At 65.7% G+C, this 228998-nt stretch carries 198 protein-coding genes, 2 tRNA genes, 1 other RNA gene, 1 pseudogene and 1 riboswitch (2 of these 203 running past the window's edge); of the genes and pseudogenes, 114 read left to right on the plus strand and 88 right to left on the minus strand.

The features are described from left to right. On the minus strand, positions 1 to 754 hold the 5' portion of the coding sequence (locus U0034_RS14225; RefSeq protein WP_085230828.1) for a cytochrome ubiquinol oxidase subunit I. Its footprint begins 638 nt before the window's first position; 754 of the gene's 1392 nt are visible here — the first part of the coding sequence; its start codon is at positions 752 to 754; its stop codon lies off the left edge, out of view. Beyond that, entirely contained in the window at positions 741 to 3068 is a 2328-nt protein-coding gene (locus tag U0034_RS14230; protein WP_085230829.1) for an FdhF/YdeP family oxidoreductase, read from the minus strand. Before U0034_RS14230 ends, U0034_RS14225 begins: the two co-directional genes overlap by 14 nt. 322 nt (positions 3069 to 3390) lie before the next feature. Here U0034_RS14230 and U0034_RS14235 point away from each other — a divergent pair, with 322 nt between their 5' ends. Further along, entirely contained in the window at positions 3391 to 5385 is a 1995-nt protein-coding gene (locus U0034_RS14235) for a hypothetical protein (protein ID WP_139831239.1), read from the plus strand. Between the two features lie 58 nt (positions 5386 to 5443). Here the strand turns inward: U0034_RS14235 and U0034_RS14240 are convergent, their stop codons facing one another. Then, positions 5444 to 6700, minus strand: a complete 1257-nt coding sequence (locus U0034_RS14240) for an MFS transporter (protein WP_085230831.1) — start codon at positions 6698 to 6700, stop codon at positions 5444 to 5446. A 113-nt stretch (positions 6701 to 6813) separates the two neighbouring features. Here U0034_RS14240 and U0034_RS14245 point away from each other — a divergent pair, with 113 nt between their 5' ends. The 6 genes from U0034_RS14245 (at position 6814) to U0034_RS14270 (ending at position 10708) form a co-directional block, all read left to right on the plus strand. After that, positions 6814 to 7707 carry a LysR family transcriptional regulator gene (locus U0034_RS14245; RefSeq protein WP_085230832.1) on the plus strand — a complete coding sequence of 298 codons (894 nt, stop codon included), beginning with the start codon at positions 6814 to 6816 and terminating at the stop codon, positions 7705 to 7707. Between the two features lie 493 nt (positions 7708 to 8200). Then, positions 8201 to 8458: a hypothetical protein gene (locus U0034_RS14250; protein WP_085230833.1), complete on the plus strand. Its 258-nt coding sequence runs from the start codon at positions 8201 to 8203 to the stop codon at positions 8456 to 8458. Positions 8459 to 8797: 339 nt separating this feature from the next. After that, entirely contained in the window at positions 8798 to 9076 is a 279-nt protein-coding gene (locus U0034_RS14255) for a tyrosine-type recombinase/integrase (protein ID WP_233212129.1), read from the plus strand. Between the two features lie 110 nt (positions 9077 to 9186). Then, the gene (locus tag U0034_RS14260) at positions 9187 to 9435 is read left to right on the plus strand and encodes an AbrB/MazE/SpoVT family DNA-binding domain-containing protein (protein ID WP_085230834.1); all 249 of its coding nucleotides are present in this window, start codon (positions 9187 to 9189) and stop codon (positions 9433 to 9435) included. Continuing rightward, entirely contained in the window at positions 9429 to 9749 is a 321-nt protein-coding gene (locus U0034_RS14265; RefSeq protein ID WP_085230835.1) for a type II toxin-antitoxin system PemK/MazF family toxin, read from the plus strand. Before U0034_RS14260 ends, U0034_RS14265 begins: the two co-directional genes overlap by 7 nt. A gap of 623 nt (positions 9750 to 10372) precedes the next feature. Beyond that, positions 10373 to 10708 carry a hypothetical protein gene (locus U0034_RS14270; RefSeq protein ID WP_085230836.1) on the plus strand — a complete coding sequence of 112 codons (336 nt, stop codon included), beginning with the start codon at positions 10373 to 10375 and terminating at the stop codon, positions 10706 to 10708. Positions 10709 to 10818: 110 nt separating this feature from the next. Here U0034_RS14270 and U0034_RS14275 read toward each other — a convergent pair. The 4 genes and pseudogenes from U0034_RS14275 to U0034_RS14290 all read right to left on the minus strand — a co-directional run. Next, a pseudogene (locus tag U0034_RS14275) lies at positions 10819 to 11078 on the minus strand (transposase); the annotation flags it as partial. A gap of 391 nt (positions 11079 to 11469) precedes the next feature. Beyond that, a tRNA-Leu gene (locus tag U0034_RS14280) sits at positions 11470 to 11554 on the minus strand. Between the two features lie 158 nt (positions 11555 to 11712). After that, positions 11713 to 12870 carry an ABC transporter substrate-binding protein gene (locus tag U0034_RS14285; RefSeq protein WP_102623152.1) on the minus strand — a complete coding sequence of 386 codons (1158 nt, stop codon included), beginning with the start codon at positions 12868 to 12870 and terminating at the stop codon, positions 11713 to 11715. 82 nt (positions 12871 to 12952) lie between these two features. Next, positions 12953 to 13894 (minus strand): CysB family HTH-type transcriptional regulator, encoded by a 942-nt coding sequence (locus U0034_RS14290; protein ID WP_085230838.1) that lies wholly within the window; start codon positions 13892 to 13894, stop codon positions 12953 to 12955. A 210-nt stretch (positions 13895 to 14104) separates the two neighbouring features. Between U0034_RS14290 and U0034_RS14295 the strand changes: the two genes are divergently transcribed. The 6 genes from U0034_RS14295 to cobA all read left to right on the plus strand — a co-directional run bounded on the left by U0034_RS14295 (position 14105) and on the right by cobA (position 20423). Beyond that, positions 14105 to 15784 (plus strand): nitrite/sulfite reductase, encoded by a 1680-nt coding sequence (locus U0034_RS14295; RefSeq protein ID WP_085230839.1) that lies wholly within the window; start codon positions 14105 to 14107, stop codon positions 15782 to 15784. Positions 15785 to 15818: 34 nt separating this feature from the next. Continuing rightward, on the plus strand, positions 15819 to 16358 hold the full coding sequence (locus tag U0034_RS14300; protein WP_085230840.1) for a DUF934 domain-containing protein: 540 nt from the start codon (positions 15819 to 15821) through the stop codon (positions 16356 to 16358). Then, positions 16355 to 17122: a phosphoadenylyl-sulfate reductase gene (locus tag U0034_RS14305; protein WP_085230841.1), complete on the plus strand. Its 768-nt coding sequence runs from the start codon at positions 16355 to 16357 to the stop codon at positions 17120 to 17122. Before U0034_RS14300 ends, U0034_RS14305 begins: the two co-directional genes overlap by 4 nt. Before the next feature lie 87 nt (positions 17123 to 17209). After that, positions 17210 to 18172, plus strand: coding sequence for a sulfate adenylyltransferase subunit CysD (gene cysD, locus U0034_RS14310; RefSeq protein WP_143795507.1), 963 nt, complete (start codon positions 17210 to 17212; stop codon positions 18170 to 18172). A 110-nt stretch (positions 18173 to 18282) separates the two neighbouring features. Next, positions 18283 to 19599, plus strand: coding sequence for a sulfate adenylyltransferase subunit 1 (locus U0034_RS14315; protein WP_143795505.1), 1317 nt, complete (start codon positions 18283 to 18285; stop codon positions 19597 to 19599). A gap of 47 nt (positions 19600 to 19646) precedes the next feature. Next, positions 19647 to 20423 carry a uroporphyrinogen-III C-methyltransferase gene (gene cobA / locus U0034_RS14320; protein WP_085230171.1) on the plus strand — a complete coding sequence of 259 codons (777 nt, stop codon included), beginning with the start codon at positions 19647 to 19649 and terminating at the stop codon, positions 20421 to 20423. A 195-nt stretch (positions 20424 to 20618) separates the two neighbouring features. Here cobA and U0034_RS14325 read toward each other — a convergent pair whose 3' ends face one another. The 3 genes from U0034_RS14325 to lptF are packed head-to-tail and all read right to left on the minus strand — an operon-like array spanning position 20619 to position 23281. Beyond that, complete coding sequence (locus U0034_RS14325; RefSeq protein WP_085230172.1) at positions 20619 to 21002, minus strand: sirohydrochlorin chelatase; 384 nt, start codon at positions 21000 to 21002, stop codon at positions 20619 to 20621. A 28-nt stretch (positions 21003 to 21030) separates the two neighbouring features. After that, positions 21031 to 22179, minus strand: coding sequence for an LPS export ABC transporter permease LptG (lptG, locus tag U0034_RS14330; protein ID WP_085230173.1), 1149 nt, complete (start codon positions 22177 to 22179; stop codon positions 21031 to 21033). 4 nt (positions 22180 to 22183) lie between these two features. Continuing rightward, positions 22184 to 23281 carry an LPS export ABC transporter permease LptF gene (gene lptF / locus U0034_RS14335; RefSeq protein ID WP_085230268.1) on the minus strand — a complete coding sequence of 366 codons (1098 nt, stop codon included), beginning with the start codon at positions 23279 to 23281 and terminating at the stop codon, positions 22184 to 22186. 129 nt (positions 23282 to 23410) lie between these two features. On the opposite strand from lptF, the gene U0034_RS14340 reads away from it, so the two are divergent. From U0034_RS14340 to U0034_RS29235, 3 genes are all read left to right on the plus strand, one after another. Then, positions 23411 to 24922 carry a leucyl aminopeptidase gene (locus U0034_RS14340; protein WP_085230174.1) on the plus strand — a complete coding sequence of 504 codons (1512 nt, stop codon included), beginning with the start codon at positions 23411 to 23413 and terminating at the stop codon, positions 24920 to 24922. An 82-nt stretch (positions 24923 to 25004) separates the two neighbouring features. Next, positions 25005 to 25421: a DNA polymerase III subunit chi gene (locus U0034_RS14345; protein WP_085230175.1), complete on the plus strand. Its 417-nt coding sequence runs from the start codon at positions 25005 to 25007 to the stop codon at positions 25419 to 25421. 121 nt (positions 25422 to 25542) lie between these two features. Further along, complete coding sequence (locus tag U0034_RS29235; protein WP_114717978.1) at positions 25543 to 26631, plus strand: DUF2486 family protein; 1089 nt, start codon at positions 25543 to 25545, stop codon at positions 26629 to 26631. Positions 26632 to 26718: 87 nt separating this feature from the next. Here the strand turns inward: U0034_RS29235 and ilvD are convergent, their stop codons facing one another. After that, positions 26719 to 28392 carry a dihydroxy-acid dehydratase gene (gene ilvD / locus U0034_RS14355; protein ID WP_085230176.1) on the minus strand — a complete coding sequence of 558 codons (1674 nt, stop codon included), beginning with the start codon at positions 28390 to 28392 and terminating at the stop codon, positions 26719 to 26721. Between the two features lie 168 nt (positions 28393 to 28560). On the opposite strand from ilvD, the gene U0034_RS14360 reads away from it, so the two are divergent. Both U0034_RS14360 and lgt read left to right on the plus strand, forming a co-directional pair. Next, positions 28561 to 29496 (plus strand): LysR substrate-binding domain-containing protein, encoded by a 936-nt coding sequence (locus tag U0034_RS14360; protein WP_085230177.1) that lies wholly within the window; start codon positions 28561 to 28563, stop codon positions 29494 to 29496. Between the two features lie 73 nt (positions 29497 to 29569). Continuing rightward, positions 29570 to 30469 (plus strand): prolipoprotein diacylglyceryl transferase, encoded by a 900-nt coding sequence (gene lgt / locus U0034_RS14365; protein ID WP_085230178.1) that lies wholly within the window; start codon positions 29570 to 29572, stop codon positions 30467 to 30469. Here lgt and U0034_RS14370 read toward each other — a convergent pair. From U0034_RS14370 to U0034_RS14390, 5 genes are all read right to left on the minus strand, one after another. Next, positions 30466 to 31179, minus strand: a complete 714-nt coding sequence (locus U0034_RS14370) for an SIMPL domain-containing protein (protein ID WP_085230270.1) — start codon at positions 31177 to 31179, stop codon at positions 30466 to 30468. The genes lgt and U0034_RS14370 overlap by 4 nt on opposite strands. A 44-nt stretch (positions 31180 to 31223) precedes the next feature. Continuing rightward, positions 31224 to 31682, minus strand: a complete 459-nt coding sequence (locus U0034_RS14375) for an EVE domain-containing protein (RefSeq protein WP_085230271.1) — start codon at positions 31680 to 31682, stop codon at positions 31224 to 31226. Positions 31683 to 31802: 120 nt separating this feature from the next. Continuing rightward, positions 31803 to 31984: non-coding RNA, 6S RNA (gene ssrS, locus U0034_RS14380), on the minus strand. A gap of 122 nt (positions 31985 to 32106) precedes the next feature. Beyond that, positions 32107 to 32421, minus strand: coding sequence for a cell division protein ZapA (locus U0034_RS14385; protein WP_085230179.1), 315 nt, complete (start codon positions 32419 to 32421; stop codon positions 32107 to 32109). Further along, positions 32418 to 32777, minus strand: coding sequence for an ATPase (locus tag U0034_RS14390; RefSeq protein ID WP_085230180.1), 360 nt, complete (start codon positions 32775 to 32777; stop codon positions 32418 to 32420). Before U0034_RS14390 ends, U0034_RS14385 begins: the two co-directional genes overlap by 4 nt. A 229-nt stretch (positions 32778 to 33006) precedes the next feature. Then, positions 33007 to 33239, plus strand: a riboswitch (cobalamin riboswitch). A 93-nt stretch (positions 33240 to 33332) separates the two neighbouring features. Here U0034_RS14390 and U0034_RS14395 point away from each other — a divergent pair. The 6 genes from U0034_RS14395 (at position 33333) to U0034_RS14420 (ending at position 39732) form a co-directional block, all read left to right on the plus strand. Beyond that, positions 33333 to 35297, plus strand: coding sequence for a TonB-dependent receptor plug domain-containing protein (locus U0034_RS14395; RefSeq protein WP_386092263.1), 1965 nt, complete (start codon positions 33333 to 33335; stop codon positions 35295 to 35297). Positions 35298 to 35351: 54 nt separating this feature from the next. After that, positions 35352 to 36380 carry a FecCD family ABC transporter permease gene (locus U0034_RS14400; RefSeq protein ID WP_386092113.1) on the plus strand — a complete coding sequence of 343 codons (1029 nt, stop codon included), beginning with the start codon at positions 35352 to 35354 and terminating at the stop codon, positions 36378 to 36380. Next, a complete protein-coding gene (locus tag U0034_RS14405) occupies positions 36377 to 37207 on the plus strand; it encodes an ABC transporter ATP-binding protein (protein WP_085230181.1) in 831 nt (276 codons plus the stop codon). Before U0034_RS14400 ends, U0034_RS14405 begins: the two co-directional genes overlap by 4 nt. An 88-nt stretch (positions 37208 to 37295) precedes the next feature. After that, a complete protein-coding gene (gene cobT, locus U0034_RS14410; protein ID WP_085230182.1) occupies positions 37296 to 38360 on the plus strand; it encodes a nicotinate-nucleotide--dimethylbenzimidazole phosphoribosyltransferase in 1065 nt (354 codons plus the stop codon). Further along, positions 38357 to 39160: an adenosylcobinamide-GDP ribazoletransferase gene (locus U0034_RS14415; protein ID WP_085230183.1), complete on the plus strand. Its 804-nt coding sequence runs from the start codon at positions 38357 to 38359 to the stop codon at positions 39158 to 39160. The genes cobT and U0034_RS14415 overlap by 4 nt, the downstream gene beginning before the upstream one ends. Beyond that, on the plus strand, positions 39145 to 39732 hold the full coding sequence (locus tag U0034_RS14420) for a histidine phosphatase family protein (protein ID WP_085230184.1): 588 nt from the start codon (positions 39145 to 39147) through the stop codon (positions 39730 to 39732). Before U0034_RS14415 ends, U0034_RS14420 begins: the two co-directional genes overlap by 16 nt. Positions 39733 to 39769: 37 nt before the next feature. On the opposite strand, the gene U0034_RS14425 is transcribed toward U0034_RS14420, so the two are convergent. Then, positions 39770 to 40711 (minus strand): cobalamin-binding protein, encoded by a 942-nt coding sequence (locus tag U0034_RS14425; protein WP_085230185.1) that lies wholly within the window; start codon positions 40709 to 40711, stop codon positions 39770 to 39772. Next, complete coding sequence (gene cobU, locus U0034_RS14430) at positions 40708 to 41307, minus strand: bifunctional adenosylcobinamide kinase/adenosylcobinamide-phosphate guanylyltransferase (RefSeq protein ID WP_102623086.1); 600 nt, start codon at positions 41305 to 41307, stop codon at positions 40708 to 40710. Before cobU ends, U0034_RS14425 begins: the two co-directional genes overlap by 4 nt. Before the next feature lie 137 nt (positions 41308 to 41444). Here cobU and U0034_RS14435 point away from each other — a divergent pair, with 137 nt between their 5' ends. Further along, the gene (locus U0034_RS14435) at positions 41445 to 42068 is read left to right on the plus strand and encodes a ParA family protein (RefSeq protein ID WP_085230187.1); all 624 of its coding nucleotides are present in this window, start codon (positions 41445 to 41447) and stop codon (positions 42066 to 42068) included. 161 nt (positions 42069 to 42229) lie between these two features. Here U0034_RS14435 and panD read toward each other — a convergent pair whose 3' ends face one another. From panD to U0034_RS14455, 4 genes are all read right to left on the minus strand, one after another. Beyond that, on the minus strand, positions 42230 to 42616 hold the full coding sequence (panD, locus tag U0034_RS14440) for an aspartate 1-decarboxylase (RefSeq protein ID WP_085230188.1): 387 nt from the start codon (positions 42614 to 42616) through the stop codon (positions 42230 to 42232). A gap of 35 nt (positions 42617 to 42651) precedes the next feature. Then, positions 42652 to 43485, minus strand: a complete 834-nt coding sequence (gene panC, locus U0034_RS14445; protein ID WP_085230189.1) for a pantoate--beta-alanine ligase — start codon at positions 43483 to 43485, stop codon at positions 42652 to 42654. A gap of 114 nt (positions 43486 to 43599) precedes the next feature. Next, entirely contained in the window at positions 43600 to 44475 is an 876-nt protein-coding gene (locus U0034_RS14450) for a segregation and condensation protein A (RefSeq protein WP_085230190.1), read from the minus strand. A gap of 10 nt (positions 44476 to 44485) precedes the next feature. Next, a complete protein-coding gene (locus tag U0034_RS14455) occupies positions 44486 to 44671 on the minus strand; it encodes a DUF3460 family protein (RefSeq protein ID WP_085230191.1) in 186 nt (61 codons plus the stop codon). A gap of 376 nt (positions 44672 to 45047) precedes the next feature. Here U0034_RS14455 and U0034_RS14460 point away from each other — a divergent pair, with 376 nt between their 5' ends. The 3 genes from U0034_RS14460 to U0034_RS14470 all read left to right on the plus strand — a co-directional run bounded on the left by U0034_RS14460 (position 45048) and on the right by U0034_RS14470 (position 51812). Continuing rightward, complete coding sequence (locus U0034_RS14460; RefSeq protein WP_085230192.1) at positions 45048 to 46826, plus strand: autotransporter assembly complex protein TamA; 1779 nt, start codon at positions 45048 to 45050, stop codon at positions 46824 to 46826. Between the two features lie 31 nt (positions 46827 to 46857). Then, positions 46858 to 50970, plus strand: coding sequence for a translocation/assembly module TamB domain-containing protein (locus tag U0034_RS14465; protein WP_085230193.1), 4113 nt, complete (start codon positions 46858 to 46860; stop codon positions 50968 to 50970). Positions 50971 to 51095: 125 nt separating this feature from the next. Continuing rightward, a complete protein-coding gene (locus U0034_RS14470) occupies positions 51096 to 51812 on the plus strand; it encodes a hypothetical protein (protein WP_139831217.1) in 717 nt (238 codons plus the stop codon). 43 nt (positions 51813 to 51855) lie between these two features. Here the strand turns inward: U0034_RS14470 and metG are convergent, their stop codons facing one another. Further along, the gene (gene metG, locus U0034_RS14475) at positions 51856 to 54045 is read right to left on the minus strand and encodes a methionine--tRNA ligase (RefSeq protein ID WP_085230195.1); all 2190 of its coding nucleotides are present in this window, start codon (positions 54043 to 54045) and stop codon (positions 51856 to 51858) included. Between the two features lie 349 nt (positions 54046 to 54394). Continuing rightward, positions 54395 to 55060: an OmpA family protein gene (locus U0034_RS14480; protein WP_085230196.1), complete on the minus strand. Its 666-nt coding sequence runs from the start codon at positions 55058 to 55060 to the stop codon at positions 54395 to 54397. Positions 55061 to 55426: 366 nt separating this feature from the next. Between U0034_RS14480 and apbC the strand changes: the two genes are divergently transcribed. The 5 genes from apbC (at position 55427) to U0034_RS14505 (ending at position 61053) form a co-directional block, all read left to right on the plus strand. Then, positions 55427 to 56515 carry an iron-sulfur cluster carrier protein ApbC gene (gene apbC / locus U0034_RS14485; protein WP_085230197.1) on the plus strand — a complete coding sequence of 363 codons (1089 nt, stop codon included), beginning with the start codon at positions 55427 to 55429 and terminating at the stop codon, positions 56513 to 56515. A gap of 133 nt (positions 56516 to 56648) precedes the next feature. Next, entirely contained in the window at positions 56649 to 57200 is a 552-nt protein-coding gene (locus U0034_RS14490; RefSeq protein WP_085230198.1) for a superoxide dismutase family protein, read from the plus strand. 74 nt (positions 57201 to 57274) lie between these two features. After that, positions 57275 to 57844 carry a dCTP deaminase gene (dcd, locus tag U0034_RS14495; RefSeq protein ID WP_085230199.1) on the plus strand — a complete coding sequence of 190 codons (570 nt, stop codon included), beginning with the start codon at positions 57275 to 57277 and terminating at the stop codon, positions 57842 to 57844. A gap of 111 nt (positions 57845 to 57955) precedes the next feature. After that, positions 57956 to 60235, plus strand: a complete 2280-nt coding sequence (locus U0034_RS14500) for an arginine/lysine/ornithine decarboxylase (RefSeq protein WP_085230200.1) — start codon at positions 57956 to 57958, stop codon at positions 60233 to 60235. A gap of 2 nt (positions 60236 to 60237) precedes the next feature. Continuing rightward, positions 60238 to 61053 (plus strand): lysozyme inhibitor LprI family protein, encoded by an 816-nt coding sequence (locus U0034_RS14505; protein WP_085230201.1) that lies wholly within the window; start codon positions 60238 to 60240, stop codon positions 61051 to 61053. 170 nt (positions 61054 to 61223) lie between these two features. Here the strand turns inward: U0034_RS14505 and U0034_RS14510 are convergent, their stop codons facing one another. From U0034_RS14510 to U0034_RS14530, 5 genes are all read right to left on the minus strand, one after another. After that, positions 61224 to 61694 carry a nuclear transport factor 2 family protein gene (locus U0034_RS14510; protein ID WP_085230202.1) on the minus strand — a complete coding sequence of 157 codons (471 nt, stop codon included), beginning with the start codon at positions 61692 to 61694 and terminating at the stop codon, positions 61224 to 61226. Beyond that, positions 61691 to 63112 (minus strand): argininosuccinate lyase, encoded by a 1422-nt coding sequence (argH, locus tag U0034_RS14515; RefSeq protein ID WP_085230203.1) that lies wholly within the window; start codon positions 63110 to 63112, stop codon positions 61691 to 61693. Before argH ends, U0034_RS14510 begins: the two co-directional genes overlap by 4 nt. Positions 63113 to 63327: 215 nt before the next feature. Beyond that, positions 63328 to 64158, minus strand: coding sequence for an anti-sigma factor (locus U0034_RS14520; protein WP_085230204.1), 831 nt, complete (start codon positions 64156 to 64158; stop codon positions 63328 to 63330). A gap of 1 nt (position 64159) precedes the next feature. Next, positions 64160 to 64753, minus strand: a complete 594-nt coding sequence (locus U0034_RS14525; protein WP_085230205.1) for an RNA polymerase sigma factor — start codon at positions 64751 to 64753, stop codon at positions 64160 to 64162. A gap of 59 nt (positions 64754 to 64812) precedes the next feature. Next, positions 64813 to 65646, minus strand: coding sequence for a helix-turn-helix transcriptional regulator (locus tag U0034_RS14530; protein WP_085230206.1), 834 nt, complete (start codon positions 65644 to 65646; stop codon positions 64813 to 64815). Between the two features lie 346 nt (positions 65647 to 65992). On the opposite strand from U0034_RS14530, the gene U0034_RS14535 reads away from it, so the two are divergent. Then, a complete protein-coding gene (locus tag U0034_RS14535; protein ID WP_085230207.1) occupies positions 65993 to 66751 on the plus strand; it encodes a class I SAM-dependent methyltransferase in 759 nt (252 codons plus the stop codon). Positions 66752 to 66865: 114 nt separating this feature from the next. On the opposite strand, the gene U0034_RS14540 is transcribed toward U0034_RS14535, so the two are convergent. The 4 genes from U0034_RS14540 to ppc form a co-directional block, all read right to left on the minus strand. Next, a complete protein-coding gene (locus tag U0034_RS14540; protein WP_085230208.1) occupies positions 66866 to 68086 on the minus strand; it encodes an EAL domain-containing response regulator in 1221 nt (406 codons plus the stop codon). A 68-nt stretch (positions 68087 to 68154) separates the two neighbouring features. Then, a complete protein-coding gene (locus U0034_RS14545) occupies positions 68155 to 69192 on the minus strand; it encodes a response regulator (protein ID WP_085230209.1) in 1038 nt (345 codons plus the stop codon). Positions 69193 to 69209: 17 nt separating this feature from the next. Next, a complete protein-coding gene (locus U0034_RS14550) occupies positions 69210 to 72950 on the minus strand; it encodes a PAS domain S-box protein (protein ID WP_085230210.1) in 3741 nt (1246 codons plus the stop codon). Positions 72951 to 73295: 345 nt separating this feature from the next. Beyond that, positions 73296 to 76214: a phosphoenolpyruvate carboxylase gene (gene ppc / locus U0034_RS14555; protein ID WP_085230211.1), complete on the minus strand. Its 2919-nt coding sequence runs from the start codon at positions 76212 to 76214 to the stop codon at positions 73296 to 73298. 231 nt (positions 76215 to 76445) lie between these two features. Here ppc and hemC point away from each other — a divergent pair, with 231 nt between their 5' ends. Genes hemC through U0034_RS14570 form a run of 3 tightly spaced genes read left to right on the plus strand, consistent with a single transcriptional unit; the run spans position 76446 to position 80697 of the window. After that, complete coding sequence (hemC, locus tag U0034_RS14560; protein WP_085230213.1) at positions 76446 to 77429, plus strand: hydroxymethylbilane synthase; 984 nt, start codon at positions 76446 to 76448, stop codon at positions 77427 to 77429. 17 nt (positions 77430 to 77446) lie between these two features. Further along, entirely contained in the window at positions 77447 to 79501 is a 2055-nt protein-coding gene (gene hemDX, locus U0034_RS14565) for a fused uroporphyrinogen-III synthase HemD/membrane protein HemX (protein WP_085230274.1), read from the plus strand. Between the two features lie 2 nt (positions 79502 to 79503). Beyond that, positions 79504 to 80697, plus strand: coding sequence for a heme biosynthesis protein HemY (locus U0034_RS14570; protein WP_085230214.1), 1194 nt, complete (start codon positions 79504 to 79506; stop codon positions 80695 to 80697). Between the two features lie 71 nt (positions 80698 to 80768). Here U0034_RS14570 and U0034_RS14575 read toward each other — a convergent pair whose 3' ends face one another. From U0034_RS14575 to U0034_RS14585, 3 genes are all read right to left on the minus strand, one after another. Beyond that, positions 80769 to 82094 (minus strand): MFS transporter, encoded by a 1326-nt coding sequence (locus U0034_RS14575; protein WP_085230215.1) that lies wholly within the window; start codon positions 82092 to 82094, stop codon positions 80769 to 80771. Between the two features lie 171 nt (positions 82095 to 82265). Then, entirely contained in the window at positions 82266 to 83024 is a 759-nt protein-coding gene (locus tag U0034_RS14580) for an SDR family oxidoreductase (protein ID WP_085230216.1), read from the minus strand. Positions 83025 to 83216: 192 nt separating this feature from the next. Next, a complete protein-coding gene (locus U0034_RS14585) occupies positions 83217 to 84656 on the minus strand; it encodes an aldehyde dehydrogenase family protein (RefSeq protein WP_085230217.1) in 1440 nt (479 codons plus the stop codon). 193 nt (positions 84657 to 84849) lie between these two features. On the opposite strand from U0034_RS14585, the gene ppa reads away from it, so the two are divergent. The 12 genes from ppa to U0034_RS14645 all read left to right on the plus strand — a co-directional run bounded on the left by ppa (position 84850) and on the right by U0034_RS14645 (position 100123). Then, complete coding sequence (gene ppa / locus U0034_RS14590; RefSeq protein ID WP_085230218.1) at positions 84850 to 85377, plus strand: inorganic diphosphatase; 528 nt, start codon at positions 84850 to 84852, stop codon at positions 85375 to 85377. 933 nt (positions 85378 to 86310) lie between these two features. After that, positions 86311 to 89025: a TonB-dependent receptor plug domain-containing protein gene (locus U0034_RS14595; RefSeq protein ID WP_085230219.1), complete on the plus strand. Its 2715-nt coding sequence runs from the start codon at positions 86311 to 86313 to the stop codon at positions 89023 to 89025. 64 nt (positions 89026 to 89089) lie between these two features. Then, the gene (locus tag U0034_RS14600) at positions 89090 to 89803 is read left to right on the plus strand and encodes an energy transducer TonB (protein WP_085230220.1); all 714 of its coding nucleotides are present in this window, start codon (positions 89090 to 89092) and stop codon (positions 89801 to 89803) included. Between the two features lie 85 nt (positions 89804 to 89888). After that, a complete protein-coding gene (locus tag U0034_RS14605; protein ID WP_085230221.1) occupies positions 89889 to 90788 on the plus strand; it encodes a MotA/TolQ/ExbB proton channel family protein in 900 nt (299 codons plus the stop codon). A 13-nt stretch (positions 90789 to 90801) separates the two neighbouring features. Further along, positions 90802 to 91227 (plus strand): ExbD/TolR family protein, encoded by a 426-nt coding sequence (locus U0034_RS14610; RefSeq protein ID WP_085230222.1) that lies wholly within the window; start codon positions 90802 to 90804, stop codon positions 91225 to 91227. 9 nt (positions 91228 to 91236) lie between these two features. After that, positions 91237 to 91665 (plus strand): ExbD/TolR family protein, encoded by a 429-nt coding sequence (locus tag U0034_RS14615; protein ID WP_085230223.1) that lies wholly within the window; start codon positions 91237 to 91239, stop codon positions 91663 to 91665. 66 nt (positions 91666 to 91731) lie between these two features. Next, positions 91732 to 92892, plus strand: a complete 1161-nt coding sequence (locus U0034_RS14620; RefSeq protein ID WP_233212044.1) for a tetratricopeptide repeat protein — start codon at positions 91732 to 91734, stop codon at positions 92890 to 92892. Continuing rightward, positions 92889 to 94802 carry an extracellular solute-binding protein gene (locus U0034_RS14625; protein WP_233212042.1) on the plus strand — a complete coding sequence of 638 codons (1914 nt, stop codon included), beginning with the start codon at positions 92889 to 92891 and terminating at the stop codon, positions 94800 to 94802. Before U0034_RS14620 ends, U0034_RS14625 begins: the two co-directional genes overlap by 4 nt. Positions 94803 to 94809: 7 nt before the next feature. Continuing rightward, positions 94810 to 95856, plus strand: coding sequence for a microcin C ABC transporter permease YejB (locus U0034_RS14630; protein WP_085230276.1), 1047 nt, complete (start codon positions 94810 to 94812; stop codon positions 95854 to 95856). Then, complete coding sequence (locus U0034_RS14635; RefSeq protein ID WP_085230225.1) at positions 95810 to 96916, plus strand: ABC transporter permease; 1107 nt, start codon at positions 95810 to 95812, stop codon at positions 96914 to 96916. Before U0034_RS14630 ends, U0034_RS14635 begins: the two co-directional genes overlap by 47 nt. Then, entirely contained in the window at positions 96913 to 98577 is a 1665-nt protein-coding gene (locus tag U0034_RS14640; protein ID WP_085230226.1) for an ABC transporter ATP-binding protein, read from the plus strand. Before U0034_RS14635 ends, U0034_RS14640 begins: the two co-directional genes overlap by 4 nt. Before the next feature lie 49 nt (positions 98578 to 98626). Beyond that, complete coding sequence (locus U0034_RS14645; protein WP_102623084.1) at positions 98627 to 100123, plus strand: peptide MFS transporter; 1497 nt, start codon at positions 98627 to 98629, stop codon at positions 100121 to 100123. 97 nt (positions 100124 to 100220) lie between these two features. Here U0034_RS14645 and U0034_RS14650 read toward each other — a convergent pair whose 3' ends face one another. The 3 genes from U0034_RS14650 to U0034_RS14660 form a co-directional block, all read right to left on the minus strand. Next, a complete protein-coding gene (locus tag U0034_RS14650) occupies positions 100221 to 100796 on the minus strand; it encodes a helix-turn-helix domain-containing protein (RefSeq protein ID WP_085230228.1) in 576 nt (191 codons plus the stop codon). Positions 100797 to 101027: 231 nt separating this feature from the next. Beyond that, positions 101028 to 101327: a GIY-YIG nuclease family protein gene (locus U0034_RS14655; protein WP_085230229.1), complete on the minus strand. Its 300-nt coding sequence runs from the start codon at positions 101325 to 101327 to the stop codon at positions 101028 to 101030. Between the two features lie 10 nt (positions 101328 to 101337). Further along, positions 101338 to 102510 carry a GNAT family N-acetyltransferase gene (locus U0034_RS14660; RefSeq protein WP_085230277.1) on the minus strand — a complete coding sequence of 391 codons (1173 nt, stop codon included), beginning with the start codon at positions 102508 to 102510 and terminating at the stop codon, positions 101338 to 101340. Between the two features lie 343 nt (positions 102511 to 102853). Between U0034_RS14660 and U0034_RS14665 the strand changes: the two genes are divergently transcribed. After that, on the plus strand, positions 102854 to 103192 hold the full coding sequence (locus U0034_RS14665) for a P-II family nitrogen regulator (RefSeq protein ID WP_085230231.1): 339 nt from the start codon (positions 102854 to 102856) through the stop codon (positions 103190 to 103192). Positions 103193 to 103474: 282 nt separating this feature from the next. Here the strand turns inward: U0034_RS14665 and U0034_RS14670 are convergent, their stop codons facing one another. The 5 genes from U0034_RS14670 to U0034_RS14690 all read right to left on the minus strand — a co-directional run bounded on the left by U0034_RS14670 (position 103475) and on the right by U0034_RS14690 (position 108150). Then, positions 103475 to 104590: a porin gene (locus U0034_RS14670; protein WP_085230278.1), complete on the minus strand. Its 1116-nt coding sequence runs from the start codon at positions 104588 to 104590 to the stop codon at positions 103475 to 103477. A gap of 544 nt (positions 104591 to 105134) precedes the next feature. Beyond that, entirely contained in the window at positions 105135 to 105902 is a 768-nt protein-coding gene (locus tag U0034_RS14675) for an ABC transporter ATP-binding protein (RefSeq protein ID WP_085230232.1), read from the minus strand. A gap of 15 nt (positions 105903 to 105917) precedes the next feature. Next, positions 105918 to 106631: an ABC transporter permease gene (locus U0034_RS14680; RefSeq protein WP_085230233.1), complete on the minus strand. Its 714-nt coding sequence runs from the start codon at positions 106629 to 106631 to the stop codon at positions 105918 to 105920. 3 nt (positions 106632 to 106634) lie between these two features. Further along, complete coding sequence (locus U0034_RS14685) at positions 106635 to 107324, minus strand: ABC transporter permease (RefSeq protein ID WP_085230234.1); 690 nt, start codon at positions 107322 to 107324, stop codon at positions 106635 to 106637. A 298-nt stretch (positions 107325 to 107622) separates the two neighbouring features. Then, positions 107623 to 108150, minus strand: a complete 528-nt coding sequence (locus tag U0034_RS14690; RefSeq protein ID WP_085230235.1) for a periplasmic heavy metal sensor — start codon at positions 108148 to 108150, stop codon at positions 107623 to 107625. Between the two features lie 220 nt (positions 108151 to 108370). Here U0034_RS14690 and U0034_RS14695 point away from each other — a divergent pair, with 220 nt between their 5' ends. Both U0034_RS14695 and U0034_RS14700 read left to right on the plus strand, forming a co-directional pair. Beyond that, positions 108371 to 109093, plus strand: a complete 723-nt coding sequence (locus U0034_RS14695) for a response regulator (protein ID WP_085230279.1) — start codon at positions 108371 to 108373, stop codon at positions 109091 to 109093. Then, on the plus strand, positions 109077 to 110366 hold the full coding sequence (locus U0034_RS14700) for an ATP-binding protein (RefSeq protein WP_085230236.1): 1290 nt from the start codon (positions 109077 to 109079) through the stop codon (positions 110364 to 110366). The genes U0034_RS14695 and U0034_RS14700 overlap by 17 nt, the downstream gene beginning before the upstream one ends. Before the next feature lie 115 nt (positions 110367 to 110481). Here the strand turns inward: U0034_RS14700 and U0034_RS14705 are convergent, their stop codons facing one another. Next, on the minus strand, positions 110482 to 110748 hold the full coding sequence (locus tag U0034_RS14705) for a double-stranded DNA-specific endonuclease (protein WP_085230237.1): 267 nt from the start codon (positions 110746 to 110748) through the stop codon (positions 110482 to 110484). Positions 110749 to 110932: 184 nt separating this feature from the next. Then, entirely contained in the window at positions 110933 to 112615 is a 1683-nt protein-coding gene (locus U0034_RS14710; RefSeq protein WP_085230238.1) for a sensor domain-containing diguanylate cyclase, read from the minus strand. 384 nt (positions 112616 to 112999) lie between these two features. Here U0034_RS14710 and U0034_RS14715 point away from each other — a divergent pair, with 384 nt between their 5' ends. Next, positions 113000 to 114754 carry an ABC transporter permease gene (locus U0034_RS14715; RefSeq protein WP_085230239.1) on the plus strand — a complete coding sequence of 585 codons (1755 nt, stop codon included), beginning with the start codon at positions 113000 to 113002 and terminating at the stop codon, positions 114752 to 114754. Positions 114755 to 114809: 55 nt separating this feature from the next. Continuing rightward, a complete protein-coding gene (locus U0034_RS14720; RefSeq protein WP_085230240.1) occupies positions 114810 to 116153 on the plus strand; it encodes an ABC transporter ATP-binding protein in 1344 nt (447 codons plus the stop codon). Between the two features lies 1 nt (position 116154). Here the strand turns inward: U0034_RS14720 and U0034_RS14725 are convergent, their stop codons facing one another. Then, positions 116155 to 117216: a sigma-54 interaction domain-containing protein gene (locus U0034_RS14725; RefSeq protein WP_085230241.1), complete on the minus strand. Its 1062-nt coding sequence runs from the start codon at positions 117214 to 117216 to the stop codon at positions 116155 to 116157. Between the two features lie 271 nt (positions 117217 to 117487). Between U0034_RS14725 and U0034_RS14730 the strand changes: the two genes are divergently transcribed. The 4 genes from U0034_RS14730 (at position 117488) to otsA (ending at position 121677) form a co-directional block, all read left to right on the plus strand. After that, positions 117488 to 117751 (plus strand): hypothetical protein, encoded by a 264-nt coding sequence (locus U0034_RS14730; RefSeq protein WP_085230280.1) that lies wholly within the window; start codon positions 117488 to 117490, stop codon positions 117749 to 117751. A gap of 154 nt (positions 117752 to 117905) precedes the next feature. Further along, entirely contained in the window at positions 117906 to 119315 is a 1410-nt protein-coding gene (locus U0034_RS14735; RefSeq protein ID WP_085230242.1) for a sigma-54-dependent transcriptional regulator, read from the plus strand. A 470-nt stretch (positions 119316 to 119785) separates the two neighbouring features. Continuing rightward, the gene (locus U0034_RS14740) at positions 119786 to 119995 is read left to right on the plus strand and encodes a hypothetical protein (protein ID WP_085230243.1); all 210 of its coding nucleotides are present in this window, start codon (positions 119786 to 119788) and stop codon (positions 119993 to 119995) included. 194 nt (positions 119996 to 120189) lie between these two features. After that, complete coding sequence (gene otsA / locus U0034_RS14745) at positions 120190 to 121677, plus strand: alpha,alpha-trehalose-phosphate synthase (UDP-forming) (RefSeq protein ID WP_085230244.1); 1488 nt, start codon at positions 120190 to 120192, stop codon at positions 121675 to 121677. A 93-nt stretch (positions 121678 to 121770) separates the two neighbouring features. Here otsA and U0034_RS14750 read toward each other — a convergent pair whose 3' ends face one another. Further along, positions 121771 to 123267: an RNA polymerase factor sigma-54 gene (locus U0034_RS14750; protein WP_085230245.1), complete on the minus strand. Its 1497-nt coding sequence runs from the start codon at positions 123265 to 123267 to the stop codon at positions 121771 to 121773. 425 nt (positions 123268 to 123692) lie between these two features. On the opposite strand from U0034_RS14750, the gene U0034_RS14755 reads away from it, so the two are divergent. Continuing rightward, positions 123693 to 124067, plus strand: a complete 375-nt coding sequence (locus tag U0034_RS14755; protein WP_085230246.1) for a BON domain-containing protein — start codon at positions 123693 to 123695, stop codon at positions 124065 to 124067. A gap of 57 nt (positions 124068 to 124124) precedes the next feature. On the opposite strand, the gene U0034_RS14760 is transcribed toward U0034_RS14755, so the two are convergent. The 4 genes from U0034_RS14760 to irlR form a co-directional block, all read right to left on the minus strand. Continuing rightward, positions 124125 to 125489, minus strand: coding sequence for an MFS transporter (locus tag U0034_RS14760; RefSeq protein ID WP_085230247.1), 1365 nt, complete (start codon positions 125487 to 125489; stop codon positions 124125 to 124127). Between the two features lie 147 nt (positions 125490 to 125636). Next, the gene (locus U0034_RS14765; protein ID WP_085230248.1) at positions 125637 to 126146 is read right to left on the minus strand and encodes a YbhB/YbcL family Raf kinase inhibitor-like protein; all 510 of its coding nucleotides are present in this window, start codon (positions 126144 to 126146) and stop codon (positions 125637 to 125639) included. Positions 126147 to 126408: 262 nt separating this feature from the next. After that, positions 126409 to 127806, minus strand: coding sequence for a heavy metal sensor histidine kinase (locus tag U0034_RS14770; protein ID WP_085230249.1), 1398 nt, complete (start codon positions 127804 to 127806; stop codon positions 126409 to 126411). After that, positions 127803 to 128486: a heavy metal response regulator transcription factor IrlR gene (gene irlR, locus U0034_RS14775; protein WP_085230282.1), complete on the minus strand. Its 684-nt coding sequence runs from the start codon at positions 128484 to 128486 to the stop codon at positions 127803 to 127805. Before irlR ends, U0034_RS14770 begins: the two co-directional genes overlap by 4 nt. 340 nt (positions 128487 to 128826) lie before the next feature. On the opposite strand from irlR, the gene U0034_RS14780 reads away from it, so the two are divergent. From U0034_RS14780 to U0034_RS14795, 4 genes are all read left to right on the plus strand, one after another. Next, positions 128827 to 129522 carry a carbonic anhydrase gene (locus U0034_RS14780; RefSeq protein WP_085230283.1) on the plus strand — a complete coding sequence of 232 codons (696 nt, stop codon included), beginning with the start codon at positions 128827 to 128829 and terminating at the stop codon, positions 129520 to 129522. 215 nt (positions 129523 to 129737) lie between these two features. Then, positions 129738 to 131219, plus strand: a complete 1482-nt coding sequence (locus U0034_RS14785) for a SulP family inorganic anion transporter (RefSeq protein WP_085230250.1) — start codon at positions 129738 to 129740, stop codon at positions 131217 to 131219. A gap of 169 nt (positions 131220 to 131388) precedes the next feature. Continuing rightward, positions 131389 to 131535, plus strand: coding sequence for a hypothetical protein (locus tag U0034_RS14790; RefSeq protein ID WP_158243564.1), 147 nt, complete (start codon positions 131389 to 131391; stop codon positions 131533 to 131535). 214 nt (positions 131536 to 131749) lie between these two features. After that, a complete protein-coding gene (locus U0034_RS14795; RefSeq protein ID WP_085230252.1) occupies positions 131750 to 132280 on the plus strand; it encodes a TIGR00645 family protein in 531 nt (176 codons plus the stop codon). 43 nt (positions 132281 to 132323) lie between these two features. Here U0034_RS14795 and U0034_RS14800 read toward each other — a convergent pair whose 3' ends face one another. The 4 genes from U0034_RS14800 to U0034_RS14815 all read right to left on the minus strand — a co-directional run bounded on the left by U0034_RS14800 (position 132324) and on the right by U0034_RS14815 (position 134685). Next, a complete protein-coding gene (locus U0034_RS14800; RefSeq protein ID WP_085230284.1) occupies positions 132324 to 132704 on the minus strand; it encodes a DUF5594 family protein in 381 nt (126 codons plus the stop codon). A gap of 129 nt (positions 132705 to 132833) precedes the next feature. Then, on the minus strand, positions 132834 to 133757 hold the full coding sequence (locus tag U0034_RS14805; protein WP_085230253.1) for a hypothetical protein: 924 nt from the start codon (positions 133755 to 133757) through the stop codon (positions 132834 to 132836). Between the two features lie 545 nt (positions 133758 to 134302). Beyond that, a tRNA-Arg gene (locus U0034_RS14810) sits at positions 134303 to 134377 on the minus strand. Between the two features lie 125 nt (positions 134378 to 134502). Beyond that, the gene (locus tag U0034_RS14815) at positions 134503 to 134685 is read right to left on the minus strand and encodes a rubredoxin (RefSeq protein WP_085230285.1); all 183 of its coding nucleotides are present in this window, start codon (positions 134683 to 134685) and stop codon (positions 134503 to 134505) included. A gap of 290 nt (positions 134686 to 134975) precedes the next feature. On the opposite strand from U0034_RS14815, the gene U0034_RS14820 reads away from it, so the two are divergent. From U0034_RS14820 to U0034_RS14835, 4 genes are all read left to right on the plus strand, one after another. Then, positions 134976 to 136913, plus strand: coding sequence for an ATP-binding cassette domain-containing protein (locus U0034_RS14820; protein ID WP_085230254.1), 1938 nt, complete (start codon positions 134976 to 134978; stop codon positions 136911 to 136913). A 290-nt stretch (positions 136914 to 137203) separates the two neighbouring features. Then, positions 137204 to 139189 (plus strand): DNA topoisomerase IV subunit B, encoded by a 1986-nt coding sequence (locus U0034_RS14825; protein ID WP_085230286.1) that lies wholly within the window; start codon positions 137204 to 137206, stop codon positions 139187 to 139189. A 37-nt stretch (positions 139190 to 139226) separates the two neighbouring features. Further along, entirely contained in the window at positions 139227 to 141545 is a 2319-nt protein-coding gene (gene parC / locus U0034_RS14830) for a DNA topoisomerase IV subunit A (RefSeq protein ID WP_085230255.1), read from the plus strand. Between the two features lie 64 nt (positions 141546 to 141609). After that, entirely contained in the window at positions 141610 to 142068 is a 459-nt protein-coding gene (locus U0034_RS14835; protein WP_085230287.1) for a CopD family protein, read from the plus strand. Between the two features lie 37 nt (positions 142069 to 142105). Here U0034_RS14835 and U0034_RS14840 read toward each other — a convergent pair whose 3' ends face one another. From U0034_RS14840 to U0034_RS14865, 6 genes are all read right to left on the minus strand, one after another. Next, on the minus strand, positions 142106 to 143371 hold the full coding sequence (locus U0034_RS14840) for a chromate transporter (protein WP_085230256.1): 1266 nt from the start codon (positions 143369 to 143371) through the stop codon (positions 142106 to 142108). A gap of 86 nt (positions 143372 to 143457) precedes the next feature. Continuing rightward, positions 143458 to 145812: a bifunctional diguanylate cyclase/phosphodiesterase gene (locus U0034_RS14845; protein ID WP_085230257.1), complete on the minus strand. Its 2355-nt coding sequence runs from the start codon at positions 145810 to 145812 to the stop codon at positions 143458 to 143460. A 592-nt stretch (positions 145813 to 146404) separates the two neighbouring features. Further along, complete coding sequence (locus U0034_RS14850; protein ID WP_085230258.1) at positions 146405 to 146869, minus strand: RidA family protein; 465 nt, start codon at positions 146867 to 146869, stop codon at positions 146405 to 146407. 74 nt (positions 146870 to 146943) lie between these two features. Beyond that, positions 146944 to 148140: an aminotransferase-like domain-containing protein gene (locus U0034_RS14855; protein ID WP_085230259.1), complete on the minus strand. Its 1197-nt coding sequence runs from the start codon at positions 148138 to 148140 to the stop codon at positions 146944 to 146946. Between the two features lie 86 nt (positions 148141 to 148226). After that, positions 148227 to 149147: a DMT family transporter gene (locus U0034_RS14860; RefSeq protein WP_085230260.1), complete on the minus strand. Its 921-nt coding sequence runs from the start codon at positions 149145 to 149147 to the stop codon at positions 148227 to 148229. 65 nt (positions 149148 to 149212) lie between these two features. Then, positions 149213 to 149941 carry a VOC family protein gene (locus U0034_RS14865; protein ID WP_085230261.1) on the minus strand — a complete coding sequence of 243 codons (729 nt, stop codon included), beginning with the start codon at positions 149939 to 149941 and terminating at the stop codon, positions 149213 to 149215. Positions 149942 to 150062: 121 nt separating this feature from the next. On the opposite strand from U0034_RS14865, the gene U0034_RS14870 reads away from it, so the two are divergent. The 5 genes from U0034_RS14870 (at position 150063) to U0034_RS14890 (ending at position 154978) form a co-directional block, all read left to right on the plus strand. Beyond that, positions 150063 to 151547 (plus strand): aminotransferase-like domain-containing protein, encoded by a 1485-nt coding sequence (locus tag U0034_RS14870; RefSeq protein WP_085230288.1) that lies wholly within the window; start codon positions 150063 to 150065, stop codon positions 151545 to 151547. Between the two features lie 105 nt (positions 151548 to 151652). Continuing rightward, positions 151653 to 153545: a molecular chaperone HtpG gene (htpG, locus tag U0034_RS14875; protein ID WP_085230262.1), complete on the plus strand. Its 1893-nt coding sequence runs from the start codon at positions 151653 to 151655 to the stop codon at positions 153543 to 153545. After that, complete coding sequence (locus U0034_RS14880) at positions 153545 to 154180, plus strand: chorismate--pyruvate lyase family protein (RefSeq protein WP_085230263.1); 636 nt, start codon at positions 153545 to 153547, stop codon at positions 154178 to 154180. Before htpG ends, U0034_RS14880 begins: the two co-directional genes overlap by 1 nt. Continuing rightward, positions 154174 to 154695: a DNA-deoxyinosine glycosylase gene (locus U0034_RS14885; RefSeq protein ID WP_085230264.1), complete on the plus strand. Its 522-nt coding sequence runs from the start codon at positions 154174 to 154176 to the stop codon at positions 154693 to 154695. Before U0034_RS14880 ends, U0034_RS14885 begins: the two co-directional genes overlap by 7 nt. A gap of 1 nt (position 154696) precedes the next feature. Beyond that, a complete protein-coding gene (locus U0034_RS14890; protein WP_085230265.1) occupies positions 154697 to 154978 on the plus strand; it encodes an RNA polymerase sigma factor in 282 nt (93 codons plus the stop codon). Between the two features lie 113 nt (positions 154979 to 155091). On the opposite strand, the gene U0034_RS14895 is transcribed toward U0034_RS14890, so the two are convergent. Beyond that, positions 155092 to 155460, minus strand: a complete 369-nt coding sequence (locus tag U0034_RS14895) for an HVO_A0114 family putative DNA-binding protein (RefSeq protein WP_085230266.1) — start codon at positions 155458 to 155460, stop codon at positions 155092 to 155094. After that, a complete protein-coding gene (locus tag U0034_RS14900; protein WP_327197012.1) occupies positions 155378 to 155842 on the minus strand; it encodes a toxin-antitoxin system TumE family protein in 465 nt (154 codons plus the stop codon). Before U0034_RS14900 ends, U0034_RS14895 begins: the two co-directional genes overlap by 83 nt. 957 nt (positions 155843 to 156799) lie before the next feature. Between U0034_RS14900 and U0034_RS14905 the strand changes: the two genes are divergently transcribed. Further along, a complete protein-coding gene (locus U0034_RS14905) occupies positions 156800 to 157612 on the plus strand; it encodes a class I SAM-dependent methyltransferase (RefSeq protein WP_085230267.1) in 813 nt (270 codons plus the stop codon). A 452-nt stretch (positions 157613 to 158064) separates the two neighbouring features. On the opposite strand, the gene U0034_RS14910 is transcribed toward U0034_RS14905, so the two are convergent. Next, positions 158065 to 158685: a LysE/ArgO family amino acid transporter gene (locus tag U0034_RS14910; protein ID WP_102623167.1), complete on the minus strand. Its 621-nt coding sequence runs from the start codon at positions 158683 to 158685 to the stop codon at positions 158065 to 158067. Positions 158686 to 159060: 375 nt separating this feature from the next. Next, the gene (locus tag U0034_RS14915) at positions 159061 to 159468 is read right to left on the minus strand and encodes an SRPBCC family protein (protein ID WP_176072645.1); all 408 of its coding nucleotides are present in this window, start codon (positions 159466 to 159468) and stop codon (positions 159061 to 159063) included. A 152-nt stretch (positions 159469 to 159620) separates the two neighbouring features. On the opposite strand from U0034_RS14915, the gene U0034_RS14920 reads away from it, so the two are divergent. The 5 genes from U0034_RS14920 to ppnP all read left to right on the plus strand — a co-directional run bounded on the left by U0034_RS14920 (position 159621) and on the right by ppnP (position 161656). Further along, a complete protein-coding gene (locus U0034_RS14920) occupies positions 159621 to 159962 on the plus strand; it encodes a zinc ribbon domain-containing protein YjdM (protein ID WP_085230039.1) in 342 nt (113 codons plus the stop codon). 175 nt (positions 159963 to 160137) lie between these two features. Next, positions 160138 to 160308: a hypothetical protein gene (locus U0034_RS14925; RefSeq protein WP_170151722.1), complete on the plus strand. Its 171-nt coding sequence runs from the start codon at positions 160138 to 160140 to the stop codon at positions 160306 to 160308. A gap of 50 nt (positions 160309 to 160358) precedes the next feature. Next, on the plus strand, positions 160359 to 160886 hold the full coding sequence (locus U0034_RS14930; protein WP_085230040.1) for a hypothetical protein: 528 nt from the start codon (positions 160359 to 160361) through the stop codon (positions 160884 to 160886). Positions 160887 to 160998: 112 nt separating this feature from the next. Further along, on the plus strand, positions 160999 to 161283 hold the full coding sequence (locus U0034_RS14935) for a hypothetical protein (protein WP_085230041.1): 285 nt from the start codon (positions 160999 to 161001) through the stop codon (positions 161281 to 161283). A gap of 52 nt (positions 161284 to 161335) precedes the next feature. Continuing rightward, complete coding sequence (gene ppnP, locus U0034_RS14940) at positions 161336 to 161656, plus strand: pyrimidine/purine nucleoside phosphorylase (RefSeq protein ID WP_085230042.1); 321 nt, start codon at positions 161336 to 161338, stop codon at positions 161654 to 161656. Between the two features lie 113 nt (positions 161657 to 161769). Here the strand turns inward: ppnP and U0034_RS14945 are convergent, their stop codons facing one another. Further along, the gene (locus U0034_RS14945; protein WP_085230043.1) at positions 161770 to 163191 is read right to left on the minus strand and encodes an aldehyde dehydrogenase family protein; all 1422 of its coding nucleotides are present in this window, start codon (positions 163189 to 163191) and stop codon (positions 161770 to 161772) included. Positions 163192 to 163289: 98 nt separating this feature from the next. Here U0034_RS14945 and U0034_RS14950 point away from each other — a divergent pair, with 98 nt between their 5' ends. The 6 genes from U0034_RS14950 (at position 163290) to U0034_RS14975 (ending at position 170258) form a co-directional block, all read left to right on the plus strand. Then, positions 163290 to 164189 carry a LysR family transcriptional regulator gene (locus U0034_RS14950; RefSeq protein ID WP_085230044.1) on the plus strand — a complete coding sequence of 300 codons (900 nt, stop codon included), beginning with the start codon at positions 163290 to 163292 and terminating at the stop codon, positions 164187 to 164189. A gap of 167 nt (positions 164190 to 164356) precedes the next feature. Then, positions 164357 to 165901 carry a methyl-accepting chemotaxis protein gene (locus U0034_RS14955; RefSeq protein WP_085230045.1) on the plus strand — a complete coding sequence of 515 codons (1545 nt, stop codon included), beginning with the start codon at positions 164357 to 164359 and terminating at the stop codon, positions 165899 to 165901. A gap of 127 nt (positions 165902 to 166028) precedes the next feature. After that, positions 166029 to 166964 (plus strand): class I SAM-dependent methyltransferase, encoded by a 936-nt coding sequence (locus tag U0034_RS14960; protein ID WP_085230159.1) that lies wholly within the window; start codon positions 166029 to 166031, stop codon positions 166962 to 166964. Positions 166965 to 167152: 188 nt separating this feature from the next. Continuing rightward, entirely contained in the window at positions 167153 to 167395 is a 243-nt protein-coding gene (locus U0034_RS14965; protein ID WP_085230046.1) for a DUF3311 domain-containing protein, read from the plus strand. Further along, complete coding sequence (gene mctP / locus U0034_RS14970) at positions 167392 to 168942, plus strand: monocarboxylate uptake permease MctP (protein ID WP_085230047.1); 1551 nt, start codon at positions 167392 to 167394, stop codon at positions 168940 to 168942. Before U0034_RS14965 ends, mctP begins: the two co-directional genes overlap by 4 nt. A 206-nt stretch (positions 168943 to 169148) precedes the next feature. Beyond that, a complete protein-coding gene (locus tag U0034_RS14975; RefSeq protein ID WP_085230048.1) occupies positions 169149 to 170258 on the plus strand; it encodes an FUSC family protein in 1110 nt (369 codons plus the stop codon). Positions 170259 to 170399: 141 nt separating this feature from the next. Here the strand turns inward: U0034_RS14975 and tal are convergent, their stop codons facing one another. From tal to U0034_RS14995, 4 genes are all read right to left on the minus strand, one after another. Next, positions 170400 to 171353 carry a transaldolase gene (tal, locus tag U0034_RS14980; RefSeq protein WP_085230049.1) on the minus strand — a complete coding sequence of 318 codons (954 nt, stop codon included), beginning with the start codon at positions 171351 to 171353 and terminating at the stop codon, positions 170400 to 170402. A gap of 157 nt (positions 171354 to 171510) precedes the next feature. Further along, a complete protein-coding gene (locus U0034_RS14985; RefSeq protein ID WP_085230050.1) occupies positions 171511 to 172734 on the minus strand; it encodes a benzoate/H(+) symporter BenE family transporter in 1224 nt (407 codons plus the stop codon). Between the two features lie 76 nt (positions 172735 to 172810). Then, complete coding sequence (locus U0034_RS14990; protein ID WP_085230051.1) at positions 172811 to 173986, minus strand: vWA domain-containing protein; 1176 nt, start codon at positions 173984 to 173986, stop codon at positions 172811 to 172813. Between the two features lie 48 nt (positions 173987 to 174034). Beyond that, on the minus strand, positions 174035 to 174877 hold the full coding sequence (locus U0034_RS14995) for an AAA family ATPase (protein WP_085230052.1): 843 nt from the start codon (positions 174875 to 174877) through the stop codon (positions 174035 to 174037). Between the two features lie 267 nt (positions 174878 to 175144). Between U0034_RS14995 and U0034_RS15000 the strand changes: the two genes are divergently transcribed. After that, positions 175145 to 175513 carry a c-type cytochrome gene (locus tag U0034_RS15000; protein WP_085230053.1) on the plus strand — a complete coding sequence of 123 codons (369 nt, stop codon included), beginning with the start codon at positions 175145 to 175147 and terminating at the stop codon, positions 175511 to 175513. Positions 175514 to 175575: 62 nt separating this feature from the next. Continuing rightward, a complete protein-coding gene (locus U0034_RS15005) occupies positions 175576 to 175959 on the plus strand; it encodes a c-type cytochrome (protein ID WP_085230054.1) in 384 nt (127 codons plus the stop codon). Between the two features lie 136 nt (positions 175960 to 176095). On the opposite strand, the gene U0034_RS15010 is transcribed toward U0034_RS15005, so the two are convergent. Beyond that, positions 176096 to 176527: a DUF1841 family protein gene (locus U0034_RS15010; RefSeq protein WP_085230055.1), complete on the minus strand. Its 432-nt coding sequence runs from the start codon at positions 176525 to 176527 to the stop codon at positions 176096 to 176098. A 283-nt stretch (positions 176528 to 176810) separates the two neighbouring features. Between U0034_RS15010 and U0034_RS15015 the strand changes: the two genes are divergently transcribed. Next, a complete protein-coding gene (locus tag U0034_RS15015; protein WP_085230056.1) occupies positions 176811 to 177743 on the plus strand; it encodes a DMT family transporter in 933 nt (310 codons plus the stop codon). A gap of 100 nt (positions 177744 to 177843) precedes the next feature. On the opposite strand, the gene nth is transcribed toward U0034_RS15015, so the two are convergent. Further along, positions 177844 to 178488 (minus strand): endonuclease III, encoded by a 645-nt coding sequence (gene nth / locus U0034_RS15020; protein WP_085230057.1) that lies wholly within the window; start codon positions 178486 to 178488, stop codon positions 177844 to 177846. Between the two features lie 9 nt (positions 178489 to 178497). Further along, positions 178498 to 179349 carry an electron transport complex subunit RsxB gene (gene rsxB, locus U0034_RS15025; protein WP_085230160.1) on the minus strand — a complete coding sequence of 284 codons (852 nt, stop codon included), beginning with the start codon at positions 179347 to 179349 and terminating at the stop codon, positions 178498 to 178500. A 351-nt stretch (positions 179350 to 179700) separates the two neighbouring features. On the opposite strand from rsxB, the gene U0034_RS15030 reads away from it, so the two are divergent. Continuing rightward, a complete protein-coding gene (locus tag U0034_RS15030) occupies positions 179701 to 180333 on the plus strand; it encodes a TetR family transcriptional regulator (protein ID WP_085230058.1) in 633 nt (210 codons plus the stop codon). A 32-nt stretch (positions 180334 to 180365) separates the two neighbouring features. Here U0034_RS15030 and U0034_RS15035 read toward each other — a convergent pair whose 3' ends face one another. The 3 genes from U0034_RS15035 to U0034_RS15045 all read right to left on the minus strand — a co-directional run bounded on the left by U0034_RS15035 (position 180366) and on the right by U0034_RS15045 (position 184455). Further along, complete coding sequence (locus tag U0034_RS15035) at positions 180366 to 180833, minus strand: DUF2778 domain-containing protein (RefSeq protein ID WP_085230059.1); 468 nt, start codon at positions 180831 to 180833, stop codon at positions 180366 to 180368. 217 nt (positions 180834 to 181050) lie between these two features. After that, entirely contained in the window at positions 181051 to 182328 is a 1278-nt protein-coding gene (locus U0034_RS15040; RefSeq protein WP_085230161.1) for a polyhydroxyalkanoate depolymerase, read from the minus strand. Positions 182329 to 182604: 276 nt separating this feature from the next. Beyond that, the gene (locus U0034_RS15045; protein ID WP_085230060.1) at positions 182605 to 184455 is read right to left on the minus strand and encodes a glycoside hydrolase family 15 protein; all 1851 of its coding nucleotides are present in this window, start codon (positions 184453 to 184455) and stop codon (positions 182605 to 182607) included. Between the two features lie 194 nt (positions 184456 to 184649). Here U0034_RS15045 and U0034_RS15050 point away from each other — a divergent pair, with 194 nt between their 5' ends. Continuing rightward, positions 184650 to 184895 (plus strand): hypothetical protein, encoded by a 246-nt coding sequence (locus tag U0034_RS15050; protein ID WP_085230061.1) that lies wholly within the window; start codon positions 184650 to 184652, stop codon positions 184893 to 184895. Between the two features lie 25 nt (positions 184896 to 184920). On the opposite strand, the gene U0034_RS15055 is transcribed toward U0034_RS15050, so the two are convergent. Next, positions 184921 to 185079 (minus strand): DUF3096 domain-containing protein, encoded by a 159-nt coding sequence (locus U0034_RS15055; RefSeq protein ID WP_085230062.1) that lies wholly within the window; start codon positions 185077 to 185079, stop codon positions 184921 to 184923. Between the two features lie 108 nt (positions 185080 to 185187). On the opposite strand from U0034_RS15055, the gene U0034_RS15060 reads away from it, so the two are divergent. Continuing rightward, the gene (locus U0034_RS15060; protein WP_085230063.1) at positions 185188 to 186420 is read left to right on the plus strand and encodes a lactonase family protein; all 1233 of its coding nucleotides are present in this window, start codon (positions 185188 to 185190) and stop codon (positions 186418 to 186420) included. A gap of 290 nt (positions 186421 to 186710) precedes the next feature. Here U0034_RS15060 and U0034_RS15065 read toward each other — a convergent pair whose 3' ends face one another. Continuing rightward, positions 186711 to 189947: an FtsK/SpoIIIE family DNA translocase gene (locus U0034_RS15065; protein WP_085230064.1), complete on the minus strand. Its 3237-nt coding sequence runs from the start codon at positions 189945 to 189947 to the stop codon at positions 186711 to 186713. A 90-nt stretch (positions 189948 to 190037) separates the two neighbouring features. Continuing rightward, positions 190038 to 190577 (minus strand): META domain-containing protein, encoded by a 540-nt coding sequence (locus U0034_RS15070; protein ID WP_085230065.1) that lies wholly within the window; start codon positions 190575 to 190577, stop codon positions 190038 to 190040. Positions 190578 to 190706: 129 nt separating this feature from the next. Between U0034_RS15070 and purT the strand changes: the two genes are divergently transcribed. Both purT and U0034_RS15080 read left to right on the plus strand, forming a co-directional pair. Further along, positions 190707 to 191921 carry a formate-dependent phosphoribosylglycinamide formyltransferase gene (gene purT / locus U0034_RS15075; RefSeq protein WP_085230162.1) on the plus strand — a complete coding sequence of 405 codons (1215 nt, stop codon included), beginning with the start codon at positions 190707 to 190709 and terminating at the stop codon, positions 191919 to 191921. Positions 191922 to 192241: 320 nt separating this feature from the next. Further along, positions 192242 to 193687, plus strand: a complete 1446-nt coding sequence (locus U0034_RS15080; RefSeq protein ID WP_085230066.1) for a DEAD/DEAH box helicase — start codon at positions 192242 to 192244, stop codon at positions 193685 to 193687. A gap of 58 nt (positions 193688 to 193745) precedes the next feature. Here U0034_RS15080 and gluQRS read toward each other — a convergent pair whose 3' ends face one another. Next, positions 193746 to 194690 carry a tRNA glutamyl-Q(34) synthetase GluQRS gene (gluQRS, locus tag U0034_RS15085; protein ID WP_085230067.1) on the minus strand — a complete coding sequence of 315 codons (945 nt, stop codon included), beginning with the start codon at positions 194688 to 194690 and terminating at the stop codon, positions 193746 to 193748. An 11-nt stretch (positions 194691 to 194701) separates the two neighbouring features. Then, positions 194702 to 195565 (minus strand): sulfurtransferase, encoded by an 864-nt coding sequence (locus U0034_RS15090; protein WP_085230163.1) that lies wholly within the window; start codon positions 195563 to 195565, stop codon positions 194702 to 194704. A 172-nt stretch (positions 195566 to 195737) separates the two neighbouring features. Between U0034_RS15090 and dnaE the strand changes: the two genes are divergently transcribed. From dnaE to U0034_RS15125, 7 genes are all read left to right on the plus strand, one after another. Next, entirely contained in the window at positions 195738 to 199328 is a 3591-nt protein-coding gene (gene dnaE, locus U0034_RS15095) for a DNA polymerase III subunit alpha (protein WP_085230068.1), read from the plus strand. A gap of 40 nt (positions 199329 to 199368) precedes the next feature. Then, positions 199369 to 200490, plus strand: coding sequence for a glycosyltransferase family 4 protein (locus U0034_RS15100; protein ID WP_085230069.1), 1122 nt, complete (start codon positions 199369 to 199371; stop codon positions 200488 to 200490). A 136-nt stretch (positions 200491 to 200626) separates the two neighbouring features. Continuing rightward, a complete protein-coding gene (gene waaC, locus U0034_RS15105) occupies positions 200627 to 201628 on the plus strand; it encodes a lipopolysaccharide heptosyltransferase I (protein ID WP_085230070.1) in 1002 nt (333 codons plus the stop codon). Positions 201629 to 201873: 245 nt separating this feature from the next. Further along, positions 201874 to 203001, plus strand: a complete 1128-nt coding sequence (locus U0034_RS15110) for a glycosyltransferase family 9 protein (protein WP_085230071.1) — start codon at positions 201874 to 201876, stop codon at positions 202999 to 203001. Next, positions 202998 to 204284 carry an O-antigen ligase family protein gene (locus tag U0034_RS15115; protein WP_085230072.1) on the plus strand — a complete coding sequence of 429 codons (1287 nt, stop codon included), beginning with the start codon at positions 202998 to 203000 and terminating at the stop codon, positions 204282 to 204284. Before U0034_RS15110 ends, U0034_RS15115 begins: the two co-directional genes overlap by 4 nt. Positions 204285 to 204343: 59 nt before the next feature. After that, entirely contained in the window at positions 204344 to 205573 is a 1230-nt protein-coding gene (locus U0034_RS15120) for a glycosyltransferase (RefSeq protein ID WP_085230164.1), read from the plus strand. Positions 205574 to 205619: 46 nt separating this feature from the next. Continuing rightward, complete coding sequence (locus U0034_RS15125) at positions 205620 to 206837, plus strand: glycosyltransferase family 9 protein (RefSeq protein ID WP_085230073.1); 1218 nt, start codon at positions 205620 to 205622, stop codon at positions 206835 to 206837. Here the strand turns inward: U0034_RS15125 and U0034_RS15130 are convergent. Continuing rightward, complete coding sequence (locus tag U0034_RS15130; protein ID WP_085230074.1) at positions 206797 to 207585, minus strand: glycosyltransferase family 2 protein; 789 nt, start codon at positions 207583 to 207585, stop codon at positions 206797 to 206799. The genes U0034_RS15125 and U0034_RS15130 overlap by 41 nt on opposite strands. Positions 207586 to 207809: 224 nt before the next feature. On the opposite strand from U0034_RS15130, the gene msbA reads away from it, so the two are divergent. Next, a complete protein-coding gene (gene msbA / locus U0034_RS15135) occupies positions 207810 to 209591 on the plus strand; it encodes a lipid A export permease/ATP-binding protein MsbA (RefSeq protein WP_085230075.1) in 1782 nt (593 codons plus the stop codon). Positions 209592 to 209639: 48 nt separating this feature from the next. On the opposite strand, the gene U0034_RS15140 is transcribed toward msbA, so the two are convergent. Together U0034_RS15140 and U0034_RS15145 are read right to left on the minus strand one after the other, a co-directional pair. Next, complete coding sequence (locus U0034_RS15140) at positions 209640 to 209984, minus strand: hypothetical protein (protein WP_085230076.1); 345 nt, start codon at positions 209982 to 209984, stop codon at positions 209640 to 209642. 99 nt (positions 209985 to 210083) lie between these two features. After that, positions 210084 to 210242 (minus strand): hypothetical protein, encoded by a 159-nt coding sequence (locus U0034_RS15145; RefSeq protein ID WP_170151718.1) that lies wholly within the window; start codon positions 210240 to 210242, stop codon positions 210084 to 210086. A gap of 170 nt (positions 210243 to 210412) precedes the next feature. On the opposite strand from U0034_RS15145, the gene U0034_RS15150 reads away from it, so the two are divergent. The 13 genes from U0034_RS15150 to U0034_RS15210 all read left to right on the plus strand — a co-directional run bounded on the left by U0034_RS15150 (position 210413) and on the right by U0034_RS15210 (position 224927). Continuing rightward, a complete protein-coding gene (locus tag U0034_RS15150; RefSeq protein WP_085230077.1) occupies positions 210413 to 210661 on the plus strand; it encodes a hypothetical protein in 249 nt (82 codons plus the stop codon). Between the two features lie 362 nt (positions 210662 to 211023). Continuing rightward, entirely contained in the window at positions 211024 to 212472 is a 1449-nt protein-coding gene (locus tag U0034_RS15155) for an APC family permease (RefSeq protein WP_085230078.1), read from the plus strand. Positions 212473 to 212693: 221 nt separating this feature from the next. Beyond that, positions 212694 to 214193, plus strand: coding sequence for an aldehyde dehydrogenase family protein (locus tag U0034_RS15160; RefSeq protein ID WP_085230079.1), 1500 nt, complete (start codon positions 212694 to 212696; stop codon positions 214191 to 214193). Between the two features lie 96 nt (positions 214194 to 214289). Beyond that, complete coding sequence (locus U0034_RS15165; RefSeq protein WP_085230080.1) at positions 214290 to 215234, plus strand: helix-turn-helix domain-containing protein; 945 nt, start codon at positions 214290 to 214292, stop codon at positions 215232 to 215234. A 106-nt stretch (positions 215235 to 215340) separates the two neighbouring features. Continuing rightward, a complete protein-coding gene (locus U0034_RS15170; protein WP_176072646.1) occupies positions 215341 to 216552 on the plus strand; it encodes a porin in 1212 nt (403 codons plus the stop codon). Between the two features lie 148 nt (positions 216553 to 216700). After that, the gene (locus tag U0034_RS15175) at positions 216701 to 218002 is read left to right on the plus strand and encodes an NAD(P)/FAD-dependent oxidoreductase (RefSeq protein ID WP_085230081.1); all 1302 of its coding nucleotides are present in this window, start codon (positions 216701 to 216703) and stop codon (positions 218000 to 218002) included. Positions 218003 to 218033: 31 nt separating this feature from the next. Beyond that, complete coding sequence (locus U0034_RS15180) at positions 218034 to 218402, plus strand: cupin domain-containing protein (protein ID WP_085230082.1); 369 nt, start codon at positions 218034 to 218036, stop codon at positions 218400 to 218402. An 84-nt stretch (positions 218403 to 218486) separates the two neighbouring features. Further along, positions 218487 to 219245 carry a methyl-accepting chemotaxis protein gene (locus U0034_RS15185; RefSeq protein WP_085230083.1) on the plus strand — a complete coding sequence of 253 codons (759 nt, stop codon included), beginning with the start codon at positions 218487 to 218489 and terminating at the stop codon, positions 219243 to 219245. Positions 219246 to 219343: 98 nt separating this feature from the next. Then, positions 219344 to 220123 (plus strand): IclR family transcriptional regulator, encoded by a 780-nt coding sequence (locus U0034_RS15190; protein ID WP_085230084.1) that lies wholly within the window; start codon positions 219344 to 219346, stop codon positions 220121 to 220123. Positions 220124 to 220365: 242 nt separating this feature from the next. After that, entirely contained in the window at positions 220366 to 222075 is a 1710-nt protein-coding gene (locus U0034_RS15195; RefSeq protein WP_233212094.1) for an FAD-dependent oxidoreductase, read from the plus strand. A gap of 5 nt (positions 222076 to 222080) precedes the next feature. Further along, entirely contained in the window at positions 222081 to 222452 is a 372-nt protein-coding gene (locus U0034_RS15200; RefSeq protein WP_170151719.1) for a DUF2783 domain-containing protein, read from the plus strand. A 66-nt stretch (positions 222453 to 222518) separates the two neighbouring features. After that, positions 222519 to 223478, plus strand: a complete 960-nt coding sequence (locus U0034_RS15205; RefSeq protein WP_085230086.1) for an MBL fold metallo-hydrolase — start codon at positions 222519 to 222521, stop codon at positions 223476 to 223478. 126 nt (positions 223479 to 223604) lie between these two features. Beyond that, positions 223605 to 224927: an MFS transporter gene (locus U0034_RS15210; protein WP_085230087.1), complete on the plus strand. Its 1323-nt coding sequence runs from the start codon at positions 223605 to 223607 to the stop codon at positions 224925 to 224927. Here U0034_RS15210 and U0034_RS15215 read toward each other — a convergent pair. Further along, positions 224917 to 225588 carry a hypothetical protein gene (locus tag U0034_RS15215; RefSeq protein WP_085230088.1) on the minus strand — a complete coding sequence of 224 codons (672 nt, stop codon included), beginning with the start codon at positions 225586 to 225588 and terminating at the stop codon, positions 224917 to 224919. The two genes, U0034_RS15210 and U0034_RS15215, sit on opposite strands and share 11 nt — an antisense overlap. Before the next feature lie 280 nt (positions 225589 to 225868). Between U0034_RS15215 and U0034_RS15220 the strand changes: the two genes are divergently transcribed. Further along, a complete protein-coding gene (locus U0034_RS15220) occupies positions 225869 to 226894 on the plus strand; it encodes a MerR family transcriptional regulator (RefSeq protein WP_158243586.1) in 1026 nt (341 codons plus the stop codon). Positions 226895 to 226917: 23 nt separating this feature from the next. On the opposite strand, the gene rng is transcribed toward U0034_RS15220, so the two are convergent. Together rng and U0034_RS15230 are read right to left on the minus strand one after the other, a co-directional pair. Then, positions 226918 to 228381, minus strand: a complete 1464-nt coding sequence (gene rng, locus U0034_RS15225; protein ID WP_085230090.1) for a ribonuclease G — start codon at positions 228379 to 228381, stop codon at positions 226918 to 226920. A 23-nt stretch (positions 228382 to 228404) separates the two neighbouring features. Then, a protein-coding gene (locus tag U0034_RS15230) for a Maf family protein (RefSeq protein WP_085230091.1) crosses the window boundary here: on the minus strand, positions 228405 to 228998 show its 3' portion. It continues 45 nt past the right edge of the window; only the last 594 of its 639 coding nucleotides appear in the window; its start codon lies beyond the right edge, outside the window; its stop codon occupies positions 228405 to 228407.

Raw genomic sequence — 228998 nt, forward strand, 5'->3', positions numbered from 1 at the left:
TCGCCGGTTGAGTCACGAACACGCTGCGGCCGCTTTCGTCGCCAAGCCAGAGCTGCAGCGGCGCGGCCACGAGCAGCACGGCCAGCGCGATCCGGAACGAGCGCACGAAGAACTCGGGGTGCCGGCCGCGCAGCATGTTCCACGCGGAAAGGCCGGCGATGACGAACATCCCCGCTTCGATCGCGGCGACCCACATGTGGGACACGGCCCAGACCATGTCCGGGTTGAAGATCGCGGCCATGTAGTCGGTCACGACGATTCGCCCGTTCCGAACGGCTACGCCGGCCGGCGTTTGCATCCATGAATTGGCGACCATGATCCAGAACGCGGAAATGGTCGAACCGAGCGCGACCATGGCCGTGGCGAAAACATGCACGCCGCGCGGGACGCGCTCCCAGCCGAGCAGCATGATGCCGATGAAGCCGGCCTCGAGCATGAAAGCCATCGCACCCTCGAAGCCGAGAATGTTGCCGAAGAAGCCTCCGCCCTCGCGCGAGAAGGCTGCCCAGTTCATGCCGAACTGGAATTCCATCGGGATTCCGCTCACCACGCCCACGGCGAAATTGAGCACGAGCAGCTTGCTCCAGTGGCGGGCGTGCCGGTAATAGGCCACGTCGCCCGTGCGCAGCCAGCGCACTTCGACGATAAGGAGAAACGCCGACAGGCTGATCGTCAGAATCGGCCAAAGGATGTGGAACATCGCTGTCAGCGCGAATTGCGCGCGCGACAGCGCGAGGACGTCACCGGGTTCCATGAGCCGGTTCCTCGCCAGAACGTACTTGGGCCGCCGCGGCGCGTGCGATCTTGACCGGCACCGATTTGTACGACGGGGTGCGGCTTTGCGGATCGAACGCAGCGAGCGGCACGAGCGGGTTCGCCTCGGGGTAGTAGGCCGCGCAGCATCCGTCGGGCAGCGCATACTCGACGGCCATGAACCCGCGTATCGCCCGCTCGATGCCGTCGTTCGTCACCGCGACGATATCGACGCGATCACCCGCCCGAAGGTTGCGTTTGCCGAGTTCGCGAGCGTTCATCAACACGATGTCGCGCTGGCCGAACACGCCGCGATAGCGGTCGGAATGGGAGTAGAGCGTCGTGTTGTATTGGTCGTGGCTGCGCAGCGTGGTGAGCCTCAGGGCGTTGGCATCGGTTTCGAGCGGGTCTTCGTCGAGCCCTTGGAAGACGATGAAATTGGCGCGGCCATTCGGCGTTGCCCAGACGCGCTTACGCGCGGTCGACGCGAGATGGAAGCCGCCCGGCACGCGGATGCGCTCGTTGTAGCGCTCGAACATCGGGAAAACCGCTTCGATGGCGTCGCGAATGCGGTCGTAGTTCGCGACGAGGTCCTCCCACGGCACGCGGGAACGCGCACCGAGCGTGGCACGCGCGATGCCGGCCACGATGGCGGGCTCGCTCTTGAGGTGCGGCGATGCGGGTTCGTTACGGCCGCTCGAGGCGTGCACCATCGACATCGAATCTTCCACCGTGACCGCCTGTGGGCCGTCTGCCTGCACATCGATCTCGGTGCGCCCGAGGCACGGCAGGATCAATGCCTGCCTGCCATGCACGAGGTGGCTGCGGTTGAGCTTGGTGGCAACGTGAACGGTCAGTTCGAGCCCGCGCATTGCCGCCTGCACGCGGAGCCGGTCCGGCACAGCCGTGGCGAAGTTGCCGCCGAGCGCGATGAATACCTTGGCGTCCTGGCGCATCATGGAATCGATCGCTGCGATGACGTCGTGGCCGTGGTTGGCGGGCGGGCGAAAGCCGAATGCGCGCTCGATGCCTTCGATCATCTGCAGCGAAGGCTTTTCGGTGATACCCACCGTGCGGTTGCCCTGCACGTTCGAATGGCCGCGTACCGGACACACCCCGGCACCACGGCGGCCGACGTTGCCGCGCAGCAGGGCGAGGTTGGCGACCTGCTGCACGTTCTCCGTGCCGTGACGGTGCTGCGTGAGGCCCATGCCATAAACGAGGATGACGTTGTTCGCCTGGCGGTAGATCCCGGCCGCATTGCGAATGTCCGCACGCGCGAGGCCGCTGTGGCGCTCGATGGCTTCCCAGCTCGTTTCGCGCAGGTCGGCGACGAGTGCGCCGATGCCCTCGGTGTGCTGCTCGATGAAGTCGACGTCGAGCACGCGGGGCGCGCCGTTCAGGATCGCATCGTCGTCGGCTTCCACGAGCGCTTTCATGATGCCCTTGAGCACAGCCAGATCGCCGCCCACGCGAGGTTGATAGAGAACCGAGCTGATCGGCGTGAAGCCGAGCGTGGCCATTTCGACGGGGTCCTGCGGCGCGGCAAAGCGCTCGAGCGCCCGCTCGCGCAATGGATTGAACGACACGATCTTCGCGCCGCGGCGCGACGCGTTGCGCAAGTCCGTCATCATCCGCGGGCTGTTCGTGCCAGGGTTTTGGCCGATGATGAAAATCGCATCCGCGTGTTCAAAGTCTTCGAGCAGGACCGTGCCTTTGCCCACGCCGATCGAAGGCGGCAAGCCGACGCTCGTCGCCTCGTGGCACATGTTCGAGCAGTCGGGAAAATTGTTGGTGCCGAATTCCCGGACGAACAACTGATAAAGAAAGGCCGCTTCGTTCGACGTACGGCCGGAGGTGTAGAAATCCGCCTGATCGGGGTGATCCAGCGCGTTCAGATGTTTGCCGATCAACGCGAAGGCGTCGCCCCACTCGATCGGGACATAGCGATCCGAAGCGGCGTCGTAGACCATCGGATGCGTGAGACGCCCGGCCATCTCGAGGTCGTAGTCGTCCCACGTGGAAAGTTCGGAGACGCTATGCGCCGCGAAGAACTCCGGTGTGCAGCGGTTCGTCGTCGCTTCCCAGGCCACCGCTTTCGCCCCGTTCTCGCAGAACTCGAACGAGGAGGTGTGTTTCGGATCGGGCCAGGCGCAGCCGGGGCAGTCGAAGCCTTCAGGCTGATTCATGTGCAGCAGCGTCTTCGAACCGGAGACCGGAATGCCCTGAAGCGTGAGCGCGTGCGCGGTCGCCTTGAGCGCGCCCCATCCGCCGGCGGGCTCGCTGTAGATGCGTATCGACTTTTCTTCGCTCATCGCCTGTGCCTTGTCGTTGTGTCGAGGAACGGGGAAATGATGGGCGTCGCTACGGGACGGCGCTTTCCGGAAAGAGTCGACGTTTCCAATTCGCACGTTTTCGGAAGCCGTATTTGAAATGTGGAAGTGCTTTCGGCCGAGCCTTCGCATCATTTCCCCTGGCGTTGCGTGAGCGTCAAGAAAGCATATTTCCGGTATCGGCGCGAGGCTCTTCCCGACCGATGCGCAGGCGGCGGCTCCGCGTTTTGAGCGGTCACGATCGCGGAATACGCTCGTTGCTTGACAGCTTCGTTCCATTCGGATGCTGAGGCGCGGTTTAACAATGGCGATTACTTTGAATTCACAAGGCTGGGGGTACATAGAGATCCCCGCGGTGCCGGACGGTCTCAAGGCGCCTTCGGGCGAAAGTGGGGCAACGGAAGGGCTCGAGCCGGCGCCGGACGACGGCTGCGATTTTTCCGTGAGCACGCCCGCTTTCGAGGAGCCGCTGGTAGACATTGAAAGCGACTACGCATGCCCAAGCCCTGATTCCGAGGATGCGAGGCATCGCGACATGCTTTATCAGCATGAAAAGACCGCCAAGGAGAGCATCGCTGAACACACCACGAGCGCGCGTGGTGAAACTGCTTCCTCAGCGGCGCAATCAGGCGAGGCCATCCGATGCGGCTCGATGGCTCATGGCACGGTTAGGCCGCGGTGCGATGCGCCTGCTCGGACGGAGGGTGTTACGGCATCGCTTCAGCATACGTTTCGACAGCAGGAGGCTGAGAAGGCCGACCAGGACCGATTGGCGCGGCAGCAGGATGAAGCCTCGTTTGCCCGTAACGAAGCGCAACGGGCCGCCCGTTTCGCGCAACGGGATGCCGAACTGGCCCATAAGATCCAACAGGGAGAGCGGGACCTCGAAGCAAGAGGCAAGCAGAGAACGGCGCTTTTGAGCCTCGCCGAGAGGATCGGTATCGATCCAAAGCATAACCCGGAAGCACATAGCCTCATTGTCAAGAGCACGCGATATACAACGATGTCCGAGCGGGAGGCCAAGGAAGTCGCGCGCAAGCTGCAGCGGATGGCCGACGAGGCGCGAAGTGCCGATCAAGTCAGTCAGGAGTCGGAGCGCCGCAGGAAAGCGGCTGACAAGAACGGGGCGAACACGAAATACTGGCACCTCGCCGAAGCACTTGTTCCGAGCATGGTCGAATTCGGCAGGAAGCATGGCGTGCCGCGGGATGAGGTGATTTCCATCGTCCACGCAAAATATAAGGTGTGGGAGCGGGATGTCAAAAACACCATCAACATAGAAAACGAAATTTCCAGCGTGGCGCAGCAGTGCAAGAAGATCCAGCGCGACCAGCAGGGCCGGCGAGCGAATGAGGGGGCAACGAATTCGGACGGCAACAAGGGGACGTCCGACATGCCGCCCGTCCCGAGCGGAGCCGCGGGCGATCGACCGAACAGCGGCCGGGCGACGACGGTGTCGCCGCCCGGTCCACAGGGCTCGGGTGCGGGCAATGGCGGCGATGATCCGGAGAAGCCCGGCGGGGATCCGTACGCCAAAAAGAAGCCGTCGGACGGGGTGCCGTCCCCCAAAGCGCCGCCAGCACCGCCACCGCCGCCGCCGCCCGGCCGGTTAGGCGGGGGCGCGAGGCCAGGGGGATGGAGCAAGCCCGAAGACGCACTCGCCATCAAAGCGCATCAGGGGCCCGCCTATCCCTATTATTCTTCGTTCACCATCGCGCTGGAAAAGCTTGGAATAGCGGACTACCACGATATAAAGGACGAGGAGACGTTCCTGAGCGTATGGCGGGAGGTAGGCCAAAACATGCGGGCCAAAAATATCGACGAAGATCGAATCAAGGAGATCGTGACTTCGTTCGATGCCATGGCAAACGAGTGGTCGTCTTACAAGAAATCGGATGCGACGGAGGTTTTCCGAGGCGATACGCTGAACGTTCGGGGGAGCTACGGTTGGCTGAATGACTTTATCGAAGCAACCGAAAAGGACGCGGGGGCGATGTCGATCGATCTCGATCTCGAGGTCAAGTGCTCGACGATGATGTCGACCTCCTCAGACCCTGAAATGGGGTACGTCAAGCCTAAGACGGTGATGTGGCATTTCAAGCTGCCGGAGGGCCACCAGGGCGTTTGCGAGGGCATTTACGGGGAAGCGGAGACGACTTTTCCGCTATACAACCGGATGCATATCGATGCGCTTCATCGCTTGCCGGCAGGGCAGGCTTATCTGGGAGATGCGAAACGCTTCGGCACGCAGCATCGGTACGTTATCGAGGCCACGATGCTTCCGCCGTTGCCGCGCTGAAGCTTCGGCAGTCGCCTCCGATCTGTGCGAGGCGATCGATGAACGGCATGAAGCAATGCTATCGCTCGGACAGACGATGCAACAGGATGGCGATGATGATGCACAGCGTCAGCAGTACGGCGCAAAAGCTCGCCACGCCCGTCCAGCCGGCGGTTTGCCAGCACCATCCGCTTGCCGAGCCGAGGATGCTCGAGCCGAGATAATACGCAAGCAGGTAGAGCGCGGAGGCGTGGCTGCGGCCGACGCGGGCGCAGTGGCCGACCCAACCGCTTGCCACGGCGTGAGTGACGAAAAAGCCGATGGTCAGCGTGACGATGCCGACGATGACGAGCGCCAATTCGCCGGCCAGCGAACAGGCAAGCCCGGCCGCAGTCAACAACGTGCCGCAAAGCAGCACCGGTCCGCGCCCGACGCGATCGGCGAGCGCGCCGGCCGACGACGACGAGACGATGCCGAACACGTAGGCGCCGAAGATCAAGCCGGTTTGAGCCGCGCTCAGGGCGAACGGCGGAGCCATCAGCCGGAAGGCGGCGTAGTTGTACACGGAGACGAACACGCCCATGATCAAGCAGCCGACGGCGAACAACATGCGCATACGGTTGTCCGCCAGGTGGCGCCGCCAGAGCGCGGCCTGCTCGACGAAGTTCAATGTGGAACGCGCGACGAAGCGGCGGGACGCGGGCAGCAATGCCGCGAAGAGGACAGCAACGGCAAGATCGATTGCGCCGATCGTCAGCATGGCGCTTCGCCACGAAAAGAGTTCGCTCATCACGCTCATGCCGACGCGGCCCACCATGCCGCCGAAAGCGGTGCCGCCCACATAAACGCCCATCGCCAAACCAAGCGCGTTGGGGTGAATTTCTTCCGCTAGATACGCCATGGCCACGGCGGGAACGCCGCCCAGTGCCAGCCCCTCGAGCGCTCTGGCGGCGAGTATGCCGTTCCATGTGGGAAGCGCGGCGGCCAACAGGTTGAATGCGGCCGCGAGTGCGATCGAGACGAACATCAGATGGCGCCTTCGGAACCGGTCGGAAAACGCGCCCACGACAAAGATCGAGAGGGCGAGGGAACCCGTCGATACGGAAAGCGCCAGCGAGCTTTGTGCCGCGCCGATACCAAACTCGTCCGCGAACATCGGCAATAACGGCTGTACGCAATAAAGCAGCGAAAACGTGGCGAAGCCCGCGGCGAAAAGCGCCACGCTGATGCGCCAGTAAGCCGGGGAGCCGCGGACGACCGGGGCCGCGACTTCGATGGGCGCCGAACGCGCGGCGGGGCGAACGCAGAGCGATTCCGGCAGCGGGCGTCTCGTCATGGTGAAAGCGCCCTGCGGCGCGGCAAGAAAAACGGTGCACCCATTCTCGGCCTTGCCCGGTTATGCTGTCCAATATATGTTTCAGGCACAAGCCATACTTTAAAAAAATAACGATGGAGCTACGTCACCTTCGTTACTTTCTAGGGGTTGCGCGCGAGGCGAACTTCACGCGCGCCGCTGAAAAACTTGGAATAGGGCAGCCGCCGCTCAGCCTCCAGATCAAGCAACTCGAGCAGGAGCTTGGCGTGACGCTGTTCGAGCGCACGCCGCATGGCGTGGTGCTGACCCGTGCCGGAGAAGCGTTCCGCATCGAGGCTATGCGGGTACTCGAGGACGCACAGGGCGCGATACGGGCGGCGCAACGGGCGGGGCGCGGCGAAACGGGCCAATTGCGGCTCGGCTTTTCAGGCTCGTCGGTATTCAATCCGGTCGTGCCGGCGCTGATTCGCCGGTTCAAGCAGACGTGGCCCGACGCGGAGCTCACGCTGGCGGAAGGCAACACGCCGCAATTGCTGCAAGCGTTGACCGACGAGCGTCTCGATGCTGCGTTCGTGCGGCCCGGCGCGGGCGATTTCGCGGGTTTGCGCCTACATCGTTTTCCCGATGAGCCGATGAAGATCGTTCTGCCGACCGCGCATCCGCTCGCAAAGCGGCAGGCGCTGTCGATCGAAGCACTCAGGCATGAGGCGTTCGTCATGGTGCCTGGGCCGGCGGGTGCGACGCTTTATGGCGCCATCGTCGAAGTGTGCCGCCTGGCCGGATTCGAGCCGCTGCTGGCGCAACCCGCTCCTCAGATTCCTTCGGTGATCAACCTCGTTGCGGCCGGCCTCGGCATTTCGATCGTGCCCGATGCGCTTTCACAGGTGCGCGTGAAAGGGGTGCGCTACCTTGCGATCAAGCCTCCCGCACCGGTGGCTCGGCTTGCTTTTGCCGTCCGAGCGCAAGATGGCTCTCCGACGGTCGGCAACATGCTGGCGCTGCTCGGCGCGCGGGCGCAGCAGCCGTAGTCATTCAGGTTGGGGCGATGCGAGTTGCTAGGCGCGCGTGGTTCTCACTTGCGCGCCGTCGAGGCAGAGTCGCGGGGGCGGTGCTTCCATCTGCCGGATCTTTCATTTAAGCGTCGCTTAAGTGGAAGCCGCTGGAATAGCATCCCGCAACTATTCATATGGACAATGAACACCCGCTATACCTTGGGTATCGGCGCAGCCGTGGTAGCGGCGTCATCCGTATCGGCCTCGTGTCCCGCAGGCGCCTCGAAGTCCGACGCTGCAAGACTTTCATCCGTGAGCGCTGCATCAAGCAGCGCTAAAAGCAGCAGTACCCATGCCCCGAACCCGAAGGCCGAGAATCACGCCATGACGAATATTGCCTCGATCAGTGGGATCGGGCGCGAGGTACCTGTAACGCTATGCCGGAAGACCAAAGGAAGTGGAATTGTTTGACTCGGGCGCAGCAAACATACTATTCGTGCCTGAACGGCAAGCAGCAGAAGGAGAGGTGATGAATATCGAACAGTTTCGAACCTTGTTCGATGAGACCCGAGGCATCCTTGAAGCGGAAGGTTTCAGCTTCACTGATCAAGAATTCGATGTGAACGACTACATGCAGAAAAATCAAGGACTCCGCGACGCCTGCGCTCGGCACGGAAGAGTTTTTCCCGAGGATGTCGATCCGTTGTCTTTCGATGCCGAAACCTTCGACATGCGGGCTTTTGTCATGGGTGCTGTCAATGCATCGAGAGGAATCGATATCGAATAGCCTCGCATCGGTATCAGTTATCGGTACGAAGCTGCTTCGCTAAGCATGCCGCCCGGATGCTTCGGTCGGCTCGGCTGTGAAAGGGGCACTTTTCGGCGAAGTCGACGGTGCGAAGAGCCGTGCTCTCGAAGGTGCTTCGCGACGGCACATGTCGAGGCATCCGGTGAAGCGCCGTGAAATGAAAAAGCCCCGCAGAGGCATATCTTGGTATCGGCGCTGGAGTGCTATCTGAACCATCGCATTGCGCGGGACGTGGGAACCGAGCTAACCGCACAGCGCTATCGCGGACTCGCGCCGTCAAGTTGACTGGTCCTTGTAGGCGAGGGTCGCAAGTTCGCGATGAACACCAAGCGCCGCGTCAACGAGGCCGGGGTGCAGGTCGATTACTCTGCGTGTGACAGCTTGCGGTCCCACGTCACAAAGCTCTACAGGGACGCGGGGATACGCGGCGGGTCGTCCCATTCGGGCCGACGCTCGTTCGCCAGTAACCTTGTGGCGCAAGGGCACGATATTGAGACGGTGCAGCAGCTACTGGGTCATGCGGAACTGGACCACGTTTTGCCCTATCTGGCCGTGTCCGATAGAAGGCTCAGGCAGATGTTCTGCGACGTGCTGTGAGAGCCATCCGACCCCGGGGCGGCGGCCGGGACATGAGACGCCTGTCGTAATAACATTGTCTTTACTGTTGCAACCATATGGTTTAACATTGTTGTTACTTTGGAGATGTCATGAGAACGACGATTCGCAGAATAGGTAATTCGCAGGGCGTGCTGATTCCGAAGCCCGTCCTTGCGCAACTCGGGCTGGAGAGCGAAGTGGAAATGGAGGTCGAGGACGACGCGATTGTTCTGCGCCGCCCGAAGCACAAAGCCCGTGAGGGTTGGGCGGAAGCAAGCAAGGCTCTGGCAGAGGGTGGCGACGATGCTCTCGTCATGGGCGAGTTTTCGAATGCCGATGACGCGGAGCTTGCATGGTAATGCGCGGGGAAGTCTGGTTGGTCGCGCTCGATCCAACGCTTGGTAGCGAGATTCAAAAGACGCGCCCCTGTGTCGTCGTTTCGCCTCCCGAAATGCACGACCATTTGCGCACAGTCGTCGTCGCGCCGATGACTTCCAAGGGGCGTCCTGCGCCGTTTCGGACCCCCGTGACGTTCAAGCGCAAACAGGGCTTGATCCTTCTGGATCAGATTCGCGCAGTAGACAAGGTGCGCCTGATCAAGAAAGAGGGCGCAGTGGCCGATAAGACGTTGTTGGACACCCTGCGAACCCTGCAGGAAGTCTTTGCAGAATAGGGAAAACGCCGGGGCAGCCGGAACGGAGCCCCCCGGCAAAACTGCCATCAAGGAGAACGGAAGATGAGCTACGGCGCAAATCAAGCGGTTAGAGATGGCGAGGACGCTTATCGTGAACGACTTGCGAATTTGATTGCAAACTGAGCAGCGGCGCTTGTTGCGGGCGGTGACATGACCCGGCCGGAGGCTATCAGAGCGGTAGCCGCATGGCATCGAGAAGAGACAGAAGCCGCGGGCGAAGTAAAGGACCGTTTACTAGGCAGTGTCCGCAAGTACATCACAGTATCCGCAAAGATAGACGTGCGCCACGAAGTTGACTGATCCTTTGGGTCACAGACTACTCCTTAAGTCTCGCTTAAGTGAAACCGTATGAAATGAAGCTTTCACCAAGTTGTATGAATAATGAGCACGCACTTTACGAAGATCATCGGCGCAGTTGTAGTGGCGTCATCCTTTTCAGCGTTGTGTTTTGCAGCATCATCCCTTCCGGCTTCGAGTGAGTCCCAAAGTGCTTCTAACGCTCGAAGCCTCGCCGGCGGAAACTCGCGCCACGAACAGTTTTGCCAAGAGCAATGGGATCGCCAGAACGCTTTGTGCGATATAAAGCCAGATGGTCCCGATAAATGGAAATGTCATCGGGAGGCGCGGCAGACTTACTATTCCTGTATAAACGGGAAGAAATTGGAGCAGAAGCGATGAACGTCCAGCAGCTTCGAGCTTTGTTCGCCGAGACCAAGCAGATACTTGACGCGGAAGGTTACGTCTTTGTTGACCGCGACTTCGACTTGGATCACTACATGTCGCAGACGCTGGAACTGCGTGAGGCGTCCGCCCGTTACGGAAAGGTTTTTCCGGAACATGTTGATCCGCTCTCATATGACGCTGAAACGTTCGATATGCGCTCATTCATTATCGGAACGCTTGGCGGGGCCAAAGCGAACGATGCCGAATCATCGTGATGTGAGTCTCGCTAACGCAGACCGCACGTCTCTTTAGCTCACGACGCTCATCCAAACGGGGAGTGCCGAAAAGGAGGCGCTCGTCCTGCTTGCAAAAACAGGCCATATGAAAAATCATTTTCGAGGCTGAGCTGACCGATCTTGCATGCAGGGTCTTCACGTCTACCGGCGACTCACTCGATACCGGACCAGCCGATCCAAACACGTCGGCCGCGCGCTCCTGCAACTGCCGTTTCCATTCCGTGACCTGGTTCGGGGGCACATCGAACTGCTGCGCCAGTTCGGCCAGCGTGCGTTCGCCCTTGACTGCCGCCAGGGCCACTTTTGCTTTGAACGCCGCTGAGTGCGTGCGTCGGGTTCCCTTCCTCATGTCCTCGGTTCCTTTGCCTGCATTATCGCTGGCTCAGGCCTCGGGCATTCCACTTATCCAACTGCCCGAATTTGCGTAGCCACCTCTGGCCGCCCGCGTCAGCGAGCCGAAAAGTCTTCTCGCGTGGCGTTGCATTGCGCACGCTTACATCCGTCAACGGCATTGATTTGTCCCGCAGTCAGGCGTCGCCCCCGGATGCTTGGGCCTACACGAACAAGCGGGGGCACTTTTACGCGGAATCGGGCGATCTCGGCGAGACGCCCCCAGAAATGCCCCTGAAGTGTGGGGCATGTCGTGGCATCCGGTGAAACGCCGTGAAATGAAAAAAACCCCGTAGAGGCTTATTCTACGGGGCTTTTGAATGATTCTGAAACGTTGTGAAACTAGAATTTGGTGCCCAGGGCCGGACTCGAACCGGCACGCCTTGCGGCGGGGGATTTTGAGTCCCCTGCGTCTACCTGTTTCACCACCTGGGCATGTCTGATTGGCTGTGGTGCGCGGGCGCACGTGCCGAAGAGCGCGATTATCGCCGAAAACCGCCCGCCCGGCAAGCAGGGCGCTGTGGCCGGGCGGCGGGTGCGGGGGGCCCGGCGGGCCGCTTCGTCCCCGCGCGTTCACAAGTGGCCCCGCGGCCTCACTGGCTGACGAAAACGAACTTCCCGCCCTTGATCTGGCCCATGACGCTTGCGCGCTGATCGAGCCCGACGTGATCGCTGGCGCTCGTATTGACCACCCCGTTCGGCACCACGAGCTCATGCGCGTGCTCGAGCGCCTCGCGCAGTGCCACACGGAATTGGACGCTACCGGGCTGGCCGTGCTTCAACGCCCGTCCGACCGCATCCTCGAGCCGCGGATAAACGCCCGCGGCGTCGCCGGCAAACTGCGTCACCGTGCCGGGTCCATATTTGGCCTCGTACGCCGCGACAAATGCGAGCGCGGCGCGCTTCGCCGGATGATCGGCCGGCAGCGTGCGCGCGACGACGACGGGTTGCGTCGGAAAGAGCGTTCCCTCCACGTCCTTGCCGCCCAGCTTGATGAACTCGGGCGTCGCGATGCCGTGCGTCTGATAGATCGGCCCCTTGAACCCGCGCTCGACGAGCGTACGCTGCGGCAACGCCGCCGGCGTGCCGGCGCCCGCGACCAGAATCGCATCGGGCTTCGCGGCCATCAGCTTCAGTACCTGCCCGGTCACGCTCGCATCGTTGCGGTTGAAACGCTCGGTGGCAACGATCTGGATGTGCCGCAGTTGCGCAAATTTACGGAATTCGTTCAGCCAGCTATCGCCGTAGCTGTCGGCGAAGCCGATGAAGCCGACCGTCTTCACTCCATGGTTCGACATGTAGCGTGTCATGACGTCGGCCATCGCCGCGTCGGTCTGCGCCATCTTGAACGCCCAGATCCGCTTGCCTTCCTGCGGCTCGACCGCCACCGCCGAGCCGATCAGCGTAATCATCGGCGTTTGCGCGGCCGCCACGGGATCGAGCGCGGCCAGCGCGGCGGGCGTGATGTTCGGTCCGACGATCACATCGACATGATCCTCGTCGATCAGCTTGCGGATGTTGGCCACGGCGCGGCCCGGGTCGGTGCCGTCGTCGAGCACGATGTACTGCGCCTTTTGCCCGGCAATCGTCTGCGGCCACATCTGGATCGCGTTCTTGCTCGTGATGCCGATCACAGCGGCCGGGCCGGTGGACGACAAATCGATGCCGACCTTGATATCGGCGTGGGCGGCCGTGGCGAGCGCGAAAGCGGCGAGCGCCAGCGCGCGGCGCAAGGGGGCGGACAACCTCATGCAACGTCTCCCTGACATAGACACACAAATAGACACAAAGAATGGGTGCGCGGCCGGCCGCCCGTCGCGGCCGCCGGCGGGTTCACAGCTCGTAGTTCTCGTGCTCGCCCTTGAGCGCCTGTTCGATCAGCTTGCGCGTGAGCGTGGGCGAAAGCAGTTCGACGAGCGTATAGACGTAGCTGCGCAGGTAGGCGCCGTGCTTCAGCGCCACGCGCGTGAGATTCGTGCCGAACAGATGGCCGACCGGCAAGGCCCGCAAATTCTTGTCGCGCTCGGCATTAAAGGCGATATCGGCCAGGATCCCCACCCCGAGACCCAGCTCGACATAGGTCTTGATGACGTCGGCGTCGATCGCCTCCAGCACGACGTCGGGCGTCAGATTGCGCCGCGCGAACGCTTCGTTGATCTTGGTCCGCCCCGCAAACGCCGCCTCGTAGGTGATGAGGGGATATTGCGCCAGATCGTCGAGCGTGAGCAGCTTGCGTTGCAGCAGAGGGTGATCGGCCGGCACGACGGCAACGTGGTGCCACTGGAAGCACGGTAGCGAGACGAGTTCCTTATAGGTGGCCACCGCTTCGGTCGCGATCGCGATGTCCGCCTGGTCGTGCATGACCATTTCGGCAACCTGCGTCGGGCTGCCTTGCAGGATCGAAAGATGCACCTTCGGAAAGCGCCGCTTGAACTCGGCGATGGCGGCGGGCAGCGAGTAGCGCGCCTGCGTGTGCGTGGCGGCGATGACGAGGTTGCCCTGGTCCTGGGCCGCGAAGTCCTTGCCGACGCGCTTGAGGCTCTCCACCTCCTGCAGGATCCGCTCGACGGACGCGAGTATGATGCGCCCGGGCTCGGTCAGCGAACGCACGCGCTTCCCGTGGCGCGTGAAGATCTCGACCCCCAATTCGTCCTCGAGTTCGATGATCGCCTTGGAGACGCCGGGCTGCGACGTATACAGCGCCTTGGCGGCCTCGGTCAGGTTGAAGTTCTGCCGGACGGCCTCACGCACGAACCGAAACTGGTGCAGGTTCATTTATAACCTTTTGGCATAAGAACAAAATTTTTTAGTCGTTTGAAATATAAGGCGAGTTTATTACGATCGGCAGACGTTTTTCAATATGCATAGCTGTTTTTGTCATTAGCACATGAGTTCACGGTCTGAACGATGGCCGTGGTCGAGCGTCGATAGCAGTTCGGGCGTCGCGTACCAGGACGCGACGCAGCACAAACCTGGGGTCCCCGAATGTATCAATACGATCAGTACGACCAGACGATCGTCGACGAACGCGTCGCGCAGTACCGCGACCAGGTCCGCCGCCGTCTGTCGGGCGAATTGAGCGAAGAAGAATTCCGTCCGTTGCGGCTGCAAAACGGTCTCTACATGCAGCGGCACGCCTACATGCACCGGATCGCGGTCCCGTACGGCAACCTGCGCAGCGACCAACTGCGGATGCTGGCGCGCATCGCGCGCGAGCACGACCGCGGCTATGGGCACTTTTCGACGCGCACGAACATGCAGTTCAACTGGATCAAGCTCGAGGAGACGCCGGAAATCCTGGCGAAGCTCGCCTCGGTGCAGATGCATGCGATCCAGACGTCGGGCAACTGCATCCGCAATATCACGGCCGACCAGTTCGCGGGCGTGGCGCCCGACGAGATCGTCGATCCGCGCCCGTGGGCTGAGATTCTGCGCCAATGGTCGACGTTCCATCCCGAGTTCGCGTGGCTGCCGCGCAAGTTCAAGATCGCGGTGTCGAGCTCGAAGGAAGACCGCATCGCCGTGCAGATCCACGACCTCGGCGTCTATCTGTCGAAGAATGCGGCCGGCGAAGTCGTCTGCGCGATTCTGGCGGGCGGCGGCCTCGGCCGTACGCCGATCATCGGCCAGGTGATCCGCGAAAACCTGCCGTGGCAGCATCTGCTCACCTATTGCGAAGCGGTGCTGCGCGTCTACAACCGCTATGGTCGCCGCGACAATCTGTTCAAGGCGCGCATCAAGATCCTCGTGAAGGCGCTGGGCGCGGAGAAGTTCGCGCAGCAGGTGGAGGAGGAGTGGCAGCATCTGAAGGACGGCCCCTCCACGCTCACGCAGGCCGAATACGACCGCGTGGCGCAGTATTTCCAGCCGCCGGCCTATGAAAAGGTTTCGGATACGGACGCTTCGTACGAGAAGCATCTGCTCGAGAACCGCGCCTTCGCGCGCTGGGTCGAGCGCAGCGTGCGCCCGCACAAGGTCCCCGGCTACGCGTCGGTGACGCTCTCGCTCAAGCCGACGGTCACCGCTCCCGGCGACGTGACCGACAAGCAGATGGAAGCGGCTGCCGATATGGCGGACACCTACTCTTTCGGCCAACTGCGCGTCTCGCACGAGCAGAACCTGATCCTCGCGGACGTCAAGAAGCATGATCTCTTCGCGGTCTGGGAGCGCGCGAAGCAACTCGGCTTCGCGACGCCGAACATCGGCCTGCTGACCGACATCATCGCGTGCCCGGGCGGCGATTTCTGCTCGCTCGCGAATGCGAAGTCGATTCCGATCGCGCAGGCGATCCAGCACCGCTTCGACGATCTCGACTACGTCTACGATCTCGGCGAGCTCTCGCTCAACATTTCGGGCTGCATGAATTCGTGCGGGCACCATCACGTCGGCAACATCGGCATTCTCGGCGTCGACAAGGACGGCTCCGAGTGGTACCAGGTATCGCTCGGCGGCGAGCAGGGCACGAGCCCGACCGGCGCGCGCCTCGGCCGCGTGATCGGCCCGTCGTTCTCCGCCGGCGAAATGCCCGACGTCGTCACGAAGGTGATCGATACCTACGTCGAAAACCGCGTCGACGGCGAGCGTTTCATCGACACCTACAACCGCATCGGCCTTGCGCCGTTCAAGGAACGTGTCTATGCCTCGCGCCAGCCGGCGCATGCATGACGCACGAACGAGAGAGCCAAGGAAGATTCGAGAGATGACTTCGATTATCAAGAACCGCTCGGTCGTCGAGGACGATTGGTACGTCGTGCGTGCAGGCGAGGGCGGCGAATTGCCGGCCGTGGAGACGCTTACGGCCGTGCGCGTGATCGTGCCGTTCGCGCTCTGGAAAGCGTCGCGCGAGGCGCTCGTGGTCACGCGTGACGCGCAATCGCTCGGCGTGTGGCTTGCGCCCGACGACGAGCCGGCCGAACTCGTGGCCGATTTCGACAAGATCGCGCTGATCGGCGTGGACTTCCCCGTGTTCCGTGACGGCCGCGGCTACAGCATCGCGCGGCTCTTGCGCGAGCGCCACGGCTGGCGTGGCGAGCTGCGCGCGATCGGCGACGTATTGCGCGATCAGTTGAACTACATGGCGCGCTGCGGCTTCGATGCGTTCGCCGTGCGCGCGGACAAGGACGTCCACGATGCGCTGAGAGCGTTCACCGAGTTGTCGGTGCAGTATCAATCGGCAGTCGATACGCCGTTGCCGCTCTTTCGGCGTCGCGCGGCGGCAGCCGGGGAGTCGCGCGCATGAGCACCGCCGTCATCAATCCCGCTTCGCTCGCGGCAGAGGCCGACCTGGCCTCGCTCGCGATGAAGGTCGCGCGCCTGAACGCATTCATCGATACGATCGGCGCGCGTCACGAAAGCGTGAAGCTCGCGAGCAGCCTGGCGGCCGAAGACATGGTCCTCACGCACGCGATTCTTTCGCGCGGTGCCTCGATCGGGATCTTCTCGCTCAACACGGGGCGCCTGCATGCGGAGACGATCGGCATGTTCGATCGTGTGCGCGAGCGCTATGGCTATGAGATCGAGCAGTTTCATCCGCGTGCCGACGCCGTGGACGCCTACGTGGCGCAGCATGGGCTCAACGCATTTTACGAGAGCGTGGATCTGCGCAAGCAGTGCTGCGAGATCCGCAAAGTGGAGCCGCTGAACCGCGCGCTCGCGGGCGTGCAAGCCTGGGTGACGGGCCAGCGCCGGGAGCAGTCGGTGACGCGTGCCGAGCTGCACGAAGAGGAGCGCGATGAAGCGCGCGGCATCGCCAAGTACAATCCGCTCGCGGATTGGACCGAAGCCGACGTCTGGGCATACCTCGCACAAAACGACGTGCCGGTGAACCCGCTTCACGCGCGTGGCTATCCGAGCATCGGCTGCGAACCCTGCACGCGCGCCATTCGCCCCGGCGAGGACAGCCGGGCCGGCCGCTGGTGGTGGGAATCGCGCGATACCAAGGAGTGTGGCCTGCACGTTGCCCCCATTTCGGTCATACCGGGCGCCGCGAAGGCCGCACACTGAGCCGCTTGAGACGAAAAGCCAATCCCGCAGCATACGAATGCCGCCGGCCCGCAGGGCCACCAGGCAAACGATAGGAACAGCAGATACATGAGCACCCTTCTCGAATCCGCCGCGACAGCCCCGCATCCTGCCGCCTCCGCCCGCATGGACCACCTCGACTGGCTGGAAGCGGAATCGATCTACATTCTGCGCGAGCTCGTTGCCGAGTGCAGCAAGCCGGCGCTGCTGTTTTCGGGCGGCAAGGACTCGGTGGTGGTGCTGCACCTGGCGCTGAAGGCGTTCGGTCTGGGCGCGGCGCGCAAGACGTCGCTGCCGTTTCCGCTGGTGCACATCGACACGGGGCACAACTACCCGGAGGTGATCGATTTTCGCGACCGACGCGCGGCGCAGATCGGCGCGCAGCTGGTGGTGGGGCACGTGGAAGATTCGATCAGGCGCGGCACGGTGCGGCTGAGGCGCGAGACGGATTCGCGCAACGCGGCGCAGGCCGTGACGCTGCTGGAGACGATCGCGGAGCACGGCTACACGGCGATGATCGGCGGGGCGCGGCGCGACGAGGAAAAGGCGCGCGCGAAGGAGCGCATATTCTCGTTTCGCGACGAGTTCGGGCAGTGGGATCCGAAGGCGCAGCGCCCGGAGCTGTGGAGCCTCTATAACGCGCGGCTGCACGCGGGCGAGCACCTGCGGGTGTTTCCGATCTCGAACTGGACGGAGCTGGACGTGTGGCAATACATCGCGCGCGAAGGGCTGGAGCTGCCGCCGATCTACTACGCGCACGAGCGCGAGATCGTGCGTCGCAACGGGCTGCTGGTGCCGGTGACGCCGCTCACGCCGCTGCGCGAGGGCGAGACGAGCGAGCGCGCGCTGGTGCGCTTTCGCACGGTGGGCGACATCAGCTGCACGTGCCCGGTGTCGAGCGACGCGGACGACGTGGAGAAGATCATCGCGGAGACGGCGGTGACGGACATCACGGAGCGCGGGGCGACGCGCATGGACGATCAGACCTCGGAAGCGGCGATGGAGCAGCGCAAGAAGCAGGGCTACTTCTGAGCGGGCGCCGGGCGCAAACGGCATCCGGCCATTCATCCAACATCGAGATATCGAACGCCCGGCATGAGCGCGGGCGCGGCGAAGCGAAGCGAATACGAAGGGCGTAACACATGAGCACACATGAACCGGCGGACCTCGGGGTGCTGCGATTCATCACGGCGGGCAGCGTGGACGATGGCAAGAGCACGCTGATCGGGCGGCTGCTATACGACAGCAAGGCGGTGCTGTCGGACCAGCTTTCGGCGCTCTCGCGCGCGAAGAACAAGCGCACGGTGGGCGAGCAGATCGATTTGTCGCTGCTGACCGATGGGTTGGAGGCCGAGCGCGAGCAGGGCATCACGATCGATGTGGCGTACCGGTACTTTGCCACGGCCAGGCGCAAGTTCATCATCGCGGACACGCCAGGGCACGAGCAGTACACGCGCAACATGGTGACGGGGGCGTCGACGGCGCACGCGGCGATCATCCTGATCGACGCGACGCGGGTGACGTACGACGCGGCGGGCGAGGCGGTGCTGCTGCCGCAGACGAAGCGGCACAGCGCGATCGTGAAGCTGCTGGCGCTGCAGCACGTGATCGTGGCGATCAACAAGATGGACCTGGTGGAGTACAGCGAGGCGCGCTTCAACGAGATCCGCGACGCGTACGTGCGGCTGGCGCAGCAGCTGGGGCTCTCGGAGGTGCGTTTCGTGCCGGTGTCGGCGCTCAAGGGCGACAACATCGTGACGGCGAGCGAGCGCATGCCGTGGTACGCGGGCGAGCCGCTGCTGGACGTGCTGGAGCAGTTGCCGGTGGGCACGCGCGCGGGCGAGGCGCTGCGCTTTCCGGTGCAGTGGGTGGCGCGCCAGGACGGGGCGAGCGCGGACGACTTCCGCGGCTACATGGGGCGCGTGGAGGCGGGCGAGGTGCGCGTGGGCGACACGGTGGCGGTGCTGCCGGCGGGGCGCACGGCGACGGTGGCGGAGATCGTGGCGCCGGTGGTGGGCGGCACGGCGGCGGTGGCGAGCGCGTTCGCGGGCCAGACGGTGACGATCCGGCTGGAGGAGGACGTGGACGTATCGCGCGGGGACATGTTCGTGCGGGCCGAGCAGGCGCCGCAGCCGGCGAAGAAGCTGGAGGCGGACCTGTGCTGGTTCGACGAGGAGCCGCTGTCGACGCAGCGCAAGTACCTGCTCAAGCAGACGACGACGACGGTGTTCGCGCGGGTGGGCGCGGTGAAGGAAGTGCTGGACGTGCACACGCTGGCGCATACGAGCGAGCGGCACGAGCTGGGGATGAACGACATCGGGCGGGTGGCGCTGACGCTGCAAAAGCCGCTCGTGTGCGATGCATACGACGACGAACCGGGCACGGGCGCGTTCGTGCTCATCGACGAAGCCACGCATCATACGGTCGCAGCCGGCATGATTCGTGCATACTCGGCCTGACCGGGCGAGCATGACGCCGCTCGGACGTTGACGAGGATGAATGGCGAATGGGTAAGGTGTATCTGATCGGTGCGGGTCCTGGTGCGGCGGATCTCATTACGGTGCGCGGTGCCCGATTGTTGGGCATGGCCGACGTGGTGCTGCACGATGCGCTAGTCGAACCGGAAATGCTCGAGTACGCGCCGCATGCCCGCAAGATCGCCGTCGGCAAGCGTTGCGGCCGTCGCTCGACGGCCCAGCAGTTCATCAACAAGCAGATCGTGGATGCCGCGCGTGCGCACTCATGTGTGGTGCGCCTGAAGGGTGGCGATCCGATGCTGTTTGGCCGGGCCGATGAGGAAATGCGTGCGCTCGAGGAGGCCGGCATCGAATACGAGGTCGTACCCGGCATTACGGCCGCGCTGGCGGCGGCCTCGGCAGTCAAGCGCTCGCTGACCCTGCGCGGCGTCGCGCGCAGCGTCGCGCTGGCCACACGCAGCCGCGCGGCCGACACGCAGGAGATTCGCGAGCAGGTCAACGCCGATTCGCTCGTGTTCTACATGGGCCGCGACAGCGCGCCCGAAATCGCGCAGCAACTGATCGATGCGGGGCGTCCAGCCGCAACACCCGTCGCGATCGTCGAGGCCTGCAGTACCCCGCGCGAGCGCACGCTCACGCTGACGCTCGAAGCGCTGGCCATGGGCGAGGCGCAGCAATGGCTCGATCCCCAGCAGCCGAGCCTGCTCATGATCGGCGAAGCGTTTGCCGAGCGCGTGCCGGCGGGCAAGCCCGAGCAAGCGCAGGTGGGCGACGCGCCGCGCGCCGGCATGCGGCACGCGGCCTGAGCGCAGCCAGCGCCGAGGCCCGCCTCCATTCGACCGGGCGGGCTATTGGGGACTATCGGCGGCTATCGGCCACCATCGGCCACCATCGGCCACCGATCCGCTCGCTGCCCGGCTACCCGTTTTTCTCTTCCACGATCCGCAATCGACGCAATCGACGCAAGCGACTCGCCGGGTCGCTCGGCGGCCCGACGTCGCTCACTCGCCTTCGATCTGCCGCAGGCTGTAACGCGCGAGCGCGTCGAGCACGGCCTCGTCTTCCCCCACGGGTGCCGCGCACCGGATCTCGACACCGGGGTGCGCCGCACGGCACCGGTCGAGCACGGTCGGCAGATCGCGCCGAATATGCCCTCCCACGCCGACGAACACCGGCACCACGGCCACGACCGTGCAGCCGGCCGCCACTTGCTGCGCGATAGCCGTCGGCAAATCGGGGCTCATGAGTTCGAGAAACGCGAGGCTGACGGGCGTGACGGGGCCGCATGCGTCACGCAGCTTTTGCGCGAGCCGCTCGAAGGGCTCGGCCCAGCGCGCATCGCGCGCGCCATGGCCGAACAGCACGATGCCGCTTTGGGCCGCCATGGATTCGTCCTTTCCGTCGAGGTGGTGACTAATGCCGGTCGACCCACTTGAGGCCGACGATCCCGAGCGCCAGGTAAATGAGGCCGGGCGTGGCCGCCGTCACCGGGGCGGGCCAGGTATTCAGCGTACCGATATGCGAAAAGAGCGTGTTGATGAGCTGGAAGCTCATGCCGAGCATGATGCCACCGAACACCTTCACCCCCACCACGCCTGCCCGCGTATGCAGATACGCGAACGGCAGCGAAAGCACGAGCATGACGAGCACGGCGAACGGATAAAGCAGCTTCTTCCAGAGGGCGATCTCGTAGCGCTGCGTGTTCTGAAGGTTCTCGGTCAGGTGTTGGATGTAGCGGAACAGGTTGAACATCGACATGCGATCGGGCGAGATCAGCAGCACGGAGAGAATTTGCGGCGTGAGCTCGGAGCGCAGCGAATACTCGGGCAGTGCCGTTTGCGTCGCGCGATAGACCGGATCGAGCGCATCGGCCGGCTGCCCGGCAACGGGCGGCACGTTGCCGAGCTGCGTGTCGGTCACGCCCTTGAGCAGCCAGTGGCCGTTACCCTGGTAGCGGCCGTCCTGCGCGAAGCGCACGTTGGTCAGGTGGAAGCCGGAATCGAATTCGTAGATGCGCACGTTGCGAATCGAGGCGTCCGGCAGAAGCTCGCCCACGTTGACGAAGCGCGTGACCTGCTCGCCGTCCTCGCGCGCCGTCAGCGTGTCCTTGACCCAGACGCCCGAGGCGAAGTTCGTCGAGACCGTTGCGCCGAGCGCTTCGAGCCTGACGCGTTCGGACAACTGGTCGGCATAGGGGCCGACGACCTCGCCGATGAAATATGTGATGGCCACGAGCGGAATGCCGATTTTCAGCAGCGAGCGCAGCGCCCGCCCGGTCGAAAGGCCGGAGACGCGAAAGATCGTGTACTCGGAGTTGGCGGCCATCTGCGCGAACACATAGATGGCGCTGATCAAGGCCGCCACCGGGATGATCTCGTAAAAGCGCGACGGCGTTTGCAGTGCCACGCGCAGCACCGCGTAGCCGAACTTGTAGTTGCCGTGGCCGACCGTGTTGAGCTCGTTGATCAGGTCGAAAAAGAAAAAGAGCCCGGAGAACGCGAACAGAATGAACACGAACGCGAGGTAGACCTGGCGGGCGAAGTACTTTTCGTAGATGCGCATCGCGTCACGCCTCCTTCGAGCGCGAGAACATCGCGCGCGAGATCAACGGCCGGTTGCGCACGCGCATCCAGAATACGACGACCACCAGGGCGGTCACGACAAGGTGCAGCCCCACGAGGCCCGCGACGAACGACAGGCGGCCCTGCTCGATCCACGACTGCATGACGTTGAGCAGGTTCGAGTACGTCAGGAAAATGAGTACGGCCATCACGAGATTGATCGTGCGCCCGCGCCGCGGGTTCTGATAGGCGAGCGGGATGCCGAGCAGCACGAGGTTGATGGCCATGAGCGGCAGCCCCGTGCGCCACGCGAATTCGGCCAGGTTGTTGTCGTTCGGGTGGCGCAGCAGGGCGGGGGTGGGCGTACCCGTGGTCGTCGGCCGGTTGACGACCGGCTGCTGGGTGATCTTCACGCCGTAGCGCTCGAACTCCATAATCCGGAAATCGGGCTTGCCGGGCTCGCCGTCGTAGCGGCGGCCGCTTTGCAGGACGACGAAACGCGCGCCGTCCTTTGCGGTTTCGATGTGCCCGTCCTGCGACACGACGACGCTCACTTTCCCGTTTTCCGTGCTCGTGACGAAGACGTTCCTGACCTTCGACTGGTCGGGCGTCATTTTTTCGACGAAGAAGACGCGGTGGCTCGAGGGCGATTCGCGGAACTGGCCCGGCGCGAGCAGCGCCACCTCGTCGCGCTGCTGAAACCGCGCACGGATGAGCTTGCTCTGCGCATTGGACCAGGGCCAGCCGACGTACGCGAAAAAGGCGACGAGCAGGATGATCGGCGCCGCGAATGTCGCGATCGGTTTGATGAAGCGCGTGAGGCTCACGCCGGATGCGAGCCAGACGACCATCTCGGAGTCGCGGTACCAGCGCGTGAGCACGAACAGGATCGAGACGAACAGCGTGACCACGAGCATCACGGCCAGATAGCCGATCACGGTCAGGCCGATGAGGACGACGACGTCCTTCGGATCGACCTGGCCCGATGCGGCATAGCCGACGATGCGGATCATCATCGTCGTGAGAAAGATGGTCAGCAGCACCATGAATACGGCACCGGCCGTATAGGCGAGCTCGCGCTGCAAGGAGCGTTCGAAAATCATCGTCTGTGAGGAAGGCGAGGCCGATGGGCGATCGCGGTGCGCGTCGCGAACCGACGCCACGAAAAAATAGCGGATAATTGCGGCTACTTCTTTCACTGCAGCAGCCGATCTTATCCGAGGACAAGCGCGATGGACTTTAGCATAAAAGCCTGTGACTGGACCAAAGGCACGACTAACGGGTTCTTGACGGGGAAATCGGACTGTATCGTGCTCGGTGTATTCGAAGCGCAGACGCTCAGCGGCGCGGCGCTCGAAATCGACACCGCCACGAAGGGGCTCATCACGCGCATCGTGAAGGCCGGCGACATGGAAGGCAAGAGCGGCACGACGCTCTTCTTGCCGGAAGTCTCGGGCATCGGCGCCTCGCGCGTGCTGCTCGTCGGCCTCGGCAAGCAGGATGCCTTCGGGCAGAAGGCTTATGGCGAAGCGGCGCGCGCCGCCTGGCGGGCGATCCTGAGCACGCGCATCGCGCAGGTGACCTTCACGCTCGCGCAGTTGCCGGTCAAGGAGCGCTCGGCCGACTGGGCCGTGCGGGCGGCTATTCTCGCGCTGCGCGGCGAGGCCTATCAGTTCACGCAAATGAAAGGCAAGCCGGAGCCGGTGAAGCGCGCGCTCAAGCGGATCGTACTGAGCGTGGACACCGTCGACGAAAAGGCCGCGAAGGCGGCCGCCAGGGAAGGCGCGGCCATCGCCAGCGGCATGGATCTCGCGCGCGATCTCGGTAATCTGCCCGGCAACGTCTGTACGCCGACCTACCTCGGCGAGACCGCGAAGAAGCTCGGCAAGGACTGGAAGCTGAAGGTGGAAGTGCTCGGCCAGAAGCAGATCGAAGCGCTGAAGATGGGCTCGTTCCTGTCGGTGACGCGCGGCACGACCGAGCCGCCGCAATTCATCGTCATGCAATACCAGGGCGCCGCCGCGAAGGCCGCGCCGATCGTGCTCGTCGGTAAAGGCATCACGTTCGACAGCGGCGGCATCTCGCTGAAGCCCGGCGAAGGCATGGACGAGATGAAGTACGACATGTGCGGCGCCGCCTCGGTGTTCGGCGCATTGCGCGCCGTGGCCGAACTCGGCCTCAAGCTCAATGTCGTCGGCATCGTGCCCACTTGCGAAAACATGCCGAGCGGCACGGCCACGAAGCCGGGCGACATCGTCAAGAGCATGTCCGGCCAGACCATCGAGGTGCTCAACACCGACGCCGAGGGCCGCCTGATTCTTTGCGACGCGCTGACTTATGCGGAGCGCTTCAAGCCGGCGGCCGTCGTCGACGTCGCGACCCTCACCGGCGCCTGTGTCATCGCCCTCGGCCATCATATGAGCGGCCTCTTCTCGAAGGACGACGCGCTGGCGGGCGAACTGCTCGATGCATCGCGGGAAGCATCCGACCCCGCGTGGCGGCTCCCGCTCGAGGACGAGTACCAGGAGCAGCTGAAGTCGAACTTCGCCGACATCGCGAATATCGGCGGGCGTCCGGCCGGCAGCGTCACGGCAGCATGCTTCCTTTCCCGCTTCACGCAGGCCTACCCGTGGGCGCACCTCGACATCGCCGGCACCGCCTGGAAGAGCGGCGCCGCCAAGGGGGCGACGGGCCGGCCCGTTCCGCTGCTCACGCAGTTCCTGATCGATCGCGCGGCGCAGTAATGGTGGGACGCACAGGTGGGAGCGGCTTCGGCCGGGCGGCATGCGATATGCTGCTTGCTCGGCGGGGCCGGGAGCCGGCGCGATGACGCGAATCGACTTTCATACGAATGTCGGCGACTCGCTGATCTACGCGTGCCGGCTGGCTCGCAAGGCGTATCTGGCGGGGCAGCCGGTGGTCGTCCTGGCTGAACCCGCGCGCCTGAGGGCGTTCGACGAGCGGCTCTGGACGTTTTCGCCGCTCGACTTCGTGCCGCACTGCATGGCCGACAGCGGGCTCGCGGCCCGTACGCCCATCGTATTGACGGCCGAGCTCGACGCCGCGCCGCATCATCAGGTGCTGATGAACCTCGGCGCCGGGGTACCGTCGCAATTCGCCCGCTTCGAGCGCCTGCTCGAGGTTGTCGGCAACGATGAAGCCGAGCTTGTCGCGGGGCGCGAGCGCTATCGTTTCTATCGCGATCGTGGCTATGCGCTGAACAACTACAAGCAGGGCGCCTGAGAGCGGGCGCCGCCGTTTGTCCGATCGCCTGAAGGCGGGTTTGCCATCGCATCGCCGGCGCGCCCGGCAGCGGGCGCCGGGGCAGGCCTGCCGACGATTTATCGATAAGGGAGACTCAGTCGTGACCGATCCCAAAGCACCGAACGATTCGCACGATGTCGACGATCCCGACGCGATCCCGGTCCTCACCGACGTGATCGTGCCGGGCCGCCCGCCTACGGTGCGGCCGGTCACCTCGCACGAACCGCCGCAGACGAGCGCGGCGCCCACGCCCGCTGCGGCATCGCATGACTCTCTGCCGGCCGCTGCGCCGGGTGCAGCGGCGCAGCCGGCTGACGAAGGAGTTCCGGGCGAGGCGCCCGCGCCCGGCGAGGCACCTGGCCCGACCGGGAGGCTTGGCTCCGACGCCGGCATCCCGACACCCGAGGCCCCGATCCACGAGGCGGCTCCTGCGAGCGAGCCGCCCGCCGACGAGGCGCTCGCGAACGACGCATCGCCGCGCGAGGTGCCGATGAGCGAAGTCCCCGCGGGAGAGGCGCCCGTGCTCGCGCCTTCGTCGGCCGAGCCCGGCACCCCGCTTGCCGGCGAGGCGCGTCCGCCGCACGAGACGGCGCCCGAGCCCGCGGCGCCGCCCCTCTCGGAACAGTCCATCCCCGAGGAGCCCATCCCGGAGGCGTCCATTGCTGCGGGCGAGACCGAAACGTCGATCGAGGCGATGCGCGCGGCCGAGCTGGCCGAATTCGTCGAGCCGCCGGCAACGGGCTCCGCCGCAGGCACGGCGGAACCGGCGGAGAGGCCGCACCCAGGCGGCGAAGCCGTCTCCGAGCCGGCGCCGACGCTTGCGTCCGAGCATGCCCGGGCACCGCTGGCCGATATGCAGAGCGTGCCGCCGCCGCCCGGTGCGCCCGTTCCCGAAAGCACCGGGGTATCGCCGGAGGAAGAAGCGGCGTTCCCGGCCTCCGCCGAGCTGAGCGCGCGCGACGCCGAGCATTTGGCCGAGCGTCTGCGCGTGCGGTTTGCCGGCTATCTGCGCGAGGAGGGGCGCGGCGTGATCGAGGCGCGCTGCCGCGATGCGCTCGCCGAGCATACGAGCTGGCTCGTGCGTCAGGTCACGCGCGAGGTCACGCTGGCGCTCGAGGGCGAAGTGGCCGGATGGGTGCGCGACGCGGTGCGCGAGGAACTGGCGGCGCACCGTATCGTCAAGCGCTGAGCGGTTGTCGCACCGGGGCGTCGCCAGCATCGCCCTGCGTCTTGCGGATTTCTTTTGCCCCCCTTGCGGCGCTCCGCTCGGCCGGGCTCAACCGGTGACGGCGCCCCGGTTCGCGGGGCGCGCGAGCGCGGCATATTTCGCCAGCACGCCGCGCGTGTACCGTGGCGCCGGCGCTTGCCAGGCGGCGCGGCGGCGTGCGATTTCCGCGTCGTCGACATTGAGCTGCAGCAGCAGCTTGTGCGCATCGATCGTGATCGAATCGCCTTCCTGCACGAGCGCGATCGTGCCGCCGACGAACGCCTCCGGCGCGACGTGACCGACCACCATGCCCCATGTGCCCCCGGAAAAGCGGCCGTCGGTAATGAGACCGACCGATTCGCCCAGCCCCTTGCCGATCAGCGCCGAGGTGGGGGCCAGCATCTCCGGCATGCCGGGGCCGCCTTGCGGACCCAGATAGCGCAGCACGAGCACATCGCCGGCGCGGATTTTGTCGTCGAGGATTGCCGCGAGCGCGCTTTGCTCGTCGTCGAACACGCGCGCAGGGCCGGTGATCGCCGGGTTCTTGAGCCCCGTGATCTTGGCCACCGCGCCGTCCACGGCAAGATTGCCCTTGAGGATCGCGAGGTGGCCGGAGGGATACAGTGCCTGGTCGATCGGAAAGATGACCTGCTGGCCGGCCGGTGGCGCGCTCGGCACGTCCTTCAACTCTTCGGCGAGGGTCCTGCCCGTGATCGTCACGCACTCGCCATGCAGCAGCCCCGCATCGAGCAGGATCTTCATGACTTGGGGGATGCCGCCCGCGCGATGCAGGTCGGTCGCCACGTACTCGCCCGATGGCTTGAGATTGCAGATGACGGGCACACGCTGGCGGATGCGCTCGAAGTCGTCGATGGTCCACTCCACTTCGGCCGCATGCGCGATGGCGAGGTAATGGAGCACGGCATTCGTCGAGCCGCCCGTTGCCATGATGACCGAGACGGCGTTTTCGATCGCCTGCTTCGTGATGATGTCGTGCGGCTTCAGATCGCGCTTGACGGCCTCGACGAGCACGCGCGCCGATTCGGCCGCCGAGGCGACCTTCTCGTCGTCGGGGTTCGCCATCGTCGACGAATAGAGCAGCGACATGCCGAGCGCCTCGAACGACGAACTCATCGTGTTGGCCGTATACATCCCGCCGCACGAGCCCGTCGTTGGGCAGGCGTTGCGCTCGATGCCGTCGAAGTCTTCCTTCGACATCCGGCCGGCCGTGAACTCGCCGACGGCCTCGAACGAAGAGACGATCGTCAGATCCTTGCCCTTCCAGTGGCCGGGGCGGATCGTGCCGCCATAGACGTAGATGCCGGGCACGTTGATGCGCGCGAGCGCGATCATGCCGCCCGGCATGTTCTTGTCGCAACCGCCGATCACGACCACGCCGTCCATCCACTGGCCCTGCACGCAGGTTTCGATGCAATCGGCGATCACCTCGCGCGAGACGAGCGAATACTTCATGCCTTCGGTGCCCATCGACATGCCGTCCGAAATCGTCGGCGTGCCGAATGTCTGCGGGTTCGCGTCGGCATCCTTGACCGCGCCGACGGCCGCGTCGGCCAGCCGCTGCAGCCCGGCGTTGCAGGGCGTGATTGTCGAGTGGCCGTTGGCGATGCCGATCATCGGCTTGTCGAAGTCGTCCTGCCGATACCCCAGCGCGTAATACATCGAGCGGTTCGGCGCACGGGCGACACCCTGCGTGATGTTCTGCGAGCGACGGTTATAAGGCATGGCGGGGAGCTCCGGTTCGTTCGTGTGCTTGCACGCCGCCGGGGTGCGTTTTGCTTTGGATTCGCCTGCGGCCGTGCGGATAAAGGTGTCCGGCCAGAATGCGCTGGCTCGAAGCCGCTGTCCAATATATTATTCAGCGCTGATTAGGTCGAAAAACATATCAGAGCGATGACTCCCGATCTGCGTCAGCTGCGTTACTTCGTCGCCGTGGCCGAGGAGCGGCATTTCGGGCGTGCGGCCGAGCGGCTCTCGATGACGCAGCCGCCGCTTTCGCAGGCGATCCGGGCGCTGGAGGACACGCTCGGCGTTGCCCTTTTTGCGCGCACGAAGCGCACGGTCGAGCTCACGCCGGTGGGTGCCGATCTCCTGCCGGAGGTGCGCAAGCTGCTCGCGGCGGCCGACGGGCTACGCCCGCTCGCACAACGCCTTGCGCGCGGCGAGGCGGGCTCGCTCGCGCTCGCGTTCGTCTCCACGGCCGACTATGGCCTCCTGCCCGAACTGTTGCGCCGGTTCGCTTCGTATCGTCCCGGCGTGCAACTCGAGCTTGCCGAAGCCACGAGCGACGTGCAGATCGAGGAACTTGTCGCGGGCCGCATCGACGCCGGGCTCGTCATTGCGCCGTTGCCGCCGCGCCATGCGGCGACTCTGAGCTACCTGCCCGTCATGCGCGAGCCGCTCGTCGCGGCCCTGCCGGCCGGCGCCGTGCCGCACAAGGGCCGGGGCGCGGTGCGCGACTGGGAGGACACGCCCGTCTCGCTCGCCGATCTCGCGTCGTTGCCGCTCGTCATCTTCCCGCGGCGGTTGGCGCCGGGCTTTTATGACATCATTACGGGCTGCTACGGCGCTGCCGGCCTCGCGCCGCGCATCGGGCAGGAAGCGATCCAGATGCAGACGATCGTGAGCCTTGTGTCGGCGGGCATGGGCGTCGCACTCGTGCCGCGCTCGCTGCGGAACTTGAGGCGCACGGGCGTCGTCTATCGGCCGCTCGCGCAACGCGCACCGATCGTCGAAACCGGGCTCGTCTGGCGCACGGACGACGTCAGCCCCGTGCTGGCGAGCTTCATCGAGATCGTGCGTGCGCAAAAGGCGGCTGAGAAGCCGTAGCCGACGCCGCGTGCGCGCCGCCCGCGTGCCCGTCAACCCCGTTCAACGCTTTGAAGCGGAAGAAGCCCACACGATGCTGATTCATCCCAATTTCGACCCCATTGCGATTCACCTGGGCCCGCTGGCCGTTCGCTGGTACGGCCTCATGTACCTCGTTGCGTTCGTGATGGCGATCGTCGTCGGCCGGCTGCGCCTGCGCCTGCCGCACGTCGCCGCGCAAGGCTGGACGACGAAAGATATCGACGACATGCTGTTTTACGGTGTGCTCGGCACGATTCTCGGCGGACGTCTCGGCTATGTCCTCTTTTACAAGGCCGACTATTACTTCATGCACCCGCTCGACGTATTCAAGGTCTGGCAGGGCGGCATGTCGTTTCACGGTGGCTTTCTGGGCGTGACGCTGGCCATGATGCTCTTCGCCTATCAGCGCAAGCGCAGTTGGATGCAGGTGACCGATTTCGTCGCGCCTATGGTGCCGACCGGTCTGGCCGCGGGCCGCCTCGGCAACTTCATCAACGGCGAACTCTGGGGCCGCGTGACCGATCCGGCCGCGCCTTGGGCGATGTTGTTCCAGAATGCATCTGAGGACGACGCGCGTTGGCTCGTCGCGCATCGCGAGCTTGCGGCGAAGTGGCATCTGGACGGCATCTTCGCGCAGTACCACATGCTGCCGCGACACCCGTCGCAACTGTATGAGATTGCGTTGGAAGGCATCGCGCTTTTCGTCGTGCTCTGGTTCTTCTCGCGCAAGCCGCGGCCGGTGGGGGCCGCATCGGCCGTTTTCCTGATCGGCTACGGGCTCGCGCGTTTCACCGTGGAGTTCGCGCGCGAACCCGACGATTTCCTCGGGCTGCTGGCGCTCGGCCTGTCGATGGGGCAGTGGCTCTCGCTGCCGATGATCGTCGCGGGCGTGCTGCTGCTCGCCTGGTCCTACCGGCGTGCCCGCAACGCGCCCACGGCGCTGGCGCGCTAGCGCGTCATCTGCACCGCGCCCGATACGCTGACGGCCACGCGCGTCTTGCCGCCTTCGATCGGCAGCGGCGCGGCCGGTGCGCTTTCAGTGGCCATCGCGCGCATGGCGTAGAGCGGCCGCGGCGGCGTTTCGCGCCCGACGTTCACGCTGCGCACGACATAACCCGTGTAGCCGAACGCGCGGGCCGCCGACTCGGCCTGCTTGCGAAACGAAGCGATCGCCTCGCCGGTGAGCTTTTCGGCTGCGTTGCGCTGTGCTTCAGGCGAGAGCGAGAACGAAACGTTCGCGACTTGCATCGTCGCGTTCAATTGCGCCGCGAGCTGTGACGCGGCTGCGAAATTACGCGATTCGAGCACGACCTCGGTGCGCCCGCGCCATCCTGAAATGCGGCCGTCACGATCCGTCGACGGATAGATAGAGAACGTGCCCGTATGTGCGCTGACGTCCGATGCCGACTTGGCGGCCTTCAGCGCGGCAGCCGTGCGTTGATTGAGCGCATCGGTGAGCGAGGCTGCGTCCTTCGCCTGCTGCTCGTAAAAGAGGGTGATGTCGACGACATCCGTCGCGACGTCGTCGCTGGCTTGCGCGGAAAGCGAAAGCACGCCGGAGGGCGCGGTTTCGCTCGATACGGCCGGCTCGGCGAACGCGCTCATCGACGCCAGGGCGGCGGCGGTGGCAAGCGTGAAGACGGCAGCGGTGGTTTTTCTCATCTCAGGTTCCTTGTTGTTGAGAAAACGGTCGGCGGGCACGCGGCTCAGGCGAGCCGCTCGGTAATGAAGCGCCACTCGGCCTCGGTCACCGGCGTGATCGAAAGCCGGTTGCCCTTGGCGAGCACGCGCATGTCGGCAAGCTCAGGGTGGGCGCGCAATTCCGCAAGCGGGATCAACGGCGTTTTCTTGACGAAGCGCACGTCCACCAGCATCCAGCGCGGTGTCTCGCGCGTCGATTTCGGGTCGTAGTACGGACTCTTCGGCTCGAACTGCGTCGGATCGGGGTAGGGCTGCGAGACGACCTCGGCGAGCCCGGCGATGCCGGGCTCCGGGCAGCTCGAATGATAGAAGAGCACGCCGTCGCCAAGCTGCATCGTGTCACGCATGAAATTGCGCGCCTGATAGTTGCGCACGCCGGTCCACGGCAGCGTGCTGGAGGGAGCGTGGGCGAGGTCGTCGATGCTCGCTTCGTCCGGTTCGGACTTCATCAGCCAATAGCGCATGGGCGATTCGAATGGCGCGAAACAGTTCGAAAGGAACACGCCCGCTGGGCGGCGTGCATTTGGAGCGATTATGCCGTGCCCCAAATGAAAACGGCATCGGATTGACCGATGCCGTTGAATAAAGTCCCCGCCTTGGCCGCTAGGCCGGCATCCTGAACCGGAGGTTCAGAATTGGTCGCAGTTAGCCGCACTTCGGGTACATCAGACTGAGTGACGCGCACACCCGTGCTGCAAATTTCCGCAACCGTGCACATGGCATTGGTTCAAGGAATCTATGACCTTGGCGAACCAGGCAGGGAAGCCGTAAAACCTGTGTGAATCTCATATTGCCAGTCAACGGGCAGTTTGGCTACCCACTGACCACTACTCGCGGTATCGGCATCGATGTCAACCTGCGGACGTCAACCGATGCAAACCGACACCTTTACCGTGCCTCGCCTTGCTCGAGCACGGCATCGAGCTGTTCGTTCATTTGCTGCATTGTACGCCGGATTTCCTCCGCGGGAAACGCTTCGCCATGGCGCACGCTTTCCTGCAGCCGGACCAGTTCCGATGCGAGCGAGAGCGCCGCCATCACGGCGATGCGATCGGTGCCGCGAATGTTGCTGTGGGCCCGAACCTTGGCCATCTCGGCATCAACTCGCGCAACGGCTTCGAGCAGGGCGGCCTCGGTTTCGGCCGAGCATGCGAGGCGGTACGTCTGGCCGAGAATCGAGGCTTCGATCTGTCTGGTCGTCATGCGTTTTCTCCGTGCTGAGCCGCTGCGCCGTTGGGCGCCGCCGCGTTCTCGCCGGACGGTGCGAGCAGATCGAGCTGGTTGTCGGCGTCGTACGCGCCCTTGCCGCGCGGCAGTTTTTCGAGAATCGCGTTGAGGCGGACCTGTGCATCGTCGATCTTCGCGAGCAACGTATCCCGTTCGACCTGCAGCGCGTTGCGTTCATCGCGCAAGAGCGCAAGCTCCGCGCGGGCGGTGTCGTTTTCCGCCCGCAGCTGGGCGAGTTGCTCTTCGAGCGCGTGACGGGCCTGCTGCTGGCGTTCGTTGATCGCGATCAGCCGGCCGATGTTCTGTGACAAAGTTTCGAGTTCGTTGAGCATCTGCTGCGTCCTCTAAAGACCTGCGCATTTTAGCGCGGAATACCGATGTGTCCGACCTCTGTCTCGTATCGAGACGTAACAGGGCGGTTTCGGCGCGAAAATAGGCACACGTCCCCCGTATTTTTGCAAACGATGCACGAGGCGCGCCAACGCGGCAGCCGCCAAATGCCAGTGCTTTTTGCCGATGGCGCGCGAAGCCGGTCATTCTTGACGCCCACACCCCCCGCTCCTACACTTGCGGCACTTTGGTGCTCGCGCGCTCGCCCTGATGCGCGCGGTTAAACGGGAAACAGGGAGCGAAGTCCGCCCGGACCAGCCAACCTGTGCTGCCCCCGCAACGGTAAGCGACATGCCGCGCTGCAATGCGCGGCGACTCCATTCAGTGCCACTGCGCCGCGAGGCGCGGGAAGGCGGATGCGAGCGGTCGCCAGCCCGGATACCGGCCAGAGCGGGGGCGTGCCGCCTTCGGCGGCCGAGCCGCCGCCAGCGCTGCGCCCGTGCCGATGCGGCTCGCGGGGAGCGGGCGGCATTCCGATCCCACAGGAAAACAAGATGATTCCCATGCCCTTCGCAAGGGTAGCCTTCGTCGCGCTCGCCGGCCTGCCGCTCGTTGCGCGTGCCCAGTCGGCGCTCGACTCCACGATGCCCACGCCTCGTCCCGTCTCGACAGACTCCGCGCCCGCCGCCTCACCGAGCGCGTCCGCTTCATCGGCCGTCGCCGCCACGTCCGCTGGCGAGACGGGGAACCCGCGCGCCGGCAAGCTCGCCCCGATCGTCGTGACGGCGCAGCGCTCGCCGCAGGCGCTGGCCGACGCGGTCCCGCAAACGACGCGCTTGAGCCGCGAGGATATCGACGATTCGGGCGCGACCGATCTCGCGGGCGTGCTCGCGCTTGCGCCCGGCGTGCAGATCGTCCGCAACGGCGGGCCCGGCGCGAATGCGGTTGCGCTGCTGCGCGGCGGCTCGGCCACCCAATCGCTTGTGCTCGTCGACGGCGTGCGTGTCGATTCGGTAAGCCTCGGACAAGCGCAGCTCGCACAGATTCCCGCCTCGCAGATCGATCATGTCGAAGTCGTCAACGGCGACGTATCGGCGCTCTACGGCTCGGGCGCGATGGGCGGCGTCGTGCAGGTATTCACGAAAGCGGGCGGCGACCATCCGCCGCGCTTTCATTTTTCGGCGGGCTATGGCAGTTACGGTACGCAAACGCAGCAAGCCGGCGTGGACGGCGCGCTCGACAAGGCGGGCAAGACGACGTTCAGCTTCGAGGTCGCGCGTTTGAAAAGCAATGGCTTTTCGTCGATCGATCCGCGGCTGGCTCCCAATGCGAATCCGAATGCGAACGGGTACCTGAACGAAAGCGTATCGGCCGCGCTGCGTCACAGATTCAATGACCGATGGGACGCCGGGGTGCGCTACTTCCAGTCGAACGGCAATGCGAGCTTCGACGACGCGTACGGGGTGCCGACCGACATCAACAACCTCTACAGCAAGGTAAGGCAGGCGTCGGTCTTCGCTAACGGCAAGCTCACCGATTGGTGGACGACGCATGTCACGCTCGCCGAAGGAGACGATCGCAGCATCCAGAAGAAGAACGGCGTCTACGACAATCGGTTCGATACCACCAATCGGCAATACACGTGGCAAAACGATTTTGCGCTGGCCGCAGGGCAAACCGCCCAGCTCGGCTACGAGCGACTCGATCAGCGCCTCGACTCGGACATCTTTTCGGCGCCGGCACGTCATGTGGACTCGGTCTTTGCCGGCTATACGGCGCGCTTCGGCGCAAGCCAGATTCAAGCCAACGTGCGGCGCGACCGCTACTCGGACTTCGGCAGCGCGAATACCTACTATCTGGGTTACGGCTACGACTTCACCGAGCACTGGAAGGCGATAGCGAGCTACTCGAGCGGGTTTCGCGCACCGAGCTTCGACGACCTCTACTATCCGGGCAGCGGCAACACATCGATCAGGCCCGAGCGCAGTCATTCGATCGAGGCGGCGTTGCAGTATGCGTCCGATTCGCTCGGCGTCGTGCGCCTGTCCGTCTTCCAGACGCGCTATACGGATCTCATCGACTATGTCTCTACCCAAGGCGGCCTTTACTATCTCGCCGAGAATGTCGGCCGCGCCAAGGTGCAGGGCGTCGAAGGCGCATGGAGCGGCCGGATCGGCGCCACGCGTGTGCGCACGTCGTTCACGGTGCAAAATCCTGTCGACGAAACGTCCGGCAAGGACCTCAACCGCCGGGCAAGGCACTTCGCCACGCTGTCCGCGAACCGCGATCTCGGTGCGTGGCGCATCGGCGGACAGTGGCGCGTCTCCGGCGTGCGGCAAGACAGCGGCAGACCGCTCGGCGGTTACGGCGTGGTCGACTTGTCGGCGCGCTACCGCATCACGAAAGCTTGGTACGTGTCCGCGCAAATCGAGAATCTTTTCGACAAGCCCTATGAATTCGCCTATTCCTACAACACACCGAGACGCAGCGCATTCGTCACACTCGGTTGGCAACAGCAGTGACGCCGCGCGCGGCCAGAGCCAGAGCGGGCGCCATGTTCCGCTGAGCCACGCGCGATGAATCGGCCCGTCTCGCACGCGCATGCACCGATGTCGGCTCGCCGCGCCGCGCTGATCTGGCTCGTGCTGGCAGCGGCGGCGTTCACCGTATTCGCTGCGGCGCTCGCGCTCGGCAGCGTCCGCGTTTCGCCAGCGCAGGCGTTGGCCGCGCTCGTCCATGCGGGGCCGGCCGACGCGAGCGCCGAAATCGTGCGGGCGCTGCGCCTGCCGCGCGCGCTTGCCGGCTTTGCCTGCGGCGGCCTGCTCGCCCTGGCCGGGGCGCTGCTGCAGGTACTGCTGCGCAATCCGCTGGCGGAGCCTTATGTGCTCGGCGTCTCGGGGGGCGCCGCCGCGTTTGCCGTACTCGCGCTGATGGCCGGCTCGGCCTGGTGGTTCGTCGATGCCGCGTCGTTCGCCGGCGCGCTGCTTTCGATCGGCTTGCTGTTCGGCCTCGCGCGCCGCGAACTCGGCCGCGGCGAATCCGCCGAAGCGTCGCCGCGGCTTCTGCTTACAGGCGTGGTGATCGCGACGGGGTGGGGCGCGGTCATCACGCTGCTGCTGTCGATCGCGCCCGACGACCGCCTGCGCGGCATCCTGTTCTGGCTGACCGGCGACCTGAGCGGCGTCGCCCGGCCCTGGACCGCACTCGTTGCGCTCGGCGCCGCAATGGCGCTCGCCGTGCCGGTCGCGCCGCAACTGAACGTGCTCATGCGCGGCGAACCGTTCGCGCTCGCGCTCGGCGTGCCCACGGGCCGCCTGCGCCTTCGCATCTATCTCGTGGCATCGCTCGCGGCAGCGGCGGCCGTGACGACCGCCGGCACGATCGGGTTCGTCGGCCTCGTCGTGCCGCATGCCGTGCGGCTCGCGTGGGGCAGCGATCAGCGCATGCTGCTGCCTGCCAGCGCACTGGCGGGCGGCGTGACCGTCATGGTTTCCGATCTGGTCGCGCGCACCGTCGTCGCACCCACGCAGTTGCCCGTCGGCGCGATCACGGCGGTCATCGGGGTGCCCGTGTTTCTCTGGATGCTGCTGCAAAGGCCCCGATGACTGACCGACACACAGGGCACGCGCATTCGCTCGCCACGCGCGGTTTGAAGCTCGCGGGCGGCGGGCGCACGCTGCTCGAGCATTGTTCGCAGACGTTCGGGCCCGGGGAGATCTGGTGCATCGCGGGGCCCAACGGCGCGGGCAAGACCACGCTCATTTCGACGCTCGCCGGGTTGTTGAGCCCCGCCGCCGGGGCCGTGGAACTCGACGGCGTGCCGATCGGCGAGTGGCCGCGGCCCGCACTCGCGCGGCGCCGCGCATTGATGCCGCAAAGCACGCACGACGTCTTCAGCGCGAGTGTGCTCGACGTCGTGCTGCTCAACCGCTTTCCCCACCTCGCGGGCTGGGGCTGGGAGGCGGCCACGGACCGCGAAGCGGCGCGCGCGGCGCTCGATGCCCTCGCGCTCGGCCCGCTTGCAGCGCGGGACGTCATGTCGCTGTCGGGCGGCGAGCGGCAGCGCGTCGCGCTAGCCGCCGCGCTTTGCCAGGACGCGCCATTGCTGCTGCTCGACGAACCGCTCGCCCATTTGGATCTCCATCATCAGATCGATTGTCTGACCGTGCTTGCGCGCTGGGTCGAGCAAGGGCCGCGCACGATCGTGTTTTCGTGCCACGATCTCAATCTGGCCCGCCGCTTTGCGACGCATGCATTGCTGATGGACGGCGAAGGCGACGCGCACGCGGGCACCGCGCGCGATATCCTGGCGCCTGGGCTCGCGAGCCGCGTGTTCGGGTTTCCCCTCGTGCTCGTCGAACAGGACGGCTACGAGGCGCTCGTACCGGCGCTCCGGACGCCGCGACGCAACGGCGGCGGCGTTGCCGGATAGAGGCAAGTCGGACGATGCGAGTATCGTGTTGCCTTTGGCGCGGCGGCCGCGATGTTTCGAGGCCGCTGTCCGTTTCATTTGAACGCTTATGAATGCTCCTTTACCGTTGCCTGTCGTCGAGCCGCTCGACGCGTCGCTGCGCGACACGCTGACCCACATCATCGATACGAAGACGAAGCCGCAAGGCAGTCTCGGCACGCTCGAAACGCTGGCTCGCCAGATCGGCATGATCCAGCGCTCGACACGGCCCTCGATCGATCGACCCGCGATGATCGTCTTCGCCGCCGATCATGGCATCGCGCACGAAGGCGTCAGCCCGTATCCGCAGGCCGTGACCGCGCAGATGGTGGCGAATTTTCTGGCTGGCGGCGCGGCTATCAACGCATTCAGCCGTGTGGCCGGGCTTACGCTCGAAATCGTCAACGCGGGCGTGGCAATGCCGCTCGGCACGCTCGCCGGCCTCGTCGACATCCCGGTCGGCCCCGGCACGCGCAGCTTTGCGCGCGAGTGCGCGATGACGCGCGACGAAGCCCACCTCGCGCTGGCGGCGGGCGCCGCGCGCGTGCGGCACCATGCGGCACTCGGTACCAACGTGATCGGCTTCGGCGAGATGGGGATCGGCAACACGTCGTCGGCCGCCTGCCTGATGAGCCGGCTGCTCGGGGTGCCGATCGACGAATGCGTGGGGCGTGGCACGGGCCTCGACAACGCCGGGCTCGCGCGCAAGCGCAACGTGCTTGTTTCCGCGCTCGCGCGGCATGCATCCGCGACTGAGCCGCTCGATGTGCTCGCTGCCTTCGGCGGGTTCGAGATCGCCATGATGGTGGGCGCCTATCTTGCGGCGGCACAGATGAAGATGACGATACTCGTCGACGGGTTCATCGCGACGGCCGCGCTTGTCGTGGCCGATGCGCTGGCGCCCGCCGTGCGCGATTACTGCATCTTCGCGCATCTGTCCAACGAAGCGGGGCACCGGCGCATGCTCGATTACTTCGGCGCGAAGCCGCTGCTCGCGCTGGACCTGCGGCTCGGCGAAGGGACCGGTGCGGCGCTCGCTTTGCCGGTGCTGCGCGCAGCCGTCGCATTCCTCAACGACATGGCGAGCTTCGAGTCGGCCGGCGTGGCGGGCCGCGAATCGCTCGAGACGCGGTGAGCGAGGGCGACGGCCGGCGCCCCGCGGCGGGCTCCGCAACGCTCGAGACGCGCGGCGAGCTACGCTACTTCTTCGCGGCGCTTGCCTATTTCACGCGCGTGCCGGTGCCGCGCGGCGTTGGATTGGATGCGAGCGATCTCGGCGGCGCCATCCGGTATTTCTCGCTCGTCGGCGCACTCGTGGGTGCGCTCGGTGCCATCGTCTTTCTGGCGGCGCTGCGTGTCTTTCCCGTGCCCGTGGCCGTGCTGCTCTCGATGGTGGCCACGCTCGCCGTGACGGGCGCCTTTCACGAAGACGGTCTGGCCGATAGCTGCGACGCGTTCGGCGGCGGCGCCACGCGTGACGATGTGCTCCGCATCATGCGCGATTCGCGCATCGGGGCGTTCGGCGCGATCGGGCTCGTGATGGCGCTCGTGCTCAAATGGCAGACGCTCGCCGCGTTGCCGCCGATTGCCGCCGCGTGGCTCATGGTCGCGGCACATGCGGCGAGCCGCGCGCTCGCGGCCAGCTACCTCGTCACGCTCGACTATGCGCGCGCCGAGGGCAAGGCGCAGCCCGTCGCCCAGCGCCTGTCCGTCAGCGCCTACTGCCTCGTTACCGTACTGGGTTTCCCGTGGCTGCTGTGGCCCGTCTGGCGGGGCGGCCTCCTCGCGCTCGGCGTGACGCTGGTGCTGCGCGCCGCGCTCGCGCGGTACTTCGTGCGGCGTATCGGCGGCTACACGGGCGATTGCCTGGGCCTGGCGCAGCAGATCTTCGAGATCGTCATCTACCTCGTGTTACTTGGATGGATCTCGTTCTGATTCGTCATCCGCCGCCCGCCGTCGAAGAGGGCGTTTGCTATGGCTGCACCGATCTGCCGCTGGCCGGAGCGCCCGATGCGGCGGCCGATGCGTTCGTTGCGCGGCTCGCCTTGCTCGGGGCGCCGAGTCCGCAAACGCTGTTGACGAGCCCTCTCGTGCGTTGCGCTGGCGTCGCGGCCGAACTGGGCAAGCGGCTCGGCCTGCTGCCGGGCACCGATGCCCGTCTTCGCGAAATCGACTTCGGGGCTTGGGAGGGCCGGCGATGGGGCGACATCGATCGCGCGGCGCTCGATGCGTGGGCCGCCGATCTTCATCATGCGCGCGCGCACGGTGGCGAGAGTGTGGCCCAATGCTCGGCTCGTGTGGCCGAATGGTTCGAGGCATGTCGCGCGTTGGCCGCCGGCAGCGCGTGGGTGCTCACGCACGCGGGCGTGATGCGCATCGTCGCAGCGCGGGCGCTGAGCCTGCCGCTCGAACAGACGCTGAGCTGGCCGGTCGGGATGGGCGGCATCGTCTGGCTGCGAGGTGGGCGTGACGAAATGCGCTGGCAACTGGTGCGGTGGAACGCCTGAAAAGGCGGTCGCCAGGCCGCCTCGTGCCGGCACGCCGTCAGGAAGCGGGGCGAGGCCCGCTGTCACGCAAAGCCGGCCGGCGCGAGCGCGCGCGCTCCAGATCGCGGCACAGTTCGTCGATGCCGTCGGCGAGCCGGGGGCCAGGCCGATTGATGAGGTCGCCGTCGATCGAGAAGAGGTTGCCCCGCTCGACAGCCGTGAGGCGCGGCCAGGCACGCCACATGGCGAGATCGGGCAGCGGCGCATCGGCCGCGGGTGCGGTGGCGCCCGCATGCGCGGTCACGATCGCTTCGGGATCGGCCGCGACCACCGCTTCCACCGAAACGGTCGGCACGCGCGGCGCAAGCCCGGCGAACACGTTGCGGCCGCCGCACAGTGCGATGGCGTCGCTCACGACGTGCGAGCCGTTCAACGTCATCAGCGGCCGGTCCCACACCTGATAGAACACACTGACCGGCGCCGCGGCCGCGTAGCGGGTACGCAGCGCAGCGATGCGTTCGCGAAAACGCGCGGCCGCCTCGTGCGCCGTCGCTTCGGTTCCAAGCAGCGTGCCGAGCCGCTCGAGGTCGGTCGCCACATCGCCCACCTTGCGCGGCTCGCTGTGGAATACGGCGATGCCGAGCGTGCGCAAACGGTCGACTTGCCGCCCGTCGTTGCCATGGCGCCATACGACGATCAGATCGGGCTTCAGGGCGACGATCCGTTCGAGATCGAGCGCCGTGTTGCTGCCCACGCGGGGCAACGCCTTGGCCTCTGGCGGATAGTCGCTGTAGGACACCGCGCCGACGAGCGTCGCGCCGCCGCCGGCCGCGTAGACGAGCTCGGTTCCGTGCGGCGCGAGCGAGACCACGCGCCGGGCGGGCGCGGGGAGCGTGACCGTATCGCCCGCATCGTCGACGACACTGACGGCGGCCTGCGCGGCGGAGGTTGTCGCGAGCGCGGCCAGCGCGGTCGCGGCGAGGGCTGCGCGCAGCGTCACGGGCGTGGCCCGGACGTTTTCACGGGCATCGGGAGCCCCGCGACCATCAGCGTGACCTCGCGCGCCGCGGCCGCCACGCGCTGGTTCAGGCGGCCCAGTTCGTCGACGTAGCGGCGCGTGAGCGAACCGAGCGGGACCACGCCGAGGCCGATTTCATTGCTGACCACGATGATGCGGCCGCGCGCCGCCGACAGGGCGGTGACGAAGGCATCGAGATGCGCCGTGGCCCGGGCGTCGTCGCCGTCGGATGCGTCATTGCCCTCGGCGGCGGCGCCGACCGGGCACAGCAACTGAGCCAGCCAGAGCGTGAGGCAATCGACGAGGACGCAACCGTCGCGGCTGTCGGCCCGGGCGAGCGCCTGCGGGAGATCGGCGGCCGCCTCCACGAGACCCCAGTGCGCGGGCCGTCGTGCGCGATGGTGGGCGATGCGCGCGGCGAACTCGCCGTCAGCGGCGTCCGGCTGGGCCGTGGCGATGTAGGTTACGGGGCGCTCGCTCGCGGCGGCGAGCTGCTCGGCATAGGCGCTCTTGCCCGAGCGCGCGCCGCCCAGGACAAAGAGAAGATCGGGGCGATCGGGGAAGTCGGATGCGGTCATCGGGCGATTGTACCGGCCTGCCGACGCGCGAGGGCTTCGGCGGCGGGCCATTTGCCGATATGATCGACAGCGCGATGCGCATCTGAGCGACGCGGGCAAACCGGCCGCACCAAGCGGCCTTCTACTCGGGAGTGTTCATGACGGTAATCGTAGTGGCGAACCCCAAGGGCGGGGTCGGCAAAAGCACGCTGTCGACCAATCTGGCGGGCTCGTTTGCGGCGAGCGGCGAGTGGGTGGCGCTCGCCGACCTCGATCGGCAGCAATCGGCTCATGCGTGGCTGGCGCTGAGGCCGCAGGGGCTGCCGGTGATCGAAACGTGGCAATTGGATCCGGAGGCGCCGGCGAAACCGCCGAGAGGCCTCGAGCGGGCGGTCATCGACACCCCGGCCGGTCTGCACGGCACGCGGCTCGCTGTCGCGCTCGAGCTGGCCGACAAGGTCATCGTTCCGCTGCAGCCGTCCATGTTCGACATTCTGGCCACGCAGCATTTCCTCGAGCGGCTGGCCAAGGAGAAGGCCGTACGCAAGGGAGCGATCGAAGTTGGCGTGGTGGGGATGCGGGTCGACGCGCGCACGCGCTCGGCCGATCAGTTGCACCGGTTCGTCGAGAGCCTCGAACTGCCGGTGCTCGGTTACTTGCGCGATACGCAAAACTACGTGCAGCTGGCCGCGCACGGCCTCACGCTCTGGGATGTGGCGAAAAGTCGCGTCGAGAAGGACCTCGAACAGTGGGAGCCCATCGTCGAGTGGGCATCGCGCTGAGCGGGCCGGCTGGTCGAGCCGGAGCGGCCGGTTCTGGGTGTGCGCTGCGGGTACCCGCTGTGGGTACCTGCTGTGGGTACCTGCTGCAGGCACCCGCTCTAGGTGCCTGCGGTCGACTTGAGCCGGATTTCCCGAAACTCGAACCCGGTGGGGGAGGGGTGTCAGGTCCAGTGCTGAAGCGGGACGTGTCCTCGGCTGCCTTTGATCTTGTTGTGTTCGTCGACGAAGACGAGCTTCGGTTCCCACCCGGCCTTGAGCTCGGCCTCGTCCACGGCCGCGAACGCCGCGATGATGACGAGGTCGCCGAGCTGCGCGCGCCGTGCGGCCGAGCCGTTCAGCGAGATCATCCCGCTGCCGCGCTCGCCGCGGATCGCGTAGGTCGTGAACCGCTCGCCGTTGTTGATGTTCCAGATGTCGATGCGCTCGTTTTCGACGATATCCGCCGCTTCGAGCAGATCTTCGTCGATTGCGCAGGAGCCTTCGTAATGAAGTTCGCAGTGCGTGACGACGGCGCGGTGAATCTTCGATTTCAGCATGTGGCGCTGCATGATCGTTTCCTCAGATGTTTGCCGCGAGGCAGACGTCAGATTTCCAGGTTGTCGATGAGGCGCGTGGCGCCGAGCTTGGCGGCCGCGAGCACGACGAGCGGGGCCTCGGTTTCGTCCGCGGCGGGCGCGAGGAGGTCGATGCGCTTGCGCACGGCCACGTAGTCGGGCGTCCAGCCGCGCGCCGCGAGACTCTCCATGGCGAGCCGCTCGAGCCGCGCGAAATCCCGTTGGCCGGCCAGCACGGACTCGCGCAGTTGGCCGAGCGCCGCGGCGAGCATGGGGGCCTCGGCGCGCTCGGCCTCGGTGAGGTAGCGGTTGCGCGAGCTCAGCGCGAGCCCGTCGGAGTCGCGTACCGTCTCGGCGGCGATGATATCGGTCTGCAACGCGAACTGGTGGCACATGCGCCGCACGATCATCAACTGCTGGTAGTCCTTCTTGCCGAAGACCGCCACGCGCGGCTGCACACAGGCCATCAGCTTCATCACGACCGTGCACACCCCCGTGAAGAAACCGGGGCGGAATTCGCCCTCGAGGATGTCGCCGAGGTCGTGCGGCGGATGGACGCGATACTCCTGCGGCTCGGGGTACATGTCGCGCTCGGTGGGGGCGAAGAGCACGTAGACGTTTTCCTTCTCGAGCTTTGCGATATCGGCTTCGAGCGTGCGCGGGTATTTGTCGAAATCCTCGTTCGGGCCGAACTGGAGCCGGTTCACGAAGATACTCGCCACGACCGGGTCGCCGTGCTGGCGCGCGAGCCGCATCAGCGAGAGGTGCCCCTCGTGCAGATTGCCCATCGTCGGCACGAACGCCGTACGGTTCTGTCCGCGCAACTGGTCGCGCAATTCCTGGATCGAGCTGATGACTTTCATGAGTGATGGACCGGATCGGTGCGCGCTCGCGCGAGCGGGTTCAAAGCGCGCCGATTGTAGAGGATTTGGCCGGAGGCGGCATCGTTTAGAACCGGTTCTCCAACTGCGGCGGCGTCATGCCGGCAGGTAGGCGAGCCGCACGTAGATCGGCGCAAACGGTTCGGCTTGCGTGATCTCGATCAGCGATTCGCGCGAGAGTTCGAGCATCGCGATGAAGTTGACGACCACGACCGGAACGCCGCGCGACACGTCGAACAGATCCGAGAATTCGACGAAGCGCGCACTTTGCAGCCGGCGCAGGATCAGGCTCATGTGCTCGCGCACCGAGAGTTCCTCGCGCGAGATCTTGTGATGCTGCACGAGCTTCGCCCGCTTGAGCACGTCCGCCCAGGCCGCCCGGAGATCGTCTGTTGCGACGTCCGGAAAGCGCGGCGCGATGCTCTGCTCGATATAGACCTCGGCGCGCAGGAAGTCGCGTCCGAGCTGGGGCAACTGGTCGAGCCGTTGAGCCGCGAGCTTCATGCGCTCGTATTCGAGCAGCCGTCGCACGAGCTCGGCGCGCGGGTCCTCGGCGTCTTCGCCCGTGTCGGCCTTCTTGACCGGCAGCAGCATGCGCGATTTGATCTCGATCAGCATCGCCGCCATCAGCAGATACTCGGAGGCGAGTTCGAGATTCGTGTGGCGCAGCTGTTCGACATAGCCGAGATACTGCGCGGTGACATCCGCCATCGGGATGTCAAGCACGTTGAAGTTCTGCTTGCGGATCAGGTACAGCAACAGGTCCAGCGGGCCTTCGAACGTTTCGAGAAAGACCTCGAGCGCATCCGGCGGGATATAGAGGTCTTGCGGCAGCTTGAAGAGCGGCTCGCCGTAAAGGCGAGCGAACGCGACGCCGTCGACCGTGTCGGGCGTCGAGTCGGTCGCGGGCGTGGTCAGCTCGTTCGGCGGCCCGCCCGGCTTCGAGCGGCCGACCTCGTCGGCGGCATTCACGCTCGGCGGCTCAGAAGTTCTGGTAGTAGACGTAAGGTGTCTGCTTGACGCGCGCAGCCTGCTGGCGCGCACGTTCTTCGAGATCGATCGGCGCCTTGTCCCACAGCAGGGCGCGGCCGCGCCGCTGTTCTTCCTCGAGCGCGGGCTGCTGCTGCTTCAGTTGATTGAGAAACTGCGTGATGTCCGATTGATACATGGCTCGACGATCGTAGAAAATAGGGACAGGCAGGTGCGCGGCACCTCCTCCAAAGCGGGATTCTAGCGCATGCGCGAATACGCGGAACATCGCGGGCCGCCCAGGCGTCCAAGGCGGGCGTGCGGTGGGGCATGTGCATTCCCGCCAGGCGCGGCTTCGCCGAGGTGCGGCTTCTCCGGCGTGCGGCTTCGCCGGCGTGCGGCTTCGCCAGCACGTAGCCGGGACGGCCGCTTGTCGGCCCCGCGCCCCGCGCCTGTGGTCAAATGCCATACGCGCCAACATACGCGCCAATACCGGGCAGCCGCCGGCATTGGCGCGCGGCGCATGCTCGTTCAACGTTGCCGGGAGGTCCCGTTTGCGGGGAGCAGTGATCGATATGCCGTTTGCGCGGCCCACCGAACGCCGTTGGGGCGTGCGGCTCGCGCGCGGCTGGCGCGCAGTCGCCGTTGGCCTCGCATTCTGTACGATGGCGTTGCCGGCAGCGGCGAAATACCGGGTCGACATCGACGCGCCGCGTCCCATCAGAAAGCTGCTCGAGCAGCACCTTGATCTCGCGCGCTTCGCCAAGCGCGAGGACATCAGCGACGACCAGTTCCAGTTCCTCGTCACCGCGACGCCGGAGCAGGTCCGCGACCTCGTGGCGACGGAAGGCTATTTCTCACCGGTGGTACGGACCGACGTGCGAGCCGTCGAAGGCAAGCGCGACGTCACCGTACACGTCGATCCGGGCCCTCGCACGGAAGTGACATCGGTCGATCTGAAGTTCGAGGGCCCCGTGACCAGCGAGGAGCCGGCGCGTGAGAACGCCGCGCGCTTCGCCTTTTCGCTGCGCACAGGCGATCCGTTCACGCAGTCGAGCTGGAGCGATGCGAAGGCCGCGGCCTTGAAGGCGCTTCAGACACGCCGCTACCTGGGGGCGAAAATCGCGCGTTCCGAGGCGCGCATCGACCCGCGCAAGCGCACCGCCGCGCTGTCGGTCACGTTTGCGAGCGGCCCGACGTTTACACTCGGACCGCTCGACATCTCGGGCGTGCGCCGCTATCCGCGGGAGATCGTGACCAACGTGAATCCGCTGTCGGTCGGCGAATTCTACGACAGCAACCGGATCGCCGAGCTGCAACGGCAAATGCAGAACACGCCCTATTACGCAAGCGTGGCGATCGACGTCGATAGTGACGTCGACAAGCCGCACGAGACGCCGATCCACGTCAAGGTCAGCGAGTACCCCTACAACAGCGTGCGCGGCGGCGTGGGCTACGCGACCGACACGGGCGCGCACGTCCAGGGTGCCTACAGCTATCTGAACATGTTCGGGGCCGCATGGCCGCTCTCGGTGCAAGGACGGCTCGATCAGATCCAGCAGTACGGGCAGATTCAGTTGTCGATGCCCCCGGGCCAGCGCGGTTGGGTCAACAGCGCGCTGGCCTCGTACACGAGCACCGATGTGTCCGATACCCACATCTACAGCGCGCGCATCGGCCTGCAGCGAACGCGCACGGCGCAATTCATCGATTACGCCTATTCGCTGCAGTACTACATCGATCGCCTCGATCAGAACGCCGCGGGGCCGGTCACGAGCCGCGCGCTCGTGCCGCAGTGGTCCTGGACGCGGCGCAACGTGGACGATCCGCTCTTTCCTCGCTCGGGCAATCTGTTGCATGCCGAGGCCGGCTTCGCGCTCAAGAGCGTCGCGTCCGATGCTAGCTTTTTGCGTGGCTACGCGCGCGGGGTTCAGTATGTCCCGGTCGGCAAGCGCGATCTGGTGCTCGTCCGGGCCGAATTGGGCGGCGTGTTCACGAGCGGCAGTTCGAGCGACATTCCCGCATCGTTGCTTTTTCGCGCGGGCGGTTCGAACTCGGTGCGCGGCTATGGTTTTCAGAGCATCGGCAACAACGTTTCGGGGTCGGTGCTGCCGACCAAGTACCTGCTCACCGCAACCGCCGAGTATCAGCATTGGTTCTCGCACAATTGGGGCGCGGCCGTCTTTTACGACATCGGCACGGCCACCGACACGTGGCACGAGCGGACGTTCTTCCCGGGTGCGGGCATCGGCGCGCGCTGGCGCAGCCCCGTGGGGCCGATCAACCTCGATCTCGCCTACGGACTACGCAACAAGAGCGTGCGGCCTTACCTGACGCTCGGCATTGCCTTCTGACACTGCAGATATTTCCGATCCCTTCGATTGCATGACGAACGAATCGTCTCCAACGCCTTCCGACGACGCGCAGCGCGGCGATGAGCCGCATCCGCCGCGCCGGCCGCGCCCACCGCGCCGTGGGCGTCGCGTGCTGCGCGGGTTGGGAATCGCGGTGTTCGCGCTCGTCGCACTCGCGCTGGCGGCCGTCCTCGCGCTCTATGGCGCGGTGACGACCGAGCGCGGGACGCGCCTTGTCTGGCGCGCCGCCGTAGCCGTATCGGGCGGCCGGCTCACGGGTACGCTCGAAGGCGGCACGCTCGCACAGGGGCTGCGGCTCTCCGATGTGCACTGGGCGCAGCCTGGCCCCGGGGGCGGTACCGATATCCGCATCGATAGGCTGAGCGGACGTTGGGCACTCACGCGCGCGCCGTGGCGGTTCACGATCGAGGATTTGTCGGCCCGCACGATCGAGGCGCGGCTCGCGCCGTCGCAAAACAATGCGCCGATGGTGCTGCCGCAGAGCCTGCGGCTGCCGCTCGAACTCGATATCCGCTCGGTTTATGTCGGCAAGCTCCGTCTCATCGACGGCAAGAGCGCGGCAGAGTACGGCGGCCTGCGCCTCGCCGGCCGCAGCGACGGCCGTCACCACACACTGTCGCTCGGGAGTCTCGACACGCCGTACGGCGCCGTCGACGCGCGGCTCGCGCTCGACGGCGTGCGGCCGTTCGCGCTTTCTGGCGATGCCCGCTATGCGGGCAAGCTCGAGAACGAACCTGTGAGCGTGGCGGCCCGCCTCGGTGGCACGCTCGAGGCGTTGAGCGCCGATATCGACGCGACGGGGTTCAAGCTCAAAGGGCGCGCACATGTCGAGGCGAAGCCGTTCGCGAGCGTCGTGCTCGAACGTGCCACGCTTTCGTTTGCCCATGTCGATCCGCGTGCATTCAGCCCGGGCGCGCCTGCCGCGGACCTTTCGCTCGATGCGCAGATCGCGCCTGTGCCGGGCGCCGGCACGTTCACCGTCGCGGGCCCGGTGTCGATCGTCAACGCCAGGCCGGGGCGGCTCGATGCCGGGCTCTTGCCGCTCATCGATGCACGCGCCGAGGTCCGGCTCGACGCCCGCGAGGAGCGGATCGCCGGGCTGCGGATCCGGCTTGTCGACGACGCGACGCTCGTGGGCGGCGGCACGCTGCGAAGGGGGCGCGGGCGCATCGATCTGCAGGCGGCGGGGCTCGATCTGAACACGCTGGCGCCAGCGGTCAGGCCGACTGCGCTCGAAGGCCCGATCGGCATCACGCTCGACGGGCCGACGCAGGCGCTCGAGTTCGACCTCGCGGACAAGCGCGCTGGTCTCGGTGCGCGTGCGAAGGTGTCGCTCGAGCCCAGCCGTATCGCACTGCGCGACGTACGCGTGACGGCGGGCGCGGGGCGCGCCGAGCTCGAGGGGACGTTGGCGCGCGACGCCGAGAGCCGCTATTCGCTGCGTGCGACGCTTGCCGCGTTCGACCCGCGCCTCGTGCTGGCGGCGACGCAGGCAGGCGCGAAAACGCGGGCCGCGGCCGCGGCTCGCCGTACGGCCGCCGTGAAACCGCGTGCGTCGGCGTCCGGCTCGCCGACTAAGCCTGGCATGCGCGCGAGCACCTCGAAGCAGGCTGTGACCGGGGTGACGGCGTGGCCTGAGGCGCGCGTGACCGGCACGTTCGCGGCAGAAGGCGCGCTCGCGCCGGTGCTGACGACGAAGCTGCGCTTCGCTCTGGGGCCGAGCGTGTACGACGGCCTGCCGCTCACGGGAGCGGGTACGCTGCAGGTGGTGGGGCAGCGGCTCCTGCCGAGCGAGGCACGGCTGTCCATCGCGGGCAACGACGTGGAGCTGAACGGCAGCTTCGGCACAGCGGCGGATCGCCTGCGCTTTCATGTGGCTGCGCCGCACCTCGAGCGGCTCGGCTTTGGCGTCGCGGGCGCGGTGCTTGCGGACGGCGACGTGACCGGCTCCCTCGCGCATCCGAACGTGACGCTTTCGTACGACGCGCGCGGTGTGGCGTTCGGCGAGAACCGTGTCGGCTCGGCCCAGGGGCGGGCGCTCCTTCGCGACGGTGCGAACGGCGCGCTCGAACTGACCACGCAGGCGCGGGATGTGCATACGGGTATCGCCGATCTCGCGGCGCTGTCGGCCCACGTCACCGGCACGCGCGCGCGGCATGCATTCGACGCGAGTGCCAAGGGCACGCTGCGTGGCCGGCCGATCGATCTGGCGCTCGCGGCGTCTGGTGGCCTCGCCGATACGCGCGACGGGCCGCGCTGGAGCGGTACGGTCACGCGGCTGACGAACACGGGCATGCCGGCGCTGGAACTGCAGGCCCCGCTCAGCGTGACGGCCGCGCGCGACTTGGTTTCGCTCGGCGCGACGCGCCTCGCCCTCGAGGGCGCGAGGCTCGATCTGCGCTCGCTCGCCTACGATCATGGCACGCTGCGTTCGGCCGGCTCGGTTTCGGCGTTATCGGTGGCCCGCCTGCTCGCGATCCGCGAGGAATTGACAGGCACACCGTCGCGCGTGCGAAGCGACCTCGTCTTTGCGGGCGACTGGGACTTCTCGCTCGGGCGTACGGCAACCGGCTATGCGCGTCTTGCCCGCGTGAGCGGCGACTTGTCGGTGGATACGGGCCGCGGCGGGCTGGCCCCGCTCGGCATCACGGCGCTGGCGGCGCGCGCCGAGTTCGGCGCCGGCAATCGTCTCGCCGCTACGCTGCATGCGGCGGCGAGCCGGATCGGCACCGCCGACGCGCGCGTGGGCCTGCCGCTCACGCCCGATCGGGCGCGCGGCGGTCTGCTCGGCGTTTCGGCCGATGCGCCGCTCGATGGAACGATCGCGGCCGACGTCCCGTCGCTGAAGACGACGGGCGGCCTCTTCGGGCCGAGCTATCTGCTCGACGGACGCCTCGCGCTGAAGCTGGCGGTGGCCGGCACGGCGGCCAAGCCCGCGCTCTCGGGTTCGCTGACGGGCGATTCGCTCTCGGCGACGTTCGTCGACCAGGGTGTGCAGTTGAAAGACGGCGTGATTCGCATTGCCCTGTCCGAAAACCTCGTCGATTTTCAGCGCGTCGAATTCCACGGCGGCGACGGGACGCTGCGCGCGACGGGCAAGATTCGGCTCGATGCCGCCGAGCCCGATCTGACGGCACAGATCGTGGCCGACAAACTGGCGCTCTTCGCGGCACCCGATCGGCAACTGTCTCTGTCGGGCAGCGCGACGGTGGCCAATGGCGGCGCGGCCGGCGGCATCGACATCGACGGCAGGTTCCGCGTCGATCACGCGCTCTTCGATATGCCGGAGCAGCCGGCGCCGCAACTGTCCGACGACGTGGTGATCGTGCGCAACAATGCCGTGGTGCGGGGCTCTCCTCCGCCGATGGAGCCGGCGATGAACAAACCGGTCGGGCGCTTTGCGCCGCGCGCCAACGTCGACATCGACCTTGGGCGTGACTTCCGCTTCCGGGGGCGCGGCGCGGATCTGGGCCTGCGCGGCACGGTGACGATGCTGTCCGCGCCGAACCAGCCGTTGCGCGCGGTGGGCAACGTGCGCGTGACCGAAGGTTCGACCTATACGCAATTCGGTCGCAAGCTCGGGATCGAAAACGGCTACTTCACGTTCAATGGCCCGGTGGCGAATCCTGGCGTCAACATCCTTGCCATGCGGCGCAATCAGGAAGTCGAAGCGGGCGTGCAGGTGACGGGTACCGTCAACACGCCGGCCGTGAAGCTCGTGTCCGAGCCGAACGTACCTGACGACGAAAAGCTCTCATGGCTGCTGTTCGGCCACGGTACGGACCAGGGCAACAACCTCGGCCAGCAAAGCTCGATGACGACAGCGCTTGCTCTGCTCGGCAGCGCAACGGGCAAGCGCGTGGCGCAGACGTTCGGGCTCGACGAATTCACCGTCGGCCGCAGCGACGTGGGCTTGACCGATCCGGAAGTCATCATGATTTCGAAGGCCATCAACGAGCGGCTCGTATTCGGCTACGAACAAGGGCTGCAGTCGGCAAGCAACGCTTTCAAGGCGACTATCAACCTGTCGCGCTTCTGGTCGGTTTCCGCTTATACGGGTACGTTCCAGGGAGTTGATATCGATTTCACACGTCGTTTCGACGGTTTTGGATCACGGCGGTGAGCTCGCGCGCCCGAGTCGTTCGGGCGCGCGCATGCCGAAAAATGAGAATTTTTCCCTCCCACTGGTGCCGGGCAATCCGGTCTGATGCGTCTCCTCTTGTCCAATCCTTCGAAGGAGATCATCGAATGAACGCCCATATGTGCCGCCTGCCGCGCCCAATGGTTCACGATAGCTCGGCTGCTTATGTCGAAGACCGTGGCCAGCCCACCGCCGCGATGCCGGGCAACGACGGGTACTACAGGTTTACGGACTCGCTTGTCGGCGCGCGGCGTCTCGCTGTCGTCGGCGAGAGCGAGGCGGATATCGCGGAGTTTTTCGACAAATTCCCGGAGCGGGGCATCGAGAGCGCGGTCCCCGGGCAGCCCGACATCTATACCGGCATGTTCGCCTACGAGCCCGGCGATCGGTTCGCGCACAGCCTCTTTCCACTCAACGATTCGGCCATGGCGCTTTTTCGTGGCGCGACATCGCTCGCGTCGGCCGAGAGTCTCACAAAGTCGGCGCTGCTCGGCAAGGCCGCGGCGCCAGCGCTGCCGCCCGGCAGGGTGCCTCATCTGCCTGAGGCGGTAAGGGCTACGGTGAAAACGGCCAGCGGCGCAATCGGTCCGCTCGAGAAAGCGTTGCCCGACGTTGCCGCGGCGATTCAGGACCGCGCGAGCGCCATCAAGGACGACATCAAGCGCAAGCTTCACCTCGGTGGGGCGGAGGCGGACAAGGCGACGAAGCCGCTGGTCGCCGTCGTCTTCAGCTACATGCCCGAGGAGGGCATGACGAAGGTGGGGCGGCACCGCGTCGACTTCGAGACCTTGTCGGCCCGGGTGCCTGCCGGCCGCCGGCAGTAGGGCACCGGCAGTAGAGCACCGGCAGCGGGGTGCCGCGCGCCGCTTAGCGCACGCGCATGCCGGGCTTCGCGCCCTCGTGCGGCTCGAGGATGTAGAGGCCCGGTTCGGCTTTCTCGTCCCGGGCCGAGGCGGCCAGCACCATGCCTTCCGACAGGCCGAATTTCATTTTGCGCGGGGCGAGGTTCGCCACCATCACCGTCAATTTGCCGACGAGATCCTCGGGACGATAGGCCGATTTGATGCCGGAGAACACGTTGCGCGTCTTCTCTTCGCCGACGTCGAGCGTCAACTGCAGCAGCTTGTCGGATCCTTCCACGGCCTTGCATTCGACGATGCGCGCGATGCGCAGATCGATCTTGGCGAAGTCGTCGATCGAGATTGTCGCCTCGCCGGGCTCGGCGCCTGTTGGATTCGCGCTCGCGGCCGAGGCGGGCTTGCCCGTGCCCGCCGTTTCCACGGCCTTCGCCGCCTTGGCTGTCTTGCCGGCGGTATCGGCCACCGCGGCCACCGAGGCTGACGCTTCGCCGGTGGGCTGCAGCGTCGCGCGGTTGGCGGCGATCAGCGCTTCGATCTGCTTGGGGTCGACGCGCGTCATCAGGTGCTTGTAGGCGTTGATCGGTTGAGCCGACGAAAGCGGCGTATCGGCATCGCGCCAGGCAAGCGGCGCCACGCCGAGGAACGTCTCGACGTTGGCGGCCAGTGCGGGCAGCACGGGCTTGAGCGCGATCGTCAGCAGGCGGAACGCTTCCAGGCTCACGCTCACCGTCTCGTGCAGCGCGACGGCATTGGCCGCATCCTTGGCCTGGTCCCACGGCTTGGCCGTGTCGACATAGGCGTTGACGGCATCGGCGAGTTCCATCGTCTGGCGGATAGCGCGGCCGTACTCGCGCGTTTCGTAGTGGGCGGCGATCTCGCCGATTGCCGCGCGCAGCCTGGCGAGCAGCGGATGATGCATCGCGCTGTCCTGCACCCGGCCTTCGAAGCGCTTGATCAGAAACCCGGCCGCACGGCTCGCGATGTTGACGTACTTGCCGACGACGTCGCTGTTCACGCGTGCCTGGAAATCCTCGAGGTTGAGGTCGATGTCCTCCATCGTGGCGTTCAGCTTCGCGGCGAAGTAGTAGCGCAGCCACTCCGGGTTCAAGCCTGTGTCGATAAAGCTGCGCGCCGTGATGAACGTGCCGCGCGACTTCGACATCTTCGCGCCGTCGACGGTCAGAAAACCGTGCGCGAACACGTTGGTCGGGGTCCGATGCCCCGAGAACTCGAGCATGGCCGGCCAGAAGAGCGTGTGGAAATAGAGGATGTCCTTGCCGATGAAGTGATATTGCTCGGTGCTCGAGCCCTTGCGGACCCACGCGTCGAAGTCGAGCCCGAGCCGCGCGGCGAGATTCTTGAAGCTCGCGTAGTAGCCGACGGGCGCATCGAGCCAGACGTAGAAGTACTTGCCCGGCGCGCCGGGGATCTCGAAACCGAAATAGGGCGCATCGCGCGAGATGTCCCAATCGGCCAGCTTCGCCTCGCCGGCATCGCCCAGCCATTCGCGCATCTTGTTCGTGGCTTCGGGCTGCGCCAGGCCGCCCACCCAGCCGCGCAGGAACGACTCGCAGCGCGGATCCGACAGACGGAAGAAGTAGTGCGTCGACTTGCGGCGCACGGGCGTGGCGCCCGAGACGGCCGAGTAAGGATTGACGAGCTCCGTCGGCTGATAGGTCGAGCCGCAGACCTCGCAGCTGTCGCCGTACTGATCCTTGGCGCCGCACTTCGGGCATTCGCCCTTGATGAAGCGGTCCGGCAGGAACATTTCCTTGACGGGGTCGTACGCCTGCTCGATCTCGCGCGCATCGATGAGCCCCGCTTCCTTCAGGGCGAGAAAGATCGATTCGCATTGCTCGCGGTTTTCGTCCGAATCGGTCGTGTAGTAGTTGTCGAACGACACCAGGAAATTGTCGAAGTCGCGCTTGTGCTCGCCCCAGACGCGTTCGATCAGCGCCTTCGGCGTGATGCCCTCCTTCTCTGCGCTGAGCATGACCGGCGTGCCGTGCGTGTCGTCGGCGCCCACGTAGTAGACCTCGTGTCCGTGCATTCGCAGCGCGCGCACCCAGATGTCGGTCTGGAGATACTCGACCAGATGGCCGAGATGGATCTGTCCGTTCGCATAAGGCAGGGCGGACGTGACGAGGATCCGGCGCGCGGCGGCGCCTGAAACGGGGGCTGAGACGGAAGCGGTCATTGGCGTTCGAAGGGATTGACGCGGAAGGAAAGCGCCGATTTTAGCAGGCGTGCCGCGCTGCGGCCGCGCCGTTGCGGGCGGCGGGGTGCCGTGCGCAGGCCTCGGGGCCGCGAATCGGGGTTCGAGGGGGAAAAACGGGCAAAAAAAACCGGGGCGATCAAGGCCCCGGAGCAACAACGACAAGAGGAGAATGGTGACGCGGCGGCCAACGCCAGCCACGTACCGTTCGTAGAGACAGCGTTTTTTCGGGCGAGTTCGAAAAATTTTTCGATTTGTTTACCGGAAGCCTCCAGGCGCCCGAGGCGCCGGCCGCGAGGCTCCGCCCGCCCGCTATGCTGGCTACCTGTCGTTATTGATAGTTGGGGGTTTGGCCGTGTTGCGCGAGCGCCTTCAAATAGACCTCGACGCGGCGGTTGGCGGCGCGCCCCGCCTCCGTGTTGTTGTCGCCAACCGGGTCTGCCGGACCGAAGCCGCGCGCCGCGAGGCGGTTGGGGGCGACCCCGCGCTGGCTCAGATAGCCGGCAACAGCGTCAGCCCGGCTTTGCGACAATCGCTGATTGAGCTCGGAGCCGCCGGTGATGTCCGTGTACCCGCGCACGTCGGCCACGAGTTCGGGGTTCTGGCGCATCTGGTTCGCCACTTCGTCGAGCGTGCGGGCGAGCGACGGACTGATCTGAGCACTATTGACGGCGAACGCGTCGGTGGCCGGAATGTTCACCTTCAGCGATCCGTCACCCTGTTCGTTTACCGTGGTGCCGGTTCCCTTCGATGCGCCCGAGATCTTGTTGCGGATCGCCTGCCAGTTGTAGCCCGTGATGCCGCCGGCCAGCGCGCCTACGCCAGCGCCGATCGCGGCGCCCTTGCCGCCGCCGAAGATGGCGCCGAGGCCCGCGCCCAGCGCTGCGCCGGCACCCGTGCCGACAGCCGCATTATTCTGCTGCTGCGTGGCGCAGCCGGCGAGCAGTGTGCCTGCGACGGCGAACACGCTCAGACGAGTCATGATCTTTGCATTCATTTCTTCGAGTCCTCTCTTCAAATCGAGGCGCAACGGGAGCGTGCGCCCCAGTGCGGGCTTGCCGGCTCGAGCCGGGAACCGGGCGCGCGCCGCAGCGCGGTTTCGCTCGACGCCGGCACGGCGGCCTAAGCCCCGCCGCGCGCGGTGTCTTCATCGGACCGCGGCACGGCTACTACTACAATAGCGCGTATGCGGCCGGATACGACCCCTTGATTGACGCAGAGGGAAGGTGCCCGCCGCGTCGCTTTTTGGCAATGCCGGGCAACACTTTCTTTCAATTTTTCAGCGCTGCGGCTCTCTGCCGCAATCTGCGCAAGGCTTCCGGCGGGATGTCCCGCCGCGGCCGTTTAGCTTCGGAGTCAATCGATGAGCATTGATCGGGCCTTGGTCGACGCCGCGCTCGCGGCCGTCACGGACCCCAACACGGGCCGCCCGTTCGCGGCATCCGGGGGCATCGGCAACGTCACCCTCGACGGCGCCAGGGTGGCCGTCGAGGTCGTCCTGGGCTATCCCGCCCGGAGCCAATACCCGGCGCTGGCCAAGCCCATCGAGGCGGCGCTCGTCGCCGTGCCGGGCGTCGAGCACGCGGATGTTTCGTTTCGCCAGTCGATCGTCGCGCATGCGGTGCAGCGCGGCGTCAAGTTGTTGCCCAACGTGAAGAACATCATTGCGGTGGCATCGGGCAAGGGCGGCGTCGGCAAAAGCACGACGGCCGTCAACCTGGCACTCGCGCTCGCGAGCGAGGGCGCCTCCGTCGGCATACTCGATGCGGATATCTACGGCCCGTCCATTCCCACGATGCTCGGGATCGCAGGCCGGCCGGAGTCGCCCGACGGCCAGACGATGAATCCGCTCGAAGGCCACGGCGTGCAGGCGAACTCGATCGGTTTTCTCGTCGAGCAGGACAACCCGATGGTCTGGCGCGGCCCGATGGTGACTTCGGCGCTCGAGCAGTTGCTGCGGCAGACGAACTGGCGCGAGCTCGACTATCTCATCGTCGACATGCCGCCCGGCACGGGGGATATACAGCTCACGCTCGCGCAGCGCGTGCCCGTCACGGGGGCGGTGATCGTCACGACGCCCCAGGACATCGCACTCATCGACGCGAAAAAGGGCCTCAAGATGTTCGAGAAGGTGGGCGTGCCCATCCTCGGGATCGTCGAGAACATGAGTATTCACATCTGCTCGAACTGCGGTCACGCCGAGCACATCTTCGGCACGGGCGGCGCCGAGCGCATGGCGGCCGAGTACGGGGTCGAACTGATCGGCAGCCTGCCGCTCGACATCGCGATCCGCGAGCAGGCCGACAGCGGCCGGCCGACGGTCGCCGCCGAGCCGGCGGGGCGTATCGCCGAGATCTATCGCGCCATCGCGCGCAAGGTCGCCCTGCACGTCGCCGAGCGGGCACGCGACATGACTTCGCGGTTTCCGAACATCGTCGTGCAAAACACGTGACGGCAGTGCGCGCCCGCCCCAGGCCGGGCCCGGCCACGCCGTTGCTGCGCGCGGCCCGGAGCGCGGTATCATGTCGCCTTCGCTTGAGTCCGGCACCGGGGGAATCCACCGCGGCGGCCGGCATGAGGATCGCATGAGAGAACGAACCGACGGGCGGTGTCTGCAGGCGCTGGGCGTGCTGGCCTGCGTCGGCCTCGTAGGGCTGACGGGCGCGACGCTCGGCGGATGTGCCGCCTTTCTCGGCCCGCACGAAAAACGCGCCACCGCGCAGTTGCTTCCGACCGTGGCCAATACGGCGCGCGGCTCCGTCACGTTCATCGAGCGCTCGGATGGCGTACAGGTGACGTATAACCTGATCGGCCTGCCGCCGATGAGCGACCACGCGCTGCAGGTGCACGAGCGCGGCGATTGCAACGCGGCGGACGGCTCCAGCGCGGGCGCGGTATTTGCGCCCGGCGCGTCGCGGCGCCGGGGCGGCGGTCGTCTCGAGGGCGATCTCGGCAACATTCATGCGGACGCGACGGGCGTTGCAACCGGCTTTATCGTCGCACCCGACGTCTCGCTCGACGGCGTACGATCGGTGGCCGGGCGCTCGGTGGTCATTCATCGCGAGCCGGGAGACCCCGCCTTTCCCGACCATGGCGTCGGTGCGGCGCTCGCATGCGGCACGATACGCGCCCAGTGAACGGGCCGAGGCAGCGTGAAATGCGGTGTCGCGGCTCGTCATCCAATGCAGGCAGTGAATCTTAACGTCTCTTTATGACAATCAAATCCGACAAGTGGATTCGGCGCATGGCCGATGAGCACAAGATGATCGAGCCGTTCGTGGCCGATCAGGTCCGCACGGCCGCGGACGGCCGCAAGATCGTGAGCTTCGGCACGTCGAGCTACGGGTACGACATTCGCTGTGCGGACGAATTCAAGATCTTCACGAACATCAATTCGACGATCGTCGATCCGAAGAACTTCGACGAAAAGTCGTTCGTGGATTTCAAGGGCGATGTCTGTATCATTCCGCCGAATTCGTTCGCGCTCGCGCGCACGGTCGAGTACTTCCGCATTCCGCGCAACGTGCTGACGGTCTGCCTGGGCAAGTCCACCTATGCGCGCTGCGGCATCATCGTCAACGTGACGCCGTTCGAGCCGGAATGGGAGGGTTATGTGACGCTCGAGTTCTCGAACACGACGCCTTTGCCGGCGAAGATCTACGCGAACGAAGGCGTGGCGCAAGTGCTCTTCTTCGAGAGCGACGAAGTCTGCGACGTGTCGTATGCCGATCGCGGCGGCAAGTATCAGGGGCAGCACGGCGTCACGCTGCCGAAGACCTGACGTCGTCATACGGTTGACGCCGATTCGAGAAGAGAATGAGAGGTTTCGAGCGACCGCTCGGCACGGATTGAGATTCCGGGCCCGGCGGTCCTTGTTTTTGGAGAATCGTCCATGAAGTTTCGTTTCCCCGTCGTCATCATCGACGAAGACTTTCGCTCCGAGAACATCTCGGGTTCCGGCATCCGGGCGCTTGCCGAGGCGATCCAGGGGGAGGGGGTGGAGGTGCTCGGCCTGACGAGCTACGGGGACCTCACCTCGTTCGCGCAGCAGTCGAGCCGCGCGTCGTGCTTTATCCTGTCGCTGGACGACGACGAGCTGATGCTCGGTGAGACGGGCCCCGACGGCGAGCTACCCGAACTCGCCACGGCGATCCTCGAATTGCGTGCGTTCGTGACCGAAGTCCGCCGCCGCAATGCCGACATTCCGATCTTTCTCTACGGCGAGACGCGGACGTCGCGCCATTTGCCGAACGACATCCTGCGCGAGCTGCATGGGTTCATCCACATGTTCGAGGACACGCCCGAGTTCGTCGCGCGCCATATCGTGCGCGAAGCGAAGGTCTATCTCGATTCGCTCGCGCCCCCGTTCTTCAAGGAGCTCGTCAAGTACGCCGACGAAGGCTCGTACTCGTGGCACTGCCCGGGCCATTCCGGCGGCGTGGCGTTTCTGAAGAGCCCGCTCGGCCAGATGTTCCACCAGTTCTTCGGCGAGAACATGCTGCGCGCCGACGTGTGCAACGCCGTGGACGAGCTCGGCCAACTGCTCGACCATATCGGCCCGGTGGCTGCCTCCGAGCGCAACGCCGCGCGCATCTTCAGCGCCGATCATCTCTTTTTCGTCACCAACGGGACGTCGACCTCGAACAAGATCGTCTGGCATGCCACCGTGGCGCCGGGCGATATCGTTGTCGTCGATCGCAACTGCCACAAGTCGATCCTGCATGCGATCACGATGACGGGCGCGATTCCCGTGTTTCTCACGCCCACTCGCAACAACTTCGGCATCATCGGCCCGATCCCGCTCGACGAGTTTCGTCCCGAGAACATTCGCAAGAAAATCGAGGCGAACCCGTTCGCGCGCGAAGCGCTGCAGAAGAACCCGAACCTCAAGCCGCGCATTCTGACGATCACGCAGAGCACGTATGACGGCGTGGTCTACAACGTCGAGATGATCAAGGATCTGCTCGGCGATTTCCTCGATACGCTGCATTTCGACGAGGCCTGGCTGCCGCACGCCGAATTCCATCCGTTTTACCAGGACATGCATGCGATCGGCGCGGGCCGCCCGCGCACCGGCGCGCTCGTGTTCGCGACGCATTCGACGCACAAGCTGCTTGCCGGAATCTCGCAGGCATCGCAGATCGTCGTGCAGGATTCGGTGGACGGGGTGTTCGACCGCCATCGCTTCAACGAGGCGTACCTCATGCATACGTCCACGAGCCCGCAGTACGCGATCATTGCGTCGTGCGACGTCGCGGCCGCGATGATGGAGCCGCCGGGCGGCACGGCGCTCGTCGAGGAATCGATCGCCGAGGCGCTCGATTTCCGCCGCGCGATGCGCAAGGTGGACGCGGAGTACGGCGAAGACTGGTTCTTCCAGGTCTGGGGGCCGGAGGCCCTCGCCGACGAAGGCATCGGTTCGCGCGAGGACTGGGTGCTGCGTGCGAACGACCCGTGGCACGGCTTCGGCCCGCTCGCCGAGGGCTTCAACATGCTCGATCCGATCAAGGCGACGATCGTCACGCCAGGGCTCGACCTTGCGGGCGACTTCGCCGAGACGGGTATTCCCGCAGCGATCGTCACGAAGTATCTGGCCGAGCACGGCATCATCGTCGAGAAGACGGGCCTCTACTCCTTCTTCATCATGTTCACGATCGGCATTACGAAGGGCCGCTGGAACTCGATGGTGACGGAGCTGCAGCAGTTCAAGGACGATTACGACAGCAACCAGCCGCTTTGGCGCGTCCTGCCCGAGTTCGTGGCGCAGCATCCGGCCTACGAGCGCATGGGCCTGCGCGATCTGTGCCAGGCGATTCACAGCGTTTATCGCGCGAACGACATCGCACGGCTCACGACCGAGATGTACCTCTCGAACATGGAGCCGGCCATGAAGCCGTCGGACGCATTTGCCAAGCTCGCCCACCGCGAGATCGACCGGGTGCCGATCGACGAACTCGAAGGCCGTGTGACGAGCATTCTGCTCACGCCATATCCCCCCGGCATCCCCCTCCTGATTCCGGGCGAGCGCTTCAACAAGACGATCGTCAATTATCTGAAGTTCGCGCGCGAGTTCAACGAGCGCTTCCCGGGCTTCTCGACGGACATTCACGGACTCGTGGCCGAACCGGTCAACGGGCGCGTCGAATACTTCGTCGATTGCGTGCGCGGCTGACCATGAGCGGCACCGCGAAGACTCTGCGCCGTATCTGGCTCGCGCTGAGCCTGGTGGCGGGTGTCGCGGGGTGCCTGGCGCTGCCCGGGGCGGCGCGGGCCGAAGCGGCACCCGCGGATCCGATCGACACGGCGATGCGCGCCTGCCTCGCGCGGGCCGATCGTTCGTCGCCGGCGGGGCAGGCGCAATGCATGAATGCCGCACGCGAATCGTGGAGCGGCGCGATCGACGCGGCCTATCGGGCGCTGATGACCAACGCGCCGATGACGGTCAGGCGTGCGTGGCAGGCGAGCCAGCGGCGCTGGCTCGAATGGCGTCAGGACGAGGCCGCGCTTGTCAAAGCGGTGTTCCAGACGACGCACGGTTCCGCCTATCAGATCACCGAGGCAAACGTGCTGCTGCAGCCGGTGCGCGATCGCGCGCTGCAACTGCGGCGCGTGGCGGCTCTCTATGAGCCGAAGGCGGCGCCGGTCGCCACGGCGAGCGCCGCGGGGGCCGGTGCATCCGAGGCGTCCTTTGGCGCGAGCGAGGCGGCATCGGTTTCATCGGCGGCCACGGCCGTGCGTTCCGCGCGATTACGGCCGTGCACGGTCGATGCAGCCTGCGAGCACGCGCAGTTCGACCTGAACCGGTACGCGCGCAAGCTGCGAGCGAAGCTGCCGATGCGTTCGCGCGTGACGCTGGCGCATGCGCAGCGCGCTTGGCGCAGTTACTTCAATGCCACCTCGGGGCTGGGTTCCGAAGCCGATCGCGTCGACCTGATCGGCGCGCGGCTGGCGACGCTCAAGCGTTTGTCGGAGACGGCCGGCAATGATTGAAACCGGTTGGTGACGTGCCGGCGAGGACCTACCCGGCCGGGGCAGCGCATCGAACAGAACGCCGCCGCCGCATGCACGGAACCGCTTTGCCCGTTCGGTCCGCCGTGAACTCGCCCTGGCGTCGAGCGCGGGTCGAGCGCGGTAGGCCGCGCGGCCGTGAGTGTGCAGCCTTACCGGCTGGCTCGATACGCTTCGAGGCCCTTGCGGGCCTGCGCGCGGATCGCGCGTTGCACGAAAGGCGTCCAGCCGAGCACGACCCCCTTCATCCCGAGTGCCTGCCGTGTCCAGCGCCATAGATCGAAGCTGTCGCGATGCTCGACGATGAGCCCGCCGCGAAACACAAAGCGCGCATCGATCCGGTTGGTCACCATGCGGCCGGTCTGGCGGAACCGGTAGCGCGCGATCCACTGCGCGCCGCCGCTCTCGTCGTTCGCGTGAACCTCGCCGAACGTCAGCGAAAACTCCTGCGCACGCTCGAGCAGCATGCGCCACATGTCGCCCACCGCCTCGCCGCGCAGTTCGCCGAACGCCGGATCGCTGAAGACGACGTCGCGAGCGTAGCAGGCCAGCATCGCTTCGATGTCGCGCCGCCCAAAGGCCTCGTAAAAGCGCCGGATCGACTCGGTGTTGGACTGGCTCACTTGCCGCGCTGCGCTTCGAGCGCCTTGCGCGCGGCTGTCGCCGCGGCGCGCACCTGATCCGGCGCGGTACCGCCCGGATGATTCCGGCTCGCCACTGAGCCTTCGAGCGTCAGATAGTCGAACACGTCCTCGCCGATCAAGTGCGCCACCTTCGGCAGCTCGGCACGCATTTCGTCGAGCGAAAGGTCCGCGAGGTCGCAGCCACGATCGACGCAGATCCGAACCGCATGCGCCACGGCTTCGTGCGCATCGCGAAACGGCAGGCCACGCTTGACGAGGTAGTCGGCCAGGTCGGTCGCTGTCGAAAAGCCCTGCAGCGCCGCGGCGCGCATGGCTTCGGGCTTGACGGAGATACCGGTCACCATCTCGGCGAAGATGCGCAGTGTGTCGGCCACCGTATCGACGGTGTCGAAAAGAGGTTCCTTGTCTTCCTGGTTGTCCTTGTTATAGGCGAGCGGCTGCCCCTTCATCAGCGTGAGCAGCCCCATCAGATGGCCGTTGACGCGCCCCGTCTTGCCGCGCGCAAGCTCGGGCACGTCGGGGTTCTTTTTCTGCGGCATGATCGACGAGCCCGTGCAGAACCGGTCGGCCAGATCGATGAAACCCACGCGCGGGCTCATCCAGAGCACGAGTTCCTCGGAAAAGCGCGAGACGTGCGTCATCACGAGCGCTGCCGCCGCCGCAAACTCGATGGCAAAGTCGCGATCGGACACGGCGTCGAGCGAGTTCGCGCAGATGCCGTCGAAGCCGAGCGTTTGCGCCACCGCGTGGCGGTCGATCGGATAGCTCGTACCGGCCAGTGCCGCCGCGCCGAGCGGCAGGCGGTTCACGCGCGTGCGGCAGTCGCGCATGCGTTCGGCATCGCGGCCGAACATCTCGACATAGGCAAGCAGGTGGTGGCCGAAGGTCACGGGCTGGGCGACCTGCAGATGGGTGAAGCCGGGCATGATCGTGCCGGCGTGCTGCTCGGCCAGATCGATGAGCGCCGAGCGCAGATCGCCGATGAGCGTGCCGATGCGGTCGATCTCGCCGCGCAGCCACAGCCGGATGTCGGTAGCCACCTGATCGTTGCGCGAGCGACCCGTGTGCAGGCGTTTGCCCGCATCGCCGATCAGCGCCGTCAGGCGCGCCTCGATGTTCAGGTGCACGTCTTCGAGGTCGAGCTGCCAGACGAATTCGCCGCGCTCGATTTCACCCTTGATCTGCGCCATGCCGCGCTCGATCGCCGCCAGGTCCTCTGCGCCGATGATGTTCTGCGCGGCCAGCATCTTCGCGTGCGCGAGCGAGCCTTCGATGTCGACGAGCGCCATGCGCTTGTCGAAGAAGACCGACGACGTATAGCGCTTGACGAGCTCGGACATCGGCTCGGAGAAGCGAGCCGACCAGGCTTCGCCTTTTTTGTGCAGTTGGGACGTCATGGTGATGGGCCGTGAAGTGTGGATCGAGGCGGCGGCGCGGCGCGCCAAAGCGCATGATTTTAGCATCGGGCCGGCACGGGGCCGCCGTCCCGCCCCGTCCGCCCGCCATTGCCGCCATTGCCGCCATCGCCGCCATCGCCGCAGAATAGCAGCCGCGGATGACCCGAGGCCGCCTGCGGCTCGGCCGCTCGGTCTGCGGTACCCGTTGGCGGCCGCTACGCCGTTGCCATCAGCTTGCCTGCGCAGACGACAGGGCCGCTCGGGCCGTTCGCGTCGGGCGAGCCGCCCGGCGGCTCGATGGACACGGCCAACCGCGTGAAGCCCTTCATCGCGTGTACTTTCATCGCCACCGTCTTGCCTGCCGGCAGCATGCCGAGCGACACGGGCCGCCCATGCTCGGGAATGCCCCAGAGCTGTTCCGATTTGCCGGGCGGAGGGGCGTCGCCGCCGCTCATGCGGTGCACGCTCATCATCGCGCTCTTGTCGTCCCACATGACGAAGACCATCGTCTTGCTCGTCTTCACGTCGGCCAGGGCCGCAACGTAGGCGACGCGCTCGATCAGCGGGCCGCCCGCGCGCGGGGCGGATTCGGGCGATACGGTCGTCGATGCCACCGGTGCCTCCGGTGCTCCCGGCGCGAACGGCCGCAGGATCGCCGCGAGCGCAACGGCGGCGGCCAGGGCCGCGCCGGTTGCCGCGATCGACCAGCCGCGCCAGAACGCCAGACTCTCGAACCAGCGCGTGCGGGCGCCGGCTGCCCGGCGTCGTGCCGCCAGGGCGTCCGCAGCCGGTGCCTGGGCGGGTGCTTGCCGGCCGAGTGCGAGCCGGCGCGCGAGCGCGTCCCATACCTCGGCGGGCGGCTCGACCGGCGGCGCGAGTTCCGGCAGCGCGCTCAGGCGTTGCTGCCACGCGTCGATCGAGGCGCGAATGGCAGGCTCCCGGCTGGCGAGCTGCTCGAAGCGGCGCCGCGCGCCGCCGCGCATCACGCCGAGCGCATACTCCGCGGCCAGCCGCTCGATCAGTTCGGGATACCGGTGCAACCGCATCTCACAGGCCTCCCATGCAAGCCTTCAGCTTTTCCAGGCCGCGGCGCACCCACGACTTCACTGTGCCGAGCGGCACCGAGAGTGTCTGCGCAATCTCGCCGTGGCTCTGGTCGCGCAGATAGGCGAGCGCCACGGCCTGCCGCTGGCTGGCGTCGAGCCGGCCCATGCACACCGAGAGCCGGCGCGCCTCTTCGCTGATGAGCGCCGCATCGGCGGGATCGCGCTCGTCGCCCGCCAGCAGCTCGTCGAGCCCGTCCGTCCACTCGGCCAGCGCAGGCGTGCCGTCAGCCAGCACCGCTTTTTGCCGGCGCAGGTGATCGAGCGCGCGATTGCGCACGATCGCCGTCATCCACGTGAGCGGTGCGGCAAGGCTTTCGCGGTATTCGCCCGCGTGGCGCCAGATGTTGACGAACGATTCCTGCAAAGCTTCCTCCGCCCATTCGGGCTTCACCAATATACGCAGCGCGACGCCGAACAGTTTCGCGGCCGTCAGGTCGTAAAGCGCGCGCAAGGCGCGCTCGTCGGCGCGTGCGATGCGCGCGAGCAGCGCCGCGAGGGCGGGTGGGGTGGAATCGGCAGGATGCGGCGGGCTCATGGGGCGGCGTGGCGTGCCGTCGTCGGGAATGGGCGCTATGTTAGCAGCGGCGGGCGGGCTCACGCAGGCACGAGGACGACGAGCAGCAGATCTTCGCGGTGCGCCGGCTTGAACGTGATCTGCTCGTAGACGAGCCGGCCCTTGCCCGGATGATCGAACTCGCGCGTGCCGACCTCGCGCTCGCCCACGTCCTGCGAGGCCCAAAAGCGCGCGAACGCCTCGTTTTCGGCGGCGAGCGTGTCGATGAGCGCGCGCGTCGGCGCGTCGTTGAGGTGGCGGATGGAATCCGCGCGGAACTGTGCCACCAGCCGGCGCGCGCGTGTTTCCCAATCGACGATCAACGAGCGGGCCGCGGGCGACGTGAACGTGAAGCGCAGGAGGTTGCGTTCGTGTGTGGCGTCGGCGGGCGAGCCGTCGAGCCAGCCGACGAACAGTTCCGCCGCAGGCGCGTTCCAGGCGAGGGCATTCCACTGGCGATCGAGGACGTAGGCGGGAGCCGTGAGGTGCTCCACCGTGGCGATCAGCGCCATCGGCGCCTCGGCCGCCGCCTGCGCGGGCTCGGCCGGATCGCGTTCGCCCGCGAGCTCGAACAGGTAGCCGCGCTCGGCACGCGTGAGCTGCAGCGCCACGGCGATGCGCGCGAGCGCGTCGGCCGAAGCGGACACCGGGCGTCCTTGCTCGATCCAGGTGTACCAGGTCGGGCTCACGCCGCATAACTGGGCGACCTCCTCGCGCCGCAGCCCCGGTGTGCGGCGGCGCGGCCCAGGAGGCAGGCCCACCGCCAGCGGGGAGAGCCGCTCGCGATGAGCCCGGATGAACTCGCCGAGCGCGCGTGCCGGTGTTTCGGTCAACGGGCCCCCCGCGGTCCGGGGCGCGGCGGACGGCCCCGACATGGCGGGCCGAGGCGGACGATCGGTCGACGAGGAGGCCATGGTCGTTTCGTTGTCGGTTTCGGTTGGATGGATTCGTTCATCCCGGCCCCGAGCCGGGTGGGTTCGATACCAGGATAATCGCTTGCCTTGTACCGGTACTGCGCGCGTCATATTGTAGCTGCCAGACGTGCATTGATGCGGTGCATTGATGCGGCTTCGTAACGGCCGATCAGCGTCTGTCGCGCCTTCCGTGCCCCGGTGGCCCATCGGCGTCGAAGGCGGCTGTCGAGGTTGTAGAAGGCGCCTGTCGTTGGCCGCCGCCCGCGATCGTGCCGTCCCCACGCCCCGCGCAAAAGGAGAAACGAAGATGAAACATCAGGAACGAGTCGCCGATGCATTCGGTTCCACGGCCGCCGCTTATCTGACGAGCCCAAGCCATGCGAGCGGCGCCGATCTCAAGACACTCGCCGAGCAAGTGGCCGTGACGCCGCAGGCGGCCGTGCTCGATCTCGGGTGCGGCGCGGGCCACGTGAGCTTTGCCGTCGCGCCACATGTGCGCTCCGTGATCGCCTACGATCTTGCCGAACAAATGCTCGCGACCGTCCTCATGGCGGCGCGCGAGCGCGGTTTCACGAACATCGCCACGGAGCAGGGCGCGGCCGAGCGCCTGCCGTTCGCCGACGCCTCGTTCGATTGGGTGCTGAGTCGCTTCAGCGCGCATCACTGGCACGACGTGCCGCGAGCATTGAGCGAGGTCCGACGCGTGTTGAAGCCGGGGGGGCGGGTGGTGTTCGTCGACGTGGTGGGCGCCGATCATCCGATGCTCGATACGCATTTGCAAGCCGCGGAACTCCTGCGCGACGGTTCGCATATTCGCAATTACCGCGCCGACGAATGGATGACGTTTTTCGAGCAGGCCGGATTCGCACCGCGCGCGGGAGCGCGCTGGCGCCTGCCGATGCAGTTCGATCAGTGGGTGGCGCGCATGCGCACGCCCGAGGTGCGGGTAGCGGCGATCCGCTCGCTTTGGGCGGCTGCGCCCGACGAGGTGCGGGAGTATTTCGCCGTGCAGCCCGACGGGTCGTTCGAAATAGACGTGCAGATGATCGAGGCGAGCGCGAGCTGAGCCGGGCAGGCCTGGCTCGGCGGCGCCCGGCCGACGAGCCGGATGACGGCAACAAGCGGGGCGGCAACAAGCGGGCGGATCAGCCTCGAGTCGTCGCCCCGGCGCATCGGCAGCTTACGCGAGGGCAGTGTGGCGGCCGGCCCATTCCTCGGCCCATCGCGGCAGTTCCTCGGGTGCAAGAGGCGGGCCCACGAGCGCGCCCTGCGCTACTTCGCAGCCCATCGCACGCAGGACGCGCCAATCGTCCTCATCGTCGATGCCCTGTGCGATCGTGCGCATGTTCAGCTGCCGTGCGAGCGACAAGCTCGCCTTGACGATGGCGCCGAGCGACTCGTCGCGGCTCGCGCCGTGCACGAAGCTCTGATCGAGCTTGAGTTCGTCGAAGGGAATGTCGCGCAACTGGGCAAGCGCCGATTCTCCCGTGCCGAAATCGTCGATGAGCAGGCTGATCCGCTTGAGGCGCAGGCGCGTGAGCACGTCGAGCGAGATCAGGCGGTCGCGGGCGAGCCGCGCCTGCTTGACCTCGAGCACGAGGCGCGAGAGCGGAAAACCGACGCGCGTGGCAGCATCGACGATGAAATCGGGAAAGTCGAGCGATGCGAGATCGTCGACGGACAAATTGATGCCCAGCCGGAAATCGGGGCCCAGCGCCTGCCATTGCAGCGCCTCGGCGAGCATGGCGGGCAGCAGGCCGCGGGTGAGGCCTCCAATGACGCCATGCTGTTCCGCCGTGTGGAGGAACCGGTCCCCGATCACGACGCCGTCGCGCGGGTGCCGCCAACCGATCAGCGCCTCGACACCCGTGACCTCGCCGGTGGCGAATGCGGCCTGGGGCTGGTAGCGCGTGACGATGGCGCCGCTGGCGATGGCTTCGCGCAATTCGTCGGCCGAATAGGCAGCCTGCTCCGAGGGCGGCTGCGCCGACTCACCGGCCCTCGCCGAAAGCCGTTGCTGAAGCTGTTCGCGTGTGGCCGGCTTCGCGAGCGAGCCGAGCACGCGCAGCCCGCGCGAGTAGGCGAGTTTTTCGGCGCTCTTCAGCACGCGCGCGTCTTCGCCACTCACTAGCACGACTTGCCCGTCGTAGCCGCGCTCCACCAACTGACGGAGGAATTCCACGCCGTCCATGCCCGGCATCTGCAAATCGGTGAAGACGACGCCGATGTCGTGGTTCTCGTCGGCGAGCGCGTCGAGCGCCTCCTGCGCGTGCTCGTACGAGAGGATTTCTTCGTAGCCGAGCTGGGTGAGCTGGCGCACGAGTACCTTGAGCACGAATGGCTCGTCGTCGACCACCAATATCTTGCGTTGCCTGCCGGTGGTGTCGGGGATGCCGGTCATCGTTGTAACGTCCTCAGTCTGATGCGGGTGTCGTGTGGTCGTGTGGTCGTGCGATTGTGTGATCGGCTTTACGCGGCCCTGACGGGAAGGAACAAGCGCAGCTTCTCGAGAAGCGTGTTGCGGTCGAACGGCTTGACGAGAAAGTCGACGGCGCCGGCCTTCAGGCTCTCGACGACGATGTTCCGCTCGCTGTGGCCCGTCACCATGACGATCGGCACGTGCGCGAACTGCGCGATCGACTTGATCCAGCGCGTTGCCTCCACGCCGTTCGTGTCGGGCAGTCCCACGTCCATCAGCACGAGCTCGGGCTTGTGTTCCCACATCTGCGCCTGGGCCTCGGCGCCGCTGGCGGCAAAAACGAGGCGGATCTCCTGCCCCGCGAGCAGCCGCGCGATCAGCTTTTGCTGGAAGTCGTCGTCTTCGACCATCAGGACGACGGGCCGATCGTCGCGAGCCGGCGCAGGGGCGGCGTGGGGGTCGAGAGACGCCGCCCGCGTGGCCGGCTGGGCGACTGGCGGCGACATCTCGGGTGCCGACGGGCCCGACACGCCCGGTGCCGGATGCACGGCAGGGGCGGCGCCCGTCGGAACCGCGGTGGCGGCGGGCCCGGCAACAGGCCGTGGGGCGGCGGGGGACGCCGGCTGTTGCGGCGCGGCGCGCAGCCATGATTCGCCCGCGCGTGACTGCGCGCGCATGAGCCGCAGCGACTGGTGCACGGCCATGCGGATACGCGCGGCGTCGTGCGTCACGGGCCAGAAAAGCACGTAGTCATCGAAGTGCTCCTTGCGGCACAGCTCATACACGTTCCAGAGATCGCGCGAGTTGCACAGCACGATCGTGCGGTGCGGCACCGTGTGCACGATCGTACCGAGCCGGTAGAGCCCGAGGTAGTAGCGCTGCGCCGCCTCGAGCGTGTCGAACGCGAGCACGAGCACAGAAGGGCGGTGCGTTTCGAAGTCTTCGACGGCCGCTTCGGGCTTGATCGACAGGTGCACGTTGCCGAATTCGTCGCGAAGCAGTTTTTCGACGAGTTCTGCGTCGGCGACGGCTTCGGTGGCCACGAGAATCGAGGCGCGTTCGGCGGACAGGTCGGATTCGTTGAACATCGTTCGGCCCCAGTTTGTCATTTGGTTTCAATCGCGAGCAACTGCTCGAGCGAGTCTTCGACCGCGGCGAGCGCCGTATCGAACTGCTTTGCCCAGTTGGCGAGCAACGCGAGATCGCCGGCCTTGCCCGCATTTTCGAGCTCGGCGCACAGGTCGCCGAGCGCCATCGCGCCGACGGAGCGCGAGGACGATTTGAGCTTGTGGGCGATCGCACCCGCCTCGCGGCCGCGCCCCGCGTCGCAGTGCACACGCAGCTCGGCCGCGAGCCGCCCCACCGACTGCTGATAGTCGGCGAGCAACTCGCGCACCACCTCGGGATCGTCGCCGACGATTCCCTTGAGCACGTCGAGGTCGACGGCCGTCGTGGGGGCCGCATCGCGCGTGGCCGGCTCCGGCTGCGCTTCGACCGCCGCACGGCTTGCCTCGGGCGCGCGGAAGTGCGTTTCGAGCACGGCCTGCAGCCGGTTGAGCTGCAGCGGCTTGGTGAGGTAGCCGTCCATGCCCACCGCCTTGGCGCGCGTGGCCTCGCCCTGCACGGCGTTGGCCGTCAGCGCGACGATCGGCAGCCGCGTGCCGGGCGCCTCTTCGCGCCGTATCGTTTCGACGAGCTCGTAGCCGTCCATCTCGGGCATGTGCAGGTCCGTCAGCAGTAGCGCATAGCGGTGGGCGCGCCACAGCGCGAGCGCTTCGCATCCGTCGCTCGCGATCTCGGCCACGTGTCCGAGCAAAGCGAGCTGGCGCAGGATGACCTTCTGATTGATCGCATCGTCCTCGGCCACGAGAATGAGGCGTCCCTGCTCGCGAGCCTGGGCTACCGACAGCGCCGGCCCGACGGGTGCGATGCGCGCCTGCTCGCGGGCGTCGCCGCCGCTCTGGGCGGCCGAACGGCTGACGGCCACGGCATTGGGGTCGACGTCGAGCGGCAGCCGCACCGTGAACGTGGAGCCTGTGCCTACCGTGCTGCGGACCGAGATCGTGCCGCCCATCAGATCGACGAGGCGCCGGCAGATGGCAAGGCCCAGGCCGGTGCCCCCGAAGCGCCGCGTCGTCGACGCCTCCGCCTGCGTGAACGGCTTGAACAATTTCGGCAGCGTCTCCGCCGACATGCCGATACCGTTGTCCTCGATGTCGATCGAGACTTCGACCCGGCCCGCGGCGAGCGGCGCTACCGTAACGCGCACCCGCACGCATCCGGGCTTGTCGGCGCGGCCGCCCGAAAACTTGATCGCGTTGCCGACGAGGTTATAGAGCACCTGCCGCAGCCGCGTGTCGTCCGAGAGCACGGCTTGCGGCAGATCGGCCGCGATCGACTTTTCGAGCGTGACGCCCGCGCGTTCGGCCACCGGCTTGAGCGACTGGCACAGCCCCGTGGTGAGATGCCCGATCGAGACGGGTACGCGCTCGATATGCAGGCGTCCCGCTTCGATCTTGGAAAAGTCGAGGATATCGTCGATGAGCGTGAGCAGCGCATGCGCCGACTCGCGCACGGTGGTGACCATGTCGCTCTGATCGGCCGTGAGGCCGGTCTGGCTCAGCACTTCGATCATGCCGATCACGCCGTTCATCGGTGTGCGGATCTCATGACTCATGGCCGCGAGGAAGGCGCTCTTCGCACGCGAGGCGGCTTCGGCGTCCGCGCGTGCCTGCTCGAGCTGGCGCGTGGCGTGCCGGCTCTCGGTCACGTCGCGCGCCGTCGCGTAGATGAGGCCGTCGAGCTGAATGGCTTTCCACGCGAGCCAGCGCACCGAGCCGTCCTTGCATATGTAGCGGTTCTCGAAATGCTCGATCGGCTCGCCGGTGCCGTGGCGCGCGATTTCGGCGACGGTTGCCGCGCGGTCCCCAGGGTGGACAAAATCGATGAACGGGCGCGACATGAGCTCCTCGTCCGACCAGCCGAGCACGTGCGAGAACGCGGGGTTGACGCGTTTGAAATTGCCGGTCGGGTCGGCAAGACAGATCAGATCGAGCGAAAGGTCGAAAAGCCGGTCGCGCTGCGTCTCGGCCTCTTTGCGGCTCGTCACGTCCTGCAGGATCACGAGCGCGCCGGGCACGCCGTCCGTTTCGTACGGCACGGCCGTCATCTCGCCGAGGAAGGCGCTGCCGTCCAGGCGCAGCCAATGTGCCTCGCGCGCCGAGGTGGCCGTTTGCGAATGTACGAGGCGCGCCATGCGCGTTTCCATCGTCGCGCGGCTGTCGGCATGAAGGAATTCGACGAGCGGCAGGCCGCGAATCTGGGCGCTCGAGTAGGCACCGAGCATGGCGAGCGCCTTTGCATTGGCGAACGCGATCGTGAGGTCCTGGATCAGGAAGACCGCGAACGGCGACAGCTCGATCAACTGGCGATAGCGCGCTTCGCTGCGCACGAGCGCTTCCTCGTTCGCCTGCTCGCGCGTCACGTCGCGAATGAGCGCCATCACGCCGGCCGAGTTCTTGCCACGCCGCTCGAGGCGCACTTCATAGACCGCCGGCTGAGTGCGATCGAGACGGAACATCGCGCTTTGCGTGCTCTCGTGCAGCGCGCTGCCCGAAAGCAGCGCGGTGAAGCGTGCGATCTCGTCGAGGCTGCCGGCGCTCACGTCATCGCGAAAGAGGGCTTCGGCGATATCGGCCGGGGTGGCGGTCGAAACCTGATCCTCGGCCCAGCCGAGCAGGGAAAGCAGGTGCGGGTTGTAGCCGTCGATGCGGCCTTCGGCGGAAAAGCCGACCGCGGCATCGGGGATCGCCTTGAAGAGCGCTTCGGCCCGCTCGGCTTCCTTCGTCTTGCGCTCGTGGGCCTCGCGCTCGCTCAGCGAGGCGGCCTCGAGGCGGCGCATGAGCCGGCCCTGGTAGAACGCAGCGGAAAGAATCAGCAGTGTCAGCACGATGCCGGCGACGACGAGCACCAGCATGCGCTGACGGTATGCAGCGAGATATTCCTCGTTCGAGAATCCGACCATCACCGCCAACGGATAGGTGGCGAGCGTGCGGTAGCTGATCGTGCGGCGGATGTGATCGAACGGGCTTACCGCTTCGAGCTCGCCCTGCGGCGCGTGGCCAAGCGCGATGCGCAGCGGCGACCTGGCGGGGATGGGCCAGTTCGTATCGTGATGCTCGCCCGCGCGGCGTGCGCGAATGATGTAATCCTCGGTGCCGATGATGCCGATCAGGCCCTCGCGGCCGAGATGCTGCGATTCGAGCATCTCGGTGAGGAGCGCGGGCGGCACCGATACCACGACCACGCCGATGAAGCGCCCTTGCGAGTCGTTGATGCGCCGCGAGAGTTGAATCGACATCTCGCCGCTCACGCGATCGATGACGGGTTTGCTGATGAAGAGCCGCGTGCTGCGATCGTAGATGTGCGTGCGATAGTAGTCGCGGTCCGCATGGTCGATCGGCTCGAAACCGGGGAACGTGGACGCCCGCAGCATGCCATGCTTGTCGATGACGGCGACTTGCGTGAAGACGTCCAGATCGACGAGCCCCGAATGCACGTAGTTGTCGAGCCCCACCTCCACGCCTTCGCGCTTGACGAGCCAGGTCACGACGTCGGCAACCTGATTGGCCTCGCGCAGCAGCCGCGTGGTGTGCGCGGCGAGCGCGTTGGCCAGCGTGGCCGCCTGCTGGCGCTCGCTTTCCCGCTCGCTTTTGAGATCCCACGTGGAAAACGCGCCCAGGGCGATCCACAGCGCCACGACGAGGCCGAGCCCCGTGGCGTATGAGACGCGCAGCTTCCGGTGGGTCTGCGTGCCGAGGAGTCGTAGTCGCGAAGCGTGGCTCATAAGTTGGCAAATGATGTCGACCGATACGGCTATCGACGTCCTTCCCTGCGCCTGCTATGCGGCGCAACGACGCCGCGAGCCGCGCGAAGACGCGCGCGAAATCAATCGGATTGCTGTTCGATCGCGTGGTGCGATCGGCCACTCGAAAACGAGTGGCTTCGAGACTTTTAACGACCGCGAGGCACTGAACTTTAATGCTGGAAGACCCCTAAATCGGGGCGCGAGCGGCACGCCGCCGGCCGGTGCCGCGAGCGAAAAGGGCTGCGCATACCGAGGTACGCGCAGCCCTTGAGGTTTTCCCTTAGGCCCTGGACAAAGAGGAGCGGATCAACTTGGGCGACGTACTCAGCCTGTGTTGCGCAGGCCGGCGGCGATGCCGTTGATCGTGAGATGAATGCCGCGCCGCAGCCGTGCGTTGCTGTCCCCTGCGCGGTGGCGCTTGAGCAGCTCGACCTGCAGGTGATTGAGCGGATCGAGGTACGGGAAGCGGTTCTTGATCGAGCGCGCGAGCAGCGGATTGTCGGCGAGACGCTCCCGTTTGCCCGTGATTTCGGCCAGGGCGTGCGCGGTGCGCTCCCATTCGGCGACGATTCGCTCGAACACCTGCTTGCGCAGTTTCTTGTCCTCGACGAGCTGCGCATAGCGCGACGCGACGGCCAGGTCCGTCTTGGCCAGCACCATGTCCATGTTCGACAGCAGCGTCGTGAAAAAGGGCCAGGTCTTGTTCATCTTTCTGAGGGTCGAGAGGCGGCGCGAGCGCTCGGTTTCGCTCGAGGCGCCACGCAGATACGCTTCGACGGCGCTGCCGAATCCGTACCAGCCGGTCAGCAGCAGCCGGCACTGGCCCCACGAGAAGCCCCAGGGAATCGCGCGCAGATCTTCGATGCGGCGGTTCTTCGGGTCTTGCAGCTTGCGCGACGCGGGGCGGCTGCCGATATTGAGCTCGGCGATCTCGGCGATCGGCGTCGACTGGAAAAAGTAGTCGGTGAAGCCCGGCGTTTCGTAGACGAGCGCCCGATAGGCGGTCATGGCGGCGTCCGAGAGCGCCTGCATCGTTTCCTCGAACGCGCCGAGATTGGCCGGTGCGTTGCCGTGCGGCAGCAGCGACGCCTCGAGCGTGGCCGCGACGGCCGTTTCGAGATTGCGACGGCCGATCTCCGGGTTGCTGAACTTGCTGCCGATGACCTCGCCCTGTTCGGTCAGCCGGATCTGGCCCTCGACCGTGCCCGGGGGCTGCGAGAGAATCGCCTGGTAAGTGGGGCCGCCGCCGCGCCCCACCGTGCCGCCGCGCCCATGGAAGAGGCGCAGGCGGATGCCGCGCTCCTTGAAAAGCGTCACGAGCGCGAGTTCGGCGCGATACAGTTCCCAGTTCGACGTCAGGAAACCGCCGTCCTTGTTGCTGTCCGAATAGCCGAGCATGACTTCCTGCTCGCTGCCCTGATGCGCGACCAGTGCTTCGAGCCCGGGCAGTGCGAAGTATTCGCGCATGATGACGGGCGCATTGCGCAAATCGGGGATCGTTTCGAAGAGCGGGATCACCATGAGCCCGTTGCGCGCGCTTGCATGCCGGTCGGCGAGCGTGCCCTCGAGCAGCCCCGTCTCTTTTTGCAGCAGGAGGACTTCGACGAGGTCGCTGACCGTTTCCGTATGGGAAATGATGTAGTTGCGCACGGCGCGCGCGCCGAAGCGCTCGCGCATCGCGCGCGCGGTTTCGAGCACGCCGAGCTCGTTGTTCACGAGCGGCGAGTACTCCAGGTACGGCGAGCGCAGGAGGCGCGGCTGCTCGAGCTCGGAGAGCAGCAGCCTCAGCTTGTCGGCCTCGGAAAGCGATGCGTAGTCTTCGTGCACACCCGCGCGCTTGAACAGTTCCGCGACGACGGCCTCGTGCACGTCGGAACTCTGGCGCAGATCGATGCTCGCGAGGTGAAAGCCGAACACTTCGGCCGAGCGCACGAGCGGAGCCAGCCGCGGCGCGACGAGCGTGCCGCCGTGATGCTCATGGAGCGAATCGACCAGCACGTTGAGATCGCGCACGAACTCGCTCGCGTCCGCATAGGGCGTGGCACGCACGGGGGGCGCGCCATGGCCCGCGCTGCGCAGCGGCACCGTGCCTTCGCCGAGCCGCACGCGCACGCTTGCCGCGAGCCGCGTGTAGACGCCGATCAGCGCCCGGCGGTAGGGCTCGTCGACGCGATGCGGCGATTGATCGGGAGACGCCTGCGCGAGTGCCTTGAGGGCGTCGCTGCAGCCGGCCAACATGTTCGAGACGGAAAGCTCGGCGCCGAGCGCATGCACTTCCTCGAGATAGTGCTCGAAGATCACGGCGGCCTGGCGCGAGATTGCGTGCTCGAGGGTCTCGGAGGTGACGTTCGGGTTGCCGTCGCGATCGCCGCCGATCCAACTGCCCATCTGGAAGAACGCGGGCAGGCGCTCGCTGAGCTTGTGCTGCTCGGCGAGTGCCTCTTCGATATCGGCGTAAAGCGCGGGAATTTCTCGCAGGAATGTCGCGCGGTAATACGAGAGCGCGTTCTCGATTTCGTCGGCGACGGTGAGCCGCGAATCGCGCAGCATGCGGGTCTGCCAGAGCGCGGTCACGCGGGCACGCAAAAGCGCACCGTTTTGCGCACGCTCGCGCGCCGTGAGCGGGGCATCGCGCTCGGCCAGCAGATGCGCGATATGGTGCTGGGCGTCGAGAATGCTCTTGCGCTGCACTTCCGTTGGGTGCGCGGTCAGCACGGGTACGATCAATGCGTCATCGAAAAAGCGCTTGAGCGTTTCACCGTCGATCGTGCCGGCCAGCGCGAAGCGCTCGAGCGCATAGGCGATCGTGCCGGGCTGCGGCGCCGAGCCGCCGAGTGCGTGCACGCGCCGGCGACGGTTGTGGTGACGGTCTTCGGCGATGTTGGCCAGATGCGAAAAGTAGCTGAAGGCCCGCACGACGCTTACCGTCTGCTCGGGCGTGAGCGCGCGCAACTGCTTTTCGAGCGCGAGCGCGGCGCTGTTGTCGTCCTCGCGGCGAAATTTGACGGCCCGCTGGCGAATCGTTTCGACGAGTTCGAAAACGGCATCGCCTTCCTGCTCGCGCACGACATCGCCGAGCAGGCGGCCCAGGTAGCGGATGTCCTCGAAAAGCGGCTGATCCTTGTCCTCGCGGCCGCGGCCGACGGATTTCGTGGGGGCCGCCGGGCCGGCCGGGGCCGAGGGGGCTGAAACGGGCAATGCATCGTTGCGGCGTGCGGCGCGCGCCGATCCGGGAGACGTCACGGTGGGTTTCCTCAGTGAAGCCAGAGTCGATGAAATGGATGGACTGCGGACTGCAAAACCGACAAACCGGCGCACGAGCCCGGAAGGCGCGCGCTTATGGCGCGAGACGCATCCCGATGCCGGCTGCCGCGCCGTGGAGCGCGGTTTCGTTCCGGCCGCCGTGAAAAATGGGGCAAAGCTTGCGTGCTACCATTCTTCGATGTTCTATCCCGTCATTCGAAGTACCGATCAATGAATTCCGAGACATTTTCAGCCGCACCGCCCGAGAAGCTCGTCATTGCCTCGCGAGAGAGCCGTCTTGCGATGTGGCAGGCCGAGCATGTGCGCGATGCGCTGCGCAAATTATATCCGGCTTGCGACGTGCAAATTCTCGGCATGACAACGCGTGGCGATCAGATCCTCGATCGCGCGCTCGCGAAGGTGGGCGGCAAGGGGCTCTTCGTCAAGGAACTCGAGAGCGCGTTGGCCGACGGTCGAGCGGATCTCGCGGTGCACTCGCTGAAGGACGTTCCGATGGAACTGCCCGACGGCTTCGCGCTCGCCGCGGTGATGGAGCGAGAGGATCCGCGCGACGCGTTCGTCTCGAACGACCATGCGAGCCTCGATGCGCTGCCGGCCGGCAGCGTCGTCGGCACGTCGAGCCTGCGCCGCGAGGCCATGGTGCGCGCGCGCTATCCGCAGCTCATCGTAGAACCGCTGCGCGGCAACCTCGATACGCGTCTCGGCAAGCTCGATCGCGGTGACTACGCAGCCATCATTCTGGCGGCGGCCGGCTTGAAGCGCCTCGGGCTGGCCGCGCGCATCCGCGGGCTGATCGAGCCCGAAGACAGTCTGCCCGCCGCGGGCCAGGGTGCGCTCGGCATCGAGATTCGCGTGCCGCGTCCGGAGCTTGCCGCGTGGCTTGCCCCGCTCGATCACCGGCCGACCGCGCTTGCCGTCGAAGCCGAGCGTACCGTCTCGCGCGCGCTGGGCGGCAGTTGCGACGTGCCGCTTGCCGCGCATGCGCATTGGCGCGAGGGCGTTTTGCATCTGTCGGGCCGCGTTTCGACGCCGGACGGCGCGCGCGTGGCGTCGGCCGAGGCGAGTGCCGCCGTGGCGAGCGCAGCCGATGCGCTCGCCCTCGGCAACGAGGTGGCGCGAGCGCTCGATACGCAGGGCGCGCGCGAAATCGTCGCGACACTCGCCGCTCAGCGCAGCGGCGAGTCGGCCGCGTGACGGAGGGCGCAGCACGCATGGCGAGCCCCGCGCAGGTCTCGGACGATTCGGGGCGCGGGCGGGCACCGGCGCAGCGTTTCACCGCCGTGCTGACGCGGCCGGCCGGCCAGTCCGATGCGCTCGCCGCGAGCCTCGAGCATGACGGCATCGCGGCATTCGAATTTCCGCTCATCGAAATCGCGCCCGTCGAGGAAGACGGGCCGCTTTTGCGCGCGTTTGCGGCGCTCGACGCCTATGCGCTCGTTGTCTTCGTCTCGCCGAACGCCGTCGACCATGCGCTTGCGCGCGCCGTCGGGGTGTGGCCGCCGGCTGTGGCCGTCGGCGTGGTGGGGCCGGGCAGCGTGAGCGCGCTCGCGCGGCACGGGATCGCGGCACCGGGGCATGACGTCGTCTGTCCGGCCGGCGCGAACGGCGAGGCAGGCGAAGCGGAAGCGGACGGGCAGCCGCGTTTCGATTCGGAAGCGCTTTGGGCCGCGATCGAAGCGAAGTTCGGTACCGAGGGCCTCGATGGCCGGCGCGTGCTGATCGTGCGCGGCGACGGCGGACGAGAATGGCTTCCCGAGCGTCTGCGCGAAGCCGGTGCGCAGGTCGAGACCGTGGCCGCCTATCGGCGCCGGGTGCCGGCGCCGGGGCCCGCGGCGTGGGCCCGCGTGCGCGCGCTCATCGCGGGTGCGCCGCATGCGTGGCTGCTGACGAGCTCGGAGGGCGTACGCAATCTTCAGACGTTGGCCGAGGCCGGGCTCACGAGCGACGAACGCGCCGCGCTCGCCCACGTACCGGTCGTCGTGCCGCACCCCCGGATCGCCGAGACGGCGCGGCGACTCGGTTTTGATAGGATTACGGCATCCGGCCCCGGCGATGGACGCATCGCGGCGGCCTTGCGCGCCTTCGCCGCGTCGTCTCGCGCAGCTCCCGATCAACCGGTTCTTGCCTCTACGGCTTCCTCGCGCATGACTGATTCGACTCCAGATTCTTCGGGCAACGTTCATCCGTCCGCGGCGATCCCGCCCATCCCGCCGCAGCCGCCTCAGCCGGTCTTCAACGAGCAGCGGCGGGCGCGTCGCGGCGGCGGCCTGCTGCTGTGGCTCGTGCTGATTGCGGTAGCCTGTGCCACCGGCATCGGCGCCTACGCGCTCAACCGCAAGCTCGATCGTCTCGACGGCCGGCTGGCGGCACGCCAGCAAGCGCTCGAGGCGCAGGCGGCCGAGCTGCGCGTGAAGATCGGCGATGCCGTTTCGACGGTTCATCAGGTCGACTCGCAGTTCGCGCAGATTCAGGGCAGGCTCGCGGACGCTCAAACGGCCCAGCAGGCGCTGCAAAAGCAATACGACGACCTCGCGCGCAACCGCGACGACTGGACCTTCGCCGAGGTGGAGCAGATGCTTTCCAGCGCCAGCGAGCAGTTGCAACTGACGGGCAACACGCAGCTCGCGCTCTTCGCGCTGCAAAGCGCCGATACGCGTCTCGCGGCACTCGCGAGCCCGCAGGCGCTCGTCGTGCGGCGCGCCATCGCGGCCGACATCGACAAGCTCAAGACGGCGCCCTCGCCCGATTTGACGGGGCTCGCGATCAAGCTCGACGATGCGATCGCACAGGTCGACGCACTGCCGCTGCTCGGCGAGGCGCCGGTGACGCGTCCCGCCCCGGCGCACGGCGCCCCGGCGGCCGCGGGGGCGAGCGCCGCCGCGGCCGGAGAGCCGCGCTGGAAGGTCTGGTGGCGCGAGGCATCGGCGGCGATCGGCGCGGAACTCAAGACGCTCGTGCAGGTGCGCAGGATCGACAACGCCGATGCGATGCTCAATACGCCCGAGCAAGGCCAATACATCCGTGAAAACGTCAAGCTGCGGCTGCTGTCGGCACGGCTTGCGCTGCTCGCGCGCAATCAGACGACGTTGAAGTCCGACCTGCATGCGGCCGATGCGGCGCTCGCCCGCTATTTCGACGGTGCCGACAAGCGTACGCAGACGGTGCGGCAGCTCGTGAAGGACGTGGACGGCGCTTCGGTCTCGATCGAGGTGCCCGACATCAATGCGAGCCTGCAGGCCCTGCACACGAAGAAGAGCGGGGGCTGACGATGGCACTGAGGGGACTTTTGTGGCTTGCGCTGCTGTTCGCGCTGGCGGCGGTGCTCGCGACGGTGGGACGCTTCGATGCCGGGCAGGTGCTGCTCGTCTATCCGCCCTATCGCATCGACATTTCGCTGAACCTGTTCGTCGTCGCGATCGTTGCGCTGTTCGTGGCGCTCTATGCGCTCGCCCGCGTGGCGCGCAACGTTTGGCAGATGCCGCGGCGCGTGGCCGCCTATCGCGCCCGCTCGCGCGAGGCGAAGGCGCACGCGGCGCTGCGCGAGGCGCTCGGCAACCTGTACGCGGGACGCTTTTCGCGCGCGGAGAAAGCGGCGCGCGAAGCGCTTGCCATTGAAGCGAACAAGGGGGCGGCAGGGCTCGTAGCGGCTTCGGCGGCCCATCGCATGCGCGAGTACATGCGTCGCGACGAATGGCTCGCCGCGATCGACGCGCCTGACTGGCAGGATGCGCGCCTGATGGCGAGTGCCGACATGCGCGCCGACGGGCGCGACCCCGACGGCGCGCTCGCCGCGCTGACCGAGATGCAATCGCAGGGTGCCCGGCGCATTCATGCGCAACAGATCGCGCTGCGCGCACAGCAGCAACTGAAGAACTGGGCCGAAGTGCTCAAGCTCGTCAAGACGCTGGAGAAGCGCGAAGCCATTCATCCCGCGGTGGCCGTGCGGCTGCGCCAGCAGGCGGCCGAAAACCTGCTGCGCGAGCGCCGGCACGACGGCGACGCACTGCTCGCGCTCTGGCAGTCGCTTGCGGCCGCCGAGCGGCAATCGCCGCGCCTCGCCGATCTCGCGGCCGATCTCCTCGTCGCGCTGAATCGCCATGACGAGGCGCGCCGGATCGTGGAAGAGGCGCTGCAGCACAACTGGGATGCGCGCCTGCTACGGCGCTATCCGGACACGGCCGGCGAAGATGCGCTGCCGCTGATTCAGAAGGCGGAGGCATGGCGCAAGAGTCGCACGGAAGACGCCGATCTGATGTTCGCGCTGGGCCGCCTTTGCCTGAAGCAGCGGCTTTGGGGCAAGGCGCAGTCGTTCCTCGAGTCGGCGCTCGAGCTGGCCGGCGACAACGAGGCGCTCAGGGTGCGCAGCCACCGCTCGCTCGCGCGCCTTTTCGAGGAGCTCGGCGACATGACGCGGGCCAACGAGCATTACCGCGCGAGCGCGCTCGCCATGACCGTCGTTTGAAGCCCGGCGACGCGGTGCCTGCGCCGCTGCTTCGCGGCCGATCGCGAGCCTGCGAGTCTCCTTGTCTCGTTCTACTTGTTGACGAGCCGTGCCGGCACGCTGAGGGCGAGGGCGGCGCCGAGCACCATGAAGGCGGCGAGCAGGTACATGCCGGCATTGCTGCTGCCGGTGGCCTGCTTGAGCCAGCCCACCGCGTAAGGGCCCAGGAAGCCGGCCAGGTTCCCGATCGAATTGACCATCGCGATGCCGGCCGCCGCGCCGGCGCCCGCGAGAAAGGATGTCGGCAGGCTCCAGAAGAGCGGTAGCGAGGTGATGATGCCGGCCGTGGCGAGCGTGAGGGCCGCCATGGCGAGGCCCGTGTCGTGTGCCCAACCCACCGAGAGGATGAGCCCGACGGCCCCGGCCAAGGCCGGCAGGGCGACGTGCCAGCGCCGCTCGCGGCGCTTGTCGGCGCTTCGCGCGACGATCAGCATGGTGACGACCGCGGCCGCGAAGGGGATTGCGGAGAGCAGACCGATGATGAACGCGTCGGCCACGCCGGTGGCCTTGATGATCGTCGGCAGCCAGAAACTCACGCCGTAAAGCCCGGTTACGAACGAAAAGTAGATGAGGCTCATGAGCCATACGCGCGGGCTTGCGAGCACGGCCGCAAGCGGCATGTCGTGCTTGTCCGCTTCGTCGGCGCCGATGTTGCGGGCGAGCAGCTGTTTTTCGTCGTCGCCGAGCCAGCGGGCCGTGGCGATGCGGTCGTCGAGCGCGAAGAAGACGAGCACCCCTGCGAGTACCGAAGGCAGACCTTCGAGAAGGAACAGCCACTGCCATCCGTGCAAGCCGTGGGCGCCGTCGAACGCCTTCATGATGTAGCCCGAAATCGGCCCGCCGACCACGCCCGAAAGCGCGACGGCAGTCATGAACCAGGTGGTCATCCGCCCGCGCCGATGCGCCGGGTACCAGTAGGTCAGATAGAGGATGATGCCGGGAAAAAAGCCTGCCTCGGCAAGGCCGAGCAAAAAGCGCATGGCGTAGAACATCGCCGGCGTGGTGACGAACATCGTCAACGCCGAGATGATGCCCCACGTGACCATGATCCGCGCGATCCACAGGCGCGCGCCGACGCGATGCAGGATCAGGTTGCTCGGCACCTCGAAGAGGAAATAGCCGAAGAAGAAAATACCCGCGCCGAGGCCGTAGACAGCATCGCTCAGGTTGAGATCGGCCGCCATCTGCAGCTTGGCGAAGCCGACGTTGACGCGGTCGAGATAGGCAACGAGATAACAGAGCAGCAAAAGCGGCAGAAGGCGCCACGAAACCTTGCGGTACGTGGCCTCTTCGAACGCGGGCGATGGGGCGGTGCCGGTGTTGGGCACCGAAAGCGGATCTGCGGGGGTTCTCGCCATGTCGTTGTCTCCGGTCGACCCGAGCCGGCCCCCGTGGGGCGCTAACCCGGGTTCTATTAAAGGTCTTTGCGCGCGAGCGCTTCCAGCACTTTCACGGGTGATGCGAGGGCACGGCGTGCGGCCGTGGCATGCGTGCGCCGGCCAGCCGCGAGGCCGGCTGCGCGCACAGGATCAGACGCAGCGTCCGCCGTCGACTTCGAGGCAGACGCCCGTCACGAATTCGGCTTCGTCGGACGCGAGAAAAAGCGCTGCGTTGGCGATGTCCTGCGGCGTCGAGAAGCGGCCGAGCGGGATGCCGGCGAGAAAACGCTGCCGGTTCTCCGGCGTGTCTTCGACGCCCATGAACTGCGAGAGGAGGGCTGTCTCGCCGATGACGGGGTTCACGCAGTTCACGCGAATGCGATCGCGACCGAGTTCGGCCGCGAGCGATTTGCTCGCGACGATCACCGCGCCCTTGCTGGCGTTGTACCAGACGAGGCCGGGGCGCGGGCGCACGCCCGCTGTCGAGGCGATGTTGACGAACGAGCCGCCGCCCTGCTCGCGGAAGTAGGGCACGAAAGTCTGCACGCTCCAGTAGAGGCTCTTCACGTTGACGGCATGGACGCGGTCGAACTCCGCCTCGGTGACTTCGAGCACCGGCTTGTTGCGATGGGTGGTGCCAGCGTTGTTGACGACGATCTGCACGCTGCCGAAATCCTCGAGCGCGGCCGCGCGCAGCGCTTGCCAATCGGCGAGCCGCGAGACGTCGCCGGTTACGGCGATGGCCCGGCCGCCGGCCAGGGCGATTTCGCTCGCGACGCGCTCCGCCGCGGCGCCGTTCAGGTCATTGGCGACCACGTTGGCGCCTTCGCGCGCGAATGTCTTGGCGATGCCCTCGCCAAAGCCCGAGCCCGCGCCCGTGATGATGGCCGTCCTGCCCTTCAATCGCATGATGCCTCCTCCGTGCAACGCTTTCGTCTCGTTCGTGTTTGTTGTCTTGGCAACGCACCGCGCTGTGCCACGTTGTGCCACGTTGTGCCGCGCAGGTGCCGTTGGCAGCGATAGTGCGCCGTCGGGCGACGACAGGCAAGAGGGGGCATCGCGGCGATGCGGCGGGGAGCAGCCCTGCTCCCCGCATTCGGGTCAGCCGTGACGCAGGGCGATCGTCTTCAAGGTCGTGAAGCCGTAAAGCGCTTCGAAGCCCTTCTCGCGGCCGAAGCCCGACTGCCCCGTGCCGCCGAAAGGCAGCTCGACCCCGCCGCCGGCGCCGTAATTGTTGACGAACACCTGCCCCGCGCGCAGTCGGCGGGCGAGCCGCATCTGCCGCCCGCCATCACGGGTCCATACGCCGGCCACGAGCCCATAGGGCGTGCCGTTCGCGAGCGCGATGGCATCGGCTTCGTCTTCGAACGGCAGCGCCGCGAGCACGGGCCCGAACACTTCCTCGCGGGCGAGCCGATGATCGCGCGGCACTTCGGCGAAGAGCGTCGGCGCCTGATAGAAGCCTCCGGCCGGGGCATCGGCGAGAATCGTGCCCTGCGCGGCGATGCGAATGCCGTCGCGCTGCGCTTCGGCAATGAAGGCGGCGACACGCTCGCGTTGCTTCGCGCTGATGAGCGGACCGCAGTCGGCCTCGGTCTGCCCGGGCCCGGCGCGCAATGCGCCGAAGGCCGCGGTGAGCCGCTCCATGAGCGGTTCGTAGATCGCGCGCTCGATCAGCACGCGGCTGCCGGCCGAGCAGGTTTGGCCGGCGTTTTGCAGAATCGCGGACATCAGCGTCGGCAGCACGGCGTCGAGGTCGGCATCGGCGAACACGATCTGCGGCGACTTGCCGCCGAGCTCGAGCGTGACAGGCGTATGGTGCTCGGCCGCCATCCGGGCAACGAGCGCCCCGGTGGCAGGCGAGCCGGTGAACGAGATGTGATTGACGCCGGGATGCTGCGCGAGCGCGCTGCCGGCCTCGCTGCCATAGCCGGTGACGATATTGAGCGCGCCGGCCGGCACGCCGGCTTCGGCCGCGAGCGCTGCCACCCGCAACAGCGACAGGCAGGCATCCTCGGCGGGCTTGACGACGCAGGCGTTGCCGGCGGCCAGCGCGGCGGCGACGCTGCGGCCGAATATCTGCATCGGGTAATTCCACGGCACGAGATGCCCCGTGACCCCATGCGGCTCGCGTATCGTCAACACCGTATAGCCGGTCTGGTAGGGAATCGTCTGACCGTGCAGCTTGTCCGCGGCGCCCGCATAGAACTCGAAATAGCGGGCGAGCGCGGCTGCGTCGGCGCGGGCTTCCCTGAGAGGTTTGCCGGTGTCGCGCGCTTCCAGTTCGGCGAGTTCGTCGCGGCACGCGCCGACGAGCATCGCGAGCCGGTAGAGCACCCGTCCTTTTTCGGCCGCGCTCATGAGACCCCACTCGCCCTCGAAGGCGCTGCGGGCCGCGCTCACGGCCCGATCGATGTCGGCGGCAGTGCCGCGCGCGATGCGCGCGAACGTCTGGCCGTTCGTCGGATTGACGACATCGATCGTTTCACGGTTCGACGGTGCGATCCATTCGCCACCGACGAAGTGTTTGGCTTCCTCCATGCGAGGCTCCTCCTCGTTGCAGAACAGTCAGTCGAGACGCAATGTGCGTCGATTATCGCGCCGATCGCCGGGCGGGTGCGCGCCGGTGCGCAGACCCTGCTCGGCTATAATGGCGCGCACAGCGCGATGCCGGGGCTGTCGCACGCTCGGCCGCCCACCGCTTTTCCTTCCACCTTCCACGCAAGAGAACGTCATGAGCTTCAATCACGTCCCCCCGGGCAAGGATCTTCCGCACGACTTCAACGTCATCATCGAAATCCCGGCGCAAAGCGATCCGGTGAAATACGAAGCGGACAAGGAGCTCGGCCTGCTCGTCGTCGACCGCTTCATCGGCACGGGCATGCGTTACCCGGTGAACTACGGCTACATCCCTCAGACGCTTTCGGGCGACGGCGACCCCGTCGACGTCCTCGTGATCACGCCGTTTCCTCTGATCCCCGGATGCGTCGTACGTTCACGCGCATTGGGCATGTTGCGCATGACGGACGAATCGGGCGTCGATGCGAAGCTCGTGGCCGTACCCCACGACAAGCTGTGCCCGATGACGGCGCACATGAAGTCGATCGACGACGTCCCCGAGTACCTCAAGGACCAGATCAAGCATTTCTTCGAGCAGTACAAGGCGCTCGAGAAGGGCAAATGGGTCAAGGTCGAAGGCTGGGCGGGCATGGACGCTGCGCACCAGGAAATCAGCGAAGGGGTCGCGAGCTACAAGAAATAAACGTGCCCGGCGCGCGGGGGGCGGTCCACAAGTCGGACAGACCGCATTCCCGCAGCGCAGACCCGCGCAGGCAGCGGCGCATCGGCGAGCCCGGTGCGCCGCTGCTTTTTTTCCGCCACTTGACCGGCAGGGCGCCCGTTGTGAAGCGACCGCCGCGCTCGCAGCGGCTATCGCCCATGTTGCGAATATGCAGGCCGTTTGCCTCGAATGCCACCGACATTCCGCCGGCGAAGCCCTTTCATTTTTCTTTCATTGCGGTCGCGGCCCTTTCGTCGCTCTTCGCGTTCGCTCACGGCCGCAGCTAAACAAAAAAATTTCGCGCCGACGAGTGCCTGCCTTTGCTCCATTGCGGCGCATTTGCCAAGAGGCGGGAAAAGCCGCCGAATAAGGGCGGCGAGACAACGGCGGCCTGCTCGCGAGCGATGTGGCATTCCCTCCGGCACCAAGCGAGTGCGTCTATTGCACCTAAACAGAGTTATATCTCATCAAACATTTTTTGACGCGTCGATTCTGTCCTGCTATGTTCGCGTCCAATGTAAAACTTTGGTAGCAGACGGTAATGAAGATTCCGTGCATTAGGGCTTTCAAAGCGGCGACATAAAGCAATCCCGCGACGGGTGACCGCTTTTCCCAGATAGAGCTCGCGCTCTAATTGACGATGCGTCATGGTGCGAATGCACCAGGGGGCGGCTCGTTCTCACCCGTTCGATACGTGGAAAGACCGGTCCATGTAATTAGGATTCCTAATTACATGCCTGCTCCGTTTTCTTTCTTATCGAAAATCGCGGAAAGAGTATTGAAAGAAATAAACGGGCGGATGAAATGGTTAAGGGCGCCGGGTGATAAATCGGGAACGCGGGGCAGCGCTATCGAAAGGCCGGCGAATCCCCGTGCATACAAAAAGGTCAGGCCTTGCGACGACAAAGGGGTGTTATGAAACCAACGGCTTTGGGATCGGCAATACGCAGCATCGTATGGGCTGAAGTCGCGTTGACGGCGGCTTTGGGTACCTCCGCTTACGCGCAGACGCCGCCTGCCGGCACGGGTGTCGCCGCCGAGCAAACCGGCAGCACCGCCGCAGCCGTGCCGGCGCCGGGCACCGCGTCGGGCGGGCAGACCGTAAAAAAGCTCGACAAGTTCGAAGTGACGGGCTCGCTGATCCGCACATCGGACAAGGTCGGCCACACCGAAGTGCAGGTAATCACCGCGAAGGAAATCCAGCAAAGCGGGTACACCACGGTGGCCGACTTTCTGCGCTCGACCTCGGCCAATTCCGCGAGCAGCTGGGGCCAGACGACGATGAACAGCTCGGCCCCGGGCGGCGCCGGCATGGCGTTGCGCGGGCTCAGCGAGAAATATACGCTCGTGCTCGTCGACGGCCAGCGCGTCGCGAACTATGCGCAGTCGGTCAACTTCACCGACACCTTCTTCGACGTGAACGCGATCCCGCTGAACATGGTCGAGCGCGTCGAAATCGTCAAGACCGGCGCGGTATCCGTCTATGGTTCGGACGCCATCGCGGGCGTCGTCAACATCATTACGAAGAAGAACTTTCAGGGCCTGCAGATCGACGGTCAACTCGGCAAGGCGCAGCACCCGGGCGACGGCCAGGGCAACTTCAGCGTGCTGGCCGGCTTCGGCGACCTGAATTCGGACCGCTTCAACGTCACGGCGGCCGCCAGCTACTATCGCGATTCCGGCTCGACGCTCGGCGATCGCGACATGACGTCGGCGCAAGACTTCACGCAATATCCGGGTGGGCTCGCCGCGCCGCTCGGCCCTAACCAGCAATCGTACTGGTCGCTCGCGGACGGCTCGAAGGTGCCGCTTTCACCGTGCCCGCCGGGCAGCACGACGAGCGCGACCAACTGCACCTACAATACGGCCGCCTCGACCTCGCTCGTCCCCTCCACCACGCGCCTGAACGCGAAGGTGCGCGGCACCTTCAAGATCGACGACAACACGCAGGCCTATGCGGGCTTCTGGGTGAGCCGCGACGAAACCGTGCAGCTGCAGGGGCCGGCCTCGATTTCGAGCACGACGAACATTTACAACCCGTCGACGGGCTCCGTTTCGCCGTTGCCGCGCACGGTTTCGGCGAGCAACCCCTACAACCCGTTCGGCGTACCGACGGCGATCAACCTGACCTTCCCGGGCAACGTCGTAGAGGCCGATACGGTATCGACGTTCTGGATGGCGAACACGGGCGTCAAAGGCTCGTTCGACGCGGGCAAGTTCGGCGCGTGGGACTGGTCCGCCGATTACGGCCATTCGCAGAGCACCGTCGATACGACGTATCACAACCGGCTGAACGTGGCGGGCCTCGAGAACATGCTCGCCAACGGCACGTACAACTTCTCGAACCCGGCCTCCACGCCGAACGGCCTGAACGGCGTCTTCACCGACGACGATCAGCAGGCCATCTCGAAGGTCGACAGCGTTACCGCCAAGGCCTCGACGTCGAATCTCTTCACGCTGCCGGGGGGCGCGGTCGGCTTGGGCGTGGGCACCGAGTTCCGGCACGAATCGTCGACGATCAACCCGCAAACGCTCGCGGCGCAGGGCGTATCGGCGCCCGCGAACGTACAGACGGTGGAGGGCTCGCGCAACGTCGCCGCGGCGTTCTACCAGATCGACATCCCAATTCTGCGCAACCTGACGTTCACGCAGGCGGGTCGCTACGATCATTACAGCGACTTCGGCGGCGCGTTCTCGCCGAGCTTCGCGCTGCGCTTCCAACCGGTGCAGATGCTCACGGCGTATGCATCGTACAGCCGCGGTTTCCGTGCTCCGACGCTCGTCGAAAACTCGCAGGCCGTCTATCTGGCTCACCAGAACCTGGTCGATCCGAATGACCCGAGCGGCGTACCGACGAAGCACTTCACGACCGAGCGGGTCGCGGGCAATCCCAACCTTCAGCCCGAGCACACCAAGAACTACAACATCGGCTTCCAGCTCTCGCCCGACTCGACGACCGATATCGGCGCGGCGTTCTACAAGGTCCGCATCGACGGCGTGATCGGCACCGACGATCCGAACGCGGTGCTCGTCGCCAACGATCCCTCCCGCGTCGTGCGCAATCCGGACGGCTCGGTGCGCTACCTCGTGCAGCAGTTCGTGAACCTCGGTGCGCTCGACACCGATGGGTTCGATTTCAACTTCCGCAAGGCGCTGCGCACCAAGTACGGCACGTTCACGCTCGCGGGCGACTGGGCTTATGTCTGGCACTTCAAGCTGCACAGCCCCGGTGCCGCCACGCAGGACTTCGCCGGCAACAACCTCGCGCTGCTGCAGCCTTTCGGCGCGAGCAACCCGCGCTGGAAGGGCAATACGAGCCTGAGCTGGGATTACCGGCAACTGACCACCACGCTGACGTGGCAATACACGGGGCCCTATACGAACGCCGTGGCCGCGGAATTCGGCGACGGCGGCACGGGCTCGGTGGCGTCGTACAGCCAGTTCAACCTGATGTTCAACTATCGCGGCTTCAAGCATTGGACGATCTACGGCGGCGTCACGAACCTCTTCGACAAGAAGCCGCCGTTCGACGTCGAGTGGCAAGCCGTGCCCGACATCACCGGCTACGACCAGTCGCTCTACACGGACCTCGGCCGCTTCTTCCAGATCGGGGCGACTTACCGGTTCTGAGGGCGGGAGCAGCCGCGAAACGGCAACCGGTCCCGGTGCGCGGCCCGCGCCGGGACGATGAAGGATGAGTATGAAAGTGGAAGGACAACTCTCAGCGGTTACCCCGGCGCCGGCTCAGCCGCCGCGCATTGCCCGGTTCGGACAAACGCAGGCGAGCCCGGCGCGACGCTTCGGCGGCATCGCTGCCGTGATCGCGCTGCACGTAGTGCTCGTCTGGGCGCTCGTCAACGGGCTCGCAAACAAGGTGGTGCACGTGATCCAACGGCCGATCGAAACGAAGATCATCGAGCCCGTCAAGCCGCCGCCTCCGCCGCCGCTGCCGGTCGTGCAATTGCCGCCGCCGAAATTCGCGCCGCCTCCGCCGCCGTTCGTGCCGCCGCCTGAAGTCCCGGTGCAGGCGCCCCCGCAGCAGACGATCGTTCATCAGACCGTGCCGGCGCCGACTCCGCAGGTGGTGCCGCCCGCACCGCCAGCGCCTGCGCAGCCGGTCAAGCCCGCGCCGGTGCAAACGGCCATCTCCGTCGTCTGCCCGAATTCCGACCAGATCCGCGGCTCGATGGCTTATCCGAAGGACGCGCAGGAGAACGGGGAGACGGGCGACGTCGTCATCGAATTCACTGTCGATCCGCAGGGGCACATCGGCAATGAGCGCGTCGCGCAGTCGTCCGATCACGAGAGTCTCGACAGCGCGGCGTTCAAGGCGGTCAAGCGCTTCAACTGCATCGCGCAGGGGCAGGCCGTGCGCGTTCAGGTGCCGTTCTCGTTCAACCTGAACTGAGGATTCGGGCCACCCGCACCCACCGAATCGAATTTGAATTGATCCGAATTGAATTGAATTGAATTGAATTGGACTGGAGCAGAACATGAGCAAACGCATTCTTGCCGCTTTCGCCACGAGCATCCTCATCGGTGCGGCCGCTATCGGCACGAGCGCCGCGCCGCGCATCGCGCATGCGCAAGCGAGCGAAGCCGCCCCCGGCACGTCGTTGCAGGCCGCAGCCGCGCCGCAGCCCCCGGCCGCGCAGCCCCCTTCCGACGCGCCGCCGCCCGCAGCCGCCGAGACGATCACGAACCCCTACGGGCTCGGCGCGCTCTGGAAGAACGGCGATTTCGTCGCGCGCTTCGTGTTGCTGCTGCTCGTTGTGATGTCGATGGGTAGCTGGTACATCATGGTCACCAAGTTCGTCGAGCAATACCGCGCCAACCGCCGCGCGCGGCACGCCGACGACAACCTGTGGGCTGCCCCGTCGCTGGCCGAGGGCGTGAAGCAGCTCGACGAGGCCTCGCCGTTTCGCTTCATCGCGCAAACGGCGATCGAGGCTGGCGAGCATCACGACGAGGCGCTGCTCGAAGCCGTCGATCGCAACACCTGGATCGACGTCTCGATCGAGCGCGCGACCACGAGCGTGTCGAATCGCCTGCAAGACGGGCTCGCCTTCCTCGCAACCGTCGGCTCGACGTCGCCGTTCGTCGGCCTCTTTGGCACCGTCTGGGGGATTTATCACGCGCTGACGGCGATCGGCATCGCGGGGCAGGCGTCGATCGACAAGGTGGCCGGCCCGGTCGGCGAGGCGCTGATCATGACGGCGATCGGCCTGGCCGTCGCCGTGCCGGCCGTGCTTGGCTACAACTTCCTCGTTCGTCGCAACAAGTCGGTGATGGAGCGCGTCCGTGCCTTTGGCGCGCAATTGCACACGGTGCTGCTCGCGGGTGGCAAGCGCGCGGCGCGTACCGGCCTGAAGGCCGCCAACGCGGTCAACTGAGCGGGGTGACGCCATGGCAATGCGCGTTGGCGAAGCGGAAGGCGAAGACGAAGTCATGGCGGACATCAACACGACGCCGCTCGTCGACGTCATGCTGGTGCTGCTCATCATCTTTCTGATCACGATTCCCGTCGTGACCCACACGGTGCCGCTTCAGTTGCCGAAGGAAACGGTGCAGCCGCTGCAAACCACGCCAAAGAGCGTCGAGATCGCGATCAATCGCGATGGCGAGTTCTTCTGGAACGAAACGCATGTCGATGCGGCCGCGCTGCTCGCGCGTCTGAAGGCCGTCTCGGCCATGACGCCGCAACCCGATGTGCACGTACGCGGCGACGAAGGTACGCGCTACGAATTCATCGGGCGCGTGGTCACGGCGTGCGAGCGGGCCGGTATCGGCAAGGTTTCATTTATCACGCAGCCGCCGGCGCGCGGCGGCTAGGAGGCGGCGATGGGAATGAACGTATCTTCGCGTTCGGGCGGCGGCGAGCCTGAAGTGATGGCCGACATCAATACGACGCCGCTCATCGACGTGATGCTTGTATTGCTGATCATGCTCATCATCACGATCCCGATCCAGATGCATGCGGTGAAGATGAACCTGCCCGTCGGCAACCCGCCGCCGGCCGCGCCGCCCCAGGTCGTGCAGATCGATATCGACTTCGACGGCACGATCACCTGGAACGGCGCGCCCGTCACCGATCGCGGGGCACTCGAGACGAAGCTCGCGCAGGCGGCCGCACAGCCGGTGCAGCCCGAGATTCATCTCTTACCGAACAAGCTCGCGCCCTACAAGGTCGTTGCCGAGGTGCTCGCGGCCGCCGAGCGCGAAGGCGCGACGAAGATCGGCCTTGTCGGCAACGAGCAGTACATGCAATAGGGAAGGGGAATGCGAACGAACTCTCGACCTTTGGATCGGGCCGCGCTGGCAGCGGCGGTGACTGCGATGCTCAGCGTGATTGCGCTCGTCGCGATGTGGCCGGCTCACGCTCGTGCGGCGGACTCGCTGCGGCCCGAGCTCGCCAAGCCGCTCAATGCGGCCCAGGAGCTTTACCGCGCACGCAAATACAAGGACGCACTCGCGAAGATCGACGCGGCCGGCGCCGTGCCGAACAAGACGCCCTACGAGATCTCGGTGATCGAGCAGATGCGCGGCGCCGCCGCGATGGGGGCCGGCGACAATGCCACGGCCGCGCGCGCGTACGAATCGTTGCTGAGCGGCGGGCACCTCTCGGGGCAGGAGGAGGTGCGCATCGAGGCGGTCCTCGCCGGCATCGAGTTTCAGCAGCGCGATTATGCGCACGCCATCGCGACCGGGCAGCGTTATCTGAAGGCCGGCGGCAACGATCCGCAGATGCGGCTGCTGCTCGCGCAGGCTTACTATCAGTCCAACGACTTCGGCGGCGTGGTGAGGACTCTCAAGCCGGCCATCGACGGCATGCTGCGCGCGGGCCAGGCGCCCGATGAAGCGCAGCTCCAGTTGCTCGGCACGAGCGCGTTGCGCGCGAAGGACGATGCGGCTTACCGGAGCGCGCTCGAAGCGCTCGTTGCCTATCATCCGAAGCCCGCCTATTGGAACGATCTTTTCGCGGCCATCCGCGCGAAACCGGGCTACTCGCCGCGGCTCGATCTCGATCTTTACCGTCTGCGCCGCGCCACCGGCGCCCTGACGGACGCGGCCGACTATATGGAAATGACGCAGCTCGCGATCGTCGCGGGCACGCCTGCCGAAGCGAAGCAGGTGGTCGACCAGGGCTTTGCGGCGGGCGTGCTCGGCCACGGCGCGCAGGCCGAGCGCGAGAAACGGCTGCAGGCGCTCGCGGCCAGGCGCGCCGTGGCACCTGACGACGGCACGCAACCTGTCGCCGCCATCGACCAGGCATTCAATCGGGTATTCGCGGGCAAGGGGGCAGACGGCATCGCCGACATGCAGGCGGCGATCGCCAAAGGCGGGCTCGATCATGCCGACGAGGCTCAGTTGCATCTGGGCATCGCCTATTACCTCGCCGGGCACAAAGCGCGCGCGCAGCAAGCGTTCAAAACGGTGAGAGGCACGGACGGCTCCGCCGAACTGGCGCGGCTATGGTTGCTGGTTGCGTCGAAATGATCGCCCGCGCAACGTTTGGCGCCGCCGCAGCAGCCGCCGCCCGCGCAATCGCGATTCTCGCGATCGCGGTGCCGGCCGCTGCCGTAGGGTCCGCATCCGCTCGCGCGGCCGCCGCGATCGCGCAATTCGGCAGCCCGAAGTACGCGGCGGGTTTCACGCACTTCGACTACGCGCAGCCCGATGCGCCTGCGAATGGCGAACTCGTGTTCACCAACTATAACGAGCAGCAAAGCTACGATTCGATGAACCCGTTCGTCGTTCGCGGCCAGCCGGCGCCCGACGTACGCAACCTCATGTTCGACACGTTGATGCAGCGCAGTTGGGACGAACTGGCCAGCGAGTACGCGCTGATCGCCGACGACGTCGAAGTCGCCCCCGATGGTCGATCGGCGACGTTCCACATCAATCCGGCTGCGCGCTTTTCGAACGGCGACGCGATCACGGCCGCCGATGTGAAGTACTCGCTCGCGATGCTGAAAAGCCCCGAGGCCTCCCCGTTGTACGCCTCGCAATTCGCCGCGATCCGCGGTGCCGAGGTAATCGACCGTCTTACCGTGCGCTTCGATTTCGTCGATGCCTCGCGTGCGTCGGTGCTGATAGCCGGCGATCTGCCCGTGTTTTCGCCGAAATGGGGCATGCGGCCGGACGGTACGCGCGTGCCGTTCGATCGGATCGCGACGGAGCCGCCCATCGCGAGCGGCCCGTACCTCGTCGAGTCGCGCCCGAACGACAAGACGATCACGTATTACCGCAACCCCGCGTATTGGGCATCCGCGCTACCGTCGCGGCGCGGCATGTACCGCTTTCGCCGCATCGCGTTCAAGCTGTACCTCGATCACTACACGCAGCTCGAAGCGCTGAAGGCCGGAGATTCCGACGTGAACGTCGAGTACAGCTCCACGCAATGGGCACGCAAGTACGTGGGCCGGAACTTCGAGAACGGCATGCTGAAAAAGGCGATGTTTGCGGATGGCCCGCCCCAGATGCAGGGCTTCGTCATCAACACGCGCGAGCCGAAGTTCAAGGACAGGCGCGTGCGTGAAGCACTCGCGCTCGCGTTCGACTACGACTGGATGAACCGGATGATGTTTTATGGCCAGTATCGCCGGCTCGGCAGTTTCTGGCAGGACAGCCCATTCGGCGCCACGGGCGTGCCGAGCGCAAAGGAACTTGCGCTGCTCGCGCCCTATCGCGCGTCGCTGCCGCCCGCCGTTTTCGGGCCGATGGCGCGGCCGGCCAGCACGTTGCCGCCGGGCTCGCTGCGTGCCAACCTGCGCCGCGCGCGCGAGCTGCTCGCCGAGGCCGGCTGGCATTATCGCAACGGCGCGCTGCGCGATGCGAGCGGCACCCCGATGACGGTCGAGATCATCGATGACCAACCGGGCATGGACCGGGTCATCGTGCCGTACACGCAGGCGCTGCAAACCCTCGGCATCGACGCGCGTATGCGCGAGCTCGACAGCGCCCTCTACGAGAAGCGGCTCGACAACTTCGAGTTCGACATGACGACCTATATCTACCCGCCTGTAACGATTCCGGGCATCGAGCTCAAGCGCCGCTTCGCGAGTGCGGCAGCCTCGCAGCCCGGTTCCGAGAACTATCCGGGCGTCCGGTCGGCGGCTGTGGACGCGCTCGTGCATGCGGCCGTCTCGGCAACGACGCTCGACGATCTCGAGGCGGCCACGCGCGCACTCGATCGCGTGCTCGTGAACGAGTACTACCTCGTGCCTCAGTACTACATGCCGCATGCGCGCATCGCCTACAAGTCGGTGCTCGGTCACCCGCCGGTCGTGCCCGACAGCTATCAGTACGAAGACTGGGTGATCGACTACTGGTATCGCCGCCCCGCGGCGGCGGCAAACGTTGCGCCCGCGGTTGCGCTGGCGCAGGCGCGTACCCGCGAACGATGAGGACACCATGTTCGCTTACCTGTTGAGACGCCTCGTGCTGATGGTGCCGACATTGCTCGGCGTGGTGACGCTGAGCTTCGTCGTCACGCAGTTCGTGCCCGGCGGGCCCGTCGAGCAAATGGTGATGCAGTTGCGGCGCGGCGCCGCGCATGGCGAAAGCGGCGCGGGCGGTGGCTACCATGGCAGCCAGGGCGTCGACCCGCAGCAAATCGAGCAGATCAAGAAGCAGTTCGGCTTCGACAAGCCGCCGCTCACGCGCTACGGGCTGATGCTCGCAAGCTACGCGCGGTTCGATCTCGGCCAGTCGTACTTTCAGCACGACAGCGTTTGGCACGTGATCCGTGCGCGGCTGCCCGTATCGTTGTCGCTCGGGCTCTGGACCATCGTGCTCACGTACCTGTGCGCCGTGCCGCTCGGCATCGCGAAGGCGGTGCGCAACGGTTCGCGCTTCGATACGACGACGAGCGTGCTCGTGCTCGTCGGTTACGCGATTCCAGGCTTCGTGCTCGGCGTGCTGCTGCTCATGCTGTTCGGCGGCGGCACGTTCTGGGATGTATTCCCGATGCGCGGGCTCACGTCGGACGATTTCGATTCGCTCACGCCCGTCGGCAAGGCGCTCGACTACCTCTGGCACATGGCGCTGCCGGTCACGGCATCGGTGGTCGGCAATTTTGCCGTGGTGACGATTCTCACGAAGAACACGTTTCTCGAGGAGATCGGGCGCCAGTACGTGCTGACCGCACGCGCGAAAGGCGTGCCGCGGCGCCAGGTCCTTGGCCGCCACGTGCTGCGCAACGCGGCGATTCCGTTGCTCACGGGGCTGCCCGCCGCATTCATCGGCGCGTTCCTGAACGGCAACCTGCTGATCGAAACGCTTTTTTCCCTGAACGGCATGGGCCAGCTTTCGTACGATGCCGCGATCCGGCGCGACTATCCGGTCGTGCTCGGCTCGCTTTTTCTCTTCACGCTGATCGGCCTTCTCACGAAACTGATTGCTGACGTCTGCTATGTCCTCGTCGACCCCCGTATTCAATTCGACAGCCTCGATCGCTGAGCCCGCGGCGCGCGCCGCGTCACCGTCGCCGTGGCGACGCACCTGGCTGCGCTTCAAGCGTCAGCGGCTCGGCTATTGGAGCCTCGTCCTCTTCGCCGTGCTGTTCTTCGCGAGTCTGATGGGCGAGCTGATCGTCAACGACAAGCCGCTCGTCGTCCGCTATGCGGGGCATTACTACTTCCCGATCTTGAAGACGTATCCCGAGACGGTATTTGGCGGCGATTTCCCGGCGCGAACGAACTATCTCGACCCGTTCATTCGCTCGCGCCTGAGTACGGGCGGCAACTTCGCCGTCTATCCGCTCGACAGCCACTACTACGACACGATCGATTACTTCGCGTCGCGGCCGTTTCCCGCACCGCCTTCCTCGTCGTCCTGGCTCGGCACCGATCAGTTCGGCCGCGACGTGCTCGCGCGGCTGCTCTACGGCTTTCGCGTGTCGGTGCTGATGGCGCTGGCGCTGAGCGCATCGGGTGTTGTGCTCGGCGTGCTGACCGGTGCCGTGCAGGGCTTCTACGGTGGCCGTACCGATCTCGTCGGACAACGTCTCATCGAAATCTGGAGTTCGATGCCCGACCTCTATCTGCTCATCATTTTCGCGTCGATCTTCGAGCCCACGCTCTGGCTCTTGTTCGTGCTGTTGTCGATGTTCGGCTGGCTCTCGCTTTCCGACTACGTGCGCGCCGAATTCCTGCGCAACCGGTCGCTCGATTACGTGAGGGCGGCGCGTACGATGGGCCTCTCGAACTGGCAGATCATCTGGCGCCACGTGTTGCCCAACAGCCTCACGCCCGTTATAACGTTCCTGCCGTTTCGCATGAGCGCCGCGATTCTCGCGCTGACGAGCCTCGACTTCCTGGGCCTCGGCGTCGCGCCGCCCACGCCGAGCCTTGGCGAACTGCTGCAGGAGGGCAAGAACAATCTCGATGCGTGGTGGATTTCGGTATCGGCGTTTGCCGCGCTCGTGCTCACTTTACTGTTGCTGACGTTCATGGGCGATGCGCTTCGCAATGCGCTCGATACCCGCCGCGGCGGCTCGGCATTCCGAGGCGAAAAATGACAATGCGCGCTCCACTGCTGTCGATCGAGGGCCTGACGATCAGCTTCGGCGAGAAGCGTTGCGTGCATGGACTCGATCTGGCTATCGGGCGCGGCGAGCGCGTCGCGCTCGTCGGCGAATCCGGCTCCGGCAAAAGCCTGACGGCATTGTCGATTCTGAGGCTCCTCGACGACGCGACCCTCGACGGGCGCATCGTATTCGACGGGGAAGATCTGCTGAGCAAGAGCGAACGGCAGATGCGCGGCATACGCGGCGGCGACATCGCGATGGTTTTTCAGGAGCCGATGACAGCGCTCAATCCGCTTTTCACGATCGGCCGGCAGATCGCCGAAAGCCTGCGCCTGCACGAAGGCTTGGCGCCCAACGCCGCCCGTGCACGGGCGATCGAGCTGCTGCATCGCACGGGCATTCCCGAGCCGCAGCGGCGCGTCGATTGTTTCGCGCATCAGCTTTCCGGTGGCCAGCGTCAGCGCGCGATGATCGCCATGGCGCTGGCGTGCGGCCCGCGCCTGCTGCTGGCGGACGAACCGACGACGGCGCTCGACGTCACGGTGCGTCAGCAGATCGTCGACCTGCTGCTCGAGCTGCAAGAGGAGGCGGCACACGATCGCGGCATGGCCGTGCTGATGATCACGCACGATCTGCATCTCGTGCAGCGCTTCGCACAGCGCGTGGCGGTGATGGAGAAGGGGGCGCTCGTGGAGACGAGCGAGACCGCAGCGCTCTTCGCTCATCCGCATCACCCATACACGCAGCGCCTGCTCGACAGCGAGCCGGCGCGCGATATCGCGCCGGTCGCGGATACGGCCGCTCGCGTGCTCGATGTGCAGGCGCTTGCCGTCGACTATCGGACGCGTGCGAAAGGGCTGCGGGGTCTCTTCGGGGCCGGGCGCTTTCGCGCTGTCGACGGTGTCGATTTATTCCTGCGACGCGGGGAGACGCTCGGCATCGTCGGCGAATCGGGCTCGGGCAAATCGAGTCTCGCGGCTACGGTGCTCGGTCTGCAGCGCGCGGCCGAGGGCGATGTGAAGGTACGCGGACGCTCGCTGGACCGGTACCGGGCGTCACCCGGCGAATGGCGCAGGCTGTGCGCCGCCATGCAGGTCGTGTTTCAGGATCCGTTCGGCTCGCTCTCGCCGCGCATGACCATCGAGCAGATCGTCGGTGAAGGCCTGCGCGTGCATCGTCCGAAACTCGACGAGCCGGCACGCCGTGCGCGCGTGAGTGCGTTGCTCGCCGAGGTGGGCCTCGGCGACGATGCCCTGCCGCGCTACCCGCACGAGTTCTCGGGCGGGCAGCGTCAGCGCATCGCGATTGCGCGCGCGCTCGCCGTCGAGCCCGAGCTTCTCGTGCTCGACGAGCCGACGAGCGCGCTCGACGTCTCGGTTCAGCGTCAGGTCCTGAGCCTGCTTGCGAGCCTGCAAAAGAAGTTCGGCCTCAGCTATCTGCTGATCACGCACGATCTCGCCGTCATTCGGGCGATGGCGCACCGCGTCGTCGTGATGAAGTCGGGGCGCATCGTGGAGGCGCGCGAAACGCTCGAGCTGTTCGATGCACCCGCGCACGCTTACACACGCTCGCTGCTGTCGGCCTCGCTGTCGGCCTCGCTGCCGGCACCGCCGCGCGCGGCAACCTCGTCGCTGCGGATCGTGCCCGTTTGATCCGCCGCGCCGGGATTTTTTTCAACCGCCCATACCGACGGACTCATCGATGTCGCAAACGAAATCATTCGTCACGGTCTTTCTGATCGAAATGTGGGAGCGCTTCGGCTTTTACGGCATGGCCGCGCTGCTCGTGCTCTTCATGGTCGAGCGCGCGGGCTTCACCGATGCCGAGGCGAATCTCGTCTGGGGCGCGTTCACGGCGCTGGTCTATGCGGCGCCCTCGATCGGCGGCTGGCTCGGCGACAAACTGATCGGCACGCGCCGCACGATGCTGCTCGGCGCGTTCGTGCTCGTCATCGGCTACTTCATGCTCGCGGTGCCCGACGACGATCTTTCTTTCCTGTATGCCTCGCTCGGCGTGATCGTGGTGGGCAACGGCCTTTTCAAGGCCAACTCGGCCAGCCTCGTGCGCCGCATCTACGAAGGCGACGATGCGCGCATCGACAGTGCGTTCACGCTCTACTACATGGCCGTCAACATCGGCTCGACGGTGTCGATGCTGGCAACGCCATGGATCAAGGACCGCTGGGGCTGGCATGCCGCGTTCGCCGTATGCGGCGCGGGCATGGCGCTGGGCGTGGCCAATTTTCTCGTCCGGTACCGCTCGCTCGCCCACGTCGGCTCGACATCCGATGCCGGACCGATCGTCTGGCGGCGTATCGGCGCCGTGGCAGCGGGGGGCGCGGCATGCGCGGCCGCATCCACCTTCGTGCTCGCACACGAGCAACTGGCCGTGGCCTGCGTCTATGCGGCCGCGTTCGCGGTGCTCGCCATCTTCGCCTACATGTTCGTCAAGTGCGAGCGGGGGGAGCGCGCCGGGCTGATCGCCGCTTTCGTGCTCGTATTGCAGACCATCCTGTTCTTCGTCTTTTACCAGCAGATGTCGACTTCGCTGACGCTCTTCGCGCTGCGCAACGTCGATCTTTCCTTCTCGCTGGCCGGCTTCCGGCTCTTCGACTGGAGCGCTGCGCAATTCCAGGCGCTCAATCCGATCTGGATCATGGTGCTGAGCCCGCTGCTCGCGTTCGCTTATACGCATCGGGCCAGACGGTCGGCCGATTTGAGCGTGGCGGCGAAATTCGCGGTCGGCTTCGTGGCCGTGGCGGCGGGCTATTTCATCTACGCGCTTGGTGGGCGATATGCCACCGACGGCCGCGTCTCTTCCTGGTTCATGGTGTGGGGCTACGGGCTCAATGCGCTGGGCGAACTGCTCGTGAGCGGCCTGGGGCTCGCGATGATCGCCCGCTATACGCCTGCGCGCATGAGCGGGTTCATGATGGGCGCCTACTTCGTGGCAACGGGCGTTTCGCAGTACCTCGGCAGCGTCGTTGCCAACTTTGCGCGGTTGCCCGCGGCGGGTGTGCCCGCCGCACAGTCCCTGCCCGTCTATGTGAAGCTCTTCACGGAGCTCGGGTGGCTCGCGACCGCCGGCGCCGCGGCAACGATCGCCTTGCTGCCGTTCATGCGCCGGCTGGCCGACCGGCATCGCCAGGCGGTGAGCGCCACGCCGCAAGCATCGATGTTTGCGGCGACCGGCGAATGACGGGGAGTGACCGGGGTGGCTGGGGTGACGGCGAGTGCGTCGGCGGGCCCGGTGTGATGCCGGGAACGCGCTGCGTTTCGCGTGAGCGGCAACGAGCTCAGAAGAGCCGCGGCGAGCCGACCCATACGAGCGTCGTTTCGATTTTTCCCGTATTTGCCCAGCTGTGCGGCACCGTCGATTCGTAGTGCGCGCTGTCGCCTGCGTAAAGCTGGAACGTTTTTCCTTCGAGCGTAATCGAGAGCTCGCCTTCGATCAGGTAGACGAACTCCTCTCCGGCATGGGTGGTGACTTCCGACGCGCGCGTTTGGCCGGCGGGCAATTTCACGAGCAGGCTCTCGAGCTGGCCTCCGACCGACGAACTCGTGAGCCGCGCGAACAGATTCGACGAGCCGGCGAAGCTGAAGAAGCTCAGATTGTTCGCCCGCCGGACAGTGCGCTCCTCGCTGGGCGTCTCGACGAAATATTGCAGCGGCACGCCGAGCGCGTGCGCGATTCCCGCGAGCGATGTCAGCGAGGGCGTGGCGAGATCGCGCTCCACCTGCGATAGAAATGGCTTGGAGATGCCGGCTGCGGAGGCGGTTTCATCGAGCGTGCGCTTGAGCCGGTGCCGCAAGGATCGAATCTTTCCCCCGAGATTGGGCGCCTGCCGCGCGCTTTCGACGTTCGAAACCATGATGGAATTATTGGAATGAAGCTTTCGCGGTTGCGCCCGTTTGCCCCACAGGGCTTCGCGCGATCGACGCCCGCGACGAGATGGATAAGGGCGATATGTTGCCAGACATGGGGCTTGGAGCGCAAAAAATGCTGGATGCGCCTGCCACGGCGGCTGTTTTTCTGTCTTTCTGCCTTTCTGTTTTCCGGGGTTGCGTTTGCCCGCGAAGCGACCGGTGGCCCGGGGTATGCGTCACTCCAGGGACGCCGGCGTCTCGGCTGCGGGCGGCAACACGGAATCGAGCGCGAGCATGCCTGCCGCGAGCGCCCGCTTTTGGCGCGGGCTCAACTGCTTGACTCGATATTCGGCGCGCAATGCGCTGCCACGATCGGCCAGCTCGAACGTGGCGAGCACGGCGACGGGCTTTCTCGCACGCGTGTAACGCGCGCCTGTGCCGTTGCAATGCTGCGCGAAGCGCGCGGCGACATCCTTCGCGATACCTGTGTAGACGCTGCCGTCCTCGCATTCGATCAGATAGAGAAACCAGGTCATGACGATGCGCTCAACATTTCCTGAACGGGTCGTGTTCGCGCAATTCGTCGACATGCGCGTGGATGGCGTTCGACTCGCTTTCGAGGAACCGGGCGAGCGCATCGGAGAACGCGGGATGCGCGAGCCAATGCGCCGAATGCGTGACGGTCGGCAAAAAGCCGCGGGCAAGTTTGTGCTCGCCCTGCGCGCCGCCCTCGAACGTGCCGAGCTTTTCGTCGATGCAGAACTCGAGCGGCTGGTAATAGGCCGTTTCGAAATGGAGGCAGGGCACATGCTCGAGCGCACCCCAGTATCGCCCGTAGAGCGTACCGCCGGTTTGCGTGTCGCGTTGATAAACCACGAGGGCGCTGGCGATCGGTTTGCCTTCCCGCTCGGCGACGATGAGCAGCAGGTTTTCGGGCATCGTTTCGCCGATCGTCCGAAAGAACTCCAGATTCAGATACGGAGACGAGAAGTGCTCGCGATAGGTCTGACGATAGCAGCGTACAAAAAAGCGCCAGTCCTCGTGTGTGGCGACTTCGCCGCGCACGCGCCGGAACGTGATGCCGGCTTCTTGCACCTTGCGGCGCTCCGCGCGGATGTTCTTGCGTTTTTTCTGCTCGAGCGTCGAGAGGAAATCGTCGAAGTCGCGGTAGCCGGCATTGATCCAGTGAAACTGAATGCCTTCGCGCCGCATCATTCCGAACGAGGCCAGCAGATCGGCTTCGGCGTCGGTTTCGAACAGCACGTGCAGCGACGAGACGCCCGATTGCTCGGCGAGCGCGACGATCGAAGCGGCGAGCTGGCGCCGGGCATCGTCGTCGACGGCGATGAGCCGGCTGCCTTGCACGGGCGTGAACGGTACCGCGCAGACGAGCTTCGGGTAGTACTCGAGACCGTTGCGCTGATAGGCATCGGCCCAGGCCCAATCGAACACGTATTCGCCGTAGGAATGCTGCTTCAGGTAGATCGGTGCGACGGCTGCGAGCGCACCGCTTTGCGGGTGGGTGAGCGTGACGAAGCGCGGCGCCCAGCCCGTGCGGGCGGCCGCGCACTCCGTCGCCGTCAGCGCACTGATGAACTCGTGCCGCAAGAACGGCGTGGGCTGAGGCTGCCGGGCGACGAGGGCATTCCACTCCTGCGCGTCGGCTTCGAGCGGAGAGGTGAGAATGCCCATGCGATAATCGATGCGTTCCTGTTTCAACTGCCTGACCGTATGTGCGGCACGGGGTGTCACGCCGCGCTCGAATCGATGCGCGGCCTCGTGCGGTTGTTCGTGGTATCCGGGCCTGCGGGGCAACGTGAGCCGGCCGGCCGCTGCTATCGAGCCGGCGTCGGCTTGCCGCTGCCCGATTGCGCATGGCCGCCGCGGCACGGTGCCCGGGAGCGGTCATGGTAATGCAAACAGGCCGATCGGGCGTTCGTCGCGCGGCGGCCGCGAGCAGCGTACGGGGTCTGCCCGAGCCGGTCGGCGCGCAGTCGAGGCGTTCGCTTCCCCCCGGCGTAGAATCGTCCCGTTCATTCGAATCATCTTCACGAGGCTAGCTATGAAACGCGTTACCGCCATCATCAAACCATTCAAGCTCGACGAAGTGCGCGAAGCACTGGCCGAGGTCGGGCTCACGGGCTTGACCGTGACGGAGGTCAAGGGCTTCGGGCGGCAAAAAGGGCACACCGAGCTCTATCGCGGTGCCGAGTACGTCGTCGATTTCCTGCCGAAGGTGAAGATCGAGGTCGTGGTTCCCGACCGGCAATGCGACCAGGTCATCGATGCGATCGTCGGCGCGGCCCGCACGGGAAAGATCGGCGACGGCAAGATCTTTGTCACCGACGTCGCGCGTGTGATCCGCATCCGCACCGGTGAGGAGGACGAAGCGGCGATTTGAATCTGCGGATACCGGGCCGGCGATCCGGCGATCCGGCGATCCGACGCATCGCCGATTGCCGGTTTCGCTTTTTGCCGCCCGTTTGCCGCCCGTTTGCCGCCGTCCGCGGACGATGGCGAGCGACGTCCCTGACGGGCGGCCCGGCGCCGATCGAATCGGCGTGACACGCTGAGCGGACGGCCAAAAAAAAGGTGCGACGCCCTTTCGGACACCGCACCGATACGCGCCTCTCGCAGCAGCGTGAAACTGGTGATAAAGCTGTTGTTGTGCTACGCCGTTCGATTAGAACGTGTGTTGAATGCCGGCGTAGACGCCCGTCTGGCTGTGGCCGGGCAGCGGGTTCTCGTTGTACGTACCGCTGGCCGTGCCACCGACGCCGAAGCTGTTGGCGTCGAGGCCGAAGTTCGCCGACTTGCTGTTGCGAACCGTAGCGACCTGGATGTCGAGCAACGTGCGCTTGGACAGATTGTACGTGCCGCCGACAGTGAAGATCGTCGCATTGCCGAAGCCGTTGTTCGCGTTCACGTGGTAGACGGCCGCGATGGCAGCGGCGGCCGGCGTGGCCTGCCACGTGACGCCACCCCATTCGTGATCGAGCGAGGTCGGCGCAGCAGCGCCAGCGCGGTAGCCCGACGTGCGGACGGCCTGGTACGCGCCCTGGATCTTGAACTGGCCCAGGAACACGTTCACGGCGGCCGTGTACTCGCGCGAGAACGAGAATGCGCCGTCGGAACCGTTCAGGAGACCGTTCGTCGAGTTGCGGATTTCGTCATAGATGCCGCGCACTTGGAAGAGCGAGCTCGTATAGGTCAGTTGCAGGCCGCCTTCACGCCCTTGCGACGTGGTGCCGTTACCGTTCCAGTTCGTCGCGTTCGAGAGTGCGTATTGGCCGTAGACGTCGAAGCCCGCGAATTTCGGCGACTGATACGCGACGTTGTTGCTCGACTGCGGCCAGTTGCGGCCGCGCACCAGCGAAGCCGACGACCAGTTCGATTGGCCGAACGGATCGAAGTCCCACACGCCGTTCGCGATGAACAGCATCCGGCCCATCGTGAACGTACCGTAGTTTGCGTTGGAGAAGCCGACGGTCGCCCAGCGATTGAAGAGCCCGCCATTGCCCGGGCCCGCGCCCGTCATCGTATTGAAGCTGCCTTCCAACTGGAATACAGCCTTCGTGCCGCCGCCCAGATCTTCCGAGCCCTTCAAGCCCCAGAGGCTCGTGCCCCAGTCACCGCTCTCCGCGCGCCAACGCGAGGTCGAGCCAGTATAGCTATTGTTGGGCAGGCCGCTGATGTACTCGAGACCTGCATCCAGGCGCCCGTACAGCGTTACGCTGCTTTGTGCATGAGCGATCACGCCTGCAGACATCAGCGCCGCGGCGAGCAATGCTTTCTTCATCTTCTCCTCCATACCCTGTCAAAAGTGAGGCCACTACTGCGAATAGCGCCCGGGCGTGTTTGTCGTCCGGGCGGGAATCCGTACCAGGGGAGATCATCGCGGCGCCGGCGCCGGGCCCGCGTGCATCCTTCGTTCCGCCCGCTGTAGGTAGCGGGGCGGTGTCTCCTCTTTGAAGTAAAACTACATTTGCAGCACTGCGTTTTGCTACTTTGGTTACTAATTTAGCAAAAATACACATTCGTGGCCAAAGAAATCGTAGTCTCGCTAGCCGATGTCGCCAAATTGCCATAACGATCGCGGCAAATCGGGATGCCGCGGCGCTCGCTACGGGGCCAAACCCTTGTCGTATAAGGCCAGGACCATCGGCCGCGGGTCGAGTCAAGGAATGTCGCTATTGACTGTGCAAATTGACGGCGCTAGCGCGGCGGGTGCGCGCGGCGTGCGGGCCCGAGCCGGAGGGTCGGGCGAGGCGACATAAAGAAAAAGGCGCCCGAGAGCGCCTTCCGACAAGGGGTTCGGCTGATCAGGCCGTTCTGGCTGGTGCCTACTTGAGGCTGCCGGAGAGAAACTGCTTGAGGCGTTCGCTTTTCGTGCCGCCAAAAACCTCGTCTGGCGGGCCTTGTTCTTCGATGCGCCCCTGATGCAGGAATACCACGTGATTGGAGACGTTGCGCGCGAACCCCATCTCGTGCGTGACGACGATCATCGTGCGGCCTTCCTCGGCGAGCTTTTGCATGACTTTCAGTACTTCGCCCACGAGTTCGGGGTCGAGCGCCGAGGTCGGTTCGTCGAAAAGCATCACGTCGGGGTGCATCGCCAGCGCCCGCGCGATGGCCACGCGCTGCTGCTGCCCGCCCGACAAGTGCGACGGATACTGCTTCTCGAGCCGCGGCGCGAGGCCGACCTTCTCGAGATAGATGCGCGCACGCTCCTCGGCCTCGCGCCGCGACAGCCCCAGCACTTGTACGGGCGCTTCCATCACGTTCTCGAGCACCGTCATGTGGGCCCAGAGGTTGAAGTGCTGAAACACCATCGCCAGCTTCGTGCGCATGCGCTGCAACTGCTTCGCGTCGGCCGCGCGTAGTGCGCCGAGCTTGTCGGTCTTGGTGCGTACCTCTTCGCCGTCGACGAAAATCCGCCCCGCGCTCGGCTGCTCGAGGAAGTTGATGCAACGCAACAGCGTGCTCTTGCCCGATCCGGACGAGCCGATGATGCTGATGACGTCGCCCGCGTTGGCCTTGAGCGAAACGCCCTTGAGAACTTCGTGGTCCCCGTAGTATTTGTGTAGTTCGTCGACGAAAAGCTTGTGCATCGAAAGAGGCCCCGGTTACTTGCCTTGTGGCCGCAGATACGCGAGCCAGTGTTGCTCGGCGCGGCGAAACAGTCCGACGAGCGCGAAGGAAACGATGAGATAGAGCAGTGCCGCAATGCCGAATGCCTGGAACGACATGTAGGTGGCGGAATTGACGTCGCGCGCGATTTTCAGGATATCGGGCACGGTCGCCGTAAAGGCGACCGTCGTCGCGTGCAGCATCAGGATCACTTCGTTGCTATAGAGCGGCAGCGCGCGGCGCAGCGCCGAGGGCAGCACGATGCGGCGATAGACGGCGAAGCGCGACATGCCGTAGGCCCGTGCCGCCTCGATCTCGCCGTAGGCCGTGGCCTTGATCGCTCCGGCGAAGATCTCCGTCGTGTAGGCGCAGGTGTTCAGCGTGAAGGCGAGCAGCGTGCAGTTCATGCCGTTGCGGAAAAATTCGTCGAGCGGGGCGTGCGCGTGCACGACCTGGAGGCTGTAGATGCCCGAGTAGCAGAGCAGCAACTGTACGTAGAGCGGGGTGCCGCGGAAGATGTAGGTGTAGAGCCAGACGGAGCCGGAGACGAACCGGTTCGTCGACACTCGGGCCACCGCGAGCGGCACCGACAGGCAAAAGCCGATGCCGATCGACACAACGAGCAGCCACAGCGTGATGGCGAGCCCCGTGAAGCGGTATCCGTCGGTGAACAGATAGTTGCGCCAGTATTCTTGAATCAGCTCGATCATCGCTTATAGCTCAGCCTTGCGCACGCCGATCGAATAGCGCTTCTCGAGCCACAGCAGCACGAGGTTCGAGATCGTCGTGATCGCCAGATAGATCGCTCCCGCGATCAGGATGAAGAAGAAAAACCGCAGCGTGCCCTTGCCCGCGTCCTGCGCGGCCTTCACGACGTCGGCGAGCCCGATGATCGACACGAGCGCCGTGGCTTTGACCATCACCTGCCAGTTGTTGCCGATCCCGGGCAGCGCGAAGCGCATCATCTGCGGGAACATGATGCGCGAGAACGTCTGCCAACCGGTCATGCCGAACGCCGCACCGGCCTCGAGCTGTCCGCGCGGCACGGACAGAAACGCGCCGCGGAACGTTTCGGTGAAATAGGCGCCATAGATGAAGCCGAGCACGATGACGCCGGCAACGAATGGGTCGATGTCGATCTGGTCCCAGCCGAGCAGGTCCGTCAGGTTGTTCAGCCAGATCTGGATGCTGTAGAAGAGCAGCAGCATCAGCACGAGGTCCGGCACGCCGCGGACCAGCGTCGTGTAAGTGGCGCCGATGCCGTATACGGCCCGGTTCTTCGAGAGCTTCGCGGCCGCCCCGACAAGCCCGATCACGAACGCGAGCGCGAGGGACAGCACCGCGAGCCTGACCGTCTGCCAGGTGCCGGCGAGTAACAGCGGGCCATAGCCTTCAAGAAACATAGTGGAGGTGCAATCCTTGGCGGCGCGCAAACGGGAGCGCGACGCGAAATTCTAGGTGGCCAAAAATGGCATGCCGACGCAAAAAGGGCCGGCATCCCGGCGCGTGGCCGGCACGCACGCGCGATGCGCGGGCGAAAAGCGCGGTATTTTACCCGAAGCGCGGGGGCGCGCCACTCAGGGGAACCCGATGCGCGCGAGGCCCGCCCCTGTGCACGCTCCGGCAGAAACACGCACCGGCAAAAAAAAGCCGCGCGCCCCTTTGCGAGGCGCGCGGCTTGGTGAGGCCGGGGGGCGTCGCTTACTGCGCGCCGCCGCCGTTTCGTTTTTCCCAGCGCTCGCGCATCTTTTCGTGCCGCTGTTCCATTTTGGCCAGATGCTGCTTGAACTCGGTGCTCACCGTCGTCTTTTGCTGATCGTTGAGGCTGTCGTAGACGGCGAGCCAGGCCTTGGACGACTCGTCGCGCAGTTGCGCGTTTTGCTGCTCGATCTGCATATGCGAGGCATGCAGCGCGTCGAAATCGAGGATCGGCTGCTGCGCGGCCGCCTTGAACTGATCGCGCATCTTGTCGTGGTTGGCGCGCATCGCCTCATGGTCGCGCTTCATCGTTGCGAGCGCCGCCTGCCACTTCTGCTCCTGCTCGGGCGAGAGCTTGAGCTCGGCATGCAGCGCGTCGAGGCGCTTCATCATGAACGGGCCGCCGGGGCCGCCGGGGCCGCCCGGGTGCGGCATTCCCTGGCCGGCGGCGTACGCGGTGCCGAGCGTGACGGCCAGAGCGGCCGCGGCGGCGGCCAGATAGCGGGACGGCCTGAGAAAGGTCGGCTTCATCGAATACTCCTTTGAGGAAAAGTGCACTCGATCGGCACTGCGCCCAAGCGCGGTGGCGCCGATCGGTGAACCTAGGCTAGCCCCGCCGGGCCGATGCGATGTTACGCGGGCCGCGCCGCTCGTTACGCATCATTACGCTCGGCTTTCGCGGTAACGTTCCGTAACCCTTTCGCGCCGCACAGCCTCTCTCGTGGACGAGGCTCGCGCTAAACTGCTCGCCATGGCTACACAGATACTTGTCGTCGACGACGACGCCGAATTGCGGGACCTGCTGCGCGACTACCTCGTGCGGCAGGGTATCGAAGTTTCCGTCCTGCACGACGCGGCCACGCTCGAGCGCCGGATCGAGCGCGAGCGCCCCGATCTCATCGTGCTCGACCTGATGATGCCGGGCGTGGACGGGCTGACGGCTTTGCGCAAGCTGCGCGCGGCGGGCGACGATATCCCCGTCATCATGCTGACGGCGCGCGCCGACGACGTCGATCGCATCGTCGGCCTCGAGCTCGGCGCCGACGACTATCTCGGCAAACCGTTCAACCCGCGCGAGTTGCTCGCACGCGTGCAGGCGGTGCTGCGCCGGCGGCGGACCGTTCCGTCGGCCGCACCCGAGCAGCGCGAGCCGTTCGCGTTCGGCCGCTTCGTGCTCGACTTTCAGACGCGCACGCTCCAGATGGATGGCCGCCCCGTCACGTTGTCGGGCAGCGAGTTCGCGTTGCTGAAGATCCTGATCAACAATCCGATGCGTACGCTTACGCGCGAGCGGCTGCTCGAACTGCTGCACGGGCCGGAATACGACGGCACCGACCGCGGCATCGACGTGCAGGTGTGGCGCCTGCGGCGAATCCTCGAATCCGATCCGTCGACGCCGCGCTTCGTCCAGACGGTGCGCGGCCGCGGTTACGTGTTCGTGCCGAACGGCGAGCCCAATGCGCCGGCCGGTTGATTCGCTGTTCGGACGGCTGGCGCTGCTCGTCGTCGCCGTTCTGCTGATCTCGCACTTCGCCTGGTTCGTGCTGATCCGCGTCGAGCGGTCGCATTCGCAGGCGCGTTACGCCGTCGAGGAGGCGGCGTTTCTCATCGAAGCCGTGCGCGAGCACGTCGCCCGCGCGCCCGACCAGCCGCTGCCGTCGCGCGTGCGGATCGTCGCGCTCGGCAGCTCCGAGGTGCCCGCCGCGCAACGCGAGCAGCCGCCCGGGCTCGAGCGCTTTCTCGAGGATCTGCAGGAGCGCCTGCCGAAAGGCTCCGAGGCGCGCATCGGTCTGCCCGGCCGGCCGCCCACGCTCTGGATCCACGAGGCCGGCGATACCCACTGGATCGTCGTGCCGATGCTCGCGCTGCACCCGCCGCGGCCGCTCGACAAAATGGTCGTCTGGCTGGCCACGATTTTCTCGGCGGCGGTCATGTGCGCGCTTTTCGTCGCATGGCGGCTGCAGCAGCCGCTTACGGCGCTGGCACAGGCCGTCGCGCGCTTCGGGCGCGGCCAGCCCGTGCCGCCGCTGCGCGAGCGCGGCCCACGCGAGCTGCGCTCGCTCACGCATGGTTTCAACCAGATGGTGCGCGAGGTGTCGCGCGCCGAGAACGATCGCGCCGTGATGCTGGCCGGCATCGCGCACGATCTGCGCACGCCGCTTGCACGCATGCGTCTGCGCGCCGAGATGATGGACGATATGAAGCTGCGCGACGGCGTGGTGCGCGACGTCGACTCGATGACGCACATCGTCGATCAGTTTCTGGCGTTCGCCCACGATGGCACCGACAGTAGCGAGCCGATCGAGGTGGATGCGCGCTGCGAGCGGATCGCACGCAGCTACCGCGCGGTTGCGCCGGGTGCGCCCGCGGTGCAGACACGGCTCGCGGCCGGCGCCGGCTTTCGGCTGCCCACGGCGAGCCTCGAGCGGATTCTTTCGAATCTACTCGATAACGCGCATGCCTATGGGGCTCCGCCCGTCGTGATTCGCACCGAGCGCGTGGCCGATGGCTGGGTGCTCGCCATCAGCGATCACGGCCACGGCATCGCGCCGCAGGACCTCGTCGACGCGAGCCGTCCGTTCGTGCGCCTCGATCCCGCGCGCGGAGGCAACGGGCACAGCGGCCTCGGGCTGGCCATCGTCGAGCGGCTCGTGCGGCGGCTCGGCGGCGAGTGGGAAATCGGCAATGGGCCGGCGGGCGGCCTCGAGATTGTCATGACCTTTCCGCGCGAGCGCGCGGCCGCCTGATATCGCTTCAGCGGCCGTTCATGGCCTGCCGAGGGCCGCTTGGCGGCCGTCTTGTTTCCTGGGAGCAGGCTGTGCCGGCCGGCGAGCGCGCGATTGGGGCTCGCCGGCCGTGCGCTCATTCGGCGAACAGTGCGTCGAGCGCGGCGGCGGCTTCGCTGTCCACCGTGTTGTATATGACGCTGTCGGCACTGAAGATGTAATGCGTCGTGTACTTCCCGAGCCGGGCAACGATGTCTTCCTGCACCGTTTCCGGGGCCGCATCGAGCTTCAGGTACCACGCTGTCGACGACAACCGGCTCTGAAATGCGCCGTACTCGGCCATCAATTGATCGAACGCTTGTGCGTCCTGGTCGCGGCAGACGATGACCAGATTGCCCTTCATGCGAACCTCCAGGTGGATCGGCGTGGATCGGCGGCGGTGTCTTGCCGTGGAAGGTCGATGATACCTGCTTGTGCGCATCGCGCGCGCCGGTCCGCCCATCCGGCGGACGGCCGTCCGGCCGACTCCTGCCTGCGGCTGACGTCGGGCGGCAAGGCCTGCGCGGGCGGGCGGGGCGCCCGGGGAGTCAGAGCGCCGCGGGCAGCTTCGCGAGCGGCGCGCGGGTGTCGCTCGTAGCCTGCAGCGCCTTCGTGCAGTCGCGTCCGTCGGACTTCGCTGCATAAAGGGCGTCGTCCGCCCGGCTGAGCAGGCGCTCGATCGTGTCGCCCGCGGCGAGTTCGGTGATGCCGATGCTCGCGCTCAGCGCCGCGCCGTCGGGCACGCCCGGGGCGCGGCGCGAACGGAACGCGTCGCGCGCACGGTTGGCCGCGCGCAGCCCGTCGACCAGCGTCACGCCCGGCAGCACAATCGCGAACTCCTCGCCTCCCAGTCTGCCGACCGCATCGTCGCTGCGCAGCTCCAGCCGGCAGCATGCGACGAAGTGCTGGAGCGCGTGATCGCCCACCGTATGGCCGAAGCGGTCGTTGATTTGCTTGAAGAAGTCGAGGTCGGCAATGGCGAGGCAAAGCGGCATGCCCCGCGCGCGGGCCGCGGCCATCTCGCGCTCCAGCTGGGCGAGGAAATAGCGCCGCGAGAGCGCGCCCGTCAGCGCGTCTTCGCGCGCCTCGGCCGCCAGGCGCTCGTTGATCTCCTGCAATTGGCCGGCGAGCCGCTTCGCGTCGCGATGGTGGCGCTTCACGCGCCGGTACGAAAGCGCGATCACGAAACCGAGCACGACGGTGCTGCCGAGGATGACCGCCACCGATGTCCTCACGCGCCGGTGATTGCCGATGATGTGCGGCCAAAGCACGAACGGGTCGACGAGGTGCGCCGAGAAGCCCGAATTGAGGCCGCCGCGCTGGATATACACCGCGGCCACGTGCGAGCCCGGCAGCTCGGTCAACTGGCTGGCCAGCTCGGCCGGCACCCAGGGCGCCTCGTGCGCGACACGGGCCGCGAGCGGCACGAGCTCGAGCTCGGGAAAGACGTCGCGACGGTAATCGTCTATCCGCTCGGCGGGATTCATCCGCACGACCTGCGCATCGGGCATCCGATAGCCCTCCAGCGCGCTGTCGTGCGCCATCACGATCACGCCATTCTCGTCGGTGACGAACGCTCCGGGTGCGGCGACCCAGTGCCGCAGGCGCCGCAGGCCGACTTTGGCGACCACGGCGCCGACGAGCAACCCGTCCTGGTAGACGGGCGTGGCGATATAGACGCCCGGTTCGAGGCTCTTGCGCCCGACCGCGTACATCGGCCCCGTGGAGCCGAGGAGCGCCTCCTTGACATAGTGCCGCGACGAAAGATCGAGCCCGACGAAGGAAACGGGCTCCAACGCGTTGCTCGCGGCGATCGCTATGCCATGCAGATCGACGATCCAGACGTTGTCGAGGCCGGCAAAGCCGCGAGCATCGCGCAGCAGCGTGCTCACCTCGGCGAGCTTGGTCACTGCGAGCAATTCGGTACGCCGCTCGGGTTCCCCGGCGGCGGCGTTCACGGCATAATTTCGCGATTGCGCGAGCGCGCGCCGGATAAGATGGGTTTCGGCCAGGGTTTCGGGAATCGCGCGCGCCATCGACAGATCGCTCGCAATCATCTGCGCCATGTTGTCGGCGACGGAAACCGAAAGCTGGCGCTGCGCGCGCAGGGCATCCTCGAGCTGATGCTTGGCTCCACCGTCGGCCAGCCAGCCGGCCAACAGCCAGCATGCGGCAAGCGCGGCCACGAAGCCTGCGGCCGCGAATGTCCGCTGCATTGTTGCTCTGTCCATCGACTCTGTGTTCCTTGCAGGCCGCTCGAACGCTGGCAGTGCGCCTCGCTGCGGCACCAGCCTGTCGGCCGGCTTACAACGCATTATCGGCAGCTGCGGCGCCGCCTGAATGCCGATCAGGGTTTCTTTCGATGGGCGTACGCAGGCAACGCGTGGTTGTGCCTGCAACACAGTCTGTAGTAGTGTCGTGCCGTCAAAAAGCAGGGAAGCTGGGCCGCCGGGCAGCCCGCCACCCGTGAAACCAACGATTTACCGCACCTTCGCCATGCTTTCACTTCATGTCTGGTCCCGTCCCGGTACTTCGCGCGAGCCATCCCGCGTGCGCTACGCGTCGTCGCGGCCAAGACGGGTGCCGGCGGCGAACCGGCTCGGGGAGAGGACCTGATGGACTTCGGCTTCAATCTGAACCGCACGGCCAACGCGTCGGCCTGGCGCCTTTTGCCGAACCGCTGGGACTTCGTCGCGTTTCCGCTCATCATCTGCGTCATCGCGATGGCGGCGATCGGCTTTCACGAGACGATGGCGCCTATCTCGACGCTCAAGACGCAGGTGATCTCGCTCGATCCGACCAACCTGCCGGAGTACGCGCTGCGCACGACGCTGCGCATGCTGGCGGCGCTCGTCGCCTCGTTCGCCTTCACGCTCGCGTACGGCACGCTGGCGGCCAAGAGCCGGCGCGCGGGCATGGTGCTGATCCCGATCCTCGACATCCTGCAGTCCGTACCGGTACTCGGATACATCTCGTTTACGGTCACGTTCTTCCTCGCGCTCTTTCCGCGGCGCGTGCTCGGCGCGGAGTTCGCGGCCATCTTCGCGATCTTCACGAGCCAGGCGTGGAACATGACGTTCAGCTTCTATCAGTCGCTGCGCACGGTGCCGCGCGATCTCGACGAGGTGTCCCGCGGCTTCCATCTGACCGCCTGGCAGCGCTTCTGGAAGCTCGAGGTGCCGTTCTCGATGCCGGGCCTGATCTGGAACATGATGATGTCCATGTCGGGCGGCTGGTTCTTCGTCGTCGCATCCGAGGCCATCACCGTCGGCAACAACACGATTACGCTGCCCGGCATCGGCGCCTATCTCGCCCAGGCGATTGCCGAGCGCGACCTCGCAGCCGTCGGCTGGGTCATTCTCACGATGACCGTCGTCATCCTCGCGTACGACCAGCTCATGTTCCGGCCGCTCGTGGCCTGGGCGGACAAGTTCCGAATGGAAACGACGAGTTCGGGCTCGGCCCCCGAATCGTGGCTGCTCGATCTCGTGCGCCGTACGCGTCTCATTCACCAACTGCTCGTGCCGGCCGGCTGGCTCTTCGCCAAGCTCGCCCGCGTACCGCTTCGCGTCGCGTTGCCGCGCGTCGCGGGCGGCAAGGCACGCGGCGCGAAAAAGCGCGCTTCGCGCGCGGGCGACATCGCCTGGGCCTGCGTGCTGCTCGTGGCGACCGTCTACGTCGTCTGGCGCGTCGGCGCCTATGTTCGAACCGGCGTTACGATGGACGAAGTCTGGCGCGTGATCGCACTCGGCTTCGTGACGCTCGTGCGCGTGGTGGTGCTGGTCGCGGTTTCGTCGCTGATCTGGGTGCCGGTGGGCGTGCTGATCGGGCTGCGTCCGGCTGTGGCGGAGAAAATCCAGCCGCTTGCGCAGTTTCTCGCCGCGTTTCCGGCGAACCTGCTGTTTCCGGTATTCGTCGTGGCGATCGTCCGCTTTCATCTGAACCCGGATATCTGGCTTTCGCCGCTGATCGTGCTCGGCACGCAGTGGTATATCCTGTTCAACGTGATCGCGGGCGCGAGCGCCTACCCGAACGACTACCGCGAGGCGGCCACGAACTTCCGTATCCGCGGCTGGCAATGGTGGCGTCAGGTAATGCTGCCGGGCGTGTTCCCCTATTACGTGACGGGCGCGATCACGGCGTCGGGCGGTGCCTGGAACGCAAGCATCGTCGCTGAAGCGGTCCAGTGGGGCGATACGCGCCTCGTCGCCCACGGCCTCGGCGCCTATATCGCCGAGACGACCGCAGCCGGAGACTTCCCGAAAATCATTCTCGGCGTCGCGATCATGTCGCTGTTCGTCACGCTGTTCAACCGCATGCTGTGGCGGCCGCTCTACGCCTATGCCGAAGCGAAGCTGCGCCTCGATTGAGGCTGCGCACCCCGACCACGTCCGGCGTAACCGTCCCATCGAAGAGTCAAGCGCAATGCAAAACCCGAAAGCCGAATTTCCGTCCGCGTCGCCCGGCGCCGCCGCCGCACCGCGTCCTGGCGTCGAAGTCCTCTCCGTCAAGGATGTCTGCCGCGGCTTTTCGAAGGCGCAGGGCGAACTGCTCGTGCTCGACAACGTAAACCTGTCGCTGCGCGAGGGGGAGGTGGTCGGCCTGCTCGGGCGCTCGGGGTCCGGCAAATCGACGCTGCTGCGCATCATCGCGGGGTTGATCGGGCCGACGGCGGGGCGCGTCGACTACCTCGGCAAGCCGCTGTCGGGGCCGGCCGAAGGTGTGGCGATGGTATTTCAGACGTTTGCGCTCTTTCCCTGGCTCACCGTTTTGCAAAACGTCGAGGCCGGGCTCGAAGCGCAGGGCGTCGCGGCACGCGAGCGGCGCGAGCGGGCACTGGCCGCCATTGACCTGATCGGTCTCGACGGCTTCGAAAACGCCTATCCGCGCGAGCTATCGGGCGGCATGCGGCAGCGGGTCGGCTTCGCGCGCGCGCTCGTCGTCGACCCGACGCTGCTGCTGATGGACGAGCCGTTCTCGGCGCTCGACGTGTTGACGGCCGAGACGCTGCGTACGGACCTGCTCGATCTGTGGACGCAGCGCCGCATGCCGATCAAATCGATCCTGATCGTCACGCACAACATCGAGGAAGCCGTGTTCATGTGCGACCGCATCCTCGTGCTGTCGTCGAATCCGGGCCGGGTGATCGCCGAGATCAAGGTGCCGTTCGCGCACCCGCGCAACCGGCTCGATCCCGCGTTCAAGCGTCTTGTCGACGACATCTACGCGAAGATGACGGCGCGCCGCACCGACGAGGCAACGAAAAAAGGCCTGGAGCTCGGCAGCTGGCTGCCCAGTGTCTCCACCAACCTCATGGCCGGCCTCATCGAGACGCTTGCCGCGCCGCCGTATCACGGCCGCGCCGACATGCCGGAAATCGCCCGCACGCTCCATCTGGAAGTGGACGATTTGTTTCCGATCGCGGAAGTGCTCCAGCATCTCGGATTCACAGACGTGCGCGAGGGCGACATCTTCCTCACGCCGCCCGCGCGCGTATTCGCCGAGCTCGGCACGCAGGAGCGCAAGATGATGTTCGCCGAGCACTTGCTGCGGCACGTGCCGCTCGCGGCGCGGATCAAGAAGGTGCTCAACGAGCGGCCGGGCCATCGGGCGCCGCGCGTGCGCTTCGAGCAAGAACTCGAGGATTTCCTCTCCGATAGCGCCGCGGAGGAAACGCTCGACGCGGTCATCAACTGGGGCCGCTACGCAGAGATCTTTTCCTACAACGACCAGACCGAGATTTTCAGTCTGGAGGACGTCGAATCGTAACTCACGGCGTTTCGGTTGCCGTGTCGTCGTCCTCTTCGTACGCGCCCAGGCGGTTATAGAGCGTTTTGAGGCTTACGCCGAGCGCCTTGGCCGCGCGGCGCTTGTCGCCGCCGCAGTATTTGAGCGTGCCGAGAATGATCTGTCGTTGCGCTTCGGCCAATGGCGTGCCGACCCAGATGCTCATCGCATCGCCCTGCGTCACGGCCTTTTTCGAGCGTGCCGCAAGCCGCGGGTGCTCGATCTCGACGGTTTTCTCCGCGAGGATGAAGGCGCGATAAACGCTATTCTTCAATTCCCGGACGTTGCCGGGCCAGGAATAAGTGCGCAGCGTTTCCTTCGCCCGCTTGCTGAACGTCTTGCTGGTGCCTTCCTGCGCGTTGAGTTCCGCGAGAAAGTGCAGCGCGAGCAGTTCGCGGTCGCCTTCGCGCTCGCGCAGCGGCGGCATGCGCAGCGGAAAAACGGCGAGCCGGTACATCAGATCTTCGCGCAGGCCGTTCTCGCGCACGGCCAACATCGGATCGCGGTTGGTGGCCGCCACGACGCGCACGTCGCTGCGCAAGAGTTCCGTGCCGCCGACGCGGTAGAACGTACCCGTCTCGAGCGCGCGCAGCAGCTTGACTTGCCGCACCGGCATCATTTCCGTAATTTCGTCGAGAAAGAGCGTGCCGCCGTTCGCATGCTCGAAATAGCCCGCGCGCCCCTGTACCGCGCCCGTGAAGCTGCCGCGCTCATGGCCGAAGAGTTCGGCCTCGAGGAGGTTGTCGGGGATCGCACCGCAGTTCACGGCCACGAAGGGACCGTCATGGCGCGCGCTGCGGTCGTGGATCGTGCGCGCCACGAGTTCTTTGCCGGTGCCCGATTCGCCGACGATCAGCACCGTTGCGTCCGTCGACGCCACCCGCTCGATCTGCTCGTACAAATCGAGCATTGCCGGTGAAGAGCCGTACAGCAGGCCATACGACTCCAGCCCCGCCGTGTCGCGTGCGAGGCCCTTGCCGATTCGCTGTGCGCCGCCGCTGTCGCGGGCCGGCGCGGGAGTATCGAAATCGCTTGTCGCCGCCATGTATCGCAATATGATTGATACGCCGGCCGCACATTCGAAGGCCGCTGCCGGCGATTCGTGGATAGGTTGGAAATCGTATTTAACCACGGGGACGCGTGCCTTGGCCCGCCGTATTCTCGATATGGCGGCTGGCACGAAATCTGCGTGGTCGACTTTCTCGCCGCAGGGAACTCGCGGCCGTGGAATCGATCCGAACGGCATCCGGCTAAGAAAATGCCGGCACGGCGGTTCGCTCGCTTCGTTCACATCGACCAAATGCGAGGGGGAACAGATGGCTCGTCCCAGAATCGGCATTTTCGGCGCGCTCGTCGCCGTTGGTGGCGTGCTTGCCTGGCGCTGGGCGCTCAAACATCGCGCGTCGCAGGCCCGGCTGGCCGGCGAGTTGAGCCGCTGGGAGGAAGAGGGCGGCGCGCTGGCCACCACGACGCAAACGGCGCCGGTCGGCTCTGGCCCCGAAGTCTCGCCGCATGCAGTGCCGAACGGCCACGCACACGTTGGCGGCACGCACGACGCCTGGCATTTTCCGCATAGCTGAGAGGCCCGATCCAGGCGGTGCGCGGCTGCGGACCTTGCGGCCTCGCTGCCCGGGCGGGCAACATAGGGGCGCCATGAGGCGCCGCGCGATGGCGGCGCGCAGGGGCTATCCGCGCGCTTCTTTTCGAATCCCAACTCACTCGATCACGAACCCGATGCCACATGTGCTGATTGTCGACGACGACCCCGAGACGCGCGAAGCGCTCGTCTCGATCATTGCCGAGGACGGCCTTACGACGGCCACGGCCGGCGACCTGCGCGAAGCCAGAATTCAGCTCGTGCGCCAAACGCCCGACGTGGTGTTCACCGATCTGCAACTGCCCGATGGCAGCGGCGTCGATTTGTTCGAGGATCTCGACCCGCGCTCGGGCGTCGAGATCGTCGTCATCACCGGCCACGCAACGGTGGAGTCGGCGGTGACCGCGCTCAAAATGGGCGCCTCCGACTACCTCGTCAAGCCGATCAACATGCAGCGCGTGAAGGCAGTGCTCGACCGGCTGCCGCGTGCTGGCGATCTGAAGGCGCAGATCGGCACGCTGCGAGGCGAATTGCGCCGCATGGGCCGCTTCGGTTTCATGCTCGGCAACTCGCCGGCCATGCAATCCGTCTACGACCAGATCAGCCGCGTCGCGCCGACCGCCGCATCGGTGCTGCTCGTCGGCGAATCGGGCACGGGCAAGGAGGTCGCCGCGCAGACGATTCACGAACTCAGCCTGCGGCGCAAACACCCGTTTCTCGCCGTCAACTGCGGGGCCATTTCGCCGAATCTGATCGAATCGGAGATGTTCGGCCACGAGCGCGGCTCGTTCACGGGTGCCGACCGCCAGCACAAGGGCTACTTCGAACGCGCGAGCGGGGGCACCATCTTTCTCGACGAGATCACCGAGATGCCGGCCGAACTTCAGGTCAAATTCCTGCGCGTGCTCGAAACCGGCATGTTCATGCGTTTGGGCACGACCAAGGAAATCGAGACGGACGTACGCGTCATTGCGGCGACGAACCGCGACCCCGAGGAGGCGGTGCTCGAAGGCAAGCTGCGCCTCGATCTCTATCACCGTCTCAACGTGTTCCCGATCAGCCTGCCGCCGCTGCGCGAGCGCGGCAACGATGTCTGGCTGCTCGCCCAGGCCTTTCTCGACGAGCACAACGAACGCAGTGGTGCGCACAAGCAGTTTCCACCCGCCGCCAAGGAAATGATGCTGTCGTACCCGTGGCCGGGCAACGTGCGCGAGCTCAAGAACTACGTGCAGCGTGCCTATATCATGGCGGGCGCCGACTCGGACACGACCGCCGCCGTGCCGCTGCAGATTTCGTTGTCGAAGCCGTCGACGGGCACCGCCGTCACCATCCCGTTCGGGACCTCGCTGGCCGTCGCCGATCGCCAATTGATACTCGCCACACTCGAACAGTGCGGCGGCGTGAAAACACGCGCGGCCGAGATTCTCGGCATCAGCCTGAAGACGCTCTATAACCGGCTGGTCGAGTACAACGACGACGGTCATAAGCCGACGGCGGGCGAGCCCGATTCGGCCGGCGAGACAGGCGAGCCGGCTGCCGGCAATTGACGCGCGCGCCGGCCGGAACGTCTGGGCAGGCGCCGGTGGGCAGACCTATTGCTCGTGATGTCGGCATGAATCGATCGAAAGAAAGGGGACATCCGCGATGCACGAACCGATGAACGAGCCGACACGCGGTGTGGCGGTCCCCGCCGGGATCGCCGCTGCAGGCGTTATTCGCGCTCATATGCCCGAACCCGATCCGCCCGGGCCGCCGCCGACGAAGGAGCCGCCAGGGCCGCACCCGGAACCGGAGCGCGATCCGCCCGAACCGCCAATGCCGCCTATCGGCGACCCGCCGCCTGTTCCTCCGGATATGCCGCAGGCACACCCTACTCGTCGGGCGAATGCGGCAATGTATGGGTTACAAAGCTGACGCAATAGTTACCGCGAAAAATCCCGCTGCGCGTCCTAGACTGAATGATTGACAGCGTCGGGCCCGTTTCCCAGGACTGACGCGTTCCATTCGGAGGCCCTCGATGAGACACCCTGCGTTGCGGCGCTCAGCCCGCCATGCCTCCAAGCGCGAGGCGAAGAACCCTGCCGTGCCGAATCCGCCGCCTCATGACCCTTCCGCACAGAACCGCGTGGCTCCGAACGCCCCGCCCGACGGCGAGTACAACCAGGGCGGCGCGCGACCCGAAGGCCTCGACTATCAACGCGATCTCGGCGCCGAGCAGGACGCCTGATCGATAGGATGCCTAACTGATTTCATTGCGGCATCCTCGCGATGCGGCAACGGCTGTCCGGGGAACGAGCGTGTGCATCGTCCCGGCGCGCGCATCGGATGCGCGCGGGCGGCACACGACTTGCATTCCATGAAACCGGCGCGGTAACCAGCCGTCGCCATGCGAGTCAGCCACTTCGAAGAGGTCAAGCCGCAATGAGCAGACTAATCGTCGTATCGAACCGCGTCGCGCCGACGCAGGAGGGCCGGCCCGCCGCCGGTGGACTGGCCATCGGCGTGCTCGACGCGTTGAGGGAAACGGGGGGACTCTGGTTCGGATGGAGCGGCGAAATCGTCAATCAGAGCGAAGCCCCGTCGGTCGACCGGCAGGGCAACGTCACGTACGTGACGGTAGGGCTCACGCGCCGCGATTACGATCAGTACTACCGAGGGTTTTCGAACGCCACGCTGTGGCCCGCCTTTCATTACCGCACCGATCTCGCGCGCTACGACCGACAGGAATACGCGGGCTATCTGCGCGTGAACGCATCGTTCGCGAAGCAATTGAAGACGTTCATCGAGCCCGGCGACATCATCTGGGTGCACGACTATCACCTGCTGCCGTTTGCGCGCGCATTGCGCGATCTCGGCGTGACCAATCCGATCGGATTCTTTCTGCACATTCCGTTCCCCGTCGCTGAAATGCTGCGTACGGTGCCGCCACACGACGATCTCGTGCGCAGCATGTGCAGCTACGACGTCGTCGGTTTTCAAACGCAGGCGGATCGCCAAGCCTTCGTCGACTATATCGAGCGTGGCGGGTTCGGTACCACGAGCGACGAAGGCGTCATGCACGCGTTCGGCCGCATGCTTAAAGTCGGTGCCTATCCGATCGGCATCTATCCCGATGCCGTGGCGAAAGCAGCCGAGCAGTACGGCGACCGCAAGCCCGTGCTGGCACTGCGCGATGCGATGCGCGAACGGCGGCTGATCATGAGCGTGGACCGGCTCGATTATTCGAAAGGGCTGGTGGAGCGCTTCGACGCGTTCGAGCGCTTTCTCGCCGACGCGCCGCAATGGCACGGCAAAGTCTCGCTCGTGCAGATCGCACCGCCGACCCGCTCGGACGTGCAGACCTACCAACGGATCAGGCAGACGCTCGAGGGCGAGGCTGGCCGCGTCAACGGCCGCTTTGCTCAACTCGATTGGACGCCGATCCAATATCTCAACCGCAAGTACGAGCGCAATCTGCTGATGGCACTCTTCCGGCTCGCGCACGTCGGCTTTGTCACGCCGCTGCGCGACGGCATGAACCTCGTCGCCAAGGAATACGTCGCCTCGCAGAACCCCGACGATCCAGGCGTGCTCGTCCTCTCGCAGTTCGCTGGCGCGGCCGACGAAATGCCCGGCGCCCTCATCGTCGATCCGTTCGACGTCGCCCAGATGGCGGAAGCCTTGGGGCGCGCGCTCGCCATGCCGCTCGCGGAGCGCAGGGCGCGTTACGCCGACATGATGGCGCGCTTGCAGGCCAACGACCTCTCGGCGTGGCGCGATGCGTTCATCACGGACCTGCGCGGCGTGGCCACCGCTGCGTCGGTCACCCGCAAGGCCGTCGAACTGGCCGATCTCGCTCGCCTCGACATGCAGATGCCGTTTCGCCGCATCGACTTCGAACGCTCCGCGCGGGTGGTCCATCGCTCCTGATCGCGCGCTTCTGATTGCGCGCTTCGGATTGTGTTATCCGGCCGGTCCGCCCGGCGAGCGTGCGTGCCGCCGGGCGTGACGCTCAGCCCATGCTCAGCCCTGCCGGCGCAACTGCGCGGGCGGAAGTTTCAGCAGGTTGCGGTACTTGGCTACCGTTCGCCGCGCCACGATCATCCCTTCCTGAGTCAACATCTTGGCGAGCGTGACATCCGAGAGCGGATTGCGCGGATCTTCCTGTTCGATCATTTCCTTGATCAACGCACGCACGGCCGCGGCCGAGCAGCGCCCGCCCGTTTCGGTGGCGAGCTCGCGTGGGAAAAAATGGCGGAACTCGAAGATGCCGCGCGGCGTAGCCATGTACTTGTTACTCGACGCACGCGAGACGGTGGACTCATGCAGGCCGAGTTCTTCGGCCAGCTTGCTCAGCACGAGCGGCTTGAGCGCGATCTCGCCGTAATCGAAAAACGCTTTCTGGTACGAAACGATGCATTGCGCGACGCGCTGGATCGTGGCGAACCGCTGCTCCGCATTGCGCAGGAGCCAGCGCGCTTCCTGCAACTGCTGCGCGAGTGGCGTGCCGCCCGTGCCGCCCGATTGGGCGAAGAGCTCGGCATAGACGCGATGAATCCTTGCACGCGGCAGCACCGCCGGATTGATGGTGGCCACCCACTTGTTCGTCACGCGGCGCACGATCACGTCCGGGATGACGTAGTTGTCGTCCGTGCGTGCATAGTACTCGCCCGGCTTCGGATCGAGCCGGCGCACGAGCGAGCAGGCCCGCCGTAGTTCCTCGGCCGAGCAGTTCAGCTGTTTTTGCAGCTCCGCATGCTCGCGTCGCGCCAGGCGCTCGAGATGGTGCTCGACGAGTTCGCGCGCGACGGCGCGACCCGGCGTGTCGGACGGCAGCGCGTCGAGTTGCAGGCTCAGGCATTCGGACAGCGAGCGTGCGCCGACTCCGGGACGATCGAGCGTCTGCACGAGCCGCAGCGCGACTCTCAGTTCCTCTTCGGTAAGCGGTGGGTCGGCTTCGAACGCCTCGGCGAGATCCACGAGCGGCTCGCGCAGATAGCCATCGTCATCGAGCGCTTCGATGACGACCTGCGCCGCAGCGCGATCGCGCTCATTGAGCGGATAGAGATGAAGCAGATTGTGGAGATGCTCGTGCATCGTCGGCTGCGCGTGAGCCCATGCGCCGGGATCCACGTCGTCCGTATCGCCCGCGTGGCGCGACGACGCCCGCTGGCCCCAGTCCTGAGCGAAATCTCCGCTTCCATCTTCGGCTGCTGTCGCCGTGCTCGTCTCGTTCGCTGCGAGCCCGTCCAAGGTATCGGGCGTTTCAGCGGCAGCGGGTGGTTCGCTCACGGACGTCGTGCCGTCGAGCGGCGCGTGGATATCGCTTGTCGGGTGAGGGCCTGCTTCGCCGTCTTCGGTCAGCGGCTCGTCGTACTCGAGAAAAGGATTGGAGTCGAGCGCCTGCCGCAGCTCGCGCTGAAATTCCAGCGACGACAACTGCAGCAGCCGCACCGATTGTTGCAGGCGCGGAGTCAGCGCGACGTGTTGCTTGCTGCGCAGCTCGAGAGTCGGTGGCATGGTCGATGTCCCTCGGTGAGTGGGGAAGGTCCTGTGACCGAAAGCAACGGCCATACCATCTGGCGCAGATCGCCTCGCAGTGCACTATGCGTGCCACGCAACGCCTCCCGGGAGAGGCCCGAACCGCGCATGTTTTACAGCCGGCGTGCAAAAAGCGCGCCGGGTCGTGCCCAATCGGGCTGCCCGATCGGCAGGGGGCGTGCGTCTTTCAAGGCGAGCGGTCTGCGCGAGCGGCCTACCTCGGCGCGGCGGCGAATGCGCGCCCGGCATGCGGCTTGCGCGACGGCTCGTGCACTCGCGCGGGGCCGCTGCGCTATATCGCCGGCGCAGCGGCCGTCGCTGCCATCCGTTCAGCTTGCGCCGGCCCGCGACGACCCCGCGGTGCAAGAGCCGGTATGACTTTCCATCTTTGAGCAGGAGGAACCGTGAACACGCTCCGTGTACTCAAAATCGCAGCGACCGCCGCCTCGCTATCCGTGTGTCTGAGCGCCGCGGCGCAGACGGGTGCGCCGCCCGCCTCGACCACGGCCGATACGGCGCCGGCCGCATCGTCCGAATCGCTCGGCCAGCACATCAGCGACAGCACCATCACCGCGAAGGCCAAAGCGCAGTTGATCGCCGCCAAGGATCTGAAGGCGTCGCGCGTGCATGTGAAGACGCGCCGCGGCGTCGTTTCGCTGACCGGCAGCGTGCCGAGCGCCGCCGACAAAACGCGCGCGCAGCAAATTGTCGAAGGCATATCCGGCGTGCGCTCCGTCAACAATCATCTGAAAGTGACCGAAGCCGGCGCAAGCGAATGACCGCTCGCCGGTGCGCCTTGGGGCGCGGCGTCAGCGGCGTCAGTGGCGTCAGTGGCGTCAGGCAGCCGCGTTGTGCGGTTGCGTGAGGCGCAGCAGGCTGACGCAGGCGGCGACCGCGGCGAATGCCGCAGCCGCCCCGAGGGCGATCGTCGGGCCCTCCGAGGGCGCAACGGTGAAGATCGACGCAACGAGCGCTGCGCCGAGCGTTTGCCCGGTCAGGCGGGCGGTGCCGAGCATGCCGCTCGCGCCGCCGCTGCGCTCGCGCGGCGCGGCCGACAGCATCTGTCGATTGTTGGGTGCCTGGAAGAGGCCGAACCCGGCCCCGCAGATAGCCATGCGCCATGCAATGTCCGACGCGGACGGATGCGCGCCGACGGTGGCCAGCATAATCAGCCCGATCGTAAGCACGACCAGCCCGATGCCGCCCAGTGCACCGGCCGAGTACCGGTCGGAGAGCACGCCCGCGAGCGGCGCGGCGAATACGATCGCAAAGGGCCAGGGGGTCATCAGCAGCCCCGTTTCCACCTGCGAGAAACCGAGCAGGTTCTGAAACAGGAACGGCAGCGAGACGAACGCGAGCATCTGAGCGCAGAACGAGCAGACAGACGTGGCGATCGAAAGCGCGAAGAGCGGAATTCTCAGGAGGTCGACGGGCAGAAGCGGCGTTTTCTGGGAAAGTTGTCTGCGCACGAACACGATACCGAGCGCAACGACCACCACCGCCTGCGCGATGGTCAGACCGATGCGCTCGCCGTGCCCGAGCCCGTCGATCGTCACGATCAGCAGGCCGAAGACGATCGCGTTCATGACGGCGCTCACGTAATCGTAGGGGCCTTCATGACCGCGGTTGGCCGGCAGAAACCGCACTGCGCCGAGCATGGCCGCAATGCCGATCGGCACGTTGACGGCGAAAAGCCACGGCCACGAGGCGACGACGAGAATGCCCGAGGCGATGGTGGGGCCCACGGCCGAAGCGATGGCGACCACGGTCGCATTGATTGCGACGCCTCGGCCGAGCATGGTGGGCGGAAAGATGGCGCGCACGAGCGCCGTGTTCACGCTCATGATGCCGGCTGCTCCGAACCCCTGCACGACACGCGTGATCGCCAGCTCCGTCAGCGAATGCGCGAGCGAACACCCGAGCGAGGCGACGGTGAAGAGGACGAGTCCGGCGGTATAGACCCGCCGATAGCCGATCCGGTCGCCGAGCGCGGCGAGCGGCAGCAGCGAGATCGTGATGGCCAACTGATAGGCATTGACGACCCAGATCGATGTCGATGCGCTTGCCCGCAGCTCGCGGGCGATAGTGGGCAGGGCTACGTTGGCGATGGCGCCGTCGAGCACGGCGAGCGTCAGCCCGAGCGCGATGACGACGATCGCCCAAAAGCGCTGAGGGGTCGGGAGGCCTTGATCTGCTTCCATCGGAAAGGGCGCGGCAGGTGCGGCGTGGCGAGAAGACCCGCATTGTAAGCGGGGAAGCCTTCGGCTCGCTTGCTCGTGCACCGGGCCCCGTGCGGGCGACACGGCGCCCGCCGCGAGCGCGTGGCTGGCGCTCGCGGCGGGCGTTCGTTATTTGAGCTCGTAGAGGCCCGTGTAAGTTGCCGAGTCGATCTCGTTCAAGTGCGTCATGAAGCGCGCGACCGCGTTCGTCGTGTCGGCGCCGATCGGCAGATGGGCCGCTTTAAGGGCATGCAGCCGGAAGATGTAGCGATGGGGTTTGTCGCCGCGCGGCGGCGCCGCGCCGCCGAAACCCTGGGTGCCATAGTCGTTGCGCAACTGCAGTGCACCGGCCGGCAGCAGCGTGCCGTCGGCCTTGCCGGCGTTGCGCGGGAGCGAGCGCGCATCGGCGGGAATATTGACGACGACCCAGTGCCAGAAGCCGCTGCCCGTGGGGGCGTCGGGGTCGTGCACGGTAAGCGCGAAGCTTTGAGTGTCCGGCGGCGCGCCTTCCCACTGCAGGGCAGGCGAGGCATTGCCGCCCGAGCCATCCACGCCGAACGACTTGTCGTTGCATTCCTGCTCTTTCGGCATGAAGCCGTTGCTCGGGAAGTCGTCGGACCAAAGCCGGAATTCAGCCATCAGGGGCCTCCTTGTTCGAAACGGTTCGAGGTTCGTCTGCGCGGGCGCGGCGCGCTGTGCCACGGCAAAGGACGGCAAGGGACTCGGGCGACCGCTCGCACGGCGGCAACCGCTCTGAGCGACGCGAGTGTATCACCGGGCCCATGCCGCCGCCGCGCGAGCGCGCACACGGCCGGCCAATCGACACGAATACCAGTATAGGCGGGCTGCACGCCCGCCACGCACGGCATGAGCTTGCCCGCTGCCGATGCGACGAAGCGCCTTATGTCCGCTCGCGGCGCGGGAAGCGCAGCGAGAAGGTGGTACGCACGTTCGGGATGCTTTTCACGACGCATTCGCCGCCATGCTCGTCCATGATCGACTTGACGATCGCGAGCCCGAGACCCGTGCCTGAGGCCGAATTCTGGCGCGCCGGATCGAGCCGGTAGAAGCGATCGAAGATGCGGCTGAGGTGCGTCTCGGCGATCCCGTGGCCGGTATCGCTGACCGAGAGCACGGCGCACTCGTCCAGGCGCCGGCATTCGATGCTCACCGCCGAGCCTGCCGGCGCATGGTTGAACGCGTTTGACAACAGATTGCCGAGTGCGCGCTGCACGAGCAGCGGATCGCCCTCGAACGTGCAATGGCCTTCGACGCGGATTTCGATGCCGCGATCCTCGGCGATCGATTCGTAGTACCGCGCCACACGCAAGGCCTCGCGCTCGCCGTCGACGAGTTGGAAGTGGGCCTTGCGCTGGCGCGCGTCGGCGCGGGCGAGAAAAAGCATGTCGTCGACCATGCGCGACAGCCGCTGAAACTCTTCGACGCTCGATTCGATGATCGCGCGGTATTGTTCGTTCGACCGCGGCTGCGAGAGCGCCACCTGCGCCTGGGCGAGCAGGTTCGTGAGCGGCGTGCGGATATCGTGCGCGAGATCCGACGAGAACTGCGTGAGGCGCGTGAACGATTCGTCGAGCCGCGTGAGCATGCGGTTGAACGCCTGTGTGAGCTCGCGCAACTCGTCGGCCATGTCGCTCGCGGGCAGCGGATGTGCGAGGCGGTTGCCCGAGATCTCGTCGGCGCGCGCCGCGAGCTGGCTGAGCGGTTTGAGCGCGAACACGGCGATGCGGTATGCGAGCAATGCCGCGAGCACGGTCCCGACGACGATGCCGAGCACCACGCTCAGCGCGCAGATGTGCAGGAACGCCTGTGCTCCGCGGTAGTTGCGCTGAACGACGACGCGCAAGGCCGCGGTACGCCGCTCGCCGAGTTCGGCTTTGGCCACGAGGTAGCGGATCGGCCGTTCGCGGTGCTGCACGGGGATCGGCACGTTGACGAGCGGCACCGACAGCACGTTCGGGCTTGCCACGAAGTTCGGGCTGCCGACGAGCAGCCCGCCCGACGTATCGTAGACGGCGAGGTCGACGTCCTCGTGCCCCTGCAGCAGCAGCGTCGAGGCAGGGCGTTGCGCGCGCAGCTCGTCGAGCGAGTCGACGGTCGCGAGCCGCGAGACGGCCGCGGCGAGTGTGGCCTCCATCTCGTGGCGCAGCGATTGCGCGATCGAGCGCGACAGCGTTTCGTAGAGCAGCGCGCCGCTCACCGCCAGAATCACGGAAGTCGAGAACGCGAAGAGAATCGCGAGCCGGCCTCGCATCGTCCTCGGCACGAGGCGCTCGATCATGACGCGGTGTTCTCGCGCTGCTCGAGAACGTAGCCCATGCCTCGCACGGTATGGATCAGCTTGGGTTCGTAGGGGTCGTCGACTTTCGCGCGCACGCGCCGGATGGCGGCGTCGACGACGTTCGTATCGCTGCTGAAATTGATGTCCCACACCTGCGAGGCGATGATCGAGCGCGTGAGGATTTCTCCCTCGCGGCGCATCAGCAGCCAGAGCAGTGCGAACTCCTTTGCCGTGAGCAGGATCGTGCGCCCCTGGCGCCGGGCCTTGCGGCGCATCAGATCGAGCTCGAGGTCGCCAACGCGCAGCACCGACGAGTCGAGCGTTTGCCCCCGGCGAAGCAGCGAGCGTACGCGTGCGAGCAGCTCGACGAAGTCGAACGGCTTCACGAGATAGTCGTCGCCGCCGAGCTCAAGCCCGCGCACGCGATCGTCCACATCATCGCGCGCCGTGAGAAAGAGCACGGGCGTGCGATGTGTCTTGCGCAACTCTTCGACGACGGACCAGCCGTCCTTGCCGGGCAACATCACGTCCAGAATCGCGAGGTCGTAATCCTCCGTTCGCAATTGGTGCAAGCCGGTGATGCCATCTTCGGCGATATCGCATACGAAGCCGGCCTCGACGAGCCCTTGTTTCAGATAGGTCCGGGTTTTCGGTTCGTCCTCTACGATCAGGATCTTCATTCCTTTTCTCATTGCACCGTGCGGGCAGGCGGTGGGTTCGGTCGATGCCCTCGATCGATCGGCGCGCCGCTCGGGTGACGACAGTTGACCGGCCGCTATCTCGATAAGTTCCGCCTAAAACGTTTTACTCATGCGGTTCGCATGACATGCAAGATTCGGGCGCTCGGCAACGCCGTATCGAAGCCGCGCCATGGCCGAGGATCGGCCCGCTCAGATGACAACAAAATCATCTTGCCGTCATGTTTGCGATGCGGCTGGTGACGACAATCTGCTCGTGAATGCGCAAACGGCATTCATGGCGTTCATTGACGTCCTCGATCCCGGCTATGGAGAGGTAGCGATGGATTTCACTCAGCAGATGATCTTGCAAAACGTTGCCTGGGCGCGAGAGGCGGCTCACGGCGACCCTGAGATATTCGAGCGGCTCAAACTCGGCCAGGACCCCAAAGTGCTCTGGATCGGCTGCGCCGACAGCCGCGTGCCGGCCGAAATCGTTACCGGCGCACGTCCGGGCGAACTTTTCGTGCACCGGAATATTGCCAACCTGTTCGTTCCGCACGACGACAACACGATGAGCGTGCTCGAGTACGCGGTATGCGTTCTGAAGGTCAAGGACATCGTGATCTGCGGCCATTACGGCTGCGGCGGGGTGCGGGCGGCGCTCGGTGCACCGAACGAGGGCGTGCCTCATGTGGAGCAGCGGATCCGCCCGCTGCGCTGGCTCGCGCGACGCCATCGGGAAGAACTCGACGCGATCGAGGATGCGGACGAGCGCACGAACCGGCTCGCCGAACTCAACGTGCTCGAACAGGCCCGCGTGCTGCGGGCCTGCCCCGTGGTGCACGACGCGGCGCCACGCCCGCGCGTGCATGCCTGGATGTTCGATATTCGAGATGGGCATATCCGGGTCTTGCCGTTCGAGAGCGCCGAGCCCGCGCTGGAGCGCTCGCATGCGGCCGACATCGCGCAGATGGCGGCTGCGCACCGGCCGGCGCAACGCGAACGCGAGCCCGTGCGCGCGGCCGGCGGCGCCTGACGGCCGCGCCGAACCCCGGCCGGGCCGCTCGCGCGTTTTTGCCGGGCGGCGCCGATCGGCGGGCTTCGGCGCCCGAGACGGCGCTGCCCGCGTGCCGGCGGGTGCGGGCAGCGCGGCGCCTACTCCGACATCCATCGCGCGCATTGCCGTGCGGCACCGCATCGGAGCGGCCGCACGGCCTCATCCTTTCCGCAACCTTCTTGCAACGATAAGCCATGAACCATGCCAAGCTGGCGGCAACTTTGCCGCGGGATTGCTTTTCCGGAACGGTCGTTTTTCTCGTCGCGCTGCCGCTTTGCCTCGGCATTGCGCAGGCATCGGGCGTCGAGCCGTTCGCCGGCCTGCTCGCGGGCATGATCGGCGGGCTCGTCATCGCGCTCTTGAGCGGGTCTCGACTGAGCGTGAGCGGACCGGCGGCCGGCCTGATCATGATCGTCGTAGACGGCATCGCGAATGTCGGTGGTTTTTCCGCGTTCCTGAGCGCGCTCGTGGTGGGCGGCGCCATGCAGTTTCTCTTTGGCGTTTTGAAGGCCGGACGCTTCGCCGCCTATGTGCCTTCGCCCGTGATCAAGGGCATGCTGGCCGCCATCGGCTTGCTGCTGATCATCAAGCAGACACCCGTCGCGCTGGGTCTCGGTGCGGCCGGCACGCCCGGCACGATGGGGCTCGAGACGCCGTTCGGCCCGATGGCATTCGGCGCCTCGGGTATCGCGCTCGTTTCGCTCGCGATTCTGTTCGGTTGGGAAAGCCGCTTCGTGCGTCGCCTGCCGGTCGTCTCGCAGGTCCCCGCACCGCTCGTCGTCGTTGCGTTCGGCATTGCGGCGACGGCGGCCTTCGACGCGTGGGCGCCGGCGCTTGCGCTGCCGGCCGCGTCTCGTGTCAACCTGGCACCGCTCGATTCGCTCGGTGCGCTGGCCGGCGTACTGACGAGCCCCGACATGAGCGCGTTGGCGAATCTCGACGTCTGGCGTCTGGCGGCGACGATCGCGATCGTCGCGAGCCTCGAGACGCTTTTGTGCCTCGAGGCGATCGAGCAGATGGACCCGCAAAAGCGCTCGGCCTCGCCCGACCGTGAGCTCAAGGCCCAAGGGGTCGGCAACATGCTGGCGGGCTTGCTCGGGGCGCTGCCGATCACGTCGGTGATCGTGCGCAGTTCGGCGAACCTGCATGCCGGCGCGCAAACGCGCTGGTCATCGTTCATCCACGGCGTGCTGCTGCTCGCCAGCGTATTTGCGCTCTCGGGGCTGCTGAACCGCATTCCGCTCGCTTGCCTCGCCGCGATTCTGATCGCCACGGGCTACAAGCTCGCGAAACCCGCGCTCTTCGTCGACACCGCCCGGCGGGGCCTCAATGCCTTTGTGCCGTTCATCGCGACGATCGCCGGCGTCCTGGCTACGGATCTGCTGATCGGTATCGCATGCGGCCTGGCTTGCAGCATCGTGCTCGCGCTCCATCCGAACCTGCGCCATCCGTTCTCGATCGCCCGCCACGGCAACGAGTTTCTGCTGCTCTTCCGCAAGGACGTGACTTGTTTTATTCGCGCGAAGCTGAAGACGCACCTGGCGGAGTTGCCCGATCGCGCGACCTTGATCGTCGATACGAGCCGAGCCGATTTCGTCGATCCCGACGTGCGCAGCCTCATCGCCGAGTTCGCCGCGCAGTCGGCGCATCGCGGGATTTCGGTGAGCTGGCGCTGAATGGGGCCAGGCATCGTCGTGCGGCCCCGCGCAGATTCGTATGACGAAAAATCGTAGTTTTTGCTCTGCACGTAGTGGCTGCGGGTACGGCCACTACGTGCAGATCCGCACTTGCCGGCTCCATTGCCGCGCATAAAATAGCGGTATCGCGATGATGGAGGAGGTCGCCATGGCCGATTCCTCGATGAGCCTGATGCTGCTGCTGGCGGTATTCGTGGGTGCCGCGCTGGCCTTGGCCACGCGCTATCACACCGATCATCCGCTCCACGATCTCATGCGCTGGATCGACGAACATCACTGGCATCGTCGCCGGTAGAGCTTCGTCAATATTGCCTCGCGGCGAGCGCTGCCCGGCGCCCGCCGTCGTCCGTCGCCCCCTCTTTTTTTTCGCCCGAACCCGACACGGTTTTGACGGTATACGCCGCTACAATGCGCAGTTCCGAGTCCATGTCGGGCTGCGGGTGACGAACCGGTGCGCCGGCGTCCGGTTCGGCCGCGGCTGCATCGATCCACGCATGTAAGAGCACGCTATGCATCAACGAAAAGCACTGGAAAAACTCATCGAACGTGTCATCTTCAATTCGCGCTGGCTGCTTGCGCCGTTCTATATCGGGCTGATTTTTTCGCTGGCGATGCTGCTGGTCGCCTTCGTCGGCGATCTCATCCATATCCTGCCGAACCTGCTGCATGCCGATCCGGAACAGATCATTCTCGGTGTGCTGACGCTGATCGACCTGTCGCTTGCCGGCAATCTCGTTGTCATCGTGATGTTTTCCGGCTACGAAAACTTTGTGTCGAAGATCGATACGGGCAGCAGCGAAGACCGACCCGACTGGATGGGCACACTGGATTTCTCCGGGCTGAAGATGAAGCTGATCGGCTCGATCGTCGCGATTTCCGCGATCTCGCTGCTACGCGCGTTCATGACGTTGACGGAAGCCGATGTGCCGCTCGACGAGGTGCGCATTCGCTGGCTCGTCATTCTTCATTTGACGTTCGTCGGTTCGGGGCTGCTCTTCGCGCTGATGGATTGGGTCGCGGTGAAGGCCGAAAAGCATTGAGCCTATGACGGGGCGGTGGCCGGCGCGAGTCGGCCTGCCGTGATCACCCCTCGAAATCGAGACTGCCGAGGAGGATCGACGGTGCCGCTTGCGTACGCGACCGCGCATCGATGCCACGCGCGCTTTCCCATGCGCGAAGCTTGCGCGGCAGGGCTTCGAGGTAGTGCGCGAAGCGCGCGCCGCCGTCGGGCCGCATGAGCGTTTCGATTTCGCAGGGATCCCAGGTGAAGTGCAACTCGAGGGGGTAGGAGTAGGGCCGCTGGTGCCCCTGAGGAGCGGCACGCAGCATAATCGTCGTCGGACGATTGGGCCCATCGTACGACGTCACGCTCGCGCGCGTGGTTTCGCCGAAATAGTGTTGGAGTGCGGCGACGATGCGCGGCACGCATTCGGCTTCGAATCGTTTTGCTGTCTCTGGGTTCATCCGGACGTCTTCCGATAGCGGCGTCGTTCCGACTTCATTCACCGCAATGGCGACGTTAGCACGATCCGCTTCATGCGGCACGGCCGGTGAGCGCGCACACCGGCGTTCGATGCGCATGCCGGCTGGACCCTAGAAGGTGCCGCGCCCCAGCAATTGCGAAAAGCGAATGCGCAGGCCCATTTTGCGTTTCTGGATCGATGCGCGCCACTTCTTCAAACGCCGCTGGCGCTTGTGCTCGGGCGCCGCCACGAGTTCCTTCAGGCGTGCCTCGCTCCAATCGTATTTCGCACAATATTCGGCCTGCCGCTCCACGCTCCAGTTTTCGTCGATACCGGAAAAGATTTCGGCCAGATAGATCGGCGCTTCGTAGCTGTAGTTCCAGTAGTGATGAAGCTTGTCGCCCAGCGCCACTACGTCGTCGCGCTCGGCAACGGCAAGCGCCCATGCAAGTTGCTCGACCCAGTTGCGCGGCGTGAGGCGCGGGAACAGGAAGTCGTTGACAGCCAATACGCGCGCCAGGAATGCGTCGGAGCCGGCCGGGACGCCAATGACGCCGGCGTTCCACATCGTCAGGTCCGGTGTGCCGAATTGCATGCCGAATGACTGCAGCGGGGCTCGCAGGTTTTCGAGCGCGTGGAAGTAGCTGGGAAAAAACTGCTCGCTCAATCGGCCTTCATCCACATGCATGTAGATGTTGTTGCCGAGTGCCAACTGCTCGAAGACGTCATTGGGAAGCTCGCGCCAGCGCGTGTCGCCGTCGATATAGAGCAGTGCTGTGCCGAAGTGTTTGGCCGCATGCTGCAGCATGGCCACCTTTACACGATGCACGTATTCGAGCGGGCCCCGGAACTCGGCAAGCTGCTGCGCCGTGAACGGCATGCTGATGACGAGATCGTGCTTCGGTACGGTGGCGGGGGCGTCGGTATAGACGACGATGCGAATGTCGGTGCGCTTTGCTTCGAGTAGCAGATGCAGGAGCGTCAATACGCTGAACCGCGTCTGATCGTGGTATTTCCTGCCCCCGAATGACGAATAAATGACGTGAATCGGCACTTTGGTCTTTTATCGTTTGAGATATCAAGCACGACTCGATACGGCCCTGAAGCAGGGCATCCGCCGGTCGTTTTCCGCAAAGGCGCAGCTTACAGGAAAAGAGGTGCCTCGAAAACAGGCACGGTCGGGCGACGACAAGCCGGAAAGCGAGGGGGCGCATGGCGCGACCGATGATTTTCTACCGTCAATCGTTTTGCGCCTGTGGGCAAAAGTCCGCACTGAAGCCAGTGGCGTTTTTCAGGGGCGGATTTGTGGGGCGTCGCCTTTTGTCATTATCGTCGCCAGATTTGCAACCGCTTGTTTGGGATCCATACAGCTTGTGGGCTTACACGCTCGGCTATGAATTCCGGACATCGGGGGCCGGGGTACCGGCGGTTGCATCGGGAGGCGCCTTTCGTGAGGCTCTTGGGAGCGGCAGCAGGATCGCCGCGGTGGACGGCGGGCCGCGGGGCGCGGCAGCAGGACCAGGTACGGGCGCCTGCAAACCGGCCGAGGCCGCGCGAACCCTCTGATATCGGTGACGTGGCGGGCGTCGAGCGCACCGCTGGTCCCCCCGACAGGAATCGAACCTGTATCTAGCGCTTAGGAGGCACTCGTTCTATCCATTGAACTACGGGGAGGGGTCCTTCAGCGAGGCGCGAGGGCGTGCGCCATGCCGGTGCGGCCCAGAGTATAGCAAAGACGCCGCCCAAGCTCTCGACCGGCCGATCGGCGGGCGGCCCTGGCGGCGACCGTCCGGCGAACGTCAGAACTCCACTACGCTGAATTCGGCCTTGCTCACGTCGCAAAGCGGGCAGCGCCAGTCATCCGGGATATCCGCGAAGCGTGTGCCGGCCGCGATACCTTCGTCGGGCAGCCCTTCCTCTTCGTTGTACACCCATCCGCAGATCAGACAGACCCAGCTCTTGTATTCGATCACGTCGCTCACGGCGTTTACCTTCTTCAATCCCAAAAATCAATACGATAGCGTCGATTCGTCGCGCCTTGGCCGGGGCGAAGTGTCGCACCCGTCCTGCCGTCCGGCAGGGGCCGCCAAGACTTTGCCCGGACACCACCCAGGCCCCGGTTGCCTTGCTGCCCCTTTGCCTTGAGCCCGTTTGCGCGGCGTTCGCGGCGCTCAGCCCGCAATTGTACCGTGCGCGCTGGGGCCGGGACGGGGCGCGCCCCCCGCGGCCGGTACAATGGGCGTTTCGGATTTTTTCGCGAAGGCGCGTTCCTATGTCGCTTTACTCCATTGCCGATGCTCAACTCGCCTTCGGCCACGTCGCGTTGCTCGATCACGCCGACTTTTCGCTCGAGCCCGGCGAGCGCGTGGGACTCATCGGCCGCAACGGGGCGGGCAAGTCGTCGCTGCTGAAGATCGTCGCGGGGCTCATGCAGCCCGACGATGGGCTCGTCACGCGCCAGCAGGATCTCACCACGGTCTATGTGCCGCAGGAGCCCGAATTCGCGCCCGACGAAACGGTGTTCGATGCCGTCGCGGCCGGTCTTGCCACCGCGCGCGCCGCGCTGGGCGAATACGATTCGGTGGCCCATGAACTGGCCACCGCACCTGAAGGTCCGGCCCACGACGCGCTGCTCGCCCGCATGAATGCGCTGCAATCGAAGCTCGATGCGAGCGATGCCTGGAATTGGCGCACGCGCGTTTCGACGACGCTCGCCCAACTGAGCCTCGACGGCGAGGCCCGCATGGGCGCACTGTCGGGCGGCATGCAAAAGCGCGTCGCGCTCGCCCGCGCGCTTGTGCTCGACCCGGACGTGCTGCTGCTCGACGAACCGACCAACCACCTCGATTTCGACGGCATCCGCTGGCTCGAAACACTGCTTGTCGGCGCGCGGGCCGGTCTGCTGTTCATCACGCACGACCGCGCGTTTCTCGATCGCGTCGCCACGCGTATCGTCGAGCTCGATCGCGGACGGCTGCTGTCGTATCCGGGCAACTTCTCGGCCTACCAGACGCGCAAGGCCCAGCAGCTCGAAGTCGAGCGCGTAGAGAACGAGAAGTTCGACAAGCTGCTGGCGCAGGAAGAAGTCTGGATCCGCAAGGGCGTCGAAGCGCGCCGCACGCGCAGCGTGGGGCGCATCGCGCGGCTTGTTCAGATGCGCGAGGAGCGCGCCGAGCGGCGCAACGTGCAGGGCAACGTGAAGCTCGACGTGGGGCAGGGGGAACGCTCGGGCAAGATCGTCGCCGAGCTCACGGACGTGACCAAGCGCTACGGTCAACGCACGGTGGTGGACCGTTTCTCGACCACGGTCATGCGCGGGGACAAAATCGGCTTCATCGGTCCGAACGGGGCCGGCAAGACGACCCTGCTCAAGCTGATCCTCGGCGCGCTCGCTCCCGACGAGGGCAGTGTCCGAGTGGGTACCAACCTGCAAGTTGCATACTTCGATCAGATGCGCGCGCAACTCGATCCCGAGAGGAGCCTGGCCGACACGATCAGCCCGGGCAGCGACTGGATCGAAGTGAACGGTACGCGCAAGCACGTCATGAGCTACCTTGGGGACTTCCTCTTCGCCCCCGAGCGCGCGCGCTCGCCGGTGAAGTCGCTCTCGGGCGGCGAGCGCAACCGGCTCTTGCTCGCACGCCTTTTCGCCCGTCCGGCCAACGTGCTCGTGCTCGACGAGCCGACCAACGATCTGGACATCCCCACCCTCGAGTTGCTCGAGGAACTGCTCGACGATTACGACGGCACGGTGCTGCTCGTGAGCCACGATCGAGCCTTTCTCGACAACGTCGTCACTTCCGTGATCGCCGCGGAGGGCGGTGGCAAATGGCGCGAGTATGTGGGCGGGTTCACCGACTGGCAGCAGCAGAGCGAACGCGCGCGGCGCTTGTCCGAAGAGGCGGCGCCGAAGGTCGCGGGCGCCGCGCCCGCGCGCGAGGCGGCACCCAAGGAGAGTGCCGCCGGCCGCAACGCGCAGCGCACGGTGAAGCTCTCGTTCAAGGAGCAGCGCGAGCTCGAGGCGCTGCCCGGAACGATCGCCGCGCTCGAGGCGGAACAAAAAGAGATCGGGGCCAAACTCGAGGACGGTTCGATTTTTGCCAAGGACGCCAAGGAGGGCGCACGGCTCACGGAGCGCTACGCCGCGATCGACGACGAACTGCTGGCCGCCCTCGAGCGTTGGGAAGCGCTCGAAGCGAAGCGCAAGTAGCGGGCCGCGCCGTCCGAGGGGGCGCGCGGGCGGCAAGCGCCGTGGCCGCCGGTGCCCGCACCGGTATCGTCCGGCCGGGGAGGCGGCGCTTTGGCCGAATTGCCCGCGAAGTCGAAACCAGTAAAATACGCCGCGATTGCGAGGGCCGGCGTCACGCGTTTCGCGGCGCCGCCCATTTCGCGTGCACGACTTGCGAGCCCGTTGATTCGACTCGTTTTTTTTGAACTTTCAACGTTTTGTCCACGCGGATATCCCCATACGCTGTGGACAACGATGACGAATACGACACGATGTCCACGAAAAAGCCAAGCGCCGCGTACAGCGAGGCGTCGATCAAGGTGCTGAAGGGTCTCGAGCCGGTCAAGCAGCGGCCCGGCATGTACACGCGCACCGAGAATCCGCTGCACATCATCCAGGAAGTCATCGATAACGCCTCCGACGAGGCGCTTGGCGGATATGGCCGTCAGATCACGGTGACCCTGCATGCGGATCAGTCCGTTTCCGTCGAGGACGATGGCCGCGGTATTCCGTTCGGCATGCATCCGGACGAAAAGGTGCCCGTCGTCGAAATCGTCTTCACGCGCCTGCATGCGGGCGGCAAGTTCGACAAGGCCGCGGGCGGCGCCTATACGTTCTCGGGCGGCCTGCACGGAGTCGGCGTTTCGGTGACGAACGCGCTCTCGAAGCGGCTCGACGTCACCGTCTGGCGCGACGGCAAGGCGGCCGAGATCGGCTTCGCGTATGGCGACGTTGTCCGCCCGCTCGAGGTCCGCGCGGCGGCGAGGGGCGAAAAGCGCAGCGGCACGCGGGTGCGCGCGCTGCCCGATCCCACCTATTTCGATTCGTCGAATCTGCCGCTCGGCGAACTACAGCGCCTGTTGCGCTCCAAGGCCGTGCTGCTGCCCGGCGTGGAAGTCGTACTCGTCAACGAGAAAACGGGCGAGCGCCAGTCCTGGAAGTACGAAGATGGCTTGCGCGGGTATCTGCTCGAAGGGATGGCCGGCAGCGAACTGCTGATCCCGCTCTTCGAAGGCGAGCGCTATGCGGACAATACGCGCTCGAGCGAGGACTCGTTCGCCGAGGGCGAGGGCGCGGCCTGGGTTGTCGCCTGGAGCGAGGAGGGGACGCTCACGCGCGAATCCTACGTGAACCTCATTCCCACCCCGGCGGGCGGCACGCACGAATCGGGCTTGCGCGACGGGCTCTTTCAGGCGGTCAAGAGCTTCGTCGAGCTGCACAATCTGCAACCCAAGGGCGTGAAGCTCCTTGCCGAAGACGTCTTCGCTCGCGTGTCGTTCGTGCTCTCGGCGAAGGTACTCGATCCGCAGTTCCAGGGGCAGATCAAGGAGCGGCTCAACAGCCGCGACGCGGTCAAGCTCGTGTCGTCGTTCGTGAGGCCGGCGCTCGAGCTTTGGCTCAACCATCACGTCGAGCACGGCCGCAAGCTCGCCGAACTCGTCATCAAGCAGGCCCAGGCACGTACGCGTGCGGGTCAAAAGGTGGAAAAGCGCAAGAGTTCGGGGGTTGCCGTGCTGCCGGGCAAGCTGACCGACTGCGAATCGACCGACATCGCGCGCAACGAACTTTTCCTCGTCGAGGGCGATTCGGCCGGCGGCTCCGCCAAGATGGGCCGCGACAAGGAATACCAGGCGATCCTGCCGCTGCGCGGCAAGGTGCTGAATACCTGGGAGACGGAGCGCGACCGGCTTTTCGCGAACAACGAGGTACACGACATCTCGGTGGCGATCGGCGTCGATCCGCACAGCCCCGACGATACCGTCGATCTCTCGAACCTGCGCTACGGCAAGATCTGCATCCTGTCGGACGCGGACGTCGACGGCGCGCACATTCAAGTGCTCCTGCTCACGCTCTTCTTCAAGCATTTCCCGCAACTGATCGAACGCGGGCACGTGTGTGTCGCGCGGCCGCCGCTTTTTCGCGTCGATGCCCCGGCACGCGGGAAAAAGCCGGCCCAAAAGCTCTACGCGCTCGACGACGGCGAGCTCGATGCGATTCTCGACAAGCTGCGCAAGGATGGCGTACGCGAGTCGCAATGGACGATCAGCCGCTTCAAGGGCCTCGGCGAAATGAGCGCCGAGCAGCTGTGGGACACGACGATGAACCCCGATACGCGCCGGCTCATGCCCGTTGCGCTCGGCGAGCTCGATTTCGACAGCACGGTCAATCGCATGACGATGCTGATGGGCAAGGGCGAAGCGGCCGCGCGCCGCAGCTGGCTCGAGGAAAAGGGCAATGAAGTCGAAGCCGATATTTGAGCGCGCTTCGATCTCCTGAATACGGACTCCATATTCGATGGCTCAACAAGACGATCTCTTCGCCACGACCGCGGTACCGCCGGACGGCGAATCACTGACGCTCGGCCACTACGCCGAGCAGGCCTATCTCGGCTATGCCGTGAGCGTCGTCAAGGGGCGTGCGCTCCCCGACGTGAGCGACGGCCAGAAACCCGTGCAGCGGCGCATTCTCTATGCAATGAGCGAGATGGGGCTTGCATCCGACGCGAAGCCCGTCAAGTCGGCGCGCGTCGTCGGCGACGTGCTCGGCAAGTACCATCCGCACGGCGACCAGTCGGCCTATGACGCGCTCGTGCGCCTCGCGCAAGACTTCTCGATGCGCTATCCGCTCATCGACGGGCAGGGCAACTTCGGCTCGCGCGATGGCGATGGCGCGGCGGCCATGCGTTACACCGAGGCGCGCCTCACGCCGATCGCGAAGCTGCTGCTCGACGAAATCGACGAGGGCACGGTCGATTTCATGCCGAACTACGACGGCTCGTTCGAAGAACCCAAGCTGCTGCCGGCGCGGTTGCCGTTCCTGCTGCTCAATGGTGCGTCGGGCATCGCGGTTGGCCTGGCCACGGAAATCCCGTCGCACAACCTGCGCGAAGTGGCTGCGGCCGCGGTCGCGATGATCAAGCACCCGAACATTTCGCACGCCGAACTGATGGAACTGGTGCCGGGGCCGGACTTCCCCGGTGGTGGCCAGATCATCTCGAGCCCGACCGAAATTGCCGCCGCCTACGAGACGGGGCGCGGCAGCCTGAAGGTGCGCGCGCGCTGGAAGATCGAAGAGCTCGCGCGCGGCCAGTGGCAGCTCGTCGTGACCGAACTGCCGCCGAACACGTCGGGTCAGAAAGTCCTCGAGGAGATCGAGGAGCTGACCAATCCGAAGGTCAAGCTCGGCAAGAAGGCGCTCACGCCCGAGCAACTGCAGATGAAGCAGACGATGCTGGCGCTGCTCGACGCCGTGCGCGACGAATCGGGCAAGGACGCGCCCGTGCGCCTCGTGTTCGAGCCGAAGACGAGCCGCATCGATCAGGCCGAGTTCATCAATTCGCTGCTCGCGCATACGAGCCTGGAATCGAATGCACCGCTGAACCTGGTCATGATCGGCGCCGACGGCCGGCCGCGCCAGAAGGGCATTGTCGAGATTCTGCGCGAGTGGATCGGTTTCCGTTTCGCGACGGTCACCCGCCGCACGCGCCATCGGCTGATGAAGGTCGACGATCGCATCCATATCCTCGAAGGGCGGATGATCGTCTTCCTCAACATCGACGAGGTGATCCGCATCATCCGCGAATCGGACGAGCCGAAGGCGGCGCTCATCGCGGCGTTCGGCCTTTCCGAGCGGCAGGCCGACGACATCCTCGAAATCCGTTTGCGACAGCTCGCTCGGCTCGAGAAGATCAAGATCGAAAAGGAGCTCGAAGCGCTGCGCGACGAGAAGGCCAGGCTCGAGGAACTGCTCGCGAGCGAAACGGCGATGAAGCGTCAGATCGTCAAGGAAATCGAGGCCGATGCGAAGCAGTACGGCGATGCGCGCCGCACGCTGATCCAGGAGGAAAAGCGGGCGACGTTCGAGGCCCGCGTGGTCGACGAGCCGGTCACCGTGGTCGTTTCCCAACGCGGCTGGGTCCGTGCGCTCAAAGGCCATGGGCTCGACCCGGCCGGTTTCTCGTTCAAGGATGGCGACAGCCTCTACGCCGCCTTCCAGTGCCGCACGCCCGACACGCTCGTTGCCTGGGGCAGTACGGGGCGCGTCTATTCGGTTGCCGTCGCGGTGTTGCCCGGCGGGCGCGGCGACGGCGTGCCGGTGACCTCGCTCATCGAGCTCGAAGCAGGCAGCCGGGTGCTGCACTATTACGCCGCGAGCGCCGACCAGCTGCTGCTGCTCGGATCGAGCAATGGCTTCGGCTTCCTGGCCAGGCTCGGCGACATGGTGAGCCGCCAAAAGGGCGGCAAGTCGTTCATGACCATCGACACCGGTGCCGTGCCGCTCGCGCCGATGCCGGTTCTCCCCGAGGCCACGCAGGTCGCCTGCCTGTCGAGCGCGGGGCGGCTGCTCGTATTCGGAATCGACGAAATGAAGACGCTGTCGGCCGGGGGGCGTGGCATTACGCTGATGATGCTCGACGACAAGGAAACGCTCGTGCAGGCGCTCGCCATCGGTACGGCCGGCGTCGTGATGCAAGGTTCGGGGCGCGGGGGCAAGCCGGTCGAAGAGGTACTCGCAGGCGCCGCGCTCGCGCCGCATGTCGGCAAGCGCGCGCGTCGCGGCCGCGCACCGGACACGCGCATGAAAATCGCCGGCTTGCGTCCGGCGCTGGCATGATGCCGCGGGTACGCCAGCACGCCGTTCGCTTGCCATTCATCGTTCACTTTCGGAGATGCCGCTCATGTCGATTGCCATGAACGTTGCCTTGTTTCTTCACCTTGCCGGCGTCGTCGTATGGGTCGGCGGGATGGTTTTCGCGCAGTTCTGTCTGCGCCCCTCGCTTGCGGACGTTTCGCCGCAGCTGCGGTTGCCGCTCGTCGAAGCCGTGTTCGGCCGCTTTCTCGACTGGGTCGGCGTGGCGGTGCTCGCGATCGTGTTCTCGGGCGGGTTTTTGCTCGTCGTTTTCGGCGGCGGGCAGGCGCCGTGGCCGCTGCAACTGATGGCGACGCTCGGCGTCGTCATGATGATGGTCTTCGGGCATCTGCGGTTCGCAGTATTTCCGCGCATCCGCCGTGCCGTGCAGGCGCAGCGTTGGCCGGATGGCGCGCAGGCCGTCGATGTCATGCGCCGGCTCGTGCTCGTCAACCTCGTGCTGGGCATCGTGACGATCGCGGTGGCGGTGTACTCCCGGGGGTTCTGACGAAGCGGCAAAGCCGGCTTCGGCGGGGCCCGGGGGCTCAGCCGTGGGCCAGCAGTGCCGACGCGCCGTACGCGAGCGCCACGATGGCATAGACCGCGTAGACGGGCATCCGCAGGCGCGCGAATGCAAAGAGCGCGAACACGGCGGTGGCGAGATAAGTCGGCTGCGGCGGCACATGCCGCGCGATGTGCACGACCGCGACGAGCAGAAACGCCGTAGTCGTTGCGCGCAGCACGCGCATGCCATGCTCGAAGCGCGCGTGGGCTTCGAGCCGGTGCAGATGCCGGCGGGCGAAGACGATCAGAAGGCCGGACGGGACGAAGAAAGCGAGCGTGGCGGCAATGGCGCCAGCGAGGCCGTAGGTGAGGTAGCCGAGGAACGGGATGACGTTGAGCAGTGGTCCCGGCGAAACCGGCGAAAGCGCGAAGGCGAGCGTGAAGTCGCGCAGCGTGACGCCGAGCGGCGGCACGACGAAGACCGTCTTCAGCACGGGCAACGCCGAGAAGCCGCCGCCGAAGAGCGTCATCGCGGCGCCTGCAAGGCGAGGCCAGATCAGCGTGAACTGATAGCGCGGCGGCAGCGGCAGCGCGAATACGACGACCAGCGCAACGAGTGCCGCAAGCAACAGCTTGTCGCCGCGTTGGAGCGAGAACTCGAGGCGCTCGCCGCGCGCGGGGCTCGCCGCCCAGCCGCTCAAGAACGCCGCGGCGAGCAGCAGCACGAACGTTCCGGCTCCTTGCGCGAGCAGCAGCGCGACGCAGCCGAGCGCCGCAGCGAGCCGCTGCAGCCGGCCGTGCACGAGTGCGCGCGTTTGGCGATACCAGGTGAGCGCAATGAGCGCACCCAGCACGACGGCGAAATAATCCATCAGCGCGGGGGCGGCGAACGAGCGGACGAACGCCGAGTCGTACGAGACCGCGAACGCGCTCATGATGCCGAAAAAGGGTAGCACCGCGGCCGTACCGGCCACCCAGGCCCCGATGCCGCCCCGTAGCGCGTGGCCGACCTGCACGGCCACGTTGCAGCCGACGGCGCCGGGCACCATCCACGCAAGCGCGACGAGATCGGAGAATTGCAGACGCGTGAAGCGCCGCTCCCGGTCCACATAGTGGAGCTCGAGCTGCGCCATCAGCGCCAGCCCGCCCCAGGCGAGCGCCGAGCGCAGAAAGACGACGCGAAAAAGCGTCCACAGCGGTTCGCGCGCCACGCGCTGCGCATCGTCGGCCGCGCCGCCGATACTTGGCGACGCGGGCGCGAGCGGTGTCTCCCGAACGTCTCTTTTGTGCGTCGTGGCGTCAGTCATCGACTCGGTCCTTGCGGCCGCGCGCTCGGGGCTTTTCTCGCGCTTCGCGATCGGAGCATGCCTGGGTCTGCCGCTTACCGCAGTCTCTAAACAGATTGCCCGCTGGTGCTCGTCTGGTTGCGGCCCGCGCTCGCTATCGGTTCGCGCGCGCCGCATACGCCGAAGCGTTCGAGCAGTGCGGGAATGCCGTCGGCGGGTACGGGCCGCGAGAACAGAAAGCCCTGCGCCTGAATGTTGCCGAGCGCGGAGAGCCAGGCGATCTGCTCTTCGGTTTCCGTCCCCTCGACGACGACCGTGAGACCGAGAGACCGCGCCAGATTGACGATCGCCGAAACCATGACGCAGACACTGCGGTCGGCGGGGATCGCCTGCACGAACGAGCGGTCGACCTTGAGCGTATCGACCGAGAAGCGGTTCAGATACGACAGAGACGAATAGCCGGTACCGAAATCGTCGAGGGCGATGCTGACGCCGAGCCGCTTTTTCAGCGCTGAAATTTTCTCCGATACGAGCTCGGGGTACTCCATCATCGCCGTCTCGGTGATCTCGAGCTCGAGCCGGTGGGCGGCGATACCGGTTTCCTCGATCGCTCGCGCGATCGTCTCGTAGAGATCGCCGCGCCAGAACTGGACGGCCGAGATGTTGACGGCGAGCGAGAGGGATTCATAGCCCTGCGCCTGCCAGGTGGCGAGCTGCTTGCAGGCCTCGCCGATCACGAAGTCGCCGATCGGCACGATAAGGCCGGTGGATTCGGCCACCGGAATGAACTCGCTTGCCGCGATGACACCCTGCTGCGGATGGTTCCAGCGCACGAGCGCCTCGAAGCCCGTGATGCAGCGGCGCGCGAGGTCGATCTTCGGCTGATAGACGAGAAAGAGCTGCTGCTCGGCGAGCGCCACGCGCAGTTGCTGCTCCCATTGCATCAGGTGATCGGCGCGGTGCGAAAGGTGCGGCGAGTAGAACTGATAGCAGTTTTTGCCGGCATCCTTGGCGCTGTACATGGCAAGATCGGCCTTCTTGAGCAGATCGATCTCGCTTTCGCTGCTAACCGAATAAAGCGCGATGCCGATGCTCGCATGCAGCACGAACGACGTGCCTCGCACGTCGAACGGCTCCTCGAATACTTCTCGCATCGTCTCGGCCAATTGCACGGCCTGCCGCTCGACGTCGCCGCCCTTGAGCACGACGACGAACTCGTCGCCGCCGATCCGGGAGAGCACGCCGGCGGCGCCGACCGTGTCGGCGAGCCGCGAGGCCGTCATTTGCAGGACGATGTCGCCCGCGTTGTGGCCGAGCGTATCGTTGACGGTCTTGAAGTTGTCGAGATCGATGAAGAGGATCGCGAGACGGCCGACGTTGGACGGGTCGCTGACGTCCTGCCGGAGGCTTTGCAGCGTGGCATAGCGATTGCGCAGGCCCGTCAGCAGGTCGAACTCGACGAGATGCGTCATTTCGCGCTCGCGCCCGAGCAGCTTGCCGATCAGCCCGGTGGCAACCGCGAAGAACGCAAGCATCGCAAGCGAGATGAATCCCGCCATCAGCAGGTAGACATTGCGCGTGTGATTGTAATCGGCGAATTCTTCCGATTCGGACAGTCCGACGAGCACGCCCATCGGGTAGCCGTCGATATGGCGATAGGAGACGATGCGTTTCACGCCGTCGATCGGATCGATCTGCGTGCCCGAAACGTGTTCCGAGATCGGGTAGGTTCCCGTTGCCGAGAAGGCCCCGGCCGGGCTCGTGGCAGTGCCCGTGCGGCGCGCCAGCACGGCTCCGCTGTCGGCGATCACGACGATCACGCCCTCCTTGCCGATCGCCGCATTATTGTAAAAATCGCTCGTGAAGTAATTAGGATTTTCCGATACCACGACCACGCCGGCGAACGAGCCGTCGGGGTGGTTGAGGCGCCGTGTCATCTGCAGGGTCCACTGATGCGAGACGCGGCCGAGCACCGGCGTGCTGATATAGAGCTGATCGTCGTTTTCGTGCTCGTGCACCTTGAAGTGCTCGCGATCGGACAGATCGATCGGCGTGGGGTTCGCTTCGGCCGTTGACGCAATGAGCCTGCCGTGCTCGTTGATGATCGCGACCTGCACCAGTGTGTCGCTTTGCACGACGCCTTTGTCGACCGTGCTTCGCAGCTCGAAATGATCCGGATTCTTCTCGAATTCGTATTTGACGAAGCGCGTGATCTGGTCGACCTGGTGAATGGCCTTGATCGTATGTTGCTCGAGCGCCGCCGAGAGGATCGCGGCGGAGGCGGCAGCCTCGCGATAAGTCGAGTCGCGTTCGACCGACAGCCGCGCCCAGATTACGGTCCACAGCAGTGCCAGCACGAGCAGGCCGAGCACCGGGATGGCCACGAGCGCGCGCCGCCGGGAGCGGGCGGGGTCGCGTCTCGCACGGGTGTCACGGGCGGTAAGGAGCCGGGCGAAGTTCATCGGGGGTGAGCGGGTATCGGGCGTCGGCGTATGGGTTCCAGCGGGCGGAGCAGGTTTGTTCTTGGCTGCATGGCGAGCTTCGTGCCTGGCTTGTCGATAGCGCTTCCAATAAGTGAAAAATCGCCCGGCCGAGCCTCAAGCGGGCGGCCTGAGCAGGATATTACTGAATGGTTTGAGATTAGGATAGCGCTTGCTTATCGAGCGCGCGGCCGAACCAGCCCGCGGGCTCGCGCCGGGCGCCGCGTGCGCGTGCAAGGGGGAACCGGGCCGGCGCCCGGTAATGGGCGTATTAGGGGGCGTGCGGGGGCGTGTTGGGCGCGTTGCACGACGCGGGACAAGGCGGCGCCATCGATTTTCAGGCCGATGCAGGTTTCGGGCGAGGCCAGCCGGATGGCAAGCCAGCGCACGCCGTTGTCCAGCCGTGACGGAGGCACGTCGTTGAAATCGATCTCACCGGTACCGAGGGCCCGCGCGAGCGCGCCGTACTCGGCTTCGGACAAGGGGGCGATGCGCGTTGCCCTTGAACGGCGCGGTCGAAAAGACGTCGACCTGTTTGAACGCGACGCGTCGCGACGCCATGGAGGCTGTCTTCTTATGCGAGCTCGGCGATCAGCTCGATTTCGACGCACGCACCCGTAGGAATCTGCGCGACGCCGAATGCCGAACGCGCGTGCTTGCCCGCATCGCCGAACACTTCGACGAAAAACTCCGAGGCGCCGTTGGTCACGATGTGCTGCTCGGTGAATTCGAGCGTCGAGTTCACGAGGCTCATGACCTTCACGATGCGCTTGACGCGGTTCAGATCGCCCGTATGCGCGTGCAGCGTCGCGAGCAGATCGATGGCGATGGCGCGCGCGGCGTCCTTGCCTTCTTCGGTCGTCATGTTCGCGCCGAGCTTGCCGACCCAGGGCTTGCCGTCCTTTTTCGCGATGTGTCCGGAAACATAGACGGTGTTGCCCGTTTGCGCGCACATGACATACGCGGCGGCCGGCGTGGCGGCGACCGGCAGTGCGATGCCGAGGGCGGTGAGCTTGTCGTAGACGTTCTGTTGAGCCATGGGATGTCCTCGATGAAGAAAAAAGAAAGGCGCGGCCGTGGCCGCGCAGCGTCCGCCCGCCTTTTGGGGGCTTCTCAGAGCCGTTCGCGAATCAACCGGGCGAGCCGGGCGATGCCTTCGTCGATGCGCGCCGGGGGGACGGTCACGAACGAGAGTCTCAGTGTATTGCGCGCGGCGTCGTGGGCGAAGAACGGCGCACCCGGCACGAATGCGACGTTCTCTGCAATGGCCGATTCGAGCAGTTGCATGGTATCGATCTTTTCGGGCAGCGTGACCCAGATGAACATGCCGCCCTCGGGGCGGTTCCAGATCACGCCCTGCGGCATGTGGTGCTCGAGCGCCGCGCGCATCGCCTCGCATTGATCTCGATAGAGCGCACGTACGGTCGGGATGTGCTCGTCGAGAAAGCCGTCCTTGACGACTTCGTGCACGAGGCGCTGCGTGAACGTGGGCGTATGCAGGTCGGTGGCCTGCTTCGCCTGCACGAGCTTGAAATGCAGCTCTTCGGGGGCCACGAGGTAGCCGAGCCGCAGGCCCGGTGCGAGCACCTTGGAGAAGGTGCCGCAATGGACGATGTGATCGGGCGCCATCGACAGCATGGTCGGCAGTGGCGTGCCAGCGTAGTCGAGCGCCCCGTACGGATCGTCCTCGACCACCGGAAACGGGCTTGTGCGGGCGTACTCGGCGAGCGCGCGGCGGCGCACCAGCGAGAGCCGTCGGCCGGTCGGATTCTGAAAGTTCGGCTGCGCGTAGAGCAGGCGTGCGCCGGCCGTGAGCGCGGGCGTGAGGCCCTCGGGGACGAGCCCGTCCTCGTCGGTCGGTACCTGCACGTAACTCGGCTCGAAAAGCGAGAAGGCCTGAAGCGCGCCGAGGTAGGTCGGTGTCTCCACGAGCACCGGACTTGCCGGATCGATCAGCACCTTGCCGAGCAGATCCAGCGCTTGTTGCGAGCCCGTCGTTACGAGCACCTGCGACGGCCGGATCGTGGCGCCGCCGGTGGACAGCCTCGCCGCGATCCATTCGCGCAGAGGGAAATAGCCTTCGGTGGCGCTGTATTGGAGCGCGGCCGCGGGCGCCTCGCGCAACACGCGGTCCGCCGCCTCGCGAATCCGTTCGGCCGGGAACGTGGCCGGCGCGGGCAGGCCGCCGGCAAACGAAATGACTTCGGGGCGCTCGGTGACTTTGAGGATCTCGCGGATGGCCGAACTCGTAAGCTTGCGGGCGCGCTCGGAAAGCTGCCAGGTGCGATGCGGCATGTCGCTCTGATCCATGGATGTCTCCTTGTCGTACGAGGGTTGCTACGAAGGTTTGAATAATGAACGGAACGCGGGACGAACCCGCGAGGCGAAAGTGTCGATTATCGCTCGGGTTGCAGCGCTGTGCGCACAGGTGGTGCCGGCCGTACCGCTGCCTTGCGGCCGACGATGACGGTGGCGATCACGGCAGCCGCGAAGAGCCACGTCGATGGCTGCACCGATTCGCCGAAAAACGCGGCCGCAAACGCGATCGTGAAGAAGATCTGCAGCAACTGTACCTGCCCGACGCGCGCGATGCCGCCGATGGCGAGGCCGGCGTACCAGGCGAAGAAGCCGATCAATTGCGAAAAGAGCGTGACGTAGCCGAACGCGAGCCAGGTCCGCAGCGCGAGCGGCGCGGGGTGTGCGAGATGCTGCTGCCAGACGAGCCAGCCGACGGGCACGGCGAGAAACGGCGCCGTGACGACGAGCGTCCAGCAGATCACCTGCCAGCCGCCCATTTGCCGGGCGAGGCGGGCGCCTTCGGCATAGCCGAGCGCGCCGATGGCCACGGCGGCGAGCATCCAGGCGTCGCCGGCTTCGAGCGTGCCGCCGCCCGCGTTGAGCGCGAACGCCACCACGAGCCCGCTGCCTACGGCTGCGCTCGTCCAGAAGGCGGCGGACGGCCGTTCGTGCGACAGCCAAGCGGCGTAGAGGGCGACGAAGAGCGGCTGCAGGCCACCGACGAGCGCGCCGTGCGACGCCGGTACGGTTTTCATGGCCCAGGCCGAGAAGACGGGAAACGCGACGATGACGCCGAGCGCGACGACGAAAAGGCTCTTCAGCTGCGCGCGAGTCGGCAGCCGCTCGCGGCGCCAGGCGAGCAGGGCGGCGGCCGGCACGGCGGCGGCAAGGGCTCGGCCAAGGCCGTTCAGGAGCGGGTGGATCTCCTGAACGACGATGCGCGTCATCGGCAGCGTGAGGCTGAAGATCGCGACGCCGACGAGGCCGAGCAGCATGCCCTGCGATTCGCGTGAAATCATGTCGGATAGTCCTGAATCGATGCTGAGGAGAAAACGGGAATCGGGAAACGAGAAAGGCGCCGCGTTCAGCCGAGCATGCGTACGCCGGAGGGTGTCTCGAATTCGGCGACGAGCGCGGGAGCCGGGGCCGGCACGCCGTCGAGCACGATCAGGTGCGCCGCGCCGAGCCAGTTCAACTGCGCGGCTGCGAGCTCGGGCTGCGGATGGCGCGCCTTGAGCGTCTTGAGCGCCACGCCGGAGGACGGCAGCGTCGCGCCCGGGTGCGCGGGCGTGTCCCACTGGATGAGGGTTGGCACGACGCCGTCGCCTGCGCCTTGCCAGGCGGGGAAGCTGCCGTCGTCAGGCACGGTGAGCCGCCAGGTCAAAACTCCGCGCGACATGGCGATGGCGGGCGGGATGCGCGATGGATACTGCGACTGCCAACGAGCGAGATCGCGCGGACGGCTCACCCGCGCGGCCCAGTGCGCGAGAAACGGCCCACGCTCGAGTCGCTCGCGCATGGCCGGTCTGTCGAGTTCGAACCAGCGTGCGCGCGCAACGCCGTCCATGCCCGGCCGCTGCGTTGCCGGCGAGGACGAAGCGGGATGCGCCTCGGCGTCAGGGTCGATCGCTATCACTTCCAGATAGGCGCCGCCAAAGAGGCCGAGCACGCGGTTGTGCGTGCCCATGCCGGCATGCTTGCCGCCCGGCAGGAGCTCGATGCCGAGGGCCTCGGTGACGAAGCGCGCGCCTTCGTCGAGCGTGCGGGCCGCGACGACGAGGTGATCGAGTTCGAGCGAGGGAACGTTGTGCATGCGAGGGAAGCGGTTCGGGCCGCCAATGCGGGCAATAATGTAGCATCCACTTTAATGGCTGATGCCGGCACAGTAACGGTACAATTGCCGCGATACTTCTCTGTACAGTTGGATGGCCGCCATGTCCGCCACACTCGATCTTATTCCGGCTCCGCACGGGGCATCGCCGCTGACCCTCGTGGAGCAACTCGTGCAATGGGCACGCCGGCGCATCGACGAACGCGTGTTCCGCCCCGGCATGCGCATGCCTTCGATCCGCAAGCTCGCGCAGGACAAGAGTGTGTCGCGCTTCACCGTCGTCGAAGCGTACGAGCGGCTCGTCGCGCAAGGCTATCTGGAGTCGCGCAGGGGCTCGGGCTTTTACGTGCGCGAACGCGCGAACGGCAGTTCGCCGCCGGCGCTCGGCGGGGCTTCCACGAGCAAGGCTGCTCCCGTGCGCAATACGATCGACGTCGCCTGGCTGCTGCGCAGCACGGTCCAGACGAGCAGCGCTGAAAAAGGCCCGGGGCTCGGCTACCTGCCGACGCGCTGGCTCGACGGCGAGCTCGTGGCCGGCGCCCTGCGCACGCTCGGGCGCCAAAGCGCGGCCCAATGGCTCGGCAACGGCACGGCCCAGGGGTTTCTGCCGCTGCGCCAGCAACTGCAGACGCGCCTCGCCGAGTTCGAGATCGGCGCGCAGCCCGATCAGCTCGTGCTCGTGTCCGGCATTACGCAGGCGATCGATCTGATCGCCCGGCTTTTCGTGCAGGCGGGCGATGCGGTGGTGGTCGGCGATCCTGCCTGGTTCCAGATGTTCGGCCGCTTCGCGTCGCAGGGCGCGCGGCTCGTGGGCATGCCCTATACGGCGAACGGGCCGGACATCGACGCACTCGAGACGCTCGTCGCGACATGGCGCCCGAAGATGCTCGTCATCAACTCGGTGCTGCACAACCCGACGGGCACGTCGCTTTCGCCGGCGCAAGCGTTCCGCATTCTCCGGCTTGCCGAAGCGTACGATTTCATCGTCGTGGAAGACGACGTATATGGCGACCTGTGCCCGCCGAGCTATCCCGCAACGCGCCTGGCGAGCCTCGATCAACTGAAGCGCGTGATCTACCTCGGCAGCTTCTCCAAGACGCTGACGGGCAACCTGCGCGTGGGTTTCGTCGCCGCTTCGCCCGATCTGGCGCAGGCGCTGACGGACCAGAAGCTGCTTGTCGGCATGACGACGCCCGAACTCAACGAGCGCGTGCTCTACAAGGTGCTGACCGAAGGGCACTACCGGCGCCATGTCGAGCGGCTGCGCGCGCGGCTCGACGGCGTGCGCGACAAGTGCGCGAAAATGCTCGAGGCGGCCGGGTTCACGCTGTTCACGGCGCCGGCGGCCGGCATGTTCCTCTGGGCGGACGCGGGCGTCGACGCCGACGCGTTCGCGGCCGCGGGGCAGGAGGCCGGCTTCTTGCTTGCTCCAGGCAGTCTTTTCTCGCCGCACCAGTCGCCGACCACTTTCTTGCGCTTTAACGTCGCCAACTGCGGCGATCCGGCGCTGCCGGGCTTTCTCGCCGGCTATCTCGATGCGCGGCGCACGGCGAGGCCCTTGAAAACGGGGCAGGGCGCCCCCAGTTGACGGCCTGTTCGCCGCGGCGCCTCCGGCGGCCGGCCATGCGCGCGGCCGCCGGAGGCGCCGCGCTTCGCGCTCCAACCTCATTTACGCAAACAGGGAACCCGGACCATGGCACAGGAAACCATGAGCTTTCAGGCGGAAGTGAAGCAGCTTCTGCAACTGATGATCCACTCGCTTTACAGCAACAAGGAAATCTTCCTGCGCGAACTGATTTCGAATGCGTCGGATGCGTCCGACAAGCTGCGCTTCGAGGCAATCGCGAACAATGCCTTGTACGAGGACGATCCGAGCCTGCGTATTCGCGTGTCGTTCGACAAGGACGCGCGCACGGTGACGATCGACGACAACGGGATCGGCATGAGCCGTGACGAAGCAATCTCGCATCTCGGCACGATTGCGCGTTCCGGCACGAAAGAGTTCTTCTCGAAGCTTTCGGGCGACCAGCAAAAGGATGCGGCGCTGATCGGCCAGTTCGGCGTGGGGTTTTACTCGGGCTTCATCGTTGCCGACAAGATCACGGTCGAAACGCGCCGCGCCGGCCTGCCGCCGTCCGAGGGCGTGCGCTGGGAAAGCGCGGGCGAGGGCGACTTCTCTGTCGATGCGATCGAGCGCAAGGCGCGCGGCACGACGATCACGCTGCACCTGCGCGAAGGCGAAGACGAACTGCTGTCCGGCTATCGGCTGCGCACGATCATCCGCAAGTATTCGGACCACGTCGCGTTGCCGATTCTCATGAAGAAAGAGGAGTGGGATTCGGAGAAGGGCGAGACGGTCGTCAAGGAAGAGGACGAGACGGTGAATCAGGCGAGCGCGCTATGGACGCGCCCGAAGAGCGAAATCACCGACGAGCAGTACAAGCAGTTCTACCAGCATCTCTCGCATGACCATCAGGACCCGCTCGCCTGGACGCACAACCGCGTGGAAGGGCGCAGCGAGTATACGCAGCTGCTGTACGTGCCCGCGCACGCGCCGTTCGACATGTGGAACCGCGAGCGCCACGGTGGGCTGAAGCTCTACGTGAAGCGCGTGTTCATCATGGACGATGCCGAGCAGTTGCTGCCGCAGTATCTGCGTTTCATCCGGGGCGTGGTCGATTCGGCCGATCTGCCGCTCAACGTGTCGCGCGAAATCCTGCAGGAAAGCCGCGACGTGCGCGCGATTCGCGAAGGCGTGACCAAGCGTGTGCTGTCCATGCTCGAAGAACTGGCCGGGGCCGAGACCGACGAGGGCCGCGCGAAATATGCGTCGTTCTGGAAAGAATTCGGTCAGGTGCTCAAAGAGGGGCTCGGCGAGGATTTCGGCAATCGGGAGCGCATCGCGAAGCTGCTGCGCTTCGCCACGACGCATACCGATTCGACTGAGCAGACGGTTTCGCTTGCCGAGTATGTCTCGCGGATGAAACCCGAGCAGACGAAGATCTACTACGTGAGCGCCGATAGCTGGCAGGCCGCGAAGAACAGCCCGCATCTCGAAGTGTTCCGTAAGAAAGGCATCGAAGTGCTGCTGCTGTCGGATCGCGTCGACGAGTGGGCGCTCGCCTATTTCACCGAATTCGACGGCAAGCCGCTCGCGAGCGTGGCCCGCGGCGACCTCGACATCGACGCGTTCGACGACGAGGAAAAGAAGGCGCACGAGGCGCTGTCCGAATCGATGAAGCCGCTCGTCGAGAAGATGAAGGAAGTGCTCGGCGAGAAGGCGAAGGACGTGCGCCTGACGTTCCGCCTCACCGATTCCCCGTCGTGCCTCGTTGCGGACGAAGGCGAGATGAGCGGCTATTTGCAGCGCATGCTGAAAGCTGCGGGGCAGCAGGGGCCCGAATTCCGCCCGATCCTCGAAGTGAATCCCGAGCACGCGCTCGTCAAGGGGCTTTCCACGGAACGTCCCGATTTCGCGGACTGGTGCCATCTGCTCTTCGATCAGGCGTTGCTCGCAGAGGGCGGTGCGCTCGAAGATCCGGCCAGCTTCGTGAAGCGTACGAACGCGCTGCTGCTTGCGCGCTGATGCACGGCTCGACGCTGCGCCCGAGCCCGACCGGGGGGAGTTGGCATGAAACGCCGCTGCCCTCGTTCACGGCCGCGCAAAAAGACTGGCTCACGCGCGGCGGTTCGTTGACGGCGCACCTGCGGCGGCTCGGCGCGGTGGCGGTGCGGGTGACGCGTGAGGCGGCCGCATGCGCCTGGGCCGACGAGCAGGGCGCGCTCGGCGTCGCGCCGCGCGAGCGCGTTTGGGTGCGCGAGGTGGTGCTCGAGGTGGATGGCGTGCCGTTCGTCGCGGCACACAGCATCGCGCCGTTGCGGGCCAGCCGCGGCGTGTGGCAGGCGATGCGGCGGCTGTCTGCGCGGCCACTTGCCGAACTGCTTTACAGCGACAGGACGGTGGCCCGCTCGCCGCTCGTCAGTGCGCGGCTCACGGAGCGTCACCCGTTGTTCGCGCTTGCACGGCGCGAACTTGACAGCGCCGCGCCGCAAGTGCTGCTCGCGCGCCGCTCCGTGTTCATGCGCAACGGTGCGCCGCTCATGGTGACCGAATGCATGCTGCCGGCGCTCTGGCGGCGTGTCGCACGTCCGGCGCGTGCCTTGCCGTCGGTCCCGGGCCGGCCGGCGCGGGTGCGGGTTTTTTCTGATTTCCGATGCTGAAGCGTTCATTTGCGCCGGTCGTCGACGAGCGAACGTGCGTGCTCGTTCTTGGCAGCTTGCCGGGCGAAGTCTCGCTCGCGCACGGGCAGTACTATGCCCATCGGCAAAACCGGTTTTGGCATTTGATGGGCGATGTGATTGGGGAAGATTTGCCTCGGATGGCGTACGAGGCACGCCTGCAGACGCTGCTCGATCATCGGGTAGGGTTGTGGGATGTGATCGCCCAGGCGCGTCGCGAAGGGAGCCTCGATAGCCGGATTCGCGATCATGCGACGAACGATCTGGCCACGCTCGTGGCTGGGTTGCCGAATCTTGCTGCGGTTGCGTTCAACGGCGGCACGGCGGCGAAGATCGGCATGCCGGCGTTGGCCGAGAGCCGACTATCGCTCGATCTCATCAAGCTACCGTCGAGCAGCCCGGCTTATGCGGCCGTGCCATATTCCGAGAAGTTGAGGGCGTGGCAGGCGTTGCGGAAATGGCTGGGACGGCGTCTCGCGAAACAACCGAAGCGGTGACGTGCCTCTCGACGAAGAAAAGCGAGCAGCCATCGACGCAGCGCGCTCGGGCGATCCCATAGCGCTCGAGCGCCTGCTGCGCGTGTTTCAGCCGGACATACGCCGCTATGCGCAGCGCAATTGCTTCATTTCGGACGTTGACGTCCTCTTACGCCGGGACTTCGAGGAACTCACGATCGGTGAGATCGCTGCGCATCTCGGCTCGTCCGTCCCGGCGACTAAAAGCCGCCTGCATCGTGCGCGAACGCTGGCGCGCGCATATCTGCTTGTCGGACCACAATAACCCTGGGCAGACGAGGCAGCGGTGGATATCAGCGGGGCGCTGCCTTCGGCGTTGAAATGACGATGAGGTTCAACGCGATCCGCATCTCGACGTTCATGCAGTTGCCGCCGCCATCATGCGAATGACATTTCCAGCTCCACCCCTGAGTAGTTGACGCGCGGCGCCACTTCTCGACCCTCGCCTTCTTCGAAACGAACGAGCCCGTATTGCTCCATTGTCCGCAACGTCCGCGATAGATTGGACTTCGCACGGCCCGAGCGTTCCGCTAATTCGCTCAGTGACGCGGGCTTCGTCTCGGCGATCAACGCAAGCAGCGAGCGGTTTCTGTCGGAAAGCACCTGTGCCAGCGTTTCGAGCGACTGGAACCAGACTTTGGGCTCATCCGGGCTGGGCACATAGTCACCTCGGGCGATTGCCATCGTCCGAGCTTTGTATTGCTCCAATGACGCAATCCCGACCTTCAAGACGTTGGCTGTACTCATGCTGACTGCTCCTTCTCGCAAGAATCGCTTCAACTTCGACCCAGAAATCCGCCAGCAACTTCGCAGCGTCCTCGTAGAAATAGAAACGAACCTGGGCGCCGCGATGCGCGTGGTCATACTCGATGCGCGTACGTGCTCCCGGTCCTGAGCCCTCGCGGATGGGATGCGCGTTGTCAAAGCCCAAGAGGCGAGAGCCCGCCTCGTCATGGAGCGTGAGCGAATACCGAAGCCCCTGCGGACGTTCCGCTGTGACGGCGCACTGCCTCACCTCGAACTTAACCCAACACTTGCCGCGGGAATCCACGACAAGCGTTTCTCCATCGAGATAAAGCAGCGTATCAAGGCCGGAATCGCGCACGTTCGTTTGCTTGGATGTTATCACCGGATCATAACTTCATCAATCATCTCGCTACCGCGCCGGACCACCTATGCGGATGCGGATGCGGATGCGGATGTGGCACGGTTGCGGGCCGTCGTCTGCTTGCATACCCCGGCGCGGACCAAGTGGAGGCTTGCGAATCGCTAGATGCTAACGAGGGAGTTCGGTCTTCGCGGTGCATTCGCCTGCTTCTAGGACCGAATGCCAGGCTTGCGCGGTGCGACTCCGAGTAGATCGAGCTAACGGCTGCGCTTTACCGCAGGGCGCCGGTTAGCGCTGTTGTTCGTCCTATCGGCCAAGACCTCAGCATGTGGTCCTACGCGGGTGGGGCAGCGATGCCGTAGCCGATGTCAAATTGACCAAAACATCAACCGGTTTTGGCATTTGATCGGGGATGTAATGGATGCGGCGCTGCCGGGGATGACGTACGAGGCGCGGTTGCAAGCGCTGCCCGATAACCGCCTGAGGTTGTGGGACGTTATTGCGAAAGCCAAGCAGGAAGGTAGCGAACAACGGCAAGCGGCTATTGATGCAGCTCGCTCGGGCGATTGCCGCGACGCCCTCGCCTATATCGAAAACGCTTGCTTAGTAGTAGTTAGTAGTCGCTCTCGCGTTGATGGCGCACGGCAAGGATCGTCACCGTTCGATCGTCGTCGATTTCAAACAGCGGACATATCCCGATGCGCCGAACGGATTGATCAGTTCCCGTAAAAGCGGGTATGCAGGGTGCGCGGCTGCGATTGGCCACGACGGCCATATTCCGGCTGCGATTGCTCGCCCGCTTGCTGCCCATTCGGGGCTTAGCGGCGGAGACGGCGTTGCTACAAGGCCAAGTGTGCTGGAAAAGAGTACTGGACCACGTTGACGAGGCGGGTACGCGCAGCCACCATAGAGCATGGTTGCCGATGCCTCAATAGGCTGTGGTCAAGGGCATCGTTTTGTGATTCTCAAGGAGGGACCATGACTGAGCGCGATAAGGTGTTTGCGGGCTCGATCCCGAGGTCCTACGACACGCTGATGGTCCCTCTGATCTTCGAGACTTATGCCGCCGACATGGCGGAGCTCGTCGCGGCCTCCTCGCCCGATTCGGTGCTGGAAACCGCGGCCGGCAGCGGCGCGGTTACGCGGGCGCTTGCGCCAAAACTCCATGTTGGCGCGCGCTACGTGGCGACCGACCTCAATCAGCCCATGCTTGACTATGCCGCCACGCGGCAGGGGGCCGGTGACCGTATCGAATGGAAGCAGGCGGATGCGCTCGACCTGCCATTCGAAGACGCGTCATTCGACGTCGTTTGCTGCCAGTTCGGGGCGATGTTTTTTCCCGACCGGGTCATTGGCTACGCCGAGGCCCGTCGCATGCTGAGACCGGGCGGGCGTTTTGTCTTCAGTGTCTGGGATCGCATCGAAGAGAACGCCTTTGCCGACGAGGTCACCAACGCCGTCGCCACGGTGTTTCCGCACGACCCTCCAAGATTCCTCGCCCGCACGCCGCACGGCTACCACGATATCGCACTGATCCGAGAGGACTTGAGGCGCGCAGGGTTCGCGGACATCGAGATCGAGACACGGGCGAAGGCGAGTTGCGCGCCCTCGGCACGCGACGCCGCCACCGCTTATTGTCTGGGAACGCCGCTGCGAAACGAAATAGAGGAGCGCGACGCTGAATTGCTTCAACTGGCTGTGGACCGTGCTACGGCGGCGATTGCCATTCGCCATGGCGAAGGTCCGGTGACCGGTAAGATTCAGGCACATGTGATCGTGGCGGCATATTAAGGCGGTCCCGGTGCGAGTCTGCTGCAAGCCGATCGGCACGTGCGACAAGCCCGGGTATTCGATGCCCCGCGCGCCTGCCATGTGCGCCGGACTGCGATTGGCCAGATGGCATTCCCCCGAGCTCGTGTTCTCGGGGATGCTGCCGACGCGCGTGCTTGATTGGGGCGACTATGGTCGAGTGAGATGCCCGGAAACTGCCCGAGTCCGCCGGCTGAAGTTGGCCGTACGTTGCCTCACGGTCGTGTGCGGCGATCGCGCAGGGCGCGCATCTGACGCAAAAGGTACAACCCGACCCGTTTCTGCCCTTCACACTTCTCCAAAGCGGCCATTCAGTCACCACCAAGGCCAACAAGAAATCCGGCTCCTCACGTCTAGGTGGGGTTGTCCCGAGGGTCTCGCGTCGTAATCGCGGCGGGCAATTGTCATGGGGAGACGTTCGCAGATGCCGATCTTCAAAGGTTGGTCGTGACTAGGTGAGCAGCGATCCCGAACATTGTGACGGCAACGAAGCCGTCAAGCGTTCGCCAGGCGATGCTGCGACAAAAGATCCAGCGGCAAGCATATGAAAGTCGCGAAAGGAAAAGAAACCAGGCAGAGGACGCTATGATCGCGCCGAGAACGAAAGGCCAGCGGGCGCCTGGCGACTTGCTTGCGGTCATCGCCCCGAGCACAAACACTGTGTCGATCCATGCGTAAGGGTTTAGCAGCGACACTACGGCCGTGGCAAGCAACGTTTTTTTGAAAGAAAAACTGGTGCTTACATCTCCAGCATGAACTGTCCGCTCGGTGCCAATTGCAGCGCGGAAAGCCAGCGCGCCATGGCAAATGAGATACGCGACTCCTCCCCATAACGAGATAGAAACGACAATGGGGTGGCTCGTCAGCAGCGCTGTAAAACCGCCGGCGCCGAGTGCAATGAGCAGAGCATCACTGCCGGCGCAAACCGCTACAACAAGAAGCAAATGCTGACCGGAGATCGAGTGTCTGATAACGAATACGTCTTTCGGACCCACAGAGGAGAACAGTCCGAGGCCAAGTAGTAGACCTTCGACAAAGACGGAGGTGTCTAACATGAGTCATGCCGACAACCTCTTAAGCTGAACCGGGGATAGTTACAGTAGATACTGACTATACGAGAGCCGCGTTTGCATTTCAATCTCACCCGAAAATTTAGCACATTGCAGTTGGCGGGTTGCTCACTGCGACGTAACAGCGAATCGGCAATTGCCTTGACGCGCCGATAGCTGCGGAAATCGTTGACGATCTAACCAAGGTCATCGACTGACTGTTCATGGCCGATTCCCGACAAACCGAACGGTGGTGTGAGGCGTCGGTAGCTGAGGAGGACCGTGCAGCCGGAGATGTCGAATCAGTCAAAACCTCAACCGGTTCTGGCATCTGATCGGAGACGTAATCGGTGAGGGCCTGCCATCGCAAAGCTGTCGCGCTTACGCCGCCTCGAGCAGTTCCTTGAGTTTGCTCAAATCGCGCATGACCCATTGCGCGTCCGCGGCGAATTTTTCGTCAGTCATCCCCGGTACGCGGAACAGTGTGAACTGCACTTCGACCCCGGCGCCGTTCGAGATCACGCGCATCGGCACGTAGATTTCCCCACCGTCGGGCAGTTCGACGTAGTGATCGAGTACGCCGTACGCGTTGGGCTCGGTGAAGCGGATCTTCACGGGGCCGCCCTCGCCTTCGAATAGCCATACGGTTCCGTCGTTGCCGAGGGGCTTGCCGAGGCCCGATGCCCAACGCGCGAACGAGTCGGGCCGCGCCATGAAGTCGTAGGCGTCCCGCAGGCTCCGCAGGATCGATATGCTGATCGCTTTCGATTCGGCCGTTGGCATCGTCATGCGATTTTCCGAGGTTGGGGGAAGCAGGGCGGGCAGGGCCCGCTTCCCGGAGATTGTGGAGGATTCGGCGCCGGCTGTCGAATCGTCGGGAACACCGGCCACGGTATACTTCCGCGCTTTCATTGCCTTCACGCGGCAACCAAGGACCACACATGAGCGCATTGCCTCCCTGCCCCAAATGCAACTCCGAATTCACCTATGAAGACGGGAACATCTACATCTGCCCGGAGTGCGCGCATGAGTGGTCGGCGCAAGCCGCGGCGCCGGCCGAAACCGCTGGCAGGGTCTATCGCGATTCGGCCGGAAACGTCCTGCAGGACGGCGATACCGTCACGGTCATCAAGGACTTGAAACCGAAGGGCTCGACAGGCGTGATCAAGATGGGCACCAAAGTGAAAAACATCCGCTTGGTGGACGCCGACCACGACATCGACTGCAAGATCGAAGGCTTTGGCGCCATGAGCCTCAAATCGGAGTTCGTCAAGAAGGCGTGAAGCGGGGCGGTGGCCCGCTCGCGACGCCCCGCCGAATCCAGGCATGGCAACGCCGTCGGCAGGGCAGATCGCCGGTACGGTCTCGCCGAACGGACTACCCGCCGCGCTGCCGCGAGCTGGTCGCGATCCGATAAACTTTCGGTATTGGAGCCAGACTCTGCAAGGAGGCAACCCGATGACACTGATCATTTATCTGATTGGATGGCTGATCCTGATAGGCGGCGTGTCGTGGGGGCTGATCGCCATGCATGTGTCGCAACACACGGTTGCCATCGTGGCGGTCATCCTGCTCGGTATCGCCGTGATCACGGCGGCTACCCGCACACGCAACCGCGACCGCTCGTAGAGGCTCTCCCCGGTGCACGTTATAGGCGCCCTGAAATCAGTGAACTTGCAATGACCGATACCTCCTTTTCCTCGCCCGATTCCGCGGCGCAAAACCTTGCCCCCGAGGCTCCCGAGACGGTGCACGAGGACGGCTTGTGGCGCGACGGCGGCTGGACCGCCCGCGTGATCAAGAACGAGGACGACGACGGTTGGGCCGTCGAAATGATCAAGGACGGGGAGCCGGAACCCGCGCTGGTCGGTCCTTGGACGATGGGGCGCAACAAGAAGGATCCGAAGCCGCTCGATGTGTCGGCGTTCAACACGCTGGTGAAGACGGCGTCGGAGGTATTGCGCCGCCACGAACAGCAGTTGCGCGCGCAACTGCACAAGCGGGTGACGGTCGGCGCGGGGGCGGGCGGTGGCGAATTGGAGATCACGCTCGACATCGTGCCCGACGAGGACGAGCCCTATGCGTTGCTGACGGCGCTCGACGCCTTTGGCGAGCAGTTGGCTCAAGTGCAGGTGGCACCCAACTTCAAGCTCAACAAGGCGAGTGCCGCCAACTGGGTGGAGAACGAGTTTCGTCGGCCTGGCTGATGGCTGATGGACGATGGCGGGTCGGATGCGCTGCGAGACCTGCCGTATCGGCGGCACCGGATGGACTGCGTAGAATGCGCACTTACCGATTACCTCACCAGGGCACTCTCGTATGGCAATGAAGAAAACGGACCTTGAGAAAAACAAGGCGCTCAAGCTGACGCACTCGATGAAGCAGAGCCATTCCGAGCGTTTCGGCAAGGGCGCGGCCGATACGCCGCTCGGGCGGCGCGAGCAGCGCAAGCTGGATCAGGCGAAAGGGCTCGTGCCGTTCGCCTGCAAGCTCGACGGCGACTTGGCGAACCAGCTCAAGGAGCGCGCTGCGACGCACCCGGAGGGCATGACGGGCCTGCTCGACGAACTGCTGCGGCAGGCGCTCGCGGCAGCGGAACGGTAACGGCACAATATCGGCGTCCACCCTATTCATCACGACTCAGAGGAGCAGCGCCATGACGGCTGCGACGCAATTCGATCAAGTTTCCGTTATCAAGCGGGCCAACGTCTATTTCGACGGCAAGTGCGTGTCGCACACCGTTCTTTTTGCCGACGGCACGCGCAAGACGCTCGGTGTGATCCTGCCAGGTACCCTCAATTTCGGCACCGATGCCCCCGAGATCATGGAAGTGCAGGCCGGCCAATGCCGTATTCGCCTCCAAGGCAGCGATCGGTGGATCACATACGGCGCGGGCGAATCGTTCTCGGTACCCGGCAAGAGCCGCTTCGATATCGAAGTAACCGAAACGCTCGACTACGTCTGCAGCTATCTGTGAATGCAGAGGGCGGACGCCCGGTGCAAAGCCTCGTGTCCGCCCGTGTTGCCGGTTGCTTCCAGGTACGGGGTGGGCGCCGCGGCCGGACGTCGGCACGGTGACCCTCAGGCCGCTCACGATACGCCGAGCACCGATTTCGGTTCGAGAAACGCCTCCAGGCCGAACGTGCCGTACTCGCGGCCAATGCCCGATTGCTTGAAGCCACCGAAAGGTGCGGCGGGTTCATGCGCGAGCGAGTTGACGAGCACGCGCCCCGCTTCGATTTGCGATGCCACCGAGCGTGCCCGCGCGATGTCGGGCGACAGCACGTAAGCCTGCAAGCCATAGGGCGTATCGTTGGCAATGGCGATCGCGTGTTCGGTATCGCGGTACGCGATGATCGAAAGCACAGGTCCGAATATTTCCTCGCGCGCGATGGTCATGTCGTTCGACACATCGCTGAAGACGGTCGGGCGGACGAACCAGCCCGTTGCGATACCGTCCGGGCGTCCCGGCCCGCCGGCAATCAGCCGCGCGCCTTCTTCCATTCCGACACGGATGTACCGCTGCACGCGGTCCCATTGCTTCTGGCTGACCATCGGCCCGATGCTCGTGCGCGGGTCGCGCGGGTCGCCGGCCCGGATGCCCGCAATGGCGCGCACGACACGTGCCTCGAAGTCCGCGAGCCGGCGCTGCGGCACGAGTATGCGGGTGCCCGCGATGCACGCTTGTCCGCTGTTCATGAAGCCGGCCTCGAGCGCGAGCGGCACGGCTTCGTCGAAGTTCGCGTCGTCCAGCACGATGACGGGCGATTTGCCGCCAAGCTCCAACGTCACGCGCTTGAGCGTATCGGCGGCCGTGCGCAGGATCGTCTTGCCGACGGCTGTCGAGCCTGTGAACGATACCTTCGCCACGTCGGGATGCGAACTGATCTGTGCGCCGACCGTTTCGCCGCGGCCGGTGACGATGTTGAACACGCCGGGTGGCAGACCGGCTTCGTGCAGCGCCTGGGTCACCACGCGCGTCTGAATGGCGCTCATCTCGCTCGGTTTGACGACGGCCGTGCAGCCAGCGGCGAGCGCGCTCGCGAGTTTGCCGCAAATGAAGCCGGCATCGCTGTTCCAGGGCGTGATCAGCCCCGCCACGCCGAGCGGCTGCATCGTCACTTCGGCGGTGCCGGCGCGGCGGGTGAACGCATAGTCTTCGAGCATGCGGGCAGCATCCCGCAGCACGTTGCCGGCATGGCGGGCCATCCAGCGGCCGCGCGACACCGGTGCCCCATATTCCTCGACGATGGCTTCGAAAAGCGCATCTTCCCTGGCCGCAACGGCTTCGTGCATCCGCTTCAGCATGCCGATGCGCTCACGCTTGGTGGTGTGCGAAAACGCCGGAAACGCGCGTTTGGCCGCAGCGATGGCATCGCGCGCATCCGCTTCGGCTGCCAGACGAACGCGGCCGATCACTTGCTGCGTCGCCGGATTGAAAAGGTCGAACAATTCTTCTCCGCGCGGCGTGACGAACGCCCCGTCGATATAAATGGTGTCGATGATCTGCATGGCGATCCTCAAAACATTCCCTGATGCGTACGATAGAGCGCCGGCATTGCGTTGACTAGGCGTACAATCGGGAATGATGTGTTGAACGATTTGAGACAATGAGGACGTCCGGCCTGCTCGAACTCGAAGCCGTACTGGCGGTGGCGCGTCATCGCAGCTTCCGGGCGGCCGCTGTAGAGATGGGCGTGTCGACGTCCGCGCTCAGCCACGCGGTAGCGGCGCTCGAGGCGCGTATCGGCGTTCGGCTCTTCAATCGCACCACACGCAGCGTCTCGCTATCCGAAGCCGGGGGGCAATTCGTGAGCGCGGTTGCACCGGCGTTATCCGCGATCCGGCTCGCGCTCGAGCAGGCGGGCAGCTTCCGCGACACGCCGTCGGGCACCCTGCGCATCAATACTTCGGTGGGCGCCGCGAACCGGGTCATGCCGGTCTTCATCGCGTTCTTGCAGCGCTACCCCGACATGAAGCTCGATATCGTGACGGAAGGACGGCTCGTCGACATCGTGGTCGAAGGCTTCGATGCCGGTATCCGCCTCGCCGAAACGGTGCCGCAGGATATGATCGCCGTCCCGTTCGGCGACCCGCTGCGGTTTGCCGTCGTGGGCACGCCTGCGTACATTGCGCAACACGGCGCACCGCGCACGCCTGCCGATCTCAAGGCCCACCGTTGCATACGCTCGCGCATGCCGAGCGGGGCAATTGCTCACTGGGAGTTCGCCCGGCGTGGGCAGACGGTGCGCTTCGACGGCGAGGGTGCGCTGACGCTCGACGAGCCGGGCCTGATGCTCGCGGCGGCGCGGGCGGGCCTCGGGCTCGCCTATCTGACCGAATGGAACGTCAGCGCCGATCTGGCCGCCGGCACGCTCGTGCGCGTGCTGGAGGACTGGACGCCCCCACTCGACGGGCTTTGTCTTTACTATCCGGGCCGGCGCCATGTGCCGGCCGGATTGCGCGCCTTGATCGAGATGATTCGCGAGCGGGCGGGTTCGCCGGCTTGAGTTCACAGCGCCCGCTCGCGCCGTGTTTGCCTTCGCTGCGTCAAACTGACTCAAGTTTGCCGACCGACCGGCCGTTAATGCATTAAACGCTCCTGAGCTTCGATACGCCCCCGTGTGCCCTGGATGGTCCGAGGCACGGCCTTGCTATTTCTCCGAGTCACAGAACGATGCGCAATAACGGCCCCGTCACCCAACGCGAATACGAATTGACCGACGACATCACCCTGATGTCGACGACCGACACGAAAAGCCGCATCCTCTACGGGAACGCGGCCTTCGTGGAGGTCAGCGGCTTCACCCGCGAGGAGCTGGAGGGGCAGCCACACAACATCGTTCGCCATCCCGACATGCCGAGCGAAGCGTATGCGGATATGTGGAAGACGCTCGAGGGCGGCGAGCCGTGGACGGCCATCGTCAAGAACCGGCGCAAGGACGGCGATCACTACTGGGTACGCGCCAATGCGATGCCCGTGGTGCAGCGCGGGCAGACGGTCGGCTACATGTCCGTGCGCACGCGTCCGTCGCGCGAGGAAGTGGCGTCCGCCGAAGCGCTTTACGCGGCGATGCGCGAAGGCCGCGCGGGCAGCGTCGGATTCCATAAGGGCGTGGTCGTGCGCATGGGCTGGCGCCGCTTCACGTCGGCCCTCAAGACGATGACCGTACGGTGGCGCATCCGCTCGACCCTCATCGCACTCGTTGCGCTGGTAAGCGCGGCAACGTGGGCCGCCGGCGAGACGGGCGGCCACCTGGGTGCGATCGCCGGCGCGACGGCCGTGGCTGCCACGCTTGCATCGCTCTGGCTCGAAGCGCAGATTGCGGTCCCGCTCGAGACGTTGCGCAGACACGCACTGCGTGTGGCATCGGGAGACGGGCGCGACACGCTCGAGATCGATCGTGTCGACGAGATCGGCATGACGTTGCGTACGATCAATCAACTGGGCCTGGTTCTGCGTTGGCTCGTCGACGACGTGAGCGAGCAGGTGCGTCACGTCGAAGTGGGCATCAACGAATTTGCGCAAGGCAACGCGGATTTGAGTTCGCGCACCGAACAGGCTGCCTCGAGCGTGCAGCAAACCGCGTCTTCGATGGCGCAGATGACATCGTCGGTGAAGAGCAATGCCGATACGGCTTCGGCGGCCAACGATCTGTCGAGCGCGGCGAGCGAAGCGGCGGCGATGGGAGGGCGCGCGGTGGGCGAGGTCGTGCATACGATGAACGACATCACGGCCAGCTCGCGCAAGATCGGCGACATCATCGGCGTGATCGACGGCATCGCGTTTCAGACCAACATCCTGGCGTTGAACGCGGCCGTCGAGGCGGCCCGCGCGGGCGAGCAGGGGCGCGGCTTCGCCGTGGTTGCCGGCGAGGTGCGCAGTCTCGCGCAACGCAGCGCGCAGGCCGCCAAGGAAATCAAGTCGCTCATCGATGCGAGCGTAGGCAAGGTGGAATCGGGCGCGAAGCTCGTCGACGACGCCGGCCGCACGATGGAAGACATCGTCGCCCAGGTCAAGCGCGTGTCCGATCTCATCGCCGAAATCAGTTCGGCGACGAACGAGCAGAGCGCCGGCGTTGCACAGATCGACAGTGCCGTAAGCGATCTCGACAACATCACCCAGCAAAACGCCGCGCTCGTCGAGCAAAGCGCGGCCGCGCTCGCAAGCCTCAGGCAGCAGGCCACGCGGCTCGTGCAGGCCGTGACCGTATTCCGCTGAAGCGTGCCGGCGGGGCCGGGGCCGCTGCGTGGCTGCGCATCGGTACGGCGGACGGCGTCTGCGGGAGTCGGGCAGTGCTATTCTCTCGTCCGATTCAACCATGCGCCTTCGCGGCGCGATTTCCGCCATGACCGATCTCATCAAGCGCGCTTCGACCGAAGCGCGCGCGTTTCGCAGCACGTCCCGCCGCCATGCCCGCACCGCGGCAACCGAAGGCAGGGCCCCCAAACTCAACAGCAAGCGCGGTCGGGGGCTGGACGATGCGTCGGGCGCCGATGCATCGACTCTGATCGACATGCCCCGCAAGCCGCGCTTCGCGCCCGTTACGTTCTCGGAAGAGGGGGGCGTGCGCTATCTGCATTTCGGCACCGAATGGGTGCAGGGCGCGATGCGCATCCGCAAGCCGGATCACATCGAACTCGAGTATGCGCAGCAGATGATGGCGTGGCTGCTCTTTCTGGAGACGCCGAAGCGCATCGTGCAACTGGGGCTCGGCACGGGCGCGCTCACGAAGTTCGCTTATCGCTTCTTGCCCCGCGCGCGCGTGGAGGCGGTCGAGCTGAACCCGGCTGTCGTGGTCGCGGCGCGCACGATGTTCGCGTTGCCCTCCGACGACTCTCGCCTCGCCGTGCACGAGGCCGACGCATGGGACTTCGTCAACGACCGGGCCAACCACGGAACGGTCGGTGCACTGCAGGTCGACCTCTATGACGCGACGGCCCGCGGGCCGGTGCTCGACAGCGTGGCGTTCTATCGCGCCGCGCGCGCATGCCTGGGCGAGGCGGGCGTGATGACGGTGAATCTGTTCGGCGATCACCCGAGTTTCGTGCGCAACATGAAGCACCTGAAGGCGGCGTTCGACGCTCGCGTGATCGCGTTGCCCGAGGTTCACGAAGGCAACCGGATCGTCCTCGCATTTTCCGGGCCCGCCCTCAGCGTGCCGTTCGCCGCGCTCGACACGCGCGCGAAGCTGATCGAGGGCACGCTCCGTCTGCCGGCGCGCAAGTGGGTGAGCGCGCTGAAGGCGGTGCTGCCCCCAGGCGTGACCACGTTCGACATCTGAGCGCCGGGCCGCCCGGCCACCCGCTGCGGGCGGCCTGCTCGCCCAGGGTCCGCCCTGCTTGACCGGCCGGGCGCGCCTCTTATACTCTTGCGAAGCTTTTGAGATGCCCGGGAGCGCGCGCTCGAAAGGCGGCGGGCCCGGTCACGATACGGGTTGCAGGTTCGATAAAGAGTAAAAGAGGAGACGTCATGGCTCACGACGCCGACGCCAAAAGAGCCGCCAAACGCTGGCTCTGGCTGCTGGTCATTCCCTGGATCGCGATGATCTGGGTGCCGTCATACAACAAGGTCGACCCGCAGCTCTGGGGCTTCCCGTACTTCTACTGGTACCAGCTCTTCTGGGTGCTCGTGAGCGCCGTGATCACGGCGGTCGTCTATTTCAAGACCAAGAACGTGTCCAGGCCGGACGCAGGCCGGGGAGACGCACAATGAATGCGACCGCAACGATCGTCTTCGTTCTCTTTTTTGTCGCCGTCACGATTCTCGGCTTCGTGGCCGCGCACTGGCGCCGCGGCGACCTCGCGCATCTCGAGGAGTGGGGTCTCGGTGGCCGGCGCTTCGGTACGATCGTCACCTGGTTTCTGCTCGGCGGCGATCTTTACACGGCCTATACATTCGTTGCCGTGCCCGCGCTCGTATTCGGTGCCGGCGCAATGGGCTTTTTCGCGTTGCCCTATACGATCCTCATCTATCCGTTCGCGTTCGTCGTCTTTCCGAAGCTGTGGGCCGTTGCCAAGCGCCATGGATACGTGACCTCGGCCGATTTCGTGAGTGCGCGTTACGGAAGCCGCATGCTCGCGCTTGCCGTGGCCGTGACCGGTATCGTGGCGACGATGCCGTACATCGCACTGCAACTGGTCGGTATCGAGGTCGTGATCGGCGCGCTCGGCTTCAACACCTCGGGCTTCGTAGGCGATCTGCCGCTCATCATCGCATTCGCGATTCTCGCGGCCTACACCTATACGTCGGGGCTTCGTGCGCCGGCGATGATCGCCGTCGTCAAGGATCTGCTGATCTACATCACGATCGCAGTAGCCATCATCGTGATTCCGATGCAGTTGGGCGGGTTCTCGCACATCTTCGCGACCGTGCCGCCCGCGAAACTGTTGCTCAAAGCGCCGGACGCCTCGAGCCTCAACGGCTATAGCGCGTATGCCTCGCTTGCCGTCGGCTCCGCGCTCGCGCTCTTCCTGTATCCGCACTCGGTCACGGCGATTCTTTCGTCGTCGTCGGGCAACACGATTCGCCGCAACATGGCGATGCTGCCGGCCTATTCGCTCGTGCTCGGCCTGCTTGCGCTGCTCGGCTTCATGGCGCTCGCCTCGGGCGTGAAGGACATGCCGGAATTCGCGCCTTACTTCAAGGCGTTCGGGCCGAACTTCGCCGTCCCCGCGCTCTTCCTGCATTTCTTCCCGTCGTGGTTCGTCGGTGTGGCTTTCGCCGCCATCGGTATCGGCGCGCTCGTGCCGGCCGCCATCATGTCGATTGCGGCGGCGAACCTCTACACGCGCAACATCCACCGGGAGTTCGTCAATCGCAACATGTCGCACGAGCAGGAGACGAACGTTGCGAAGCTGGTCTCGCTGATCGTCAAGGTGGGCGCGGTCGCCTTCATTCTCGGCCTGCCGCTCACCTACGCGATCCAACTGCAACTGCTCGGCGGCATTTGGATCATCCAGACGCTGCCCGCCATCGTCCTCGGTCTCTATACGCGCAAGCTCGACTATCGCGGGCTGTTGGCCGGCTGGGCCGTGGGTATCGGCGTCGGTACCTGGATGGCGGCCTCGCAGGGTCTGAAAAGCTCGATCTTCACGCTGCACGTGGGCGGGCTCGCGATTCCAGGTTACGCGGCGCTCTGGTCGCTTGCCGTCAATATCATCGTGGCGGTCGTCATGAGCGTCATCGTGCGCGCGATCGGCATGGCCGCGTCGGTCGATCGCACGCGCCCCGAGGATTACCTCGACGCGATCGAGAGCTGATGGCCAGGGTGTGCGCTTCGCCGTGAGACGCGAGGCGCACGCCGGGGCAACCTCGGGGGCAACGTCGGGGGCAACGTCGGGGGCAGCGTCGGACAACTTCAGGGACTGGCGCCGCCATGCGGCGCCGTTCCTGCGCGGCACGGGTGGGTGGGCCGGCTGCGTTGCCGTATCGACGGCAGCCGCGGTTTCGCCGACAATCATTCGCCATGGCCTTGCTCATTCATCCGCGCGTCTTGGCGGCGCGCGTCGCACGCGCGGCGACGTCGCCCTACTACCGCTATCGCTATGCGCCGGCGCTGCACGCCGTGCGCGTCGGACTCGCGATGCTCGCGTCGATTCTCGTCACGACGGGCATCGACATTCCCAACGGCATCTGGGCTTCGGTGACGGTCCTCACCGTCATCGGCGGTCTGCAGCATCACGGTAACATCCGCAAGCGCGCACTCGAGCGCGCGCTCGGGACGGTGCTGGGGGCGCTGGTGGGCCTGCTGTTGCTGTTCCAACTGCACGTCATCGGCTCGATGCCGCTTACGTTCGTACTGATGTCGATCGCGGCGGGTGTCTGCGGGTACTTTGCCATCGGGCGGGCAGGCTATGTGGCGCTGCTTACCGCGATCACGATCTGCATCGTTGCGGGCCATGGCGACAGCACGATCGATATGGGCCTCTGGCGGACTTTGAATGTACTGATCGGTATCGTGCTGGCGTTGGCGTTCTCGTTTGCGCTACCGCTCTACGCCACTTATTCGTGGCGCTATCTGTTGGCGCGCAACCTGCGCGACTGCGCGCAGCTCTATACGCGTATCGTCACCGGCGCGCCGATCGACGAGGGCGAGCAACTCGCCACCTTCGCGGCGCTCGGCCAACGGCTCGTGAAGCTGCGCGCGCTGATGCCCTCCGTCGCCAAGGAAATCGATCTGCCGCTCAAGGATCTCGAGTCGATCCAGCATTTGCATCGGTCCCTCCTCAGCGCGCTCGAGATGATGTCGGCGGCCGCGCAGGCCGAGCCGCATGACGTGGTGTCGACGTTCGCCACGGGCAAGCGCGACGCGCATGTTCGCACGGCGCGGGCGACGCTGATCGTCATGGCGCGCTCGCTGCGTTTCGGCTCGAACATCGGAGTATGGCGGCCGGCCGCGGAAGCCGCGGCGCCGGCCGGCGCAGTGCCCGCCGGCGCAGTGCCCGCGGTAGCGCCCTCGAGCGGGCCTCAGTGGGTGGCCCGGCGCTTCGCGGAGCAGGTCGACACATTGCGGATGCTGCTCGCCCAGACGGAGGCGTACTGGAATATCGAGCGCCGTCAGCCCGCTCGGCCGTAGCGCCGCTTCGGGCACCACCGCAGCCTTGGGTGCGTTGGTACCGACAACCGGCCTCATGCTTCGCGGTACCCGTGTCGGCGCGCTACGTCGGCACGGGTGCCCGGCGTCCTGCTCGCGCGGCGGCAGCTTCGCGCAACGGCGTCAGCGCAGCGCTTCCACCAGCTTTTCGAGCTTGAGGGCATCGGCCGCGAACGCGCGAATCCCCTCCGCGAGCTTTTCGGTTGCCATCGCGTCGTCGTTGAGCTGGAAGCGGAAAGCGGGCTCGTCCACGGCGATGCGCTCGATCGGCTCGTTCGCGAACGCCTCGGGCGACAGCTTGCGTTCGACCGGCTCGCTGCTGTCATGCAGCTTTTGCAGCAGATCGGGGCTGATGGTCAGCAGATCGCAGCCCGCGAGCTCGAGAATCTGGCTCGTGGTGCGGAAGCTCGCGCCCATCACTTCCGTCTTGTAGCCGAACTTCTTGTAGTAGCCGAAGATGCGCCGTACCGATTGCACGCCCGGGTCGTTGGCGCCACCCATCGTGGCTTCGTCCCAGTTGCTGCCCGCCTGCTTCTTGTACCAGTCGTAGATGCGGCCGACGAACGGCGAGATCAGCTTCGCGCCGGCCTCGGCGCAGGCCGCGGCCTGCACGGGCGCAAAAAGCAGCGTCATGTTGCAGTTCACGCCCTCTTTTTGCAGCACCTCGGCTGCCCGCACGCCTTCCCAGGTGGACGCGAGCTTGATCAGCACGCGCTCGCGGCCGATGCCGGCTGCCTCGTAGAGCTTGATGAGCTCATGCGCCTTGTCGATGGAGGCTTGGGCGTCGAACGAGAGCCGTGCGTCGACCTCGGTCGACACGCGTCCCGGAATGATCTTGAGGATTTCGCAGCCGAATGCGATCAGCAGGTGATCGATGATCGCGCTCACCGGCTTGCCCGCGTGCTCGCGCACGGTTTTTTCGAGCAGCGGCTTGTAGGCGTCCTTTTGCACGGCCTTGAGGATCAGCGAGGGGTTCGTGGTCGCGTCGCGCGGCTTGTACTGGGCAAGCTGCTGGAAGTCGCCCGTATCCGCGACGACGATCGTGTATTGCTTCAGTTGATCAAGGGCATTGGTCATGGCAGGTGTCGGGCGCATGCCCGCGCGTAAGAGTCGGGGGAAGGTCGTACGGCAATTCGGGCCGGATGCCGCGACCGGCATGACGTTATTTTACCGATCCTCGCCGGGCGGGGTCGGGCCGCGCGGCGGGGGGCGCCATGCGCGGGCGGCCCGGGCGTCAAGCGCGCCGCGCGTGAAGGATGAGCTGGGTCGCAAGGCCGGCCACGAGCGCCCAGAATGCGGGGCCGATCGACAGCAGCGTGAGGCCGGAGGCCGCCACCATGAACGTGACGAGCGCCGCTTCGCGCTCGCGCGGCTGGCTCATGGCATTCGTGAGGCCGCCCGCGATCGAGCCGAAGAGCGCGAGCGCCGCGATCGAGGCGATGAGGGCTTTCGGCAACGCGGCGAAGAGCGAGGAAATCGTCGCGCCGAATACGCCCGCGACCAGGTAGAAAAAACCGCACCAGAGCGCGGCCGTATAGCGCTTCGTCCGGTCTTCATGCGCTTCGGGGCCCGTACAGATGGCCGCCGTGATGGCGGCGAGCGTGACCCCGTGCGAGCCGAACGGCGCGAGCGCGAGCGAGGCCACGCCGGTAGTCGCGATCAGCGGCGCGGACGGCGGCGTGTAGCCATCCGCGCGCAGCACGGCCAGGCCGGGCATGTTCTGCGAGGCCATGGCCACGACGAACAGCGGTACGGCGATGCTGATCGCCGTGGCAAGCGAAAAGCGCGGCATCGTGAAGACGGGGTGTGCGATTGCCACGTGGAGATGGCTGAAATCGATGAGGCCGAGCGCGGCTGCGAGGCCGGTGCCGATCGCAAGCGTGGCCAGTATTGCGTAGCGCGGCAAGACGCGCTTGGCGATCAGGTAGGCAAAGAACATCGCGACGACGAGCGCCGTCTGGTACTGCGCGGCATGAAAGATCTCGATGCCGATCTCGAAGAGGATGCCCGCGAGCAGTGCCGCGGCGATGCCGGCCGGCACGCGCTTCATCAATGCGTCGAACCAGCCCGTCGCACCGACGAGCGTGACGAGCGCGGCGCTCACCACATAAGCGCCGATGGCCTCGGCGTACGGCACGTGTGGCAGCGAAGCGATGAGCAGCGCGGCGCCGGGCGTCGAATAGGCGATCACCACCGGTATCCTGAAGCGCAGCGACAGCACGATCGTCGAAACGGCCATGCCGATCGACAGCGCCCAGATCCAAGACGAGATCTGCGCATCGGACAGATGGGCGGCGCGGCCCGCCTGGAAAATGAGCACGAGCGAGCTGGCATAGCCCGTCATGGTGGCAACGAAGCCCGCGACGACGGCATGCGGCGAGGTATCGGCGAGCGGGCGCAGGAACGGATGGCGCGCGATGGGCGGCGAGACGAGCTCGGAGTGGGGCGGCGTATTCATGCGGAAGTAAAGAGGCGGCACACGTGGGCGCCGCGGCGATGCGGAAATGGCCGGCGCGGCCGCTGCATGAAGCGCCTCACTTGCTGAGCAGGCGCATGGCGCTTTCGAGTCCGGCGAGCGTCAGAGGATACATGCGATCGCCGAGCAACTGGCGAATGACCTGCACCGACTGCCGGTATTCCCACAGACCCTGCGGCTCGGGATTGAGCCAGACGTGATGCGCGAACTGCTCGGCGAGCCGCCGCAGCCAGACGGCGCCGGCTTCCGGGTTGTTGTATTCGACGGAGCCGCCCGGCTGGAGGACTTCATAGGGGCTCATCGTGGCATCGCCGACGAAAATGAGCTTGTAATCGGGCGTGAACCGGCGCAGGACGTCCCAGGTCGGAATGCGCTCGACATGGCGCCGCCGGTTGTTTTTCCACAGAAAATCGTAGACGCAGTTGTGGAAGTAGTAGAACTCGAGGTGTTTGAACTCGGCGCGGGCCGCCGAAAAAAGCTCCTCCGTGCGCTTGATGTGGTCGTCCATCGAGCCGCCCACGTCGAGCAACATCAGAACCTTCACCGAGTTGTGGCGCTGCGGCACCATCTTGATGTCGAGCCAGCCTGCATTGGCCGCCGTGCTGTGGATCGTGTCGGGCAGATCGAGTTCTTCGGCGGCTCCCTCGCGCGCGAAGCGGCGCAACCGTCGCAGCGCAACCTTGATGTTGCGCGTGCCGATTTCGATCTGATCGTCGTAGTCGCGATAGCCGCGCGCCTCCCACACCTTGACCGCCGTGCGGTTGCCGGCCGACTCCCCGCCGATGCGGATGCCTTCCGGGTTGTAGCCGCCGTTGCCGAACGGCGACGTGCCGCCCGTGCCGATCCACTTGTTGCCGCCTTCGTGGCGTTCCTTTTGCTCGTCGAAGAGCTGTTTGAGGCGCTCCATCAGTTTGTCGAGGCCGCCCATGGCTTCGACGGCCGCCTTCTGCTCGGGCGTGAGTTCGCGTTCGAGCCGCTTGCGCAGCCACTCGGGCGGAACATCGAGCGCCGCTTCGGCAAGCGTCTGCACCCCGCGGAAATAGGCGCCGAATGCCTGGTCGAACTTGTCGAAGTACCGCTCGTCCTTCACGAGCACGAGGCGCGCAAGATAGTAAAACTCGTCGAGCGATGGGGCGATCACGCGTGCGCGCAAGGCCTCGAGCAGCGTGAGATACTCCTTCATCGACACGGGCAGCCGCGCCGCGCGCAAGGTATAGAAGAAGTCGATCAGCATGCCGGGTCTCGTTTTGTCTCGTTTTGTCTCGTGCGCCGATACGCTGCGCTATCGGTTGTGCCGGTTCATCTGGATGAGCCGTTCGAGCAGGTTCAAGTCCTGCTCGTTCTTGAGCAGCGCGCCGGCGAGCGGCGGCACGACCTCCTTGTCGTCGGGCGAGCGCAGCGCGTCGGCGGGAATGTCCTCGGCGAGCAGCAGCTTGAGCCAGTCCAGCAGTTCGGACGTCGAAGGCTTTTTCTTGAGGCCCGATACGGCGCGCAATTCGAAGAAGCTCTGCAGCGCGGCACGCAGCAGGTCCTCGCGAATGCCGGGGTAATGCACCTCCACGATTTGCGTCATCGTCGCCGGGTCGGGGAACTTGATGTAATGGAAGAAGCAGCGGCGCAAGAAGGCGTCGGGCAGCTCCTTTTCGTTGTTCGACGTGATGACGACGAGCGGACGGTGTTTCGCGCGCACGACTTCACGCGTCTCGTAGACGTGGAACTCCATGCGGTCGAGCTCGCGCAGCAGGTCGTTCGGAAACTCGATGTCGGCCTTGTCGATCTCGTCGATGAGCAGCACCGAGGGCACGTCCGATTCGAACGCCTGCCAGAGCACGCCCTTCACGATGTAGTTGGCGATGTCCGCCACGCGCGCGTCCCCGAGCTGGGAGTCGCGCAGGCGAGAGACGGCGTCGTACTCGTAGAGGCCCTGCTGCGCCTTCGTCGTCGATTTGATGTGCCACTGAAAGAGCGGCATGCCGAGCGCCGCGGCCACTTCCTCGGCAAGCATTGTCTTGCCGGTGCCCGGCTCGCCCTTGATCAGTAGCGGCCGCGCGAGCGTCATTGCGGCATTGACGGCGAGCTTCAGATCGTCGGTGGCGACGTACTGCGACGAACCTTCGAAACGCATGGCGGCGGGCTCTCTCGAAAAAAGCCAGTATAAGTCAGAAGCCGGGGCGGGCTGCGTCATGATGTCGCACGGCGCCCGGGCAGGGCCGTGGGGCGGCCTTTCTCGGGGTCATTGCCGATGTGGACCGCGGCTAACCGTCGCGGTACAATTGCCGCGTTTTTTTGGCCTGTTTGAGGCCAATCCCATAATGAAACGGCATCACGCGGTGCGTGCCGTTGCCCGCGGCGGATTGCGGGTGCTCGTTTCCCCTCAGCCAGGTTAGAAGCTATGAACTCTTTCGTCGGCAAACACGTCGTGACCGCAGCGCTCGTCGCGCTTGCGGGGTTCGCGCTCTCCGCCGAGGCGGCCGATGTCGTCGGCAACCCGAAGGCAGCGCAGGGCAAGGTCGCGATGTGCATCGGCTGCCATGGCATTCCCGATTACCGCACGGCATACCCTGAGGTCTACCAGGTGCCCAAGCTCGGCGGCCAGAACGCGCAGTACCTCGTGAACGCACTGCAGGGCTACAAGAAGGGCGATCGTCACTTCGCGACGATGCACGCGATCGCGCAGTCGCTGACCGACCAGGACATCGCCGACATCGCCGCCTACTACGCGGCTCAGAACGCGACGTCGCCGAACAATCCGCAAAGGTGACCGCCTTTCGGCGGCGCTTTGAGCTTATTCAGGCACTTTCATTTCGCGGGATAGGAGAATTCATGAACAAGCCCGATCAGGCATTGCGGACGATCGTCATGGCCGCAGGGGCGGCAGTTGCCGTCTGCGCGCTTGCGCTTTCGAATCCGGCCGCGGCGGCCAGCGCCGACAACGGCAAGGCGCTCGTGGACAGCCACAACTGCGCGGCCTGCCACGGTGCCGGCCTGAACAAGCCTATTACGCCCGAGTATCCGAAGCTCGCGGGGCAGCACGCGAGCTACATCTACTGGGCGCTCAAGCAATATCAGATGGGCAACGCGAACCCGAACCTGGGCCGCAACAACGCGATCATGCAGGCGCAGGTGCAGAGCCTGTCGCAAAGCGATATGAAGGATATTGCCGCATACGTCGAATCGCTCCAGGGCGATCTCGTCCAGAAGAAGTAACGCTTCGCGCACGCGGGAAGGCCGGCGCTTCCCCGGTCCGGGCCGCGAGTTCACGCGGTTTGCAACGCCCCGTCCCGCACGGGGCGTTTGTTTTTGCGGCGCGGCCGGGGCTGGGTGCTTCTTGTCCGGTTTGCGCTCAGTCGCGCGATGCGCGGCGTTCGATGCGGGCGAGGTAAGCGTCGGTGTCGGGCGGGGTATTGCTGCGCTGAGCTTCCCAGATGGTCTCGCCGAGGCACTCCATGATCGCGTGCTGTGCGTCGTGCGTGGAGCCGAGCCGTCCGACGAGGCGCTCGTGCGCCGCACGTATGCCGGGCGGCTGGTCGATCGACAATTGCTCGCTGATGGCGAGATGCATCGACAGATGCAGGAACGGGTTCGTTCGGCCGCTCTCGGGTGCGTAGTCGGCCGTTGCCGACGATTCGTCGGCGAGCTCGGCGTGGTATTCCGGATGCTCGACGATCCAGTCGGCCGCGATCGCCTCGAGCGGTGTCAGGATCTCGCCCGCGCGCTGCTTGCGCCAGGTGTCGGTGAAAAAGCGTCGGACTTCGTCTCGGCTCGGATTGAACATCGTATTTTAAGGGGGGACGGCGCACGCGCCACTCGCGCTGGACGGCGGACCGGTGGCAACCTCGAAGCGTGCGCGATTCGATTCGGTCAATCCGTCATTCTACGCCGCGGCGCCATCGCAGCCACGGTACGCGCACAATACGCGCGCAAGACCGCACGACAGGCCGCACGACAGGCCGCCCCCGGGGACCGGAGCACGGGGCGCCGGAGCCGTCGTAGAATCGCGGATCGCATCGAGCGCACGCACTGCAGCGCTTTCCGAAAGCCGCTTTCTCCGACCTATCATGACGCCTGCTCGAGTCAGCCCACGCTCCACCGCGCTTTCGGGCGCGTTGTTCGTCGCCCTCTCCGCCGCAGCCTTCGGCGCGATGGCCATCTTCGGGCGCTACGCTTATGCGGGCGGTGCCGACGTGCTCGGTCTGCTTACGCTGCGATTCGGAATCGGCGGCGCCGTGCTCGCCTGCGTGGCGCAGCGGCGCGGCGTCCAGTGGCCGCGCGGGCGCACGCTCGCCGGTATTGCCGCCATGGGCGCGCTCGGATACGTGGGGCAGTCGCTGAGTTACTTCATCGCGCTACAGCATGCTCAGGCGAGTCTCGTCGCGCTGCTGCTCTACCTCTATCCCGCGTTCGTGACGCTGCTCGCCGCCGTCTGGCTGCACGAGCCGCTCACACGCGTAAAGTGCGCCGCGCTCGTGCTGTGTCTTGCCGGCTCGGCGCTGATGGTCGGCGGCGGGCAGGGGGAGCCGCTCGGCATCGCGCTGGGGTTGGCGGCCGCCGTCATCTATTCGCTTTATATCGTGCTCGGCACGCGCATCACGCGCGGCGTCGACCCGCTCGCCACCACGGCGGTCGTCTGCCTGGCGGCCGCGCTCGTATTCCTCGCCCTTTCGCTCGCGCGGACCGCCGCGGGCACGCCGCCTCAATGGCCGGCGACGCTCGCGGGGTGGCTTGCCGTGGCGGCGATCGCGCTCGTCTCCACCGTCGTGGCGATGCTCGCGTTTTTTGCGGGCCTTGCACGCCTCGGCGCGGCGCGCACGTCGATGCTGTCCACGCTCGAGCCCGTCGTTACGGTGCTGCTCGCCTGGCTGCTGCTGGGTGAGCGGTTCGGGCTGCTGCAATGGCTCGGCGGTGCCGCGGTGATAGGCGCCGTGCTGTGGCTCGTGCGGGCCGGCAGTGGAGCGCCCGACGAGGCCGTTACGCTCGAAGCCAATCAGTAACGGGCCGCGCCCGCGGTGGCCGGCACAGCCGCTATCGGCCTGCTCGCCGCCACCGGTGTGCCGGCGAAGCGAACGTATGCCGGGCGCGGCGCGCACCCTGTCAGAGTTCCGGCGGCGGCGTCTTGGGCTTGTATTCGCAAACCGGCTCGATGACGCAGTGCCAGCACTCTGGCCGGCGGGCCTTGCAGACATAGCGCCCGTGCAGAATCAGCCAATGGTGGGCGTCATGCCTGAATTCGGGCGGCGTGAACTTCTCGAGCGCGGCTTCCACGGCGCGCACGTCCTTGCCCGGCGCGAGGCCGGTGCGGTTGGCGACGCGAAAAATATGCGTATCGACAGCAATCGTCGGTTGGCCGAATGCCGTGTTGAGCACGACGTTTGCCGTTTTGCGCCCCACGCCGGGCAGGCTTTCGAGCGCCTCGCGATCGGCCGGCACGTCGCCGCCGTGACGTTCGAGCAGCAGTCGACAGGTGGCGATCACGTTCTTGGCCTTCGTGCGGTAAAGCCCGATCGTCTTGATGTACTGCGCGAGCCCTTCCTCGCCGAGGTCGATGAGCTTCGCCGGTGTATTCGCCACCGGATACAGCTTGCGCGTGGCCTTGTTGACCGACACGTCGGTCGCCTGGGCCGACAGCATCACCGCGATCAGCAATTCGAATGGCGTGGTGTATTCGAGTTCGGTTTTGGGGTGAGGGTTGAGGCTTTGCAGGGCCTCGTAGATGGCACGTCGTTTGGCGGCGTTCATGCGGCTCGGTCAGCGTGATGAAGGGGTATCGGGTTTCGGCGCATCGCCCGTCGGCTGGCCGGCGTCCTCGTTCGGCGCGGTCGAACCCGTTTCGGCAAGCCCGAGCCGTCGGCGGCGCGCTTCGGCTGCGTCGATCTGAGCCTGCACGGCCGGGCTCACACCGGCTACGTTTTTCGGCGCGACGCCCGAAGCCGCCATGGCTGTCTTTTTCTGACGTGCTCGTTCCAATGCCGCGGCGATGATTGCGCGCTTCTTCTCGGCGTCGGCGTATGTGTCGGTGCCTGGTTTCGTCGCGGCGGAAGGTTCCGGCACGGCGGCACGGCGCGCGGCGGCCCGCGCCTCGGCGGCCTCGCGTGCTGTCTGCTCGCGCGCGACGCGCCGTTCATGGCGCGTGCGCGCCGCATCGGCCTGTGCCGTGCTCCATGCCTGCCAGCCCGTGGCCTGCCCCGTGACCGGCACCATCGAAATGCAGTCGACGGGGCAGGGCGCCACGCAAAGATCGCAACCTGTGCAGAGTTCGGCCACGACCGTATGCATGAGTTTCGGCGCACCGACGATCGCGTCGACGGGGCAGGCCTGCATACACAGCGTGCAGCCGATGCAAAGCGTCTCGTCGATGAACGCGAGGGGGCGCGGCCGTTCGACGCCGTTGGCAGGATTGAGCGCAATGACGGGCTTGCCGAGCAGCGTGGCGAGCCGGGCCACGCCCTCGGCGCCGCCTGGCGGGCATTGGTTGTAGCCGGCCGCGCCGCTCGCCACGGCTTCGGCATACGGGCGGCAGCCGTCGTAGCCGCACTTCGTGCACTGCGTTTGCGGGAGCAGATCTTCGATGCGATCCGCGAGGGTATGTCGGTCTGTCACGATGGGAACGCCTGGGCGTGTCTCGGCGCATTTCACTGCATTTCGCTGCATTTCGCCGCGGCATGCCACTCCGGCCGCGCTTGCCGTCGGGGCTTGTGCCACGGCTGGCCGGCGTGGGGAACTGGAGGAACGCGAAATGGGCACGCGGACAAAGCGGGCATTATCGCCGATTTCCCTGGTTGCCATCGGCGGGCCATGTGCCATAATCGAAGCGCTTTTCGCATGACCGCTTAAAAGAGGAAAGGGTGTCTTCCCACAAATAAGGCGCGTGCGTCGTGCGCGGCCGGCGTAGCGCAAGGAGGGGCCGGCAGCGTGGCGCGGGCAACGCGGCTCACAAAGCAAAAGGCCACCATGAACCAGCTGAAAGTCAGAAGGGATCCCGAAGGGACGCGTCGTCGTATCCTGCTCGCGGCAGCCGAAGAGTTTGCAACTGGTGGCTTGTTCGGCGCACGCGTCGATCAGATCGCTCGCCGGGCGGAGACCAACGAGCGGATGCTCTACTACTACTTCGGCAGCAAGGAACAACTGTTCACGGCCGTGCTCGAGCACGCTTTCGGAGCGCTCACCGCGGCGGAAAAGGCGCTGGACCTGTCGGGCATCGCGCCCGTCGAGGCGATTACGCGCCTTGCCCATTTCGTCTGGGACTACTACCGCGATCATCCAGATCTGCTGCGCCTCATCAACAACGAGAATTTGCACGAAGCGCGCTATCTGCAGAAGTCGACGAACATCCGCGAGATGATTTCGCCGATGGTCGCAACGCTCTCGGCGATCCTCGAGCGCGGTCAGCGTGCCGGCCTTTTTCGCGCCAATATCGACCCGTTGCGTTTTTACGTGACGCTCTCGGGGCTCGGCTACTACATCGTCTCGAACCGCTGTACGCTGCAGGCAACGCTTGGTCGCGATTTCAGCGCGCCGGCCGAGCGCAGTGAGATGGTGCAGATGAATACCGAGCTGCTGCTCGCGTATTTGATGCGCAAGTAGTCAGGGCCCGTGGGTAGAACCGGGCCCTATCCTCATTTGACGTCGAGCATGCCGTAATAGCGGGCCGACGTGCCGGGAATCAGGGCGCGCTCGCTTGCGCGCAAGCGTGTGGCGAGTCGATCGAAGGCTTTCGGGAGCGCGACGGTGATACACCCCTCGCACGCATGCGCCGAGCCGATCGGATGCAGCCGGAAGCGGCCACGGCGCAGACCGTCGACGAACGTCCAGTCGTCGATGGCACCGTCGGCCCGATAGAGCGCGAAAACGTTGGCCGAAGGCCTTTCCCTGAGTTCCTTGAGCCAGCCAAGGCGGGCGACGCGTGGCTCGTCGACGATGTAGTAGCGCCCTTTCGGCAATGGCCCGCGCTTTGCATCGGTTACGGCGGCCGGATTGTTGAGCTGGCCCGGGCGGCCGGAGTAGGCGGGGACGGTCAGCCCGCCGCAGGTGAGGATGCTGAGCGGTTGGCTGTTGAGTACGAACGTGCATTGAGCGAGCGGCATCTATCGGGCGTCCCTATCGTTCAGGTAACGCGCGATGCTAGGCGTGGCGTCGCGCCTGCATGCCTCCGGCGATGTTTTTCGGACGTAATCCCACGTTTCATGCGAACCGCATGGTCACGCGCAGCGGCCGGCACAACAATAGCAACAAAAAGGGCTGCATCGTGACGTCGATGCAGCCCTGCTGTGCGTGGAAACCGGCTCCGCGGTGCTCCCGCGCTCAGACCTCGACGGGCTCGGCCTGGGCCTTCGTCTCCTTGTTGTGCGCGAGGATGAAGTCGCGCAGTTGCGGGTAGATGATCGTGCGCCAGCGGCGGCCGGAGAAAATGCCGTAATGGCCGCATTTCTCGGCCGTGAAGTGATGCTTCTCGCCCTCGGGAATGCCGCTGCACAAAAGGTGCGCGGCGCGCGTCTGGCCGCAGCCGGAGATGTCGTCGAGTTCTCCCTCGATCGTGAAGAGGGCCGTGCGCTTGATGTCCTGCGGGCGCACGCGCTCGCCGTCGATATCCCACGTGCCCTCGGCGAGGCGGAATTCCTGGAATACGATGCGGATCGTGTCGAGGTAATACTCGGCGGCCATGTCGAGCACCGCGTTGTATTCGTCGTAGAACCGCCGGTGCGCCTCGGCGTCTTCCTCGTCACCGCGCAGCAGGCTTTGATAGAAATCCCAGTGCGAGGCCGCATGGCGCTCCGGGTTCATCGCCACGAAGCCGGCGTGCTGAAGGAAGCCGGGATAAACGTGTCGCCCGACTCCGGGGTAGTTCTGCGGCACGATGTGGATCACGTTGTTCTCGAACCACTCGTACGAATGCTGCATCGCGAGGGAGTTGACCGACGTGGGGCTCGAGCGCGCGTCGATCGGGCCGCCCATCATCGTCATGGTGCGTGGCGTGTCCTCGCCGCGGCTCGCCATCAGCGAGATTGCCGCGAGCACCGGCACAGTCGGCTGGCATACCGACAGCACATGCATGTTCTTCGCGCCGATGTGGCGGATGAACTCCTGAATATAAGCGACGTAGTCGTCCAAGTGGAACGGACCGTTTTCAACGGGCACCATGCGCGCGTCGATCCAATCCGTGATGTACACCTTGTGATCCTGCAGCAGCGTGCGCACCGTATCGCGCAGCAGTGTGGAGTGGTGTCCGGAAAGCGGCGCGCATACGAGCACCACGGGCTCGTCCTTCAGTTGCGCGACTGCGTCGCTGTCGTCGGCGAAGCGCTTGAAGCGCAGCAGGCGGCAAAACGGCTTCTCGATGATCGTTTGCTCGATGATCGGGATGTTGTGGCCGTCCTTCACGATCTGATGGATGTCGAATTCCGGTTTTTCGTAGTCCTTGCCGAGCCGGTAAAGCAGCTCATAGCCGGCCGCGTACCGCGTGGCGCCGGGCACGTAGGCGAAAGGGCTCGCGGGGTTGGCGAACGACTTCGATGCGGCCTGAGCCCAGGCCGTCAACGGATTCAAGAGCGCGCGCTGGAATTCGTAGAACTGGTAAAGCATGATGAACGGCTCCCGCTGTGGAGACTTCGAGCAGTGAAGCGCGGCGCTCGGCGTCGCGGCATGCTGGCCTGGAAAATTGTGCTCGCTGCCTGCCAGACTCGATCGATGATACAGGGCAAACATGTCTAGGTGCAACGCAGCAATTTCCCGTCCAGGCGGGGATTTTCCCGTATATGGGAAGTCGCCCGAAGTGCCGACATGAAGCCGCGTCGAAAGCCAATGGAAAGGTTGGCGGGCCCGCGGCGCATCGCACAATGCGCCGCGCGCAGCGCTCCGTCAGCGGGCCATATCCGGCCGATCGGGTTCGCCATGGGCCGACGAGCCGTTGGGGTGCCCTGTGGCCCGCGTCATTTCCTGCTCGTGCCGCATGAGGTTCAAGCCGGTGTGAACCAGCGCCACATGCGTGAATGCCTGGGGAAAATTACCGGTCAGCCGCTTCGCGCGCGGCTCGTATTCCTCGGAAAGCAGTCCCAGGTCGTTGGCAAGCCCGATGAGCCGTTTGTACATCGCGTGAGCCTCGTCGAGCCGGCCCTGCAGCGCGAGGTTGTCGACCATCCAGAAGCTGCACGCGAGGAACGCGCCCTCGCCCGGGGGCAGGCCGTCGTCCACGTCGTCGCTGCGGTAGCGAAGCACGAACCCGTCGTACATCAGTTGGCGCTCGATGGCGGCCACGGTCGAGACGACCCGCGGATCGCGCGGCGGCAGGAAGCCGACGAGCGGCATCAGGAGCAGGCTTGCATCGAGATCGTCGCCGCCGTAGACCTGCGTGAAGGCGCCGAGGCGCGCATTGAAGCCCTGCGCGCAGACGTCCGCATGAATCGTGTCGCGCAGCTCGCGCCAGCGATCGGCAGGCCCCGGCAGGCTGAACGATTCGCACGAGCGCACGGCGCGGTCGAACGCCACCCACGCCATCACTTTCGAAAAGGTGAACTGCTGGCGGCCGCTGCGGACTTCCCAGATCCCTTCGTCGGGCTCGCGCCAGATTTTCTCGAGATGTTCGAGCAACACGCGCTGCAGCGCCCACACAGTCTCGTTCGTATGCAGCCCGCCCACGCGTGCGAGATGCAGCGCATTCATGACTTCGCCATAGACGTCGAGCTGCAATTGCCCCACTGCGTTGTTGCCCACTCGCACGGGCTTTGCGCCTTCGTAGCCCGGCAGCCAGTCGATTTCCGTCTCGGGCAGCCTTCGTTCGCCGGCCAGACCGTACATGATCTGCACCTGGGACGGGGCGCCGGCCAGCGCCCGGCCCAGCCAGGCGCGCCAGGCCCGTGCCTCGTCGTAATACCCGCAGCGCATGAGTGCGAGCAGTGTGATCGTGGCATCGCGCAGCCAGCAGTAGCGGTAATCCCAGTTGCGCGTGCCGCCGAGCTGCTCGGGCAGCGACGTGGTCGGGGCCGCCACGATGCCGCCCGTCGGCGCGTAGGCGAGCGCCTTGAGCGTGATGATCGAGCGGCGGATCGGCTCGGCATAGCGTCCTTCGACGCGGCAGCGGGCCGACCAGTCGCGCCAGTAGGTTTCGGTGCGTGCCAGCGCGGAGAACGGATCGGTGGCGGGCGGCACGCGCTCGTGCGACGACGAATAGGCCAGCACGAACGGGATCTGTTCCCCCTCGGCCACCTCGAACTCGGCGGCTGTATGCATGTTTTCGCCATGCAGCGGCACATCGGTGCGCAGCACGACCATGTCGGGCCCGACGATCGCACGAATGCCCTTGTCGTGCCGCAGCCGCGTGACCCATGGCACCGAGAAGCCGTAATCGAAGCGCAGCGTGAGCGACATGCGCATCGGCACACGCCCGCGTTTGCCGATGACGATGCGCACGAGCTCCGACCAGCCGTTGCCGGGAGGCATGAAATCGACGACGGTCACGGCCCCTTCGGGCGTCTCGTAGTCGGTTTCCAGAATGAGCGAGTCGTCCCGATAGCGGCGGCGGATGACGGGCGGCGCATCGCCGGCGACGGCGATGCGCCACGAGCCGTGCTCGGGCTGGCCGAGCAGGGCGGCGAAACAGGCGCCCGAGTCGAAGCGCGGCCAGCAGAGCCAGTCGACCGAGCCGTCGCGGGAGATCAGCGCGGCCGTATGGCCGTCGCCGACAAGTGCATAGTCTTCGATAAGGGCGGGCATGTCGTGGGCGGTGAGCGCCGCTGGGCGGCGAAGCGGTTCGTTTATGGTCGTTGCCAGCGTCGTCGCTCGCTGGCTACAATCGGGTCTCGGGGATTTCGGCCGCGCGTCCCGGATAGCGAGAACAACAATACGCCGCGATACCTGCGCGGCCGGCAATGCGCGATTGACGTTCATTCACCACGAGGATTGACGCCATGCTGCACCCGTCCAAAGTCGACTGCATCACCATTCTCTCAGCCGCACGCGAGCTCGGCGACGACGCCTTGCTCCCTCTCGATCCACACGCATTGGGCCTCACGCGCAACGGCATGGAAACCGCCGCGGCGTTTCTTATCGAGCGTGCCTGCTTCAAGCAACACCGCGACGGCGATGGCCATTATGCGGTGGGCGGCCTCTCGCTGCAGGGAAGACTGCGCCTCGATCAGTTCGTGAACGGCTGAGCGCGGCCGCCCCGCGCCACGGGCCTCAGAGCCGCAGGTGCTCGGATGCGGGGCCGATGAGGCCGAGTATGCCGATGATGATGAGGTAAAGCGCGACGATGTAGTTCAGGAGTCGCGGCACGATCAGGATCAGAATGCCCGCGATCAGCGCGGCAAGCGGTCCAAGGCTGACGGAAATGTTCATGGCGAATCCTCGCGCGTGTTGAGTCGGAGTGGGCGCTTACACCGGTGCCGCTCGCGTCGGGAAACGCCGTCACCACGGAGGTTGTCGATGTCGAGCATCCCTCGGGCGATGCGGTTGGCCCGGCGCGGCGGTGCGCGCGCCCTGCCATTCAGAGCGGCATTTTGGCGTAAAGGTTTCGCCGTTCTCCTCGGGCTGGCCGCGGCGCATGCGTGTGCGCAGTCGTCGGCGGCTGCGGGCGGCGGTGCCTACGATCTGCTCGTCGGCACGTATACGGCGAGCGGCAAGAGCGACGGTATCCAGGTCTATCGCTTCGATCCGCAAAGCGGGCGCGCCACGCCGCTCGCGTCGGCGAAGGCCGTCAACCCGTCGTATCTCGTGATGGGGCGGGGCAATCGCTTCGTCTATGCGGTCAACGAGCTGCCCGGCGATAATGGGCCGGCCACCGTGCGCGGCGGCGTGAGCGCGTTTTCCTTCGATCCGGCGAGCGGCCAGCTGACATTGCTCGACCGCGTGTCGGCCGAAGGCAACGACCCCTGCTATCTGAGCCTGTCGCCCGACGGCAAATACCTGCTCGCCGCGAATTATTCGGTTGCGCCCGACCCCGGTGGCAGTTTCACCGTGCTGCCCGTCGCGGCGGATGGCCGCGTCGAGCCCGCCGTTCTCACCGTTCACCACGAGGGCGGCGGGCCGGTGAGGGGCCGACAGGACAGCGCGCACGTCCATTCGACGGTCTTCGCGCCCGACGGGCGTTACCTTTTCGTTCAGGACCTCGGCGCCGACAAGCTTTTCGCCTATCGCTACACGCCCGACGGCAGTCGCGGCCTGCTGAGTCCAACGACGGTGCGCTACGTGCCCATGCCGGCCGGATCGGGCCCCCGACATCTCGTTTTCGATGCGCGCGGGCGGTACGCCTATGCAACGAGCGAACTCGATGCGAGCGTGACCGTGTTCCAGTACGCCGAGGGCGTTCTGCGCCCGCTGCAGACGATCAAGCTCGCGCGGCCCGGTTTTACCGGCAAGCAGGGCGCGGCGGCCATCCATTTGTCGCCCGACGGGCGCTTCCTCTACGCCACCAATCGCGGCGACGCCAACGAGATCGTCATTTTCTCCGTCGACCCGCACGACGGCCTGATCCAGGTGGTCGGGCGCCAATCGACGCTCGGCCGCACGCCGCGCGAATTCGCGATCGATCCGAGCGGACGCTGGCTCGTCGTCGGCAATCAGGACAGCGATACCGCGTACGTGTTTGCGCGCGACGCGGCCACCGGGCTGCTCGCGCCGAACCCGCTACGGCTCGACATCGGCTCGCCTGTCGACTTCAAGTTCGTGCCGGTGTCCTGAGCTTGCCGAGCGGGGCCGCCGGCCGTCGATACAAAGAGAGCCTACGCGTCAGAGCAAGCGCGTAGGCTCGAAGCTACCGCCTCACGGGGGGCGGGGCGGCAGGGGATGAAGCGGGATACCGGTACCGGCGGGCGTGCCGCCCGTGGTTTGATGGTTTCGATGCAACGACTATGCCGGGGCGGGTTCGGATGCGGCACGATGGCCGCCGATCTCCGTCGGGCGAGCCCGATTCGCCGCACCGCCGACTATTTCTTGCAAGCGCCGCGCACGATTTACGCACCGCACGCGCATCATTGCTCCGGACCCGGCGGCGCGAGCACTTCCCGGCTGCCGTTGACGCCCATCGACGAGACGAGTCCCGCGGCTTCCATCTGCTCGACGAGCCGCGCGGCGCGGTTATAGCCGATGCGCAACTGGCGCTGCACGGCCGAGATCGACGCGCGTCGCGTGCGCACGACGAACGCGACGGCCTCGTCGTAGAGGGGGTCGGCTTCCGCGTCGGGGGCATCGCCGAAAAGATCCTGCGCCGCGCCCTCGGTGGCGGGGCCGTCGAGAATGCCTTCCTCGTATTGCGGCTCGCCGAATTGCTTCAGGTGTTCGACGACGCGGTGCACTTCCTCGTCGGCTACGAAGGCGCCGTGTACGCGCTGCGGATACCCGGTGCCAGGGGGCAAAAAGAGCATATCGCCCTGGCCCAGCAGCGATTCCGCACCCATCTGGTCGAGGATCGTGCGCGAGTCGATCTTCGACGATACCTGGAAGGCCACGCGCGTCGGGATATTGGCCTTGATGAGACCGGTGATGACGTCGACCGACGGACGCTGCGTGGCGAGTATCAGATGGATGCCGGCTGCGCGCGCCTTTTGCGCGAGGCGCGCGATCAGCTCTTCGATCTTCTTGCCGGCGACCATCATCAGATCCGCCAGTTCGTCGATGACGACAACGATGAGCGGCAGCGTCGAGAGCGGCTCGGGCGCGTCGGGCGTCAGCGAGAAGGGGTTCGTGAGCTTGCGCCCGGCGGCTTCCGTGTCGCGCACCTTCTGATTGAAGCTCGCGAGGTTGCGCACGCCGACGGCCGACATGAGCCGGTAGCGTTTCTCCATCTCGCCGACGCACCAGTTGAGCGCGTTCGCGGCCAGCTTCATGTCGGTCACGACGGGCGCGAGCAGATGCGGGATGCCCTCATAGACGGACAGTTCGAGCATCTTCGGGTCGATCATGATGAGTCGCACTTCTTCCGGCGTTGCCTTGAAGAGCAGCGACAGGATCATCGCGTTGATCGCCACCGATTTGCCGGAGCCCGTCGTGCCCGCCACGAGCATGTGCGGCGCCTTTGCCAGATCGGTCACGATCGGGTTGCCCGTAATGTCCTTGCCCATCGCGATCGTCAGCTTGGAGGCCGATCTGCGGTAGGCGTCGGCGGCCAGGATCTCCGAAAGCCGAATCATCTGCCGCTTCTGGTTCGGTAGCTCGAGGCCCATGCAGGTCTTGCCGGGGATCGTTTCCACGACCCGGATCGACGTGAGGCCCAGGCCGCGCGAGAGGTCCTTCATCAGTCCGACGATCTGGCTGCCGCGCACGCCGAGCGCGGGTTCGATCTCGAAGCGCGTGATGACCGGGCCGGCCGATGCGCCAACCACGGTTACCGGCACCTTGAATTCCTGCAGCCGCTGCTCGATCAACTGCCCCCTTTCCGCAAGAAGCTCGGTTGGAATCGGTTCGGCATCGGCGGCCGGCTGCTCGAGCAATTCGATCGATGGCAGCTCGACGCAGGCCGCAAGCGGTGCGTGGAAGGCGAATTCGGTCGGTGCATGGCCGAGCACGGCTGGCCTCGCCGGCGCGGCGGCCGCGGAGTCGGCCATGGCGTCGGCCATGGCGTGCGGCGGGGCCACCGGTGCCGGCTCGGGCGTGCCGTCGCCCACCCCGGACGACGCCTCGGGCAGCAGTGGTGGAGATGCCTCGTCGCCCGGCACGTCCATGCGTGCTGGCGCCGTCGTGGGCACGGACGGCGGCGGTGGCGGCGGTGGCAACGGCGATAGCGATGGTGATGGCGACGAAGGAATCGACGAAGCCGCCGCATGGCTCGGGACCGCTGCAGTGGTTCGCTCGGCGGGCATACTTGCGCCGGATGGGTCTCCAGCTTCCGATGCCTGCGAGGAGCGGCCGACGAGTTCGATCAGTACCGGGGCGTGGGGCGAAAGGCGGGCTGCGGACGCCACGGCCGATTCGGCGCTCGAATGCCCGAGCGGCTGCGCTTGCGTCTCCGAAGCCGGGGCGGACTCGATCCGCGGTGCCGCGGAGAGCGCCGCAGGTGCCGCGAGCGCATCGGTATTCGAGGCGCCGGCGCTTGGCGTCGCAGCGAACGGTGCGGGCTGCGTGGGCGCGTCGAGCCTCGGGACCGCCGGTTCATGCGCAGGCAACGCCGTCTGCGCCGGCAGCGCAGACGGTGCGGCCGTGGCGGGCGGCCGAGCGTCCGCGGAGTCGAGGTCGTCGCCGGTCATCCGCATGGAGTCGGCCGCCGCCGTCGGCGAGGGGGCTTCCCGTTCCGACACCGGCTCGTCGGGTTCCGTGCCGGATGGCCGGATGTCATCGACAGGCCGAGTCTGCATGTTCGCGGATGCGCCGCGCCGCGCGAGACTCACGCCGGCAAGCGTCGTCCATTGGGCCGCGTTGGCCTCGATCGCGCGCAGCGTTTCCAGTACGCCCGGGGAGGGCGAGGGCGAGGAGGGCACCAACGGCTCGCGCACGCCGATAGGCTCTATGCGTGGCCGTGCGGCCGACCCCGCCCCTGCCCCTGACCCCTGTGGCGGCGTGCTCATACCGGTCCCGCGTACCCGCGGCGAGACGGGCCTGGTCGTTCCCCTGGCGGGCGACGCAGCGGGCGTGCGCGGCGCGGGCGGGCGGGACGAATTGGAGATCGGCGCCGGAGTGGGCCGCGGCGGCGCGAGCGGCACGGCGGGTTCGGCGGCGGCACCCCCGGTCTTGATCGGGGCCGTTCCGCTGCGCGCGACCGGTGGCCGCCATACGGTCGGGCGGGCATACCGGCCTGTCGATTTCGGCGCCATGGCGTTGACGGTCGTCGTGCGCGTGGGAGCCGCCACCGCGGCCCGCGCGCGTTCGCCGCGCGCCGCGGTCGGGCGCTCGTCAGCGGCTTCGCCGCTCAGGTGCAAACCGAGGCCGAAGGCGCGGTCGGCTCTGCGCAGCGCGTCGATCCATCGAAAGCCGATGAGCCAGGGCAAGCTTGCGAAAAAGAGGGCGCTCATGGCGAGCGGTGCGGCGACGTGCCCGATGAGGCGGCCTTCGAGCGCGGCCAGGGCTTGTCCGAGCGCATGGCCGGACGCCGGGGCGAGCATCGCCTCGAGCGACGAGCTCGCCACGAGCACGCCCACGAAGCCGAGCCATAGCCGGATCGAGCCGGGGCCGCGCAGACCCTGGCCGCCGGGCAGCATGGCCTTGACGAGACGCCAGAAAAGAGGAGCGAGCCAGACGGCGGAGATGCCGAGCCAGCCCAAAACTACCGTATGCATGCTAGAACTGACGAAGAAGCGCCGACGCAACGCGGCGAGTTTAACCGTTCGCCCGGCTCGGCGCGCGAGATGCGGCGACGGCCGGTGCGATCATCGATCGGCCACGAAAGTCAGGGTCGCGCCATCCTCGGTGACGATGCGCAGCGTTCGCGGCGTGCTCCATTGCACGCCCGTCCGGGCGATATGCGCGAGCGCGGCGAGATAGGCACGCTCGAGCTCGCCGCGCGCCGGGTCCGCGCAGGCCATGCGCGTAGCGACGAGCGATTCGAAGGTCAGCGTGCCGCCCTTGAGCGAGTAGCTGCCGGCGAAGCGGTTGCAGCCCGAAAAGCCGCTGGCCTTGCGCTGGCCCGTGGCCGTCGACAGGATGAGCGTCGGGCGGCTTTCGTTGCCGCCTTGTGCGATCTCGCGAGGGCGACCGTCGGCCGTCTGCCAACTGGCGAGCGTCCAGCGCGTGTCGTCGATGAGCTGTGTGGCGGCCGGGTTGAACGGGTCGCTCGCGGGCGCGGACGAATCCGGGTGAGTCGGCATCGCGCAGGCCGCGACGAGCGCCGCGACCGCAAGCACGCCGGCCACGAGCGACGCGCGCGCGCGCCGGGCCGCGCGTCGCGGCGCAATGTACTGACTCGGCATGGGAGCGTTTCCTCGTTGTGCTGACAAAGCCGTAAGGGTAACGCACTCCGGCCGCCGGGCGCGAGAGAACGCGAGCGTGGCCATGCTAGCATCGCGCTTCTCCACATGCTTCACCAATGGGATTTCGTCATGCAGATCGGTCAACGAATCGGGACGCCGCTCACGCCCTCGGCCATACGAGTCATGCTGCTCGGCGCGGGCGAACTGGGCAAGGAAGTCATCATCGCGCTGCAGCGGCTCGGGGTCGAGACGATCGCCGTCGACCGCTATCCGAACGCGCCGGGACACCAGGTCGCGCATCGCGCGCACGTTATCGACATGACCGATCCGGCCGCGCTCACGGCGCTCGTGCGCGAGGAGCGGCCGCATTTGATCGTGCCCGAGATCGAAGCGATCGCCACCGACGCGCTGGCCGAGATCGAGGCGGCGGGGCTCGCCGAGGTCATTCCGACGGCGCGCGCGACGCAGCTCACGATGAACCGCGAGGGCATCCGCCGGCTCGCGGCCGAAACGCTCGGCCTCCCCACGTCCCCCTACGCGTTCGCGGAATCGCTCGAGGCGTTTCGGGCCGCGATCGCGCGCATCGGCTACCCATGCGTGGTGAAGCCGGTGATGTCGTCGTCCGGCAAGGGCCAGTCGGTGCTCAGGAGCGACGCCGACATCGAGCCGGCCTGGCAGTACGCGACGGCCGGCGCGCGCGTGAACGTGGGGCGCGTCATCGTCGAAGGATTCGTTACGTTCGATTATGAGATTACGCTGCTGACCGTGCGCGCCATCGATCCCGCCACGCAGACCGTGCAGACGTCGTTTTGCGAGCCGATCGGCCATCTGCAGGTGGCGGGCGACTATGTCGAATCGTGGCAGCCGCAGCCGATGTCGGCCGTGGCGCTCGAACGCTCGCGCGACATCGCGCGCAAGGTGACGGGCGCGCTCGGCGGGCGCGGGGTGTTCGGCGTCGAGCTCTTCGTGCGCGGCGACGAGGTCTGGTTCTCGGAGGTGAGCCCTCGCCCGCACGACACGGGGCTCGTCACGCTGCGCTCGCAGCGCCTTTCCGAGTTCGAGCTGCATGCGCGGGCGATTCTCGGCCTGCCGGTCGACACCTCGCAGCTGGCGCCGGGTGCCTCGGCCGTCGTCTATGGCGGGCTCGACGAGGCCGGCATCGCGTTCGAGGGAGTGGCGCAGGCGCTCGCCGTGCCGACGGCGGATGTCCGGCTCTTCGGCAAGCCCGAAAGCTTCAAGAAGCGCCGCATGGGCGTGGCGCTCGCAACGGGCGTCGATATCGACGAAGCGCGCACGCGCGCGAAGACGGTCGCCGCCGCGGTGCGGCCCGTCGCGGCGCGCTGAGCGCGTAGCCGGGCGCGCAGGCGCGCTCGGCGCGTTGTGGTCCGCAAGGTACGCAAACGGCGCATTGCGGCGCGGGCACGGTCGCCGCGGCGATGCGGTGCTACAATACCGGCCTTTCCGGGGCGACATCCGTTGCCGCCGGAGCCGGCCGCGTACTTGCGCGGCAATGCGGGCGGCCTTGGTATCACGGGCCGCCGCTGTTCGCGCCCGATGCCGATGCCGTCGGCCGCCCCCTGTCGTTGGGCCGCTGCCGCGCGCGAACGACGCGACGCCTTGGAGTCCATGAACAGACCCTAGCGCGCACTTTTAGCGAAGCCACCATGTCTGATCCCGCTGCCACGCCTGCCGTCGCAACCTTCGACCGATTCGGCCTTGCCGCCGATATTCTCAAGGCCATTGCCGAGCAGGGCTACACCACGCCAACGCCCATCCAGGCGGAGGCGATTCCGGTCGTGCTGGCCGGCCGAGACGTCATGGGCGCCGCCCAGACCGGCACCGGCAAGACCGCCAGCTTCTCGCTGCCGATCATCCAGCGTTTGCTGCCTCAGGCGAGCACGAGCGCCTCGCCGGCGCGGCACCCCGTGCGCGCGCTGATTCTGACGCCCACGCGCGAGCTGGCCGATCAGGTGGCCGCGAACGTGCACGCCTACGCCAAGCACACGCCGCTTCGAAGCGCGGTGGTTTTCGGCGGCGTGGACATGAACCCGCAATCGGCCGAGCTGAGGCGCGGCGTCGAAATTCTCATCGCAACGCCGGGGCGCCTGCTCGACCACGTTCAGCAAAAGACCGCGAACCTGGGGCAGGTGCAGATGCTCGTGCTCGACGAGGCGGACCGCATGCTCGACATGGGCTTTCTGCCCGACTTGCAACGGATTCTGAATCTGTTGCCGAAGGAGCGGCAGACGCTTTTGTTCTCGGCCACGTTCTCGCCCGAAATCAAGAAGCTCGCCTCCACCTATTTGCGCAACCCGCAGACGATCGAGGTCGCGCGCAGCAACTCCACCGCGACGAACGTCACGCAGATCGTCTACGAGGTGGCCGAGGGCGACAAGCAAGGCGCCGTCGTGCAGCTCATCCGCGAGCGCCAGCTCAAGCAGGTTATCGTGTTCTGCAACAGCAAGATCGGTGCGGGGCGCCTCGCGCGCCAGCTCGAGCGCGACGGCGTCGTGGCCACCGCGATCCACGGCGACAAATCCCAGGCAGAACGGATGCAGGCGCTCGACGCGTTCAAGCGCGGTGAAGTGGAGGCGCTCGTGGCCACCGACGTGGCGGCGCGCGGGCTCGATATTGTGGAGCTGCCGGCCGTCATCAACTTCGATCTGCCGTTCAACGCCGAAGACTACGTGCACCGTATCGGGCGCACCGGGCGTGCCGGCGCGTCGGGCGATGCGCTTTCGCTTTGCAGCCCGAACGAGCGCAAGCAGCTCGCCGACATCGAAAAGCTGATCAAGCGCCCGCTCGAGGTGCGAACGCTGACGCTCGAAGCACCGCTTCGTCCGCATCGCGAGGAGCGCGGCCGCCGCGAACGCGACGAGCGTCCGGGCCGCCGCCGCACGGCCGCACCCTACGATCGCGTCGAGCACCGTCACGCACACGCGCCTGTCGACGATTTCTTTTTCAAACCGTACGAGCCGTCGCCGTCGGCGCGCAAGGACGACGAAGCGAAGAGGTCCGAGGGCGCGCCCGCCAAGGCCACGCCGAAGCAGCCGCTGGCCGCGCTGCTGGGCGGCTTCGGCATGGCGCGGCGCAATTCTTCCTCTTCCTGAGGCGGACGGCGGGCCGCGTCATCCCGTGGCTCGGCCCGCTCCGCTGCCGGCACCCGGCTCAGGCGAAGCGCCGGGCCCAGGCTGCCGTCGCTTCGGCGTAGAACCTCTCCAGCGTCGCGCCCGTCCACACGCCGCTCGCCGGCGCGAGACCCAGGTGCCGCGCGGCTGCATGCAGCGCGGGTAGCGGCCGGCTTGCGTCCAGCGCCGGCGCACCCGTCTGCTTGCTGAGCTTCTCCCCGTGGGCGTCGACGACGACGGGCACGTGCAGATACGACGGTGTCGGCAGCCCGAGACAGCGCTGAAGGTAGATCTGCCGCGCCGTGGAGTCGAGCAAATCCGCACCGCGCACGATGTGCGTGATGTCCTGATCGGCATCGTCTGCCACGACAGCCAACTGGTAGGCCCACTGGCCATCGGCGCGCTTCAGGACGAAGTCGCCCACTTCGGTCGCGAGGTTCTGTTGCTGCGGCCCCTGCCAGCGATCGTCGAACGCAATCGTTGCCGCGTCGCCGTCGGGCACGCGCAGCCGCCACGCGCGCGGCGTCTTGCCGGCGAGCCCGGCGCGGCACGTGCCGGGGTAGGCAAGCGTCGTATTCCGCGCGTGCGCGCTCGCGAGCGAATCCGCGATCTCCTTGCGCGTGCAGCCGCATGGGTAGACGAGTCCCGCCCGTTGCAGCCGCTCGAGCGCTTGCGCGTAAAGCGCCGTGCGCGCGCTTTGCCAGACCGGAGGCTCGTCGGGGCGCATGCCGAAGCGCTCCAGCGTGACGAGAATCTGGCGGTCGGCGCCGGGCATGGTGCGCGGGCCGTCGATGTCTTCGATCCGCACGAGCCACTGGCCTCCATGGGCGCGCGCATCGAGGTAGCTCGCCAGCGCGCCGACGAGCGAGCCGAAATGCAGCGGCCCTGTCGGCGAGGGCGCGAAGCGGCCCCGATAGCGCCGCGGCGCATGAGCGCCTCCGGGCGCCGCGCCGGATCCGGCGAGTGCGCGCGTGGTGGCGTTCATGGCGCTGCCCGTCAGACAGCCTGCGCTGCTTCGCGTTGCGAGTGGCAGGCCGGGCAGCTTTTGCCGGGCGTATAAAGCGGCGAGCGCTGCGCTTCGGGCGAAACGACGGCGCGGCAGGCGAAGCACTGTACGGTGGCGCTCGGCTCGAGGCGCGGATTGAGCGCCGTGCGGTAATCGAAGACGAAGCACTCGCCGTGATAATGCGCGCCGCCGACTTCCTCGAAGTACTTGAGGATGCCGCCTTCGAGCTGATACACGTGCTCCATGCCGATTTCCTTCATATGGATGGCGGCTTTTTCGCAGCGGATGCCACCCGTGCAGAACGACACGATGGTCTTGCCGGCGAACTCCTCGCGGTGCGCCTCGATCACCTCCGGGAATTCGCTGAACTTGGCGAGCCGGTAATCGACTGCCTGGTCGAATGTTCCGACGTCGACCTCGAACGCGTTGCGCGTATCGAGCATGACGACTGGACGGCCCGCATCGTCGCGGCCCCGGTCGAGCCAGCCCTTGAGCGTTGCGGCATCGACCGACGGGGCGCGGCCCAACTCGGGCTTGATGGCGGGCTTTTTCATCGTGATGATTTCCCGCTTGAGCCGAACGAGCATGCGGCGAAACGGCTGAGCCGGCGACAGGCTTTCCTTGAACCGCAGCGCTGCGAACTTGCCTTCGAAGAGCGGGTCGTGGCGGATGTAGTCGACGAACGCGTCGGTGGCCTCGCGCGGGCCGGCCACGAAGAGATTGATGCCCTCGGGCGCGAGCAGGATCGTGCCGCGCAGGCCCAGCGCCGCACAGTGCTCGGCGACGAGCGGGCGCCAGGCGCTGATCGTGTCGAGAGAGACAAAATGGTAAGCGGCGAGATTGACGATGCTCATGATGACGTTGCGGTAACGCAGATGCGGCGGCGCGCGCTTCGGCTGCGCGACACGGCTCGAAAACAGGGGGAAAGCCGTATTATCTCCCAAATGGCGAAGACCGCCCGATCGAGGGCCCTCGCGCCGGTGCAGCCGACCTCGGGGGCATAGTCGCGGATGTACAATACGGCCCATGCCAGATCCCCGCTTCGTCCATCTCCGCCTCCACTCTGAATTCTCGATTGCCGACGGCATCGTGCGCCTCGACGACGCCGTCAAGGCAGCCGCTGACGACGGTCAGGGCGCGCTTGCGCTGACCGACCTCGCGAACGCATTCGGACTCGTTCGCTTTTACAAGGAAGCCCGCGGCAAGGGCGTCAAGCCGATCGCCGGCTGCGATGTCTGGATCACGAATCCGGATGACCGCGACAAGCCTTCGCGGCTGCTGTTGCTCGTGAAGGACCGGCGCGGCTACCTCAATCTGTGCGAGCTTTTGACGAAGTCCTGGCTAACGAACCAGTACCGCGGTCGCGCCGAAGTGGAGGTCGAATGGCTCGCCGGGCCGCTGCGCGAGGGGCTTATCGCGCTGTCTGGCGCACAGCAGGGCGATGTCGGGCTGGCGCTGGCCGCCGGCAACAAGGAAGCTGCGCGCCGCCATGCGACGCGCTGGTCCGAGCTGTTCCCGAACGCGTTTTACATCGAGCTGCAACGTTGCGGCCAGCCAGGGACCGAACTCTACGTGCAGGAAGCCGTGGAGCTCGCCGCCGCGCTGAAGCTGCCCGTCGTCGCCACGCATCCGGTGCAGTTCATGACGAGCGACGAGTACACGGCCCACGAGGCGCGCGTGTGCATTTCCGAGGGCGACATTCTCGCGAATCCGCGTCGGCAAAAGCGCTTCACCACCGAGCAGCATTTCCGCACGCAAGAGGAGATGGCGGCGCTCTTTGCCGACATTCCGTCCGCACTCGCGAACACGGTCGAAATCGCGAAGCGCTGCAATCTGACGCTCGAGCTCGGCAAACCGAAGCTGCCGCTCTTTCCGACGCCTGACGGCATGTCGCTCGACGATTACCTCGTGCAGTTGTCGAAGGAAGGCCTCGAGCGCCGGCTCGCGGAACTCTATCCCGACCAGGCGAAGCGCGAGGCCGAGCGCGAGAGCTACTACAAGCGGCTCGAGTTCGAGTGCGGCACGATCATCAAGATGGGCTTTCCCGGCTACTTCCTGATCGTGGCGGACTTCATCAACTGGGCGAAGAACAACGGTGTGCCGGTGGGGCCCGGGCGGGGCTCGGGCGCTGGCTCGCTCGTCGCCTACGCGCTCGGCATCACGGACCTCGATCCGTTGCGCTACAACCTCCTGTTCGAGCGTTTTCTGAATCCCGAGCGCGTGTCGATGCCCGACTTCGACATCGATTTCTGCCAGCATGGCCGCGATCGCGTGATCCAGTATGTGAAGGAAAAGTACGGCGCGGATGCCGTCTCTCAGATCGCGACGTTCGGCACGATGGCGGCCAAGGCCGCGGTGCGCGACATCGGGCGCGTGCTCGATCTGGGCTATACGTTCACCGACGGCGTGGCGAAGCTGATTCCGTTCAAGCCCGGCAAGCACGTGACGATTGCCGACGCGATGAAGGAGGAGCCGCTCCTGCAGGAGCGGTATGACAAGGAGGACGAGGTCAACCAACTGCTCGATCTCGCCCAGCGGGTCGAGGGCCTCACGCGCAACGTCGGGATGCACGCGGGCGGCGTGCTGATCGCCCCCGGCAAGCTCACCGATTTCTGCCCGCTTTACACGCAGGGTGACGACGGCGGGGTCGTGAGCCAGTACGACAAGGATGACGTCGAAGCGGTCGGCCTCGTGAAGTTCGACTTTCTGGGTCTGACGACGCTCACGATTCTCGACTGGGCCGAGCGTTACATTCGCCGGCTCGATCCGTCGAAGGCCGACTGGTCGCTCGCGCAGGTGCCGCTCGACGATCCCGCCTCGTTCTCGATCCTGAAGAAGGCCAATACGGTTGCCGTGTTCCAGCTGGAAAGCCGCGGCATGCAGGGCATGCTCAAGGACGCGCAGCCCGACCGCTTCGAGGACATCATCGCGCTCGTCGCGCTCTATCGCCCGGGCCCGATGGATCTGATCCCGAGCTTTTGCGCGCGCAAGCACGGGCGCGAGACGGTGGAGTATCCCGATCCGCGCGTGGAGCCTGTTCTGAAAGAGACCTACGGCATCATGGTCTATCAGGAGCAGGTGATGCAGATGGCGCAGATCATCGGCGGCTACTCGCTCGGCGGCGCCGACCTCTTGCGCCGCGCGATGGGCAAGAAAAAGGCCGAGGAGATGGCCCAGCACCGCGAGATCTTTGCCGAAGGCGCGGCGAAGAACGGTCTTACGCGGGAGAAGTCCGACGAGATCTTCGACTTGATGGAGAAGTTCGCGGGCTACGGCTTCAACAAGTCGCACGCGGCGGCATATGCGCTGCTCGCCTACTACACGGCGTGGCTTAAGGTTCACCACCCGGCCGAATTCATGGCGGCCAACCTGACGCTCGCAATGGACGACACCGACAAGGTGAAGATCCTTTTCGACGATTGCGTCAGCCCGATCAACAAACTTGCGGTCCTGCCGCCCGACATCAACCTCTCCCACTATCGCTTCGAGCCCGTCGCCGAGCCGGACGGCACACGCTCGCGCACGATCCGCTACGGTCTGGGCGCGGTGAAGGGCAGCGGCCAGAGCGCGATCGAGGAGATCCTGCGCGCGCGCGAGGAAAAGCCGTTTTCCGATCTTTTCGACTTCTGTCAGCGAATCGACCGGCGCGTCGTCAATCGCCGCACGATCGAAGCGCTCATTCGCGCGGGTGCGTTCGACGCGCTGCACGCGAACCGGGCGCAGCTCATCGCGTCGGTGCCGCTCGCGATGGAGGCTGCAGAGCAGGCGGCCGCGAATGCGCTCCAGGCGGGGCTCTTCGATATGGGCGACGATTCGTCGTCGCAGGGCCATGAACTTGTCGACGAGCCCGCGTGGCCCGAAAAGCGCAAGCTGCAGGAAGAAAAAACGGCGCTCGGCTTTTACCTCTCGGGCCATCTGTTCGATGCGTACAAGGACGAGGTGCGCAGGTTCGTGCGCCAGAAGATCGCCGATCTGAAAGAAGGTCGCGACAAACTCGTGGCCGGGATCATTGTGTCGCTGCGCACCCAGATGACTCAGCGCGGCAAAATGCTGATTGCGGCCATCGACGACGGCACCGGCCAGTGCGAACTCACCGTGTTCAACGAGCAATACGAGGCGAACCGGGCGCTCTTCAAGGAAGACGAGTTGCTCGTCGTGCAAGGGCAGGCGCGCAACGATGCATTCACGGGCGGCATTCGCTTCACTGTCGAATCGGTGATGGATCTCGAGCGCGCGCGCAGCCGCTATGCGCAGGCCGTCAAGGTGAGCATGAATGGCAATGCCGATGCGACGGCGTTGCGCCGCGTGCTCGAAGCGTACTGTGCGCCGCCCGCCGCCGCGCAGGAAGCGCAGGCCGCGGCGCCGGCTGGCGGCCGCAACGGCAACGCGCGTGCAGGCTTCGGCGGGGAGGGCGGCAGGCCGCGCGCCGCTTCTCAGGCATTTTCTCAGGCATTTTCGCAAGCACCCAACGGGCTGGCGGTCCAGATCGCTTACTGCAACGATCGCGCGCGGGGCGAAGTGCGCCTCGGCGACGCCTGGCGCGTGCGCCCGAGCGACGATTTGCTCACCGCGCTGCGCAGCGAGTTCGCCGCAAGCATGGTGGAGATCGTCTACTGACCATGCGCATGTATTCGTTCCGATATAGCCGCGGGTGCTCATGAAGATCGCCATTTCGGCTAACGCTCTCAAGCACGGCGGCGGCTTCGAGCGCTACGCGATGGACCTCGCGCGCGAGCTGGCCGCCCGTGGCATCAAACCGGCTTTTTTCGCGCGCCGCTTCGATCCGGCCTTGCCCGAGACAGCGCTCGTCGAGGCGCACCGTATCAACGTCGCGTTCCTGCCCGGCAAATTGCGCGATCACTGGTTCTCCTGGCGGCTGAGGCGCCTGCGGCGGGCCGCGGGCGTGGACGTGCTGATCGGCTGCAATCGTGTCGATTCGTCCGAGATCGCGATTTGCGGGGGCACGCATCGCGGGTTTGTGCAGGCGATGGGGCGGGAGCCGACCCGTGCGGACCGCTGGCAGATCGCGCTGGAGGCGCGCCAATACGAGCACGCCCAGATTGTCATTGCGCATTCGCCCTCTATGCGCGACGAGTTGCGCACGCTATACGGCGTGCCCGAGGCGAAGATACGGATGCTCTATCCGCCCGTCGATGCGGCCCGGTTTGCGCCCGTCGGCTCCGAGGCGCGCATGGCGTTGCGACGACAGTTCGGTTTTGCGGACGACGAAGTGATCTTGCTGTTTCCTTCCACGAGTCACGAGCGAAAGGGCCTGCCGCTCATAGAAGCCGCCGTGCGCGAGATGGCATTGCCGGTTGTCGTGGCAGTGGCGGGCCGGCCTCCGGAGCGCACGAGCGAACGCATTCGTTACATCGGCTATGTCAAGAACATCGAGGACGGCTATCGCGCCGCGGACTTCACGATTCTCGCGTCGCGGTACGAACCGTTCGGTCTCGTCGGTATCGAGTCCGTCATGTGTGGAACACCCGCGATCCTCGCGCGCAACATCGGCTGTTGTGACGCGATTTCACCGGCAGCGAAGCACCTCTTCGCGCCGGGCGATGCCGCCGCGTTGCGCGCCGTGCTGCAAGCCTGCGTGGCCGGGGTCCGCGCGGGCGAGCGGCTGGCAGGCGGGCATACGGCCGTGCGCGCGGCGCTCACCTACGATCCTCGGGTCGACGCACATGTAAATGTTCTGCTCGAGCTGGCCGAGCAGGTAGCGGCCCGGCAGCGCCACGCCATATCGTCCAGAGCCGTCGTCGACGGTCAGCGGGCGTGACGCCCCGCGAGTATGCGGCAGGTGCTCCGGTATACTGCGCCGCAACGTGCGACGAGGCGGTGCCCGGGGGAGCGGAGCGCCGCGTGACACGGACTGGCTCGTTCAACGACCTACACGACCTACACGACCTAATGCCATGAATCGCTTATTGATCATCAAGGTCACGTCATTGGGCGACATCGTCCAGGCTCAGCCGCTCGTTGCCGATCTGCAGCGCGCCTTTCCCGGCGTGAAGATCGATTGGGCCGCGGACGCCGCATTCACCGAGGTGCTGCGTTGGAATACGGGCATCGATCGCGTGCTCGGCGCACCGCTGCGTCAATTCAAGAAGCGGCCCAGGCTCGCGGACTTGCAATCCATCGCCGCATCGATTGCCGAGTTGCGCCGGGTCAAGTACGACGCGATCATCGATGTGCACGGTGTCTATAAGAGCGCGATCATCGCGTTCCTCGCCCGTGGCAGGGTCTGCTATGGCTACCGCTCGGTGGATTTGGGCGAGAAGGGCGCGGCGTTCGCCTACACGCGACGCATGGCGCGGCCGGCCGAGTTGAATGCGTGGGAAGGCCTGCGCCTCACGGTCAGCGAGGCATTCGGCTATCCGATCGAGGCGGAAGCCGAATTCGGTTTGCGCATTCCCGCGCCGCCGTCCATTCCTCCTGCGGCGCAGCAGGGTCCGTTCGCCATCCTGCTGCACGCCACTTCGGCCGACAACAAGAAATGGCCGATTTCGCACTGGCAACAAGTGGGCGGCCATATAGCCGAACAAGGCATCCGTACGCTTTTACCTTGGGGCTCTGAGCAAGAGCGGGCAGAAGCGCAAGCGATTGCAGAAGCGATACCGGGCGCGACGGTGCTGCCCTCCCTCACGGTGCGCGAAGTGGCGCAGCATATCGATCTCGCGACGCTCGTCATCGGCACGGACACGGGCTTCGCGCACCTCGCCAGTGCCATCGGCAAACCGACGGTCATGATCTTCACGGCGACATCGCGCCATCACTTCGGCGTGAACATCCCAGGGCGCGCGGTTTCGGTAGGGGGCGAGGGCTGTACCCCGTCCGTCAGCGAGGTGCTGGCTGCGCTGCGTTCGGTCTGGCAACCGGCACCGAGCCGGGCCGCCGTCTCCTTGCGCAGTATCTGAGCGCAGAGCCGGCGCTGGTATACTTCTTCGCTTTCAACCGTGCGGCCGACCTTTCGGAGTCGCCGTCTTCGACAACATTGCGCTGATGAAACGTCCGCCGGGGCCGATGGCGGCGCTGTCGGGCGCGCGTTTCGGACGGCATGCGCGTTTTTTTTCTCCGTCAGCGGCGTTGCCGTACCTGCGGTCGCCGTACCGATGCCCCGTGCCGATTACACAACAAAGGGTGCGGTAGAACCTGTCAGCCCATGAGTCGATTGTTCGGACGTATTCAGATTTTCGCGCGCGCGCTGCCGCGGCTCGCGCTCAAGCCCTGGCACCGCAAACCTCAGCGGCCAAAGCGCATATTGATCGCGCACCACTTGCTGCTGGGCGACACGCTATTGCTGACGCCGCTGCTCGCCAAGCTCCGGCAGCAGTATCCGGATGCCCAGGTCGTGCTTGCGTGCCCGCGAGCGATCGTACCGCTCTATGCGGGACGCCCCTTCGGCGTCGACGTGCAGCCGTTCGATCCGCGCAGCCCGCAACTGGTCCGGGGCGTTTTGCGCTCGGGGCCATACGACCTCGGCATCGTGACTGGCGACAATCGCCACGCATGGCTCGCGCTCGGCGCTCGCTGCAAGTGGATCGTCGCCCATGCGGGCGACGTACCGGCCTGGAAGAACTGGCCCGTTGACGAGCTGGTGCCTTATCCGCAGACGCCCGCCGCGTGGGCGGATCTGGCTGCGGACCTCGTGCCGGGCGATCCGCCGGCGCCCTACCGCCCCGAAGCGTGGCCCGCACCGCCCGCCGTCGAGTTCGATGCGTCGCTGCTGCCGGCGCGGCCCTATGTCGTGCTGCATCCGGGCGCCAGCACGGCGGTGAAGCGCTGGCCCGTCGAGCGCTGGCGCGCGCTCGCAAGCGCAATCGAGCAGCATGGCTACGATGTGGTCTGGAGCGGCGGGCCGGGCGAAACGGCGCTCGTCAGCGAAATCGATGCCGGCTCGCATCGGCCGAATTTCGCGGGCAAGCTCGGGCTTGCGGATCTTTGGCATCTCCTCGCACGCGCGAGGGCGCTGGTCTGTCCCGATACAGGGCCGGCGCATCTGGCACGCTTGATCGGTGTGCCGGCCGTCACGTTGTTCGGCCCCGGCAACGCCGATATTCACGGAGCGGGGCGTTATTGGAGCGGTGTACCCTTCGTGCCGGTCACGATCGCCGATCTGCCCTGCCGCAATCAGCCCGGCATCTTTCGCCGCGAAGTGGCCTGGGTGAAACGCTGCGATCGTAACGTCGGCACCTGCCTCGATTGGCGGGGCGATCACGCCGGATGCATGGGCCGCCTCAGCGTCGAAGCCGTTACCCAAGCGCTGATCGGCGTGCTGGAGGCCGCATGACGTCCGGTGCATGGTCGCCCGTTCGGCTGCTCTGGCTGTCGTGCCCGCTGATCGCGTTCGCCGCCATGCTCGCTCACATGGCGGCGCCCAACAACATGGGAATCGCGCTGACGTTCGTGGCGGTGTTCTGGTCGGGGTTGTCGCAGCCCCGCGCCGCCGGACGCTGGCCGCTCGTCGTGCCGATCGCGTTATGGGCTGCCTGGAGTCTGGCGGCCGTGGCGTGGTCCGCCTATCCGGCCGTGAGCTTTCATGCCTGGCTGGACGAAGTTCTCTATCCGCTGCTGGTGTTCTGGGGCTTCTGGCTTTTCGCATCGCAGGTGGGCCGGGCTGACTGTCCGGCCTATGCCTGCCTGGCCGCCTGCGTGGCGCTGGCCCTGATCAGCCTCTTTTGCTGGGGCCGGTTGCAGCCGCCGACGCCGGAGACGTTCCCGCTGCATTTTTACCCGCGCGTCGGTCACTCGAGCACGCTCGCGCTTTTCGCGATTCCGGTTTTTACGGGGCTCCTCATGCGGGGGCGCAAGCGGTGGCTCGGCGTCGTCGGTGTTCTGCTGGGCGTTTTCATCGGCTTTGCCTCCCTGAACCGGTTTTTCTGGCCGGCTGTCGCCGTGACGCTTTTCGTTGCGCTGTTCCCACTCTATCGGCGCAATCGCAAACTTGCCGTCGTGATACTCGCGGTGGTTTCGGCAGCAGGGGCCGCTGCCGTCATTTACGGTGCCATGCAGCGCTTCGGCGGGCTGGGTACGGCCCCGGCGGCCGGGCCGCAGATCGAGCATCGCGTGCAGACGCAGCCGCCGATGGCCGCGTTCGACGACGCGCTCGCGGCCGACACGCGTCCGATGCTGTGGGCGTTTTACGCCCGCGAGGCCGTTCGTCATGCGTGGCTCGGCGTCGGCTTCGGCAAGCCGCTGCCGGGCATGGCCCTGCGTCCGGAGATGCCTTCTTCGCTGCTCGCCCACGAGCCGCTCGCCCCCACCCACGCTCACAACCTGCTGCTCAATACGTGGCTGCAGACGGGGCTGCCGGGGCTCTTGCTCCAGGTGCTGCTATTCGCGAGCCTGGCCGCGCGCTTTTGGGCGCTGCGGCGCGTCGACGAATGGGTCGCGGCCGCGGGTATCGCGCTCGTGCTCGGCATGATGGCCAAGAACTTCACCGACGATTTCATGTGGAAAACGACCATGCTTGCATTCTGGGCATTTGCCGGCTTGCTGCTGGGCGCGGGCACGCGTTCGGCACGGCAGGCCGCATTGCGCAGCGCCCCGGCGGGCATGGGGCGGGCCGTATGAATCCCTCGGGGGCTTCCGGAGCCCCCCGCTAATCGCAACAACCACGGTCAACCGAGATGATGTCGTCCCAAGCAGCCGACCACGAGGGCATGCCCAATCGGCCCATCCGCGTCCTGTTCCATATCAACGATTTCGGCCGCGGGGGCACCGAAACCGCGCTCATCGCCTGGCTGAACGCGCTCGACCGGCGCTCGTTCGCGCCGAGCGTCGCCGTGACGTACCCGACCGACGACCTCGACCTGTGGCGAGCGCATGCGTTGCCTGCGGACGTGCCTGTCCACGTGCTTGCATCCGCCACCTGGATGCACAGGCTGCATCAGCGGCAGCGCGGCAAAAAGCTCGGACGGCTGGCCAAGGTCGCGCACAAGATTTCCACGCATGGCGCGATTCGTCCGCTCGCCGCCCGGCGCTTTTTGCGGCTTGCCCGCGAGCACGATCTGGTTTGCGATTTCGACTTGTCCTTGCGGCACATTGCCGGCCGTGCCGGCGTGCCGTGGATTGGCTTCAGTCATTTCAGCCTCGCGGCGCGGCTGGGCAACAAACCGCCGTCATATATCGCGCGGCGCATTCGCCAGTTCACGCGCTATGGGGCCATTGCGGTACTGACCCCGGACATGCTGCGCGAAGCAGGCCAGCTCTTCAAGGATGCGCCGGTGCGCGCGCACGAGTTGCCGAACGTCATCGAAATCGACGCTATCCGCCGACGCGCAGCCGAGAGCACACCGTCTGCCCGCTCGCCGTTCATCGTTTCCGTGGCGCGGCTCGACGAAGGGCAGAAGGACCACCGCACATTGCTGCGTGCCTTTGCGAAGGCGCGCGCGCAACGACCTGGCATCGGCGATCTGTTGCTGATCGGCGACGGGCCGGATCGCGAGCCGCTCGCGCAGCTCGCGCGCGAACTCGGCATCGAGCCGGCCGTTCGCTTCCTGGGCTTTTGCGCCAACCCTTTCCCCTACATGCGCGCGGCCGAGATGCTCGTGCTCAGCAGCCGCTACGAAGGATTCGGCATGGTGCTCGGAGAGGCGATGGCGTTGGGCACGCCCGTCATATCCGCTGATTGCCCGACGGGCCCGCGGGACCTGCTCGACGGCGGGCGGGCAGGGTTGCTCGTCGCGCCCGGCGACGCAGACGCAATGGCCGACGCGATGCTCAGGCTCGCCACGGACGAGGCGTTGCGCGAGAGCCTGCGACGCAATGCCGCCGCCAAAGTGCGAACCTTCTCGCCGGAAAACGCCAATCGGCGAATGCTTGCGCTCTGGCACTTATTTTCCTCAAAACATGAGAAATAGCGCGTAACCGCGTGTAAACTAAGGGTTCGGAAAACGTACCCGTTCCATGATCAAAGAGCGATGCGCGGCCTGGCCGCCCAATACGATCGCCGTCGTGTGCCTGCAGCGCATCGGCGATGTGCTGCTGTCGACGGCGCTCGTCAGGTCGATCAAGCGACAATGGCCTGACGCCCAGGTCGACATGATCGTTTTTCGCGGTACCGAGAGCGCGCTCGAGCACAACCCGGACATTCGCCGCGTCACGGTGGTCGAGCGCCGCGCGTCATGGCGCAGCCGCATCGGCGATGCGGCGCGCATCTGGCGGCGCTACGACCTTGCGTGTGTGCTGCAGGCGTCGACTCGGGGGCGCTTTTATGCGTGGGCCGCCGCGCGCTACCGCATCGGCGTGCTCGACCCCGACTGTCCGCAACGTGCCAGCCGGGTGATGATCGATCGGCTCGTGCCGGATGAACATCGCCGCGTGCACACCCTCACGAGCAACCTCGCGCTGACCCAAGTGATGGGTATCCCGCCGGTGGCCGACGTCGTACCGCCGGGTATCGGCGAGGAGCCGGCGCGACGTGCCGCGTTGGATGCGCGGCTTGCAGCCGCCCAGGCGCCTTTTGCCGTCATTCATCCGTCCCCGATGTTCGCCTACAAGCAGTGGCGCCTCGACGGGTGGGTAGAAACGGTTCGCCGGCTGCGCGACGCCGGCTTCGCGGTGGTGCTGACGGGCGGGCCCGCGCCGGCCGAGGCGGAATACGCTGAACAGGTTGTCGCGCACGCGAGCGCGCCCGTTCTGAACCTCGTCGGTCAATTGAGCCTCGGCGAAACGGCGGAAGTCATCCGGCGTGCGGCGCTTTTCGTCGGGCCCGATACCGGGGTTACCCATATCGCGGCCGCTTGCGGGACGCCCACCGTCGCGATCTTCGGGCCATCCAATCCGATGCGATGGGGGCCCTGGCCGAGCGCGTGGCCGGCCGGCCGCGAGCCCTGGCCGCTGCGCGGATCGGCACGCCGCGGCAACGTCTTCCTGCTGCAGGGCGAGGGAGATTGCGTGCCTTGCAAGGCCGAGGGCTGCGAGCGGCATGTAACGAGTACGAGCCGGTGTCTGACCGAACTCGATGCTCGCCGCGTATTGGCGGCGGTGGCCGACGTGCTCGATCGCCCGGATCTCGTGCCGGCCGGTGTGACGCAGCCGGTGGTCGGCCCCGGCCCCGACATCGTGCGGGGCACGCCTGCGTTCAGTGGCGGTCGCCGCGGCGCGTCGCCCACGCCAGCTTGAGGAAACGGTAGTAGACGGTTTGCGCGTTGAATACCGCGATCATGAAGCCGGTGCGGCCGTCGAGAAAGCCAAGACGCAGCACATACGTGCGCACGAATGCCCACGCTCCGCGCCACAGTGCCTGCGCAAATCCAGCGCTTTTTCCGGCGGCGAGCCGTTGTTGTGCGCCCGCACTCGAGTAGGCGTCGAGCTTGCGCAGCACGGTTTCGAAATCCTCGTACGAGTAATGGAGCAGTTTGCCGGCGAGCCGGGCGGCCGGTCCTTCGAAGACGAGGCGCTCGTGGACGAGATCGTCCGAGAACCGCGCCGCGTCTCGCCTGAAAAGGCGCGGCACCCAGTCGGGGTACCAGCCGCTATGGCGGACCCATGTTCCGCAAAAGCTCGAAAGGCGATCGAGTGCATAGATGTTCGCATGGGCGGAGCCGATTGCCTCGACAATCGCACGCGCGAGCTCGGGCGTGACGACCTCGTCCGTATCGATCGAGAGCACCCAGTCCGTCGACAGCGCCGCCAGGGCCCGGTTTTTTTGCGGCCCGAAGCCGGGCCAGTCGGGCGCTTCGATCACGCGGGCCCCATGGGCGCGCGCGATCGCGACCGTCGCATCGTGGCTGCCGCCGTCGACGAGGACGACCTCGTCGGCGAACGCCACCGCCTCGAGGCATTGCGCGAGCCGCGCCGCGCTATTGAACGCGATGATGGCGACGCCGAGCGTGGGGCGGGTGGGGGAGGCAGGGGGTGGATTCGGCACGGGATGAAGTCGTCGCAAAAAAGTCGCTGAAGTATACCGGGGAGCGATGCGACCCTTCGCGCCCCGCGATCGAATGGCGCCGAGGCAACACGCGCAGTTCGCGCCGGCGGCGATACAGCGGCGTGCGGCCGCACCCGGGACCGCGGCTATAATGCTTCGACTTTCGACGGCCTGCGCCGGCCTTCCGGACAGACACCGCCGAGCAACAGCGACAAGGGAATCAGTTGGAAAAAGGAAACACCGCGAGCGGGACGAAGGGCCCGAAGCAGCGCACCACCCGTTCGGTATTCAAGCGCCTATGGCCTTTCGTCAAACCCAATCTCTGGGTGGTCATTCTGGCCGTGGCGACGATGGGCGTGAGTTCGGCCACCGACGCGGGGATCCCCGCGCTGCTCAAGCCGTTGCTGGACCATGGGTTCGGCGCGAAGGCGAATATCAGCGCGAAATGGCTCGTGCCGCTCGCCGTGATCGGGCTCGCACTCGTGCGCGGGACTGCACAGTATGCGTCGGGCTATCTGCTCTCGTACGTGTCGAACCGCATCCTGCTGCAGTTGCGGCTCACGATGTTCGAACGCATGATCCATACGGGCGCCACCTTCTTTCAGCGCGAGACGGCGAGCACCGTCATCAATGCGATCGTTTTCGAGGTCAATCAGATCCTGGGCGTGCTGACGGGCGTCATGGTCACGCTCGTGCGCGATTCGTTGACCGTCTTTTTCCTGCTCGGCTATCTCTTTTACCTGAACTGGCGCCTGACGCTGATCGTCGCCGTGATCCTGCCCGGAATCGGGTGGATCGTGAGCAAGATCAACCGGCGCCTGCGCCGGCTCGGCCGCGAGCAACAGACGCTCACGAACGAGCTTTCCTATATCGTCGAGGAGACGGTGGGCGGCTATAAGGTCGTGAAGGTCCACAACGGCGAGCAATACGAGATCGACCGTTTCGCGCAGATGAGCAAGCGGTTGAGAGGCTATGCGATGCGCATGGCGGTGTCGGGGGGGCTCGCGCAGCCGCTGACGCAGTTTCTCGCTTCGATCGCGCTCGCGATCGTCATCACGATCGCCGTCGTGCAATCGGCGAACGATCAGACCACCGTGGGTGGATTCGTGGCCTTCGTCACCTCGATGTTGCTGATCATCTCGCCGCTCAAGCACCTGATCGACGTGAATCAGCCGCTGCAGCGCGGCGTCACGGCCGCCGAACTCATTTTCGGCCTCATCGACGAGCCGCCCGAGCCCAAGGGCGGCAGCCGTCCGTTGCCGCGCGCTCGCGGCGAGATCGAGTTCCGCGACGTGTCGTTCACCTATACCACGAGCGAGCGGCGTATTCTCGACGACGTTTCACTGCGAGTAGCCCCCGGGGAGATGGTCGCGCTTGCCGGACCTTCGGGCAGCGGCAAGACCTCGCTCGTGAACCTGCTTCCGCGCTTTTTCGATCCGAGCGGCGGCACGATATTGGTCGACGGCGTGCCCATCGACGAGTACGACGTCCATGCGCTGCGCAGCCAGATTGCGATGGTGAGCCAGGATGTCGTGCTCTTCAACGATACGATGGCGGCGAACGTTGCCTACGGCCAGACGCCCGATCGCGACCGCGTTCAGGCCGCGTTGCGCGCGGCGAATCTGGCCGATGTCGTGGCATCGCTGCCTGACGGCATCGATACGCAAATCGGCGGCAACGGGATGCGCCTGTCCGGCGGACAACGTCAGCGTCTCGCCATTGCACGCGCGATCTACAAGGACGCCCCGATTCTGATTCTGGACGAGGCCACCTCGGCGCTCGACTCGGAATCCGAGCGCCATGTCCAGGCCGCGCTCGAGACGTTGATGGAAGGGCGCACGACGCTCGTCATCGCTCACCGTCTTTCGACGATCGAACGTGCCGACCGCATTCTCGTCATGGAGGCGGGGCATATCGTCGAGCATGGCAGCCACAGCGAATTGCTGCGCCGCGACGGGCTCTACGCCCACCTGCACCGGATCCAATATCAACAGCAGGCCGCCTGAGCGGCCGATCGGGCTGCCGGCCGGCAGCCGCATTTTAGGCCGGTTCGTTCACACGCCGCCCGTGACGAGCGGCAGTACGGTCAGATCCGGATGCGTGCCGTCGACGATCGTACGCCCGACATGCATGCCTTCCTTCCAGGCAGCCGCTTCACTGCCGAAGCTTTCCTCGCCGTCGGCATGAAAGGGCACGGCGTGCCCCGGCAGCTTGGGATCGGCTCCGGGATGGCAGACGTAGCCCGCATAGGTGTACCGGTTGCCGGTGGTGACCGTGCGGGTGGATGGCGCGGGTTTGCCGTGCCCCGGCGGCGGTTCCGGCGTGTGCACGTGCGCCGACACGTGGACTTCGAAACCTTCGTATTCGGCCATCCGCCATTGGCCCGCATCGTCAGACATCGAGCGCCTCCTCATCGGGGGACAAGCGGCCGCTTTGCGACGCGCGGCCCCGGTACGCGACCGCAACTTCCGGGTGCCGTTGCGCCCTTTGCGCGAGGGCTAATGCCGGTGCCGCAACCGGTCCCACAGGCGGTGCCCTTCGAGCCTGCCAAGCCAGCGATCGCGCCGCCGCTCGCGGTGGAAGTGGGAAGCGATAATAATGACGGCGGCAATCAGCACGACAAGCCCCGTCACGACGCCTTCGATCGATTCGGCCATCGCGACCTCCTGACGAATCGCCTACATGAGGAAATTCTAGGCGATTTGCGTTATGCCGCACCGCGCCGCGCGGGTTTGGTCGACTTGCTTACATCTGTAACGCGCGGACACAAATCGTGCCGAACGTGCGCCGTCCGCCACGCATCTAAGCCGCATAGAGGGGAACAATCATGGTCAGATCATTGATCGCCGTCGCCTTGGCCGCGCTCGTATCGGGCTGCGTGATCGATCCGGGAGCGCCGTACTACAGCAGCTATACCTACAGCAGCTACGGTTACGGCTATGCGCCGGGCTACTATGCGCCGAATTATTACGCGCCGGGGTACTACTATGCCCCCGGCTACTACAGTCAGCCCACGATCGGCATCTGGGGAGGCTGGCATAGCGGTGGGCATCACCGCGGCTGGCATGGACGATAGGTTCGCGTCTCGTCAGCTCCGCCGTTCCCGCTTCGATGCGCTACCGTTGTCCGCCGTTCCCGTTCCCGTTCCGTTAAGCGCCCTCGCGGGATTTCGCGTGTCCCGGTAGCGACCGGCGTCCGACTTCAGCCTGAAGCGCGGTCTTTTTTGGGGCAGTACCGCCCGTCGAATGCGGCGCGGCCGCCCCTCTCGCATGGCGAAGTGTTGCCATTTTGCGCTCTCGCCAATCAATTTTGGCTCCCTACATTTGCATCCGTTGTCATTCATCCGTCCGGTTTACGACCGGAGCGGTGAAATCGGCGAGCGGACGTGTTTCCTTGCGACCTCGGCCGTGATGCCATACCAAACCGTGGAGCGCGTTCATGAGTGCAACTATGCCAAACAGCCCGTCTACCGAATTACGCAAGGGGGCGCTGGGTCTTGGTTTCATCGTTTTCTTCGTCATCTCCGCCGCCGGACCCCTGGTGGCCATCGCGGGCGGGCTGCCGATCGGCATCATGCTCGGCAACGGTGCGGGCACGCCCGCATTGCTCGTGGCAACCGTCGCAATCCTGCTCATGTTCGCGGCCGGCTATACGGCCATGGCGCGCTACGTGACGAACGCGGGGGGCTTTTATGCCTTCACGGCCCGAGGGCTGGGCGGCAAGGCTGGCGGGGCGGCAGCCATGCTGGCGTTACTCGGCTACAACGCGATGCAAATCGGCCTGTACGGAATGTTCGGCGCGGTATCGGCCGGCTTTCTGAGCATGCACTTCGGCATGAGCGTGCCGTGGTGGGTCTGCGCGTTCGCCGCGCTGGCAAGCATCGCCGTGCTGGGCTATCGCCAGATCGACCTCTCGGCGAAGCTGCTGTCGTTGCTGGTTCTCGGCGAGTACGTCGTCGTGCTCGTGCTCGACATCGCCATCCTCAGGGCAGGCGGCCAGTCGGGCGTGGACCTCGCGTCGTTTTCACCCCGGGTTTTTCTGAGCGGCACCCCCTCCATCGGTTTTCTCTTCTGTTTCGCGAGCTTCATCGGCTTCGAGGCCACCACGATCTACAGCGAAGAGGCGAAGGATCCGCGTCGCACGGTCCCACTCGCGACCTACATCTCGGTGCTGCTGATCGGCGCGTTCTACGCCTTTTCCGTCTGGTGCATGGTGATTGGGGCAGGCGGTACGCAAATCGTGAAAACGCTGAACGGCCTGGCCGATCCCACGACATTCCTCTATTCGCTTTCGAGCCGTTATGCGAACGCCGCGCTGACCGACGCGATGAGCCTGCTTTTCATCACCAGTGTCTATGCGGGCCTGCTCGCCTTTCACAATTCGGCCGCGCGCTATTTCTACGCGACCGGGCGCGAAGGACTGTTGCCGGCGCGGCTGGGGCGCACGCATCCCGAGCATCGCAGCCCGCACGCCGGCTCGTTGTTGCAGACGTTGTGCGCCGCAGCGGTGGTGACCGCCTTCGTCCTCGCGCGCACGGACCCGGTGCTGACGCTCTTCTCCTGGCTTACAAATCTCGCCACGCTATGCATCATCGCGTTGATGGCGTTGTCGTCGGCTGCCGTATTGGCTTTTTTTGCGCGTCATCGCGCTCTCGAGGAGGGGCCGCTGCGCGTGAAGGTCTTGCCGGTGATCTCCGGCATTGCCCTTGCCGCGTTGCTCGTGCTCGCCGTCGTCAGCTTCCCCGTGCTGACCGGTGCGAGCGCGGGGCTGTCCTACGCCCTCACCGCCACCTTGCCGGTCGCCGTCATCGTCGGCATCGCAGCCGCCTCGCATCTGAAGCAACGCGATCCCGCCGCCTACGGCCGCCTGGGCAATTCGAAGCTGTAACGGCGCCACGGCCAAGCGCGTGAAGCGATGGTTCGCGGCGCGGCTGCCGACCTCCTCGGGCCGCTCGCCGCCGCACCGCGCCCGGCTATCGGCGTTTTCCCTCGGTCGGGTGCGCGCTGCCGATTTGGGATAACGGCGAACGAAGTGGCCTCGATACCATCGATCTATACCGCGCGCCATGTGGCGCGCCCCTTGCGCCCAACATTTGCAGGACAGTCTCCATGAATCATGCCGGCCTGGTGCCCGTCGATCGATCCGTCAGCGCGTTTCTGTCGCGAGAACACGGGCTTTTTATCGACGGCGTGTCGCAACCGTCGCGATCGTCGCGGCGCCTCGACGTATTCGATCCCGCGAGCGGCGAGCGGCTGGCAAGCGTTCCCGATGCCGATGCGCGCGATGTCGATGCCGCCGTGCAAAGCGCGCGCGCCGCGTTCGACAAGCGCATCTGGCGCGGGCTGCGACCCGCCGAGCGCGAGCGCATTTTGCTGCGCATAGCCGACTTGCTCGAGCGGGACGCCGAGGTCTTCGCGCAGTTGGAAACGCTGAATCAGGGAAAGTCGATTCATGTGGCCCGCGGTGTGGAAGTGGGCGCGAGCATCGAGTACATCCGCTACATGGCGGGCTGGGCCACCAAGATCGAGGGCGAAACGCTCGACGTCTCGATTCCGCATCCGCCCGGTGCGCGATATACGGCCTACACGCGCAAGGAGCCCGTAGGCGTGGTCGCGGGCATCGTGCCGTGGAATTTTCCGTTGATGATCGCGATCTGGAAGCTGATTCCCGCGCTGGCGGCGGGTTGCTCGATCGTCATCAAGCCGTCGCCGGAGACGCCGCTCACGGCCCTGCGTCTCGGGGAGCTCGCGCTCGAGGCGGGCGTGCCTGCCGGCGTTTTCAACGTCGTCACGGGAGGGCGCGAATGCGGCGCGGCCCTCGCGTCGCACCGGGGCATCGGCAAGATTTCGTTTACGGGCTCCACGCCCACCGGCAAGCTCGTCGGTCTTGCCGCCGTCGAGAACATGACACGCTTTTCGCTCGAACTGGGCGGCAAGAATCCCGCAGTGATGCTCGCGGACGTGGACGTCGACCAGGCCGTCCAAGGCGTGCTGTTCGGCGGTTTCTTCAATCAAGGCCAGGTATGCGCGGGCGCTTCGCGGATCTACGTGCATCGCGACAAGTATCGCGCCGTTGCCGACGGTCTGGCCCAAGCCGCTCGCGCGATGAAGCTCGGGCCGGGGATGGACCCGGCCTCCGAGATCAATCCACTCGTATCGGCGCAGCATCGCGACCGCGTGATGGCACATCTGGCGACGGCGCGCGCGCAGGGGCTGCGGTTTCTCGCGGGTGGCGACGCGGTGCAGTCCCCCGGCTATTACGTGGCGCCCGCCGTACTCGCCGACGTGCCTCCCGGCGCCTCGCTCGTGCGCGACGAGGTGTTCGGCCCGGTGCTGGCCGTGATGCCGTTCGACGATCCGCTCGACGCGATCGCGCAGGCCAACGACAGCCCTTACGGTCTTGCCGCGAGCCTGTGGAGCAACGATCTGAAGGCCGTGATGAATCTGGTGCCGGAGATGGAAGCAGGCACGGTATGGGTCAATTGCCATGTGCCGCTCGATCCGAGCATGCCGTTCGGCGGGTTCAAGCAATCGGGTATCGGGCGTGAGTTCGGCAGGCATGCGGTCGAAGGTTTCACCGAAACGAAATCGGTGTGCATCGCGCACTGAGGCAAGCTCGCCGCGCTATTTTTGTCCGCTTAGCATGCTGAAGTAAGCGCGCGCAGCGTCGGCGGGCGGCTGCGTTCATTGATGCAAGGGCGGGCCATGAATTTTCTGATCACCTCGTTCGAGGACGTACACGATCATTCGGCTGCGGTGGACGGCTGGAATCAGACGTATCGGCAGATGATGCCCGGCGCGTTCCGCAGCCGCCTCGTGCAAGCGCGCGAGGCCAATTTCTTCTTCTTCCGCGAGACGATGAACCGGCGGGTGATCGAGCAGGGCGTCTCGCCGCCCGGCTATGCCTCGTTGGCGGTGCCGCTTTACGCGCCCATTACGGGCACGTTTCAAGGGCAGCCGGTCAACGGGTATGCCTTTCTTGCTCTCGGCGCCAACGAGGAATTTCGCTTCCATACGCAGGACGTGATGGACTTCATCGGCGTGAGTCTGCCGGTCTCGGAGATGGAGGAACTGGTGGCTGCCGTGGCGGGCGACGCGTGCGCGCGCGGTCTCGCCCGCAGCGTATTGCCGATTCGCAGCGAACATGGCGAAAGGCTGCGCAATCAGATTGCGCCGTATCTCGAGCGAGCCGAGCGTACCCCCGCGCTCGGCTGCAATGCCGTGGCGGGGAAGGTATTCCGGGACGAGATCGTCAGCGCATTGCTCGACCTACTGGCCGGAGCGAGCCCGGAGCCGGTGAACGATCTCACCCATCGGACCTACAGCGACATCGTGCGCCTCAGCGAGCGCATCGTTCGCAACCGGGAGGGCGACGAGCCGGTGACGGTGCTCGACCTTTGCCGCGCGCTGCGCTGCAGCCGGCGGACGCTGCAAACGAGCTTCCAGCGCGTGGCCAATGTCACGCCGGTTGCCTATTTGCGCGCCTATCGACTGAATGCGGTGCGGGAACTGCTGCGCTCGACGTCGCCGGAAGCGCTTTCGATCGGCGATGCCGCGAGCCGTTGGGGGTTCATTCACCTCGGCTATTTCGCGCAGGAGTACCGCACGCTTTTCAACGAAATGCCGTCTCATACGCGGCGCTTGAGCTGACAGGAGTTGCCGATCTGCGCTAACCCGCCGTTTTATAGCTGGATACAGTCGCCATACCGCAATGCAAACGCGGTATCGACCAACGAGATCCAGACGGGACATGAGCATGAGGCGGCATATCGGCAGGGCATCCTTCGTCATCGTATGTGCCGCGGCGGCGCAAAATGCATGGGCGCAGAGCAGCGTGACCCTGTATGGCACCGTGGACGCCGGTGTGATTTATTCGACCAACCAGCAGACCACCAATGCGAGTGGCGCGGTGGGCAGCGGGCACGCGGTGCAGTTGAGCGGCGGCAATCTCGTGCCGTCGCGCTGGGGCCTGATGGGGGCCGAAGATCTCGGTGGTGGGCTCAAAGCGAGCTTCGACCTCGAAAACCAGTTCCTCACGGGTACCGGCGCCATGCTGCAAAGCGGTGCGTTATTCAATCGGCAGGCATGGGTCGGACTCGGCAAGGACGGCATAGGCACGCTCGCGATCGGGCGGCAATACGACTCCTATTCCGATTTCCTCGGCGTATATGCGTCCAGCAATAATTGGGCGACGCTCTATGGCTCCCATCTGGGCGACGTCGATAATCTCAATGAAGCGTTCAATTTCAACAATGCGTTGAAATTCACGAGTGCGAATTTCCATGGCCTGACGTTCGGTGCCACGTTCAGCTTCGGCGGGCAGGCTGGCAACTTCGCCGCAAAACGCGGTTATGCGGTGGCGGCCGCTTACGCACGCGGCCCGATATCGTTGAGCGCAGGCTATCTGTCGCTCAACCAGCCGCTCGACGCGGCATTGGGCGGATCGAGCGGCTACATCGGCGACTTCTCGTGCTCGAACCCGGGGGCGGCTTACTGTCAGTTGCAAAACTCGGTTTCGATGAAGGCCTGGGGCGTGGGCGGCTCGCTTGCAATCGACAAGGCGACGGTGGCTGTCGTCTATACCCATACGCGCCTGGCACACAGCCAGTATTTCGCGAGTGCCGTACAGCCTGCGGGCGCCGACGTCCAATTCGATATTGCCGAACTGAACGGCGTATATGCGCTGACGCCCGCATGGACGCTCGGCGCGGCATACATCTTCAACAACGCACGGCCGGACGGCGGCAGCGCCACGCGTTTTCACCAAGTCAACCTCGGCACGAACTACGCGCTTTCCAAGCGCACGGCGCTCTATACGGTTCTCATCGCACAAAAGGCGTCGGGTAAGGGGCTCGGCATCGATACGGCGACGGGAGCCAGTGCGAACTATGCGCAGATCCCGAACCTCGTCAACAGCAACTCCGATCGCCAGCTTGCCGTCATGGCCGGCATTCGCGTGAACTTCTGAACGGCGGGTCGCGCCCCTGTGGCGCACGTCGAACGCCGCGCCGGTCGCGGGCCTCTTCGAAGTCGATGGGGCCATTCCCACGCCGTTGCGAGCGATCGCGCGCGGTACCGCCATTCGGCATCTTTTTCAGGATTTGAACGGGTAGTCAATGCATACGGACGAAACACCGACTTACTACACGGCCACGAGGAAATACGACCTCGCTTTCCCGTCGCTCGAAGGCGACATCGAGGCCGAGGTCGTTATCGTCGGCGGAGGGTTCTCGGGCATCCATACGGCGCTGGAGCTCGCCGAGCGCGGCGTGACCGATACCGTGGTGCTGGAGGGCCGTCACCTCGGTTACGGCGGCACGGGGCGCAACGGCGGACAGGTCATGGCGGGTATCGGCCATGACCTCGATGCAATTCGGCGCGACGTGGGGGACGAAGGTCTGCAGGCGATCTTCGCCTTGAGCGACCTCGGGCCGCAGATCATGCGCGAGCGCATCGCGCGGTACGGCATCGATGCCGATTTTCGCAGCGGCTATGGCTATCTCGCGTACAACGCGCGGCAGGCAGCCACGCTGAAAGCATGGGAAAAGGAATTCCAGTCGCTCGGCTCGCCGTACGAGATCCGCTACCTGGAAGGGCGCGACGTCGGGCAGATCATCGGTTCCGACGTCTATCACGCGGCCTTGCTGCACATGGGCGGAGGACACGTTCACTCGCTGAACCTGCTGCTCGGGGAAGCGAAAGCCGTTTCGGAGGTCTACGGCGGACGGATTTTCGAGTACAGCCCGGTGCTCGAGGTCACGTACGGCGATTCGATCGTGGCGAGAACGGCGAAGGGGCGCGTCAAGGCACGCAAACTGGTCTGGGCGGTCGACGGCTTCAATAACCGCATCGAGCCTGCGCTGCACGGCAGCACGATCAACGTGTACGCCTACAACTCGGTGACGGAGCCGTTGAGCGCGGCGCTGATCGAGCGCATCAGCCCTATCCGGGGCGCCTATAGCGATATTCGGCCCGTCATCAACTACTACCGCGTGACCAACGACAACCGGCTCATGTTCGGTTCGTCGACACAGTTGATCGAGCGCATGCCGACCGACCTGAAGGAGTGGAACCGCCGCCTGATGCTCGAGGTGTTTCCCTACTTGCACGACGTGAGGATCGACCTTGCATGGGGCGGGCCGATGGCGACGACGCGCAATCTCTTTCCTCAGCTCGGCACGCTGCCGGGGCACCCCAATGCGTTTTTCGTCCAGGGGTACTGCGGCTTCGGCGTCACGCCGAGCCAGATCATCTGCAAGATCCTGGCCGAAGGCGTGCTCGGCGGCTCGGAGCGCTACCGGCTGCTGAGTTCGGTCGGCCGGGCCGAAATCGCCGGCAAAGATCGTTATCGCGCACTGCTCGTCACCTTGGGCAAGGCGCTGCATCAGACTTCCGGCTACTGGCATGGACGCCGTTGAGTTCCATCCGTTCAGCGCAAGAGGTTCTCTCATGGGCATGACCAACATCGATCGCGAGACGGCGATTTCCGATCTCGACGCCTGGGGCAGTTTCAGCAAACTCGGCGCCGAAGTCGTCGAGGGCGGCGACGTGCAGGCATACGGACGGGCGACATACGGCGCGCCCACCGACCCTGTCAATGCGGGCTATTTCGGAACCACGAAGGGCACGTATCGTCTCGTCTATCCGTTCAGCGAGCAGGCGACGCTGCTGCGCGGCGAGCTGCGCATCACCGACGAGAGCACGGGCGAGACCCATCATTTCAAGCCGGGCGATACGTGGTTCGTCACGAAGGGCACGCCGACGCTATGGGAGGTCCTCAGCGACGGATTCACGAAGCACTATCTGTGTTTCGCGTGAGGCGCGCATGCTTCGCCGCCGGTCCATTGCGGCAACGCGGCGGCAACGCGGCGGCAGCCGGGGCCTCGACCGAGGTCGCAGGTCATGGCGGCCCCGGCCTCGAATTCCACGATCAGCCGAACGAAACGGGAGTGGCCGGTGCGCGAGCATGCCGGACGTGACGACGTAGAGGGCGCATCGGGCGACGAGCTGGGCATCATGCACAGCATTGCGGGAAGGATGCGCGGATTCCTCTACCGGCAACTGAACGACGACGATTACACGGTCGTCTATGCGACGCCCTCCATCGAGACACTCACGGGCTATCCCGCATCGGACTTCGCCAACAATGCCGTGCGTACGCTGCCGTCTCTCACGGTCAGGGAAGACGAGACCTATGTGGTCGGCGTCGTGCGCCAGGCATTGGAGAGGCGCGAGCCGTGGACCGTCGACTACCGGATCCGGACCGCGCGCGGCAATCTGGTCTGGGTGCGGGAAGTGGGAGGGGGCGTATTTTCGGATAGGGGCGAACTGCTTTTTCTCGAGGGTCTCGTGATCGAAGTACAGGGGGAAAGAGCCGCCGAGCTGGCGCTGCAGGGGCGCGTCGTGGCGCTGACGCAAGCCACCAACCCGATCCTCGCGCACGTGGACGAGATCCTGAAGACTATTCGAATGTTGTCCATTCTCTCGTTCAACGCGCGATTCGAAGCAGCACGTGCGGGCGACGCGGGACGTGGCTTTACCGTCGTGGCCGCGGAAATGAAGCGTCTTGCCGACGATACGGACCGACTGGCGAAGCAGATTTCCGAAAGCGTGAAGGTCGCGCGGCAGGTGATGGCGGGCACCGTCTCCAGCGCCGGCTAGCCGGCAGCGGTCCGCCTTACGCCGCTGCTGCGATTTTCTGCGGTTGCCGCACGGCTGGCGATTGTATTATCGGAGGTTTTCCACTCAGGCAGAACAGCATGGCCAACGAAAGGCGCGGCATCCAGTCGATCGAGGTCGGTGGAGCGCTGCTGCGCGCGCTGGTCGATCACGGCGGCCCGATGTCGCTCGGGGAACTCTCGCGCAAGGCAGGCATGACGGCCGCCAAGGCCCATCCGTATCTCGTCAGCTACAGCAATCTCGGTCTGATCCAGCAGGATGCCGCCACGGGCCGCTACGAGCTTGGCCCATTCGCGCTCCAAATGGGCCTGATCAGCCTGCAGCGCTCCGACCCGGTACGCACGGCCATTCCGCTCGTCGACGAAATGCTGGCCCCGTTCGGGCAGACGGTCGCGCTTGCGACGGCCGGCAGCTATGGCCCGACGATCGTCCACATTCATCAGGCGGCAGACCCGATCTACGTCACGATGCGCACCGGAACCGTCATGTCGCTGATGCAGACGGCCACCGGGCAGATCTTCGCCGCCTATCTGCCGCCCATGACGGTCGATGCCCTGATCGCGATCGAAGAGGCCGGCGCCTTGCAGATCGGCGCCGCCCCCAAGCCTTTTACGCGTGCCCAGATCGAAGAACGTCTCGCCGAGGTGCGCCGTCAGCGGCTTGCGTTTAGCGTCGACGATCCGACAGTGGGGATCACCGCCATGAGCGCGCCCGTGTTCGATCATTCACACCATATCGTGCTGGCTATCACCGTCATCGGGCCGAGCGGCTCGATCGATCCCGACCCCGCCGGCCATCTGGCCCGTGCATTGCGCGCCTGCGCCGATACCGTATCGACGCGCCTGGGTTTCTCCGCCTGATCTTTCGCTGAACGTCGCAAGAAGGCCTCGCGAGCGCTGAGCGCATCGCGAGGCCTGCGCACGCCTGTCGGTTCGACGCGCGCGTGCGCCTTCCGACGCCTTCCGTTCCTCCGCCCTCGCTTCTCGCCCCGAGCCTCGATCCGCGCTGGGCTAGGGTAAACGGGAATTTGCTATAGACGAATGAATTTTACAATAGCTAAACACTCATCTAAGCTAAGTTCGTTCTACATGGTGGAGACTGCGTGAACAAAGGACATTCGACAGTGGTCGACTATCAGCGGCTTCGATTCGACTATCGGCCAGCCCCGGAATTGGGAGGAGATGCCGACCTCGTACATCCCGTTGTAATCGTGGGGGCGGGGCCGGTCGGGCTGGCCGCGGCCATCGATCTGGCGCAGCAGGGCGTGAGCGTGACGCTCGTCGATAACGACGACGCGCTTTCGGTCGGCTCGCGCGCATTGTGCTTCTCCAAGCGCACGCTGGAAATCTTCGATCGCCTGGGCTGCGGCCAGCGCATGGTGGACAAGGGGGTCGGCTGGAACGTTGGGAAGGTCTTCCTGCAGGACGAGTTGCTCTACACGTTCGATCTGCTGCCCGAATCGGGGTACGGGCGCCCGGCCTTCGTCAACCTTCAGCAGTACTACGTCGAGGGTTACCTCGTCGAACGCGCCGCGGAATGCGAGAACATCGAGATCCGCTGGAAGAGCGAAGTGGTCGCGCTGGAGCAGCACGGGGATCATGTGGTGCTTCTGGTCGATACGCCGGACGGCCGGTATGCAATGAACGCGCGCTATGTGATCGCGGCCGATGGCGCACGCAGCGCGGTACGCAGAGCGCTCGGTCTGGAGAGCCATGGGCGCACGTTCAAGGACCGCTTTCTGATCGCCGACGTGCGGATGAAGGCACCGTTTCCCGCAGAACGCTGGTTCTGGTTCGACCCGCCTTTTCACCGCAATCAGTCGGTGTTGCTGCATCAGCAGCCCGACGGTGTCTGGCGCATCGATTTCCAGCTCGGCTGGGACGCCGATCCGGTGGTGGAGAAGGAGCCCGATCGCGTGATACCTCGCGTGCAGGCGCTGCTTGGCGAAGGCGTCGAGTTCGAGCTCGAATGGGTCAGCGTGTACACGTTTTCGTGCCTGCGCATGGAGCGCTTTCGCCACGGCCGGGTGCTGTTCGCGGGCGACGCCGCGCATGGCGTGTCGCCGTTCGGCGCGCGCGGTGCGAATAGCGGCATCCAGGATACCGACAATCTCGCTTGGAAGCTGCGGCTTGTGTTGAACGGGCAGGCACCCGAGACGTTGCTCGACAGCTACGCCTCCGAGCGCGAATACGCAGCGGACGAGAACATCCTCAACTCGACGCGCGCGACGGATTTCATCACGCCGAAGAGTGCCGTGTCGCGTCTGTTCCGCGACGCCACGCTGGGGCTCGCGAAGCGCTGTCCGTTCGCGCGCAGGCTAGTCAACAGCGGGCGCCTGTCGGTGCCGGCCGTGCTGCGCGAGTCCGCGCTCAATACGCCCGATCGCGCAGGGGACGGCTTTGCCGGAGATGTGGTCCCGGGGGCCGTCATGCCCGATGCGCCGATGCGCACGCCGGGTGGGCCAGCCTGGTTTCTCCAGTTGATCGCGCGGCACGCATTCACCGGCGTGTACTTCTGCGAGGCGGCGCAAGACCCCGCGCAAACGCTGATGCGATTGCAGGCGCCGACGAGGAATGCGATTCCGATGCGCGCCGTTGTGGTCGTTGCGCCGGGTACGGCGATGCCTGCCGGGCCGCTTCCGGAAGGCGTGGCAGTTGCCGAAGACGTCGAAGGCTTGCTCGCCCGGCGTCTCGACGCCCGGCCAGGATCGTTCTACCTCGTGCGCCCCGATCAACACCTTTGCGCGCGTTGGCGCGAGTACGCCGAGACGGATGCCATTGCGGCGCTGAATCGCGCAATCTGCAACGGATGAGGCCAATGTCGCTCAATACCGAACTCAATCTTGCCGATCCCGACGCGTTTTACGAACGCATGATCGAACTGCATGCCGGGCTCACCGATCAGCAAAGTCTCCGGCTGAACGACCGGCTGGCCGCGCTGCTATCCGCAACCGTCGCCGACACCGCCGTATTGCGCGAGGCCGTCGCCGTCGCGAATGACGGAGCCAATGACGGAGCCGATGACGGAGCCGATGACGCAGCGCGCTCTCCGATCCACGTGGCGAAGCTCATCTTGCTGCTGGCGAACCATATCGGCGACTCGGCGATTCTCGATCGGATCTTTTCCGAGGGCGCGCGGATGGCGGCCGAGCTGGCGTCGACGCCGGCGCCCGGCAACGTGCCGAGTTAGCGCGCAGTCAAGGCCGTCACGCGTGTTTTCGCACAACCCTGCCTCTATGAACATGGGAGTTCTCACATGGCAAAAGCTTTTGCATCGCAGGCCGATCTCGAAGTCAAGAAGATCAGCTGGACCCAACTTTCCGAGAATGCCTACGCCTATACCGCGGAAGGCGACCCGAACTCCGGTGTGATCGTCGGCGACGACGGCGTGCTGATCGTCGATACCACCGCGACGCCTGCGATGGCGCAGGACCTGATCGCCAAAATCCGCAGCGTGACGGACAAGCCCATCAAGTACGTGGTGCTTTCGCATTACCACGCGGTGCGCGTGCTTGGCGCGTCGGCCTACTTCGACGAAGGTGCTCAACAGATCATCGCCAGCCGCGGCACGTACGAAATGATCGTCGAGCGCGGCGAAGCCGACATGAAATCCGAGATCGAGCGTTTTCCGCGCCTGTTCGCGGGTGTGGAGACGGTGCCGGGCCTGACGTGGCCCACGCTCGTGTTCGACAAAGAGATCACGCTCTTTCTCGGCAAGCTCGAGGTGAAGATCGCGCATCTCGGCGCAGGTCATACGAAGGGCGACACCGTGGTATGGCTTCCCTCGCAAAAGGTGCTGTTTTCGGGCGACCTGGTGGAGTACGAAGCAGCCTGCTACTGCGGCGATGCGCAATTGGCCGAATGGCCCGCGACGCTCGAGGCGCTGCGTGCGCTCGGCGCGGAGAAACTCGTGCCGGGCCGCGGGCCGGCGCTGACGAATCGGGCGGAGGTGGACAAGGGCCTCGACTACACGCGGGATTTCGTCACGACACTGCTGGCAAGCGGCCGCGAGGCGGTGAATCAAAAGCTCGATCTCAAGGGGGCGATGGCACTCGCGCGCAAGGCGATGGATCCCAAATTCGGCCAGGTGTTCATTTATGAGCACTGCCTGCCTTTCGACGTCTCGCGCGCCTATGACGAGGCGGGCGGCATCGTGCATCCGCGCATCTGGACAGCCGAGCGCGACAAGGAGATGTGGAGCGCGCTGCAAGGCTGACGCATGCAGGAAGTCCAAGGCGGCCCGAGCGCGATCGCGGCACCGGGCCTCCGACTTACGCTTGGGCAGGACCAAGGCACCCAGATGCTCGATGCCCGAGTGTCCCGGAGATACAGGAGACGAAGTATGAATCACGTCGTAACGCTCACGACGCCGTTTGCCGCTGCGCAGCGGCAGACGATGCGCAAGGTTGCCTGGCGCATCGTGCCGTTTTTATTCCTTTGCTACGTGGTGTCGTTTCTCGACCGCATCAACATCGGCTTCGCCCAGTTGCAGATGAAACACGATCTCGGCTTCAGCGATGCGATGTACGGGTTCGGCGCGGCCGTGTTCTACATCGGCTACGTGCTGTTCGAAGTGCCGAGCAACATGCTGCTCGCACGCGAGGGTGCGCGCCGGACGTTCATGCGGATCATGCTGCTATGGGGTGTGGCATCGATGAGCATGATGTTCGTTACGAAGCCTTCGCATTTTTATGCTTTGCGTTTCCTGCTCGGCGTGTTCGAGGCGGGGTTCTTTCCGGGCATCGTGCTCTATCTGACGTACTGGTTCCCGGCAAATCGGCGTGCCGCGGTCCTTGCCGTTTTCTTCGCGGGCGTGGCGGTGGCGGGGGTGCTCGGCGGATTGGTATCGGGCTGGATCATGCGCGATCTGAACGGGGTAGGCGGGCTTTTCGGCTGGCAATGGATGTTCGCGCTCGAGGGCTTGCCGGCGGTGTTGTTGGCCTTCTTCACGCTGGCCTGTCTCGTGGACGGGCCTGAGCATGCGGGCTGGCTCAGCGAGTCGGAGCGCAACTGGCTCATCGCGGTGTGCAAGGAGGGCGAGCGTCCGGCAGATCATCCGCACGCTCATGCGATCGTGCAGGCGCTGCGCAATCCGCGGGTGCCGCTTTTCGCATTCGTCTATTTCGCGCTGACGTGTGCTTCGCTCACGCTCAATTTCTGGTTGCCGCTGATGATCCGCGACTTCGGCGTACGCGACGTGCTCTCGATCAGCCTCTATACGACGATCCCGAATGCTGTCGGCGCAGTTGGCCTGATCCTGATTGCGCGGCATTCCGACCGTACGGGCGAGCGTCTCGTGCACTTCGCGCTGTGCACGGTGGGCGGCGGGCTCGCGCTGGCTGCCCTGACGCTGCATCTGCCGAGTCTCGCCGCGATGCTCGTGCTCCTTTCGGTGGCTGCCGTATTGATCTTCGCTGCACTGCCCATCTTCTGGGCGGTGCCCGCGCTGCACCTGTCCCGCGATGCGCTGGCGCCGGGACTTGCGCTGATCAGCAGCATCGGAATCACGAGCGGGATCGTCAGCCCCTGGGCGATCGGGTACATCCGCACCACCACGGGCAGCATGGACCTCGCGTTTTACCTGCTTGCCGCGTTGCTCGTCGCGAGCGGGGCAGCCATGCTCGTCGTCGGGCGCCATGCAGCGGGGCACCGCGTCAGAAATTGAGTTGCATGCCGGCGACGACAGAGGTGGGATAAGCGCGTACTTGATCACGGGTTCCATGTGGAAGCCGGGCAAACAGCGCATTGCATTCCGCGAACACCGCAATGTGGTCGCCGACGGTATAAGAGACGCCGAGGCCAGCCGAGGGAACCCAGCATTTCTCGTCGACGCTTGTTTGGTGACGGGCGTCCGGAGCGGACCAGTTTGTCGTCAACTGGCTGACACCGATTTTCTCGTACAGGTCCACTTGCCCTAGACGATGCTTGAATACGGCGGAAAAGGTATTTTGTTCGGTGATGAGGAGCTTTTTGGTTGCCAATCGATCGTCAGCAATGTTCCACGCCCGACTGTCGCGAGTGGTCGACATACCAATCCCCGCGCGCAGGCCATCGCCAATTGCGAAAGGCAAAAATCCCACTGATAGGGAGGTGCCAGGGTGCGCCGACATATCGACGCCGAAGGTCCGGCGCCCGGTGCCTCGTTCGGGAATGGCGGACATCTCCCCGCCTACCCCGATCGTAAAAGCGTTCTTGACGTCGAACGATACCTCCGGCGATAGCGGGCATGGAATGCAGGGAGAGTTATCCACGTCGCGGGCTGTCGCGAGATTGGCGTTGGCCGCAATGGCTGCGGCAAGGAGTGTCATGGCGATTTTCGTGATCATGATCTGGCTCTTTTCCGATGGTGTCAGTGATTGACTTGATCCCAGTCCTGCGCGGCACCGGCCGCCGCGCAGGACTGGGATCATTTTCGTTGACGGCCCCAAGGGTCGAGCAAGCTGAAAATGATCGGTGATTTCATTTGATCGATCGATCAACGCAATGCGTGAGCGAACGGGCACCTGTCGAGCCCGGTATTGTTTGCGATTTGTGCATTACCTCTGGACACGTCCCTTGGGGCCGTCCGCAGACTGTCTGTCCATTCGTGCAACATTGGAGCAGTCCATGAACGCCACAGGTCGAAAGCTAAACGCGGGGAGCGCCGCCAAGTTACTTGGGGTATCGGTAAAAACCCTACGAATATATGAAAAGGCGGGGCTGCTTGCGCCCAGCCGCAACGAATCGGGGTATAGGCAATTCGGCAAGTCCGATCTTGATCGTGCCGCTCATATTGTCCTTATGCGGCGGACTGGCTTCACACTCGCGGAGATCTCGCAGTGCATGGGATATCCTGAAGCTGAAGCCGAGACGACGCTGTCCGCCGCTTTGACGGATAAGGTGGTGGAGCGGACGAGACAGATTAAGACACTCTTCCTCCAGCTGGATTACATCAGGTTCTTGCGCACGGTACCCACACCTCCTCTTGAGGGCGAGGATCGTGCGCTCGAGCCTGAGCGCGTGTCGGAAACCCGGTCTGTTTCGTTTCCATTGTCGTCGCCCTGGGATGGCCAGATATTCAGCATGCCGGATATACGCCGGCTGAATTACATTGTCGGCCCGGTGGGCAGTGGAAAAACGCAACTGGCTCTTCAACTGGGGTGGGCGTTGCCAAGCGGGGTCTTTATAAATTTCAACAAGGTCCAGCGTGTGGCGCGTTCCGCAGCGGACCCGCTGAACTTCCGGAAGACGGAGGGGCCGCTTCAAATGCGTATCGACGAGGCCCTGGCGGACCTCGCCGATGGTGGGGCGACGCTATCCGACGCACTGCACACGTTGGTCCACTCTATCGAGGACACGCTTCTGAGCGGGCCGTCCGAGTTCCTGATCGTCGATCGGGTCGAGGAGGATCTGGATTTGCCGACCCAAAAGGCAGTGGGCGCTTACCTTCGCAGACGCGCGGCCGAGGCGCGTAGCGGTGCAATCTTTGCCGTGACGCGCTCCGCCGCGATCGTGGATCTGGCCACCGCAGGAGACGAACAGAGCGTCATCCTCTGTCCTCCTAATCGCAGTCTGCCGATCAGCGTGCCGCTTCGTTCCGATGCGTACGGTTACGAGACACTGGTCATGTGCCTCGAATCACGAGACGGGTAGCGATGGGCCCGCCGTTCTCGCGTTTACATCAGCACGATGTCGTACTGCTCCTGACTCAGGTTCGACTCGACCTGTAACGACACGGGCTTGCCGATGAAGTCGATCAGCATCGCAAGATGCTGGGATTCTTCGTCGAGAAAAAGATCGATCACCTGCTGCGAGGCCACGACGCGAAATTCGCGCGGATTGAACTGCCGCGATTCGCGCAGGATCTCGCGCAGCACGTCGTAACACACCGTACGCGCGGTCTTGACCTGCCCCTTGCCCTCGCATACGGGGCAGGGCTCGCACAGCACGTGCGCGAGCGATTCGCGCGTGCGCTTTCTCGTCATCTCCACGAGCCCCAGTTGCGAGAACCCATTCACAGTGGAGCGTGTTCGATCGCGCGACAGTGCCTTCTTCAACTCGCCGAGTACCGCATCGCGGTGCTCGACATTCTCCATATCGATGAAGTCGATGATGATGATCCCGCCGAGATTGCGCAGCCGCAGTTGCCGGGCGATGGTATGCGCCGCCTCGAGGTTCGTCTTGAAGATGGTGTCGTCGAAGTTGCGCGCGCCGACATAGCCGCCGGTATTCACGTCGATCGTCGTCATTGCCTCGGTCTGGTCGATCATCAGATAGCCGCCCGACTTCAGATCGACGCGCCGGGACAGCGCACGCTGGATCTCGGTCTCGACATTGTAGAGATCGAAGAGCGGCCGCTCGCCGGTATAGTGCTGCAGTTTGGCGCTGACAGCCGGCGTGAACTCGGTGGCGAACTCGCTCAGCATCTGATAAGTCTCGCGCGAATCGACCTGGATACGGGTCGTCTCGTCGTTGACGAAATCGCGCAGTACGCGCTGCGCGAGATTGAGGTCTTGATAGAGCAGGCTCGTGGGCGGCAGCCGCTGCGCCTGCGCCACCACCGTCGCCCAGGTCTTGCGCAGATAGGCGACGTCCCCCGCGAGTTCTTCGCTCGTGGCATCTTCGGCGATCGTGCGCACGATGTAGCCGCCTTTCTCGTCGGCCGGCAGCACCGCGGTGAGGCGCGCGCGGATCGCCTCGCGCTCGGCTTCGTCTTCGATTTTCTGCGAGACGCCGATGTGCGGCTCCTGCGGGAGATAGACGAGCGTGCGTCCCGCGATGCTGACCTGTGTGGAGAGGCGGGCGCCTTTCGTACCGATCGGGTCCTTGATGACCTGGACCATCAGCGTCTGGCCCTCGAACACGGTCTTCTCGATCGGCTGCGGCGGGCTTGCATGTTCCCCGGCGGCTCGCGGCTGCCAGATATCGGCCACATGCAGGAACGCGGCCCGTTCGAGGCCGATGTCGATGAATGCCGACTGCATGCCCGGCAGCACGCGCACGACCTTGCCCAGGTAGACGTTGCCGACACGCCCGCGCGATGCCGTGCGTTCGATGTGCAGCTCCTGCACGGCGGCTTGCTGGACCAGCGCGACGCGCGTTTCCTGCGGAGTGACGTTGATCAGGATCTCTTCGTTCATTGTTCTCGCCTGTCCGTTTCGTCTCAGAAGTCGACCTGTGCGGCGCGCAGGAGCGCTGCAGTCTCAAAAAGGGGCAGACCCATGATACCCGAATAGGATCCCTCGATCCGCTCGATGAACTCGGCTGCGCGGCCCTGAATTCCGTAGGCGCCGGCTTTGCCGAGCGGTTCGCCCGTACGCGCGTAGCGCAACAGCGCCTCGGCCGAGGCCGGCGCGAAGCGCACGGCCGAGCGCGACATCGCGGGCGGCAGCAGGTGCCCGCCCGCGTCGAGGACGGCCACGGCGGTCAGTACTTCGTGCTCCCGGCCCGCGAGGCGCGCGAGCATCGATACGGCATGTTCCACGTCGTCGGGCTTGCCGAGGATCGCGCCATCGATCGTGACGGTGGTATCGGCAACGAGGACCGGCGCTGGCCGGTGGCCGCCGGCCACGCGGCGGGCGTGCGCCGCCTCGGCCTTCGCTACCGTCACGCGGCGCACATAGGCCTCGGCCGATTCGCCGGCGCATTCGGCCTCCAGCGCTTCGGCGTCTTCGTCGGGGCGCGGCAGGAGCAACTCGAAGCGTACGCCGAGCTGGCCCAGCAGTTCCTGGCGGCGTGGGCTTTGCGAGGCGAGGTA

The organism is Trinickia caryophylli, from assembly GCF_034424545.1.
Lineage (GTDB): Bacteria > Pseudomonadota > Gammaproteobacteria > Burkholderiales > Burkholderiaceae > Trinickia > Trinickia caryophylli.

Excerpts from the sequence above, each read along its gene's own strand:
- U0034_RS14230 (WP_085230829.1), bottom strand. The coding sequence starts at position 3,068 with ATGAGCGAAGAAAAGTCGATACGCATCTACAGCGAGCCCGCCGGCGGA.
- U0034_RS14235 (WP_139831239.1), top strand. The coding sequence starts at position 3,391 with ATGGCGATTACTTTGAATTCACAAGGCTGGGGGTACATAGAGATCCCC.
- U0034_RS14240 (WP_085230831.1), bottom strand. The coding sequence starts at position 6,700 with ATGACGAGACGCCCGCTGCCGGAATCGCTCTGCGTTCGCCCCGCCGCG.
- U0034_RS14245 (WP_085230832.1), top strand. The coding sequence starts at position 6,814 with ATGGAGCTACGTCACCTTCGTTACTTTCTAGGGGTTGCGCGCGAGGCG.
- U0034_RS14250 (WP_085230833.1), top strand. The coding sequence starts at position 8,201 with ATGAATATCGAACAGTTTCGAACCTTGTTCGATGAGACCCGAGGCATC.
- U0034_RS14255 (WP_233212129.1), top strand. The coding sequence starts at position 8,798 with ATGAACACCAAGCGCCGCGTCAACGAGGCCGGGGTGCAGGTCGATTAC.
- U0034_RS14260 (WP_085230834.1), top strand. The coding sequence starts at position 9,187 with ATGAGAACGACGATTCGCAGAATAGGTAATTCGCAGGGCGTGCTGATT.
- U0034_RS14265 (WP_085230835.1), top strand. The coding sequence starts at position 9,429 with ATGGTAATGCGCGGGGAAGTCTGGTTGGTCGCGCTCGATCCAACGCTT.
- U0034_RS14270 (WP_085230836.1), top strand. The coding sequence starts at position 10,373 with ATGGAAATGTCATCGGGAGGCGCGGCAGACTTACTATTCCTGTATAAA.
- U0034_RS14285 (WP_102623152.1), bottom strand. The coding sequence starts at position 12,870 with ATGAGGTTGTCCGCCCCCTTGCGCCGCGCGCTGGCGCTCGCCGCTTTC.
- U0034_RS14290 (WP_085230838.1), bottom strand. The coding sequence starts at position 13,894 with ATGAACCTGCACCAGTTTCGGTTCGTGCGTGAGGCCGTCCGGCAGAAC.
- U0034_RS14295 (WP_085230839.1), top strand. The coding sequence starts at position 14,105 with ATGTATCAATACGATCAGTACGACCAGACGATCGTCGACGAACGCGTC.
- U0034_RS14300 (WP_085230840.1), top strand. The coding sequence starts at position 15,819 with ATGACTTCGATTATCAAGAACCGCTCGGTCGTCGAGGACGATTGGTAC.
- U0034_RS14305 (WP_085230841.1), top strand. The coding sequence starts at position 16,355 with ATGAGCACCGCCGTCATCAATCCCGCTTCGCTCGCGGCAGAGGCCGAC.
- cysD (WP_143795507.1), top strand. The coding sequence starts at position 17,210 with ATGAGCACCCTTCTCGAATCCGCCGCGACAGCCCCGCATCCTGCCGCC.
- U0034_RS14315 (WP_143795505.1), top strand. The coding sequence starts at position 18,283 with ATGAGCACACATGAACCGGCGGACCTCGGGGTGCTGCGATTCATCACG.
- cobA (WP_085230171.1), top strand. The coding sequence starts at position 19,647 with ATGGGTAAGGTGTATCTGATCGGTGCGGGTCCTGGTGCGGCGGATCTC.
- U0034_RS14325 (WP_085230172.1), bottom strand. The coding sequence starts at position 21,002 with ATGGCGGCCCAAAGCGGCATCGTGCTGTTCGGCCATGGCGCGCGCGAT.
- lptG (WP_085230173.1), bottom strand. The coding sequence starts at position 22,179 with ATGCGCATCTACGAAAAGTACTTCGCCCGCCAGGTCTACCTCGCGTTC.
- lptF (WP_085230268.1), bottom strand. The coding sequence starts at position 23,281 with ATGATTTTCGAACGCTCCTTGCAGCGCGAGCTCGCCTATACGGCCGGT.
- U0034_RS14340 (WP_085230174.1), top strand. The coding sequence starts at position 23,411 with ATGGACTTTAGCATAAAAGCCTGTGACTGGACCAAAGGCACGACTAAC.
- U0034_RS14345 (WP_085230175.1), top strand. The coding sequence starts at position 25,005 with ATGACGCGAATCGACTTTCATACGAATGTCGGCGACTCGCTGATCTAC.
- ilvD (WP_085230176.1), bottom strand. The coding sequence starts at position 28,392 with ATGCCTTATAACCGTCGCTCGCAGAACATCACGCAGGGTGTCGCCCGT.
- U0034_RS14360 (WP_085230177.1), top strand. The coding sequence starts at position 28,561 with ATGACTCCCGATCTGCGTCAGCTGCGTTACTTCGTCGCCGTGGCCGAG.
- lgt (WP_085230178.1), top strand. The coding sequence starts at position 29,570 with ATGCTGATTCATCCCAATTTCGACCCCATTGCGATTCACCTGGGCCCG.
- U0034_RS14370 (WP_085230270.1), bottom strand. The coding sequence starts at position 31,179 with ATGAGAAAAACCACCGCTGCCGTCTTCACGCTTGCCACCGCCGCCGCC.
- U0034_RS14375 (WP_085230271.1), bottom strand. The coding sequence starts at position 31,682 with ATGCGCTATTGGCTGATGAAGTCCGAACCGGACGAAGCGAGCATCGAC.
- U0034_RS14385 (WP_085230179.1), bottom strand. The coding sequence starts at position 32,421 with ATGACGACCAGACAGATCGAAGCCTCGATTCTCGGCCAGACGTACCGC.
- U0034_RS14390 (WP_085230180.1), bottom strand. The coding sequence starts at position 32,777 with ATGCTCAACGAACTCGAAACTTTGTCACAGAACATCGGCCGGCTGATC.
- U0034_RS14400 (WP_386092113.1), top strand. The coding sequence starts at position 35,352 with ATGAATCGGCCCGTCTCGCACGCGCATGCACCGATGTCGGCTCGCCGC.
- U0034_RS14405 (WP_085230181.1), top strand. The coding sequence starts at position 36,377 with ATGACTGACCGACACACAGGGCACGCGCATTCGCTCGCCACGCGCGGT.
- cobT (WP_085230182.1), top strand. The coding sequence starts at position 37,296 with ATGAATGCTCCTTTACCGTTGCCTGTCGTCGAGCCGCTCGACGCGTCG.
- U0034_RS14420 (WP_085230184.1), top strand. The coding sequence starts at position 39,145 with ATGGATCTCGTTCTGATTCGTCATCCGCCGCCCGCCGTCGAAGAGGGC.
- cobU (WP_102623086.1), bottom strand. The coding sequence starts at position 41,307 with ATGACCGCATCCGACTTCCCCGATCGCCCCGATCTTCTCTTTGTCCTG.
- U0034_RS14435 (WP_085230187.1), top strand. The coding sequence starts at position 41,445 with ATGACGGTAATCGTAGTGGCGAACCCCAAGGGCGGGGTCGGCAAAAGC.
- panD (WP_085230188.1), bottom strand. The coding sequence starts at position 42,616 with ATGCAGCGCCACATGCTGAAATCGAAGATTCACCGCGCCGTCGTCACG.
- panC (WP_085230189.1), bottom strand. The coding sequence starts at position 43,485 with ATGAAAGTCATCAGCTCGATCCAGGAATTGCGCGACCAGTTGCGCGGA.
- U0034_RS14455 (WP_085230191.1), bottom strand. The coding sequence starts at position 44,671 with ATGTATCAATCGGACATCACGCAGTTTCTCAATCAACTGAAGCAGCAG.
- U0034_RS14460 (WP_085230192.1), top strand. The coding sequence starts at position 45,048 with ATGCCGTTTGCGCGGCCCACCGAACGCCGTTGGGGCGTGCGGCTCGCG.
- U0034_RS14465 (WP_085230193.1), top strand. The coding sequence starts at position 46,858 with ATGACGAACGAATCGTCTCCAACGCCTTCCGACGACGCGCAGCGCGGC.
- U0034_RS14470 (WP_139831217.1), top strand. The coding sequence starts at position 51,096 with ATGAACGCCCATATGTGCCGCCTGCCGCGCCCAATGGTTCACGATAGC.
- metG (WP_085230195.1), bottom strand. The coding sequence starts at position 54,045 with ATGACCGCTTCCGTCTCAGCCCCCGTTTCAGGCGCCGCCGCGCGCCGG.
- U0034_RS14480 (WP_085230196.1), bottom strand. The coding sequence starts at position 55,060 with ATGAATGCAAAGATCATGACTCGTCTGAGCGTGTTCGCCGTCGCAGGC.
- apbC (WP_085230197.1), top strand. The coding sequence starts at position 55,427 with ATGAGCATTGATCGGGCCTTGGTCGACGCCGCGCTCGCGGCCGTCACG.
- U0034_RS14490 (WP_085230198.1), top strand. The coding sequence starts at position 56,649 with ATGAGAGAACGAACCGACGGGCGGTGTCTGCAGGCGCTGGGCGTGCTG.
- dcd (WP_085230199.1), top strand. The coding sequence starts at position 57,275 with ATGACAATCAAATCCGACAAGTGGATTCGGCGCATGGCCGATGAGCAC.
- U0034_RS14500 (WP_085230200.1), top strand. The coding sequence starts at position 57,956 with ATGAAGTTTCGTTTCCCCGTCGTCATCATCGACGAAGACTTTCGCTCC.
- U0034_RS14505 (WP_085230201.1), top strand. The coding sequence starts at position 60,238 with ATGAGCGGCACCGCGAAGACTCTGCGCCGTATCTGGCTCGCGCTGAGC.
- argH (WP_085230203.1), bottom strand. The coding sequence starts at position 63,112 with ATGACGTCCCAACTGCACAAAAAAGGCGAAGCCTGGTCGGCTCGCTTC.
- U0034_RS14520 (WP_085230204.1), bottom strand. The coding sequence starts at position 64,158 with ATGCGGTTGCACCGGTATCCCGAACTGATCGAGCGGCTGGCCGCGGAG.
- U0034_RS14525 (WP_085230205.1), bottom strand. The coding sequence starts at position 64,753 with ATGAGCCCGCCGCATCCTGCCGATTCCACCCCACCCGCCCTCGCGGCG.
- U0034_RS14530 (WP_085230206.1), bottom strand. The coding sequence starts at position 65,646 with ATGTCGGGGCCGTCCGCCGCGCCCCGGACCGCGGGGGGCCCGTTGACC.
- U0034_RS14535 (WP_085230207.1), top strand. The coding sequence starts at position 65,993 with ATGAAACATCAGGAACGAGTCGCCGATGCATTCGGTTCCACGGCCGCC.
- U0034_RS14540 (WP_085230208.1), bottom strand. The coding sequence starts at position 68,086 with ATGACCGGCATCCCCGACACCACCGGCAGGCAACGCAAGATATTGGTG.
- U0034_RS14545 (WP_085230209.1), bottom strand. The coding sequence starts at position 69,192 with ATGTTCAACGAATCCGACCTGTCCGCCGAACGCGCCTCGATTCTCGTG.
- U0034_RS14550 (WP_085230210.1), bottom strand. The coding sequence starts at position 72,950 with ATGAGCCACGCTTCGCGACTACGACTCCTCGGCACGCAGACCCACCGG.
- hemC (WP_085230213.1), top strand. The coding sequence starts at position 76,446 with ATGAATTCCGAGACATTTTCAGCCGCACCGCCCGAGAAGCTCGTCATT.
- hemDX (WP_085230274.1), top strand. The coding sequence starts at position 77,447 with ATGGCGAGCCCCGCGCAGGTCTCGGACGATTCGGGGCGCGGGCGGGCA.
- U0034_RS14570 (WP_085230214.1), top strand. The coding sequence starts at position 79,504 with ATGGCACTGAGGGGACTTTTGTGGCTTGCGCTGCTGTTCGCGCTGGCG.
- U0034_RS14575 (WP_085230215.1), bottom strand. The coding sequence starts at position 82,094 with ATGGCGAGAACCCCCGCAGATCCGCTTTCGGTGCCCAACACCGGCACC.
- U0034_RS14580 (WP_085230216.1), bottom strand. The coding sequence starts at position 83,024 with ATGCGATTGAAGGGCAGGACGGCCATCATCACGGGCGCGGGCTCGGGC.
- U0034_RS14585 (WP_085230217.1), bottom strand. The coding sequence starts at position 84,656 with ATGGAGGAAGCCAAACACTTCGTCGGTGGCGAATGGATCGCACCGTCG.
- ppa (WP_085230218.1), top strand. The coding sequence starts at position 84,850 with ATGAGCTTCAATCACGTCCCCCCGGGCAAGGATCTTCCGCACGACTTC.
- U0034_RS14595 (WP_085230219.1), top strand. The coding sequence starts at position 86,311 with ATGAAACCAACGGCTTTGGGATCGGCAATACGCAGCATCGTATGGGCT.
- U0034_RS14600 (WP_085230220.1), top strand. The coding sequence starts at position 89,090 with ATGAGTATGAAAGTGGAAGGACAACTCTCAGCGGTTACCCCGGCGCCG.
- U0034_RS14605 (WP_085230221.1), top strand. The coding sequence starts at position 89,889 with ATGAGCAAACGCATTCTTGCCGCTTTCGCCACGAGCATCCTCATCGGT.
- U0034_RS14610 (WP_085230222.1), top strand. The coding sequence starts at position 90,802 with ATGGCAATGCGCGTTGGCGAAGCGGAAGGCGAAGACGAAGTCATGGCG.
- U0034_RS14615 (WP_085230223.1), top strand. The coding sequence starts at position 91,237 with ATGGGAATGAACGTATCTTCGCGTTCGGGCGGCGGCGAGCCTGAAGTG.
- U0034_RS14620 (WP_233212044.1), top strand. The coding sequence starts at position 91,732 with ATGCTCAGCGTGATTGCGCTCGTCGCGATGTGGCCGGCTCACGCTCGT.
- U0034_RS14625 (WP_233212042.1), top strand. The coding sequence starts at position 92,889 with ATGATCGCCCGCGCAACGTTTGGCGCCGCCGCAGCAGCCGCCGCCCGC.
- U0034_RS14630 (WP_085230276.1), top strand. The coding sequence starts at position 94,810 with ATGTTCGCTTACCTGTTGAGACGCCTCGTGCTGATGGTGCCGACATTG.
- U0034_RS14635 (WP_085230225.1), top strand. The coding sequence starts at position 95,810 with ATGTCCTCGTCGACCCCCGTATTCAATTCGACAGCCTCGATCGCTGAG.
- U0034_RS14640 (WP_085230226.1), top strand. The coding sequence starts at position 96,913 with ATGACAATGCGCGCTCCACTGCTGTCGATCGAGGGCCTGACGATCAGC.
- U0034_RS14645 (WP_102623084.1), top strand. The coding sequence starts at position 98,627 with ATGTCGCAAACGAAATCATTCGTCACGGTCTTTCTGATCGAAATGTGG.
- U0034_RS14650 (WP_085230228.1), bottom strand. The coding sequence starts at position 100,796 with ATGGTTTCGAACGTCGAAAGCGCGCGGCAGGCGCCCAATCTCGGGGGA.
- U0034_RS14655 (WP_085230229.1), bottom strand. The coding sequence starts at position 101,327 with ATGACCTGGTTTCTCTATCTGATCGAATGCGAGGACGGCAGCGTCTAC.
- U0034_RS14665 (WP_085230231.1), top strand. The coding sequence starts at position 102,854 with ATGAAACGCGTTACCGCCATCATCAAACCATTCAAGCTCGACGAAGTG.
- U0034_RS14670 (WP_085230278.1), bottom strand. The coding sequence starts at position 104,590 with ATGAAGAAAGCATTGCTCGCCGCGGCGCTGATGTCTGCAGGCGTGATC.
- U0034_RS14675 (WP_085230232.1), bottom strand. The coding sequence starts at position 105,902 with ATGCACAAGCTTTTCGTCGACGAACTACACAAATACTACGGGGACCAC.
- U0034_RS14680 (WP_085230233.1), bottom strand. The coding sequence starts at position 106,631 with ATGATCGAGCTGATTCAAGAATACTGGCGCAACTATCTGTTCACCGAC.
- U0034_RS14685 (WP_085230234.1), bottom strand. The coding sequence starts at position 107,324 with ATGTTTCTTGAAGGCTATGGCCCGCTGTTACTCGCCGGCACCTGGCAG.
- U0034_RS14690 (WP_085230235.1), bottom strand. The coding sequence starts at position 108,150 with ATGAAGCCGACCTTTCTCAGGCCGTCCCGCTATCTGGCCGCCGCCGCG.
- U0034_RS14695 (WP_085230279.1), top strand. The coding sequence starts at position 108,371 with ATGGCTACACAGATACTTGTCGTCGACGACGACGCCGAATTGCGGGAC.
- U0034_RS14700 (WP_085230236.1), top strand. The coding sequence starts at position 109,077 with ATGCGCCGGCCGGTTGATTCGCTGTTCGGACGGCTGGCGCTGCTCGTC.
- U0034_RS14705 (WP_085230237.1), bottom strand. The coding sequence starts at position 110,748 with ATGAAGGGCAATCTGGTCATCGTCTGCCGCGACCAGGACGCACAAGCG.
- U0034_RS14710 (WP_085230238.1), bottom strand. The coding sequence starts at position 112,615 with ATGGACAGAGCAACAATGCAGCGGACATTCGCGGCCGCAGGCTTCGTG.
- U0034_RS14715 (WP_085230239.1), top strand. The coding sequence starts at position 113,000 with ATGGACTTCGGCTTCAATCTGAACCGCACGGCCAACGCGTCGGCCTGG.
- U0034_RS14720 (WP_085230240.1), top strand. The coding sequence starts at position 114,810 with ATGCAAAACCCGAAAGCCGAATTTCCGTCCGCGTCGCCCGGCGCCGCC.
- U0034_RS14725 (WP_085230241.1), bottom strand. The coding sequence starts at position 117,216 with ATGGCGGCGACAAGCGATTTCGATACTCCCGCGCCGGCCCGCGACAGC.
- U0034_RS14730 (WP_085230280.1), top strand. The coding sequence starts at position 117,488 with ATGGCTCGTCCCAGAATCGGCATTTTCGGCGCGCTCGTCGCCGTTGGT.
- U0034_RS14735 (WP_085230242.1), top strand. The coding sequence starts at position 117,906 with ATGCCACATGTGCTGATTGTCGACGACGACCCCGAGACGCGCGAAGCG.
- U0034_RS14740 (WP_085230243.1), top strand. The coding sequence starts at position 119,786 with ATGAGACACCCTGCGTTGCGGCGCTCAGCCCGCCATGCCTCCAAGCGC.
- otsA (WP_085230244.1), top strand. The coding sequence starts at position 120,190 with ATGAGCAGACTAATCGTCGTATCGAACCGCGTCGCGCCGACGCAGGAG.
- U0034_RS14750 (WP_085230245.1), bottom strand. The coding sequence starts at position 123,267 with ATGCCACCGACTCTCGAGCTGCGCAGCAAGCAACACGTCGCGCTGACT.
- U0034_RS14760 (WP_085230247.1), bottom strand. The coding sequence starts at position 125,489 with ATGGAAGCAGATCAAGGCCTCCCGACCCCTCAGCGCTTTTGGGCGATC.
- U0034_RS14765 (WP_085230248.1), bottom strand. The coding sequence starts at position 126,146 with ATGGCTGAATTCCGGCTTTGGTCCGACGACTTCCCGAGCAACGGCTTC.
- U0034_RS14770 (WP_085230249.1), bottom strand. The coding sequence starts at position 127,806 with ATGATCGAGCGCCTCGTGCCGAGGACGATGCGAGGCCGGCTCGCGATT.
- irlR (WP_085230282.1), bottom strand. The coding sequence starts at position 128,486 with ATGAAGATCCTGATCGTAGAGGACGAACCGAAAACCCGGACCTATCTG.
- U0034_RS14780 (WP_085230283.1), top strand. The coding sequence starts at position 128,827 with ATGGATTTCACTCAGCAGATGATCTTGCAAAACGTTGCCTGGGCGCGA.
- U0034_RS14785 (WP_085230250.1), top strand. The coding sequence starts at position 129,738 with ATGAACCATGCCAAGCTGGCGGCAACTTTGCCGCGGGATTGCTTTTCC.
- U0034_RS14790 (WP_158243564.1), top strand. The coding sequence starts at position 131,389 with ATGGCCGATTCCTCGATGAGCCTGATGCTGCTGCTGGCGGTATTCGTG.
- U0034_RS14795 (WP_085230252.1), top strand. The coding sequence starts at position 131,750 with ATGCATCAACGAAAAGCACTGGAAAAACTCATCGAACGTGTCATCTTC.
- U0034_RS14800 (WP_085230284.1), bottom strand. The coding sequence starts at position 132,704 with ATGAACCCAGAGACAGCAAAACGATTCGAAGCCGAATGCGTGCCGCGC.
- U0034_RS14820 (WP_085230254.1), top strand. The coding sequence starts at position 134,976 with ATGTCGCTTTACTCCATTGCCGATGCTCAACTCGCCTTCGGCCACGTC.
- U0034_RS14825 (WP_085230286.1), top strand. The coding sequence starts at position 137,204 with ATGTCCACGAAAAAGCCAAGCGCCGCGTACAGCGAGGCGTCGATCAAG.
- parC (WP_085230255.1), top strand. The coding sequence starts at position 139,227 with ATGGCTCAACAAGACGATCTCTTCGCCACGACCGCGGTACCGCCGGAC.
- U0034_RS14835 (WP_085230287.1), top strand. The coding sequence starts at position 141,610 with ATGTCGATTGCCATGAACGTTGCCTTGTTTCTTCACCTTGCCGGCGTC.
- U0034_RS14840 (WP_085230256.1), bottom strand. The coding sequence starts at position 143,371 with ATGACTGACGCCACGACGCACAAAAGAGACGTTCGGGAGACACCGCTC.
- U0034_RS14845 (WP_085230257.1), bottom strand. The coding sequence starts at position 145,812 with ATGAACTTCGCCCGGCTCCTTACCGCCCGTGACACCCGTGCGAGACGC.
- U0034_RS14850 (WP_085230258.1), bottom strand. The coding sequence starts at position 146,869 with ATGGCTCAACAGAACGTCTACGACAAGCTCACCGCCCTCGGCATCGCA.
- U0034_RS14855 (WP_085230259.1), bottom strand. The coding sequence starts at position 148,140 with ATGGATCAGAGCGACATGCCGCATCGCACCTGGCAGCTTTCCGAGCGC.
- U0034_RS14860 (WP_085230260.1), bottom strand. The coding sequence starts at position 149,147 with ATGATTTCACGCGAATCGCAGGGCATGCTGCTCGGCCTCGTCGGCGTC.
- U0034_RS14865 (WP_085230261.1), bottom strand. The coding sequence starts at position 149,941 with ATGCACAACGTTCCCTCGCTCGAACTCGATCACCTCGTCGTCGCGGCC.
- U0034_RS14870 (WP_085230288.1), top strand. The coding sequence starts at position 150,063 with ATGTCCGCCACACTCGATCTTATTCCGGCTCCGCACGGGGCATCGCCG.
- htpG (WP_085230262.1), top strand. The coding sequence starts at position 151,653 with ATGGCACAGGAAACCATGAGCTTTCAGGCGGAAGTGAAGCAGCTTCTG.
- U0034_RS14880 (WP_085230263.1), top strand. The coding sequence starts at position 153,545 with ATGCACGGCTCGACGCTGCGCCCGAGCCCGACCGGGGGGAGTTGGCAT.
- U0034_RS14885 (WP_085230264.1), top strand. The coding sequence starts at position 154,174 with ATGCTGAAGCGTTCATTTGCGCCGGTCGTCGACGAGCGAACGTGCGTG.
- U0034_RS14895 (WP_085230266.1), bottom strand. The coding sequence starts at position 155,460 with ATGAGTACAGCCAACGTCTTGAAGGTCGGGATTGCGTCATTGGAGCAA.
- U0034_RS14905 (WP_085230267.1), top strand. The coding sequence starts at position 156,800 with ATGACTGAGCGCGATAAGGTGTTTGCGGGCTCGATCCCGAGGTCCTAC.
- U0034_RS14910 (WP_102623167.1), bottom strand. The coding sequence starts at position 158,685 with ATGTTAGACACCTCCGTCTTTGTCGAAGGTCTACTACTTGGCCTCGGA.
- U0034_RS14915 (WP_176072645.1), bottom strand. The coding sequence starts at position 159,468 with ATGACGATGCCAACGGCCGAATCGAAAGCGATCAGCATATCGATCCTG.
- U0034_RS14920 (WP_085230039.1), top strand. The coding sequence starts at position 159,621 with ATGAGCGCATTGCCTCCCTGCCCCAAATGCAACTCCGAATTCACCTAT.
- U0034_RS14925 (WP_170151722.1), top strand. The coding sequence starts at position 160,138 with ATGACACTGATCATTTATCTGATTGGATGGCTGATCCTGATAGGCGGC.
- U0034_RS14930 (WP_085230040.1), top strand. The coding sequence starts at position 160,359 with ATGACCGATACCTCCTTTTCCTCGCCCGATTCCGCGGCGCAAAACCTT.
- U0034_RS14935 (WP_085230041.1), top strand. The coding sequence starts at position 160,999 with ATGGCAATGAAGAAAACGGACCTTGAGAAAAACAAGGCGCTCAAGCTG.
- ppnP (WP_085230042.1), top strand. The coding sequence starts at position 161,336 with ATGACGGCTGCGACGCAATTCGATCAAGTTTCCGTTATCAAGCGGGCC.
- U0034_RS14945 (WP_085230043.1), bottom strand. The coding sequence starts at position 163,191 with ATGCAGATCATCGACACCATTTATATCGACGGGGCGTTCGTCACGCCG.
- U0034_RS14950 (WP_085230044.1), top strand. The coding sequence starts at position 163,290 with ATGAGGACGTCCGGCCTGCTCGAACTCGAAGCCGTACTGGCGGTGGCG.
- U0034_RS14955 (WP_085230045.1), top strand. The coding sequence starts at position 164,357 with ATGCGCAATAACGGCCCCGTCACCCAACGCGAATACGAATTGACCGAC.
- U0034_RS14960 (WP_085230159.1), top strand. The coding sequence starts at position 166,029 with ATGACCGATCTCATCAAGCGCGCTTCGACCGAAGCGCGCGCGTTTCGC.
- U0034_RS14965 (WP_085230046.1), top strand. The coding sequence starts at position 167,153 with ATGGCTCACGACGCCGACGCCAAAAGAGCCGCCAAACGCTGGCTCTGG.
- mctP (WP_085230047.1), top strand. The coding sequence starts at position 167,392 with ATGAATGCGACCGCAACGATCGTCTTCGTTCTCTTTTTTGTCGCCGTC.
- U0034_RS14975 (WP_085230048.1), top strand. The coding sequence starts at position 169,149 with ATGGCCTTGCTCATTCATCCGCGCGTCTTGGCGGCGCGCGTCGCACGC.
- tal (WP_085230049.1), bottom strand. The coding sequence starts at position 171,353 with ATGACCAATGCCCTTGATCAACTGAAGCAATACACGATCGTCGTCGCG.
- U0034_RS14985 (WP_085230050.1), bottom strand. The coding sequence starts at position 172,734 with ATGAATACGCCGCCCCACTCCGAGCTCGTCTCGCCGCCCATCGCGCGC.
- U0034_RS14990 (WP_085230051.1), bottom strand. The coding sequence starts at position 173,986 with ATGCTGATCGACTTCTTCTATACCTTGCGCGCGGCGCGGCTGCCCGTG.
- U0034_RS14995 (WP_085230052.1), bottom strand. The coding sequence starts at position 174,877 with ATGCGTTTCGAAGGTTCGTCGCAGTACGTCGCCACCGACGATCTGAAG.
- U0034_RS15000 (WP_085230053.1), top strand. The coding sequence starts at position 175,145 with ATGAACTCTTTCGTCGGCAAACACGTCGTGACCGCAGCGCTCGTCGCG.
- U0034_RS15005 (WP_085230054.1), top strand. The coding sequence starts at position 175,576 with ATGAACAAGCCCGATCAGGCATTGCGGACGATCGTCATGGCCGCAGGG.
- U0034_RS15010 (WP_085230055.1), bottom strand. The coding sequence starts at position 176,527 with ATGTTCAATCCGAGCCGAGACGAAGTCCGACGCTTTTTCACCGACACC.
- U0034_RS15015 (WP_085230056.1), top strand. The coding sequence starts at position 176,811 with ATGACGCCTGCTCGAGTCAGCCCACGCTCCACCGCGCTTTCGGGCGCG.
- nth (WP_085230057.1), bottom strand. The coding sequence starts at position 178,488 with ATGAACGCCGCCAAACGACGTGCCATCTACGAGGCCCTGCAAAGCCTC.
- U0034_RS15030 (WP_085230058.1), top strand. The coding sequence starts at position 179,701 with ATGAACCAGCTGAAAGTCAGAAGGGATCCCGAAGGGACGCGTCGTCGT.
- U0034_RS15035 (WP_085230059.1), bottom strand. The coding sequence starts at position 180,833 with ATGCCGCTCGCTCAATGCACGTTCGTACTCAACAGCCAACCGCTCAGC.
- U0034_RS15040 (WP_085230161.1), bottom strand. The coding sequence starts at position 182,328 with ATGCTTTACCAGTTCTACGAATTCCAGCGCGCGCTCTTGAATCCGTTG.
- U0034_RS15045 (WP_085230060.1), bottom strand. The coding sequence starts at position 184,455 with ATGCCCGCCCTTATCGAAGACTATGCACTTGTCGGCGACGGCCATACG.
- U0034_RS15050 (WP_085230061.1), top strand. The coding sequence starts at position 184,650 with ATGCTGCACCCGTCCAAAGTCGACTGCATCACCATTCTCTCAGCCGCA.
- U0034_RS15055 (WP_085230062.1), bottom strand. The coding sequence starts at position 185,079 with ATGAACATTTCCGTCAGCCTTGGACCGCTTGCCGCGCTGATCGCGGGC.
- U0034_RS15060 (WP_085230063.1), top strand. The coding sequence starts at position 185,188 with ATGCGGTTGGCCCGGCGCGGCGGTGCGCGCGCCCTGCCATTCAGAGCG.
- U0034_RS15065 (WP_085230064.1), bottom strand. The coding sequence starts at position 189,947 with ATGCATACGGTAGTTTTGGGCTGGCTCGGCATCTCCGCCGTCTGGCTC.
- U0034_RS15070 (WP_085230065.1), bottom strand. The coding sequence starts at position 190,577 with ATGCCGAGTCAGTACATTGCGCCGCGACGCGCGGCCCGGCGCGCGCGC.
- purT (WP_085230162.1), top strand. The coding sequence starts at position 190,707 with ATGCAGATCGGTCAACGAATCGGGACGCCGCTCACGCCCTCGGCCATA.
- U0034_RS15080 (WP_085230066.1), top strand. The coding sequence starts at position 192,242 with ATGTCTGATCCCGCTGCCACGCCTGCCGTCGCAACCTTCGACCGATTC.
- gluQRS (WP_085230067.1), bottom strand. The coding sequence starts at position 194,690 with ATGAACGCCACCACGCGCGCACTCGCCGGATCCGGCGCGGCGCCCGGA.
- U0034_RS15090 (WP_085230163.1), bottom strand. The coding sequence starts at position 195,565 with ATGAGCATCGTCAATCTCGCCGCTTACCATTTTGTCTCTCTCGACACG.
- dnaE (WP_085230068.1), top strand. The coding sequence starts at position 195,738 with ATGCCAGATCCCCGCTTCGTCCATCTCCGCCTCCACTCTGAATTCTCG.
- U0034_RS15100 (WP_085230069.1), top strand. The coding sequence starts at position 199,369 with ATGAAGATCGCCATTTCGGCTAACGCTCTCAAGCACGGCGGCGGCTTC.
- waaC (WP_085230070.1), top strand. The coding sequence starts at position 200,627 with ATGAATCGCTTATTGATCATCAAGGTCACGTCATTGGGCGACATCGTC.
- U0034_RS15110 (WP_085230071.1), top strand. The coding sequence starts at position 201,874 with ATGAGTCGATTGTTCGGACGTATTCAGATTTTCGCGCGCGCGCTGCCG.
- U0034_RS15115 (WP_085230072.1), top strand. The coding sequence starts at position 202,998 with ATGACGTCCGGTGCATGGTCGCCCGTTCGGCTGCTCTGGCTGTCGTGC.
- U0034_RS15120 (WP_085230164.1), top strand. The coding sequence starts at position 204,344 with ATGTCGTCCCAAGCAGCCGACCACGAGGGCATGCCCAATCGGCCCATC.
- U0034_RS15125 (WP_085230073.1), top strand. The coding sequence starts at position 205,620 with ATGATCAAAGAGCGATGCGCGGCCTGGCCGCCCAATACGATCGCCGTC.
- U0034_RS15140 (WP_085230076.1), bottom strand. The coding sequence starts at position 209,984 with ATGTCTGACGATGCGGGCCAATGGCGGATGGCCGAATACGAAGGTTTC.
- U0034_RS15145 (WP_170151718.1), bottom strand. The coding sequence starts at position 210,242 with ATGGCCGAATCGATCGAAGGCGTCGTGACGGGGCTTGTCGTGCTGATT.
- U0034_RS15150 (WP_085230077.1), top strand. The coding sequence starts at position 210,413 with ATGGTCAGATCATTGATCGCCGTCGCCTTGGCCGCGCTCGTATCGGGC.
- U0034_RS15155 (WP_085230078.1), top strand. The coding sequence starts at position 211,024 with ATGAGTGCAACTATGCCAAACAGCCCGTCTACCGAATTACGCAAGGGG.
- U0034_RS15160 (WP_085230079.1), top strand. The coding sequence starts at position 212,694 with ATGAATCATGCCGGCCTGGTGCCCGTCGATCGATCCGTCAGCGCGTTT.
- U0034_RS15165 (WP_085230080.1), top strand. The coding sequence starts at position 214,290 with ATGAATTTTCTGATCACCTCGTTCGAGGACGTACACGATCATTCGGCT.
- U0034_RS15170 (WP_176072646.1), top strand. The coding sequence starts at position 215,341 with ATGAGGCGGCATATCGGCAGGGCATCCTTCGTCATCGTATGTGCCGCG.
- U0034_RS15175 (WP_085230081.1), top strand. The coding sequence starts at position 216,701 with ATGCATACGGACGAAACACCGACTTACTACACGGCCACGAGGAAATAC.
- U0034_RS15180 (WP_085230082.1), top strand. The coding sequence starts at position 218,034 with ATGGGCATGACCAACATCGATCGCGAGACGGCGATTTCCGATCTCGAC.
- U0034_RS15185 (WP_085230083.1), top strand. The coding sequence starts at position 218,487 with ATGGCGGCCCCGGCCTCGAATTCCACGATCAGCCGAACGAAACGGGAG.
- U0034_RS15190 (WP_085230084.1), top strand. The coding sequence starts at position 219,344 with ATGGCCAACGAAAGGCGCGGCATCCAGTCGATCGAGGTCGGTGGAGCG.
- U0034_RS15200 (WP_170151719.1), top strand. The coding sequence starts at position 222,081 with ATGTCGCTCAATACCGAACTCAATCTTGCCGATCCCGACGCGTTTTAC.
- U0034_RS15205 (WP_085230086.1), top strand. The coding sequence starts at position 222,519 with ATGGCAAAAGCTTTTGCATCGCAGGCCGATCTCGAAGTCAAGAAGATC.
- U0034_RS15210 (WP_085230087.1), top strand. The coding sequence starts at position 223,605 with ATGAATCACGTCGTAACGCTCACGACGCCGTTTGCCGCTGCGCAGCGG.
- U0034_RS15215 (WP_085230088.1), bottom strand. The coding sequence starts at position 225,588 with ATGATCACGAAAATCGCCATGACACTCCTTGCCGCAGCCATTGCGGCC.
- U0034_RS15220 (WP_158243586.1), top strand. The coding sequence starts at position 225,869 with ATGAACGCCACAGGTCGAAAGCTAAACGCGGGGAGCGCCGCCAAGTTA.
- rng (WP_085230090.1), bottom strand. The coding sequence starts at position 228,381 with ATGAACGAAGAGATCCTGATCAACGTCACTCCGCAGGAAACGCGCGTC.